Here is a 230,686-nt window from a genome sequence, read left to right on the forward strand (position 1 = left end):
GGGATTCATGAGCGAGGACGCGGGTCGGCTGGTAGGGAGTCGCTATCGGCTGGGGGAAGTTCTCGGCCGGGGCGGCATGGGCACCGTGTGGCGCGGCGAGGACGAAGTCCTGGGCCGTGCGGTCGCGGTGAAGGAGCTCCGGTTCCCCTCCAGCGTCGAGGAGGACGAGAAGCAGCGGCTCATCACCCGCACCCTGCGGGAGGCGAAGGCGATCGCCCGTATCCGCAGCGGCAGCGCGGTGACGGTCTTCGACGTCGTCGACGAGGACGACCGTCCGTGGATCGTGATGGAGCTCGTCGAGGGTGGTTCGCTCGCCGATCACATCCGGAAGGAAGGGCCGCTCACGCCGCAGCGTGCGGCGGAGGTCGGGCTCGCCGTGCTCGACTGCCTGCGTGCGGCGCACCGGGAAGGGGTCCTGCACCGCGATGTGAAGCCGTCCAACGTGCTGTTGGAGGACGTCACCGGTCGTGTGGTGCTGACCGACTTCGGCATCGCGAAGGTCGAGGGCGACCCGTCGGTGACGTCGACGGGCATGCTGGTGGGCGCTCCCTCGTACATCTCGCCCGAGCGTGCTCGTGGGAAGCCGCCGGGTCCGCCCGCCGATCTCTGGTCGCTCGGCGCCCTGTTGTACGCGTCGGTCGAGGGCCACCCCCCGTACGACAAGGGCTCGGCCATATCGACGCTGACGGCGGTGATGACGGAGCCGGTGCCGCCGCCGGAGCAGGCCGGCGAGCTCGAAGAGGTGATCTTCGGGCTGCTGTCGAAGGACCCGGACAAGCGGCTCGATGTGGCGGGCGCGCGTGCCCTGCTGGAGCCGGTGGCGTCGGGTGCCGGTGCGGGAGCCGCCGCTGCTCCCGTACAGGACGGCGGGACGACGGCGGTGCTGCCGCCGAAGCCCGGCAAGGAAGCGGAGAAGGCCGACGGCAAGGACCAGGGCAAGGGCAAGGCCGAGGGCAAGGCCGAGGGCAAGGACAAAGGCGCCGGGGAGGCAGCGGACTCCGGATCCGGCAAGGCCGGTGCGAAGACGAAGGGCGAGCCGCAGCGCCGTCAGCGGGGCAAGAAGGCGTCCGCGAAGCCGGCGTCCAAGCCCGGGAGTCCGAAAGCCGCGGGTGCGGTTGCAGGCGCGGGTGCGGCTGCCGGAGCCGGAGCGGCGGCAGGAACCGCGGCGGGCACCGCGTCCGCGCCCGCTGCCGGTGCCGGTGCAGAGGGTGCCGACGGGGCGGCCGCTGACGGAGTCGGCGACGAGACCCACGCGCCCGTCGACTCCGGGGCGGTCGCGCCAACCGCAGACAAGGGGGCGGGGAGCCCGGCGTCCCCGTCGGGCGGCGGCCTGGCAGCCGCGACGACGGCGCTGACTCAGCTCACCGGGCGGTTCTCGCGGCGCACGCTGACCGTCGCCGCGGTGGCGGTCGCGGCGGTACTGGCGCTGCTCGCGGTCTTCGCCCTCGACAACGGTGGCGGCGGGGGCGGCGCCAAGTCCGGGAAGGACGCGGCGAGTTCGGGTGCGGGCGGCGGCGCCGAGCGCGACAAGGGCGAAGGCGGCGCAGGCACCAAGGAGAAGGACGAGGACAAGGGCGCCGAGGAAAAGGGGAGCCCCTCCCCTGACCCGAGCACGCCCTCCGGCGGCGAAGAGGAGGAAGAGCCCGGCGGCGGCCCCTCGTTGCCCGAGGACTACACCCAAGTCACCGACAAGCGCTTCCACTTCAGCATGGCGATGCCCGAGGACTTCGAGCGCTCGGGAACTGCCGGACGCAACTCCGGCGCCAAGTACTCCGACGGCGGTCTGCCCAAGCTCCAGGTGGACTTCAGTCCCGATCCGCTGAAGGACGCAGCCGCGGGCTGGCGTGATCTGGAGCCTTCCGTGAAGGGCAACAGCAGCGGATACCGCCAGATCAGCATCAAGAGCGTGAAGTGGCGGGGCTATCCGACCGTCGGCGACTGGCAGTTCGAGCGCGACGAGGACGGCGAAAGGGTACGCGTCCTCAACCGCGGTTTCCGCGTGGACGATTCACACGGCTACGCGATCATGATCACCTGCAAGGCCGACAAGTGGGACGACGAGGAGTGCCGGACGCTGCGGAAGACGGCGTTCAAGACCTTCAAGCCGCTCGGCTGAGCGTGGTTCCCCGCCCTCGTTCCGGGGGACGTTGGGATTGAGGCGGAATCGGGCAAGCGTTTCAGGTGAATGAGGCCTGCTGCGGGCCGTACGCGGTTGGAGAGTCCCCGAGTCCGCCCGCACCGGACAGCTCAGACACGTATCGTGAATGGCCGCAGACCGGTATCCGTCCGTAAAGATGCGGATGCGGTGTGGAATTGACGGTCTCGCACGCTGTGGGGAGGCGTCGTGGACGACTACGCGGACAATGCGGGACGGCTGCTCGCCGACCGATACCGCTTGCCCCAACCCACTGCCGATTCGTACCAGTTGACGGAGTCGGTGGCCTACGACACGGCCAGCGGCCAGGAAGTGCTCGTCCGTCAGGTCCCGTTGCCCGAGGTCGTCGAGGCGGAGGTGCTGGGCGACGGCACCGGCGTGAGCGGCGCGGGTGACGGGTCCGCACAGGCAGGCGCCCTCCGTGGCTCGATAGGGCGTGCCACGCGCAGGCCCGCGGACCCGGTCGTACGGCGGGCGGTCGAGGCGGCCGTAGCAGCGGCCAACCTGCCCGACCACCCCAGGCTCGACCAGGTCTTCGACGTCTTCGTCGAGGGCGACGGGCTGTGGATCGTCAGCGAGCTGCTGCCCGCGACGCCTCTCGCGGCGCTGCTGTCGCACCAGACGCTGACCGCGCACAGGGCCGCGGAGGTCGCGGCAGATGTGCTGACCGCGCTGCGTGTGGTGCACGCCCACGGCTGGACCCACCGCAACGTCACTCCCCGCACCGTGCTGATCTGCGACGACGGGCGGGCTCTGCTCACGGGGCTCGCGGTCGGTGCCGCCGAGGAGGCGCTGTGCGGCTACAGCCCGCACCCGGACTCCGGGCGGTTGGCGCTGCCGCCCAGCGGGAGCATTCCCGGGGAGGCGCGGCCCGGCGGCGGTTCCGGCGGTTCCGGCGGTTCCGGCGGTGGCCCGGGAGAGGGCGACGGGCCGTCGGACGCGCCCGAGGGGCCCGCTCCCGCACCGTGGTCGGACATCTCCCTGCCCGACGGCTTCGCCGCGCGGCGGGAGGACGAGCCGTACGGCCACCGGCCCGGCCCCTACGGCACCGGTGGTGGCCGTGGTCATGGGCAAGGTCACGAGCCGGGCCGTGGCGACGAGGCGGGCCGCGACTACGGAACGGGCGATCACCCGGGCTCCGGCAGAGGGCCGCGGGGCATCTTCGGCCTCCAGGGGCTGAGCCACGGCAACGGGGCGGCGGAGGAAGGGGACGAGCCCGTACGCCACGGGTACGAGACCGGCGGACGAAGCGGCCGCGGCCGTGCCATCGCCGCGTACCAGGCGGGTGCTCGGCGTGGTGCCGCGGCCCGGGCGCACAGCGCGGGCCCGGACGGCCGGGACGACCAGGAGGGCCAGGAGCAAGGGCGCCGGCCGGAGAGGCCGCAGCTCGACGAGGCCGCCGGGACGGCCGCGCGGGACGACTGGTGGAACCGCGCAGCGTCGACGCCCCCTGTGACCGGTCCGCACACCACTCCGGACGACTTCGTACGGTGGCTGCCGTCCGGGGAGGACGAGGTCACGCCGAGCGATCTGCCGGGTACGCGGGTGCCCAACAGCCTTCCGGTGAGGGCGACTTGGCGTCCCGCCGAGCCCGGGGGGCGGCCCGAGTCCGAGACGGAGCCGGGTGCGGGTCCCGGGGCGGGCCCGGAGTCCGGGCCGCGTCCGACGGCCGCCCGGCACACGAGTGGCGCGTTCACGGACGCGTTCACGAAGGCCCCGCACTCGCAGGAGCCGGACACCGACGACCCATACACCGAGGGCGCGTACGCCGACCCGTCCGCCGAGACCTCTTACGAAGACCCGTACACCGAAGACCCGTACACCGAAGACCCGTACACCGAAGACCCGTACACCGAAGACCCGTACACCGAAGACCCGTACACCGAAGACCCGTACACCGAAGACCCGTACACCGAAGACCCGTACACCGAAGACCCGTACACCGAAGACCCGTACACCGAAGACCCGTACACCGAAGACCCGTACACCGAAGACCCGTACACCGAAGACCCGTACACCGAAGACCCGTACACCGAAGACCCGTACACCGAAGACCCGTACACCGAAGACCCGTACACCGAAGACCCGTACACCGAAGACCCGTACACCGAAGACCCGTACACCGAAGACCCGTACACCGAAGACCCGTACACCGAAGACCCGTACACCGAAGACCCGTACACCGAAGACCCGTACACCGAAGACCCGTACACCGAAGACCCGTACACCGAAGACCCGTACACCGAAGACCCGTACACCGAAGACCCGTACACCGAAGACCCGTACACCGAAGACCCGTACACCGAAGACCCGTACACCGAAGACCCGTACACCGAAGACCCGTACACCGAAGACCCGTACACCGAAGACCCGTACACCGAAGACCCGTACACCGAAGACCCGTACACCGAAGACCCGTACACCGAAGACCCGTACACCGAAGACCCGTACACCGAAGACCCGTACACCGAAGACCCGTACACGGACGACCCCTACGACGACGCTCCGGAGGACCGCCCCTGGGGCGGCGAGGGCGCCGAGGAGTCAGGTGCGCCGGAAGGCTTCCACGGACCCACCACCGCGCTCGCCGCCGAGCGCGCACGGCAGGCTCGGATGACCGTCGTCGGAGCGGTCGGCGAGCGGTGGGCACCTGAGCAGGCCGGCCCGGTCCACCGGAACTGGCGGCTCCCCCCGCCGGTCGGCCCGGCCGCCGACCTGTGGGCGCTGGGTGTGCTGCTCTTCCGTGCGGTGCAGGGTCACGGGCCCTACCCCGAGGACGACGTCGCAGAGCTGGTCCAGATGGTGTGCGGCGAGCCGCCCGCCTTCGCCGAGGAGTGCGGCGCCCTGCGTCCCGTCGTCGAGTCGCTGCTGCGCCAGGACCCCACGGAGCGCCCCGACTTCGAGGAGCTGAGAGGCTGGCTGCGGTCGCTGGTGCGCTCCGCACCGGAGCCCGACGCCGGCTGGCACACGGTGTACGCCCCGTCCCTCGACCCGGGCGGTACGTCGGACCCGCGACGGCTGCCGATACTGCGCCGCCGCGGCGAACTCGTACGCAGACGGAGGGCGGCCAGACGCGCGGCCCGCGCCGAACAGCGGCAAGAGAACAGACAACAGCAGCGTCAGCGGCGGCAGCACCGCAAGCAGAACCGTCCCCGGCAGCACCCGCCGCACCCGCTGCCGCCGCACCCGCTGCCGTCGCAGCACCGGCACGAGCCGTACGAGCACGAGCCGTACACGCACCCGGCTCACGAGCAGCACCCGCACCCGCAGGACGTGCCGCTGCAGCAGCCCGCCGCCCCCGTACCGCCGAAGCCGCAGCCCGAACCCGCCGCGCGCGATCAGGCCGCGCCCGTACGCCGGAAGAAGCAGCGGCAGGGTGCCCGCCCCCGCAGGCTGGGCGGCGTGCTGGTCGGGCTGGTGCTCGCGGGTCTGGTCGCCGCGATGATGTACGCGGTGTGGTTCATGCCGGAGAGCGACACGGCCGGTGCCCCGGGCCAGCAGCGCGGTTCGGTCGGCAGTGAGAGCCGCTCCCCGCAGCCCGGTGAGGACGGCGGGGGAGAGTCGCAGGGCGCCGGCGACGGCAAGGGAGGCGGCGGAGGCAGCGCGGAGAAGCCGCGGCCGTCCGCGCCCGCGGACAAGGCGCCGGAGGGTTACAAGCTCAGCCGGGACCCGGCCGGTTTCCAGGTCGCCGTACCGCAGGAGTGGAACCGGCGGTCGACGACCGGCCGCGGTCAGGTCCGCTACAACGGCGGCGACGTCGAGATGGTCGTCGTCAACGGCCGGGACAGCGTGGGGAAGTTCGGCAAGGACCCGATGACCTACCAGAGCGACGACGAGCCGGAACTGAACGCCTACCGCGCCTCGGACTGGGCGTCCACCTCCGGGCTGCGGCGGATCGACGTGGGCGAAACCGCCATGGCCGAGGGCACTTTCAGCTGGAAGGACGGCGGCCGGGACGTCTACGCACGCAACCGGGCGATGATCATCGACGGGCGCTACCACGTGCTGATGGTGATGGGCTCGGAGGGCAAGAAGCAGCAGATCGACCGGCACTTCGAGTCCGTGGCGGACACCTACCGGCCGACGGGCGGCTGAATTCCGCGCTGCGCGCCTGCCGCGGTCCGTCGCGCCAGCGTTCACTGGCAGATTCGGTGAAATTGGTTACCGTCGGGTATGCAGCGTGTTTCCGGGGTCGTAGTCTCTCCCGCATGACGGACACGCAGGACACCCGAGGCGGCCGGGCAAGCGGAGAAGACCGCCGGATCAGCGGCGACGCGACCGGCGGCAGCAACCCCGTGGCCGGGCCCGAGGGCAAGGCCGAGGCCGAGACCGCCGGCACGGCCGCCGGCAAGGCCGAGAGCAGTGGCGCGGCCGAAGCTGAGAGCAGCGTCGCGGTAAGGGCCACGGGCACGCCTGCCGGGGACCACGCCGGAAACCCCGTGGCCCCCACCCCCTCGGGCGTGCGCACCGCCGCCGACGTCGTCACCGCAGAGCTCGTCGCGCAGCTCTGCGAGGGAGTGATAGGCACCGGCCGCACGTCCAGTCACACGCCTTTCACGGGGAAGAAGCTGGCCGAACTGCCGGAGTCCACACCGGAGGACGTCGCCTTCGCCTTCCACCGTGCGCGCGAGGCGCAGCGCGCGTGGGCGGCCACGCCCGTACGGGAGCGCGCCGCAGTCCTGCTGCGCTTCCACGACCTGGTGCTGCGGCGGCAGAACGAGGTGCTGGACCTGATCCAGCTCGAGACCGGCAAGACCCGGCTGCACGCGCACGAGGAAGTGCAGGCGGTGGCCGTCGCAGCCCGCCACTACGGACGCCGTGCCCCCGCCTATCTGCGTCCCAAGCGGCACATGGGAGCGTTCCCCGTGCTGACGAAGGTGGCCGAGAACCTTCACCCCCGCGGCGTCGTCGGGCAGATCGCGCCGTGGAACTACCCCCTCGAACTCTCCGTCGGCGACGCGCTTCCCGCTTTCGTCTCGGGCAACGCGGTCGTGATGAAGCCCGACACCGAGACGGCGCTGACCGCGCTGTGGGCGCGCAGGCTGCTCATCGAGGCCGGACTGCCGAAGAACGTGTGGCAGGTCGTCATCGGCGAGGGTCACGTGATCGGTCCGGCGGTCGTCCAGCGCGGCGACTACGTCTCCTTCACCGGCTCCACCAGGACCGGCCGCGGCGTCGCGCAGATCGCCGCCGAGCGGCTCGTAGGCGCTTCGCTCGAACTCGGCGGCAAGAACGCCATGATCGTGCTGCCGGACGCCGACCTGGACAAGGCCGCGGCGGGTGCGGTGCGCGGTGCGTTCTCCTCCGCGGGCCAGTTGTGCATCTCGATCGAGCGGCTGTACGTGCACGAGTCGGTCGCGAACGCGTTCGTGGAGCGCTTCGTCGCCCGTACGAAGAAGCTGCGGCTCGGCTCGGCGCTCGCGTACGGCGCCGACATGGGTTCCCTCGTCTCGCAGAAGCAGCTGGACAACGTCACCCGCCACGTCGGGGAAGCGGTCGCCGAGGGCGCGAAGGTGCTCGCGGGCGGGCGCGCACGGCCGGACGTCGGGCCGCTCTTCCACGAGCCGACCATCCTTGAGGGAGTCGAGTCGCCCATGGCCGTGTGCACCGAGGAGACCTTCGGGCCGGTCGTCTCCGTCTACCGGTACGCGGACGTGGACGAGGCGGTCGAGCTCGCCAACGCGACGTCTTACGGCCTGAATTCGAGCGTGTGGGGCCGCAACGGCCGCCAGGCGCGCGAGGTCGCGGCGCGGCTGCGCAGCGGAACCGTCAACGTCAACGAGGGGTACGCCGCGGCGTACGGCAGCGTGCAGGCCCCGATGGGCGGCATGGGCGACTCGGGCATCGGCAGGCGGCACGGCAGGGAGGGCATCCTCAAGTTCACCGAGCCGCAGACCGTGGCGCACCAGCGTGTGCTGCCGATGGCGCCCTCCTTCGGCATGGACGACGCGAAGTACGCCAAGTTCATGAGCTTTTCCCTCAAGGCGCTGAAGGCGCTGCGCTTCCGCTGACGCGTCGCTTCACGTCGCGTCCGCCGCCGCGAACCCGACCCCGTACGCCCGAGACCCGTCCCCGACGCCGATCCGTACAACCGATCCCGAGCCGCACCACTCGCACCGGAGGCCCACCGTGTCCGAGGAGAACTCCGCCCAGAACGAGGGCGGTTCGTACGACTACGACGTGATTGTCATCGGTTCCGGCTTCGGCGGTTCCGTCTCCGCTCTCCGTCTCACGGAGAAGGGTTACAGCGTCGGAGTGCTGGAGGCCGGACGCCGCTTCACGCGCGAGACCCTGCCCAGGAACTCCTGGGACACGAAGAACTACATATGGGCGCCCGCGCTGGGCCTCTACGGCATCCAGCGCATCCACGTCCTCAGCAATGTCATGATCCTGGCAGGCGCGGGCGTCGGCGGCGGTTCGCTGAACTACGCCAACACCCTCTACGTGCCGCCGAAGGCCTTCTTCCAGGACCGCCAGTGGGGCCACATCACCGACTGGCAGGAGGAGTTGAAGCCCTTCTACGACCAGGCGCAGCGCATGCTCGGCGTACGCCTCAACCCGACGATGACGCCGTCGGACGAGCATCTGAAGACGACAGCCGAGCGGATGGGCGTCGGGGACACATTCCATCTGGCGCCCGTCGGCGTCTTCTTCGGCGACGGCAAGGACGCGGACGGCAAGACCGAGGCCGAGCCGGGCGGCGAGGTGGCCGACCCGTACTTCGGCGGAGCGGGCCCCTCGCGCAGGGCGTGCGCGGAGTGCGGCGAGTGCATGACGGGCTGCCGGCACGGCGCGAAGAACACACTCAACGAGAACTATCTCCACCTCGCCCAGCAGGCGGGCGCGGTGGTCCGTCCGATGACGACCGTGCGCGAGGTGGAGGAACTTCCCGGCGGGGAGGGCTTCGCGGTCACCACCGTCGCGACGGACAAGCAGAAGGGCCCACGCACGGTGCTGCGCGCCCGCAAGGTCGTCGTCGCGGCCGGCACGTACGGGACGCAGACCCTGCTGCACCGCATGCGCGACAACGGCACGCTGCCCCGGATGTCCGGACGTCTCGGCGAGCTGACACGTACCAACTCCGAGGCCCTGGTGGGCGCTCAGACGATCCCCCGCCGCTACCGCAAGAAGTGGAAGGACGGCCGGAATCTCGACTTCACACGAGGCGTGGCCATCACCTCCTCCATCCACCCCGACGAGCACACGCACATCGAGCCCGTCCGTTACGGCAGGCGCTCGAACGCGATGAGCGCACTGACCACCCTCCAGGTCAACCACGAGACCAAGCTGCCCAAACTGCTGGGGCACCTGGTCACCTGCCTGCGCCACCCGAATCTGTTCATCCGGTCGCTCTCCGGGCGCAAGTGGTCGGAGCGGATCATCATCGGTCTGGTGATGCAGACGCACGACAACTCCCTGACCACGTACAGGAAGCAGAAGGGACTCGGGAAGGGCCTGCTCACCGCCCGCCAGGGGCACGGTGCGCCCAACCCGGCCTACATTCCCGAGGGTGCCGAGGCGGCACGGATACTCGCCGACGAGATCAACGGCTTCCCGGGCACCAACCTGGGTGAGCTGATGGGCATGCCGCTCACCGCGCACTTCCTCGGCGGCTGTCCGATCGGCGCCGACGCGGACAGCGGCGTGATCGACCCGTACCACCGGCTCTACGGGCACCCGGGCATCTCGGTCGTGGACGGCTCCGCCGTCTCCGCGAACCTGGGTGTCAACCCCGCCCTCACCATCACGGCGCAGGCCGAGCGTGCGATGTCGCTGTGGCCGAACAAGGGCGAGGAGGACGCGCGGCCGGAGCAGGGCTCGGCGTATGTGCGGATGGCACCTGTCGCGCCGCGCGAACCGGCGGTCCCGGAGAGCGCGTTCGGGGCGCTGCGCCTGACGATGCTGCCCGTGCCGGAGGTGCCGCGTGCGGGCACTGCCGCCCGGGGGGCGGAGAAGCCGGAGGCGGCGCGCGAGAGCGCGGACGTGGAGTAGGGCGCACCGTCCAGCCGTCCAGCCGCCCGGCAGCCTCCGAAGGGGCCGCCGGGCGGCGGCAGTTGTCCGGTGCGTCGGCGTCCGCGATGGGTGGGTCCGGGACTCGGGCGTCCGGGGCATGTGTGTCCACGGCGTGCGAAGGGCCCCGCGGAGCCGGCCGGGTGGTGGACGGCGCCGCGGGGCCCTCGGCGTTCAGCACGGGCGTCAGGGCAGCGCCCGTGCTGACGGAGCGGCACCGGGGGGTAGTGCCGCCTAGCCGTCCCGAATCGCGGCAGCACGCTGCAGCGCCGGTCAACGGCTGGGTCCTGAACGGGGGTTCGTGTGCATCGTGCTGGATGTGCCGACGGCGCGCAAGGCGTCGGGAGCACTCGGTCACGGCATCCGTACCGCCTGGCCGGAACTTTTACCGGCGGCCGACAATCTCCCGAGAATCCCCCTGACCGGTGAGGCCGCGATCCGCGGAGCGGCCGGTCCAGGGCGTCCCCGGGACCGGCCACTCTCTCCCCGTACGGGGAGAGTTGGTGACCGGGCTGCTGTCCCCTGCTGACCGGTCACACGCGCCGGAGCGAGGTCCCACGACACTTCCGCCTCCGCCCACGGGGAGGAACGGGCGTCTCATCGCTGCGATGGCGCGGCCCCGAACCACCGGACGTCCGGCGGGCATCGAGGTCACAGAGACCAACGAACCGCCTCACGGGGCGGTCACGCACCGTACGGGTGACCGCCGCGTGCCGGGGTTTCCAGGCCGGGTTTCACAACTGCCCCCGGCACAGCGCCAGAAGAGTCATCGCGAGCTGCGTGCCGGGCCTGCCCAGCTCGCCCCGGTAGCGGTCGAGGATCTCCATCTCGCGGGCCAGTTCCACGCGCCGCCCTCCGGCCTCGACACGTGCCCGCTGGATGCCGGCGGAGACCGTCCTGCGCTCCTGGACGAGCGCGATGATGCGGCCGTCCAGCTCGTCGATGCGGGAGCGCGCGGCGGCGGTCGCCCCCGCCGTGGCGTCCCCGGACTCCCCGTCCTCGCCCGTGCCCGGGGTTGCCGGCCGTGGGGTGGTCCTTGCGGTTTCGGTGCTCATGGTCTTCCGTCTCCTCCTGGTGGCTCGTGCCGTGCTCGTACCGGCGGCGGAGCCCGGGACCTCGCGGCCCGGGGGAGCGGAAACGACAAGCGCCCCGGGGCCTTGATCGGCCCGGGGGCGCCCGGTAAGTCGCTTGTCAGTGGATCAAGCAGCTCGACCATGGCAGCCGGACGGGCCGGTGCCATAGGTAAACCAGAAGCTGGTCGTGACGGGCTGCTCGAACATGCCCGTCAGTATGCACGGGCCCGCCTCGGAGGCCAAGCGGGGGCCCTCCGGCCTCCCGTTAGAATCGGCCGTACGAAGTGAGCACGTGCTCTGTGCTTCCGTACGGCGCTCCCACGCCGTCCGGCACCGTTCCACAGCCCCGTACCACCCGCCGCAAGGCCGAAAGGCAGCCGCTCCGTGGCATCAGCGCCCGCCCCTCGGGGCACAGGCTCCCCGGAATCCGCCTCCGCCTCTCCGGACGCTCCGGAGACGGTCCTCGTGGTCGATTTCGGTGCCCAGTACGCGCAGCTCATCGCGCGCCGCGTACGCGAGGCGCGGATCTACAGCGAGGTCGTCCCGTCCACCATGCCGGTGGAGGAGATGCTCGCCAGGGACCCGAAGGCGGTCATCCTCTCGGGAGGTCCCTCGTCCGTGTACGCGGAGGACGCCCCGTCCCTCGACGGCTCGCTCTTCGACGCCGGCGTTCCCGTCCTCGGCCTGTGCTACGGCTTCCAGCTGATGGCGCAGGCGCTCGGCGGCACCGTCGACAACACAGGAAGCCGCGAGTACGGGCGTACGGACCTGTCCGTCTCGAAGGGCGCGTCCACCCTCTTCGAGGGCACGCCGTCGCACCAGCAGGTGTGGATGTCGCACGGCGACGCCTGCTCCGCCGCCCCCGAGGGCTTCACCGTCACCGCGTCGACGGACATGGTCCCGGTCGCGGCGTTCGAGCACGACGGACGCCGGCTCTACGGCGTCCAGTACCACCCCGAGGTGATGCACTCCACGCACGGACAGCAGGTGCTGGAGCACTTCCTCTACCGCGGCGCCGGTCTCTCCCCGACCTGGACGACGGCGAGCATCGTGGACGAGCAGGTCGCGGCGATCCGCGAGCAGGTCGGCTCGAAGCGCGCCATCTGCGGGCTGTCGGGCGGCGTGGACTCCGCGGTCGCCGCCGCCCTCGTCCACAAGGCCGTCGGTACGCAGCTGACCTGCGTGTATGTCGATCACGGGCTGATGCGCAAGGGCGAGACCGAGCAGGTGGAGAAGGACTTCGTGGCGGCCACGGGCGTCCAGCTCAAGGTCGTGGACGCCGCCGACCGGTTCATCTCCGCGCTCGCCGGAGCGTCCGACCCCGAGCAGAAGCGGAAGATCATCGGGCGCGAGTTCATCCGGGTCTTCGAGCAGGCCCAGGCCGAGCTCGTCGCCGAGGCGGGCGCAGCGGGTGAGGACGTCGCGTTTCTCGTGCAGGGCACCCTCTACCCCGACGTCGTCGAGTCCGGCGGCGGCACCGGCGCGGCCAACATCAAGTCGCACCACAACGTGGGCGGCCTCCCTGAGGACCTGGAATTCGAGCTGGTCGAGCCGCTGCGCAAGCTCTTCAAGGACGAGGTCCGCATGGTCGGCCAGGAGCTCGGCCTGCCCGAGGAGATCGTGCAGCGCCAGCCCTTCCCCGGCCCCGGGCTGGGTATCCGCATCATCGGCGAGGTCACGCGCGAGCGCCTCGACGTGCTGCGCGAGGCCGACGCCATCGCGCGCGAGGAGCTGACGGCCGCCGGTCTGGACAGGGACATCTGGCAGTGCCCGGTGGTACTGCTGGCCGACATCCGCTCGGTGGGCGTCCAGGGTGACGGGCGTACGTACGGACATCCGGTGGTGCTGCGTCCCGTCTCCTCCGAGGACGCCATGACCGCCGACTGGTCCCGGCTGCCCTACGACGTGCTGGCCCGCGTCTCCACCCGCATCACGAACGAGGTCTCCGGCGTCAACCGCGTCGCCCTCGACATCACGAGCAAGCCGCCGGGCACGATCGAGTGGGAGTGACCCGCAGGGAGCCCGTGGCCTGAGCACGGGCGCCGTGGCCCGGCGGAGCGCCTGCTGAGGCGGGCGCCGACTGAGGCGCGAGCAGCGGAGGCGTGACGGACTGAGCCGGGTGGAGCCCTGCCGCATGCGGCACACGGCGACTCCCGCCTGACGCAGCGCCTGTGATCTCGGGTGCCGCACGTCCGCGGCGGTAGTTTGCCCGGGTGACGGATATCGGGGGGCGGCCTCGCCGCCGCGACAGGCGGAAGCGGATCATCGGTGCCGCTGCCGCCGGAGCGGTCGTGCTCGGCGTCGCCGTCGCCGTCGTCGAGCCGTACGCGAACGACTGGTGGGTCACACGCAACGCCTGCGGAGGCTCGCTCCCCGAGGGCGTCCTCGAGGACCTGGGTGCCGGCCGTGCCGACGACGACGGCCACCTGTACGCCCACGAGGAGACCCTCGACGAGCGGCTCGGCCGGTACCGCTGCGAGGTGAACGACGCGTCGTCCGGCCGTGGCTACCGCTTCCGGGCATCCGCCTACACCTCCCGTGACGATGTCGAGCGGCGCCTGTCCGACGACTTCTCCGGACGTGAACCCGCCCGGCTGGCGCTCCCGGCCGGGCTCCCCGGGTACGAGTCGCAGCGCGGCGATCTCGTGCTGACGCTCGACTGCCCGCGACTGGGCGAGGGCGGCTCGGGGAAGCCGAGGAAGCTGCACACCAGGGCGCAGATCCCCGGCTACTTCGGTGACGACGAGTCCGGCGACGAGCCCGGGATCGGCAGTTCCTACGACGCGGGGGCGCGTGCCGCCGTCGCTCTCGCCAACAAGGCCTCGGAGAACCTGCGTTGCGGGGCGGAGACGCTCGAGGTACCGGCGGAGGTGACCCGGCCGGAGCCGGTGCCCCTGGAGGAGACGGCGGGCACCCCGTGCGCGGCGCTCGCCCGTGCGCCGCTCACGCGCGAGGACACATGGAGCGTGCAGGTGCGGATGTCGAAGCGTGCCCCGGTGGGGAGCTGCCTGCTGGAGCGCGAACGTGACGGTGCGGAGTCCGGCCGGGCAGCGGAGAAGACGGAGGTGCTGGACCTCACGGCGTTCCACGGCGATTTCTCCGAAGGGCTGTGGAAGGCCGCGGGCCGGGAGAAGCCGTGGGTGAGCGGCACGGAGGGCTGGGCGACCGCGCGCTGCGGCGGAACGGAGGCCGTCTTCCGGGCGCGGGCGCTCGGTGGCGACGGCCGGACGCCGGTGCTGAGCGCCGGGGAGGTGCGGTCGGTGCTGGCCGACTTCGCGGAGCGGCAGGCGGCGAGGCGGGGCTGCACGCAGCCGCAGGTGCCGCCGGGGATCTCGGACAGCGGGCCGAGGGGGTGAGCGTTGTCAGCGCTGTGAGGACTGTCAGCGCAGGACTGTCAGGGCCGTGAGGACTGTCACGGGTGTGAGGTCCACGAGGACGATGAGGCAGCAGGGTCCCGGGCCGCTCAAGTGCCGTGTCCCCGGCCCGGGTTGCGGGACGGGGACACGGTTGCCTTTCAACTCTGCCCGTACCGCTGCCCGTTCATGAGGTCAGCGCTCGGGCCCCGTACGTCAGCAGGGCTTGATCTTCCACACGGGGGTCCAGGACGCCGTGCCGGTGTCCTTGGCCCGGTTCGTCCAACGCAGGCTCCCGTTCCGGTTGTAGAAGCGCGCGACCGTGCCGGAGGTCTGGTTGTTGTTGAACGTGCCGTCGCCGATTCCGTAGAAGTTGTACGTGCCGCAGCGGTAGTAGTCGTATTTCTTGCCGCGGCCGTCGACGATGCACAGGTGCCCGTGCCTGCAGGAGGGCGCGCGCATGGCCGCCTGCTTGTCCTGGCCGCGGGCGGGGAAGGTGACGGTTCCGCCCTCGAAAGCGACCTTGTTCGCGGAGACCTGCCGCGCCCCCGAGTCCTTGGCCAGGTAGCTGTCCACCTGCTGCTGGAGCTGCTGCGCCTGGCTGCCGGAGGACTGCTGCGGTGCTGCGGACGCGGTGCCGGCCAGCACCGTGCCGCCGACCAGTGCCGCCGAGGCGGTCATCACGGCCAGGGTCTTGCGCGGTGACTTCTTCACTGTGTTCCCCCTCCAAATGGGCTCTCCGGCGTCCGCTCACCTGATGGCGGTCCGTCGCGGAGACGTCACCCATCGTGCTTGGATGGGCGGTGCTGAAGAAAGGGGAAACTCAGGCCGTTGCGGTGCAAATTGATGCAGTATCCGGCATGAGAGCAGTATCCGGTATGGGGGCATACGGGGTGGAACAGTCGAGCGGCAGTGGGGACCGTAAGACGGCAACTGGGGGAAGCGATCCGAGTGTTCATCAATTGCGCCTGTTCCTGGCGCTCGCGGAGGAGCTGCACTTCGGGCAGGCGGCCAGACGCATGTTCATCAGCCAGCCCGCCTTCAGCCGCCAGATCACGGCGCTCGAACGGCGCATGGGGATCGGCCTGTTGGAGCGCTCGACGCGCCGCGTCGAACTGACACCGGAGGGCCGGGCGCTGCTGCCGGTCGCACGGGCCGCCGTCGAGGCGGCGGACCGGCTCCGGCAGGCCGTGGAGCTGCAGGCTCGGCGTGTGAGCGGGCGGGTGCGCGTGGGGTTCATCGGCGCGGAGGCGGCCATGCCGTACACGCAGGAGATCCTTGCGGAGTTCCGCGCCCGCAACCCGGAGTGCGCCGTGGAGATGTACGGGCTGGACTTCGCCGGGCAGGTCGAGGCGCTCAGGGGCGGGGAGGTGGACGCCGCGTTCCTCCGCCCGCCGCTGCCCGCGGGCATCCGCACGCTTCAACTGGCCGCCGAGGCGCGGGTGGTGTGCCTTCCCGTGGGTGATCCGCTGCTGTCCCTGCAGCGGCCGCTGGAGCTGTGCGATCTCGACGGGCGCGTATTCGTCGACGTGGCGGGGGAGTCGGTGCGCGCGTGGTGGGACCACTGGACGGTCAACCCGCGCCCCGACGGCACTCCCGTGCGCTTCGGGCCGGTGGTCACGGATCTGGAGCCGCTGCTGCTGGCGGTGGCGCAGGGGGAGGGCATCGCTCTGCTGCCCTCCGCCGCCCGTGAGTTGTATCCGCGGCCGGGGCTCGCGTACGCGGACATCTCAGGGCTGGTTCCGGTCACGGCCGCGCTGGCATGGCTGCCCGCGCGGAGCGAGTCCCGGGGAGTCGCCGCACTGCGTCAGGCGGCCCGCTCGGTGCTGCGTGCCGCGGGTGCGGGCGCGGGCGGTGGTGCGGGCGGTGGCGGCAGCACCGGCAACAGCACCGGCACCGCCGGGAGTTCACGCCCGGGCGGAGGCGGCGGCGGTCCCGCACGGCGGGTGCGGCTACCACGGCAGCGGCGGCCCGTCGGCTGACGGACGCGTGCCCGGGGCCGGACGCCGAGGCGCCCGGCCCGTCTCAGGTGCCGGACGTCCCGTCGATGCGTTCGCGGAGCAGATCCGCGTGGCCGTTGTGCCGTGCGTACTCCTCGATGAGGTGGATGAGGATCCAGCGCAGCGACACCCTGTCGTCGCCCAGCACCGCGGCGTCCGGCTCCGGGAGGGTGCCGGAGTCGTCGAGTGACGCCTCGGCGGTCAGTTCGCGGCCGCGCTCGACCTCGCGGTGCCAGACGGCCATCGCCTCGTCCATGCCGCGTTCGGGGGAGAGCGCGAATCCGTCCTGCTTTCCCTCGTCGTACAGCGGGGGGACGTGCTGTCCGGCGAAGATCCGCTGGAACCAGCTGCGTTCGACTTCCGCCATGTGCTGTACCAGGCCCAGCAGAGTCATCTCGGACGGTTCCACCGACCGCCGGCGCACCATGCTGTCGTCGAGATCCGCGCACTTGAGGGTGAGCGTGGCGCGGTGGAAGTCCAGCCAGCCCTCCAGCATGGTGCGTTCGTCGGCGTGCGGCGCGGGGACGGGGCGGCCGTCCGGTGTGGTCCTGGTCATGGGGCCCAGCCTTGCACGCCCCGTCCGAGTGGGTGCGCGCGTTGCCGTACAGGCGTTCCAGGCGGGCGTGCACGACGAGTTCCGGTGCCGCCGCAGGTCCGCCTTCGTGCCGGGATGTCCGTACGGAAGGAGACACCGCTGTGGCAGGGACCGCCGGAACCGAAGTCGTCCGCGCATGCATGGAGAGCTACATCGCGCAGGACCGGGAGCGGGCGGAGCGGCTGATCGCCGACGACTACCGCTTCACCAGCCCGCAGGACGACCACATCGACAGGGCCGCATTCTTCGCACGCTGCTTCCCGACGGCGGAACGGCTGCGCGCACAGGAGATCCTGGCGGTCGTGCCCGCCGGGGGCGACGACGTCTTCCTCCTCTACGAGTACGAACTCAAGACGGGTGAGCGTCACCGCAACGTCGAGGTCGCCACGGTCCGGGACGGCCGCATCACCGAGACGCAGGTCTTCTTCGGCGGCCGCGTCGGTTAGGGCGCGTTCCGAGGTGTGCCGAGAAGCGGCCGGCGTCTCACCGCGCGACGCGAGGAGGTCCTGGGCGTGGGGAGAACAAGTCATTCCGGGGGTGCATCTCGGACATTGACCAACGAATGCGTGTCTTTCCATGCGGGTGGCTGTGCATGATCATTCCGTAGGCGACTCTCTACGGGGGAAATCATGATCAACTCTGTCTCTCGGCGCCGCCGTTGCCGCGGCAGCCACCAGCGCCGCGCTGCTTCTGGGCGGCGCTCTGACCGGCAACGCCCAGGCCGCCGCCGGCCCGTCGGCCTCGGCCTCGGAGCCCAAGGCCGCAGTCAGCAGCGTCGGCCTCAAGGGCGGGGATGCGAGCGTGGCCAAGGCCAGGTGGGCCCGGTGCACCGCGCAGCCCAACAGTCCGCACTGGTCGAAGAAGGGCAAGAGCGTCATCTTCAAGACGCGGGTCAGCTGCAAGGGAAACATCCCGAAGGTGCACGTGCAGGTGCGCGGCAAGTTGCTTGTCTGCCCCGGCTACTGCCCGCCGTCGACCGCTGCGACGTCGAACGAGACGAAGGTCCTCGCGGTCAATGCCGGGGGCGCGACCTACTACACGCCCAAGGTGGGCGGCAAGAAGGTCAGGGGTGACGGCAAGTACCAGGGCAAGGTGACGGTGCAGATCACCTCCCCGGTCAAGGGCACGAAGGGCAGCGCCAGCAGCAAGATGGTGACCGTCAACACGCCGTAACGGCAGGCGCGCCGCAGGAGGCCCCGTGAACTGGGAAGTACACGCAGAACTGGTCGTCGAGGAAGACGGGCTCGACCCTGTCTCTCTTTCGGAACGGCTCTCCGCGTGGTTCGCCGCTCACGGGGCCGACGCCCTGCCCGAGCTGACCATGGCTGACGGAGGAACGGCCGAGACGGTGGGCGCTGTCTTCGGGGTGCCGGCCGAAACGCCCGGACAAGCCGTCGACGCCGCCCTCCATCAGCTGCGAAGCGCCGCAGACGGCTGCGGGGTTCCCGTGGGCCCGGTCGACGAAGTGCTGGTGCGCCGGGCTCACATCGACCCTCGCGCTCCTGTCGCTGAGCGCAGAAGGTGACGAGGGGGCCTGACCGGCCCCACGCCCCGCCGCCCTCAGGCGGGAGTGAAGCGGACCGGGAGCTCGGTCAGCCCGCGTGTGAAGACGCCCTGCTCCCGTGGCTGGAAGCCTTCGCGCAGCGCCATGTCCGGCATGGCGTCCAGCAGCCGGTTGGCGGCGACCTCGACCTCCGCCTTGGCGAGCAGCGCGCCGACGCAGAAGTGACGTCCCAGAGCGAAGGCCAGATGGTCGGCTGCGGCGGAGAACGCCACGTCCTTCGTAGTCGTCAGGTCCTCGCGGAAGATGTCGAAGGTGCCGGGGTCGGCGAACCGCTCCTCGTCACGGTTGGCCGCCCCGATCAGGCAGGTCAGGGTCGCGCCGGCCGGGACCGTGCCGCCGCCGATCCTCACCTCCTGGGAGGTCTGACGCATGATCATGTGCACGGGCGGGCTGTAGCGCAGAGTCTCGGCGAAGGCCGCCGGTATCAGGCCCCGGTCGGCCCGTACGGCGGCCAGCTGGCCTGGATTGTCGAGAAGGTTGCGGAAGAGACTGGAGACGGCCTTGTCGGTGGTCTCGCCGCCGGCCGTGAGCAACAGGCTGCAGAAGGCCTTGATGTCCTCGTCGCTCATACTCGTGCCGTCGACCTCGGCCCGGCACAGCGTCGAGAGCAGGTCGTCGCCCGGATCGTTCCTGCGCTCCTCGATGACCGGAAGCATGTACGCGGCGAACTCCTCCCTCGTACGCATGCCGTCCGCGGCCACGTCCGGGTCCTGGGAGAGGTTGGAGAGGAAGGCGATGACGGACGTGTACCAGCGGTGGAACCGGTCGTGGTCCTCCTTGTCGAGGCCGAGCATGTCGACGATGACGTTGATGGGGAAGCGGGTGGCGAAGTCGGCCACCAGATCGGCCTCTCCCGCAGCCGCGAAGCCGTCGATCAGGGCTTGAGCGTTGCGCTCGATGACGGGCAGGAACAACTCCTGGAGCGTGTTGCCGCGGAAGGCGGGCGCCACCAGGGCACGGCGCACCGAGTGCTCGCGGCCGCTCATCTGCAGGATCGTGCGGCCGTGCACGGGTTCGAGCTGCCAGTCGTAGTTGCCGGTGGTGAACGCCGGATCCCGGAAGGCGCGCGCGACGTCCTCGTAGCGGGAGATGATCCAGCTCCCGGTGGGCTCGTGACGGATCAGCGGGTGGTGTTCCCGCATGATCCGGTAGGCGGCGTACGGGTCGTCCGCGAACTCCGCCGACAGGATGTCCGGCGCTTCGGCCTCGGTTCCCATCTTGCTCCTCACTCACCGGTGAGCGTTCTGCCCGGCGCGTCGGCGCCAAGGGACGTTCCCCTACGGACCAAAGTCACCGAGGAGGGCTCAACTGGCAAGAGAGCGCGGGGAGTTCAGGCCTCGCGTTCAGGCCTCGCGTTCAGGCCCCGCGGCCTTCGGCGGCCGTGCCGCGGCCACGACGAACAGGGCGAAGCCGAGCGCGAAGCCCAGCATCGTCACCACTCCGCGCGGGTGGAAGATGTGGCTGTCGAGGAAGGACCAGCAGCACACCAGCAGCACCGCCGTGCCCGGCAGCACGCGCGCCCCGTACCGGAGGCACAGCGCGACCGACGCCGCGACGGCTGCGGCGCCCAGGCACCACACTCCCGCCTGCCCGAGCGCGTCTCCGGTGTGGAAGAGCGGACGCACCACTTCGCGTCGCCGCTCACCGCCGTGCTCCTCGGCGATTCCGGCCGCGATGCCGGCGACGGCGTCGAGCCCCGTGTAGTAGACCGCGTAACCGAAGGCTCCCGCCCAGGCGACGACGGTGGCCGCTCCCTCGGCGTCCCGGCGCGGACGCCCCCACAGCGGAACGATCACGCCCAGCGCCAGCAGCGGCCAGACGGGCAGCAGCCAGATGTGCAGTTCGGCCCAGTGCTGGGCGTTGTGCGGCCGGAGTCCGCCGGGGTGGCTCAGACCGAAACCGGCCAGCACGAGGGGGGCGGCGACGACGAGCGCGATGTCGCGGGTCAGCGGTTTCCACGGGGGCGCGGGCATGGTCGTGATGGTAGGGGTGTCAGGGGCGTTCCCGGGGAGGTCCGGGGCAGCCGTCACGGAAGCGAAAGAACTTCGCGGGGCGCCGGTGCCGGTGTCACCCCGCCGGGGGCTTCGTATCCCGCTACGAGGCGCCGTGGAAGACCATGCTCATCGTGGCCATCACGCCGTCAGGTCTCTCGGCGTACCCGTTCGTCTGCTTGCAACGAGCTGCCGCCCGGTCGGACCGGACCTCCGGGGGCGGACGTGGAACGTGGACGCCCGCAGGGCACAGTCAAGGCCCGGTGACGAGCCGGGCTGCGTTCGGTCGTGGACGGACAGCAGGCGAAGCAGGCGCGGAGTGGCTGCCCGTCATTGTCAATTGCCCTGTTCGGAGGAAGCGTTCTCCACTCAACCGGCCCCCGATACAGTTGCCTGAGTATGGAACGCCCGTTCCAGCAACGGGCGTATCAGCAGTGACGGCCCAACTGAGGGCCGGGAACGGGGGCAGGGGTGTCGGGCTTCCACATCGATCCGGGCGAAATGGCCAAGTTCGCCAAGTCCTTCGAGGAGCGGGCCCAGGAACTCGGGGAAGCGCTCGCCAAGTTCAGGCCGAAGACGGATGCGGAGGCCATCCACGACGGCTTCGGCATGCTGACCGAGTCCGAAGAGGTCACGTCGGCGTACATCGAGCTGTCCGGGGACATGGAGAAGACGGTCGAGGGCCTGCAGAAGCACCTCGGCAAGATCGCCGACGGCATCAAGCAGAACGCCAAGAACACAGAGGCTGCCGACGAGGCGCTCTCCGGCATCTTCAAAGGGAAGTGAGTGCCGTGGGTGAAGAGTCAGCAGCCGAGAAGGTCTACGAGGCCGGACTTGAACTGATCAACCCGGGCGGCGACCCAGGCAAACTCCGTGAGGCTGCCACCGCCTGGAAGGCGATGGGCACCGCCCTCGACAAGATGGTCACGGACCTCGACCGGGACTGGCGGCGGGTGAAAGGTGCCGGCGCCTGGACAGGCCCGTCCGCGGACGCTTTCGACAAGCACTGGCAGGAGCTGAAGAAGGCCGTCGAGGACACCACCCCGCAGTGCGACAACGCGGCGAAACACCTCAACGACGCGGCCGACAGCATCGAAGACATCAACGACCAGATCCACCAGATCTATCTGGAGATCGGGGTCTCGGTCGGCATCTCGGTGGCCCTGTCGTTCGTGACCGTGGGCTTCTCGGCGGCGGCCGGTGCCGCACGGGCCGCGCAACTCGCGGCGCGGGCTGCACAGTTGGCCGGCCGGCTCGGGCAGATCCTGACACGGATCGCGCAGTCGTTCCGCACCGTCGCTCAGGCGATGCGCGGGCAGCGGTTCATCAAGAACGTCCTGGTGAACTGGGCCAGCAACACGGGCGCCACGGTTATCTCCAAGACCGCCACGGGGCAGGACGTCGACCTGGCAGAAGCAGCCTGGCAGGGCGGTCTTTCCGCGGGAGTGGGGACCGGGCCGGCCCTAGCCGTCACGAAGAAGGTCGGCGGTCTCGCGGGCAGCATGGCCGGTGGCGCCGCGGGCAACGTCTCGGGCGGTCTGGCCGTGGACGGGGTCAACTCGGTACGCGGAGAGGGCCCCGGTCTCGACGGCGCAGGGTGGAACGCTCTCTTCAACGCTGCCGGCGGTGCGGCCGGCGGGGCGGCTGTCCATGGGGCGAACACGCAGATGCCCGCCCACAGGGAGAGCCCGCACTTCTCCATCGAAGGCCCCTTGAACGGGATCAGCTACGGTACGGCCAACTCGGTGAACGAGGTGGTTCAAGGGAACGCGCAGTACGGGGACGACAAGGACGCCTCTGCGGCCGGGGGCGCGGGCGGGCAGCACAAGAGCGCAGAGGAAAAGATGAAGGACGACTTCGGGTGATCCAACGCGACTGGAGGCTCCGGGCTGCCACGGTGGTTGGATGGCTGGGCGTGCTCGCCTTCGCCGCATGCCTGCTGGCACGGATGGTGGCGCCGTACCCCCGATGGGACTTGCTGGCCTGCCTGCTGGTGGTGGCCACCGCCTGCGGGTACTGGCTGGTCCGGGTGCGCGGGGCCGCCGCCGGTGGCGGCGGTGATGACCGGGTGCGGTACTGGTGGCCGCGGCGGCGTGTTATCGGTGTGTGCATCGCTGTGCCAGTGCTCTTCGTCACGTGCCTGCTGGCCGGTACGTCCGCGGAGTCGGCCACGGAACAGCTCCTGCGCATCCGCGCGGGCGATCCCACCATCGCTCCCGTCGAAATCGCGGAGGTCCACGACGTCCGGAGGTATGAGGACCAGAGCAAAGTCCGGTTTCGCTCGCATGTCTCTGTCACGGCCGCTGAAGGGGACACCGAGCGCGATGAACAGCGGCGGATGCAGGGCGAGGTGGAGCTGCGGCAACCCGCCGAGACCGGTGACCTGGTGTGGGGCCTGTATTCTCCGGACGCTCCACAGCGCGGCGCCATCCTGGGGCCGGAGCAGGACCTCAAGGCGCTCATCCAGGGAGGCCCGTCCACGCTCGGCTACGTCGCGCTGGTCATCATCGGACTGTCCGTGCTTGGGTACGCCGCCGTCGGCCTGTTCACCAGGAACTCCCAGCCGCTGGCCGCCTCCTTCCAGGACACGCGGGACCGCGTCCGGCGTGCCCGCGTGCGGGTGGCCGCGGTCACCGCCGGGCGGCATCTGCGGCGCAACTCGAAGGTCAAGGGCGGCTGGGACCGCAGCAGTCCGCGCCCCGCACTGCGCCTCACCTCGGGTGAGGAGACCCGGGACTTCTTCGTGGACCGTTGCCTGGAACCGCAGGCGCTGGGCGCGGAGTTGACGGGACGGACAGCGCGGTTGTACTGGCAGACCCCCGCCCCGGACGAGGCCGCGGCCCCGGACGATCCGGCGCACGTGAACAGCGCGGTGCTGGTCCTGGACGACCGTCCGGAAGACCTCCGCTACGTGTACGGCGAGGTCTCAGGCGGACTCCACGGCCCCGGCCTGCCTTCGGAGGCGGCTCCGGAGAGCCCCTACGAGGCAGTCCAGCCCGTGCACGCGTTCGGCCCCTACGCCATCTGGCACCCCGGTAGCTTCCGCCCCGTGACCGCAGGACTCGCCGTGGCTCTCCTCGCCGCCGCGTTGCTCGCCACGGGAGCGGGCACGGAGACCGGCTACGGCGGCTCCGGGCTGCTGTGGGTGGTCGGTCCGCTCTTCGGCGCCCCGGTCCTCGGGCTCATGCTCACCGCCCGCCGAGTGACCGTGCGGCTACGAGAGCTGCAACGCAGCACGGGCGGTCTGGAGGCCCAGGACCCTCAAGCCCAGCCTGAGACAGCAAGCTAGTACGTGCGGAGAGCCCGTGACGTGACGGCCGTGACTGAGGGCGACGCTCAGTAGTCCAGCTCGAAACAGCGGTGGGAGCAGGCGACTTCGGCTCCTGCGCTCTTGGCTCGGGAGAGCCCGGTCGGAATGCTCTCGTGCCGGTCGTCCCCCGCGATGGAGCCGATTCGGCCTCCCGTACGTCGTATCCTCGTACGGTCATCGACCATGCACTCTGAGCATCCGTCTCGTGATCGAGACGCCGTCGAGTCCGGGGGGACTGAGCGAACGGATGGAATGTGCGCGACTGCCGGACGCCGAACTCCTCCCGCTGGTGCGGGAGGAGGGCGATGCGTCCCACGATGCGCTCCGTGAGCTGGAGCGACGGCACTTCCATGCCGTGAGGGCCTTCGCGGCGGTGTGCACCGTCAGCGACGACGCGGCCGACGAGCTGGCATCCAACGCGTGGCGGCGGGCGACGACGCTCCGGGAGGACGTGCGTGTGGGTGCCGTGCGCCCGCATGCGCTGTGCTCGGTGCTGCGGACGACGGCCGACTGGGCCGGCACGGACAGACGCGGCGAACTGCACGAAGAGCTGGTCGCCTGGATCCAGAGCTACGTCTCGGAGGGCCGCGGCGATTCCTCGGCGGACGACTTTCCCCGTACGTCCATGGCGGCGCGGGCCTTCGGATCGCTCGCGGATCACAGCCAGACCGTGCTGTGGCACTACGCGGTCGAGTTCGACGGCGTCGCGAGGATCGACCAGCTCCTCGGCGGCGGCACCGACGAGGTGTCGGTCCTCGACAGGCGTGCGCGCAGGGAGTTCTACAACGCCTATGTGCGCCTGCACGAGGAAGAGATCCGGGACGACGAATGCCGGAGCCTGCACCGCACGGTGCTCGCCTACGCGGACCAGAAGTCGATCGAGACGGCCCCGGAGCTGCTCCCGCACCTGGAGTGTTGCGCGCACTGCGCGCAGGCGGTCGACGACCTCGGGCTGATGCACGTGCACTGCGGGGCGCTGCTGGCGGAGGCGCTGCTGCCGTGGGGCGGCCCCGAGTACGCGGCGGCCGGTTTTCCGTCGGCGCTCGGCGGGGCGGGGGCCGCACGCGGTACGGAGAGGGGCGGGGCCCGTCACGGAGCCGGAGCGGACGCGGCGGCCGGAACCGGCGCCGGCCTCGGTGCCGCAGCCGGTGGCGGTGCGTACGCGGGCCACGGCCACGGCGGACGCTCGTACGAGGGCCGGCTGACCAGCAACGTGCGGGGGTTCCTCCTCCGCTGCGTGGACCGGCTCCGGACCGGCCGGTCCCCGGCCGCTCTCCTGGCCGGATCACCGGGTTCGGGCGGCGCCCACGGCGCGGGGGCCCGTCCCGGGGACGGGAAGAGACGGCACCAGACCAAGCGCATGGTGCAGAGCGCGGCGGTGATCGGCCTGTGCTCGCTCGCCGTCGCCGTCGCCTACACCGGGGTCTTCCGTCCCGGTTCGCCGCAGAGCAGCGAGCCGCCTCCCGCACAGGGCGCGTCACAGACACCCGCGCCGCCTCCGGGATCCTCCTCCCCGGCGACGCCCACGGCCACCGCCACCTCGACGGTCACGGCGACGGAGACCGCGCCGCCGTCCCAGGGCGGTGGCGGCGGACCGGGCGGCACCGGCGCGCCGAGCGGGGACGAGGCCCCGGCCGACGCGGCGCTGGAATGGCTCTTCGACGAGGTCGACGGCGCCACGGCGGTGGACACGTCCGCCAACGGCATCATCGGGACGCTCTTCGGCGACCCGTTGCCGACGCTGGTGAACGGCACGCTCGTGTTCAACGGAACGCAGGAGGTCCGCTCCCGGGGCGTCGTGCTCGACACCGAGCGCAGCTTCTCCGTCTCCGCCCGCGTGAAGCTGGACGACAAGGGCGGCACCCAGACGGTGCTCAGCCAGGACGGCAACCGGTTCAGCGGCTTCACGCTCCAGTACGACGTGGACGAGGACAGCTGGGCGATGGGCATCCGCGACGCCGACGAGCAGGAGACCGGGACCGATGCCGCCCTGTCCGAGTCCCGTCCACGGGCGGGTGTCTGGACACATCTGACCGGGGTCTACGACGACGCCGAGGGGGAGATCCGCCTCTACGTCGACGGCAGCCTGGAGGACAGGTCCGAGCACGACGCGGACTGGCCGGCGGACGGCGTCTTCGCGGTCGGCCGCGCATTGCTGGACGGCGCGCCGGCGCAGGGGCTGCGGGGGGCCGTCGACGACGTGCGGGCCTTCGGCAGGGCGCTCTCCGGACGTGAGGCGCGCACCCTCGCAGGGGGCCGCTGAACGGAGGCTCAACCGGGAGGCCTCACCCGGAGGCGTCAACCGGGCACCTCAACCGGGGGCGTCAACCGGGCATCTCCGGCCGGTGGTTCGATCCGGGGCGCCGACCTGCCGTTCCGCACGGACCGCTGGAGTCCGTCGTGTCCCGTCCGCGGAGGCTCGCTCCCCGGCCTAGTCCCCTTGCCAGGTGAGCGTCTCGCGGTCGCCCTCGTCCCATTTGACGGTGAGTTCGTCGTCGGTGCGGGTGGAGTTGCCCGCGACGTATTTCTCGCGCCCGTCGCACCTGAGCGCCATGCGGAAGACCGAGCCGGACTTCCGCTCGTCGCCGGTGCCGAAGCAGACGCCTTCGCCGCGCGGGTCGGAGTACGAGACGGGGTTCTTCCCCGCATCCTCACCCGAGCGGACCTTCTCGCCTATGGTCAGCTCCTTCCGGCCGGACTCCCACGTGCCCTCGAAGCTTCTCTGTCCGGCACCGCCGCCCTGTCCCGCTTCGTTCCCCCCGCCGGCCTCCGGCGGGGCGCCGCCGTCCTGCGAACCGGCGCCGGTCGAACCGCCGCCTCCGCCCTGGCCTTCGGACATGTAGTACACGCCGCCCGCCGCGAGCAGCATCGCGAGGACGGTGCCGGCGACGAGAACGAACAGCTTCGTCTTCGAACGGGCGGCCCGCCGCGGCCCCGCGGGCGCGAAGCCGTGGGCGCCGGGTGGTTCCTCCCCGTACGGCTGCTCGTACAGATGCTCGTATCCGTACGGAGTCTGAGGCGGCATCGTCTCCCAGGGAGGCGGCACGGTCTCCCAGGGCTGCTGCGGTGGCTGCTGCGGGGGCATCGGCGGGGGCTGCGGCGGCATCGGCGGCGGTCGCGAGGCCGAGTCCCAGTACCCGAACCCGGCGGTCGGCGGCTGCGGAGGCGGCTGCCGTGGCTGCTGGGGCTGCAGCTCCTGTGGCGGCGGCTGCCGCGGCACGGGTGGCGGGGGAGGCCGCTGCCCTCGGTACCGAGGGCTGCCGTAACGGTCCTGCGGCGACTCAGTCATGGCGAACACCTCTGCACACGTGCCCGCAGCCGCCAGGAGCCCCGCTCACCGGGTGGCCCGGAATCCTCCCGGTTCGGCTTCGGCCGCTTACGAGCCCGCCGCTACTACACGACAAATGAGCGGGCCACGCGGCCATCCTCCGTCATCGTGACGTCCGCCCGCAGGCGAACCAGAGGCCTGTGTGCGGTACATCCGCCCCGCCGGAACCGCTTCGGCGTCGGCGCCGCGAGCCCCCGGCCAGGCACGGACCCGGCGCGCTGAACTGGCCACCGTCACAGTGACGACCGTGGAGCAAGCCCAGATGGTGCGCGCGCATCACGGTTCGCTGGATCTGGACCTGACCGACGCGGTGAACGTCGTCCTGGCCCGTGACTACGACACCGATGCGATCCTCACCCTCGACCTGCGCGACTTCCGGGCCATCACACCGCTGGGCCCGCACAAGGCATTCCGGCTGCTCCCCGACGATCTGTGAACGGCCCGCAGGTGGAAGCGGCCCGACCGGCCCGACCGGACGTGGGCCGCCTCGCGGGTCAGACCAGCCGGCGGGCGGCGGCCCACCGCGTGAGCTCGTGGCGGTTGGAGAGCTGAAGCTTGCGCAGCACGGCAGAGACGTGGGACTCGACCGTCTTCACGGAGATGAAGAGCTGCTTGGCCACTTCCTTGTACGCGTAGCCGCGGGCGATCAGGCGCAGCACCTCGCGTTCGCGCTGCGTGAGGCGGTCGAGGTCCTCGTCGACGGGCGGGGCGTCGGTGGAGGCGAAGGCGTCCAGCACGAAGCCCGCGAGGCGCGGTGAGAAGACGGCGTCGCCGTCGGACACGCGGAAGATGGCTCCGACGAGGTCGGCCCCGGTGATGGTCTTGGTGACGTAGCCGCGGGCACCGCCGCGGATGACGCCGATGACGTCCTCCGCCGCGTCGGACACGGACAGGGCGAGGAAGCGTACGGGGGAGTCCGCGGCGCCCATCATCGAGGCGCTGCGGCGCAGGACCTCCACGCCGCCCCCGCCGGGGAGATGGACGTCCAGCAGTACGACGTCGGGGCGGGTGGCGGTGATGACGGAGACGGCCTGTTCCACGTCTCCGGCCTCGCCGACGACGTCGACGCCCGTCTCGTCCGTACGTCCGATCTCCGCCTGGACGCCCGCCCGGAACATCCGGTGGTCGTCGACGAGAACCACCCTGACCTGGCGGGACCCGCCCGGGTCCGTGGCTCCTGCGGTTCCTGGTGTCTCGTCCGTCACGACTGGGCCGCCCTCTCCATTTCGAGCTCCACCTCTGTCCCCTCCCCGGGCGCGGAGCGCACCCGGGCCGTGCCCCCGTGGCGCCGCATGCGGCCGATGACTGACTCGCGCACGCCCATCCGGTCCTCCGGCACCGCCTCGGGGTCGAATCCCGGGCCACGGTCGCGTACGGAGACGAAGACCGTGCGGCCCTCCACCTCCGCGAACACCTGCACCGCCCCGGCCTGGGTGGTGCCTCCCCCTTGGCCTCCGGGACGGGTCGTGCCCCCGATGCCACCGACACCGTACTTGGCGGCGTTCACCATCGCTTCGCGTGCGGCCTGGATCTGCGCCTCCAGCCCTTCGTCGAGAGGGCAGTCGCCGACGCAGACGACCTCGATCGGTACGCCGTGGTGGTCCTCGACCTCGGCCGCGGTGGCCTTGACGGCCTCCGACAGGGTCCGCGGCCCCTGCTCCTCCGCCTTGCCGTTCCCGTGCGGCTTGTACAGCCAGTTGCGCAGCTCGCGTTCCTGGGCGCGGGCCAGCCGGGACACCTCGCGAGGATCGTCGGCGCTGCGCTGGATCAAGGTGAGGGTGTGCAGGACCGAGTCGTGGACGTGAGCGGCGACTTCGGCCCGCTCCTGCGCGCGGATGCGCATCAGCCGCTCCTCGGACAGATCCTGCATCATCCGTACGAGGTACGGGCCTGCGAGCAGCGCGACACCGACGAGTACGGCGAGCGCCGCCTGCAGTACGGGGCCGAAGTCGCGGGCCGAGCCCTGCACGAGGACGATTCCGCTCACGCCCACCGCCACCAGCACCACACCGGCCGCGCTGCGGGCGATCGGCACGAGGCCGCGGCGGCGGCTGACTTCGGCCCAGTGGGCGCGGCGGGCGTCGTCGGCCTGACGCCAGACCAGGACGACGCCGAGACCGATCAGCAGCACCGGCCACAGATAGGTGTTGATCCTCCCGAACTGCAGGTTGTCGGCGATCACCGCGGCGCCGACGAGCAGCGCCAGCACCGCGAAGAGCTGGCCCTTGTCGGGCTTGCGCACGCGCAGACGGGACCGGCCCGCCTTGCCGCTCTCCCGCCGGCGGCGCCCGGGGGGCTCCTCGGCCGGGGTCCCGCCTCCGGCTCCGGTCGCGCCGCCGGTCGCGCTTGCGGTCGCGCTTCCGGGGACACCGCCGGGGGCGGGCTTGGAACCGGGGCCGGTGCCCACGCCGCCCGTACCGAGGGGGACGACGAACCAGAAGGCGGCGTAGAGCAGCACGCCCAGGCCGTCCGTCACCGTGAGCGCGATGAAGACGATGCGGACCCAGGAGACCGGCAGCCCCAAGTGCCCTGCCAGACCCCGCGCGACGCCGCCGAGCATGCGGCCCTCGGCGCTGCGGTAGAGCTTGCGCAGCGGGGGACGCGAGGGCGCGTCCTCGCCGGTAGGCGCCCCTCCGGGAACGCCGCCCTCGGCCGCGTGCGCGGCGCCGGGGCCGGAAGCGGTCGACGAGGCGGGGGTCATGCACCGATCGTCACACGTTCGTACGGCGTGTGGCATCAGGGTGGTCCCTGATCCTCCCCTGGCTGAGCGAGGGGGCGGAGGACCAGAAGGAACCAGACGGCCGGAGCGTCGAGCGGCGGCGGAATCAGGGTCCTCTAAGGGACGGGCCCCGATGTGCCGCGAGGGGAGCACGGGACACCATGGGCGCATGACCGAGGACGACGAGCAGGCGCCGTCGCCGCAGTCTTCGCAGCACTCCCGGCGGGACACGTCGCAGCCGTCGCCGGAACACCCCTCGCCACGGGGGCCGGTTCCCGGAAGCGGCGTCGCCGGGGCAGGCGACGGCACCGAGGCGCGCCCCGGCGCGGGGGACGGCGGGGGCGTCGGCGACAGAGGCGGCGCGGACGACGGCGGGTCCGGTGACGCTTCCGGCGGCGGGTCCGTGGGCGGGACCGGCGGCGAACCGGAGGCCGGTACGGACAGCGGTGCGCGGCCGGCCCGCCGGCTCACGCGGAGCCGAAGCCCCAAGACCGTCGCCGGCGTGTGCTCGGGCCTGGGCCGCCACTTCGACCTCGATCCCGTCATCTTCCGGGTGCCCCTCGTCGTGCTGTCCCTCCTCGGCGGGCTCGGCCTCGTCTTCTACGGCGCCGCCTGGCTGCTGATCCCCGCGGAGGACGAGCGGCAGAACGAAGCCCGCTGGCTGCTCTCCGGGCGGGTCGAGGGCACGACGCTCTCCGCCATCCTCGTCGCCCTCGTCGGCTGTGGGCTCTTCCTCGCCTCGCTCGGCAGCCGCAGCACCCCCTTCTCGCTGCTTCTCGTCGCCGCGGTCGCCGGCGCCGCGTACTGGTCGCTCCACCGCAGAGAGGCGGAGGCCGCCGAGGCCGTCGGCGCTCCCGTGGACCCGACCACGGCGCATGCTGTCGCCGACGCGCCCCCCGAGGCTCAGGCACCGCCCGTACCGGGCATGCCGTCGTGGTGGCGTGAACCCCTGACGAAGGACGGCACCGGCGCTCCATCCGGCACCGGGTACCTGTGGGGGCCCGCTGACGCCGAGTCGCCCGAGGACGTACTGGGCCCGCCGGGCGCGCGGTCCCGGTGGGCGCAACACCCGGGCCGGAGGCAATGCGGGAGGGCCGCAGCCGTCGCGCGCGGAGGCGGGCGCCGCGAGCGGTCGTTCGGTGGATTCGTCGCGATGCTGGCCTCGGTCGGGGCGGTCGCCGGTGCCGCTCCCGGCTGGGATTCGCGGCCCCTCGGCACGAGCCTCACGGTGGGCCTGGCCTGCGCGCTCGCGGTCTACGGGATCGGATTCGCCGTCAGTGCCTTCGTCGGCAGGATCGGCTTCGGCACCGTCTTCCTGACTGTCGTCACCGCCGTCATGCTGGCGGGCGCCGCCCTGATCCCGAAGAGCATCGGCACGGACTGGCGCGAGGTCACCTGGGCTCCGGCCACCGCCGCCGACGTCTCCCGTACGTACGAACTGGACGGCGGCGCCGCCGAACTCGACCTGAGCGGCCTGCGGTCCGCCGGGGAGCGCGAGACCGTACGGACCGCGGCGCGGCTCGGAGCGGGCTCGCTGAAGGTGGTCGTTCCGAGCGGCACGCGCGTCGAGCTCGAAGCGGACGTGGGCGCCGGCGAGATCCGGCTGCCCGAACGTACGGGAGGCGAGGGGGACGACTACGTCGTGGAGAGCATCGGCGGCGTCGGCACACACGAGCGGCTGACGCTGCCGTCCGCCACCGGCAAGAAGGGGGGAACGCTGGAACTGTCGGCCGACGTGACGGTCGGGCAGCTGGAGATCGTGCGGCTTCTCCCCTCGGGTGAGCGGACCGACCATCTGCCGGTGAACACCGTGCCCCGGGAAGAGCCGAGCGAGGTCCGGCCGTGAACAGGCACCGTTTCGAACCGGCCCGGCTGCTGCTGGGCCTGCTCCTGGCCGGCTCGGCGCTGACGTATGTGATGGAGGCGCTCGGGGAGTGGCGCGTTCCGGTGTGGGTGCTGCTGGTCCTGGTGCCCGCGTCGTTCCTGATGGCGGCGTTCGCCGCGGGTGCGGCCTTCGCGGCACGGCGCCTCCTGGAGCGGCGGCGGGTTCGGACGCCGCATGCGCTGGGCTCGATGCCGATGGACGAACTGCGCGGCGGCTACGAGAGGTCGAGCCGGGGGACGGGCGAGGGAACCGGGCCGGGCGAGGGAACCGGGCCGGGCGAAGGAACCGCCAGGGGTACGGGAACCGGGACGGGAACGGACTGAGGCGGGGCACGGCCGGGGGAACCCGGAGCCGTACACCCGCCTCGGCCTGTGTGCAGCAGCGCTCAGCGACTCAGTGGCTCTGCGTTTGTGGCTCAGCGCTCAGCACTCGCCGCTCAGCCGAAGATGTGCCTGCCTTTTCGGCGACGCCGGCGGGAGAACGCCATGTCGAGCGAGAGCACCGACGCCCCCGCGAAGATCAGCGGCACCCAGGCCATCATGTAGGGCAGGTCGTTGCCGTAGTAGTACGGGTCGCTCTGCCAGCTGACCGTCAGCCACAGGCTCAACGAGATCAGCATGCCTCCGACTGCCGCGAGCCGTGTCCACAGACCCACCAACGCGCCCAGCCCCGCGGCGATTTCACCGGCGGCTATGGCTATGCCGAACGCCTTGGGGTCGTTCTGCGCGAGATCGATCATCGCCGGGATCGCCGCGGCGTCGCGTGACGACTCCAGCACCGTGGCCAGCGAATCTCCGCCCTTGCCGGACAGGAACTCCTTGTTCAGAAGGAGCTTGTCCAGGCCCGCGTAAATGAACGTGACGCCGAGGAAGAGCCGGAGGGGGAGCAGCGCGTATTTGGAAGCTCTGGCCCGCAGGCTGCCCGGGGGGCCGCTGACCGGCACATCGCTGCCGACTGCCCTGGTCTGATCCGCCAGAGACATGACACGTCCCCTTCCGTAGTGGCCGCCTGTGCCGCATGCACGTTCGGCTGGGCTGGAGTCGAGTCGCTACGGTACGCGGCCGTGGCCGCGCGTACACCCTCTCTGAACGATCTCAGTCGCCATCCAGGGGCGAAGGTTCCGCTGGTGAGGGCGCATTCGTGACAGAAGGGACCAACCGGCCACGGTGTCCCGTGGCCGCCGTGGCTCTGTCCGGTCCCGCAGGCGTCAGTCGGCGACGTCGATGGGGTAGCGGTTGGTCTCGACACCCGCGGCGGTGACGACCTGGACCTCGACCCGGCCCGGTTCGACCTCGACGGGCACCGGCACGGTGAGTGTCGCGTCCGCCGGGTTGGAGAAGCCGTCACCGGCGGGGATCAGCGGGACCGGCACGTGCACCGCACCGACACGGACGACCATCCGGGAGAGCCGGTCCGGTTCGCCCGCGCCCGGCGGCACGAAGCCCGCGCCGCGGATCTCGATGTCGTCGCCCGTACGGATCGGCGCGTGCAGATCGCCGATCTCGCGGGCCCTTACGACCGACAGCACCACGGGACGGCCGCCTTCGGCGTACTTGCCCGTGAGGTACGTGGCCGCGGAGACGACGACCAGCAGCGCCAGGCTCCAGGGCAGGTCGGGCAGCTGGTCGGGCTGCCGTGCCAGGCGGACGCAGGCGAAGACGACGGCGACGCCGCTCACCAGCACGTACTGGACGTCGCAGAAGGAGCCCCGGCCGGCGTCGTCGGTGAGCAGGTCGGCGGCGCGGGGCCGTTCGGCACGCACCTTCTGCAGGCGCTGGTGCTGCACGCGCACCGTCACGGTGCGGCGCACGAAGACCGCTATGGCACAGCTCAGCGCGAGCACGGTCAACAGCCCCGCGCCCCGGGAGAGTTCCAGCCCGGCGATGAGCTCGCGGCGCTCCGACTGCCCGGAGCGCCCGGCCAGTTCGAAGGCAAGGACGAGGATGTCGTACACGGCGAGGAGCACCCAGGCCGCGGCCACCGTGCGGGAGGTGGAGAGCCGGTTGTCCTCACCGATGAGCGGGGCCAGCGCGCCGCCGCGCGCCCGGTGCAGATACGCGGCGAGCGAGACGGCGCCCGCGGCGATCACGGCCGCGATCAGCGAGGCGGTGCGTCCCGAGGTCCAGCCCACGGCGAGCGCGGAGAGCAACTGCCCCACGAGCAGCACACCGACGGCGCCCCAGGCGGCGATCACGGTGTGCCGCCAGAGCGAGGCCAGCCGGATCGCGCCCTCGTCGCGGGCCCGTTCGGCGACCGTACGGGCCGCCCTCGTGAGCTCGTCGGAGACCCACTGGCGAGAGGCCCCTGCCGAGTGCGCGAGAGCGGCGGGAAGTCCCTTGCCCGCCGCGAGTTCGTCGCGACGGCGGCGGAAGTCGTCCCGCGCCCGCCGGTGACCCTCACGGGCGCCGTGCGGGCAGTCGCCGCATGTGCAGGAGGCGGAGTGGGCGCCCGAAGGGGTGCCCGCGGGGACGGACTTCTGGAGCGGGACGGTCTCGTCGCCTTCGCCGCCGCCGCTCGTGCCGTCCCGTGCCGTGTCCACGGCCACTGTGCAACCCCGCCTCTCAAACACCGTTCATGAAAGGCGCAATTGTGCCCTACGGAGAGGGGGCTGCGAACGGCAGGGCCGCCTTCGTCACCCGGCTGTGTGAGGCGGGAAGCGAGCGGTGGACGGGCCGTACTCCGAACGCCTCGGAGAGACGGGCGAGGCGTGGACGATTGTCCGAAATTGCTGTTCTTGAGCCGGAGTTACGGCGGTTAGCGTTCCCGGGACCCAAGAGCAGAGGGGACACATGGCGGCCGACGGCATCGTCGAACTGACCCAGGTCAGCCCCGACTTCGTACGCGATCCCTACCCCGTCTACGCCGCACTCCGCGCCGAGGCACCTGTGCACCACGTGCGCGTGCCCGACGGGAGAGAGCTGTGGCTCGTGGTCGGGCACGAGATGTGCCGCAGGGCCTTCACCGACCCACGGCTCAGCCGGGACTGGCAGAACCACGGCGGCATCGGGCAGATCCTCAACCCCGACCTGCCGGCGGTCGGCCACATGCTGACGACGGACCCGCCGGACCACACCCGGCTGCGGCGCCTGGTGGCGGGGTCGTTCACGCCGCGCCGGATCGCCGCGCTCGGACCGCGCGTCCAGCAGATCACCGACGAACTGCTCGACGCGATGCTGGAGAACCACGAGCGGCGTGCGGACCTGATCGCCTCCTTCGCCTTCCCGCTGCCGATGACGGTCATCTGCGAACTGCTCGGCGTACCCGAACTCGACCGTCACACCTTCCGTGGCTGGTCCAACGCGGTCGTCGCGCCCACCAGCGCGGAGGAGGAGGCCCGCGCGTACGAGGAGATGCCGGCCTATCTCGCGCGGCTGATCGGGACGAAGCGGGAAAGCCCCGGCGACGACCTGCTCAGCGCCATGATCCAGGAGGTCGACGACGGCGGCGACCGGCTCACCGGCGACGAACTCATCGGCATGTGCGTGCTGTTGCTCATCGCCGGCCACGAGACCACGGTCAACCTCATCGGCAACGGAATGCGCGCCCTCTTCGCGCACCCGGACCAACTCGCCCGGCTCCGCGCGGACTTCGGGCTGCTGGAGGGTGCCGTCGAGGAGATGCTCCGCTACGACGGCCCCGTCGAGACCTGCACCCAGCGCCTCGCCCTGGAGGACGTGGACCTGGACGGGGTGACCGTGCCCGCCGGCTCGACGGTCCTGATCGCCATGGCCGACGCCGACCGCGACCAGGAGCGCTTCGAGGACCCGCACCGCTTCGACATCGGACGCGACGCCCGCGGCCACATCGCCTTCGGTCACGGCCTGCACTACTGCCTCGGCGCGCCGCTGGCCCGCCTGGAGGGACGGATCGCGATCCGTACGCTGCTGGAGCGCTGCCCGGACATCGCGGCGGACGCGGACGAGTCCTCGCTGCGGTGGCTGACGGGGATGCTGATGCGGGGTGTGAAGGAGCTGCCGGTGCGCTGGTGAGGCGCCACCCGGGCCCCGGTGGGCGGCGCCCCGCCCCGTGACGCAGGCGGTTCCGGTCACAGCGCTAGGCTCCCTGGCCATGGACGTACTCATACATGTCTTCGTCGGCCTTCACATCATCGGCATCGCGGCCCTGCTGGGCGGCTTCTTCTTCCAGATGAAGGCGATGAGTGCGGGAGAGGCCCGCTTCGTGCCGGGCATGCTGCACGGCGCGTTCACCATGCTGGTGACGGGGATGGTCCTCGTCGGCCTCAACCAGGCCGACGGCAGCCCGGTGAACAACGTCAAGATCGGCGTGAAGCTGGCGCTGCTCGTGGTGATTCTCGGGCTGGTGTACGTGAAGAGGGACGAGGAGAAGGTGTCCTCGTCCCTCTTCGGCACCGTCGGCGCGCTGACGGCGGCGAACATCTTCATCGCCGTCCTGTGGACGTGACGGAGGGGACGAACGCCGCGCGGCCGGGCGGTCAGCCCGGGCGAACCGCCGAGTGGAAGGGCATGTTGCCCGTCGACTCGTACCTCACCTCGGCGCCCGGCTTCGGCGCGTGGATCATCTGCCCGTTGCCGACGTAGATGCCGACGTGGCTGATGTCGTCGAAGAAGAAGATCAGGTCACCGGTCTTCATCTCCGACTTGGCGACCTTCGTGCCGATCTTGACCTGATCCCACGTCGTACGGGGGAGGGAGATGCCGGCGGCCTTCCACGCACCCTGCGTGAGGCCGGAGCAGTCGAAGGAACTCGGGCCGGTCGCGCCCCAGACGTAGGGCTTGCCCAGCTGCTTCTTCGCGTACGCGAGAACCTTCTGGGCCTGCGCCGTCTGGGAGCCGCCGCCCTTGCCGGCCTCGTCGCGCGCCTCCTCGGCGCGTTCGGCGGCCTTGCGGGCTTCTTCCTGCTTCTTCTTCTCGATCGCCGCGAGTCGGGCCTTCTCCTCGGCCGTCAGCTTCGACAGCAGCTGGCGGGCCTCGGAGAGCTTGTCCTGCACTTCCCGCTTGTTCTTCTTCAGCGCCTTCTGCGAGGCCTCCAGTGAGGCCAGTTCCTCGGTGGCGCTCTCGCGCTTGGCCTGAGCCGCCTTCTGCTGCTTCTCGAAGTCGGCGACGGCTTCCTTCTGACGGCCGCTCATCCGGTCCAGCATGTGCGACTGCTGGAAGAACTGCTGCGGGTCCTCGGTGAGCAGGAGGGTCGCGGTCTCCGACATGCCGCCGGTGCGGTACTGGGCGGTCGCGTAGTTGCCGAGTTCGCGGCGGGCGTCGTTGAGCTTCGCGGTCCGCTCGGCGGCCTCGTCGAGGGATCTGTCCGCCTTCTTGCGCTGGGCGTCCGTCTTCTCCTCGGCCTCGTTGTACTTCTGGGTCGAGACCTCGGCCTGCTGGTAGAGCTTGTCGACCTTCTTCTTGACCTCGGAGACCGACGGCTTGCCGTCGTCCGGTGCGGCCTGCGCGCTCTGGGAGAGCAGCGAGACGGAGGCGAGTGCGGCTGTGGTGACGCCGATGACTCCGCGCTTCGTCGAGGCGGACTTGAGTATCCGGGTGCGCGGCTTGCGGTGGGACGCCAAGGCCGGCAACTCCTTCCGTGAACCGCCTACCGGGTTAGCTGACGGGTTCGGGCCGTCGGAAGGCTGCCCTACGGGTCGTTCGCGGTGCTTCCGCGGTGCGACTTCCCGATTCACCCCGGGTGCGTACGCCGTTCCTCGCGCGTGCGCGGTGGGTCCCCGGCTCCTGCTGCGGCTCGGCGGATGACCGCCGGGCGGCCGCCGGATTAGGCGGAGGCGGCCCGTGCCGACGCTTTCGCCGGCGATTGGTGCGGACCGCCTGGGACGGCACGGTAGCGAGATGTGCGGCGTCTGTGAAGGCCGTTAGGTGATACGTCCGATATCTGTTCGTTATCCCCGGCGGAAGGTGGCCGTGCGGTGTCGCGGCGGATGTCGGAGCGGGTGTCGGAGCGGGTGTCGGCTCGGCAATCTAGACTTCTCCGACGATGAGCAGCCTCTTCGACGACAGCTTTCTCGCCCACCTCGCACCCGTGCGCGCGCAGGACGACTCCTCCGGACAGGACGGCCCAACTGACCCCGGCGGGCCCGCTGGGAGCACGCCCCCCGGTGCCGCCGGGGGGACTCCCGTCCAGGCCGAAGGCTCCGGGGGAGGGGGCTCGGCCTCGTACCACAGGGGCGGCTCGCCTCGTACGGTCCTCGACGCGGCGGCGCTGCTGGAGGAGATGAACGAGGCGCAGCGGGCGGCCGTCGTGCACACCGGTTCGCCGCTGCTGATCGTCGCGGGTGCCGGCTCGGGCAAGACCCGTGTGCTCACTCACCGCATCGCGTATCTCCTCGCCGCACGCCGTGTGCACCCCGGACAGATCCTCGCCATCACCTTCACCAACAAGGCGGCGGGCGAGATGCGGGAGCGCGTGGAGGAGCTGGTCGGGCCGCGCGCGCAGTCGATGTGGGTGTCCACCTTCCACAGCGCGTGCGTACGCATCCTGCGCCGCGAGAGCAAGAAGCTCGGCTTCACCTCGTCCTTCTCGATCTACGACGCGGCGGACTCCAAGCGGCTGATGGCGCTGGTCTGCCGGGACCTCGACCTGGACCCGAAGCGGTATCCGCCGAAGGCGTTCAGCGCGAAGATCTCCAACTTGAAGAACGAGCTGATCGACGAGGAGGACTTCGCGGGGCAGGCCTCGGACAACTATGAGAAAACTCTCGCCGAGGCGTACACGATGTACCAGGCGCGGCTGCGTGAGGCCAACGCCCTGGACTTCGACGACATCATCATGACGACCGTCCATCTCCTCCAGGCGTTCCCGGATGTCGCCGAGCACTACCGGCGCCGCTTCCGGCACGTCCTCGTCGACGAGTACCAGGACACCAACCACGCCCAGTACATGCTGGTGCGCGAGCTCGTCGGCACCGGCGAGGCGTCGGGCGCCGGGCAGGGACACGAGCCGGAGGAAGACGGCGAAGCGGAAGAAGGCGGCAGCCCGGTCCCGGAGCGCGCCGAGCTGTGTGTCGTAGGCGACGCCGACCAGTCCATCTACGCCTTCCGCGGTGCCACCATCCGCAACATCCTCCAATTCGAGGAGGACTATCCGGACGCCACGACGATCCTCCTCGAACAGAACTACCGCTCCACGCAGACGATCCTGAGCGCCGCCAACGCCGTCATCGAGCGGAACGAGAACCGGCGCCCGAAGAACCTGTGGACGGAGTCCGGTGCCGGCGCCCGCATCACGGGCTACGTCTCGGACACCGAGCACGACGAGGCGCAGTTCGTCGCCGACGAGATCGACCGGCTCACCGACGACGGCGAGGCCAGGGCGGGGGACGTCGCGGTCTTCTACCGCACCAACGCCCAGTCGCGTGTCTTCGAAGAGGTCTTCATCCGCGTCGGGCTGCCGTACAAGGTCGTCGGCGGTGTCCGCTTCTACGAGCGCCGCGAAGTGCGTGACGTACTGGCGTATCTGCGGGTCCTGGCCAATCCGGAGGACTCGGTGCCGCTGCGCCGCATCCTCAACGTGCCCAAGCGCGGCATCGGCGACCGCGCCGAGGCGATGATCGAAGCGCTCGCGCTGCGCGAGAAGATCAGCTTCCCGCAGGCACTCGCCCGCGTCGACGAGGCGTACGGGATGGCCGCCCGCTCGGCCAACGCGGTGCGCCGCTTCAACGTGCTCATGGAGGAGCTGCGGACGGTCGTCGAGTCGGGCGCCGGGCCCGCGACCGTGCTGGAGGCGGTGCTGGAGCAGACGGGCTACCTCGCGGAGCTGCAGTCCTCGACGGACCCGCAGGACGAGACGCGCGTGGAGAACCTGCAGGAACTGGCCGCCGTGGCCCTGGAGTTCGAGCAGGAGCGAGGCGAGGACGAGCCCGGCACGCTCGCCGACTTCCTGGAGCAGGTCGCTCTCGTCGCGGACTCCGACCAGATCCCTGACGAAGAGGCGGGGGAGGAGAGCGGCGTCATCACGCTGATGACGCTGCACACCGCCAAGGGCCTCGAGTTCCCCGTGGTCTTCCTCACGGGCATGGAGGACGGCGTCTTCCCGCACATGCGGGCCCTCGGCCAGACCAAGGAGCTGGAGGAGGAGCGGCGGCTCGCGTACGTGGGCATCACGCGTGCGCGCAAGCGGCTGTATCTGACGCGCTCGGTGCTGCGGAGCGTGTGGGGGCAGCCCTCCTACAACCCGCCGTCCCGCTTCCTGGAGGAGATCCCCGACCACTACGTGGACTGGAAGCGCAGGGGACCGGCTGCCGGAGCCGGCGCCGGCGGCGGTGGCGGAATCGGTTCGGGCCTCGGGGCGTTCACGGCTCCCGGTGGCGCGGGAGCGGGCGCGGGTGGCGGCGCGCAGCGCCGTGGCGGGCCGAGCGGCTTCGCGACACGGCGTACGTCGGACCGTCCCGTCGTCTCGCTGTCGGCCGGGGACAGGGTCACGCACGACAGCTTCGGGCTCGGCACTGTCGTCGCGGTGAAGGGCAGCGGCGACAGTTCGGAGGCGACGATCGACTTCGGCGGGGAGAAGCCCAAGCGGCTGCTGCTGCGGTACGCGCCCGTGCAGAAGCTGTAACCGGCTGCGGCGCGAGGCGGGCAGCGGGTCGCTGTGCCGCCTTCGCGGGTGCAGGGCTGCCGTACGTCCTAGTTCGGCTCCAGGCCCTTGCCGCGCAGCCAGGGGAGCGGGTCGATGGCCTCGCCGCCGCCCGGATGCACCTCGAAGTGCAGGTGCGGGCCTGTGGAGTTGCCCGAGGTGCCGGAGTAGCCGATGGTGTCGCCGGCTTTGACCTGACCGGCGCGGATCTTGGTGCTGCTCAGGTGGCAGTACCAGGTCTCGGTGCCGTCGGGCGCGGTCACCACGGCCATGTTGCCGAAGGACACGTCGTACTTGGTGGTGACGGTGCCGTCGGTGGCCGCCATCACGGGGGTGCCCTCGCTGACGGGGAAGTCGATCCCCGTGTGGACGGACATCCAGTTGAGACCGGCCTGGCCGTAAGTGGCGCTGAGACCGTGCTCCTTGACGGGGAGCGCGAACTTCGGGCGCAGCGCCTCCTTGCGGGCGGCCTCCTTCGCCTTGCGTTTGCGCTCCGCCTCCTGACGGGCCTGCAGGTCGAGGCGTTCCTGCGTACGGCTGGCCCGGTCGGCGAAGTCGTCGGCGTCGGCGGAGAGTCCGGCGAGCTGGGTGTCGAGCTTCTTGTTGGCGGGCTTGACCGGGACGTCGGCGGAGGCCTGCGTCGTCGTGTCATCCTGCGGGGCGGTCGTGACGGACGCCGCCGCCGCGGCTGCCACGCCCATCACGGCGACGGACGGGACCGCGACGGTGAGCAGTGCTGAACGCCTGGGCCTGGGGGAGCGTCGCCGGCCGGGGAGGTTCGCGACCGTGAGGTCCTGCTTCTGGCGGATCCGGGGGACACCCAGGCCGGCCGGGGCGTCGGGGCCGTAGTCGGTCTCGGCGTCGCCGGGAGCGTGCAGGCCGTCGTCGGCGTGTGCGGGGGAGTCCGCGCCGTAGGCGTCGTATTCGTCGTAGCCGTCGTACGTGGCGTGTGAGTCGAATCCGTCGTACGTGTCGAAGGCCGGGAGCGCCGCCGTGGCGTCGGGCGCACCGGCGTGCGCGAACGCGCCTTCGTCGTACGGGAGTTGCTGGTCGAGGGCGGCGTACGTCTCGGTGGCCCCGGGATCGTAGCTGTCCAGGGACTCGTACGCCTCGTGAGCCTCGAAGGTGCCCGCCGCGGCACCGTCATGGCCCTGGGCGGCGGCCGTCTGGTCGTAACCGTAGGCGTTCCAGGTGCCGTTGGCGTCCTGGGAGTCCCACTGACCTCCGGTCTCCCACTGCCCGTTCTCCCACTGGGAGGCGTCCCACTGGGAGGTGTCCCACTGGCCGCCGTTGTCCCAGCCGAAGTCCGCCTGGCCCGGGCCGGTTCCGTCGGCGACGTCGGCGGTGTGCGGGAACCCGGCGTTCGACCAGGCGGCGTCCGTGTCGTACGTGCCGGTGTCGTAACCGACGGTCGCGTAGGTGCCGCTGTCGTAAGCACCCGCGGTGTAACCGGTGTCGTACGTGCCGACGTGGCCTGAGTAGGCGTCGTAGGTGCCGCTCGTCCAGGCGCCGCCGTCGGTCGCCGCGTCCGAGCCGGGCATCGAACCGAAGAGCGGGTCCTGGTCGTAGGAGTCGTAGGCGAAGCCGTGGTGGTCGAAGCTGCCTGTGGAGTAACCGTCGTACGCGGCCTGTTGGCCGTGGCCCTGCTGTGTGTAGATGCCGTGCGCCGGGTGCTCGTACTGTCCGGCGCCGGGGGCCGCGTACGAGAAGCCGGGAGAGGTATCGGCCGGGAATGAGCTTCCCGACGGGTGACCTTCGTTCACCACCAACTTCTCTTTCGCCTCGACAGCAAGGGCGGAGCAGTGCGGTGACTGTACCCGGCGGTACGTGAGGACGACAATCTTCAACAGGTTTTAGGGATCGGAGAAACGGGCATTCGGTCGCCTTTCGGGGTCCTACGAACCCGTATTTGGCCTGGCGTTCGATGAATGTTCGACAACTAGTGGGGGTCGGGTGGGACCGGGAGACGGATGAGGGGCTCCGGTCGCCGCTGTCGATGTGCCCCAACTGCGGTGCGGATTGCGGCTGATGCGAGCGGAAACGTCAAGACGTGTCCATGTGCGGCTGGGATGGGGCGTTTTGGCCGGAACGCGGTACGGGGACCGATCCGATTCCTGCCGGAGCGGGAGCCGTGGGTGGGAGGTCGGAGCCGGAGCCGGAGCCGGAGGTGTGGGGCGGGGGCCGGAGCCCGGGGGTGTGGGCCGGAGCCGGGGAACCGGGGTGCGGGGACGGCCGGGAAGGAACGGGCGCTGCCCCGGGGCGTCGCCGCCGTGTGATTTCGCCCTCCCTTCACGAGCGGAAGCGCCCGGGTGCGGGATGCTGGGGATAACGTTCGTTCACTCCGGCAGCCGCGGACGGCCTTCGCGGATGACGAAGGGCCGTCGTGGAACCAGCCCGAAGTGGGGGCACCTCCCACGCCGCCAGGCGTGAGGGGACCGTCGAGATGGAGGCAGTGATGAGTGTGTCGGGTCCGATCCGCGTGGTGGTCGCCAAGCCGGGGCTCGACGGTCATGACCGCGGGGCCAAGGTCATCGCGAGGGCGCTGCGTGACGCGGGCATGGAGGTCATCTACACCGGGCTGCACCAGACGCCGGAGCAGATCGTGGACACCGCGATCCAGGAGGACGCCGAGGCGATCGGCCTGTCCATCCTCTCCGGCGCCCACAACACGCTCTTCGCGAAGGTGCTTGAGCTGCTGCGTGAGCGGGACGCGGAGGACATCAAGGTCTTCGGCGGAGGCATCATCCCCGAGGACGACATCGCCCCTCTGAAGGCGAGCGGTGTGGCCGAGATCTTCACCCCGGGTGCGACGACGAACGAGGTCGTCGAATGGATCAGGGCCAACGTCGGACGCCTGGCTGCCTGACCCCACCGTCACCGCTGTCGGCCGGCCGCTGCCCGCCGTTCGCGTCGGCTTCCTCGTCGCTCCGCCGTGCCCGCCCTCTACTCCCGCTGCTCCCGGACCGCGTCTTCTGCGTCTCCTGCTTCCCCCGCGGGTTCCGTGGTTTCAGCAGGTTCCGCTCCGCGCAGTTCGGCGTGCATCGTCGCGCGCAGTCGCAGAGTCGCCACGAGGCGCTGGAACGACTCCGCCCAGTAGGCCCCCGCACCGGGCGAACCTCCTTCCGGCTCGTCCGGCACCGCCGCCAGCGGCTCCAGCCGCGCGGCGTCGCAGGGCGGGAGGCAGCGCTCGGCCAGGCCCAGGACACCGCTGAAGCTCCACGGATAGCTGCCGGCGTCCCGCGCGATCTCCAGGGCGTCCACAACGGCCCTGCCCAGCGGCTCGTCCCACGGCACCTCGCACATTCCGAGCACACGGAAGGCGTCCGACAGGCCGTGTGCCTCGATGAAACCCGCGGCCCACGCGGCGCGTTCCCCCGCTGGAAGCACGGCGACGAGCCTGGCCGCATCCCCTGCCCCCTCCGGGGGCAGCGACGTGGGCTGCCCGATCAGCGCCCGTGCCCACTCCGCGTCGCGCTGCCGCACCGCGGCACGGCACCAGGCTGCGTGCAGATCCTGTTTCCAGTCGTCGGCGACGGGGAGACCCACGATCTCCTGCGGGCTGCGCCCCCCGAACTGGCCGGACCACGCCGACAGCGGCGCCGCCTCCACCAACTGGCCCAGCCACCACGCCCGTTCGCCCCGGCCCGCGGGCGGCCTGGGCACCACGCCGTCGCGCTGCATGCCGGCGTCGCACTCGTGCGGAGCCTCGACCGCTATGCGCGGCGTCGTCGCGAGAGGGTCCTGCGTGACGTACGTACGGGCACGGGCCGCCATGCGGCCGGCGAGCGCGGAACCGGGCAGAGTGCTGAGCAGCTCGGCAGCGGTCGCACGCACCGTGCGGGAGCGGTCGCTGAGCGCCTGTTCGAGAAAGTCCTCGTCGGAGGGGCAGAGGCCTTCGCGCAAGGAGTCGAGGAACATCAGCCTGTCCTCGGCCCGCTCCGTCGCCCAGGTGCCGGCGAGCAGGGCGAGCCCGGCCGCGCGGTCCCGGCGGCGCAGCGAGGAGAGCAGGGCGACGCGCTCCGCGAACAGGCCCTCGTCCCAGAGCCGTCCGGCCTCCCGGAGCCGTCCGGCCTCGGCCTCCGGGACCGCTGTGTGCTCCGGGCCGGCCTCGGCCTCCGGCGAGTCCTGGCCCGGCTGCCCTTCCGTGGCGGGGGCAGAGGCAGGGTGCTGCGCCACGTGCGGCACGGTGTTGCGCAGCGCGAACCTCCACTCCGGATTGAGCCGCGCCAGCCACAGCGCTCGGGGCCCCGCGAACGCCAGCGCCTCCGCGCGGAGGCCGGTGCGGGCACGGGCGGCATCCAGCAGCGCGGGCAGCTGTGCGTCCGGCGCGCGGTACCCGTGCCCGTTGGCCGCGGACAGCCACTGCGGCAGCAGCTCGGTCAGGTCGGGAGCCGTGCTCCGCCGTCCGCCCGCGGTCCCCGTCCCCGTCCCCGTGTCCGCCGCGCGCCCGGCGAGCAGCATCGCCAGCCTTCGCGCGGCCGGGGCGGGCAGCGCGGGCCGCGCATCCAGGGGTGCGGGCTCGGGGCGGGGACCAGCGGACGCGGGCAGCAGACCGGCACGGTGGCGGACGGTTTCCACCGCCGCCGCATCCAGCAGGGCCGCGGGACTGCCGCCCGGTGGCGTGCGGCGCTCGCTGCCGAGCAGGGCGGCCGTGACGAGTTCCCCCCAGGTGGCTCCCGGGAACGCGGCCACGGGGGCCGGGGCCGCGTCGGCCGGGGTGGGTGTGGCGGTCATCGCTCCCCCCTCCACCGGGCGGCTGCCCACCCGGAACGGAGCCGGGCGCGTACCCGGGGCCGCGCGTCTTCTCGCAGCTCTGCCGGTATTCCCGTGCGCAGCGTCGTACTCACAGCGGCACCGCCTCTCCCTCGCTCCACGCCGTGTACGGGGCGAAGCCCCGGTGCCCGCACTCCCCGAAGACGGTCACGGGGCGGCCCCCCGATATCGCCGCGAGCCTCCACAGGGCCGTGGACGAAACGCCGGGCGCGACCGGAAGCGCGAACTCGCCGTCGGCGTCCGCCAGTTGACGAACGCCCTGGCCGCCGCCGGCGCCATCGCCGGGGCCCCCGCCGCGGTCACCACGACGGGTGACTCCGTGGCCCTCGTCGCACGGACCGAGTGCCGGGACGACACCGCTCAGCACCGCGGGCCAGGCGTCCAGCCAGGGGTCGTCACCCAGCGCCTGCCCGTAGGAGACCAGCGCGTCGGTCACCGTGCCCCCCTCGGGTACCGGGCCTGCGACAGCTGCGGCATACGTCTCGCCCAGCGCGGCGCGCAGCGGGCGCGCCCCCGGGTGATAGGCGAGCTCCGCGTCGGTCACCGAGCCCACGGGGAGGGTCTGTGCGTGCGTGCGGCTCCCCGCCGCGTACGAGAGCAGCATCGCCGGAAGCCCCGTACCGAGGCCGCGGAGCCATATGCGCCGGGCCGTCAGGCGCCCCTCCTCGGTGTCCCGCTGTGCAAGCACCAGCCACTCGTCCCGCACCTTCTCGGAGTCGGAGTCCGCGGACAGCAGCTCCGAGGAGTCCACCGTGAGGCCCGCTCTCGTACGGACCGTCGCGGCGAGCGGCTCCGGCAGGCCGTCCAGCGCGAGGAGGCCCCGGTTCAGCAGATGGAGAAGCGCGCACTCCGACAGCAGCCGCGCGGGCCAGCCTCCGAAGCCCCCCTCGGCCTGCGCGGACGCCTGGCCGGACACCGGGACGGCGCCCAACTCCCGCACGCGTGCGGCCAGACCGGGAGCCTGCGCGTCGACCATCCGGGACGCCGTCTCCTCCCACTGCCCGCCGTCCTGCTCCGCGCCGGCGAGACCGCCGCGCAGCAGATCGCAGAGGCGTTCCTCGAGCTCCGTCGCGCCGGCCGTGACGCGCAGCATTCTCCGCCCGGCGCGGGCCCGGGCGGCCTTCCGGCCGGCTCGGCGTCCGCCGCCCGCGCGCCCGGCCCCCGCCGGGTCCGCGTCCCCGGAGCCTGCCCCGTCCGTCTCACCGGAGGCGGCGGCGCGGACGGCGCGCTCCCGGCGGCCGCTGAGCCACTCGCCGGCCCACTCAGGCGGCTGCCCGCCGGGCTGCGCGGGCTCACCGGCCCAGAGCAGCAGCAGCCCCAGCGCGTGCTTGCACGGGAACTTCCTGCTGGGGCAACTGCACTTGTATCCCGGCCCCTTCGGCCCGGCGAGAGGGCTGCCCGGGCCCTCCGCGCCCCCGGCGGGCCGCTGCCAGTCTCCGCCGAGATCCACCACCGTGCGGTACGGCGTGCGTCCGCTCCCCTCGCACAGACCCCACACGGCACCCGCGCCCGACCCCGCCTCCGACCACGGGCCCGGAGCGGAGAGTTTGCTGCCGGCTCGGCGCGACGCGTCGTCGGGAGCGAGCGCCAGCACCTCTTCCGCCGTCCAGCGGACCCCCTGTCCAGTCATGGTCCCGACCGTACGAGCCGCCACTGACAATCGCCCCGACGACCGTCGCCCACCGTGCGTCACGCAACCCTTCTCCGCAGCTCGGAGCGGGTGGACGAGGTGACTGTCAGTGGTGGGGTGCAGGCTGGTGAGCACGTCGAAGGCCATGTGTGGAGGGGGACTTGTGACCGATTCGTCCGGCGGGTTCGAGGCGGCGCCGTCCGCGCTGCGGCCGCATGCCGAGGACGCCTTCGCCGAGGAGCTGCGCGCGCTGGCCGCCGCGGACGACAGGCCGCGCCCTGCGCGCTGGCGCCTGTCGCCCTGGGCGGTCTGCACGTACCTTCTCGGCGGTGAGCTCCCCGGGGGCACGGTGATCACGCCCAAGTACGTGGGGCCGCGCCGCCTCGTCGAAGTCGCCGTCAGCACGCTGGCGACGGACCGCGCGCTGCTGCTCCTCGGTGTGCCCGGCACGGCCAAGACCTGGGTCTCGGAGCACCTCGCCGCAGCGGTGAGCGGGGATTCGACGCTTCTGGTCCAGGGCACCGCGGGCACCTCGGAGGAGGCGGTGCGCTACGGGTGGAACTACGCCCAGCTCCTCGCCGAGGGTCCGAGCCGCAAGGCCCTGGTGCCCAGCCCGGTGATGCGCGCGATGGCGGAGGGCGGCACGGCGCGGGTCGAGGAGCTGACGCGAATCCCGGCCGACGTGCAGGACAGTCTGATCACCGTGCTGTCGGAGAAGACGCTGCCGCTGCCGGAGCTGGGCGAGGAGGTCCAGGCGGTGCGCGGCTTCAACCTCATCGCCACGGCCAACGACCGGGACCGGGGGGTGAACGAGCTCTCCAGCGCCCTGCGCCGCAGGTTCAACACCGTGGTTCTGCCGCTGCCCGAGTCGGCCGAGGCGGAGGTCGAGATCGTGGCGCGCCGGGTCGACCAGCTCGGCCGCTCCCTCGAACTGCCGTCCGCGGCCGACGGCACGGCGGAGATACGCCGGGTGGTGACGGTCTTCCGCGAGCTTCGCGACGGCGTGACCGCCGACGGGCGTACGAGGATCAAGTCCCCGTCCGGGACGCTCTCCACGGCGGAGGCGATCTCCGTCGTCACCGGCGGCATGGCGCTCGCGGCCCACTTCGGCGACGGCGTGCTGCGGGCGGCCGACGTGGCGGCGGGAGTGCTCGGCGCCGTGGTGCGTGACCCGGCGTCGGACCGCGTGGTGTGGCAGGAGTACCTGGAAGCGGTCGTACGGGAACGGGACGGCTGGAAGGACTTCTACCGCGCCTGCCGTGAGGCCTCCCCGTGACGACCGGTCACGCGGGCACGGCGGTGCCCGGGGCCGAACGGGGTGGCGCACCGCTGCTGTTGGGCGTACGGCACCACGGTCCGGGGTCCGCGCGCGCCGTGCGGGCGGCGCTGGAGGCGAGGCGGCCGCGGGTGCTGCTCGTCGAGGGGCCGCCCGAGGCGGACGGCATCATCGCGCTCGCCGGGGAGGAGACGATGCGCCCGCCGGTGGCGCTTCTGGCCCACGCCGCGGACGAGCCGGGCCGCGCGGTGTTCTGGCCGCTGGCCGGGTTCTCCCCGGAGTGGGTCGCCGTGAGATGGGCGCTGGAACACGGCCTCCCCGTCCGTTTCATGGACCTCCCCGCGGCCCACGCTCTCGCTCTCGGCGACGAGGACGGAGCGGGCGGGAGTGACGAGAACTCGAACGGCGACGGGGGCGGGGCCGCTCTCGGCGACGAGGGCGGGGGAGCGAACGGCGACGAGGACGGCGACGGCGCGGAGGGCGGCGGCCCGCGGAGCACGGACGGGTCGGTGCGCGTCGATCCGCTGGCCGTGCTCGCGGAGACCGCGGGCTACGACGACGCCGAAGAGTGGTGGGAGGACGTGGTGGAGCACCGCGCGGCGCGGGCCGGCTCCGACCCGTACGCACCCTTCGCCGTCCTCGGCGAGGCCATGGCCGCACTGCGCGAGCAGCACGGCACCGGAGGAGGCCGCCGGGAGCACCGGCGCGACCTCATACGCGAGGCGCACATGCGGCTGCGACTGCGCGAGGCGGTCCGGGAGTTCGGAGCGGGCGGCGTGGCGGCCGTCTGCGGAGCGTGGCACGTTCCGGCCCTGGCGGCGCAGGCGAGGGCCACGGACGACAGGCGCCTGCTCAGGGGCCTGCCCAAGCTGAAGACCGAGATCACATGGGTCCCCTGGACGCACCGCCGCCTGGCCCGCCGCAGCGGTTACGGCGCGGGCATCACCTCCCCGGGCTGGTACGGGCACCTCTTCGCCTCGCCCGACCGCGTCGTCGAGCGCTGGATGACCAAGGTGGCCCGCCTGCTGCGCGACGAGGACCACGGCGTCTCGTCGGCGCACGTCATCGAGGCGGTCCGGCTGGCCGATTCGCTCGCGGCCATGCGCGGCAGACCGGTCGCCGGTCTCGCCGAGACGATCGACGCCGTGCGGGCCGTGATGTGCGAAGGCTCCGACGTGCCGCTCGCGCTCGTACGGGACAAGCTCATCGTCGGAGACGTACTGGGGGAGGTGCCGGAAGGGGCACCCGCGGTTCCGCTCCAGCGTGACGTCGAACGGCAGCAGCGCTCTCTCAGGCTCAAACCGGAGGCCTCGGAGCGGGAGCTGGACCTCGACCTGCGCAAGGAGACGGACGCGGCGCGCAGCCGTCTCCTGCACCGGCTGCGCCTGCTGGGCATCGACTGGGCGGTGCCGGCCCGCTCACGCACCGGCAGCACCGGCACGTTCCGGGAGAGCTGGCGGCTGCGCTGGGAGCCGGAGCTGGCGGTCCGTACGGCCGAAGCCGGGGTGTGGGGCACGACCGTGGAGAGCGCGGCCACGGCAAAGGCGGTCTCGCAGGCCGCCGAGGCCACCGTCCTGGCCGAGGTCACGGCCCTCGCCGAACACTGCCTGCTCGCGGAGCTGCCGGGCGCCCTGGGGGTCGTCATGCGGGCGCTGGCCGACCGTGCCGCGCTCGACGCGGACGTCGGCCGGCTCGCCGAGGCCCTTCCGGCACTTGTGCGTTCGGTCAGGTACGGCAATGTGCGCGGCACCGGTTCGGCGGCGCTCACCGACGTCGCGCAGGGGCTGGCCGAGCGCGTATGCGTGGGGCTGCCGCCCGCCTGCTCCGGGCTGGACGCCGACGGTGCGGAGCGGATGCGCGGCCACATCGACGCGGTGCACCGCTCGATGGCCCTTCTGGCCCAGGCGGGGGCGGAGCGTCCGCCCGCGACGGCCGAGGCGTCTCCGCCGGAATCGCAGGACGCGGCGGACGCGGCGCACGGAGTGGACGCGCCGGCGGCGGGCGCCAACGATGCCCGGGGCGACGGCGCCGGGAGCGACATACGGACGCGCTGGCGCTCAGCGCTGCGCAGGCTCGCCACGCGCGACCGGATTCCGGGTCTCATCCGTGGCCGCTGCGTCCGGCTGCTGCTGGACGAGGGCCGGCTGACCCACAAGGAAGCCGCCCGGCTGATGGGCCTGGCGCTCTCGCCGGGCACGGCACCGCCGGAGGCGGCGGCATGGATCGAGGGCTTCCTTGGGGGCGGCGGAATGCTGCTCGTGCACGACGAGCGGCTGCTCGCGCTCGTCGACGGCTGGCTGTCGTCGGTGCCGGAGGACGCCTTCAAGGACGTACTGCCGTTGCTGCGCCGCACGTTCGCCGAGTTCGAGCCGGGTGTGCGGCGCACGGTCGGCGAACTGGTGCGGCGTGGCGGCCTGTCCGCCGCGACGGCCACCGGGGGAGCGTTCGACGGGCCTGGGGGCGTGGGCGGTCAGGCGGCGCAGCTCCGGCCGGTACGGCCCGGCTTCGGCCACGGACTCGACGCGGCCCGCGCGGCGGCCGTTCTGCCGACGCTGCGCCTGCTGATGCCGGAGTTGGTCACGGAGGCGGGGCCGGAGCCGGGCACAGCCGGCGGTCAGCCGCCCCCGGCCCCGCCGCCGCACCCGGCGGACGGCGCTCACCGGCCGGAGCGTACGGACCAGAAGGGCCACGCGGACCGCGAACCCGGGGCGACGGACCGCGAATCCGAGACAGACGACGAGGAGGCGCCCGTATGACGGGGAACCTCGGCAGCCCCAGCCCCAGCCCCAGCCCCAGCCCCAGCCCCAGCCCCGCCCCGGCGGCCGAACGGCTCCGCCGCTGGCGCCTGGTGCTCGGCGGCGCGGACGCTTCCGACGAGGGCACCGGATACGAGCTGGGCGGCACGGACGCGGCCATGGACCGTACGCTCCAGGCGCTCTACGGCAGCGGCCCCCCGGACGCCCGGGCGAACGGGCGGGGGCGCGAGCGCGGTGGCGGCCTCGGCGGCTCCGCTCCCCAAGTGGCCCGCTGGCTCGGCGACATCAGGACGTACTTCCCCAGCTCCGTCGTGCAGGTGATGCAGCGCGACGCCATCGAGCGCCTCGACCTCTCCGCGCTGATGCTGGAGCCGGAGACGCTGGAGGCGGTGGAGCCGGACGTGCACCTGGTCGGCACGCTCCTCTCGCTGAAGGAAGCCATGCCGGAGACCAGCAAGGAGACCGCACGGGCTGTGGTGCGCAAGGTCGTCGCGGAGCTGGACAGGAAGCTCGCCGCCCGCACCCGCTCCACCCTCACCGGTGCGCTGGACCGCTCCGCGAAGGTGCACCGTCCCCGCCACCGCGACATCGACTGGGGCCGCACGATCCGCGCCAACCTCAAGAACTATCTGCCCGAACACAGGACCGTCGTCCCGGAACGTCTCATCGGCTACGGGCGCGCGTCGCACGGTGTGAAGAAGGACGTCATCCTCTGCGTCGACCAGTCGGGCTCCATGGCCGCGTCCGTCGTGCACGCGTCGGTCTTCGGAGCTGTGCTCGCCTCGATGCGTTCGCTGAACACGCGCCTCGTCGTGTTCGACACCAGCGTCGTCGACCTCACCGACGAGCTCGACGACCCGGTGGATGTGCTCTTCGGTGCACAGCTCGGCGGCGGTACCGACATCAACAGGGCGCTGGCGTACTGCCAGTCGCAGATCAGCCGCCCCGCCGAGACCGTCGTAGTCCTCGTCAGCGACCTCTACGAGGGCGGCATACGCGACGAGATGCTGGGGCGGGTCGCGCAGATGAAGGCGGCGGGGGTGCAGTTCGTCGCGCTGCTGGCGCTGTCGGACGAGGGCGCGCCCGCGTATGACCGTTCCCATGCGGGCGCGCTCGCCGCCCTCGGAGTCCCCGCTTTCGCCTGCACGCCCGACCACTTCCCGGAGGTGATGGCGGCGGCCGTCGAGAAGCGGCCGCTCCCGGTCCCGGACGGGTGAGGCGAGCGACCGACGAGTTGGGCGAGCGCCGGCGACTGAGGCGAAGGCCGACGAGTGCGGCGAGGGCCCGCGCGGCCGCATCCCGTCCGGGACGGAGCGCTGTGACCAGAAGGTGAACAAGTTGTAAGGGCAGTTGCGCCGGTGACCGGCCACCGTGCAAGGATCTCCGTTGTCCGGAACGCAGGTCTCCTGACGGGCAGTTGTGGCCCCCGAGCAGCCTGCGTCCGTCTTCCCGGTCCATCTGGAAGGTCTCCGCCTTGTCAGCAGTCTCCGCTGTGCCTGCCGCCGTGCGCCCGCCGCACGCGGCCGCTGCGCGGCGGGTTGTGCTGACGCTGCTCTTCCTCGGCGGCTTCCTCGCGCTCGCCTTCGTCCTCGGCGGCAGCGCACAGGCCGCTCCCGCCACGGATCACGACGGACGGGTGGCGTCGGGCGCACCGTCCGCGGCGCTCAAGTCCGGCAAGCAGGCAGGCCCCGCCGGCGATTCGCGTTCCGGCCCGTCCGGCAAGACGAAGCACGGTCTCACCGAGGCCGAAGAGGCCGAACTCGCCGAGCAGGAGCGGAGTGCGGCGCGGCGTGCCGCCGCCCGTACGGCATCGCATGCCGTGGGCCCGGTCGCCGAAGGCGCCGGCCGTACCGCCGAAGTGACTCGTCCCGTCGGCGACGCCGTCGAGGGTGTCACCGGTGCGGAGGGCCTGCACGAACTGCCCGCGCGTCTCGGCCTCGGAGAGCTCGGCGACGGCGTCGCTGGCGGCGGGCCGGGCGAGGGCGGCGGCTCCGCGGGCAGCGGAGAAGCGGACGACGCGACCGGCACGGCAGCAGGCGACGCCTCCGGCGACCGCGCGAACGGACCGCGCACGCACGGCGACTGGGGCATCGCACTCGGCGCGTCCCTTCCCGGTACCGCGACACTCACCGACGCAGACGAGGGCGTCCCCGGCAGCGGCGGAGGCGGCCCATCCGACCGGTCCCCCGTCCACCACACACCCGCCGCGCCCGCACCCGGCACGTCGCAGCACGCTGGCGACAGCCAGAGCCAGCGCGGAGGCCCGCAGCAGTCCGACGCCGTCACATCCGGCGCCGGGAAGTCCGGGCCGCTTCAGCCCGGCGCCGCGCGCGCCGCGGACGGTACGCCGACGCGTGACCGCGCAGGCGACGTCCTCGAATTCCCCGGCTAGGGCGGGCTCTTCCACCCGCTGCGCAGTGCGTGACGCGTAACGCGTGCGCTGCGCACGACCTGCCACGCGGGGGTGGACAGGTCCGCCCGAGCAAGGAGCCCCGGAGCCCGGTTCAGGATCCGCGCGAACGAGATCCGTCCGCAGGCGTCCAGGGCCCAAGATCCCCTGAATTCGAAGGACTTCCGTCATCATGCGCAAGAACATCCGACGTTCCCTCCTGGTCGCTGCCGCCGCGTCCGGCATATGGGCGCTGACCACAGCAGGCGCCTCGGCCGCCGAACTGCCCGTGCCTTCCGGCGCGGGCAGCCTGGCCGGCGGCGCCGTCGAGAAGGCGGAGAAGGCCGGTGACGCGGGCAAGGGCACCGTCGCCGGCACCGTCCGCGGTGCGACGGACACGGTGAAGAGCGCCACCGGAACCGTCGAGGACGTGACCCGCGGGGTCACCGGGAAGCTGCCCAGCAAGGGCATCCCGGAGAACGGCCTGCCCACCAACACCCTGCCGACGGGCGACCTGCCCACAGGCCTTCCGGACGCGGCGGACGCGACTGACGCGGCGGACGTCACCGGTGCGGTCGACGGTGCGAAGGGCGCCGCGAGCGCCGCGTACGACCGGACGGGACGCGCGAGCAAGGCCGTCAAGGAGGCCCAGAAGGACCTCCGCCCCGCCACGCCGGCCCTGCCCGTGGTGCCTGCGGTTCCGGGCGTCCCAGCCGTTCCCGCGGCACCCGCCGTCCCCGCCGTCCCCGGTGTCGGCTCCGTCTCCGGCCACCTGCCGGCGCACACGCTGCCCGCCCCGGCCCTGCCCGTGGTCCCCGCCGTCCCCGCGACGCCTGCCGTTCCCGTCGTCCCCGCGACGCCCACCGTTCCCGCGACGCCTGCCGTCCCCGCGGCGCCCGCCGCTCCGCGTCCGGACGTCCCGGCGGTGCCCGGCACCCCGTCCGCGGGCGACCTCACCGGCGGTCTCGCCGTCGCAGGCCTGCGTCCCGAGCGGCTGACCGACGAGCTCAAGGCCGGGCACGCGCAGGAAACAGCGGGCAAGGTCCGCAACACCGTCGCCACCGCACACCCGGTCATCGACGGTGTGAGCGGCGCGGTGCTGCCGCCCGTCGCCCGCGGCGCCGCGCTTCAGGTGCGCGCCCTCGGTTACCAGGTCGCTCTGGACGCCGCCGTGACCGTCGACTGCGCCTCCGCCACCACTGCTCCCTTCGCGGAGAGCACCTACCACCGCACGCACGTGCTGGCGCACGACGTCAACGGGCACCTGGGCGCCTTCGGCGCGGGAGTCGCCTCCGACGCCCTGCCGTACGCGCACGAGTTGGGCACAGGTGTGCACGGCAACGCCGACGAGATGGCCTCCCACGTCGTCACCGACGTGCGGCTCCTCATCACCGCCCCGGCGAAGCGCGACCTCACGGACCCGGCCAACATCCCCGGGCCGCCTGTCGCCTCCCAGGTGCCGGCCGGCCTCTGAGCCGCCGGTAAGGGGGCGCGGGGTGGCCTGCCAAGGGGGTTGGGCCACCCCGCGTCTCCACTCATCCCTCATCGCTTCACCACCAACGGACTGTCAATCGAGGTAACCATGCACATGAGCAGGAGCATTGGCCGCGGATTCGTCCTCGCGGCGGCTGCCGGACTGCTGGCGCTCGGCGCCGGCAACGCGTCCGCGGACAGCGCTTCCGGGGACGGTTCACCGGCGGGTACGGGCGTGGGTGAGGACGCGGCCGCGGCCGTCGGCGACACCACCGGCACCGCCGGAACCGTCGAGGACGCGACGCGTAGCACCCCGCACTTCCTCCACGGGACCGGCAGCATCGCGCAGGACCAGAAGAAGACGGGGAACGGGGCAACGCGAGGCGCAGGGAAGGCGATCAGCCATGTCACGCAGAAGGCCGGTGAGACCGTGTCCGAGGCGCCGTCGGCTCCCTCGGACAAGGACCTGGGCGCTGTGTCCCGCATCGCGGCTCAGGCAGCCCCATCGTCCGCGCCGGGGCTGCCGGAAGGCCTCGTGATCTGGATTCCCGAACTGGTCCCGGGCGTCCCGAGCATCGGCGTCATCCCGTCCTCGATCCCGGCGCTGCCCGTCACTCCGGGCATTCCGGCTCTCTGACCGTACGGAACCGGGTCGCGTCCCGCGCGCTCGCAAAGCGCCGGCCGGCAGCGGACGCGACCCGGTTCGGAGTGCCACAGGCCCGACGGTGGTCGGCGCGACGGTGGTTGGCGGGGTGGCTGCCCGGCGTGGTGGTCGTTCGCGTGGTCGTCGTGGGGTTCGGCGTGCGAATACGGCAGCGGGAAGCGTAGATTCCGTCCGCACAACATGTACGTGCCGCTGTGACCGGTGTCACCGCCCAGGTGTGAGCTGGAATTTATGTACCGCTCATGCGCGGAGCTAACCTGCAAGGCGGACATGCCGCGCCTCGTCGTGACGCCGCGGCCACGCGGCACGCCCATGATCACGCTGACACGCTGACAACCGCGAACCACTGATTAAGGGGACGTACGCGCGTGGACCTGTTCGAGTACCAGGCGAGGGATGTCTTCGCCAAGCATGACGTACCGGTTCTGGCCGGCGAAGTCATCGATACGCCCGAGGCGGCGCGCGAGGTGACCGAGCGACTCGGCGGTCGCGCGGTCGTCAAGGCGCAGGTGAAGACCGGCGGCCGGGGCAAGGCCGGCGGTGTGAAGCTCGCCTCCGACCCCGCGGAGGCCGTCGAGAAGGCCAGGGCCATCCTGGGCATGGACATCAAGGGCCACACGGTCCAGAAGGTCATGCTGGCCGAGACCGCGGACATCGCGGAGGAGTACTACGTCTCCTTCCTGCTGGACCGCACCAACCGGACCTTCCTCGCCATGGCGTCCGTCGAGGGCGGCGTCGAGATCGAAGAGGTCGCCGCCACCAAGCCCGAGGCGCTCGCGAAGATCCCCGTCGACGCCATCGAGGGCGTGACCGACACCAAGGCGCGCGAGATCGCCGAGGCCGCCAAGTTCCCGGCCGAGCTCGTCGACCAGGTCGCAGAGGTCCTGAAGAAGCTGTGGGACGTCTTCGTACGCGAGGACGCGCTGCTCGTCGAGGTCAACCCGCTGGTGAAGACCGGCGACGGCAAGGTCATCGCGCTGGACGGCAAGGTCTCGCTCGACGCCAACGCCGAGTTCCGGCAGCCGGATCACGCGGCGCTCGAGGACAAGGCCGCGGCCGACCCGCTGGAGGCCGCCGCCAAGGCGAAGGACCTCAACTACGTCAAGCTTGACGGCCAGGTCGGCATCATCGGCAACGGCGCGGGTCTGGTCATGTCGACCCTCGACGTCGTCGCGTACGCGGGCGAGGCGCACAACAACGTCAAGCCCGCCAACTTCCTGGACATCGGCGGCGGCGCGTCCGCCGAAGTGATGGCGAACGGCCTGGAGATCATCCTCGGCGACCCCGCCGTGAAGTCGGTCTTCGTCAACGTCTTCGGCGGCATCACCGCCTGCGACGCGGTCGCCAACGGCATCGTCCAGGCCCTCGAACTGCTCAAGAGCAAGGGTGAGGACGTCACCAAGCCGCTGGTCGTGCGGCTCGACGGCAACAACGCCGAGCTGGGCCGCAAGATCCTCACGGACGCGGACCACCCGCTCGTGCAGCAGGTGGACACCATGGACGGTGCGGCCGACCGCGCTGCCGAGCTGGCCGCCAAGTAAGCGGACGAGACCGAGATCTGCGAGGACATCGACACACCATGGCTATCTTCCTCAACAAGGAGAGCAAGGTCATCGTCCAGGGGATGACCGGCTCCGAGGGCCAGAAGCACACCAAGCGGATGCTTGCTTCCGGCACCAACATCGTCGGCGGCGTCAACCCGCGCAAGGCGGGAACGACCGTCGACTTCGACGGATCGCAGGTGCCGGTCTTCGGCAGCGTCAAGGAGGCCATGGAGGCCACCGGCGCTGACGCGACCGTCATCTTCGTCCCGCCGAAGTTCGCGAAGGACGCCGTCGTCGAGGCTGTCGACGCGGGCATCGGCCTCGCCGTCGTCATCACCGAGGGCATCGCGGTGCACGACACGGCCTACTTCTGGGACTACGCCTCCCAGAAGGGCAACAAGACCCGCATCGTCGGCCCCAACTGCCCCGGCCTGATCACGCCCGGCCAGTCCAACGCGGGCATCATCCCGGCCGACATCACCAAGCCGGGCCGCATCGGCCTGGTCTCGAAGTCCGGCACGCTGACGTACCAGATGATGTACGAGCTGCGCGACATCGGCTTCTCGACCTGCGTCGGCATCGGCGGCGACCCGGTCGTCGGCACGACGCACATCGACGCCCTCAAGGCGTTCGAGGCGGACCCGGACACCGATCTGATCGTGATGATCGGCGAGATCGGCGGCGACGCCGAGGAGCGTGCCGCGGACTTCATCAAGGAGAACGTCTCCAAGCCGGTCGTCGGCTACGTCGCCGGCTTCACCGCCCCCGAGGGCAAGACCATGGGTCACGCGGGTGCGATCGTCTCCGGTTCGTCGGGCACCGCCCAGGCGAAGAAGGAGGCGCTGGAGGCGGCGGGAGTGCAGGTCGGCAAGACACCGTCGGAGACGGCGCGGCTGGCACGCGGGCTGCTGACCGGCTAGCGGCCCGTCCGCGGCCCCGACCGACGCGGTGCGCCGGAATTCGCGCCCGCGTCCGTGACGGCACTCGCACCCGCGTCCGTACGCGCGCACAACTCCGCGAGCTCTCACGCTCGTACGACGAACGGGCCCGTTCCCTGGGCATGCCGCCGGGGAGCGGGCCCGTCGTTCTCCCCGTCCGGCCGCGCGGGAAGCGCTCCGTCGTGAACCATCGGCCGCAGACGCCCCGGCTGCCGTTCCGGGGCGAGCGTCGAGTACGGCTGCTTGGGCACCGGCAGCGAAGGCACGTTCCGCTGCCCGTCGGGGACGACGAGCGCGACGGCCGCCGCGGCCAGGGCGGCGGCGGCAACGGGCCCGGCGAGAGCCGCGCACCAGGTCCGGGCCTCACTGCTCCGCCGTACGCGCCTTCCCGGGGGCAGCGGAGCAGGCTGCGGCGCCGCCAACTGCCGTACGAGCAGCGCCGTCACGTGCGGCAGCTCCTCCGCCGGTACGTCACGCAGCTCGGGCGCCAGTTCGGCCAGCGCCGCACGCGCGTGGCGCAGCCGCCCCGAGACCGCGGCGGTGCCGGCCTCCACTTCCGCGGCCGTGTCGCCGAGGCTCAGGCCCAGGCCGTCGTGCAGCAGCAGCGCCGCACGGTAGGGGCGCGGGAGGCACAGCAGCGCGTCCAGCAGCGCACGGTCGCCGGGCGGCACATGACGCATCGCCCGTACGCGGCGCGGGAGATGCACGAGTCGGAAGTGGCGCCAGGGAGCGAGCGCGTGGCGATGTGCGGCCGCCCGCACCCACCCCGCCGGATCGGGGTCGACGGCGACCTGCGGCCAGCGGCGCCAGGCGAGACGGAAGGCGTGCGCGACGGAACGCCGGGCCGGCCCGCGGCCACCACAGAGCAGGAACGTCTGGCGTACGAGGGCGGCGGCATGACGCTCGTGCAGCCGGTCGAACGCGACGGCCGCCTCCGCACCGACGGCCGCCTCCGCACCGCCGGCGGCGGGTTGTGTCCGCTGCCCGCTCATGGCGTTCTCCGGCCCTCGTGCCCTGACGGTGGGCCGCTGCATTCGCTTTGTCTGACAAAGTGCATGCGGACATATTGGGCGACACATCGACAACAAGCTTGTTACCAGGACAGAACGTGTGTTGTTGACAGCATGTCGATGTGAGCCAAGTGACGCATCGCAGCCCGACGTTGTCCTCGTACGGCCCGGACGTCTCACGGCCGCTCCCGTCGAGGGCCGCCTGGTTCCTCGAAGGAGTGCTCGCTGCGGGGCTCGGGCTCGGCGCCTTCACCGTCCTCGTCCTGCTCCTGTGGATCATCTCGCCCTACCCGGACAGCGGGGCCGGAGGCGCCCTGCACATCGCCGCCGATCTGTGGCTGCTCGGGCACGGCAGCGGTCTCGTACGCACCGAGACGCTCTCCGGCGTCCCCGCGCCGGTCGCGCTGACGCCGCTGCTGCTGGTGATCGCCCCCCTGTGGCTGCTGTACCGCGCGTTCGTGCAGGCGCTGTCCGCGGACGGCGAAGGCGGCGGCGGAGCACACGAGGGGGACGAGTCCGGGCCGGGGAAGGCGACCGGCGAGGAGACCGGAGAGCAGCCGGGGGTGCTGACTCCGCTCGGCTGCGTGGCGGGCGGCTACCTGCTGACCGCCGCCGTAACGGTGCTGTTCGCCTCCGCCGGGCCCGTACGCGCCGACGTGCTCAGCGCGTTGGTGCGGATGCCGCTCTTCGTCCTGTGCGTCGCGGTGGCGGCGATGTGGCCCGCCTGGGGACGTACGCAGCAGGAGGCGCCCAACGAGCTTGATCCGTCCGCCTGTTCACCGAACGCCGCCGACACGGCGCAGACCGGCGATCACGCGGGACGGCGGATGCGCTTCCCCGCACCCGGGCTGCGTGAGGCGGGCGTCCTCATCCGGCGGCTGTGTCCGCTGCGCACCGCCCTGACGGCCGTGGCGGTGCTGTGCGGCGGCGGCCTGCTCGTGACGCTCGGGGCGCTGCTGTGGCACCTGGACGGTGTGCAGGCCGCGTTCCCCCGGCTCGCGGGCGGTTCCTGGACGGGCCAGTTCGCCGTGCTGCTTCTCGTCGTCGCCCTGCTGCCGAACGCGGCGGTGTGGGCGGCGGCCTACGGACTCGGGCCCGGCTTCGCACTCGGCGCGGGCCCGGTGATCGGCCCGATGACGGAGGGCGCCGGCAGTACGCGGCTGCCTCCGTTTCCGCTGCTGGAGGCGCTGCCCTCGGGGGCCGGCGGATTCGGGCTGCTCGCCTGTGCGGTGGCGGGGATGGTTCCGCTGGCCGCCGGAGTGACCGTCGGCCGGTACGTGGGGCGTGCCGCCGTGCCTCTGCCCGGCCGGGCAGAGGGTGCGTTCGGGCGGCAGGCGACGGTGTGCGTCGTCGCGCTCGTGGCGTTCGAGTGCGGAGCGGTCGTCTCGGTGCTCGCGGCGTTCTCCGGCGGCGCGCTCGGCACCGGGGCCATGGCGTCCCTCGGGCCGAGCTGGTGGCTCACCGGTGTGGCGGCGTTCGCGTGGGCGCTGCTGGCCGGGACACCCGTCGCCCTCGCGGTCCGCTCGTGGCGGCTCCGGGAGCGCGGGCCCGACGACGACTGGCACGAGACGGCGGCGCGTCAGGCCCGCTGGACGGCGCTGAAGACCGCGTCCGGCGGTCTGATGCCGGACTTCGAACCGCGCCGGGACTGATCCGCGGGCGGCGGGACCGGGCGACCCGCCGGGCCGGTCCGTACCGGCACACGGCCGAGGGCACGCCGAGGGCCCGCCGCGATGAGTTCTCCCGGCCGGCCGGGGTCAGCGCACCTGCATATCGCCGGCCGCCGAGGAGCGGTTCTCCAGCAGTGGCCGCAGCTCGCTCGGCAGCAGGTCCTTGCAGTCCTCGCGGGAGGACTGCGTCAGCGCGTCCTCCGTGCATGTGAAGTACTCGCTGTAGACCTGCTGGAACGTGAACGTCGCGGCGACGACGGCGAGCGCGAGCGAGGCCGTGATCAGGCCGCTGACCGCCGCCGTCGTACGGGACTTGGCCGCCTGCGCGGGGCTGACCGCGACGGGGACCTGCGACACCGGCTTCTGCGTCTGCCCCGCGGCCGTACGGTCGGTGCCCGCGACGTCCTCCGCGGTCGCCGCCGCTCCGGAGTTGCCGCGCTTGCCCGAATTCCCGGACGTGGATGAGGACTTGCCGGCACGAAGCGCGCTGATGCCCCAGTAGACGGACAGGGCGCCGAGGAGCAGCGCGACCTCGGGAAGGCTGAAGAGGGAGAAGAACAGCGCCCAGACCCCGGTGTGGAGGGAGTAGCGCGCGTGCCGCTGTGACGGGTCGGTCGGGTCCCAGCGCATGCCCCGGGCGAGACCCCCGCCGGGGCCGCCTGCTCCGTTGCCGCCGTCCGGGCCTCCGCTCCCGCCGTTGCCGCCGAAGCCTCCGCTCTGCCGGCCGGGCTGCTTGCTGCTCCACTGGCTGCCCCACGCCGAGCGGTCACGGCCCCGGTCGGAGCCGGAACCGGAATCCGAACCGTCCCCGGTGCCGCCGTTGCCGTTGCCGTTGCCGGAGCCGTCGGGGCCGTTCGTGCCGCCGGGGCTGCCGTGCCCCTGCCCCGGGCCCTGACCCTGGTCCGTCCCCGGCCCGCCCTGGCCGCCCGCTCCATGGCGCGGCTGCCAAGGCTGGTCCGGCCGCCCCTCGGGTGGTGCCGCGAAGGGGTTGTCCTCGCGCGGGGCGTCGTCGGATGGGGCCGCACGGCGGCGGCGTCGGTCGGTCATGTGGAGTGTGTCTTCCCCTAGCCCTGTCGTCCTGCTGAGTCGTGTTGTCGCGGGTGCTCCCGGCCCTTCCGGCGCCGGGAGGCGCCCGTGCCGTGACGGGCGTACGTGAGGGCCCGTACCTCCTGACGCTACCTGGCGCAGCCGCCCCCGTCCCGAGTGGGCCGGGTGAGGGGCCGGTATCGTTGCCGACGGTCGGACGCTTCGTAGAGTTCCCCGGAATCCGCCGGTCCATGAGTTCGTACGACCACACAATCCGCTGCTTCCCTTGTCCGGCACCGGCCGTGCCGGGGGAATCCCGTGAGAGAGAGCTTCGCCGTGGCTGCGCACCAGAGCCCGAGCCGCACCGGTTCCGGTTCCGTTTCCGGCACCGGCCCGGGCTTCAGCCCCCGCTCCCGTACGGACCCGGCCCGTCTCGTGGTCCTCGTCTCCGGCTCCGGTACGAATCTGCAGGCCCTGCTCGACGCGGTCGAGGCCGAGGGGCCCGAGGCGTACGGTGCGAGGATCGTGGCCGTCGGCGCCGACCGCCGCGGGACCGAAGGGCTGGCACGTGCCGAGCGCGCGGGGCTTCCCACGTTCGTCTGCCGGCTCCGGGACCACGCCACGCGGGACGCGTGGGACGAGGCGCTGACGGCGGCGACCGCGGCGTACGAACCGGACCTCGTCGTCTCCGCGGGCTTCATGAAGATCGTGGGCAAGGAGTTCCTCGCCCGCTTCGGAGGCCGGGTGGTCAACACCCACCCCGCGCTCCTTCCCAGTTTTCCCGGCACCGACGGGGTGCGCGACGCCCTGGCCTACGGGGCCAAGGTGACCGGGTGCACCGTCCACTTCGTCGACGACGGTGTCGACACGGGGCCGATCATCGCGCAGGGCGTGGTGGAGGTCCTGGACGAGGACGACGCCGACGGCGGCGCCGCTCTGCACGAGCGGATCAAGGAAGTCGAGCGACGGCTGCTCGTCGACGTCGTGGGACGTCTCTCCCGCGACGGCTATCGCATCGAGGGACGAAAGGTACGGCTGCAGGATGGGTGAGGGTGGCATGAGCCAGGGCCAGAGCCGGAGCCAGGACGAGGACCGGAGCCAGGACCGGAGCCGGATGGGGGACCCGGAGACGAAGCTGCCGGTCCGCAGGGCGCTGGTCAGCGTCTACGACAAGACGGGTCTGGACGCGCTGGCGCAGGGTCTGCACGCCGCGGGCGTCCAGATCGTCTCGACGGGGTCGACGGCCAAGCGCATCGCCGCGGCGGGGGTCCCGGTCACGGCGGTGGAGGAGCTGACCGGCTTCCCGGAGTGTCTCGACGGCCGCGTCAAGACCCTCCACCCCCGAGTGCACGCGGGCATCCTCGCCGACCGGCGGCTCGCCTCGCACCGTGAGCAGCTCGACGAGCTGGGCATCGAGCCTTTCGACCTCGTCGTCGTCAACCTCTATCCGTTCCGGGAGACCGTCGACTCGGGCGCTACTGCGGACGAGTGCGTCGAACAGATCGACATCGGTGGCCCGTCCATGGTGCGCGCCGCCGCCAAGAACCACCCCTCGGTCGCGGTGGTCGTCAACCCGGAGCGCTACGGCGAGGTGCTCAGCGCCGTCGGCGGGACGACCGCCGGGGCCGGAGGCCCCGCGGGATTCACGCTCGCCGAGCGCAAGCGCCTCGCGGGCGAGGCGTTCCAGCACACGGCGGCCTACGACGTGGCCGTGGCCGCCTGGTTCGCCGCCGGCTACGCACCCGAGGAAACCGGTTCCGCTGCCGGTGCCGGTGCCGGTGCCGATTCCAGGCCCGTGAGCCCGCTCCCCGCCTTCGCAGGCGCCGCGCTCACCCGCGGCAACGTGCTGCGCTACGGCGAGAACCCGCATCAGCCCGCGGCCCTCTACACCGACGGCAGCGGCACCGGCCTTCCCGGCGCGGAGCAGCTGCACGGCAAGGAGATGTCGTACAACAACTACGTCGACACCGAAGCCGCCCGCCGCGCCGCCCACGAGCACGGAAGCCGTCCCTGCGTCGCGATCATCAAACACGCCAACCCCTGCGGCATCGCCGTCGGTCAGGACGTCGCCGAGGCACACCGCAAGGCGCACGCGTGCGACTCGCTCTCCGCGTTCGGCGGGGTCATCGCGGTCAACCGCCCGGTGTCCCTGGCCATGGCCGAGCAGGTCGCGGAGATCTTCACCGAGGTCGTCGTGGCGCCCGGCTACGAGGAGGGCGCCGTCGAGGTGCTCTCACGCAAGAAGAACATCCGGGTGCTGCGCTGCGCCGAAGAGCCCTCCGCGGACCTGGAGTTCAGGCCCATCGAGGGCGGTGCGCTGCTGCAGGTCAAGGACCGTCTCCAGGCGGCGGGCGACGATCCCGCCAACTGGACGCTGGCGACCGGCGAGGCCCTCTCCGCGTCCGGACTGGACGAACTGGCCTTCGCCTGGCGCGCCTGCCGCGCCGTGAAGTCCAACGCCGTCCTGCTCGCCAAGGACGGCGCGACCGTCGGTGTCGGAATGGGCCAGGTCAACCGCGTCGATGCGGCGAAGCTCGCGGTGCAGCGCGCGGGCGAGGAGCGTGCCAGGGGTGCCTACGCCGCCTCCGACGCCTTCTTCCCGTTCCCGGACGGGCTGGAGGTGCTGGCACGCGCCGGCATCAAGGCCGTGGCGCAGCCCGGCGGTTCGGTGCGCGACGAGGCCGTGACGGAGGCGGCGAAGGCGGCGGGCGTCACGATGTACCTGACCGGCACGCGGCACTTCTTCCACTGATTCCGCTGAATCCCCTGACGGCCTCCGCGTCCACAGGTCGCCCTGCCCGGCCTGATCGCGTCCGCGTGACTGTGCGCAGCCGCCGGTCACCACCGGCGGCATGCCCACTCCTGCCGCGGCCGGGGTTCAGTACCGCGGCCTGTCGAACCAGGCGCCGGACTGCGCCAGCAGCACTATGCAGGTGACACCGAGCCCCAGCCAGATGATTCCGAACGGGAACGCGATGAGCCCGAAGAGGGTGAGGAAGGAGGACCAGACGATGCCTCCGACGCGTACTCCGCTGCCGCCCTTCGAGAACCAGATGCCCAGCATGATCCCCATGACGGCGTGCACCAGGAAGGTGCCGCAGAAGACGTAGGCGATGCCGATCCCGATCTTGGCGTCCGTGACGTCCTCGATCTCGGTCAGGCTGTTCGCGGCGATCCCGAGCATCGCGATGCCGAACACGGAGACGAGCCCCTGCAGTCCGCCTGCGATGAACATCATCACGCGGACCGCGTTGACCTTGCTCGCCATCGCACCGTTCGGCACCGGCTGCTGGTACGTGCCGGGTGCCTGCTGCGGGAAGCCGTAGCCGGGCTGCGGAGTCTGGGGATATCCGTACGGCTGCTGATGCTGCTGCTGGGGCGGCGGCTGCTGTGCGTACGGGTTGCCGGCGTACGGGTTGTTGGGCGGTTCGGTCGGATGACTCATCGTGGTGCTTCCTCATTTCGGTATGTGCACTGCTGTGGGGCCCGGGCCCCTGACGTCCCGCTGCCGGTACGACATACTCGTTTGTCATGAAAGACGGATCGACGCCAGAGCAGGGCGGGTTCGGACCGGCGGAACCGATGCCCCCTCAGGGTGGAGGGGCAGCATATGGATATCCCGGTCCTCACGGGGGCTACGGATATCCGTCCGGCACCGGACCTGCGGAGATCTACGGTCACGACGGGGGGTACGCACAACCGCTGGTCACCATCGGGGACATCACGGTGACGGAGGACGGCATCATCACGCCCGCCGGCAAGATGCCGCTGAGCGGCGCCACTTGGACGGTCACGGACATGAGCCGGACGGAGGAGAAGATACCGACGCACGCGATCGTGCTCGCGGTCGTCTTCCTGGTCTTCTGCTTCCTCGGGCTGCTCTTCCTGCTGATGAAGGAGCGGAACACCGCAGGCCACGTACAGGTGACCGTGAACAGTGGCGGGAAGTTCCACTCGACGATGATCCCGGTGTACGACCCGATGGCCGTGCACCACATCATGCAGCAGGTCAACTACGCCCGCTCCGTGAGCATCTGAACCGCTCTCCGGACTGACTCCCTGACGGTTCCCCGAACGCGCGAGGGCCGTGCGCCGCGGAACGTCGCGGTGAGCACGGCCCTCGTCGCCTGTGTGGCGCCTGCGTGTTCAGTACCGCGGGCGGTTGAACCACTGCGAGCCGTCCTGCTTCGCCATGAAGACGATGATCAGGATGCCGAGCGCGAGCGGGATGATGCCGACGATGACGATGAGGGCGAAGAGCCCACCGACGGCCATCAGCGATCCGTAGACGATGCAGCAGATGCGGATGGCGTTGCCGCCGTTGCTGAACTGCGAGGCCAGGAAGATCGCGGCCGCGCTGAAGAGCAGCCCGATCACGCCACCGGCTATCAGGATGCCGGAGCCGACGCTCGCGAACTCCGAGCCGTAGGTGTCGTCCACCTGTGAGGCGTTGTAGAAGTTGGCGATGGCGCCGATGATTCCGAGCCCGCCCATGATGAACATGATGATCCGGACGGCGTTCACCGTGCCGGGCATCGTCTGCGGGGCGTTCGGGTAGGTGAAGCCGGGCTGCTGCGGGTAGCCGCCCTGCACGGGCTGCTGGAAGCCGGCCTGCGCCTGCTGCGGGTAGCCGTATCCGGGCTGGCCGCCCTGACCCTGCTGCGGGTAGCCGTACGCCTGCTGGGGCGGCGGCTGCGCGTAGGGGTTGTTCGGGTCCTGGCCAGGGGGTGGTGGGTAGCTCACGAGTACCTTCCTCCGAGCGTTCGACAGGGGACGGAATGGGCCGAAGTGCTCGGGGGAACGACAGTTCCGCCCCCGCAGATGCCGTGAGTGGACTGCGTGAGGTGTGCGTTTTGCACGTTGTGCCTCCCCCGATGGTGCGGCCCCGTGCCGTCGGCCCTTCTTCGTACGGGCGCGGTGCCAACGGCTCATGTTCGTCGCCCCGAGGTGACGATGTCCAGCCGGACCCCTCGAATGTGGCGAATCCGAAACGCGAAGCCCCAATCCCCGCCGTCCCGGCGGTCGTTTCGACCGGTGCCGGTGCCGGTGCCGGTGCCGGTGCCGGTGCCGGTACCGGTACCGCTCCCGCGTCCGTTCCGGCGGGCGGCCGCCGTCCGAGCGCACTCCGGCCGCGCGTCCTGCGCCGTTCCGTCCTGCGGAGCGATACGGATTTCGGCCCGGCCTCCGTATCCGCGAGTATGGGAGACATGACGGCCCAGATTCTCGATGGCAAGGCCACGGCAGCAGCGATCAAGACCGGTCTGAAGGCGCGTGTCGACGCCCTGCGAGCGCGGGGCATCACACCCGGCCTCGGCACCCTGCTCGTCGGTGACGACGTCGGCAGCCAGAAGTACGTCGCCGGCAAGCACCGCGACAGCGAGCAGATCGGCGTGCGGTCGATCCGGCGGGAGCTGCCCGGCACCGCCACCCAGGAGGAGATCGAGGTCGTCGTACGTGAGCTGAACGACGACCCGGCCTGCACCGGCTACATCGTCCAGCTGCCGCTGCCCAGGGGCATCGACACCAACCGCGTCCTGTCGCTGATGGACCCCGACAAGGACGCGGACGGGCTGCACCCCACCAGCCTGGGCCGCCTCGTGCTGAACGAGCCCGGCCCCCTCCCGTGCACACCACGGGGCATCATCGCGCTGCTGCGTGAGCACGGCGTCGAGCTGAACGGCGCACATGTCGTCGTGGTGGGCCGCGGCATCACGGTGGGCCGTTCGATTCCGCTGATGCTGACGCGGCGCAGCGAGAACGCCACGGTGACGCAGTGCCACACCGGCACGCGTGATCTGCCCGCGCTGCTCAAGCAGGCCGACGTGATCGTGGCGGCGGCGGGGGTGCCCCACCTGATCAAGCCCGAGGACGTACGGCCGGGCGCCGCCGTCCTCGACGTGGGCGTGAGCCGTGACGAGCACGGCAAGATCGTCGGGGACGTGCACCCCGGTGTGGCCGAGGTTGCGGCGTGGATCTCGCCGAACCCGGGCGGTGTCGGCCCGATGACCCGTGCGCAGCTCCTCGTCAACGTCGTCGAGGCCGCCGAGCGCGCCGCGGGGGAGTGACCGTGATGCCTGTGGGAGGAACCTCGCGCCGCTTCCCGTCCGTCACGCGCGACACCGCGCGGCCGGAGGGCGGACAACGGGCGATGGGCGCCGGGCACGCGGCGCCGTACCGGCAGTGGCCGCTCCTGTCGGTCTGCTGCGGAGTGCTGACGGGACTGCTGGTGACGGTCGGGGAGTTCCGCGCCGGGACGCTGATCATCGGCCTGTCGCTGCTCGCCGGTGCCGTGATGCGCTGGGTGATGCCGTCCGTGGGGATGCTGGCCGTGCGGTCCGCCTTCACGGACATGGTGACGTACGGCGCGCTCGGCCTGTCGATCATTCTGCTGGCGATGATGGCCCAGCCCGATCCCTGGCTGAACCTTCCGGTCCTGGAGGACATCGTGCACGCCGTCGTCGGCAGGGAGAGCGGCTGACGCCGTCCCCGGGCAGGGTTCCCGCGTGCCGTGCGCGCCCGTCCGGGCACCCCAGTGCGCACACCCCGACACGTGCTGTGAAGTGTGAAGACGGCCCGTGCTTCCTCGTGGAAGTGCGGGCCGCAGTCATGGATGCAGCAGGCGGACGGAGTGGCAGACTAGGTGACGATCTGGCGCGGGAATTGTCGACGAAGTCGGGGGACTAGGGGGAGGCACATGCCTCGGTGGAGGCCGCTACCGGAGGAACTGGACCCACAGATCCGGGAGTTCACCAGCCAGCTGCGACGGCTGGTCGACCGCAGCGGAATGAGCGTCGCGACCATCGCGGACCGTACGGGCTACAGCAAGTCGTCCTGGGAGAGGTACCTGAACGGACGGCTGCTGCCGCCGCGCGGTGCCGCGCACGCGCTCGGGGACGTCACCGGGATCGACATCCGGCATCTCGAGACGATGTGGGAGTTGGCCGAACGGGCGTGGAGCCGCGACGAGATGCGGCACGACCAGACGATGGAGGCCATCCGCGTCGCCCAGGCGCGTGAGGCGCTCGGGGAGTTCTGGGACGACGAGCCTGCCAAGGGCCGCAAGTGGGGCCGTAACAAGGACAAGGTCAGGAACAAGAACCGGGACCGGAACCGCGACCAGGAGAAGGCACGCGCGCAGAGCGCGGAGGCGAGCGGCGCCGAGCCCGCCGTAAAGGAAGAGGAGTGGAAGGAGAAGACGGGGGAACACGCCGTCGTCTCCGCCGAGATGCTGCAACGGCAGGGCTCCGGCGCCGGCTTCCTCGCACCGCCCTCCGCCGCCTCCATGCCGGGCCTCCGCAACAGCGCCGCGTCCGCGCCCGCCGCACCGGCCGAGACGAACCGGCCGCGCATGGACGACGAGACGGCCGTGCTCCGTGCCCGCCCGCTCCCCGGCAAGGGCGGCGACGGCGGCAAGGGCGGCCGTTCCCAGGGTGGCCCTGCGGGCCGGAGTCCGGCGACGGCCGGTGTACCCGCGCAGCGCGTCGACGTCTCCTCATGGGGCGCCGCGGGCGCCGCAGGTGGCGGGCGCCGCGGTCCGGGTGCGCCCGGTGCCGACGGCGGGAAGGCCGGGCCGGGGCGTACGGAGCCGCCTCGTCCGGAGTCGGGACTGCCCGCGTACCCGGGCAACAGGCCGGCTGCCACGGCGAGTTCAGGCGGCGCAGGCGCCACGGACGTCCCCGGCGGCCCCGGAGGCCCGGACGGCGCCGGCCGTTCCTCGCGCAGCCGCCGGGTCACGGCGCTGCTCATGGGCGCCGTGTCCGTGTTCGGGGTCCTGGGCGTGGGGGTGCTGGTCTTCGGGCTGCCGGGCGGGGCGGACAACTCCTCCGCCTCGCCGACGCCTTCGGCGACGGCCTCGGCCCGTAACCTCCCTGCCGGAGTGAAGTGCCAGGGCGAGGAGTGCTCGGGCAAGGACCCGGAGAAGATGGGCTGCGGCGGGCAGAACGTCAAGAGCAGCACGTCCGCGTTCGTCGGGCCGAGCATGGTCGAGGTGCGCTACAGCAGCGTCTGCAAGGCCGCGTGGGGCCGCATAACGGGTGCGGCGCAGGGCGACAGCCTGAAGATCAGTGCCGACGGCCAGGCGGAGAGCGACAAGGTCGACGCGACGAACGACGCGTACACGGAGATGGTCGCCGTCGGCTCCGCGACGGAGGCGCGCGCCTGCGCCACCCTCGTGGCGGGCACGACGGGCTGCACGGAGGCCGGTGCCGCCGGACAGGCGGACACCGGGCAGACGGCCGGCGCTGGGACTCCCGGGGAGACGGCCGGCGCACCGGGGCCGGCGACTCCCGCGGAGACGCCGCAGCTCGGGGTCACCCGGCGATAGCCGGGAGAGGCTCTGCGCCAGCCTCAACTCGTCTCCTTTCAGGTGACGTTGACGATGCTGAAGCTGTCCGAAATTCATTGGTGTTCGGATGAATGCGCATGCATGGCTCGGCCGATCCCGGGAATGCGCCTTCTCAGCAACCCCCCACGGGCTGGCCGCGTCGGCAGCCGCACGCGTCATCCCTCCTTGCGCGGGCGGCTGCCGACGCGTATGCGGCGTCGGATAACCTGGCGCGGGGTCTCTTGACATGGAGAGACATCCAGAGACCTCCGCACAGGGCAGGGCGCGTTCCTTCCGGCTTCTCCTCCTGGGGTCCCCCTGGAGGTGCCCCAGGGAAGGAACCCGCCAGGACTGCCACCGCCAGGTACTACGGAGACCGCCATGACCCGCACCCCTGTCAATGTCACCGTCACCGGAGCGGCCGGCCAGATCGGCTACGCGCTGCTCTTCCGTATCGCCTCCGGCCAGTTGCTGGGTGCAGACGTGCCCGTCAGGCTGCGGCTGCTGGAGATCACCCCTGCGCTGAAGGCGGCCGAGGGCACCGCGATGGAGCTCGACGACTGCGCCTTCCCGCTGCTGCAGGGCATCGACATCACCGACGACCCGAACGTCGCCTTCGACGGCACCAACGTGGGGCTCCTCGTCGGCGCGCGCCCGCGCACCAAGGGCATGGAGCGCGGCGACCTGCTGGAGGCCAACGGCGGCATCTTCAAGCCGCAGGGCAAGGCCGTCAACGACCACGCGGCGGACGACGTGAAGATCCTCGTCGTCGGCAACCCCGCGAACACCAACGCCCTCATCGCCCGGGCGGCCGCCCCGGACGTGCCCGCGGAGCGGTTCACCGCGATGACGCGCCTCGACCACAACCGTGCGCTCACGCAGCTCGCGAAGAAGACCGGCTCGCAGGTCTCCGACATCAAGAAGCTGACGATCTGGGGCAACCACTCGGCCACCCAGTACCCGGACATCTTCAACGCCGAGGTCGCGGGCAAGAACGCGGCCGAGACCGTGAACGACGAGAAGTGGCTGGCCGAGGAGTTCATCCCGACCGTCGCCAAGCGCGGCGCCGCCATCATCGAGGCCCGCGGGGCCTCTTCGGCCGCGTCCGCCGCCAACGCCGCCGTCGACCACGTCCACACGTGGGTCAACGGCACGCCTGCCGGCGACTGGACGTCGATGGGCATCCCCTCGGACGGCTCCTACGGCGTCCCCGAGGGCCTCATCTCGTCCTTCCCCGTCACCTGCGACGGCGGTACGTACAAGATCGTCCAGGGGCTGGAGATCAACGAGTTCTCGCGCCCCCGCATCGACGCGTCCGTCCAGGAGCTGTCGGAGGAGCGCGAAGCGGTCCGCGGCCTCGGTCTGCTCTGACGCCTGCGGCGGAACGGCGGCAGTCGCGTCGCCCTTGCCGCCGTCGCCTCGGAACGCACAATGCGTCGAACGGGCCCGTACGGTCCGGGAGTTCGCCTCCCGGCTCGGTACGGGCCCGTTCGCCTGTTCGCCCTTTCCGCGCACTCGGGACGATGACTCCGCGGCGTTCCCGAAGCGTTATCCACAGGGGTTTTCCTGCCGTGGTCGGGGCGCCGCTCCTCGGGTATGTTCAAGGTCAAATCCCTGAACGGACCTTGGGGAAACCGGGGCTACTCATGAGTTACTCAATGCGCACGCATGCTCACAGTGAGGCGACACGTCTGCTGTGCGCCGGTGCGCGGTTGAATGCCGGATTCCGTCAGCGCGTCATCGATGAGCTGGTCGGTCACGCCGAGCGGCCCGTCCCGCCTTCGCTGGGTGTCGACCTGCGTCCCGTGCTCGCACACGCGCTGCAGGCGCGGCGGCAGGAGGTCCGCACGGCGGTCGCGCTGCTGGCGGTGTGGACCGGCTTCTTCCTCGTCTCCGTACTCCTGGCGTGGGACACCCTGGACGACCAGTTCGGCGGCAACTTCGACCTCTCGCTCGACGAACTCCTCTCCCTGGCCCTGTTCCTGGGCGACGGCGCGTTCTCGTCGATGACGGACCAGCCCACCGCCTGGGTCCTCTTCTACGCCGGTGTCGTCCTCGCCCTGTGGGCCGGCCGCGCGATCTCCGGGCGCGAGACGCTGCTCTACGCGGGATCCAGGACCCCGCGCAGATCGCTGCGTTCCGCGATACGGCGCAGGCTGGGCACGGCCGTCACCTACGCCGCCCGCGCGCTCGCCGCGGTCTACTGGATCGCGGCCGTCGCCGGCATCCGCGACAACCCATACCCGGTGATCTTCCCGTTGCTGATGGTCGCCGTGGTCTGGCTGCACCGGATCAGGGTGACCTCCGTACTGCGGGAGCAGCTCAGCCGCGAGAACTTCGCCACGGCCCAGCAGCCCGAACTCCCCCACGCGGAGCGCTACCGGCGCATCGGCGAGGCCATCGACCTCGAACAGCACGCCCCGGCGACGCTGTACGACGCGAACCGTCCGTTCGTCGGTGCCGGCGTCCCGCACAAGCCCTGGTCCTTCGCGCTGGAGCTCCGCCGCAGGAAGGACGCGCCTCCCTTCGAACCGGCGGGCGGCGTGCCGCCGCAGGCGGTGCACGGAGCCGCGGCGGCGGGAGCCCCTCAAGTGCAGGCGCAGCTTGCGGAATTGGAGCACACGGAGCTGCAGCACGCAGAGTCGCAGCAGCCGGAGATGCCGCCGCTGCCGATGCCGTCGGGGCAGATCAATCCGATGCAGCCTCCGCATCCCGGCGGTACGCCGCAGATGGAGACGCCCGACGAGTATCCGCAGCACCCGCACCCGCATGCGCACCCGCTCGGGAACGCGCACGCCCAGCACCCCCCGGCGAACCACCTCTCCAGCCGTCACGTACTCGACATGATCACACCCCGGCTCGTGGCGCTGCGCGAGGCGACGGCGCGCACCAGCCGCGACAGCCTGCGCGGCCTGGAGATCGAGGAGTTCGTCTACCTGCCGTCCGGCGTGCGCCGCGACAGCGGTGTCTACGAGGCGGACAGCGTGCAGCAGCACCTCCTGGAGGCGGCCGACGACGGCGGGGAGGCCCGGCGGCACTTCCTCCGCGTCCGGATCGGCTCCTGGCAGGAGCAGGTGGTCGTCTCGCTGCTCGTCCGCGTCCACACGCAGGGCGGGATGCTGGTCCTGGAGGTCGTGCCCCACGTACTGGGGCCGGTCGCCGAGGAGTTCAGGGAGGTCGACTCGATCGTCGAACGCCATGCGGCCGGATCGTCCCGGGAAGGTGTGCTCGCCTTCCTCACGGCACCGGCGGCCACCGCCGCGGCCGGGATAGCCACGGCCCGCACGCTGCTCTCCGTCCTCCGCGTCTGGCTCAGCTCTCCGGAGTACGCCGCACCGGACGCGCCGCTGGTCTCCATCAGGGAGCTGGCGAGTGCGAACGAACTGTCGCTGTTCCAGGAGATGGACGTCAGCCGCTACATCAAGACCGTCCAGGACAGGATCGCCGGCGGTGTGCGGGACGCGCTGGAGCAGCGCGGCTTCCGCACGGACCGCTTCGAGCAGCAGATCGTGAACGTACGCGACGGCGGTGTCTACATCGAGGACATGAGCGGCGGCGCCGTGGCCACCGGCGAGCACGGTCAGGCGCAGCACGTGGAGAGGAGCCCGGCATGATGTCGCGGGGCGAGGACCGCTCCGGCGGTGCGCAGCCGGAGCCCGGGCAGGACCCGGGGCCGGGACCGCAGGCGGAGCCGGGCGTGCAGCCGGGCGGCGGCCCCCGCGAGTCCGGCGGCGGGGGAGGGCCGGTGAACATCGGCAGCATGTCGGGCGGCGCGATCGCCACCGGCGCGCACGGCCGGGCGGTTTCGTACAGCCACACCGCTCCGCCGCCGCAGACCGACGCGGCGACGCTGGCGCTCCTGGAGGCGGTGCGGGCGCTGCGCGCGGACATGCGCGTCCTGGCGGCCACCGACGAGACCGCCGCCGTCGACGGTGAACTGGGCGAGATCGAGGGCGAGATCACCCGCACCGGACGGGCCGGTGCGGGCCGTCTCGCCCCGCTCCGCGACCGGCTTCAGGCGGGTGCGAGTGCGGTCGGGATGCTCGCGTCGGCCACCGCGGTCGTACAGGCCGCCGCTCAGGTGCTGGGGTGAGAGACGTGAGGGGTGAGAGCCGGTGATCCGCTTCGACGCCGACCGGCAGCGCTGGGTCGACGACGACGCCGAGGCGTTGCACGCGCGGCAGCACACGGAGTCCGCGCGGCAGCAGCGGCACGTGGCCAAGGGCGTGTTGGCCGTGCTCGCGGTGTGCGGGCTCGCGTTCGGCACGTGGGCGCTCGGCTGGAAGGACGAGCCCGGGCCGCCCGACGGCCGTTCGCAGCCGTCGGCGGTGGTGCCGGACCCGGCGGCCACCTCGCGGCCCGACAGGAGCGCACCGGCGGGCGACGGCGAGGAGCCGGCCGACCGTGCCGGCCAGGATGAGGCGGCCCCGCCCAAGGGGTACGAGATCGCGGAGGACCCGGAGGGGTTCAGCATCGCCGTTCCCGAGGGGTGGCAGCGCCGCGTGGAGGACCGGGACGGCGCGCAGGCCGTCTTCTACGAGAAGCCAGGCGGGGCGAGTCAGCTCCAGGTCTTCTTCGTGGAGGACTCCGACCCGCACGAGTCGCTGGAGCTGGCGGAGGAGAACGCCCAGAAGAACGAGGGCTTCGAGCTCGACTCCCTCGACCGTCTCGACGGAGGCGACGGCCCGGCCGCTCGTCTCGAATACACCTACGACTCCGCTGAGCACGGCGGGACGAGGCGGGTCATCGACCACCGCTTCGAGGCCGAGGACGGCGAGCTGTACGCGGTCGTCGCGTACGGGCAGGAGGACGACAGCGCCTCGGAGGAGCAGAAGGAGCGGCTGGACACCGCGCTGACCTACTTCTGCCCGACCGGAGTGGACTGCGGGGACGCGAGCGGCGGCGGAGACGGGGACGACGGGCTCTGAGAGGCACCGTCACGGCCTGCAGGGGAGCCATGGCCAGCGGCGGGGTCCCGACGCCGCTGCCGCCGCACAGCAGATGCGGGGGAACGGTCTCGGCAACTCAGTCCCTGGGGAAGTCTCCCGTCTCCAGCTTCAGCCCGACGACCGTCCCGGTCAGGTCGAGCGTCTTGCCGAAGGCGACGGTCAGCTCGCTCTGATATTCACCCTTCTCGGGCTGTGTGAAGAGGTGGCACTCGCCGGCGTAGGGGTCGGCGATGAGAAACACGGGCACGTCGGCGAGGGCGTAAGCCCGCTTTTTCTTGCCGTAGTCGTTGGGGGCGGTGTCCTCCGAGATGACCTCGGCGACACATTCCACATCCTCGTGTCGCCAGCGGCCCCTCTCGTTCTTCTCGGCGTCCTCGGCGAGAGCCACCACGTCGGGAGCGAAGCCGTTCAGATGTCCGGGGAAGTCGAAGCGCACGTCCGACTTGATCCGGTTCCTGGGATACCTGGTACGCAGCTGATCGTAGAGAGCCGCGATGATTTCCCAGTGCGTGTCCCGTTGCGGCGACATGAAGACGGTCCCCTCGACGATCTCGGTCTTGTAGCCCTCGGGGACGGGCATCCGCTCCAGCCGCTCGAACAGGTCGTCCAAGCTCGGCACCTCGTGCTCGGCCATCTCGGTCCTGTCGGTCAGTGCGATGGTCATGACCCTGTGCTCCTCCCCGCTGCCGCGCCGTTCCACGCCTGCAGCCGCATTGTCCAACGATACGAACGGCGAGCAGGGCACGGCCTTGATCGCCGTGATCGCGGCCGTCAATACCGCCCGGTTCGCAAGGCGGCAGATCCGGCCAGGCCGTCACGCTCAAATCGTTATGAACGTCCGCACACGGCGCCAATCAGGCCCTTCGCTCCCCCCGTCGCACTTCGGCCAGTGAGGAACCCCACTTATCCGTGCCGGACGGACATGCAAACGCCAGGACGGGGCAGGGTTCGCTCTTGTCATGTGACCAGCGCATGGCCTTATTTCACCGTGATCGCGATGTGATTTTTTCGTGACACGATGCGTCATTACAGCTCGGAAGGCAGTACAGAAGGTGTCCGAAATCGAAAGCATTCACATCGACGGCAACTGGCGCGTGGCGCAGTCCGGCGGGACACGGGAGATTCTCGATCCCGCCGACGCCACCACGCTCGCCGTCGTCGCCGAGGGCGGTCTTGAGGACACCGATGCAGCCGTCGCCGCCGCGCGCCGCGCCTTCGACGAGGGCGAGTGGCCCCGTACCCCGGTGGCCGAGCGCGCCGCGCTGCTGCGGAGAGTCGCGGACCTGCTCCAGCGGGACCGCGAGGAGATCGGCCTCACGGAGTCGCGGGACGCGGGGAAGACCTGGGAAGAGGGCCGCGTAGACGTCGACGACGTCACCGCGGCCTTCCGCTACTTCGCCGACCTCGTCACCGGGGAGTCCGGCGGACGCGTCGTGGACGCCGGCGACCCGGACGTGCACAGCGTCGTCGTCCACGAACCCGTCGGCGTCTGCGCCATGATCACGCCGTGGAACTACCCGCTGCTGCAGGCGAGTTGGAAGGTCGCACCGGCACTGGCCGCCGGAAACACCTTCGTGATCAAGCCCAGTGAGATCACTCCCATGACCACCGTCCACCTGGTGAAGCTCCTCGCCGAGGCCGGCCTGCCCGCCGGCGTCGCGAACCTGGTGACGGGCGCCGGCGACCCCGTGGGCGCCCGCCTGTCCGAGCACCCCGACGTGGATCTGGTCTCCTTCACGGGCGGCCTCGTCTCCGGTACGAAGGTCGCCCAGGCCGCCGCCCCCGGCGTGAAGAAGGTGGCCCTGGAGCTGGGCGGCAAGAACCCGAACGTCGTCTTCGCCGACGCCTGCGCCACGGAGGAGGGCTTCGACACGGCCGTCGACCAGGCCCTCAACGCCGCCTTCATCCACAGTGGCCAGGTCTGCTCCGCCGGCGCCCGCCTCATCGTCGAGGAATCGGTGCGCGAGCGCTTCGTCACCGAGGTCGCCGCCCGCGCCCAGCGCATCCGGCTGGGCCGCGGCACCGAGGAGGGCGTCGAGTGCGGGCCGCTGGTCTCCGCGCAGCAGCTGGCGAAGACCGAGGCGTACGTCGCATCCGCGCTGGACGAGGGAGCGGTGCTGCGCAGCGGCGGCGAGCGGCCCGAGCCCTCCGACGTGCGTCCCGCCGACGGCTACTTCTACTCGCCCACGGTCCTCGACAACTGTCACCGGCGCATGAAGGTGATCCGGGAGGAGACCTTCGGGCCTATCCTCACCGTCGAGACCTTCCGGACCGAGGACGAAGCGGTGGCGCTGGCGAACGACACCGAGTACGGCCTCGCCGGTGGCGTCTTCTCCGCGGACACCGCTCGCGCCCGGCGCGTCGCGGCCCGTCTGCGGCACGGCACCGTGTGGATCAACGACTTCCACCCCTATCTGCCGCAGGCGGAGTGGGGTGGTTTCGGCAAGTCCGGCGTGGGCCGTGAGCTGGGGCCGCACGGGCTGGCCGAGTACCGCGAGACCAAGCACGTGTACGAGAACCTGCGTCCCGCACCGGTCCGCTGGTTCTCCGGCTGACGGAGCACTTGACCATGCCCTCGTCGACCCCTCCCCCCGCGACACGTGAACACAAGGAGCACAACACGGAAATGTCCAGCCACGACATATCCAGCTACGACTACGTCATAGTCGGCGGCGGTACGGCCGGGTCGGTGATCGCCTCACGGCTCACCGAGGACCCGGACGTCACCGTCGCCCTCATCGAGGGCGGACCGTCGGACATCGACCGTCCCGAGGTGCTCACGCTGCGCCGCTGGCTCGGTCTGCTCGGCGGTGAGCTCGACTACGACTACCCCACGACCGAGCAGCCCCGCGGCAACTCCCACATCCGGCACAGCCGCGCGAAGGTGCTCGGCGGCTGCTCGTCCCACAACACCCTGATCTCCTTCAAGCCGCTGCCGTCCGACTGGGACGAGTGGGAGGCCGGAGGTGCCAAGGGCTGGGGCGCCGCCGCGATGGACCCGTACTTCGGCAAGCTGCGCAACAACGTCGTGCCGGTCGGTGAGCAGGACCGCAACGACATCGCCCGCGACTTCATCGCGGCCGCCAAGGAGGCGCTGGACGTCCCCGAGGTCGAGGGCTTCAACAAGCGGCCGTTCCACGAGGGCGTCGGCTTCTTCGACCTCTCCTACCACCCGGAGAGCAACAAGCGCTCCTCCGCCTCCGTCGCCTACCTGCACCCCCACATCGAGGCCGGTGACCGCCCGAACCTCGACATCCTGCTGGAGACCTGGGCGTTCCGGCTCCAGCTGGAGGGCAGCAAGGCGACCGGCGTGCACGTACGCGGCAAGGACGGCGCCGAGCGGCTGATCCGGGCGGAGCACGAAGTGCTCGTCTGCGCGGGTGCTGTGGACACCCCGAGGCTGCTGATGCACTCCGGCATCGGGCCCAAGGGGGACCTGGAGGCGCTCGGCCTCCCCGTCGCACACGACCTGCCGGGTGTGGGGGAGAACCTGCTCGACCACCCCGAGTCGGTGATCGTCTGGGAGACGGACGGGCCCATCCCCGACAACTCCGCGATGGACTCCGACGCAGGGCTCTTCCTGCGCCGTGACCCGGAGTCGGCCGGACCCGACCTGATGTTCCACTTCTACCAGATCCCTTTCACCGACAATCCCGAGCGGCTCGGCTACGAACAGCCCCCGCACGGCGTGTCGTTGACGCCCAACATTCCCAAGCCCCGCAGCCGCGGGCGCCTTTACCTCACCTCGTCCGATCCGTCCGTCAAACCGGCCCTGGACTTCCGGTACTTCACGGACGAGGACGACTACGACGGCCGTACGCTCGTCGACGGCATCAAGGCCGCCCGCCAGGTCGCGCGAACGGAGCCCTTCGCGGGCTGGATCAAGCGCGAGGTCTGCCCCGGCCCGGACGTCACCTCCGACGCCGGCATCAGCGAGTACGCGCGCAAGGTGGCCCACACCGTCTACCACCCGGCCGGTACCTGCCGCATGGGCGCCGCAGACGACGCCCTCGCCGTCGTCGACCCCCGGCTGAGGGTCCGCGGCCTGCAGGGCATCCGCATCGCGGACGCCTCCGTCTTCCCCACCATGCCCGCGGTCAACCCGATGATCGGCGTGCTGATGGTCGGCGAGAAGGCCGCCGACCTCGTCCGCTCCGACCGCTCCGGCGGGTCCGACCCGTCCGCCACGACTGCTGATCCGACTGCGAATACGACTACGGCACCGGGAGGTGTTGCGTGATGTCCGAGACCCACGAGTCCGCCCCGGCCACTCCGGTGTTCTCCGTCCGCAATCTGTGGAAGGTCTTCGGCCCCAAGGCACATCGGGTGCCCGGCGACAAGGAACTCGCCGGGCTCTCCGCCGCCGAACTGACCAAGCGCACAGGCTGCACCGCCGCCGTCCGCGACGTCTCCTTCGACGTACGCAAGGGCGAGGTCTTCGTCGTCATGGGCCTCTCCGGCTCCGGCAAGTCGACGCTCGTCCGCTGCCTCACCCGCCTCATCGAACCGACCGCCGGCGTGCTGGAGATGGACGGCGAGGACGTACGGGCGATGGACAAGCACCGCCTGCGCGAGCTGCGCCGTCACCGCACCGCCATGGTCTTCCAGAACTTCGGCCTGCTGCCGCACCGCACGGTGACCGACAACGTCGCCTACGGCCTGGAGATCCAGGGGATGTCCAAGCAGGAACGCCGCGCCAAGGGCACCGAGATGGTGGAGAAGGTCGGCCTGGAGGGCCTGGGCGACCGCCGTCCCGTACAGCTCTCCGGCGGTCAGCAGCAGCGCGTCGGGCTGGCCCGCGCGCTCGCCGTCGACCCCGAAGTCCTGCTCTTCGACGAGCCGTTCAGCGCCCTCGACCCGCTGATCCGCCGGGACATGCAGGAGGAGGTCATCCGGCTGCACCGCGAGGAGGGCCGGACGATGATCTTCATCACGCACGACCTGTCCGAGGCGCTGCGGCTGGGCGACCGCATCCTGCTGATGCGCGACGGCGAGATCGTCCAGCTCGGCACGCCCGAGGAGATCGTCGCCAACCCCGCCGACGACTACGTGCGCGACTTCGTCCGCGACGTCCCGCGCGAGCAGGTCATATCCGTGCGCCGCGCCATGCGCCCCGCCGAGAAGGCCGACGGCGACAACGGTGCGGAACTCTCCCCGGACACGCTGGTCTCCGACGCGATCGAGGCCGTCGCCCGCAGCGGCGAGAACCTCCGCGTCGTGGACGACGGCCGGACGATAGGCGTCATCGACCATGCCTGCCTGCTCAACGTGGTCGCCGGTATCGACGGCGACGACGACGGAGAGGGCGACCCGGGCAAGGACAAGGAGGTGGCCGCCGTATGAGCATCCGCTTCGCAGCGCCCGCCGCACGGCAGGGCCGCTTCGGGGTCGACCCGGGGAAGGTGAGGCCGGCATGAGCACCCCCACCATTCCCGAGCAGGGCGAGCAGAAGACATCCGACGCCCCCTCGCCGCGGCAGCCGGACGGGCGGCCCGAGCAGCAGGCCCCTCCGAGCGGCCTGGCAGTGCTCGCCCGCAGTCCCAAGGTGCTCGCGGTGCTCGTCGCCGTCCTGGTCGTCGTCGTCAGCGCGGCGGTCGGCGGCTCCGGGGTCTGGCCGCAGGGCTGGACGATCGACATCAGGACGCCGCTGAACGACCTGGACGGCTGGCTGGTCGACAACCGCGAGAAGAGCCCGATCTTCCTCTACTTCCTGCTGCACATCAGCAACTCCGCCGAATCCTCGGTGGACGCCATCATCAGCCTCTTCGACGCGATGGGCTGGATCGGCGTCACCGTCGTCGGCACGCTGGTCGGATGGGCGGCTGGAGGCTCCGACCTCTCCCGCCGCGCCCTGCGCACCGGTGGCACGACGCTCGGGGTCTTCATCGCCTGCGGTGTGCTGAACATGTGGGCACCCACGATGGAGACGCTGGCCCTCATGACGGTGGCCGTCTTCGCCGCCGCAGTGCTGGGGCTGCTGCTCGGGCTCGGAGCGGGACTCTCGGACCGGTTCGAGAAGATCCTCCGTCCGGTCTTCGACACCATGCAGGTCATGCCCGCCTTCGCATATCTGCTGCCGTTGCTGCTGATGTTCGGCGTGGGCGTGCCGTCCGCGCTGATCGCGACCGTCATCTACGCGGCTCCGCCGATGGCCCGCCTCACCTCCCTCGGGCTGCGCAGCGCCGACCCGGCCGCGCTGGAGGCGTCGGCCTCACTCGGAGCGAGCCACTGGCAGCGGCTGTGGACAGCGCGGCTGCCGCTTGCGCGCAAGCAGATGATGCTGGGGCTCAATCAGGCCATCATGATGTGCCTGTCCATGGTCGTCCTCGCCTCCCTCATCGGTTCCGAGGGGCTGGGTGACGAGATCTACCAGGCGCTCGGGAGCCTCGACGTCGGCACCGCGCTCACCGCGGGCGTCGCCGTCGTGCTCATCGCGGTGCTGCTGGACCGTACGACCGCGGCGGCCGGGGAGCGGCTGGACGCCACCGTGACGGTGGGCGCGACCCGCCTCATGGCGCGGATCCGGATGGCCGTATGGGGTCTGGTGCTCGCCCTGATCGGTGTCTTCTCCGCCGTCGGCTCCTCCATCGGCGAGCGAGAGTGGCCGGACGTGTGGACGGTGGACGTCACGCGTCCGCTGCAGAGCGCCGTCGACTGGCTGACCGAGACGATCGGTTCCGGCATCCCCGTGCTGGGCGGAACGGTCGTCTGGGCCAAGGGCTTCACCGTCTACGTGCTCAACCCCCTGCGCTCGGGGCTGGAGACCACACCGTGGTGGGCCCTGGCGCTGCTGGTCGGCGTCATCGGCTGGATCGTCGGCACCTGGCGGGCCGCGCTGACCGGTGTGATCTGCCTCGGCCTGATCGGAATGATGGGCCTCTGGGAGAAGTCGATGGACACCTTCTCGCAGGTCATCGGCGGTCTGGTGCTGACCATGGTCATCGGCATCGTCCTCGGCATCCTCACGGCGCGGGTCGAACGCGTGGAGCGGATGCTGCGTCCGGTGCTCGACACGATGCAGACGATGCCGCAGTTCGTGTATCTGATCCCGGTGATCGCTCTCGTCGGCCTCAGCCGCAGCGCGGGCATCATCGCGGCGGTCATCTACGCCTGTCCGGCCGTCATCCGCATCACGGCGCAGGGGTTGCGTTACGTCGACCCCGCGGCGATGGAGGCGTCCCGTTCGCTCGGCGCCACCAGCAGGCAGCAACTCCTGGGCGTCCAGCTCCCGCTGGCTCGCAAGTCGCTGCTGGTCGGCGTCAACCAGGGTGTCGTGCTGGTGCTGTCGATGGTCGTCATCGCCGGTCTGATCGGCGGCGGCGCGCTCGGCTACGACGTCGTGCAGGGCCTCTCCAAGGGCGACCTCTCCCAGGGCCTGCCCGCGGGCATCGCCATCGTCTGCCTCGGCATCATGCTCGACCGGATCACGCAGCCCGCGGGAGAGCGCCCCCGTGACTAGGCACCCACACAACGCACCCCCCACCCCCGACGGAACCCACCCCGAGAAGAGAAAACAGGTCAAGACATGAAGAACAAGCAGATACGCAAGACGGTCGTCGCCGGAATCGGCATTCTCGGTGCGCTCTCCCTCAGCGCGTGCGGCGCCGCCGAGACCAACAGCGGCGGAGGCACGGACGACAAAGTCGTCCTCGCCGAACCTTCCTGGGTGGGCGCTCAGGCCAACGCCGCGGTCGTGAAGAAGCTCATGGAGGACGAGCTCGACGTCAAGGTCGAGGCCAAGCAGATGGACGAGCCCGTCGCCTTCGACGCGCTCGACAGCGGCAAGGCCGACGCGATCCTCGAGGACTGGCACGGCGTACCGAAGAAGGAGAAGAAGTACGTCGACGAGAAGAAGACCGTCGTCTCCGGCGGCGACCTCGGCGTCGTCGGGCACATCGGCTGGTTCGTGCCGAAGTACTACGCGGACAAGAATCCGGACGTCACGGACTACAAGAACCTCAACAAGTACGCCAAGGACTTCCGTACGTCCGAGAGCGGCGACAAGGGACACTTCATCGGTGCCGCCCCGTCGTACTCGCAGCACGACAAGGAACTGATCAAGAACTTCGACCTCGACTACAAGCACATCCCCAGCGGTGCCGAGGCGGCACAGCTGAAGGAGATCCAGCGGCTCTACGAGGCCAAGAAGCCGTTCCTCACCTACTGGTGGGAGCCGCAGTGGATGAACAACAAGATCGACATGGTCGAGGTCGAACTGCCGAAGCACACGCCTGGCTGCGAGGAGCCGGCTGCGAAGGCGAAGTGCGGCTACGAGACGAACCAGTTGGAGAAGTTCCTCAACGCGGACTTCGCGAAGAGCAACAGCGACGCCGCGAAGTTCATCAAGAACTTCAAGTGGACCACCAAGGACCAGAACGAGGTCGCGGGTGACATCGCCGGCAAGAAGATGAAGCCGGAGGACGCGGCCGAGAAGTGGATCAAGGCGAACAAGTCCACCTGGGAGAAGTGGCTCCCCAAGAAGTGACGCCGAGGCGCCTCCGCTGAGGCGCGGGCTTCACGCGGTACGGGGCCGGGGCACCGCACGGGTGCCCCGGCCCCGTCGCGTTCCCGGCCTCGGAGGCCCCGGCGATGCCGGGAGCCGGACAAGGCAGGGCAGGGCGGGCGCGCCCCGCGCGCTCATCCGCCCCGCAGCTCGCGCGCCAGCCTCTCCACCGCGGCCCCCGCGCGCTGCGCGAGCCCCCCGCCGAACGTGATGCGGGAGGCCCCCGCGGCACCCAGTTCACGTGGCGACGGACCGCCGTCCACCCGGGCCAACGCGTTGACCGGGACGTTCAACTCCCTTGCCAGCACGCCGATGTCCCCGCCCGTAGCCCCTATCGGATAGACGCACTCGGCCCCGGCCGCGACGTAGAGCCGCCCACGTACCAGAGCGTCAGCCATGGGCTGGGCGGACCCGCGCAGATACGTGTCGATGCGGGCGTTGACGAACAGCCGCCCGCCCGCGGCCTCGTGAACCGCTGTCAGGAAATCTGCCTGACGCCGCGGATCGACAAGCTCACCGCCTGCCGAGTCCTCCAGGTTGCAGCCGACGGCTCCGCTCTCCAGCAGCCGTTCGACGATCTCCTCCGGCCCCAGCCCGTAGCCCCGCTCGATGTCGGCGGTGACCGGCACGTCCACCGCCCGTACGATCCGGGCCACCGCGGCGAACATCTCGTCCGCCGGGGTGTGGCCGTCCTCGTACCCGAGCGATGCCGAGACCCCGTGGCTGGGCGTCGCGAGGGCCTCGAACCCCGCATCCGCGAAGATCCGCGCGCTCGCCGCGTCCCACGGCCCCGGCAGCACGAGGGGATCGCCGGCGGCGCGGCCGTGATGGAGCGACCGGAATCGCTCGACGCCCCCGCCGGCGGTCACCGCTCGCCCCGTTCCGCGGGAAACCCCGCCCGCCTCACACGGGTCGTCCTCTGGAAGCAGTCAGATGCCCTCGTCATGCTGCCCGACTCTACGAGCTGCCACCGACAGCCACTGCCGGACTTCTCCCGGAACACCGGGCCCTCGGCAAGTCGGGCAGCGCACGTCAGCTCAGCGCGTCAGGGCAGCGCGCCAGGGCGGCCCGTCAGGGCAGGATCACGCCTGCTTCGAGGCCAGCCGGACGACGGTGACGTCCGGGTCGGCGCCCACCCGGACCGGCGGTCCGAAGGCTCCGGCTCCACGGGTGACATAGAGCTGGGTGTCCCCGTACCGCTCCAGGCCGGCGACCGTCGGATTGGCGAGCGCCGCGAGGTACTGGCCGGGCCAGAGCTGGCCGCCGTGGGAGTGCCCGGACAGCTGGAGGTCCACGCCGTGATCGACCGCGTCGTGGATCTGCACGGGCTGGTGTGCGAGCAGCACCGAGGCGCGGGAGGTGTCGCGGTCACCCAGGGCCTTGCCGAAGTCCGGCCCCTCGCCGCTCTCCTCGCCCTGTACGTCGTTGACCCCCGCCAGGTCGAAGCCCGCAAGTTCCAGACGGGCGTTCTCCAGCGGATGCACGCCCAGCTCGCGTACGCGCTCCACCCATTCCGCCGCGTCCCCGAAGTACTCGTGGTTGCCGGTGACGAAGAACGTGCCGTGCCGCGACCGCAGCCGGCGCAGCGGCTCCGCCGCCGGTCCGATGTTCTCCACTGCTCCGTCGACGAGGTCGCCGACGATCGCGACCAGATCGGGCTGCGCGCTGTTGATCGTGCGCACGACGCGCTCGGCGTGCGAACGCCCCAGCACCGTCCCGAGATGGATGTCGCTGACGACCGCGATGCGGTAACCGTGCGCGGAGCGCGGCAACTTGGCCAGCGGCACGGTGACACGCTTGAGCGTGGGCCCGTTGAGCACGTTGTACGCGCCCGCCGCGACCGTTCCTCCCGCGGCGAGGGCCGCACCGGCCGCGACCGTACGGGCCACGAAGAGCCGCCGTGAGGCGACAGCCGGGTCTCCGGACCCGCCGGCCGGGCCTACGCCTGAATCCGCGCCGGACCCGCCGGCCGCACCCGCCGTCCCCGACCCGTCCTCCACATCCGCGGCCTTCGCCGCGGTCGCGGTCGCCGGGCCCCCGGACCGGCCGGGGCGCGCGTCGGCCGGAGCCGTCTGCGCCGGCGCCGCGTCAGGGGCCGGCCGCGCGGGGGCGCCCGCCGCTGCGGCCCGCCGCTCCAGGTACCGCCGCAGCAGCGGCCGTACGGCCTCGCCCACGGCCACGGCCATCAGCAGATAGAGCAGCAGCGCCATCCACATGTAGCCGGGCCACGCCAGCACCCGCTGCAGCCCGAAGGGCGCCTCGCTGCGCCCGACGACCAGGTTGACGATCATGAGCACGGGCAGCGCGAAGGCCAGCACCGTCCCCGTACGCCGCCACACGCTGCCGCGCGCGGACACGTCACGTACGAGACGCCGCCACAGATACCAGTGGGCGCACCCCATCAGTCCGAGCACCGTCAGCGCGATGATCAGGAAGACCACGGTCACGGCCCACCCTCCCCTTTACTCTCCGGGTCTGCCCCGGAGAGCCCTCAGCCCCCGGAATCCGATGATGCCGATCGCCGTGCCCAGCAGGAACGACACGATCGCGAGCAGCAGATGAACCCAAAAGTAACCGGTCGGCTCACCGGCGTCGTCGAAAGCAAGCCCGCTGCCGTCAGCCCAGAGGTTCCTGACGAAGGTGATCCACAGGAACCAGGACCAGACCCCGAAGGCGAGCAGGAACCAGGACACGCGACGGCTGAGAGTGAGCGGGCGGAGAGCGGAGGAACGTGTGCCCTGAGACTGACTCATGGGTCAAGTATGGCTATCGGCCCAATGAGGTAGCCCGGGAGGGGCCAACTGACCGGCCCCATGGGGGAGTGCGATGTCCACAAGTGTTCGAGAGGCATGTAATTTCGCCCTGTGCCGACTTCCTCACACCGCGCCGTTCGCATGTCTGCGACAGCCGCAGCCGCCCTGTCCCTAGCGCTCCTCGTCCCGGCATCGCTCGGGGGCACCGCGCACGCGGCGTCACCCGGCGCCGCACGCGCCGGTTCTCCCGCCGCCGCGACGGACGACGACGCCGACCCGCAGCCGCCGGACCGCATGTCGACCGTCGGCGGGAAGCTGCTCGGCTCACCCGGTACGCAGATGAAACCGAAGCCCGGACAGGATCCGCCAGGGCTCCCCGAGGATCTGACCGCACGCTCGTGGATCGTCTCCGACGCCGAGTCGGGTGAGGTGCTGGCCGCGCACAACGCGCACTGGAAGCTCCCCCCGGCCAGCACGCTGAAGATGCTCTTCGCGGACACCGTGCTGCCGAAGTTCCCACAGACGAAGACGCACAAGGTCAAGGCGTCCGACCTGGAAGGCATGGGCGAGGGCAGCAGCCTCGTCGGCGTGAAGGAGGACCAGACGTACAGCGTGCGCGACCTGTGGCGCGGCGTCTTCCTGCGCTCCGGGAACGACGCGGTGCACGTCCTCGCCGCCATGAACGGCGGCAAGGACAAGACAGTGCGCGAGATGAACGAGCAGGCCGCGAAGCTCCGCGCCGAGGACACCAACGTCGTCAGCCCAGACGGCTACGACAAGAAGGGCCAGGTCTCCTCCGCGTACGACCTGACGCTCTTCGCCCGCTCCGGGATGCAGAAGGCCGACTTCCGCGAGTACGCCTCGACGGCCCGCGCCCAGTTCCCCGGCGAGAAGAAGGAGGGCGAGAAGCGCGAGACGTACGAGATCCAGAACACCAACCGCCTGCTGACCGGCGACATCGGTCTCGACGCCTACCCGGGCATCGCCGGTGTGAAGAACGGCTCGACCTCGGAGGCGGGGGCGACCTTCACCGGCGTCGCACAGCGCGGCGACCGCGTGCTGCTGGTGACGACGATGCACCCCGACGGCCGGCAGGGCGGGCTCGAGGTCTACAAGGAGACCGCCAAGCTCTTCGACTGGGGCTTCAAGGCCGCGGAGAAGGTCCGGCCCGTCGGTGAACTCGTCGCGCCGGACGGGGCCGGTGCCTCCGGGAAGTCCGGCGACCGCGAGGACCGCGGCAAGGCCGCAGGGCAGACCGCCGGGGCCGACGGCGGCGAGGAGGACTCGGGCGGAGTCGGCGTCGCCATCGGCGTCACCGGAGGCTGCCTGGTGCTGGTGGCCGCGGTGGCCTACGCCGTGCACCGCAGGTGGCCGATCCCGGATCTGTCGAAGCTGCGGCGTCTTCCGTTCGGGCAGGGGCCGGCCCCTGACGCTTCCGGCACCCGTTCCGGAGCCGCGCCGGTGTCCGGGGCCGGAGCAGGCTCCACGCCGGTGTCCGGATCCGCGTCCGGGTCCGCGTCCGGGTCGGACTCAGGTTCCGCGTCGGCTTCCGGCTCCGTAGCCGGCTCCGGCTCCGGCTCGGCCGCCGGCGAGCCGGAGGCCGGGCCCGCGGACCGCCCCGGCCCGGACCCGGCTACGGGGTCGGACCGCGTGGGTGCTCGCGACCCCGACTGACGCTCTTTCCGTTCTCCACGTCGCCTGCGGGAGCGGCGCGTTCGGACTCCACGGGTTCGGGGGCGCCGCTCCCCAGCGCGTCGATCTCCTCGATCGGCTTCAGGGTGCGTTCCGTCGCCGTCCACGAGGCGCAGAAGAGCATCAGCTTCGCCATGAAACTGATCCAGAGCAGCAGCGCGATGGGCGTACCGAACGCCCCGTAGACGCTCTTCGCGGCGACCCCCTGCAGATAGCCGCCCAGCAGCAGCTTCAGCAGCTCGAAGCCGACGGCACCCATCGCACAGGCCAGGAGAGTCGCGCGGCGGGGCGGGCGTACGCCGGGCAGCACCGTCAGCGCGTACCACAGCAGCGCGAAGTCGGCCGCCAGGGCCGCGCCGTACCCGGCGGCGCTCAGCAGGACCGACCCGACGCCGTTCTCTCCGATCCCCACCCGTCCGGCCGCCCAGTTGACCGCCGACACGGCGAAGGCCGACCCGGCGAGGGAGAAGAGCCCGACCAGGCCGAGCCCGGCCAGCGCCCCGAGGTCCTTCAGCTTCAGCACGACCAGGTTGCCCGGGTCCTCCTCCAGGTCCCACAGGGCGCGCAGGCTCTCCCGGAGCGTGCCGACCCAGTTGACGCCGGTGACGACGAGGATCAGACCGGCGATGAGCCCGATGGTGCCGGCGTTGTCGGCCAGCGACTGCAGATCGAGCTCGCCGGAGATGCCCGGGACCTGGCGGTCGATCGTGTGCTGCACGGTCCGCATCCGTTCCGGCGTCAGCAGTGAGGCGCCGACGGCGGCGAAGACCGCGAACATGGGGAAGAGGGAGATGAAGCTGGTGAAGGTGACGGACGCCGCGTGCCGGGTCCATTTGTGCTCGTCCAGGTGCTGGTAGACCCGCCAGACGCGGGTCCGGAAGAACCATGCCGCCACGGGACCGATCACCGGCAGCTTCGTCAGCCAGTCCATGATCGGCGATTACCCGCTGCGGGGGCTCTCACCCCGCCCGCCGCGGGATGCACGCAGCGGACGTGGTTCATCCGGACCGTCCGCGCCGGGCGTCCGCGCAGGACCGCCCTCGCCGGGGGCGCCCCGCCGAGGGCCGCCGCTCAGTGCAGCGGAGCGAAGGAGTCCGCGCCGTCCTCCCGGACCGGGAAGGGCTGCGGCACCTGCCGGGGGACGCCGGAGACCGACAACGGTGTCTCCTCGCCCGACCCGAAGGTGAACTTCCGCTGGAGGCGCCACACCAGATCGGAGCCCTGCTCGTAGAGCGCGAAGCCCGTGGCCGTCCAGGACGCCTCGAATCCGGCCAGCTCCTCCTGCGCCCGGTCCATGGACTCCTCGGAGATCCCGTGCGCGACGGTGACGTGCGGGTGGTACGGAAAGGCGAGCTCACGCGCGACCGGGCCCTCCGGCGCACGCACCTGCTCCTGGAGCCAGGAGCAGGCCGCGGCACCCTCGACGAGCCGCACGAATACCACGGGGGAGAGGGGGCGGAAGGTGTCGGTGCCCGACAGACGCAGCCCGAACGGCCGCCCCGACGCGGCCACCTCCGCCAGATGCGCCTCGATCTCCGGACGGTCGGCCGGGTCGGCCTCCGTCGGCGGGAGCAGCGTGATGTGGGTGGGGATGCCGTGGGCCGCCGGGTCGCCGAAGCTCGCACGCCGCTGCTGGAGCAGGCTGCCGTGCGGTTCGGGAACGGCGATCGATACGCCGAGGGTGACGGTCCCCACCTCGTGCTCCTTCCTGCTCGACGGCCGGTTCACGGGCCGCTGTCCGGGGTTGTCTGCTGTGAGCTGCATGTCTGTCCGAGTCGAGTCGCTGCCGGCGGTGTCCGTCGTGTCTCAGTGCTTGCCGGGCAGCAGGCCCACCTTGTCGTAGGCCTGTGCGAGCGTCTCCGCCGCAACGGCCCTTGCCTTCTCCGCGCCCTTGGCGAGGAGCGAGTCCAGCGTCTCGGGGTCGTCCAGGTATTCCCGTGTGCGGGCGCGGAACGGGGCGGCCCAGTCACTCACGATCTCGGCGAGGTCGGTCTTCAGCGCACCGTAACCCTTGCCCGAGTACTTCTGCTCCACTTCCGCGATTGTGGAGTCCGTCAGCGTGGCGTGGATCGTGAGCAGATTGCTGATGCCCGGCTTGTTCTCCGGGTCGAAGCGGATCTCGGTGCCCGTGTCCGTCACCGCGCTCTTGATCTTCTTCGCCGAGGCCTTCGGGTCGTCCAGCAGGTCGATGATGCCCTTCGGCGACGACGCCGACTTGCTCATCTTGACCGTCGGGTCCTGCAGGTCGAAGATCTTCGCGGTCTCGCGCAGGATGTACGCCTCGGGGACGGTGAAGATCTTGCCGTAGCGGCCGTTGAACCGCTCCGCGAGGTTCCTCGTGAGCTCGATGTGCTGCCGCTGGTCCTCGCCGACGGGGACCTGGTTGGCCTGGTAGATCAGGATGTCCGCGACCTGCAGGATCGGGTACGTGAAGAGGCCGACCGACGTACGGTCGGCGCCCTGCCGCGCGGACTTGTCCTTGAACTGCGTCATCCGTGAGGCCTCGCCGAAGCCCGTCAGACACTCCATCAGCCAGCTCAGCTGGGTGTGTTCAGGCACGTGGCTCTGAACGAAGAGCGTGCAGCGGTCGGGGTCCAGACCGGTGGCCAGCAGCTGCGCCGCCGCGAGGCGGGTGTTCTCCTGCAGCTCCTTCGGGTCCTGCGGAAGCGTCAGCGCGTGCAGGTCGACGACCATGTAGAACGCGTCGTGGGTCTCCTGCAGGGCGACCCACTGGCGAACGGCGCCCAGGTAGTTGCCGATGTGGAACGAGCCCGATGTGGGCTGGATCCCGGAGAGTACGCGCGGACGGTCATTGGCCATGCGCCCATTGTCTCAGGTCCCCCGGCTCGGGCGTGCACAGACGGGCAGTGACCTGAGGCACCGTGTCGGCGGCGCGCGCCGCCCCCGCGCGGTGCCCGGGTCCGCGTGCGCCGGACGCGCCCCGTCCGCGCAGGCGGTGCTTCCGCGGGGACCGTCCCGCGGAAGCACCGCCTGCGTCCGGCCCGTCCCGTGAGAACCCCGCACCGACCGCAAAGTTTCTTCGCATCGCGGCGGGTGGACGATAGAAAGAGGCAGCCCTCCGCGATGCCACGGGAAGACGTCACCCGGCGGGAGGGCGCCGCGGGACCACACGAGACGAACGGAGACCCCGGATGTCCACCTCGGAAAGGCTGATCGCCGCCTCCGAAGCGCGCAGCGCCCACAATTACCACCCCCTGCCCGTCGTCGTCGCCGCCGCCGAAGGGGCCTGGGTGACGGATGCCGACGGGCGCCGCTACCTCGACATGCTCGCCGGCTACTCGGCGCTCAACTTCGGGCACCGCAACCAGCGGCTCATCGACGCGGCGAAGGCCCAGCTGGACCGGGTGACCCTCACCTCCCGCGCCTTCTACCACGACCGCTTCGGCGACTTCTGCGAGCAGCTCGCGGAGCTGTGCGGCATGGAGATGGTCCTGCCCATGAACACGGGCGCGGAAGCGGTCGAGACGGCGGTGAAGACGGCCCGGAAGTGGGGCTACCGCAGTAAGGGCGTGCCCGACGGGCAGGCGAAGATCATCGTCGCGGACAACAACTTCCACGGCCGTACGACGACGATCGTCTCCTTCTCGACCGACGCGGAGGCCCGTGCGGACTACGGCCCGTACACGCCGGGATTCGAGATCGTCCCCTTCGGAGACCTCGCCGCCCTCGATGCCGCCGTCGACGACAACACGGTCGCAGTGCTGATGGAGCCCATCCAGGGAGAGGCGGGCGTGCTGGTTCCGCCGTCGGGCTACCTGGCGGGCGTACGGGAGCTGACGCGCAGCCGCAACGTGCTCATGATCGCGGACGAGATCCAGTCCGGGCTGGGCCGGACCGGGGCGACCTTCGCGTGCGAGCACGAAGGCGTGCACCCCGACATGTACGTACTGGGCAAGGCACTGGGCGGCGGCGTCGTGCCGGTCTCCGCGGTCGTCTCCTCGCGGGACGTGCTGGGCGTCTTCAAGCCCGGTGAGCACGGATCGACCTTCGGCGGGAACCCGCTCGCCTGCGCCGTCGCGCTGGAGGTGATCGCGATGCTGCGCACCGGCGAGTACCAGCAGCGGGCGAAGGAGCTGGGCGAGCACCTCCATCACGAACTGGGCGTCTTCGTGGGCGGCGGTGCCGTACGGGAGGTGCGCGGGCGCGGCCTGTGGGCGGGCGTGGACATCGACCCGGCGCACGGCAGCGGCCGGGAGCTGTCGGAGAAGCTGATGGACCGCGGGGTGCTCGTCAAGGACACCCACGGCTCCACGATCCGCATCGCGCCGCCGCTGGTGGTGACGAAGGAGGACCTCGACTGGGGTCTGGAGCAGCTCGACGCCGTGCTGCGCGGCTGACACACCCGCCCGGGGCCGTGAGCCCCGGGCTCCGCGTCCCGTGCCCGAGGTGGCAGCCGGGCGGGCAGGTGACCGCCTGCCCGCCCGGTGCGTGCGTCCGCGCTACTTCTCCAGGAGCTTCAGCACACGTGCCCAGCCGTCCTTGCGGGCGGCCTGGTCGGAGCCGGAGGTGCTGACGATCTCCCCGTTCGCTCCGCCCTCCTGGCCGGGCTGGCCGTAGGGGAACCAGTTCACGTGGTGCCCGGCCTTCGGATGGGTGACCTGCTGGTGGCTCGCGCCCGATGCGTTGCGCTGTGCGGCGATGGCGCGGGCGGCCTCGGCGGAGCCCCACATCTTGTCGTTGCCGCCCGCGACCGCCAGAACCGTGCCGCGCACCTTGTCCAGCCGGATGGGTCCGGCTGGGAGCGGCCTGCCGTTCTCCGCCCACGCCGCACGGCCCGAAGCGCCTGCCAGATAGGGGCCGTTGACCTTGGCGGAGGGCGCGTAGGCGATGACGTCCCGGAACAGCGACGGATGACGCTGGCCGAGGAGCTGGGCGATCTCGCTGCCCCGCGAATTGCCCATCACCGCAAGCCGGTCCGGGTCCGCGCCCGGCTCCTTGCCCAATACGCGTGCGGCCCGGACGAAGTAGCTCGTGTCGATCATGTTGAGGGCGTCCGGACGGCCCGAGCCGTCACCGCAGCGGAAGTAGCACAGCGACAGCGCCGGATGGCCGCGCGAGGCCAGCAACGCCGCCGCGTACTCACCGGAGTTGCCGCCCTCGGAGCCGCCGAACACCAGGACCGGGGCACGGCGCCGCTCGCCCTTCGGCGGCGAGTACATCTCACCGTCCATGCGGTTCTTCGCGACCGTGAGCTTGCGGTGGCGCACGTCACCGGTCAGCCACTGGCGGGTGAGCGTGCGGTCGGCGAGGCGCTCGCCGTTCGCGCTGACGGTCAGGCGCAGCCGGTACGAGGACTTCTCGGCCGGTGTGGGCGGGTGGTAGGAGAAGGCGTCGCCGCTGCCGATCTTCTTCACGCCGCGGCCCGCCGTGGGCAGCATCGCGCCCAGCAGACCGGCGCTGTCCGCCTTCTCGTACGGCCGTCCGCCGCGCGGCGCCTGCTCGTCCAGGTCGATGCGGCCGCGCCCGTCGGCGGTGAAGTCGCCCTGTGCGCGCCAGGGTTGGCCGCTCCCGTCGACGCTGTGCGCGGCGACGGTGACGCGGTCGTGCGAACCGAGGCCGCTGACGCGCACCTTCACGTCCTGGTCGGCGAGGGCCACGGGGCGGTCGACGTGGATCGCCGCGCGGTCGCGGTCCCCGGCGGTACCCCCGGCCGGAGACCGGGGGCGCGCGTCGTCGCTGCCGCCGCTGCCCGAGCACGCGGCCGTCGCGGCCAGCATCAGGAGTGCGGCGAAGCCCGCTCGTGCTTTCGGTATACGTGCCACGCGGGGCACCCTACGCACGCCCGTCGGGATCGGCGGAACTGGTCATTCCTCCCGGCTGGAAATCCGGGATGAAATCCGCCACCCTGTCGCGCATGCTGCCCGCAGAGCGTCACTTCTATTTAACTCAGAGCGTCCACAGTGATCCGGGTATGGCCGGCAGGCTCGCGGAGCTGCCCGACGGTCCCGACGAACTGGCCCTTCTTGTACGGCACTTGCTCATCCACCGCGAGGAGGCGGGCCGGTTCGGCTGTGCCCTGCCCGAGTCGCGCTACCGCTCCGAAGCCGAAACCCGCTACATAGGCGACATCCTGGACATCGTCGTGCAGCTGCACGACGCCCCCCTGACCGCTCCCCGCCGTCCCCTCGACCGGTTCGCCGGCACCTGCCGGGACTTCGCGCTGCTGCACTGTGCGCTGCTGCGCCACACGGGAACCCCCGCCCGTATCCGCTGCGGCTACGCCACCTACTTCGCCGAGGGCTTCCACGACGACCACTGGCTCACCGAGTACGCACACCCCGAGCGGGGCTGGGTGCTCAGCGATCCGCAGATGGTGCCGGACGTGCGCATCGAGTCCCCGTACGACCTGGACTTCGACCCGCTCGACGTGCCCCGCGACCGCTTCCTCGTGGCGGGCGAGGGCTGGCTCCGCATCCGCAGGGGCGAGGCCGACCCGAAGACGTTCGGGGTCAGCGTGCTGGGGCTCATGGGCATGTGGATGGTGCGCGCGAACGTCGTCCGCGACCTGGCCGCGCTCAACCGGGCAGAGGTGCTGCCCTGGGACTCCTGGGGCGTCGGCGACGGCGGACGGGACGGCCAGAACGAGGCCGGCGAGGAGGCTCTGGCGGTGCTCGACGAGGCGGCCCGCGCCACGGTCACCGCCGACTTCGACGAGGTGCGCGCGCTCTACCGGGACACCCCGGGCCTGCGGGTGCCGGAGACGGTGACCTCGTACCAGTCGTACGACGGCGAGTGCGAGGTGCGTCTGCGCGGCGACCCGCAGGCCGGGGAGGCCTGACGGCGGCGTCGCGGTGGCCCGTGCCGGGGCGGTGCCGGTGCCGGTCGTGACGCCGCCGGCACCGGTGCCGCCCGGCGGTCAGCCCGCCTGCGCCGTCTCGTACAGCTTCTTCGCGTCCTCCCCGAAGTACGGGCCGAACATCGTGTCGGGCAGGAAGGTGTAGCCGAAGCTGTTCACAGAGGCCTGCAGGCCCTTGCCCGACGCCTCGTCGAACTCCGTGAACCACGGGCCGCCGCTGGAGCCGCCCGTCATGTTGCACGAGAGGCCGTGGTCCTTGGTGAGCAGGAAGTCCTGGAAGGACGTACCGCTGCAGTAGATCAGCTTCTCGCCGTCGTACGGATCGGCTGCGGGGAAGCCGAAGGCGTACATGGTGGTGTTGTAGTCGGCGTTGAAGGACAGGCCCTGGCCGCCGACGACGTCGGTCAGCTTCTTGCCGTCCAGCGGGCCGACCACGGCGGCGCCGATGTCGAAGTTCATGTCCTCGCTGGCCTCCCACTGCGCGGTGGTCAGCGTCTTGGACGCAGGCCACTTGCCGTGCGGGGCCTCTCCGTCGTGATATCCGGGCACGAAGACCCAGTCGGTGTGCCAGCCGCCCTGGTACTTCACGCAGTGCCCGGCCGTCATGACCGTGCTGCCGTTGTCGCTGGTGACGGCGTTGCCGGAGCAGGACGCGTCGCGGTCGCCCATCTTGAAGAAGACCCGGCCGGAGGTCTTCACGACGTCGCCGCCGCCCGACCACGGGCCACCCGGTTCGGGCAGCGCCTTCGTGACGGCGTCCGTGGCCTCCGACGGGAGGACCTTCGACTTCTCGCCCTGCGGCACTGCCTTGCCGGCTCGTTCGACCGCGCGGGAGCCGATGTCGAGAAGGTCCTCGACCGGTGTGGCCTCCCGCATCCGCTCGGCCGTCCACTGGCCGGCGGCACGGTCCTGCGCTGCCTCGGATATCGCCGAACCCGGCACTGTGTCACCGGAGTCGGCGGTTGCGGGGGTGGTCTGCAGCGCGAGGCCGAGGAGGGCGCCCACGGCCATCAGGGCGCCGGCGCCCCGGCGCATACGTCTTGTGCCTCTCACGCGTACTCCTTCTGCTGGGATGTTGCAGACGAGTGGTGCGGAATGACGTGCTTGTAGCGTGGTGCGTCGATAGCGTGCCCCGAATCCGCCCCCGTCGAACGGGAGTCGGCGTACAGGCACGACAAAGCGCCCGGGGCCGTGCCCCGGGCGCCGTCGTGTGCGCGGATGCGCGAGCGCCGCTCAGAAGCGGCGTGTGATCAGCGCGCGCTTGACCTCCTGGATCGCCTTCGTCACCTCGATGCCACGCGGGCAGGCGTCCGTGCAATTGAACGTGGTGCGGCAACGCCACACGCCGTCCTTGTCGTTGAGGATCTCCAGACGCTGCTCGCCCGCCTCGTCACGGCTGTCGAAGATGAAGCGGTGCGCGTTGACGATCGCCGCCGGGCCGAAGTACTGCCCGTCGTTCCAGAACACCGGGCACGAACTGGTGCAGGCGGCGCACAGGATGCACTTGGTGGTGTCGTCGAAGCGCGCGCGGTCCGCGTCGGACTGCAGACGCTCACGCGTCGGCTCGTTGCCGCTCGTGACCAGGAACGGCATGACGTCGCGGTACGCCTGGAAGAACGGCTCCATGTCGACGACGAGGTCCTTGAGGACAGTCAGGCCCTTTATCGCCTCGACGAGCACCGGCTTGGTGCCCTTGCCGTCCTTGATCCCGGTTATGTCCTTGATCAGCGTCTTGCACGCCAGGCGGTTGCGTCCGTTGATGCGCATCGCGTCCGAGCCGCAGATGCCGTGCGCGCAGGACCGCCGGAAGGTCAGCGTCCCGTCCAGCTCCCACTTGATCCTGTGGAGCGCGTCCAGGACACGGTCCTTGGGATCGATGTCGAGCGTGAAGTCCTCCCACTCGGCGTCCGCCGCCACCTCCGGGTTGAAGCGGCGGATGCGGAAGGTGATCGTGACCAGGTGCGAGGCCGTGGGCTCCGGACCGGCCGCGGACTCACCGGACTTGTCCATGACTGCGGTGCTCATCAGTACTTACGCTCCATCGGCTGGTAGCGGGTCTGCACGACCGGCTTGTAGTCCAGCCGGATCGACTCTGTGCCGTCGTCGCCCACTTCGCGGTACGCCATGGTGTGACGCATGAAGTTGACGTCGTCGCGGTTCGGGAAGTCCTCGCGGTAGTGGCCGCCGCGGGACTCCTTGCGGGCCAGCGCGGACACGGCCGTCACCTCGGCCAGATCCAGCAGGTTGCCCAGCTCGATGGCCTCCAGCAGGTCGGTGTTGAACCGCTTGCCCTTGTCCTGGACGCTGATGTTCCGGTAGCGCTTGCGCAGTTCGCCGATCTCCTCGACGGCTTCCTTCAGCGTCTGCTCCGTACGGAAGACCATGACGTTCTTGTCCATGCACTCCTGGAGCGCCTTGCGGATCTCCACGACCCTCTCGTTGCCGGTCGCGTCGCGCAGGTTCTCCACCTCGCCCTCGACGAACGCGGCCGGGTTCTCCGGCAGTTCGGTGAAGTCGGAGGTGGCGGCGTACGCAGCGGCCGAGATGCCGGCGCGCCGCCCGAAGACGTTGATGTCCAGCAGCGAGTTGGTGCCGAGCCGGTTGGCGCCGTGCACGGAGACGCAAGCGACCTCGCCCGCCGCGTAAAGGCCCGGCACCGGCGTGCTGTTGTCGGCGAGCACCTGGCCCTGCACATTGGTCGGCATGCCGCCCATCGCGTAGTGCGCCGTCGGCTGGATCGGCACCGGGTCGGTGTACGGCTCGATGCCCAGGTACGTACGCGCGAACTCGGTGATGTCCGGGAGCTTCGCGTCGAGCTGCTCCGGCGGCAGATGCGTCAGGTCGAGGAAGACGTGGTCCTTGTCGGCGCCGCAGCCCCGCCCCTCGCGGATCTCCGTGTAGATCGCGCGGGAGACGACGTCACGGGACGCCAGGTCCTTCATCACCGGCGCGTACTTCTCCATGAAGCGCTCGCCGTCCTTGTTGCGCAGGATGCCGCCCTCGCCCCGGGCGCCCTCGGTGAGCAGGATGCCCATCTTCCAGATGCCCGTCGGGTGGAACTGGAAGAACTCCATGTCCTCCAGCGGCAGTCCGCGCCGGAAGGCGGCCGCCTGGCCGTCACCGGTGAGGGTGTGCGCGTTCGAAGTGACCTTGAAGAACTTGCCGTTGCCGCCGGAGGCGAAGACGACGGCCTTGGCCTGGAAGACGTGGATCTCGCCGGTGGCCAGCTCGTACGCGACGACGCCGGCCGTCTTTCGGATGCCGTCGACCTCGCTCATCAGCAGGTCCAGGACGTAGAACTCGTTGAAGAACTCCACGCCCTCCTTCACGCAGTTCTGGTACAGCGTCTGAAGGATCATGTGGCCCGTGCGGTCCGCCGCGTAGCAGGAGCGGCGCACCGGCGCCTCGCCGTGGTTGCGGCTGTGGCCGCCGAAGCGGCGCTGGTCGATGGTGCCGTCCGGGGTCCGGTTGAACGGCAGGCCCATCTTCTCCAGGTCCAGGACGGAGTCGATGGCCTCCTTCGCCAGGATCTCGGCGGCGTCCTGGTCGACCAGGTAGTCGCCGCCCTTGATCGTGTCGAAGGTGTGCCACTCCCAGTTGTCCTCCTCGACGTTGGCGAGGGCCGCGGCCATGCCGCCCTGGGCGGCACCGGTGTGGGAGCGGGTCGGGTAGAGCTTCGTCAGCACGGCCGTGCGGCTGCGCTTGGTGGCTTCGATCGCCGCGCGCATGCCCGCGCCGCCGGCGCCGACGATGACGGTGTCGTACTTGTGGATCTTCATTGGGATTACCTCAGCCCCGTACGTACGTCAGCGGATGTTCGGGTCGAAGGTGAAGATCACCAGCGTGCCCAGCAGGACGGTGAAGGCCGTGGCCGTGTAGAGCAGCATCTTCAGCCACATGCGGGTGCCGTCCCGCTCCGCGTAGTCGTTGATGATCGTCCGCATCCCGTTCATGCCGTGCAGCATCGCCAGCCACAGCATCATCAGGTCCCAGATCTGCCAGAACGGCGAGGCCCAGCGGCCCGCGACGAAGGCGAAGCTGATCTTGCTCACGCCGCCGTCCAGTACGAGCTGGATCAGCAGGTGCCCGATGACCAGCACGACGAGGACGATGCCGGACAGCCGCATGAACAGCCACCCGTACAGCTCGAAGTTGGTGCGGGTCGACTTCGGCGTCCTGGCCGTGCGGGCACGGGGCGGGGTCATCAGAGGGGCCGGGTTGTCCACGCTGTAGCGGGTGGTGCCGGTGCTGCCGCCGCCCTCGGAGGGTGCGTTCGCGGTCTCGGTCGACATGGTTCATCAACTCCCGGACAGCGAGTGCAGCGTGTGCTGCAGGATGGGGTAGAAGGCACCGATCATCAGCACGCCCCAGATGCCCATCACGGTCCACAGCATCTGCTTCTGGTACCTCGGGCCCTTCGACCAGAAGTCCACGGCGACGAGCCGCAGGCCGTTCAGCGCGTGGAAGAGGACCGCGGCCACGAGGCCGTACTCCATGAGGTTGACGACGGGCGTCTTGTAGATCGCCACCGTCTCGTCGTACGTCTCGGGCGAGACGCGGACCAGCGCGGTGTCCAGCACGTGCACGAACAGGAAGAAGAAGATGAGGACACCGGTGACTCGGTGAGCCACCCAGGACCACATGCCTTCCCGGCCGCGGTACAGCGTTCCAGCCGGCACGGAAAAAAACCCCTCCGGGTGCGGTGTTGAGAGCCGGCCGCCATCTTCGGCTGAGAGTGCAGCGGTGTCGGTCGGACTCGGCCGGGTATGGGCCACCGGCCTGAGCCATCGTAGCGACGCTTTGTCGGTACATCGGTCCCGGGAGGGGCGGATGTGATCAATCAGGCAGTGCGGGGCGACGGGGGAGAGCCGCTGGCGAGAGCCCCGCGCCGGTGTCCGCACGCCGTCGTCGAAGCCATGAGGTGCCGCATGTACGCAGGGGAAGGCTTCCTCCGGGGGCGCGTCCGCCGGGCCGCCGGCCGCCCTCCGCCGTCAGCCGGCGCCGGCGACGCCTCTGACGGTGCGCCCGAGCCTGCCCCTGGCGAGGCGCCGCAGCTCCTCGGTCACCACGAGACGCTCCTCCTCCAGGTCGTTGCCGAGGCGGGCGCGCACGCTCGCGAGGGCCTGGCCGAGCTGTTCCCCCGGCTCCCAGCCGTCAAGGCAGATGATGAAGGCGTGGCCGAAGCGGTTCTCGTACGCGGCATGCGCGGCCCGGAGCGCGGTGTGCGCCGTGAGAAGACCCCGCTGGTCGCGGTGGCGCAGGCCGTCGCGGTCCTTCGAGAGCGCCGGGCCGCCGTCGGGGGAGGGCAGCTCCGGCGTCTCCGAGGCCAGCGCCTCCGCCAGGTCCCCCGGGGTCATGTCGTAGCTCGCCTCGTCCAGCGCGGCCAGCAGCGAGTCCGTGTCCGGGTACGGGCGGCAGCCCGTGATGCGGGCCGCCCAGCGCGTGCTGCCGCAGCAGCGCAGCAGCAGCGCGGCGGCCGCCTCGTCGGGCGCGGCGTTGAAGCGGGACAGCGGCATCGGCGGCGACGCGGGGACGGGGCCGGCGCCGGGAGCGGTGCCGGGGAGCGGAGGGGACGGCGAAGGAAGAACGGGCACGCCGGCCCCCGGGGTTCGGGCGGGGGAGTCCTCCGCCGGTCTCCGGCCGTGGCTGTCCGGGCCGCCCCCACGGGCACGCGCGCCGTGCCCGGCGGGGGCCTTCCTGTCGCTTCGGGGGCTGGGCGGCGGCATGGGCTCCTCGGGCGGGCCGGCTGACGGACGGATCCGGTCGGCGTACTGACCGGCGGACTCGGCCGCCGGCGGACCGGTGAGGGAGAGCCGCCGCGACCGGCCGGGCTCACCCGTCGGCTCGCCCCGGGGCCGGCATACGACTGCCCGTACGGCTCCGTGGGCGGGCCGGGGCCACCGTAAGCACGCAGAGCCCGAACGATACGGCGAGTACGGGAATTTCACCCGGACGGGAACGACCCCGGCCGGACCCGGGGATAGTGGCGGAACGAGGAGCCCGCGGCACGCGGGGAGTGTCCTCGGCCCTTCCTCTGGAGAGGCTGGCCCCCTGAGGCCGTCTGGACAGGACCCGATCGCGAAGGGGCAATAACGTATCCATATGGGACCTAAGAGGCCAAAGAAGCTGACGGTTTCGACGGCCGTGTTCGCGGCATGCTCGGTGAGTCTTCTCACCCTCGCCGGCTGCTCCAGCGAGGACGCCGGCGGCGGCAGCGGAGGCAACGGCGGGGGGAGCGGCGGCACCGGCAGCCACTCCCCGGCGGTGCCGAAGCCGACGGAACCGGCCCGAACCGGCCCCGCGCCCGCGGCGGTTCCCTCCGTACGGGACTTCGAACCGGTCCGCGGCCCGGCGTGGAAGCCGTCCAAGTTCACGAGAGTCGTCGCCGAACCCGGCGGGCCGCTCGCGGACGAGGCCCGGCTGCTCGCCGAGGAGCTGAAGGTTCCCTTCTCCAAGGGGCCGGCACGTACGGCGGACGTCCGGCTGAGCCTCGACCGAGGCCTGGACACCGGCCGCGAGGGCTACGTGATGGAGAGCCGCGCGGGCCAGGTGAAGATCGCCGGCGCCGACCACGCGGGTGTGTTCTACGGCACACGCACACTGCTGCAGTCCGTACGTGCGCGGGGCGGCGTCGCGGACGGCGTGGTCCGTGACAAGCCCGACCGCCCGCAGCGCGGCTTCATGCTCGACATCGCCCGCAAGCACTTCAGCGCCCGGTGGATCGAGGACCGTATCCGGGAGATGGGCGATCTCAAGCTCAATCAGCTTCAGTTGCACCTCTCCGACGACCAGGCCTTCCGCGTGGAGAGCGACACGCACCCCGAGGTCGTCTCGAAGCCCCATCTGACCAAGGCCGAGATGCGGCGCATCGTGAAGCTCGCCGAGTCCCGGCACATCGAGGTCATTCCGGAGATCGACTCGCCCGGCCACCTGGGCGCGGTCATCAAGGCGCACCCGGAGATCCAGCTGGAGAACGCCTCGGGGGAGCCCACGGAGGGTGCGGTGGACATCGCCGATCCGCGGGCGGCGAAGATCGTCGACGATCTGCTGCGCGAGTACGCCGACCTCTTCCCCGGCAAGCGCTGGCACCTGGGCGGTGACGAGTACCTCGCCCTGATGCAGGAGGACCCCGAGGCCTCGTATCCCGGGCTGGCGGCGAAGGCGCGCGAGAAGTACGGCCGTGACGCCGGCGTGCAGGACCTCGCGACCGGCTGGCTCAACGACCGGGCCGCCGTCGTACGGGACGAGGGCAAGATCCCGCAGGCGTGGAACGACGGCATCCACGCGGGTGGCGAGGTCCGCGCCGAGCAGGACCGTGAAGTCGCCTACTGGACGGGCAAGGAGCCGGGGCAGCGGAATCCGGTGACGTACCTGAAGGAGGGCTGGAAGTTGATCAATCTCAACGACGAGTACCTCTACTACGTCCTCGGCGAGCCCAACAAGTTCACATATCCGACAGGTCGTCGCATCTACGACGAATGGACTCCGGCCGTGCTGCGCGGCACCAAGCCGGTTCCGAAATCCCTCTCCGGTCCGGAGCACATCCCCGGCGGGCGCTTCGCCGTGTGGTGCGACCGTGCCGGAGCACAGACCCCGGAGCAGGTCGCCGCGGGTATCAGGAATCCGCTCCGCGCGACCGCGCAGAAGCTGTGGGACCCCGGAAAACCGGCCATGAGCTGGGAAGACTTCAAGCGGCTCGGCGAGCGCGTGAGCTGAGACGGTCCGGCGGGCCTGCCGGAAAATGCGAAGGCGACCGGGGTCGCCACCCCCCACAGGAGAGACCCCGATCGCCCTCGAGAACGGGCGCACCACGCCAGGGGCAGGCCCGTACTCCCTACAGCGTTAGCGATCCGCATTCTGTTACCTGGTCAACTTGCGTGGACTATGACGCACACTTGGCCTTAGCGTGCTCTCGCATCGATGCTGGTCTGTGCGTAAGGCATACGCAGGCATCAGCGAGACGACGACAGGCGCCCGACCAGGGGCGTGACCAGATCCGTTGGGACATCGCGGAGTGGGGCGAGAGACGGCCGTGCAGGGGGACGACGCGGAGTTGACTGCCGCGGTGCGTGCGGCACAGGGCGGGGACGAAGTCGCTTTCCGCACCGTGTACCGCACTGTGCACCCGCGGCTGCTCGGCTATGTCCGGACGCTGGTCAGCGACCCCGACGCCGAGGACGTCACCTCGGAGGCGTGGCTCCAGATAGCCCGCGACATCAGCAGATTCAGCGGCGACGCGGACCGCTTCCGCGGCTGGGCCGCGCGCATCGCCCGCAACAGGGCGCTCGATCATCTGCGTACGAGAGGCCGCCGCCCCGCCGTCGGCGGCGACGAGAGCGACCTGGCCGTGCTGCCGGCCGGGGCCGACACGGCCGACGAGGCGCTCGAAGCGCTCGGTACCGGCCGCACCATGGCGCTCATATCCCGTCTGCCGCAGGACCAGGCCGAGGCCGTCGTGCTGCGCGTGGTCGTCGGGCTGGACGCCAAGAGCGCGGCGGAGGTACTGGGCAAGCGGGCGGGCGCCGTACGTACGGCAGCGCACCGGGGGTTGCGCAAGCTCGCGCAGATGCTGGACGAACCCGAGGAACCTGCAGGTCCGGGAGAACCGCCCGGGGGTCCCCAAGCGTCTCCTACGGCACGCGGTGTGACGCATAAGGCCACACGAACGCTGAGGGAAACGTGATGGCGGACGACGACCGGTACAGGTGGCTGGACGACGAAGCGGCGGAGCGCTTGCTCCGCGGTTCGGCGGTCAATGCGCGTAGCGCGCGGCGCGGCGGACGTCACGGAGCCGATCACGACAACGTTGAAGCAGCCCCCACCAGCATTTACGGTCGGGCTTCTGGGTCAACTCCCTCGTGGGCACGTGACACAGACCCCTCACATTCCTCACACGTAACAGACTCCTCGGGGCCCGCAGGTCCTTCGGGAGCCGTGCCGGATCAGCGCACCGGTGCGGAGGTCGCCGAGGACCGTCTCGCTTCTCTCCTCGACTCGCTCGTGTCCGAGCAGACCGCGGCGCTTCACGCGCTCGGCGCCGCCCGCACCGGGACGGTCATCGGCGACGCCCGTGCCGAACTCCCGGGAGAGGCCGCCGCTGTGGAGGCCTTCCTCGCGGCGCACCCGCGAGTGGACGCCGACCACAGGGGCACCGTCGACATCAGCGCGGGGCCGACCGGGTCGGAGACGGTCGTGGGCAGGCGGGCCGTGCGCGAGGGCCGCGGCTCACGTGGCCGCCGCCGGGGAGGCGCCCGGCGCACCTCGCTGGTGGGACGTCCTCTGCGCGCGGGCTTCGCCATGGCGGTCGCCGGATGCGCGCTCGGCGGTGTCGCGGTCGCGGCCGGAGCGGGCGTGCTGCCCTCGCCGTTCGGCGGCAGCGACACACCCGCGACGAGCGTGTCACCGATGGCCAGCCCCGACGGCGAGGCCGCGGCAGGCGGCAGCGGCAGCCCGTACGACGGCCCAAGACGCGGCACCCGCGAGGGTGGTTCCCCGTCCGACTCGCCCAGCGGCGAGGACCTCGCGGGCAAGGAGCGCGGACGGGACGGGAAGAACTCCAAGGCTCCCCCCGGCGACGAGGACTGGTGGCACGGCGACGGCAAGGGGCTTTCGCCGTCAGACAAGAAGGCGATGGCGCGTGCGCTGTGCAACGCGTACGAGAACGACGACCTCAGCGTGAACGACCGGCTCCGTCTGGAGCTGGTGGCCGGCGGACCCGCGGGCGTGAAGAAGTTCTGCGACAAGCACGACAGCGGCCGCGACGAGAACACCTCCTCGGGCGGAGGCCCCGGAGGCATCGGCACCCCGGGAGACCCGGGTGGTGACTCCGGGGGCGATTCGTCCGGAAACGGCGGTGACGACGGCGACGACGGTGGTGGCCCCGGCGGTGACGACGGCGGTGGCGGCCCCGGCGGTGACGACGGCGGAGACAACGGCGGCGGGTCCGGCGGCGGTGACTCCGGCGGCGACGGCGACGGTGGCGACGGCGACGGTGGCGGCGGTGGCGGCGGCAGGCCCGACAGCGGTGGCGCGGGTGAGGACCCGGACGTTCCGTCCACCGGTTCGCAGTCCCCGGAGCCTTCGGCACCGGACGGCTCGGGTGACGCGGCGGACGGCGCCACGGCCTCCTGACCCGGACAGGACCGGCCGCGAGCCGGACTCTCCTCTCACGGGCCCGGTCAGGGCTCCCGCGTACGCGACGCCCCCGGCTCCGGCCGGGGGTTTCTCATGTGTTGACCGCTGACGGTCCCCTTCCTCCAACTGTTCTTGCGGCCGCCGTCTCGCGGCCACATGAAGGGTGCGCGACGGCAGCCGGGATGTGTGACGCAGGTCACGCGATTTAGTTGAATCCTGGTGTGACACTTTCGGCGGGGACGGCGCAGTAACAAGTGAGCCGACTGGTCATCGGCTGCGCGACAAGTCCGAGGTTCCCCCCGTACCTTCGGGCTCGCGCGAATGGCGCGGGCGGGACACGTTCCCCCGGTCCCGCCCGCGCCCCATCGGGGATTCACCCCACAGCCCGCTGCTGTTCGGCCTCCGGCTTTCTTCAGCCCGGCCCGGCTTGTCTCAGCTCGGCTTGTCTCTGCTGTCCGCCTCGCTCCGCATCCTTCGCGTGGCAGCCGGTCTCACTTGTAGACGACGACCTTGTCGCCCTTGCGCACCTGCGCGAACAGTGCCGCGATCTTCTTCTTGTCCCGTACGTTGACGCAGCCGTGCGAGGCGCCGCCGTAACCGCGGGCCGCGAAGTCCGAGGAGTAGTGGATCGCCTGGCCGCCGCTGAAGAACAGTGCGTAGGGCATCGGGGTGTCGTAGATGGTCGAGACGTGGTCACGGCTCTTGAAGTTGACGCCGAACTCCCCTTCCCGCGTCGGCGTGTAGGCCGAACCGAAGCGCACGTCCATGGCCGAGAGCATCCGCCCGTTCACATACCAGGCGAGCGTGCGGCTCTTCTTGCTCACGCACAGCGCCCGCCCCTTCAGGCAGCGTGGGTCCGGGTCGTCGAGCGGACGCGTCGTGGGTGGATACAGCTCGTCGCGGGAGGGCGGCGAAGTGCGGGCGCGCAGCGCCGTCCAGAGGTCCGAGGTGACGGTGCCGGTGCTGCCCATCCCCTGCTGCCGCTGGAAGGCGCGGACAGACGCGGTGGTGACCGGACCGTAGTAGCCCGTCGGATTGCGGTCGAAGAGCTCCAACTTGCGCAGTCTCGCCTGGAGTTCGCGCACCTGCGCGCCGTTCGCGCCGGTGGCGAGCAGCACGGGGTTCGCGGGCGCGGCCGGCTTCGCCCGCTGCGCCGGCACCGGCGGTGCGTCGTCTTTCCCGTCCGCTGTGCTGTTGCTCACGGAGGAGCGCTGAGGTCTCTCCGGGGGCTCCGGCGGGACCGAGGTCTTCGTCACGCGGATGGGCGCACTCCCTGTCGCCTGCGCCTTGCAGCCGGCGGCCGCGCCCCCACCGGCCACCAACGCCGCCGTCAGCGCCCACACGCTGGTGCGCCTTGCCCGTACGGACCTTGTGGTCATGCTTGCCCCCGCCACTCCAACCCCCGGAATTCGAGCGGACATCACGGAAATCCCGACACCGATCGCCCCTTCTCTTCCCGCGCGGCCGCCGCGCGAACCGTGCCGGGCGGCGGCATCCTGTGAGTGCGGCGCGGCACCCTGTGAGCAAGGTCCCAGCCTGGGGACCTGCAACGGACGAACGCAGATCGCTACAGTCCGTGGCAATCGAAAGGGACAGCCCGAGCGGCCACCGGCTCACCCGAGCGGTGTTTCGCGCGAAAAGGCTGCGGCCGGACAACTGCCGGCACGACCCAGACCGTACGGAGGCACAGTCCATGGCACGCCAGTCGGGCAACCAGCGGTTCAACGAGAGCGGTCTGCCCATCGAGCCCGTCTACGGCCCGGACGCGCTGCACGACTGGGACGCCGCGGAGAAGCTGGGGGAGCCCGGCGCGTACCCGTACACGCGGGGCGTCTACCCGTCGATGTACACGGGGCGGCCGTGGACGATGCGGCAGTACGCCGGCTTCGGGACGGCCACCGAGTCCAACGCCCGCTACAAGCAGCTCATCGAGAACGGCACGATGGGCCTCTCCGTCGCCTTCGACCTGCCGACCCAGATGGGCCACGACTCCGACGCGCCCCTCGCGAGCGGCGAGGTCGGCAAGGTCGGCGTCGCCATCGACTCCATCGACGACATGCGGGTGCTCTTCGGCGGTATTCCGCTGGAGGAAGTCTCCACGTCGATGACGATCAACGCTCCCGCGGCGCTGCTGCTGTTGCTGTACCAACTCGTCGCCGAGGAGCAGGGCGCCGACCCGGCGAAGCTCACGGGCACCATCCAGAACGACGTGCTCAAGGAGTACATCGCGCGCGGCACCTACATCTTCCCGCCGAAGCCGTCGCTGCGGCTGATCGCGGACATCTTCAAGTACTGCCGTGCCGAGATCCCCAAGTGGAACACCATCTCCATCTCCGGCTACCACATGGCCGAGGCGGGGGCGACGCCCGCGCAGGAGATCGCCTTCACCCTGGCCGACGGCATCGAGTACGTACGTACCGCGGTCGCCGCCGGCATGAGTGTGGACGACTTCGCGCCGCGGCTCTCGTTCTTCTTCGTCGCCCGCACCACGCTGCTGGAGGAGGTCGCCAAGTTCCGTGCGGCGCGGCGCATCTGGGCCCGGGTGATGCGGGACGAGTTCGGGGCGGAGAACCCCAAGTCGCTGATGCTGCGCTTCCACACGCAGACGGCGGGGGTGCAACTCACCGCGCAGCAGCCCGAGGTGAACCTCGCCCGCGTGACGGTGCAGGCGCTGGGCGCGGTGCTCGGCGGCACGCAGTCGCTGCACACCAACTCCTACGACGAGGCGATCGCGCTGCCCACGGACAAGTCGGCGCGGCTGGCGCTCCGTACGCAGCAGGTGCTCGCCTACGAGACCGATGTGACCGCGACCGTCGACCCGTTCGCCGGCTCGTACGTCGTGGAGTCGATGACGGACGACGTGGAGGCCGCCGCCGTCGCGCTGATGGAGCAGGTCGAGGACCGGGGCGGTGCGGTCGACGCGATCGAACAGGGCTTCCAGAAGGAAGAGATCGAGCGCAGCGCGTACGCGATCGCCCGTGAGACCGACAGCGGCGAGCGGGTCGTGGTCGGCGTCAACCGCTTCCAGCGCGACGAGGAGGACCCGTACGAGCCGCTGCGTGTGGACCCGGCGATCGAGCAGCAGCAGTGCGAGCGGCTGGCGCGGCTGCGGGCGGAGCGTGATCAGGCGGCAGTGGACGGGGCGTTGGCGGAGCTGCGCAAGGCGGCGGAGGGGACGGAGAACGTCCTCTACCCGATGAAGGAGGCGCTGCGCGCGCGGGCGACGGTGGGCGAGGTGTGCAACACGTTGCGGGAGATCTGGGGCGCGTACGTGCCGACGGACTCGTTCTGACGGTTTGCCGCTCACGCGGCGGGTTTGCCGGGGGTCACGCTTCGGGGTGCGTGTGTTCGGGGTTCCGGGTGCGTGCCGCTGCGGCGGCGGCTCCGGGAAGGCACGATTTACCTCCCTGTACCGGTACGAGCTGTCGTGCTGCCTCCCATATGGCGGTCCGCAAATCGCGCTTGAGTTTCCCGGAGCCACCGCCTCCGCGTCCCACCCCCTCCGGTCGTCCTAGCGGCTTTCCCCTGGTGGTTCCCGGACAGGTTGCGGGTTCCTGCCGTGCGGACCTTTCGGCGCGTGTACGTGCCTTGCGGCTCCAACCATCGGTGTTCAGGGGCCCGTTGGGCCCTGCCGTGGTCCGAGAGCGGCAGCGGGTCCGACGGGAGGAACGAGGCAACTGACTGGGGCCACCGGCGGGGAGCCGCCGACGGAGGGGAGGGGGCGGGACGCGCAGGGGTGCGTGTCCGGACGCTTGCCCGTGATTTGTCGACCGGTACAGGCAAGGCTCCGCAACAGCCGGAGCGGTTCAGGGAGGTAAATATGGGGTCTCCCCGCCGAAGGCAGGGGACGGGTCCGGACATGTACCCCGGAGCGGCACGCCCCCGGAACCAGAAACGCACCCCAGGCGCACACCCCCACCCCTAAAGCATGCGCAGCACCGCGTCCAGGCCCCGTTCAGAACCCGGTGACGCCCCCGCGGGGAGGACGTACGAGCGGAGGCCCGCCCCCGCCGCGCCGCCGTCCTTGGCGGGGTGGTCGCCAACCATCAGCGTGTCCTCGGGTGAAACGCCCAACTCCCCGCACGCGTGCAGGAAGAGCCGAGGGTCCGGCTTCTCCGAGTCGTGTTCGTACGAGTGCACCCACGTGCCGAAGTGGTCCGCCAGGCCGTGGTGGGCGAACGTGGCGCGCAGGTCCCAGCCGACGTCGCTGACCACGCCCGTCGCGATGCCCCGCTCGGCCAGCCGCGCGAGGGTCGCCGCGGAGTCCGCGTACGGACGCCAGTGTTCCGGAGCCTGCAGCTGCGCGTACAGCTCCTCGGCGTACGGGGCGAGGGCGGTCGCGGAGGCATACCAGGTCGTGAAGGCGTGCCGGTGGGCCTTCGAGGACACGTCGCGGCCGTGCTGGGCCTCGATCACTTCCGGGTCGGCCAGGCCCGCCTCCAGAGCGGTGAGGATCTCCTCCATCTCGGGGTCTGCGACCGGGTGCGGGAGCGCCGCGCGGATGCGGTCCTCGTAGCCGCTGATCTGGAAGAGCGTGCCGGAGAAGTCGAACAGCACCGCCCGTACGGGTGCGGGAGGCGGGCAGGTGCGGGCGCGGATGGGGCCCTCGGGGCCGCAGACGACGGTCATGTGACTTTCCTAGCGCATCCGCGTCCGGCGTTGCCGAGCGGGCTCCGGGGGCGCAGGATGAGGGTCGGATTACCGGCGAGTAAGGGGAGTGCTGGTGACAGCGGAAGTCGGTACGCAGGTCGAGCCACGTGAGACGAGAGGGCTGGCCGAGCAGGCCGCGGCTCTGGCAGCCGGTGAGGTGACTGCGCGCGAGCTGACCGAGCGCGCGCTGGCCCGTATCGCGGCCACTCAGCCGACTCTCAACGCGTTCCGCCGGGTGCGCGGGGAGGCGGCACTGGCCGAAGCGGACGCCGCCGACCGGAGGCTGGCCGGCGGCGAGCGGCTGCCGCTGCTGGGCGTGCCGGTCGCGGTCAAGGACGACGTGGACGTGGCGGGCGAGCCGACGGCGTTCGGCTGCCCCGGCGACTTTCCGCGCAAGCAGGCGGACAGCGAGGCAGTGCGGCGGCTGCGCGCGGCCGGTGCCGTAGTCGTCGGCAAGACCAACTCACCCGAGCTGGGGCAGTGGCCCTTCACCGAGGGGCCGGCCTTCGGGGACACCCGGAACCCGTGGAGTCCGGAGCACACTCCGGGCGGGTCGTCGGGCGGATCGGCCGCCGCGGTGGCGGCGGGGCTCGTGCCCGCCGCGCTCGGCTCGGACGGAGCGGGCTCGATCCGTATCCCCGCCGCCTGGAGCCATCTGGTCGGCATCAAGCCGCAGCGCGGCAGGATCTCGACGATGCCGGAGCCCGAGGCGTTCAAGGGGATCACCGTCTTCGGGCCGCTGGCCCGGACCGTGCGCGACGCGGCTCTGCTGCTGGACGTGGCATCCGGCGGCGCGGAGGGCGATCTGCACCGCCCGTCGCCGGTGGAGGTGCTGCCCGAGGCCGGCAGGGACCCGGGGCGGCTGCGTATCGCGCTGTCGCTGCGGCCTCCGTGGACGGCGACGGGAGCGTCGCTCGATCCGGTGGTACGGGCGGCGGTGACGGGCCTCGCCGAGCGCTTCGCGGCGCTCGGGCACGAGGTCGAGGAGGCCGACCCGGCGTACGGGCCGATCGGGCTGGCGTTCGTGCCCAGGGCGACCGCGGGAATCCGCGAATGGACCGGCCGTGTCCCCGACTTCGCCCTGCTGGACGCCCGCACCCGGGGTGCCGCGCGTACGGGAAGGCTGCTGGGCGGGTCCGTACTGCGTGCCGCCCGCGCGGCCGAGGCGCCGCTGCGCCGGCGCGTGGGGCGGATCTTCGGCCGCTACGACGTCGTACTCGCACCGACGACGGCCACTCCGCCGCTGCGCATCGGCGATCTCGCCGGTCTCTCCGGCTGGCAGACCGACCGCACGATGATCGCCCACTGCCCGTACGCCTGGCCCTGGAACGCGCTCGGCTGGCCCGGTGTCAACGTGCCCGCCGGCTTCACCGGTCCGGGTCTGCCGCTGGGTGCGCAGCTGCTGGGCCCGGAGAGCAGCGAGCCCCTGCTCGTCCGGCTGGCCGCCCAACTGGAGGCGGACCGGCGGTGGTTCGAGCAGTGGCCGCCGCAGACGGAGCCCCGGGGGCGGTGAGCGGCCAGGTCTGACTGAGGGCGGTTCCGGGGCCCATGCCTCCCCGGAGCCTCCGGCCCGCGTGGTGTCCCCAGGGGACCCCCGCTGGACGGAGACTCCGGGGGAGGGAGCCGAAATCCGGTTGCCCTGCGTGGCCGCCCTCTGGTGTGCTCCACCGCGACAGCACAGACCGGACAGGGAGAAGAAGATGCGGCGAGCGTTCATGTCCAACCAGAAGGGAACATTCATTCACCTAAAGGACATGACGCTCTGTGAAAACGCTCAACCTGGGAATCCTGGCGCATGTAGACGCCGGTAAGACGAGCCTGACCGAGCGGCTGCTGCACGCCGCCGGAGTCATCGACGAGATCGGCAGTGTCGACGACGGCAGCACCCTGACCGACTCCCTGGCCCTGGAGAGGCAGCGGGGGATCACCATCAAGTCCGCCGTCGTCTCGTTCACCGTCGGCGACGTCACGGTCAATCTGATCGACACCCCCGGCCACCCCGACTTCATCGCGGAGGTGGAACGCGCCCTCGGCGTGCTCGACGGCGCGGTGCTCGTGCTGTCCGCCGTCGAAGGGGTGCAGGCCCAGACCCGCGTTCTGATGCGCACGCTGCAGCGCCTGGACATCCCCACGCTCCTCTTCGTCAACAAGATCGACCGTGCGGGAGCGCAGTACGAGCGTGTGCTGCGGAGGATCGCGGAGAAGCTGACACCCGCCGCCGTCCCGATGGGAGGTGTGCGTGAACTCGGCACGCCCGCCGCCGCGTTCACGCCGCACGGCCCGTCCGACGCCGGCTTCGCCTCGCGCCTCGCCGAAGTGCTCGCCGAAGGCGACGACGAACTGCTGGCGGCGTACGTCGAGGACGAGACCGCCCTGTCGCACGACCGGCTGCGCTCGGAGCTGGCGGCCCAGTCCCGGCGGGGAGTCGTGCATCCCGTCTTCTTCGGCTCGGCCATCACCGGTGCCGGCGTGGAGGCGCTCACCGCGGGGCTCACTGAGCTGCTGCCCGCCGGCGAGGGCGATCCGGACGGGCCCGCCCGCGGCACCGTCTTCAAGGTCGAACGGGCCCCGGGTGGGGCGAAGACCGCGTACGTCCGGATGTTCTCCGGGACCGTCCGCGTACGGGACCGGCTGCTGCACGGCGCCGGCGCCCGCTCCGAGGGGGCCGAGCCGGCAGAGGGGAGCGAGGGGAAGGTCACCGGCATCGACGTCTTCGAGCGGGGAGGGCACGTCCAGAGCCCGTCCGTCGCCGCCGGGCGGATCGGGAGACTGCGCGGGCTGCCCGGAGTGCGGATCGGCGACACGATCGGCGACGCCGGTGCCGTCCGCGAACCGGCCGGGGAGCGGCACCACTTCGCGCCGCCGACGCTGGAGACCGTCGTCACGCCCTGCCGGGACGCGGACAGGGGCCCGCTGCACAACGCCCTCACCCAGCTCGCCGAGCAGGACCCGCTGATCGGGCTGCGGCAGGACGAACTCCGCGGCGAGGTCCATGTGTCGCTCTACGGCGAGGTGCAGAAGGAGGTCGTACAGGCCACGCTCGCCGACGAGTTCGGCCTCGACGTCACCTTCCGAGAGTCCACCACCATCTGCGTCGAACGGCTGGACGGGCCGGGGTCGGCAGCGGAGATCATGCACAAGGAGCCCAACCCGTTCCTCGCGACCGTGGGGCTGCGCATCGAACCGGCGCCGCCGGGCAGCGGCGTGCGCTACGGGCTGGAGGTCGAACTGGGCTCCATGCCCTACGCGTTCATGAGAGCCGTCGAGGACACCGTCCGGCAGACGCTGCACGAGGGAATCCACGGCTGGGAGATCCCCGACTGCACCGTCACCATGACGCACTCCGGGTACTCGCCGCGGCAGAGCCACGCCCACGCGATCTTCGACAAGAGCATGTCCAGCACCGGAGCCGACTTCCGGCAGCTGACACCCCTGGTCGTGATGGATGCGCTGAAGCGAGCCGGTACGACGGTGCACGAGCCGATGCACCACTTCCGGCTGGAGGTCCCCGCGGAGACGTTCGGTGCCGTGCTGCCCGTGCTCTCACGCCTGCGCGCGGTGCCGCAGGCGCCGGTGACGAAAGGCGACGCGTATCTGCTGGAGGGCGAGATCCCGGCGGCCCGTGTGCACGCGCTGGAGCAGCAACTGCCCACGCTGACCAGCGGGGAGGGCGTGCTGGAGTGCGCCTTCGCGCGGTACCGGCCGGTGGTGGGCGGGATCCCGTCGCGGCCGCGCACCGACAACGACCCGCTCAACAGGAAGGATTACCTGCTGCGTGTCGTACGGAGGGTCGCCGGAGCGTGACCGCCGCGTGTCGCGGACGGACGGGTCCGCTCACGGTGCGGTCATGGTGGGTGCGGTCACGGGGCGGTCGGTCCCGGCGCGAGGACGTCCAGTTCGGCCAGGGCGTCCTCGGTGATGGTGCGCATGATGCGCTCCGCACCGGCTCCGTCCCCCTCCCGCACGGCCTCGGCGACCTGGACGTGCATGGTGACGGCCTCCTGGCGGGGGTCGCTGAACATCACCTCGTGCTCGGTACGTCCCGTGAGGACGGCGGCGACGACGTCGCCGAGCCTGGCGAACATCTCGTTGCGGGACGCCCGCAGTATCACGCGGTGGAAGGCGACGTCGTGCACGAGGTAGTTCTCCAGCTGCTCCCCGCGGGAGGTGCGCACCAGGCCCAGCGCGTGCTCGGTCAGCTCCGCGCACTCCTCCGGGGTGGCCAGCTCGGCCGCGAGCCGGGCGGCCACCGGCTCGACGGCCGAGCGCAGCCTGGTCAGCGAGCGCAGCTGCCGCGGCCGGTCAGCACCCGCGAGGCGCCAGGTGATCACCTGCGGGTCGAAGACGTTCCACTGCTCGGTGGGGAGGACGGTCACCCCGACCCGGCGGCGCGACTCCACGAGGTGCATGGACTCCAGCACCCGCACCGCCTCGCGTACGACGGTGCGTGAGACCTCGTACTGCTCGGCCAGCTCGTCCGTGAGCAGCACGGTGCCCGGAGGGTGGTCACCTGCGGTGATCGCGGGCCCGAGCCGGGCGAGCAGCCGCGCGTGCAGCCCCCGGCCCGGGCCGTCCGCAGCCTGGCTGGTCATGAGTCTCCTGGTTACTTGCCGCCCGCCCCGACGGAATCAGCGTACGTGGTGGCCGTCTCCGCAATTAAGTATGACGATTTAATGTCCTGCTATTGAATACGTGTGACGTAATGAGGTTGAGTGTGCCGCGCCCGGCCGAAGACGCCGGACAGAACGCCGGACGAGCACGACTGCGAGGTGCGACATGGGGTCTGCCGACCGAAAGCCTGGGACCTCCCCGCCGAAGGCCCGGGGCCTCCCCGCCGCGACGGGCGGCGTCGTGATCGTCATGGGCGTGGCCGGCACCGGCAAGACCACTGTCGGGGCGCTGCTCTCCGAGGCGCTCGGCGTGCCCTACGCCGAGGCCGACGCCTTCCATCCGCCCGCCAACGTCGCCAAGATGACCGCCGGCGAGGCCCTCGATGACGCCGACCGCGAGCCCTGGCTCGACGCCATCGGCGAGTGGGCGGCCGAGCGGGCGGACTCCGGCGGCGTCGTCAGCTGCTCCGCACTCAAGCGGGCCTACCGCGACCGGCTGCGCGCCGCCGCACCCCGCGCCTTCTTCGTCCACCTCACCGGGGACCGCTCGCTGATCGCGAGGCGCATGGAGCAGCGCCGGGACCACTTCATGCCGCTCACGCTGCTGGATTCCCAGTTCGAGGCCCTGGAGCCGCTTCAGCCGGACGAGGCGGGGGCCGCCGTCGAGGTGTGCGCCGACCCGGACACCGTCACGCGACGGGCCGTCGAGGCGCTCCGCGAGTGGTCCGTGGCGTCTTACGGGTCGCCGGCGGCCCGTCCGTGGACCAGCGACCCGGCCTGCCGCTCGCGTCGCTGATGCCGGTCGCCGGGACTGTGCTGATCGCCGCGGTGGGGGCCCGCGCCAGGTGCGCGGGCCCGCCTCTGCCGCACCGGCCGTCCGCTCAGCCGACCGTCGCGCGCTTCAGCGCCCGTACGCGGCGGGCCACCCGGCGCACCGTGGGCCGGCGTCGCAGGAACGCGAACTGCTTCGTCCAGCCGCCCGGCAGGGCCAGCGCCGTGAGCCGGCGCCGCTTGAAGTAGCGGCGCGTACGTGAGTCGAGGTTCGCGGAGAGATACCGTTCCGCCTCGCCGCGCATCTCCGGCAGGATCTCGGGCTGCATGCAGAAGCCCACCGCGCGCAGCAGACCCGTCAGTTGACGCTCGATCCCGGCCGCGTCCGGCATCCGCCAGGAGACCGCGGCAGGCCCGGCGGCGGAATCCCCGGTGCCCGAACCGTCCGCCGCGGCGGAGGCCGCCCCGTCGCCGCCGGCCTCCCCGCCGACGTCCGGCAGCAGCGCGTCCACGAGCGTGACCGGCACCCGGTTGCTGTTCTGGTACGGCGCGATGCGCTCCAGCAGCAGACCCGTTCCCGTACGGGCGACGGGCAGCCCGTAGAAGGACGCGGCCGTCAGCAGAGCCGTCGAGAAGCAGCCCACGACCAGCTCCGGACGCACCTCCTCGTACAGCACCTCCGCCAGGACCGGGGTGTTCAGCACCAGCAGCTCGACGCCGAGTTCACCGGCCTCCTTCTCCAGCGCCCGCGAGAAGCGCGCAGGCGCGACGGGGTGCGGCTTGAACACCACGCTGCGGTGGCCGAGCCGCGCGGCTCCGCGGAGCATCCGCAGATGGAGCGCCTCCTCCTCCTCGGTGGTGAGGATCTCCAGCGCCGACAGGTACTGCCCCAGCAGCAGCGCACCGCCCCGCGGCGCCGACGTCACGGCCGGCGGAACGTCACGGGCCAGCTCGGCCAGTACGGAGGTGAAGGCAGCGGTGGGCACGATCTCGCTCGGAACCTCGAACTCCGTGAGCAGCAGCGGCTCCAGGCCCGGCAGCAGGTCGAGATGGAGCAGACGGCGTACGCGCGAGCCGACCAGCGGGTCGAGCTTGTTGCGGGTGGGGCCGTAGCTCATCAGACCGTCCGCGTACACCTCCAGCGGTGCGTCCGGGAACGACCGGGCGAGGGCGAGGGCCGGATCGACCTGGATGGACTCGACGACGAGCTCCACCTCGTCGTCGCCGAGGCCCCACAGCAGCCGCAGATAGCGCTCCAGCATCGGCACGTCGTCCGTGCGCGGGGACCAGCCCCCCGGATGGAAGGGGTGGATCGCCTCGTTCCACGACAGCACGCGGTCGAAGCGGCCGCGCAGCCGCTCGAACCCCGGCATGGCGTCCAGCGGAGGAGTCGTCTCCGGGTTCGCCGCGTTGTTGCTGACCAGCAGCAGCCGGCGGTCGGCCTTTCCTCCCCCGTGCCGGGAGTCCGCGGAGAAGCTGCCGGCGTCGATGGCGGCGGCGAGCGTCGCGGCACCGTAGAGGGTCGAGGCGAAGAAGATCTGCGTACGCATGCGGGGGGTCCTGGTCCGTCCTGGAAGGTCTGTGTCGCTCACGCTGCCTCTCCCGGCGCCTTGCTGCGGAGGACGGCGGGCCGGCGGCGCAGCCTGCGCAGCCGGGAGGCGCGTTCGAGGTCCATCGAGTCGAGGGCGTCGGAGAGCACACCGGACGGGAGGCGCTTGAGCACGGCCGCGCTGCGCGCACGCAGTTCGCGCTCCACGCGGGGCTGGAACCTCCCGCTGGTCAGATGGTGGGAGATGATCGCGCAGTAGGTGCGCACGGCCTTCGGCAGCAGGGTCTCCGCGTCCCTGTCCCGTGCCGTCTCGTCGACGACCTGGTCGAAGGCGCGGATGAAGTCCAGCTGGCGCACGTCGCCGATCTGTGTGAGCGAGGAGGCGACGCCGCGCCGGTAGTAGACGCCCATGAGGCCGACGGCGGCGAAGGACTTCGCCTCGCGGTGCAGCCGCCAGATCCACGGGCGGTCCTCGGCGGTGCGCAGCCCGTGCGTGAAGTGCAGCAGCCCGTCGTCCAGCAGCCGGCGGTGGTAGATGCCCGCCCAGGCGTAGGCGTAGTCGACGGACGTCGTGCGGTCCGCCGGCAGGATCGCCTCGCGCGGATCCATGACCACGCCGCGGCGGCCGTGCGGGACGCGGGCGATCGTACGGGCGCGGGCGGTGCAGCTGACGTGGTCGGTGCGCACGAAGTCGCAGCCCAGCTCCTCGATGGCGGCGAGCAGCCGGGGGTAGTAGCCCGGCGCGATCCAGTCGTCGCCGTCGAGGAACGTGAGGTATCTGCCGCGGGAGGCGTCCAGGCCGGTGTTGCGCGCGGTCGCGAGGCCACCGTTCTGCTCGTGCCGTACGAGGACGGCACCGCTCAGTTCCCGCTCGGCCTCCTCGAGAATCTCGGGAGTGGCATCCGTCGAACAGTCGTCGACAAGAATGAATTCGATGTCCTCGCGAGCATTGGCGCGTAGGCTTCTGATTGCTTCAGGGGCATAGGACTGCACGTTGTAGAACGGCACGATGACGGAGAGATTGACCACCCGGCCGACCATAGAGCCGCCCGCGGCCGAGATTGTGGCCTGCGCGGCAATCACCGGTGAACGGCGCGTGGCGGGATGGTGAATCAGTTTGCCCGCGGGCCAGTTGGCCGGTCGGCGGTGCGCTGTTAACCCGTTGTTGTATTTCCGTTGGGCCGGGCTCCGGAATTGCTTTCTAGCGTCATAGACGTGCCATCAACCATCCCTTCCGCATCCGGTGAGCATTCTGCGGATTCCGCATCCCCGCTCCGTACGGCGGTGCTCGCCGATTCCGACACGCGCTGGAAATGGGGAGCCCTCACCGCACGCCGCATCGCGCCGGGCTCCCGCATCGACGGACTGCTGCTGCGCGGGCGCGCCACCCCGACGCCCCGGCAGCTCGCCGAGGTCGGCGTCGACGTGGACTCGCTGCGGGAGACGAGCGGAGCGGCCTTCGTGGGGGAGGCCGCGGACCGGGGCGCCTACGACGTGGTCGTCCTCGCCTGCGTGGGCGGAGCGGTGCAGGCGATGCTGCACGGCATGGCGAACGCGGCGCGCACAGCGCAGCCGCAGTCGTCTTCGCAGCCGGAGCCCGCAGGCGTGGAGGCGCGCGAGGAGGGTCACCGCCGTCCGGTGACGGTCACCGGCTATGTCGGCGTCGTCTACGAGAAGCTCGCCGACGGCCTGCTGCTGCGCCACGGTGCCGACGTCGTCCTCGCCAACTCCCGCTACGACGCGGAGCGTTTCCGCGGCGTCTACGAGGGCGCGGGCGCCGACGCCTCGTCCGTCACGGAGGGCGCGCTGCCCTTCCTCGGCGGCGCACCGTATGAAGGCCGCCGCGACGACCGGCCGTTCACCGTCGTCTTCGCGGCGCAGCCCTCCGTGCCCGCGGGCCGCGAGGACCGCGCGTACCTGCTGCGCCGGGCCGCCGGTCACGCGCGCAGCCACCCCGGGCGCGAGGTGCTGGTCAAGCTCCGCAGCCGTCCCGGCGAGCACACCACGCACATCGAGGAGCAGCCCTACCAGCGCCTCGCGGACCGGCTGCCCGGCGGTCTGCCGCCCAACTGCCGCCTCGTGTACGGGCACATGAGCGAGGTGCTTGACCGCACCGACCTGCTCGTGACCGTCAGCTCGACCGCCGCGCTGGAGTCGCTGCACCGCTCGATCCCCACCGCCGTGCTGACCGATCTGGGCGTACGGGAAGCGCTGGGCAACCACCACTTCCTCGGTTCCGGCTGCCTCGCCTCCTGGGACGAACTCGACGCCGGGCACCTGCCGTCGGCCGACGCCGCCTGGACGGCGCGGCAGGGAGTGCTGTCCGGCGGTCCGTACGAGCGCGCATTCGACGAGGCACGCGAGCGGGTCGCCCGGCTCGCGGCGCGCGACCGGCTCCCCGCGATCGCGCCGTACTACACGCCCACGACCGCCCCCGGATATCTGCCCGGCGTCCTCGCCCGCTACGGCTTCGGCCCCGACGGCGCCGTGCTGCCCGGTGCCGCGAAGGCGGCCGCCGCCGGCGCCTCCACCGGGGTGCGCGCGGCCGTACGCGGCGCGGTGCGGGACGCGGCACGCGGGGCGTACCGGCACGGCGTACAGCGCGTGGCGCCCGTGATCCGCCGCATGGGGGAGCTGTGACGGGCCACGGCGGGGAGCGTCCCGCCGCTCCGTGCCCGCCCGAGCCGTATCCCCCGTACACCGCTGAGGAGTTGACATGACCGAGATGTCCGGGACGAGGACAGCGACAGGAACGAGGGGCGGGTCCTCCGGTGCGGGCGCCCGCCGGGTGCTCGCCGTGATCCCCGCCCGCGGCGGCTCGAAGGGCGTGCCCGCCAAGAACCTCGCCACCGTGGGCGGCGAGCCCCTCGTCGCCAGGGCCGTACGGGCCTGTCTCGGCGCCGGGCTGGTGACGGACGTGGCCGTATCGACGGACGACTCCGGCATCGCGGCGGCAGCACGCACGGCGGGGGCCCAGGTCGTGGAGCGGCCGGGTGAGATAGCCGGCGACACCGCGACCAGCGAGGCAGCCGTACTGCACGCCGTGGACGTCTGCGAAACGCGGTCGGGAGCCCCCGTAGACGCGGTGCTGCTGGTCCAGTGCACGAGCCCGTTCATCACCTGCGAGGACATCGACGCGGTGGCGGGCGCGGTCGTCGAAGGCGGCGCGGACAGCGCCCTGACGGTGGCCCCCTTCCACGGCTTCGTCTGGCGCGACGGCTCCGCAGGGACGGACGCCGCAGCCACGGACGCCGCCGGCACGGACGCTGCTGCGGGCCGGAGCGCCGCCGAAGCCACCGGCGGCTTCGGCGTCAACCACGACAAGGCCTTCCGGCCGCGCCGCCAGGACCGCCCGCAGGACCTGCTGGAGACCGGCGCCGCGTACGCCATGGACGCGGCCGGCTTCCGCAAGGCCGGACACCGCTTCTTCGGACGCACCGAGCCCGTCCGTACGGACCCGGCCCGCGTCCTGGAGATCGACGACCCGCACGACCTCGCCCGCGCCCGCGCGCTCGCGCCGCTGCTGGACGCGCCGCGTCCCCGCGCGCTGCCCGGACGCGAGGACGTCGACGCGGTCGTGCTCGACTTCGACGGCACCCAGACCGACGACAGGGTGCTGATCGACTCCGAAGGACGGGAACTGGTCGCCGTGCACCGCGGCGACGGCCTCGGCATCGCCGCGCTCCGCCGCGACGGGCTGGAGCTGCTGATCCTCTCCACGGAGGAGAACCCGGTCGTCGCCGCCCGGGCCCGCAAGCTGCGGATCCCCGTACTTCACGGCATCGACCGCAAGGACCTCGCACTCAAGCAGTGGTGCGAGGAGAAGGGCATCGAGCCCGAGCGCGTGCTCTACGCCGGAAACGACGTCAACGACCTGCCCTGCTTCAACCTCGTCGGCTGGCCAGTGGCAGTCGCGGGCGCGCACGAGGTCGTACGCGAGGCCGCGCGCGCCATCACCCAGGCGCCCGGAGGCGAGGGCGCGATCCGCGAGATCGCCTCCTGGCTTCTCGGGCCGTCCCTGTAACCGACCTCAGCAAGCGAAGAGTTGTAGGAGAAACATCCTCATGAGCACCAACCGTCTGCGCACCCTCGGTGAGAAGACCGTCGGCCCCGGACACCCCGTCTACGTCACGGGCGAGATCGGCATCAACCACAACGGCGAGCTCGAGAACGCCTTCGCGCTCATCGACGCCGCCGCCGAAGCCGGCTGCGACGCCGTGAAGTTCCAGAAGCGCACCCCCGAGGTGTGCACCCCGCGCGACCAGTGGGACGTCGAGCGCGACACCCCCTGGGGCCGCATGACCTACATCGACTACCGGCACCGCGTCGAGTTCGACGAGGACGGCTACCGCGCCATCGACGAGCACTGCGCCAAGCGCGGCATCGACTGGTTCGCCTCCCCGTGGGACGTGGAATCCGTCGCCTTCCTGGAGAAGTTCGGCGTGCCCGCCTACAAGGTGGCCTCCGCATCGCTCACCGACGACGAGCTGCTGCGCGCCATGCGCGCGACCGGCCGCACGGTGATCCTCTCCACGGGCATGTCCACCCCCAAGCAGATCCGGCACGCGGTGGAGGTGCTCGGCAGCGCCAACATCGTGCTCTGCCACGCCACTTCGACGTACCCGGCGCAGGCGGGCGAGCTGAACCTGCGGATGATCCACACCCTGGAGCGTGAGTTCCCGAACGTGCCCATCGGCTACAGCGGCCACGAGACCGGCCTGCAGACCAGCCTCGCGGCCGTCGCCCTCGGCGCCTGCTTCGTGGAGCGTCACATCACGCTCGACCGCGCCATGTGGGGCTCCGACCAGGCCGCGTCCGTCGAGCCGGGCGGCCTCCAGCGGCTGGTCCGCGACATCCGCACGATCGAGGACTCGCTGGGCGACGGCGTGAAGAAGGTCTACGAGAGCGAGCTGAAGCCGATGGAGAAGCTCCGCCGCGTCAAGGGCGTCGTCGCCGAAGCCGAGGAGGCCGGAGCCGACGGGGCCGACCGCGAGCCGGCAGCAGTCTGACGGAACGACGGAGCCGAGCGGTGAGCCGAAGCGGACGGGACGGAGCCCGTGCCCGGGGAAGAAGGACGGGCGGCACGCTGGCCTTCGTCGAGAGCCCCGTACAGCTCCTCAACGTCCTGGAGTGGGCGCACTCCGCGGCGCTGATCTCCGCCGTGCCCGGCCCCGGTGCGGCCGGCGCGGCGGAGGTCCCGTCCCCGGGGACACCCCCGCAGGACGCAGCGGGCGGCCTCACCGTGGTCGTCCTCTCACCCCACGACCCCATGACGCGCGGCCAGCTGCGCAGGGTCGCGGAGCTCGCACGGGACGAGGGCGTCGCCGTGCGCTGGGAGGACGCGCGCGGCGGTCCCACGGCGCCGCTCAAGACCGTCGGTTCCCTCGCGCGCGATCTGCGTCATGCGAGCCGGGTCGTCATCGGCGATCCCTTCTCGCGGTACGTGCAGCTGCTCCTCACGCTCACCTCCGCCCGCGACGTCGTCGTGGTGGACGACGGCACCGCCACGATGGAGTTCGTCTCCCAACTCGCGGGCGGGGAACGGCTGGTGCGCTGGCACCGCAAGGGCTCGGCACCGGCCGGGCTGCAGGCGGCGGCCCAGGCCGTCCTCTTCGCGCCCTTCGCGCGGCGGGCTCGCTCGCGCCTCACTCCAGGGGGCCTTCCCGCCGAAGGCTCGGGGTCTCCCCGCCGAAGGCTTGGGGACGGGACGGCACGCGGCGAGCGTGACAGGGACAGCGTCCGCCGTGTCGAGGTCTTCAGCTCGATGCCCGTCGACGCCTCCGACGGTCAGCTGCGCGACCTCGGTGTCACCGTCTCCGCCAACGACTTCTCCTGGACCCGCGCACGCTTCGGGCCCCCACGGCTGACCCGCGGCACCGACCTGGTCGGGACCTCTCTCGTCGAGACGGGTGTCGTGGACCTGGAGCGCTATCTGGAGGGCGTGGCGGCCCTGGCCCGTACGCACGGCGCCACCCGCTACTTCGCGCACCGCCGCGAGAGCAGCGAGAAACTTCACCGCGTGAAGTCCGCCACAGGTCTGGAGATCGTCCGTCCCGACCTGCCGCTGGAGCTGGTCGCCCGCCGCGGGCCGATCGGCCGTACGATCGTGAGCTTCCCGTCCACCGTCGTGCACACGCTGCCACTCGCGCTGACCGGTACGCCGGTCTCGGTGGCCGTCTGCGAGGTGGACCGGACGTGGTTCACGGCTGATGCCTCGCCCCGCGCGGAGGGCTTCCTCTCGGGCGTCACGGACAGCGCGCACCGGGTACGGAAGCTCGGGGGCGCGGAGGCTCCCGGGGCGGCACCGCCCGTGAGCGGAGCCGGAACGGGTCCGGCCACGCCGCAGGGGGCGTCCGCTCCCCAGCAATCGTCACGGACGTCCGTGCCGACGGAGGCCGACCGGGCAAGCGCGTAGGTATACCCACCTCCATCCGGACATAATCGCCGGCCCTGAAAATTTTTGGTCCCCTGAGGGGCTGAACTTTCCGTGATCGGCTGCATGGGGTGGCCTGAATACGCCTACCCTGCGGATATGAACAGAGTCCTGTCCCCCGAGCCGGAGGTGGACCCGACCGGCGAAGCAGCAGTCGAAGCAGCCCTGCTGGGCGTGGTCCCCGAGCTGCCCGGCAGACTTCCCGACGCGCTTCGCGAGGAACTCGTCGCCTTCCGTCGCGACCTCCACATGCATCCGGAACTGGGCAACCAGGAGTTCCGTACGACAGCCGCGATCAAGGCGCGCCTGGAGCAGGCCGGTCTGCGGCCCAGAACCCTGCCGATGGGAACAGGCCTCATCTGCGACATCCACCCCGGCCTCGCCGAGCGGTGGGACGGCGTCCGACCGATGCTGGCGCTCCGCGCGGACATCGACGCCCTGCCGATTCCGGACACCAAGTCCGTCCCGTACCGCTCGACCGTCCCCGACCGTGCGCACGCCTGCGGCCACGACGTGCACACCACTGTCGTGCTCGGAGCCGGGCTCGTCCTCGCGGACCTCGCCCGCGCGGGTCACCTCACGCGCTCGGTACGGCTCCTCTTCCAGCCCGCCGAGGAGGTCCTGCCCGGCGGTGCCACCGACGCCATCGACGGCGGCGCGCTCGACGGTGTGGGCCGGATCATGGCCGTCCACTGCGACCCGCGGGTCGACGCCGGCCGCATCGGCCTGCGCCCCGGCCCCATCACCTCCGCCTGCGACCGGGTCGAGGTGGCCCTCACGGGCCCCGGTGGCCACACCGCACGCCCGCATCTGACCACGGACCTGGTCACGGCCGCGGCGAAGCTCGTCACCGAGGTCCCGGCCCTGCTCTCCCGCCGTGTCGACGCGCGCGCCGGCATGGCCCTCACCTGGGGCCGCATCGAATCCGGCCACGCCTGCAACGTCGTGCCGCAGCGGGCCGAACTCTCCGGCACACTGCGCTGCCTGGACATCGCGGCGTGGCGTGACGCGCCCGATCTGGTGCACGCGGCCATCGACGAGACGGCCACGCTGCACCGCGCCAAGTCGGAGATCACGTACGTGCGGGGCGTGCCGCCCGTCGTCAACGAGACCGGCACGACAGAGCTGTTGCGTACGGCGATGACGGCCCGGCGCGGGACGCCCACCGTCGAGGACACCGAACAGAGCCTGGGCGGCGAGGACTTCTCCTGGTACCTGGAGCACGTCCCGGGGGCGATGGCCCGCCTCGGCGTACGGGCTCCGGAGGACCGCCACCCGCGGGACCTCCACCAGGGCGACTTCGACGTGGACGAGTCGGCGATCACGGTGGGGGTCGAACTCTTCACGGCGGCAGCCCTCCTGGACCCGCCGGCGCCCGCGTAGCGGGCGGGTTCCGGCGACGGGCGTGTTCGCGTGCGGTGTGTTCGGGGTTCCGGGTGCGTGCCGCTGCGGCGGCGGCTCCGGGAAGGCACGATTTACCTCCCTGTACCGGTACGGGGACCTGTTCTGGCTCCCATATGGCGGTCCGCAAATCGCGCTTGATTTTCCCGGAGCCACCGCCTCCGCGTCCCACCCCCTCCGGTCGTCCTAGCGGCTTTCCCCTGGTGGTTCCCGGACAGGTTGCGGGTTCCTGCCGTGCGGACCTTTCGGCACGTGTACGTGCCTTGCGGCTCCAACCATCGGTGTTCAGGGGCCCGTTGGGCCCTTGAGTGGTCCGAGAGCGGCAGCAGGTCCGACGGGAGGACGAGGCAACTGACCAGGCCCACCGGCGGGGAAGCCGCCGGCGGACGGGAGGGGGCGGGACGCGCAGGGAGGCACGTCCGGACACTCAAGCGTGATTTGCGGACCGGTATATGAGGGGCAGCACGAAGGCCCGTACCGGTTCAGGGAGGGAAATCATGCCCGTCCGGACTGGCTCCCGGAGCGGCACGCCCCCGCCACCCACCATGCACCCCCAGGCGCACACCCGCACGCACCCCCTCGGTCGCCGAAGGCGTACCGTGCCGCACCACACCCGGAACCGCCCGCAGGGCGAACCCGCCCGGCCCGCGAACCGGAGCCGCCCGGGCCCGCCGCGCCCCCGCGCGCAGCGTCGGGGGCCGCGGCACCGTTGTGGCCTGGGGCGCAGCCCCCTTCGCACCGATCCGATAACAGCATTCCAGCACCTCTTTACGTGAAATCTACGCGCGTTAATCTGTGCCGGAAGCCAGCGCCGGAAGAGGCGCTTCCAAGAGCCGAAGGGGACGTCCTCTTGCGTCGGGTAACCAAGCTTGCAGCCGCGGTCACCACCACCGCGGCCCTCGCCCTGACCGCCACCGCGTGCGGTGAGAGTTCCACAGAGTCCGCCGGCAAGAAGGACAAGGGAGTCGGCCTGGCCTTCGACGTCGGCGGCCGCGACGACCACTCCTTCAACCAGGCGGCGGCCCGTGGCGTCGACAAGGCGAAGAAGGAACTGGGCGTCGACTTCAAGGAGATGACGGCCAGCAACGACGAGACCGAGGCCGACCGCGAGCAGCGGATAACCTCGCTCGCCAAGGCCGGGTACAACCCGGTCATAGGTGTGGGCTTCGACTACGGCAAGTCCGTCAACAAGATCGCCAAGAAGTTCCCGGACACCACCTTCGGCGTCGTGGACTCCCCGTCCGAGGGGAAGAACGTCGCCGGCCTGGTCTTCGCGGAGCACGAGGCGTCCTACCTCGCCGGTGTCGCCGCCGCGAAGAAGACCAAGACCAAGGAGGTCGGCTTCATCGGCGGCGTCAACAACGCGCTGATCCAGAAGTTCCAGGCGGGCTTCGAGCAGGGCGTGAAGGAGACCGACCCGAAGGTCAAGGTCACTTCGCAGTACCTGTACCCGACCAACACCAAGGGCTTCAACGACCCGGCGGCCGCCAAGGACAAGGCCAAGGGCATGCTCGACGCCGGCAACGACGTGATCTACTCCGCGGCGGGCCAGTCCGGTGTCGGCTCGATCGAAGAGGTCAGCAAGCAGAAGGGCGCCTGGGCCATCGGAGTCGACTCCGACCAGTACAACCAGCCCGGTCTGGCCAAGTACAAGGACGCGATTCTCACCTCGGCCGTCAAGAACGTCGACGTCGCCGTCTTCGACCTGGTCAAGAGCGTCGAGGACAAGAAGCCGATGAAGGGCACCACGTCCTTCGACCTGAAGGAGGACGGCGTCTCGCTGGCCACCTCCGGCGGCTTCATCGACGACATCCAGAGCGACATCGACAAGGCCAAGAAGGAGATCGTCGACGGCAAGATCAAGGTCAAGGACACCCCGTGATCCCGCTGCCGGTCCGCCGCACGTGACGGCGGACCGGCGGCGGCTTCCGTCCACGAGCGGGAGGCGGCACGGAGTCCGGGACCGGGCGTATCCACAGGCGTGAGCCGTCTGTGGATACGCCCGTGACCGTCCCAGCCCCCGCCGGTACAGGCCGAACCCTCCACTGAACAGCAGCGTTTCAGGAGAGTGCGTCATCTCAACGTCCAGCAGCAGCCCACCGGCGGCCGCCGACGCGGCGGGCCCCGAAGGCGGCGCGGCCTCCCGGCCGGCCGTCGAACTGCACGGCATCACCAAGCGGTTCCCGGGGGTCGTGGCCAACCACGACATCGACTTCGCCGTCCGCCGCGGCACCGTGCACGCCCTCGTCGGTGAGAACGGCGCGGGCAAGTCGACCCTGATGAAGATCCTCTACGGCATGCAGAAGCCGGACGAGGGCACCATCACCGTCGACGGCGAACAGGTCTCCTTCGCCACGCCCGGCGACGCCATCGCGCGCGGAATCGGCATGGTGCACCAGCACTTCATGCTCGCCGACAACCTCACGGTCCTCGAGAACACCGTGCTCGGCGCCGAAGGCCTGCACGGCATCGGCGCACAGGCGCGTAAGAAGGTCAAGGAGCTGTCGGACGCGTACCGGCTGGGCATACGCCCCGATGTGCTCGTGGAGGATCTCGGCGTCGCCGACCGGCAGCGCGTGGAGATCCTCAAGGTCCTCTACCGCGGCGCGCGGACGCTGATCCTCGACGAGCCCACGGCGGTGCTCGTGCCGCAGGAAGTCGACGCGCTCTTCGAGAACCTCCGGGAGCTGAAGGCCGAGGGCCTCACGGTGCTGTTCATCTCGCACAAGCTGGGCGAGGTCCTCTCCGTGGCCGACGACATCACCGTCATACGGCGCGGTACGACCGTCGCCTCGGTGAAGCCCGGGGAGACGACGCCGAAGCAGCTCGCGGAGCTGATGGTCGGCAGCGAACTGCCTTCGCCCGAGACCCGCGAGTCGACGGTGACGACCACGCCGATGCTGACCGTCGCGGGGCTGCGGCTGTGCGCGACCGACGCCGACGGCGCCGAGCGCGAGGTCCTGGACGGCATCCGGTTCACCATCCACAAGGGCGAAGTCCTCGGCGTCGCGGGCGTGGAGGGCAACGGCCAGGCCGAACTCGTCGAGGCCGTCATGGGCATGCGCGAGCTCGACGCCGGCACCGTCACCCTCGACGGCGAGGACGTCACGTCGCGCTCCACACGCGAGCGCCGCGAAGGCGGCATCGGCTACATCCCCGAGGACCGGCACCGGCACGGACTTCTGCTGGAGGGCACCCTCTGGGAGAACCGCATGCTCGGGCACGTCACCGAAGTGCCCAACAGCAAGGGCCAGTTGCTCGACCTCTCAGGGGCGCGGACGGACACCGCGCGCATCGTCGCCGAATACGACGTCCGTACGCCCGGCATCGAGGTCACCGCGGCCTCGCTCTCCGGCGGCAACCAGCAGAAGCTGATCGTCGGACGCGAGATGAGCCACGGCCCCAAGCTGCTGATCGCCGCACATCCCACGCGAGGTGTGGACGTCGGCGCGCAGGCCCAGATCTGGGACCAGATACGTGAGGCACGCCGCGAGGGCCTGGCCGTGCTGCTGATCTCCGCCGACCTGGACGAGCTGATCGGGCTCTCCGACACCCTGCGCGTGATGTATCGCGGCCGCCTCGTCGCGGACGCCGACCCCGCCACGATCACCCCGGAGGAGTTGGGCTCCGCCATGACGGGCGCCGCCAGCGGCCACCTCGAAGCCGGCGAGGACGACAGGGACGTTCAGGACTCCGTGCGCGACTCCGTTCAGGACTCCGTGCCGGGACAGCGGGACGGGGGTGAGGAGCGGTGAAGAAGTTCGACAAGGACAGGCTGATCCTGGCGCTCGGCGCTCCGCTGCTCGCGATCGTCGCCGCGCTCGTGATCACCTCCGGGGTCATCCTCACGACCGGCAAGGACCCGTTCTACGCCTTCTACGTGATGATCGACTTCGGCTCCAAGAGCGACAGCCAGGTCTGGATCATCAACAAGGCGATCCCGTACTATCTCGCGGCGGTCGCGGTCGCCATCGGCTTCCGCATGAACCTCTTCAACATCGGGGTCGACGGCCAATACCGCATCGCGGCCTTCTTCGCGGCCGTCGTCGGCGGATCGCTGACGCTGCCGGGCATCATCCAGATCCCGCTCGTCATCCTCGTCGCGATGGCGGTCGGTGCGATCTGGTCCAGCATCGCGGGGCTGCTGAAGATCACGCGTGGCATCCACGAGGTCGTCACCACGATCATGCTGAACTTCATCGCCGCCTCCACCATCGGGTTCTTCCTCCAGGACGGCAGGCTCGCGGAGAAGGACGGCAACCTCTTCCACACCCCGGACATCCCGGCCTCCGGCCGCTTCTTCACCATCCCGACCGACCCGGACCCGATCTACGGCACGGTCGTCGTCGCCGTACTCGTCGGCGTCGCCTACTGGTTCGTGCTCGGCCGCACCCGGTTCGGCTTCGACCTGCGGACCGTCGGCCGTTCCGAGTCGGCCGCCTCGGCGAGCGGAGTGAGCGTCAAGCGGATGGTGGTCACCTCGATGGTGCTCTCCGGCACCATCGCGGGGCTGGTCGGCATGCCGACCCTGCTCAACGCGTCGTACAACTACGGCACCGACTTCCCCGCGGGCATCGGCTTCACCGGCATCGCCATCGCGCTCCTCGGACGCAACCACCCGGTCGGCATGGCGCTCGGCGCGCTGCTGTGGGGCTTCCTCGAACGCACGGGCACGCAACTGGAGTTCGAGGAGTACGCCCAGGAGATCGTCGGCGTGATGCAGGGCGTCATCGTCCTGTGCGTCGTCATCGCCTACGAGGTCGTACGCCGCTACGGGCTCCGCAGGCAGCAACGTCAGGTCGGCGAGCAGCTGGCCGCCCAGGCCCGCACGAGCGAGAAGAAGGCGGAGGTGTCCGCGTGAGCACGAACATCACTGCCAAGACCGGCGGGAACGGCACCGGCACTCATGGCGACGGCGCCGCGAACGGCGGCGGAAACGGCAAGGGCGGCGGCAAGGGCAACGGCAACGGGAAGCGGCCCGGGAACGGGAACGGCACCGCCACCGACCGGAAGCCGGGCGGCGGGCGGCGCAAGCTCTCGTACCCCGTCGTGCTGCTGATCGTCGCCGGAGGGCTCGTCGCCCTCTCGCTGCTCCGCATCGTCACCGGCTCGGACCAGGTCACCTCCAGCGGGCAGTACTCCAGCGCGCTGGCCGCGGCCGTCCCCATCGGCCTCGCGGGGCTCGGCGGACTGTGGTCGGAGCGCGCGGGCATCATCAACATCGGCCTCGAAGGCATGATGATGCTCGGCGCCTTCGCCGCCGGCTGGCTCGGCTGGCAGTACGGCCCGTGGGCCGCCGCCCTGGCCGGGATCGTCGGCGGCGCCCTCGGCGGCCTCATACACGCCATCGCGACCGTCACCTTCGGCGTCGACCACATCGTCTCCGGTGTCGCGGTGAACATCCTGGCGCTCGGAGTCGTGCAGTTCCTCGCCAAGCTGTGGTTCGGCGCGGAGGGCAGCGCCGCCGCCGCGGCGGGCGGCAACGACAAACAGTCGCCGCCGATGGAGGACATGCCGACGTTCACGGTGCCCGGGCTGGCCGACGGGCTGCAGGCCGTCGAGAAACAGCACTGGTTCCTGGTCTCCGACGCCGCGGGCATCCTCGGCGCGCTCGTGAGCAACGTCTCCTGGCTGACCGTTCTCGCCGCCGCCCTGTTCGTGGGCAGCTTCTACGCGCTGTGGCGCTCGCCCTTCGGGCTGCGGCTGCGCTCGTGCGGTGAGAGCCCCGTCGCGGCGGAGACGCTCGGCGTCAACGTCCTGAAGTACAAGTACGCGGCGGTCACCGCCTCCGGCGCGCTCGCCGGCCTGGGTGGCGCGTTCCTCGCCATCGGCGTGCACATCTACCAGGACCAGCAGACGGGCGGCCGCGGCTACATCGGCCTCGCCACCATGATCTTCGGCAACTGGCGTCCGGGCGGAGTCGCCATGGGCGCCGGCCTGTTCGGCTTCATGGACGCGCTCCAGCTCCGCGCAGGCGGTCCGACCGTGCACGCCCTGCTGCTGCTCGTCGCCGTTCTGCTCGCGGGGCTCGCGCTGTGGAAGCTGCGCAAGGGCGGCATGGTGCAGGCGGTCATCAGTGGCGTGACGGCCGTGGCGCTGCTCATGTGGTATCTGATGACGGACACCGTCCCCCTGGAGTTCGTCGAGATGAGCCCGTACATCACCACCCTGCTGGTGCTCTCGCTCGCCGCGCAGCGGCTACGACCACCCAAGGCCATCGGCAAGTCCTACCGCCGGGGGCAAGGCACATGACCGCCGCCCCGGTCGGCGCCGCGGATGTCGACTGGGCGGCGCTGCGGACCGTGGCCCGGGAGGCGATGACCCGGGCCTACGCCCCCTACTCGGGGTTCCCGGTCGGCGCGGCGGCACTGGCCGACGACGGCCGCACCGTCTCCGGGTGCAACGTGGAGAACGCCGCCTTCGGCATGGCGCTGTGCGCCGAGTGCGGCCTGGTCTCGTCGCTCATCGCGTCGGGCGGCGGCCGGCTCACCGCGTTCACCTGCGTCGACCGGCACGGCGATCTGCTGATGCCGTGCGGGCGCTGCCGTCAGCTGCTGTGGGAACACGGCGGCCCGGAGCTCCTGATGGAGACGCCGGGCGGCGTCCGCACGCTGGCCGATCTGCTGCCGGACGCCTTCGGCCCGTCCGACCTGAAACGCTGAGCGCGCGCCGCGCTCACCCGCTCTCTCCCGGGCCTGCCGTCCCGTCGGCCCGTTGTGTGAAGGAGACTTCCGCTCAATGTCCATGGACGTCATCTCCGTCATCCGTACGAAGCGCGACCGCGGCACACTCACCCCCGGACAGATCGACTGGGTGATCGACGCCTACACGTGCGGCGAGGTCGCCGACGAGCAGATGTCGGCGCTGGCGATGGCGATCCTGCTCAACGGGATGTCGCGGCAGGAGATCGCCCACTGGACCGGCGCGATGATCCGCTCCGGCGAGCGGATGGACTTCTCAGCCCTGGACCGCCGCACCGCCGACAAGCACTCGACGGGCGGCGTCGGCGACAAGATCACACTCCCGCTGGCTCCGCTGGTCGCCGCCTGCGGCGCGGCGGTGCCGCAACTCTCGGGCCGCGGCCTGGGCCACACCGGCGGCACCCTGGACAAGCTGGAGTCGATCCCGGGCTGGCGCGCGTCGCTGAGCAACGAGGAGATGCTCGGAGTCCTGCGCGAGGTGGGCGCGGTCGTCTGTGCGGCGGGCGACGGCCTGGCCCCCGCCGACAAGAAGCTCTACGCGCTGCGCGACGTCACCGGCACCGTCGAGTCGATCCCGCTCATCGCCAGTTCCATCATGAGCAAGAAGATCGCCGAGGGGACCGGTTCGCTGGTCCTCGATGTGAAGACCGGCTCCGGCGCCTTCATGAAGTCGGTGGACGACGCTCGTGAACTGGCTTCCACCATGGTCGAGTTGGGCAACGACCACGGCGTGCGGACGCGGGCACTGCTGACCGACATGAACACCCCGCTGGGGGCCACGGTCGGCCACGCTCTCGAAGTGCGCGAGTCCGTCGAGGTGCTGGCGGGCGGCGGCCCCGCCGACGTCGTGGAACTCACCCTCGCGCTCGCCCGCGAGATGCTCGACGCCGCCGGCCTCCCCGGCGCGGACCCGGCGAAGGCGCTCGCCGACGGCAGCGCGATGGACCACTGGCGCCGCATGATCACCGCCCAGGGCGGCGACCCGGACGCGCTTCTGCCGGAGGCCCGCGAGAAGCAGCCCGTCATGGTGCCGTCCTCCGGAATCCTCACCCGTCTCGACGCGTACGCCGTCGGCGTCGCCGCCTGGCGGCTCGGCGCGGGCCGTGCCCGCAAGGAGGACTCCGTACAGGCGGGCGCGGGCATCGAACTCCACGCCAAGCCGGGCGACCCGGTCACGGCTGGACGACCGCTGATGACCCTGCACTCGGACGACCCGGAGAGGTTCGCGGACGCGCTGGACGCGCTGGCGGGCGCGTACGAGATCGCACCGGAGGGCACGGAGTTCGCGGTCACGCCGATCGTGCTGGAGCGGCTGCCGGCATGACCGGCCACGGGCCCTGCGGTGTCCGGCTCCGTCAGGTCCGCGCCTCGCGGAGGCGCCGCCGGTGCACCGCGGCCGCGCTGCGCGTTCCGTAGTACGTCACACCCGCCGCGAGGGCCATCGCGCCCAGCGTCAGCGCGACCGTGGCCTCCCAGCCGCCCGCCGCGAACGCCGCCGCCCCCACGGCGCCACCGAGCGAACTGCCCGTGTAGTACGCCATCTGGTAGAGCGCCGAGGCCTGCGCACGCCCCTCCTTCGCCGTGTGACTGACGGACCCGGAGGCGACCGCGTGCCCCGCGAAGAAGCCCGCGGTGATCAGCACCAGACCGGCGACGACCGCCACCAGGCTGTCGGCCAGGCTCAGCAGCAGACCCGCCGACGCGGTGACGATGCCGGTGTAGATCAAGCCGCGCCGCCCCAGGCGTGCGTTGAGCCTGCCCGCCGTGGCCGAAGTCGCCGCTCCCACCAGGTAGATGACGAAGACGGAGCCCACGAGCCCCTGCGACAGCCCGAAGGGCTCGGCCACCAGCCGGTAGCCGATCACCGTGTAGACGCCGCCGAAGACGACCATGAACAGCAGCCCGATCGCGTACAGCCGCACCAGCAGCGGATTGTGCAGATGCGCCGAGACCGTACGGGCCAGACCCCGCGCGTTCAGCGGGCTCGGCCGGAAGTGGCGGGCCCGCGGCGCGAGCAGCCGGAACGCCACCACGCACAGCAGCGAGGCCACGGCCACCGCCGCCAGGCCAGCGCGCCAGCCCCACGCCTCGGTGACCCAGCCGGAGAGGATGCGGCCGCTCATGCCGCCGACGCTGTTCCCCGCGACGAACAGCCCCGTGGCGCCGACCAGATACTTCCCGCGCACCTCGTCCGCGAGATAGGCCATCGCCGAGGCGGGTACGCCCGCGATCGCCGCGCCCTGCAGCGTACGCAGCGCGATCAGCGTGCCCATGTCCGGCGCCAGCGGCACCGCGAGCGCGAGCGCGACGGCGACCGACATCGACACCGTCAGCATGCGGCGCCGCCCGAAGCGCTCGGAGAGGGCCGCCAGCGGCAGCACGGCCAGGGCCAGACCGACCGTCGCCCCGGAGACCGTCCAGCTCGCAAGGCCGGGATCGGCGTGCAGATCGCGGGAGATCTCCGGAAGCAGCGCCTGCGTGGAGTACAGCAGCGCGAAGGTCGCCAGGCCCGCGGCGAACAGCGCGAGACGCATCCTGCCGTGGCCGGGGTCGCCGGGGCTCAGCTTGGTGGATTCGGGGACGGAACCGGAGTCGGAGGCACTTGCTTCGGCGGCGGCGTCCGGGTCCGCGGACGCCTCGGTATCGGCGGAGGGCATGCTTCGACGCTACGATTCCCTCACTGATGCGTCCAATGCACAGAACGACGAAAACCGTTCCTCTCACGCATCACTCCAGCTGAGGAAGGTATGTCACCGGCACGCAACGAGAAAGACATCTCAGCCACACCGGACTGGGGCGCGTCTCTCACCCCACGCCTCGCCCAGTTCGCCGCCGTCGCCCGGCACGAGCACGTCACGCGCGCCGCGAACGAACTCGGCGTCCCTCAGTCGACGTTGAGCCGCGCCGTCACCCGCCTGGAGGAGGACCTCGGCGTCGCCCTCTTCGCCCGCCACGGCCGCACCGTCTCCCTCACCCCCGCCGGGCGCACCTTCCTGGCCTCCGCCGAGCGAGCCCTCGCAGCGGTCGAGCAGGCCGCCGAGTCCGTACGGGCCGACGCCGACCCCGGTAAGGGCAAGGTCGCCTTCGGCTTCCTGCACACCCTCGGGTGGGAGACCGTCCCCGTCCTCCTGCGGGCCTTCCGCGCCGACCACCCCCGCGTCCGCTTCGCCCTCGTGCAGAACTACGGCGAGGCGATGCTGGAGAGGCTGCGCGCCGGCGAACTCGACCTGTGCCTCACCTCACCCGTGCCCGACGCACCCGACCTCGTGGCCCGGCGCCTCGACGAACAGCGGCTGCGTCTCGTCGTACCCGACGACCACCCGCTCGCCGGCCGCCGCCGCGTACGCCTGGCAGAGGCCGCCGACGAGCACTTCGTCACGCTGGAACGCGGCTACGGCATGCGGCGCATTCTCGAATCCCTGTGCGCGGAGGCCGGGTTCGCACCGCGGGTCGCCTTCGAGGGCGAGGAGGCGGAGACCATCCGCGGGCTCGTCGCCGCCGGGCTCGGCGTCGCGCTGCTGCCCCCGCCGACCGTGCCGCGTCCCGGCGTGCGCGAACTGACCGTCACCGCGCCGCGGGCGGTGCGCGAGATCGGCGTCGCCTGGCTGGCGGGGCGGCCCGACACGCCGCCGGTGGCCGCGTTCAAGAGCTTTATGCTCAGCCGTCGCGGCAGGCTGCTCCCGGGATGACGATTCCCGTACGTACGAGGAGGACAACGTGAGCACACACACCGGCCACGACCACGACGACATCGACTGGGACGCCATGGCCGACCACCTCGAACGGGAAGCCGAACTGCGCGTCCCCTTCGTCGAGGAGGCCCTCGCCTGGCTGCGCGGTCTGCTCCTGGAGGGCGGCTGCGGCCCCGACACGGCCGGCCGGCTGCTCGACGTCGGCAGCGGCCCGGGTGTCTTCACGGCGTTGCTGGCGACGGCCTTCCCGCAGGCCGAAGTCGTCGCCGTCGACGGAGAACCCAACCTCCTGCAACGCGCCCGCGACCGCGCGGCACGCGAGGGCGCCGCCTCGAACATGACCACCTTTGAGGCCCGACTCCCCGACGACATCGGGGCGTTGGGCAACGCGGACCTCATCTGGACCAGCAACGTCATCCACCACATCGGCGACCAGCAGGCGGCGCTGGACGCGCTCGGGGCACTCGTGCGGCCCGGCGGCCTGCTCGCCGTCGTCGAACGGGGCCTCTCGCCCCGCTGCCTGCCCCGCGACATCGGAATCGGCCGGCCCGGACTCTTCGCCCGCCTGGAGGCGGCGAACGAGGAGCGCTACACCGCGATGAGGGAGGCCCTGCCGGGCCACACATCCGTGGTCGAGGACTGGCCGGCGATGCTGGCCCGCGCGGGCCTGGTACCCGCCGGCACCCGCACGTTCCTCACCGACCTTCCCGCGCCGCTGGGCCCGGAGGCCCGGGCACACCTGCGCGACCGGCTGGAGCGGAACCGGGAGACGCTGGGGGAGTGGCTCGACCCCGACGACGCCCGCGTCCTGGACACCCTCCTCGACGCCGACGCCCCTACGGGCATCCTCAACCGCCCGGACGCGTTCTACTTGACGGCGACGACAGTCCATGCGGGGCGCCGCTGACGCGGCGGGTTTGCCGATGTGTGCGCCTGGGGGTGCGGGTGTGCGCCTGGGGTGCGTTTCTGGTTCCGGGTGCGTGCCGCTCCGGGAGCCAGTCCGGACGGGCATGATTTCCCTCCCTGAACCGGTACGGACCGTTGTGCTGCCTCCCATATACCGGTCCGCAAATCACGCTTGAGTGTCCGGACGTGCCTCCCTGCGCGTCCCGCCCCCTCCCGTCCGCCGGCGGCTTCCCCGCCGGTGGGCCTGGTCAGTTGCCTCGTCCTCCCGTCGGACCTGCTGCCGCTCTCGGACCACTCAAGGGCCCAACGGGCCCTTGAACACCGATGGTTGGAGCCGCAAGACACGTACACGTGCCGAAAGGTCCGCACGGCAGCGATCCGCCGCCTGTCCGGGAACCACGAGGGAGAGCCGCTGAACCGGCGGGAGGGGGTGGGACGCGGAGGCGGTGGCTCCGGGAAACTCAAGCGCGATTTGCGGACCGGTATATGAAGGGCAGCACGACAGCTCGTACCGGTACAGGGAGGTAAATCGTGCCTTCCCGGAGGCGCCGCCGCAGCGGCACGCACCCGGAACCAGAAACGCACCGGAGGCGCACACGCCGCAAGCCGCGCGCCAGCGCAACGGGCACGCACCCGGCACCCACCACGCATCCCCAGGCGCACACCCGTCGCCGGAACCCGCCGCGTCAGCGGCAACCGTCAGCGGCGCAAGCTCGTCCCGAACCCCATCGCCAGCGGCATGCGCAGCCCCAGCGGCGGCGGAGCCGCCATCGCGTCGACCAGCGGGCGCGCGAAGTCGCGCCCGCACACCGTGCCGAGGACGAAGTTCTCCGCCAGCGCAGCGACCTCCGCGTTGTGCTGATGGAGCCGGTGCCCGTCCGTGTGGACCTCGAAGCGGCACACGTCCGCGTTCGCCTTCTTCGCGCGCTCCGCGAGGCGGTACGAGAGTTCGGGGTCGGTGTGCTCGTCGTCGGTGCCATGTACCAACAGCACTTGGCGGCCGACGAGTTGCCGTACCGGTTCCTCCTCGGCGGCGGGACGGTCCGCCGGAGGGTCCGGGAGCCAGAGCGAGAGCGCCAGCACCGACGTGACCATCGGGTGCCCCGCCGCGCGCAGTGCGGCCCGCGCGCCGACGTCGACGCCGACGAGGCACACCGGCACGTCCCCGTACCGCCGTACGACCTCCTCCACGGCCCACTCCGCGTCGCACGCGGGATGCGCCGCCTCCCCGTTCCAGCCGCGGTAGCGGTAGTGCACGACGTGCGCCACCAGCGACGTCTCCGGCTCGCCCTGCAGCGCGCCCCGTACCAGCCGCCGCGCGAGCGGCCGCACCGCCGCCGCCGCGACGGCCGAGCGCCGCCGTGCGCTGTGTTCCATGCCGCCGCCCGGCAGCAGCAGCACCACCGCGTGCGGTGCCGCCCCGGAGGCGTCCGCGCCCATCGCCCGCCCCAGCCGGGCCTCCCGCTCGGGCAACGCTTGCTGAGCCATAGGGAAGACGATGGCAGAAGCGGGGGTGCACGTACGGTGTCGCGGGATCACCATTGCGTATCGAAGCGGACGGGCTCGCCCAACTACCGGTCCCGAAACGGAAGTTAAGGTGCAGATGCCATCTACGCGCGTAGGAGCTAGAGTACACGGATGACGAGCCAGACCCTCAACACCGTTCCCACCCCGCAGCAGATCCGCCGTGCTCCGAAGGCGCTGCTGCACGATCACCTCGACGGCGGTCTGCGGTCGGCGACCATCGTCGAACTGGCTGCCGAGACGGGGTACGAAGCACTGCCCGAGACCGACGCGGAGCAGCTGGAGCGCTGGTTCCGCCAGGCCGCGGACTCCGGTTCCCTGGAGCGCTATCTGGAGACCTTCTCCCACACCGTCGGAGTGATGCAGACCCGTGAGGCGCTGACCCGCGTCGCCGCCGAGTGTGCCGAGGATCTCGCCGCGGACGGCGTGGTCTACGCGGAGGTCCGCTTCGCCCCCGAGCAGCACCTGGAGAAGGGTCTCACGCTCGAAGAGGTCGTCGAGGCGGTCACCGAGGGCTTCCGCGAGGGCGAGCGCCGTGCGCGCGCTGCAGGCGACCGCATCCGCGTCGGTGCCCTGCTCACCGCGATGCGGCACGCGGCCCGTGCCCTGGAGATCGCCGAACTCGCCAATCGCTACCGCGAGCTGGGTGTCGTCGGTTTCGACATCGCGGGTGCCGAGGCGGGCTACCCTCCCACCCGTCACCTCGACGCCTTCGAGTACCTCAAGCGCGAGAACAACCACTTCACCATCCACGCCGGTGAGGCGTTCGGACTGCCCTCGATCTGGCAGGCCTTGCAGTGGTGCGGTGCCGACCGTCTCGGGCACGGGGTGCGCATCATCGACGACATCCAGGACGACGGCACGGGTTCGGTGAAGCTGGGCCGTCTCGCCTCGTACGTACGGGACAAGCGCATCCCGCTGGAGCTCTGCCCGTCGTCCAACCTGCAGACGGGCGCGGCGCCTTCCTACGAGGAGCACCCCATCGGCCTGCTGCGGCGGCTGCACTTCCGCGCCACGGTGAACACGGACAACAGGCTCATGAGCGGTACGAGCATGAGCCAGGAGTTCGAGCACCTGGTGCGGACGTTCCACTACACGCTCGACGACATGCAGTGGTTCACGGTCAACGCGATGAAGTCCTCCTTCATCCCGTTCGACGAACGGCTCGCGATGATCAACGACGTGATCAAGCCGGGCTATGCCGAGCTGAAGAGCGAGTGGCTCTTCCGCGAATGAACCGCCGGCCGCCCACGGCGGCCTCGGCACAGCATGCGGCGGGCCGCGCATCGCTTCCGATGCGCGGCCCGCCGTCGTGGCCGGTGCCCGTGCCAGGCGCTGGTGCTACCAGGCCGTGCGCTCGTTCCCGTTGGGCAGCAGGATCCACAGCGCCAGGTAGAGGAGGAACTGCGGGCCGGGCAGCAGGCAGGACACCACGAAGATCAAGCGCATGGTGCCTGGCTTCATGCCGAAGCGGCGTGCCAGTCCGGCACAGACACCGCCGATCATCCGGCTTTCGCGCGGGCGGGCAAGTGCGGGCATGACGCGACTCCTTCGCTTCGTGTCGTTCATCGACGTCCGGTTTCCACGGTAGGCGGCTGCCACACCCGCAGACATCGGTCTACGGTGCGATCCCGACCCTGGCCGCTCTCGGGGGCGCACTCCCGCCGGCCTCGTCCCCCAGGGGGAGCGCGTCGTGCGGCCCCGTACCCAGGGGGGACCCGCCCCACGGGGGTACGTGCGCGGCTCTGCGCCGCAGCAGCGCCCGTACGGGAGGGAAGACCAGCAGCGAGCCGAGGGCGACTCCCGCGGTGTTCAGCAGCACGGCGTCGACGTTCACCGAGTGCCCCGGCACCGCCGACTGCAACAGCACTATCGCGGACGAGATCAGCACGCCCGCGGAGACCGTACGCGCGCAGGTCGTCGCCAGCGGTCGCTCCGCACGCCACGTCGCCAGCGGCAGCAGCACACCCAGCGGAGCCAGCAGCGCCAGCCCGCGGGCCAGCCCGGTCAGAGAGGCGGGCGACCCCTCATCGAGGTCGGCGCGGATCGTCGCGAAGGGCTGCAGATTCGGGGGCGCGACCCACGGCACCGAGAGAGGACGCAGCGCCAGCCATCCGACGACGGCCAGATACGCGATCAGCAGGACGAGCCCTGCGACGCGGATTCGAGGAGCTGAAGCGGCGGTTCCGCCGCCACGGCCATGACGCTGCACACCAGCAAGGACGCCGCGTTCCCGCAAGCGGTTCCGGGGCTTCGTCACTGCTGCGTACCGGCCGTGGCGGCCGCTTCCGGGCGGGTGCGCAGCGCGGTGTCGCACCTGAAGAGGCGCAGCGGGTCGTCCTCTCCGGCGGAGGCCGGGCCGCCCAGTATCACGGAACGGTCGGTCCCGGCGGCGGCCGTGCCCGCGTACGTGCAGACGATCTGAGCGAGCGCGAAGGACGGCAGGTCCTTCAGCGGCCTGTTAAGCCGCAGCGCCGCGGGCGGGTCGCCCTCGCGCGCCCCGTCGACCTTCAGATCGCGCGGAACGGCCGTCTTGAACCCGGCGGCCTCCTCCTCGGAGTCGGGCTCGGTCTGCAGGGCGTCCAGCAGCCCGCGGGCGACGGGCAGCCGTTCCGAGTCGTCGCCGTCCGGCAGGGCCACGCGCCGGTCGACGGGGGAGACCCGCGAGCCGCAGGCGAGATACACCCGCACGGGCAGGTTGCCGCCGTCGCCACCGTCCGACGTCTCCCGGTCGCCGGGCAGTACGCAGCTCACACGCGAGGGCGCCGCTCCCGCGTCGACGGGCAGGGATGTGGAGCGGATGCCGCATCCGGAGGCGACCGCCCCCAGAAGCGCCAGGCCGGTGAAGGCGAGGCGCAGCCGGGCGTCCGCCGTGACCCGGCGCCATGCGGTGCTGCCGGTGCCGGTGCCGGTGCCGCTGGTGCCGGCGCTTCCCGACGGTCCTGTTCCCCGCGGTGCCGCAGGCGACGGCCTTGTTCCCGGAGTTCCCGGCGTTCCCGCCGCCCTCACTGTCCCCGGCGGCCTTGTCCCCGGTCCTGCCCTCAACGGTCCTCCCCCTTCCCGTCGTCGCCCCTGCCGTCCCCGTCCCGTCCGCCGCCGTGACCACCGCCGTCCGGTCCGCCGTCCTCGTCCTCCTCGCCCGCGTGGTCACCCGGCTCCCGCGGAAGCCGGAGTGTGAAGACGGCTCCGCCGCCGTGCTCCGTGTCGTTGCGCACGGAGATGGATCCGCCGTGGATGTGCGCGTTCTCCTGGGCGATGGACAGCCCGAGACCGCTCCCCTCGGACCGGGGCCTGGACGCGCTGGCCTTGAAGAAGCGGTCGAAGACGTGCGGCAGCATCTCCTCCGGGATGCCCGGACCACGGTCCGAGACCTCGATCAGCAGCTCACCGGGGCGGCCCGCGGCCGCTTCCTCCGTACGCACCGAGACGCGGACCGGAGAGCCGCCGTGCTTCAGCGCGTTGCCGATGAGATTCGCCAGGACGACGTCGAGGCGGCGGGGGTCGAGCCTCGCCATCAGGCCCCGGTCCGCGTCGAGTTCGACGGCGTCGAGCCATGCGCGTGCGTCGATGCAGGCGGTGACCTGGTCGGCCACGTCGACGTCGTCGAGGACGAGCTTCGCCGTGCCCGCGTCGAAGCGCGTGACCTCCATCAGGTTCTCCACCAGGTCGTTCAGGCGGCGGGTCTCGCTGACCACCAGCTGCACGGCGGGCGCGATCATCGGATCAAGGTTCTCCTGCTCCTCCTCCAGCACCTCGGTGACCGCGGAGATCGCCGTCATGGGCGTGCGCAGTTCGTGCGACATGTCGGCGACGAAGCGCCGCGAGGACTCCTCCCGCGCGCTCAGATCCGCGACCCGGTGCTCCAGCGACTCCGCGGTCCGGTTGAACGTCCTGGAGAGCTCGGCCAGTTCGTCCGTCCCCGAGACCTTCAGCCGGGTGTTCAGCTTGCCCTCGCCCAGCCGCCGCGCGGCGTCGCCGAGCCGCCGTACGGGACGCAGGACCGTCGTCGCCGCGGCCTGCGCGAGCAGCATGGCGCCGACCAGCGCCAGCCCTGTCGCGACCCCCAGCGACCAGCCGAGGGAGTTGAGATCGTCGCGCTCCTGCGCCAGCGACTTGCGCATGTAGCCGGAGGGCGTCGGCCCTTCGCCGATCATCTTCGCCCCGCCGACGAGGAAGGGCTCGTTGCCGCCGTCCTCGGCGGTCCGCTGCCAGTACAGGTGGTACGGATGGGAGTTGCCGCTGTCGACGGGGCGGCGCTTGGCGACGGCCGCGCGCAGCTGCGGAGGTATGTCCGCCATGGTGAAGGAGGCCGGGTCCGAGGCGACCGCGCAGCGCACGCCGGCGGCGTCCTCACCGGTGAGCAGCACCTCGTAGTTCTGCGACGAACCGCTCATCTTCTCGGCGGCGTCGCGCAGTTGGCGGCAGTCGTAGCGGCGCGGCAGGCTTCCGGCATTGTCCTCCATCGACTTGCGGAAGTCGTTGAGCGCCGCGTTCTGAGTGCGGGTGAGGACGGCGTCCCTGTTGAGCCAGTACGCGATCCCGGACGCGGAGACCGCGGCCGTGAGTGCCACGAGGGCGAAGACGACGACGAGCCGGAGCCGCAGCGTCGGCAGCATTCCGGCCATCCAGCCGCGCACCCGGTCCTCACGCTCCCGGTTCGCACGCGTGCGCCCCCGCTCCGGCGTCGGCTGCGCCGGGTCGGTCACTGCGGCGCGTCCAGCCTGTATCCGACGCCGCGGACCGTACGGATCAGCGACGGCGACGACGGCACGTCCTCGACCTTCGCGCGCAGCCGCTGGACGCACGCGTCGACGAGACGCGAGTCGCCGAGGTAGTCGTGCTCCCACACCAGCCGGAGCAGCTGCTGCCGCGAGAGCGCCTGGCCCGGCCTCCTGCTCAGCTCCAGCAGCAACCGCAGTTCCGTGGGCGTCAGTTGAAGATCCTCGCCGTTCTTCGTCACGGTCATGGCGGAGCGGTCGATGACCAGGGTGCCGAAGGTCGCCGCGTCGTTGGACTCGCGCTCGCCGCGGCGCATCACCGCACGGATGCGCGCATCCAGGACCCTGCCCTGCACCGGCTTGACGACGTAGTCGTCGGCACCGGACTCCAGACCCACCACGACGTCGATGTCGTCACTGCGCGCAGTGAGCAGGATGATCGGCAGCTGGTCCGTGCGGCGGATGCGGCGGCAGACCTCGAAACCGTCGATGCCGGGCAGCATCACGTCCAGAACGATCAGGTCCGGCCGCTGCTCGCGCAGCAGTTTGAGGCCGTCCTCGCCGGACGCGGCGGTCACCACGCGGTGACCCTGCCGGGTCAGGCCCATCTCAAGGGCCGTACGGACAGCGTCATCGTCCTCGATCAGCAACAGGAAAGGCACGCGGGCCATTCTGTCCCATGCCCCCCTCACACTTCGACCGTACGGTGCCGCTCCCTCGCCCCGCCCCGGACCGTGACGGCACCCCCGGCACCGCGGGAGACCGCAGCTCACACGGCAGGACACGGCCGCCAACGCCCTTGTGACACCGCTGTGACAGACGGGGGACCTGGCGATGAAATCGGCCGGGCAATGTGTACGTCATCAGCGAGCGACCAGGTTTGCCCGAGGGGGGCGCAAGATGAACACACTGCACAGCGACACCGTCAGCGCAGTCATTCACACGCGCCTGCACACCCCTTCGGTTCCGGGAAACCCGGCGAACAAGGTCGCCGAGATGTCCGGAACGATCGGACGTGGGTGCGTCCGTTCCTCCGGACGCGCACGGCCGCCGCACATCACTGCGGTGGAGGGCCTTCGAGGGGAGGCCCGCAGCACGGGGGACGGTGAGTACAGGGAGGAGCCGGGAGCACGGCAGGAGGCCGCGTCGGAGGCGGAGTTCACAGCCTACGTACGCGAGCGCCGCGCCTCCCTGTACGCCACCGCCTACCACCTCACGGGCGACCGCTTCGAGGCCGAGGACCTGCTGCAGAGCGCGCTGTTCTCCACGTACCGCGCGTGGGACCGCATCAGCGACAAGGCCGCGCTCGGCGGCTATCTGCGCCGCACCATGACGAACCTGCACATCAGCGCGTGGCGCCGCCGCAAGCTGAACGAATACCCGACGGAGGAGCTGCCGGAGACCGCCGGCGACCAGGACGCGATGCGCGGCACCGAACTGCGCACCGTGCTCTGGCAGGCGCTCGCCCGGCTTCCCGAACTGCAGCGCACGATGCTGGTGTTGCGCTACTACGAGGGCCGCACGGACCCGGAGATCGCGGACATACTGGACATAAGTGTCGGCACCGTGAAGAGCAGCATCTGGCGCTCTCTGCGCCGCCTGCGCGACGACGAAGTGCTCGCTTTCGGCAGGGACCAGGAGGAGTCGTTCGGCGAACTGGTCGCCTGACCGCACAGACCTGAGGTGCGAGGGCCGGGGGATGGGCCTTCGAGGGGGCCTCGGGGCCGGAGCTGGGGAGCTCCGGTGGGGGGTGCACCGGGGGACGGGGGAACAGAGGGGAAAACGGGGACCCGTCCGGGGGGACGGGACGCGAGAGAGCGGGTGCGGGCAACCGGGGGGTCTGCCCGAACCCGCTCTCTCCTCTTTCTCCTCTTTCTGCTTTCCGGGCCGTGCTGTGTACGTCCGGCGCCGTCGGTACGCCTGCCGCCGTGATACGCCCGGCCGCCCTGCCGTTACCACACCCGTGCTCACGTCACCCGCGTTCGTACCGCCCGTGTTCGCTCGCGGTGCGTGCCGCGCGTACCGCATCGCTCAGCCGCCGTATCCGCTCCCCGGCCTCGTCACGCGCGCACGGGTACGCGCCCAGCTCCCGGTGCCGCGCCACGATCGCCCCCTCTGCCCGCAGCAGCCGCCAGCCGCGGCGCAGCAGGAAGAGTGCCGACTTGCGGCCCTCGCGCAGATCCCGCAGCAGCCGCCGCCGGAACGTCGTCGACGGCCGGCCGCGCAGACAGATCGCGTCGGCGAGCAGACCCAGTTCGCGGCAGCGGGCCACCACGTCGGCGGCAAAGATGCCCTCGGCGATGAAGAGCCGCGCGCCGTCGAGCGTGAGCGTCTCCTTGCCGACGCGGGCGCTCCGCGCGATGTCGTACAGCGGCACGGTCGTACGCCCCGTCGCGCACAGGTCGCGCACCGCGGCCACCGCGGCCTCCGCGTCCCAGGAGGCGGGCGAGTCCCAGTCCACGCCGATGCCGTGCGGGAGCTGGGGCAGCGTGGGGTCGCCGGCCTCCTTGTAGAAGTCGTCGAGACGCATGACGGGGAGCCCGCAGCGTGCCGAGAGCCGGGACTTGCCGGAGCCGGAGGGCCCGGTGAGCAGAATGACGCGGGGCGAGCGCGATATGTCACGGGGATCGGTCACGAGAGACCATTGTCGGCCATCGCGCCCGCGACGGAACCGGGCGGTGCGCCAACCCGAAGCGCATCCGGCCTTCGTCCCAGCGAGCCCGGCGAGATCCGAACGAGGCCTAGCTGGTGACGGCGGCGGCGCTTCCCGCGGAGTTCGCCGCCATGACCCGCATCACGGCGGTGTTCACCGCTTCGGCGCCCCAACTGGCCTGCTCCACTTCCTTCGCACGCTTGTAGACCTTGCCCGACCACGGGATGGAGCGGTGCAGGCTCGTCAGCGTGCCGCTCGCGGAGAGCAGCCCCACCAGCGCCGCCGTACGGGTGTCGGGCTCCGCGTCGTCCATCAGGACGGCACGTACCTTCTCGACCAGGGCCTTCTTGTGCTTGAGGTCCGAGACCGTCATCGACGTCGAAGGGAATATCCCCAGCCACTTCTTGCTTTCCCGGCGGACGATGCCCCGCTTGACGAGCCGGTCGAGCACGGGCTCGCGCAGCCCGGTGCCGATCTCGGCCAGGACGCTCTGGACGCCCCGCACTCGCTTGGCGACCGTTTCGTAGGCGTTCCGGAGCAGCGGGTCCGGCAGCGGGCGGCCGGGGACGGCACGCACCTTCACACCGGTCAGCCCTCTGTCGTCCGGGTCGGCCTTGACGCGTCCGCCGAGACTGAGTTCGACGAGCACGGCGCCGCCCAGCGTGTAGTAGAGAGTGCCTTCGCCGGCGATCGTTCCCGACTTGTCGTCCATCATCAGCAGCATCAGGTCTTCGGCGATGAGCAGTTCGTTCTGCATGTCTCTTCTCCAGCCGTGGTGATCGGGTCGGATCGTCCCGCCCACGTCCTCGCCCGGAGCCTGCGGCCGGAACGGACGGCCGCGAGGCCGGGCGGAGCCCGGGTGGGCTGCCACCGGCCACGACACACTGTGCCGCTGCGGCACAGTCAAGCGGTCAGTGATGTACGAGCCGGACGGCAGCGGGACTTGCCCATGCCGCTACGGCATGGTGTGCACTGGACCCATGGCCTGGAGCACCCGAGAGATCGCCCAGCTCGCCGGCGTCAGCCTGCGAGCGGTACGGCACTACCACGAGGTCGGGCTGCTGGCCGAACCCGAGCGGCGTGCCAACGGCTACAAGCAGTACGGCGTCGCGCACCTGGTGCGGCTGCTGCGCATCAAACGCCTCACCGACCTCGGGTTCTCACTGGCGCAGATCGCTGCCATGGGCGACGTGGAGCACCACCCGGAGGACGCGCTGCGTACCCTCGACACCGAACTGGCGGCCACCATCGAACGCCTCCAGCGAGCCCGCGCCGAACTCGGCCTGATCATGCGTCAGTCGCTGCCGGCCGACCTGCCGCCCGAGTTCCCCCCGGCAGCGCGGACGGAGATATCCGATGCCGACCGGTCCCTGTTCACGGTGATGACGCGAGTCCTCGGGCCGGCCCCTCGGCAGGCCTGGGCCGACATGCTGCGGAACCAGTCCGCCGACCCGACGGACAAGGAGTTCGACGCGCTGCCGGCCGACGCCTGCGAGCAGACCCGGCAGGACCTTGCCGAGCGACTGCTGCCCTCCGTCCGTGAGCTGCTCGACAAGCACCCGGACCTGCGGGCACCGGCTGCCGGCGCGCCTCAGGGCGAGGCATTCGCCAAGAAGACGATGGGGAAGGCCCTCAGGGATCTGTACAACCCCGCGCAGCTCGACGTCCTGGTACGCGTCAACAAACTGCTGCCCGCACGCTCCGGAGGGGGCACCGGCCCTGGCGCCGCTCCCGCCCGCGCCGAAGGTTCCGGCGGAGAAGCGCCGTAGCAAGCACGGGCCGCACTCAGCCCACGCGGCCCAGATGCATGATCACGACGGTGACCGTCGAGTCGAAGATCTCGTAGATCACTCGGTACCTGCCGACATGGATGCGGCGCAGGTACTGCGATCCCAGTTCGGCACTGCCCGCCGGGCGGGGTTCGCGAGCGAGGAGATCGACAGCCTCGAAGACTTGATCCAGACCGGCCGGGTCGTCCTTGAGGAAGCGCGTGGCGGTGTTCAATGCCTGGAGGCGCCAGTTGACCTCGTAGCTCACTCCGGCCGCAGCCCCAGGCGCCTGCCGACCTCCTCATGTGGGATGAGTGTCAAAGTGCCGGCAGCCTTCTCTGCTCTGTACTCCGCGATCGCGGCTGCGTCCTCGAGGTCCATCAGGTCCTGGGGGTTGATCAGTATGGCGGCCGTGTGCCCGTGATCCGTGATCGCGATGCGGTCGTGGGAGTGGGCGGCCCGGCGGACCAAAGTGCCGAACTGGGCCCGTGCTTCGGTCATCGGGTAAGAGGCGTCACTCATAAGCAGAAGTGTACACTTCTGAGCCGAAGTGTGGCGCCGTCCGGTGCCGCCTGCCCGCTCGGCACCGGACGGCGCCCGCACGTTCCTGCCCGCCGCGTCCGCGGCGCCGTCACACCCCGATCGGGTGCCAGACCGTCTTCGTCTCCAGGAAGGCGAGCAGCCGGGACGTACCGGGGTCGGCGGACCAGTCGACGCCCTCGGCGGCGCCCTCGTCCGGGCGCAGAACCCGCTTCAGGTTCTCCGCCGCGGCCGTCTCCAGCTCCTTCGCCAGCTCGCCGTCCGCCCCCGCGCCCGCCAGGTCCAGCGCGTTGACGTCCTGATGCGCGGCGAGCGTCGCCGCGACCTCGCGCGTACGGCCTGAGAGGAGGTTGACCACACCGCCCGGCACGTCCGAGGTGGCGAGCACCTCGGCCAGCGACAGCGCGGGCAGCGGTGCCTTCTCCGACGGCACGACCACAGCCGTGTTGCCCGTGACGATCACGGGCGCGAGCACCGACGCGAGCCCCAGGAACGAGGACTCCTGCGGTGCCAGTACGGCGACGACGCCGGTCGGTTCGGGTGTGGAGAGGTTGAAGAAGGGCCCCGCGACGGGGTTGGCCCCGCCCGCGACCTGGACGATCTTGTCGGACCAGCCCGCGTACCAGACCCAGCGGTCGATCGCCGCGTCGACCTGAGCGGTCGCCGCCGGTCCCGGCAGTCCCTCCGCCGCGGCGACTTCGGCGGCGAACTGCTCGCGCCGTCCCTCCAGCATCTCCGCGACGCGGTAGAGGATCTGGCCGCGGTTGTAGGCCGTCGCGCCGGACCAGCCGCCGAAGGCCTTGCGTGCGGCGGTGACGGCGTCGCGTGCGTCCTTGCGGGACGCCTGAGGTGCGTTGGCCAGCCAGTTGCCCTCGGAGTCGGTCACTTCGTACACCCGTCCGCTCTCGCTGCGCGGAAACTTGCCGCCGACGAAGAGCTTGTAGGTCTTCAGCACATCGATCCGCCGGGCCGGTGTGCGGACCGAAGTCCGCCCCTTCGCCGGAGATTTGGCCGGGGACTTCGCCGGGGACTTGGCCGCGGTCTTGCCGGCGGGCCTGCCCGTCTTCCCCGCCGTCCCGCCGGACTTCGCGGTCTTCTTCGGTTCATCGGACATCGAGGTAGGCCTCCAGACCGTGACGTCCGCCTTCGCGGCCGAAACCCGACTCCTTGTAGCCGCCGAAGGGCGAAGTCGGATCGAACTTGTTGAACGTGTTGGCCCAGACGACGCCCGCCCGGAGCTTGTTCGCCATGGAGAGGATGCGCGAACCCTTCTCCGTCCAGATGCCCGCCGAGAGCCCGTACGGAGTGTTGTTGGCCTTCGCGACCGCCTCGTCCGGCGTACGGAAGGTCAGCACGGACAGCACCGGCCCGAAGATCTCCTCACGGGCGATCCGGTGCGCCTGGCTGACGCCCGTGAAGAGCGTCGGGGCGAACCAGTATCCGTTGCCGGGCAACTCGCAGGGCGCGGACCAGCGTTCGGCACCCTCCGCCTCACCCGAGTCGGCCAGCTCCTCGATACGGGCGAGCTGCTCCGCGGAGTTGATGGCGCCGACGTCGGTGTTCTTGTCCATCGGGTCGCCGACGCGGAGCGTGCGCAGCCGCCGCTTCAGCGCGTCCAGCAGCTCGTCCTGCACCGACTCCTGTACGAGCAGCCGCGATCCCGCGCAGCACACCTGCCCCTGGTTGAAGTAGATGCCGTTGACGATGCCCTCGACGGCCTGGTCGACCGGGGCGTCGTCGAAGACGATGTTGGCGCCCTTGCCGCCCAGTTCGAGGGTGAGCTTCTTGCGCGTACCCGCGACGGTGCGGGCGATCGCCTTCCCCACGGCAGTCGAACCGGTGAAGGCGACCTTGTCGATGTCCGGGTGCGCCACCAGCGCGGCACCCGTCGCCCCGTCCCCGGTGATGATGTTGACGACGCCCCTGGGCAGGCCCGCCTGGCGGCACACGTCCGCGAAGAAGAGCGCGGAGAGCGGCGTCGTCTCGGCGGGCTTGAGTACGACGGTGTTGCCGGTGGCGAGAGCCGGGGCGATCTTCCAGGCCAGCATCAGCAGCGGGAAGTTCCACGGGATGACCTGACCGGCGACCCCGAGCGGCCTCGGGTCCGGGCCCAGGCCGGCGTGCTCCAGCTTGTCCGCCCAGCCCGCGTAGTAGAAGAAGTGCGCCGCGACCAGCGGCAGATCGGCGTCGCGCGTCTCGCGAATCGGCTTTCCGTTGTCCAGCGTCTCCAGCACCGCAAGTTCACGGGCGCGTTCCTGCAGGATGCGGGCGATGCGGAAGATGTACTTCGCGCGCTCGGTGCCCGGCAGGCCGGACCAGCCGGGGAAGGCCGCGCGCGCCGCCCGTACCGCGGCTTCGACGTCCTCGCCGTCCGCCTGCGCGACTTCGGAGAGCACCTCCTCCGTGGCCGGCGAGACCGTCTTGAAGACCTTGCCTCCGGCCGCCTCGCGGAACTCCCCGTCGATGAACAGCCCGTACGACGGGGCGATGTCGACGATCGCGCGGGATTCGGGCGCGGGCGCGTACTCGAAAATCTGGTCTGGCATCTGCCTCAGTCCACCGTCACGTAGTCGGGACCGGAATAGCGGCCGGTCTTCAGCTTCTGGCGCTGCATCAGCAGGTCGTTGAGGAGGCTGGAGGCGCCGAAGCGGAACCAGTCCGGGCTGAGCCAGTCCGGCCCGGCCGTCTCGTTGACGACGACCAGGTAGCGGATCGCGTCCTTGGCGGTACGGATTCCGCCGGCCGGCTTCACGCCGATCTGGGTGCCGGTGGCGGCGCGGAAGTCGCGTACGGCCTCCAGCATCAGCAGCGTGTTCGGCAGCGTGGCGTTCACGGCGACCTTGCCGGTCGAGGTCTTGATGAAGTCGGCGCCCGCGAGCATCGCCAGCCAGGAGGCGCGGCGGATGTTGTCGTACGTCGACAGCTCGCCGTTCTCGAAGATCACCTTCAGATGCGCGGGCTCCCCGCCTCCGGGCCGTCTGCACGCGTCCTTGACGGCCTGGATCTCCTCGAAGACCTTGCCGTAGTCGCCCGCCAGGAACGCGCCGCGGTCGATCACCATGTCGATCTCGTCGGCACCGGCGGCCACGGCCTCCCGGGTGTCGGCCAGCTTCACGGACAAGGCGGCGCGGCCGGAGGGGAAGGCGGTCGCGACGGAGGCGACGTTGATCCCGGAGCCGCCGCCCGCGGACAGCGCCTTCTTCGCGGTGGCCGCCATGTCGGAGTAGACGCAGATCGCGGCGACTTGGGGTGTGGTGCGGTCGCTCGGATCCGGGTTGGCGCCCTTGGCGCACAGGGAGCGGACCTTGCCAGGGGTGTCGGCCCCTTCGAGGGTGGTCAGATCGATCATGGAGATCGCGAGATCGATGGCGTACGCCTTGGCCGTCGTCTTGATGGAGCGTGTGCCGAGGGTCGCGGCACGCGCTTCGAGTCCGACGGCGTCGACGCCGGGCAGCCCGTGCAGATAGCGGCGCAGCGCGGCGTCGGACGCGGTCACGTCCGCGAGCGCGGATGCGGGTGCGGAAGCGGGGGACGCTGTGGCTGTGGACGCTGAAGACATGGTCACCAGAGGAGCATATCTACACGCGTAGCGCCGCCGGTAGGGGGCAACCGCATACGCCTCCCGTGCGGGATGCACGGCAGCCGCGCCGACCGGGCCCGAGCGGGAGCACCAGGAACGGGCCGGGCAGATCGATGCCGAGCCGCAATGTCCGCCATACGGACGGTCCGGCAGAATCAAGCCCCATGAGTAGCGAGTCCCGACCCGAGCGCGAGCGCGAGACCCGGAACGGGCAGGAGGACGAGGTCCCGCCCGGGACCGGCACGGACGCCGGTGCGCGGACGGCCCCCGGAACCGGACAGGCCGACGAGACGGCGCCCGGGTCCGGGTCGGCGCCCGCGTCGGAATCCGAGCCGGAATCCGCGTCGGACGCGGAGCCTGACACCCCGGTGTACGCGGACCGCTGCTACCGCTCGCCGGGCGCCCTCGCCGGCGGGGTCCTGCTGCTGCTCCTCGCCGCCTGGCTAGGCGCGGACGTCCTGATCAACGGCGACACCCGCACGCGCCTGACGGCCGTCTTCGGCCTCGTGCTGGCCGTACCGCTCGTCGTCGCCTTCACTCTCCGCCCCGCCGTGTACGCGAGTGCGCAGCGGATGCGCGTACGGAACCCCTTCCGCACCATCACCGTCCCGTGGGGCACGGTCGAGGCCCTGCGCGCCGGCTACTCCAGCGAGGTCGTCGCGGGCGGCACCAAATACCAGCTCTGGTCGATCCCGGTCTCGCTCCGGGCCCGCAAGCGCGCCTCCCGCCGGGCCGAACGCGCGGAACGTGCGGCCTCCCGCGGCGAGACCGCCGTCGCGCCGGCCCGGCCGATGGGGCTGTTCGGACTGGGCGGCGTGCCGGACGCGGACGACGTGGGCGAGCAGCGCGCGCCCTCGGACCAGGCGATCGACGAACTGCGCCTCCTCGCCGCGGACAACGGTGAGAAGCCGGCGGCGCAGGGCGAGGTCACCGTCCGCTGGGCGTACGAGATCGCAGCCCCCGCTCTCGCCGGTGCCGTCGCCCTCACGGCCCTCCTCGCTCTGCGCTGAGGCGCGTTCGCGCGCCAGGAGAGCTGAACGTCCGCTGGGTGCCGTCTTCTTGAGCCCCGCGCGGTCGGATGAGAAGTCGGGAACACCTGCGGCACCGATCGGTTCTGTAACTCGCTCGTGAGAGTGAAATCCATATCACCGCCGCTCAACTGGCGAATCGATTCTCTGATTGGCGTGGAAGACCGGCACCGGATTCGGAACGCAAATGCATATCGTCAGCAGAATCGAGTTCTCTTGTTTCGTTGCCGTTCGGTGGGGAATCTGAGCGCACCCCTTCACCGGGCATTCGGCCAAGCCGGCCGAGCAACGAGAAAGCGAGAGACAGAAGTGAAGATCAGAAAATCTCTGGCAGTGCTGGCCGCGAGCGCTTCGCTGGCGCTCGGGTTCGGCGGAGTGATGGCGCCTTCTGCCCAAGCACACACCCCGGACTGGGGCGACGCCAGCTACACGCAGACCGACCTGCGGACCGGCACCTGGCGCACCGGCACCGCCGTCGAGTCGCCGGGCGGCTCCCTCATGGACCCGCCGGCCTCCGCCAGGTCGCTTCGCTGCTGGAACGCCGACATCTCCGGTCGTGCGTTCGCCATCTCGTGCTCGGGTTCGCGCTGGCGTGCCTTCGCCGACTGCACGGACGACAGCCGTTACATCACGCCGGCTCTGCGCGGTGCGAAGCGCGTGACCATCTACTGTCCGGCCGGCACCCGTGCGGTGCGCGGCGGTGCGTTCGGCCGCTGAGCCGGAACGCCGGGCACATCCGGAACGGCCCGCTGAGGACTTCGCGTGAAGCCCTCAGCGGGCCTTCGCCGTTCCACCGCCCGCGCTGAACCGTCCCGCGTACGGCGATCAGGCCGGGGTCCCGTAGCGGGCGGCCAGCGCCGTCACCGTCCCGGCGACGGCCTGCCGCAGCTCGGGCGGCCCGAGCACCTCCGCCTCGTCTCCCAGCCGGAGCAGATCTCCGACGGCGACGGCCTGGGTCTCGACGGGCAGTTCCACTTCGCTCCAGCCTTCGCGATCCGGCGGCCCGGCCCTTTCGACCGCTTCCGTGCCGGCCGCACCGAACTGCATCGGCAGCATTTTCCGCGCACGGGGCGATATGCGAAGACGTGCTGTCTCCTTGTACAGCGCCGCTTCCAGGCGTCGTGTGGATTCCTGCCAGTGGGCGGCGAGATCGAATCCGGCCGGGCGTTCGAAGAAATCGCTCGCGGCCTCCAGTTCGAGAATGCGCGATATCCGGTAGGTGCGTGCCGTCTCGCCGTCCGCCATCGCTGTCAAATACCAGATGCCGGCCTTGAGAACGATGCCCAACGGACGCAGCTCCCGGCTGATTTCACCATGCCAGCCGCCGTAGCGGACGTGCAGCGTCTGCTGCTCCCACACCGCCCGTGCGACCGCCGCAAGGTGGGGAACCGGGTCGGCGTCCCGGAACCACGCCGGTGCGTCCAGATGGAACCGGTCCTGGATGCGGCGGGTCCTTGCCGCGAGTCCGGCCGGCAGCGCGGCCTGCAGCTTCAACTGCGCGGTGGCGAGCACCGCTCCGAGGCCGAGGTCCTGCGCCGCGGCGGGGGTTCCGACGAGGAACAGTGCGCCCGCCTCGTCGTCGGTGAGACCGGTCAGGCGCGTGCGGTAGCCCTCCAGAAGGTGGTAGCCGCCGTCGGGCCCGCGCTCCGCGCTGACCGGAACGCCCGACGCGCTGAGTGCCTCGACGTCCCGGTAGACGGTGCGTACCGAGACCTCCAGTTCGGCGGCGAGTTCGGGTGCGGTCATCCGCCCGCGGTTCTGGAGCAGCAGAAGCAGGGAGAGCAGCCGGTCAGCTCGCATGAGGCAAGTATGAGCCGTACCTGACAGGAGGTGTCAGGTACGGCTCATAACCTGCTGGCACACCGCGCCGGGAGGCGCACCGGACCGACGAAGGGGAATCAATGAGCACCGTGCAGGCGCAGACCGCCACCGGCCACTTCACCTTCTCCGACTGGGAGGAGAAGCAGGTCACTTCGGGAGCGGAAGGCCCCCGGCTCGCCCGTGCCTCCGTCGTCAACTCCTTCTCCGGGGGCGTCGAGGCCGTCGGAACGGCCTGCGAGTACTCGATCGTCTACGTGACGGAGACGACCGGCACGTTCACGGGCATGCAGGTGCTGTCGGGCACCGTCGGCGGGCGCAAGGGCACCTTCGCGGTCGCCGAGAACGGTTCGTTCGAGGCCGACGGCACCCTGCGCTGCACCTTCGAGGTCGTGCCCGGGTCCGGCACCGGAGACCTGACAGGGCTGCACGGAACCGGCGGCTTCACCACCAGGCACGGCGAGCAGTCCGTGCCGTACAGCTTCGAATACGGCCTGGGGCGGCTCCCGTGAACTACTTCGGAACACTGATCGCGGTCGCGGACGACTGCCCCGTCACCCGCGGCGTCGTCCCCGCGGCCCGCGGGGGAAGGAAGACGGTCGCCGTGCTGCAGTACGAGATGCTCACCGAGCGGCCCGGCCGGCTGACGCAGGAAGACGTGCTGTTCGAGTCATGGTTCCTGCGCCGGCCCGGAGCGGGCGGCCTTGCCGGACCGGAAGCCGCCGCCCTGCGGGAGGAGTTCTTCTCGAAGGAGCAGCCGTGCCTGCGGGCGTCCCCGCTGCCGAAGAAGTACGGCTTCGGGCTGCTCTTCGACGACGACGGGCTGGTCACGCTCTGTCCCGTGGAGTCCGGCGAGTACGCGCGTCTGGCGGCGGGCGCCGAAGGCGTCACCGTCCTCAAGGCACTGCGCTCGGCGCGTCGTTGACGCCTTCGCCGGCGGCCGCGGGCGTGCGACCGGTGAGGACGGGCGCGGCGCTCAGACGCCCGCCGCGGCCGCCAGATCCGCCTTGAGCGCCGCCAGTACGCTCGCCGCGCCGGTACGGGCTGCCGCCAGCGCCGCCTGGTCGCGTACCGGGACGACCACCTCCAGGTAGCACTTGAGCTTCGGTTCCGTACCGCTGGGACGCACCACCACGCGCGCCTTCTCCACTCCGGCTTCCGGGTCGCCGGCGAGCTGGTAGCGGAGCCCGTCCGTGGGAGGAAGGAGGTCGGAGCCCTCGCTCAGATCCTCCGCGGAGAGGACGGCAAGGCCCGCGAGGGACGCCGGGGGAGCGGCCCGGAGCTGCTCCATCGCCGACGCGATGCGCGACAGGTCGTCGACGCGTACGGAGAGCTGGTCGGTCGCGTGCAGGCCGTGCTCGACGGCCAGGTCGTCCAGCAGATCCGTCAGCGAGCGGTCCGCCTGTTTGAGCTCGGCGGCGAGTTCGGCGATCAGCAGTGCGGCCGTGATGCCGTCCTTGTCGCGTACGCCCTCGGGGTCGACGCAGTAGCCCAGCGCCTCCTCGAAGGCGTAGCGCAGACCGTCCACGCGGGCGAGCCACTTGAAGCCGGTCAGCGTCTCCTCGTAGGGCAGGTCGGCGGCGTGTGCGATACGGGAGACCAGCGAGGAGGACACGATCGTCGTGGCGAACGTGCCGCGCGCACGCTTGTGCACGAGGTGCGTGGCCAGCAGCGCCCCGACGTCGTCGCCGCGCAGCATGCGCCAGCCGTCCTCGGCGGCGGGGTCGGGCACGGCGACGGCGCAGCGGTCGGCGTCCGGATCGTTGGCGATGACGAGATCCACGGGGCCGGACGCGGCGGCGGTCCCACGGGCCGTCGCGAAGGCGAGATCCATCGCGCCCGGCTCCTCCGGATTGGGGAAGGAGACGGTCGGGAAGTCGGGATCGGGACCGGCCTGCTGGTGCACCGGCACCGGCTCGGGGAAGCCCGCCCGGCGGAACGCGGCGAGCAGCGTGTCCGAGCCGACGCCGTGCAGCGCGGTGTGCACGGTGCGCAGGTCGCGGGGCATCCCTTCCGTCAGTACGGCGCCGGTGCGGGCCAGATAGCTCTCGACGGTCTCCTCACCGAGCACCGTCCAGCCCGACTGCGGGCGGGGCACGTCCGCGAGGGGGCCGACCGCCTCGATCCTCGCGGCGATCGCGCCGTCGGCGGGCGGGACGATCTGCGAACCCCCGCCCAGATAGACCTTGTAGCCGTTGTCGCGCGGCGGGTTGTGGCTGGCGGTGACCATCACACCCGCGACGGCGCCGAGCCGCCTGATCGCGAAGGCGAGCACGGGCGTGGGCAGCGGACGCGGCAGCAGGGCCGCGTCGAAGCCGGCGCCGGTCATGACGGACGCCGTCTCGCAGGCGAAGTCGTAGCTCTTGTGGCGGGCGTCGTAGCCGATGACGACGAGGCCGGGGATCTCCCCCTGCCCGTCCGCAGCCGCCGGCCGCCGCTGCTCGCGCAGGTACGCGGCGAGCCCGGCCGCCGCGCGGATCACGACGGAACGGTTCATCCGCATGGGCCCGGCGCCCAGCTCGCCCCGCAGTCCGGCAGTCCCGAACTGGAGGTTGCCGGAGAAGCGGGACGCCAGCTCCGCCTGGTCCTCCACCTCGATGAGCTTCGCCAGCTCCTCGCGGGTCTCCGGGTCGGGGTCCTCGGCCTGCCAGGCCCGGGCACGGGCGACCAGATCCGTCACATCGTCCTGCACAGCTCTGCCTCTCTCCTCAGCCTCTCCGGTACGCGCCGGCGACCGGCGGCCCGGGAGCTCACATCCGGTTCAGCACCTGCGCCAGCAGCGAACCCATGCGGGCGGCCGACTCACGGCCCGCCTGCAGCACTTCCTCGTGGTTGAGGGGTTCACCCGTCATGCCGGCCGCGAGGTTGGTCACCAGGGAGATGCCGAGCACCTCCGCGCCCGCCTCGCGCGCCGCGATGGCCTCCAGCACGGTGGACATGCCGACAAGGTCCCCGCCGATCGCGCGGACCATGCCGATCTCGGCGGGGGTCTCGTAGTGGGGGCCGGGGAACTGCACGTAGACGCCCTCTTCGAGCGACGGCTCGATCTCCTGGCAGAGAGTGCGCAGGCGGGGGGAGTACAGGTCGGTGAGGTCCACGAAATTGGCACCGACGATGGGGGAGGTGGCCGTGAGGTTGATGTGGTCCTTGATCAGTACGGGCTGGCCCGGCACCATGTCGCCGCGCAGGCCGCCGCAGCCGTTCGTGAGCACGACGGTCTTGCAGCCGGCGGCGATGGCCGTACGGACGCCGTGGGTTACGGCGGCGACACCGCGGCCCTCGTAGAAATGGGTCCGGCCGAGGAAGACCAGCACCCGCTTCCCGCCCAGCTCATGGGAGCGCACGGTGCCCGAGTGGCCCTCCACGGACGGCGGGGGGAAGCCGGGCAGCTCCGTCACCGGGAACTCGGACTCTGGGGCCCCGAGCGCGTCCGCGGCGGGCACCCAGCCGGAGCCCATCACCAGGACGACGTCGTGGCTGTCCGTACCGGTCAGCTCCCGCAGCCGGGTGGCTGCGGAATCGGCGGAACGATACGGATCGTCGGCGGTGTTCGAGACTGATTCGTTCACGCGATGAGCGTAGCGGCTTCGAGCCTACGCGCGTAGAGGGTGTCCACTTCCGGGGGCGTGTGTGTGTACGGCTCCGGGCGGGGGTGTGCGCCTGGGGTGCGTTTCTGGTTCCGGGTGCGTGCCGCTCCGGGAGCCAGTCCGGACGGGCATGATTTCCCTCCCTGTACCGGTACGGACCGTTGTGCTGCCTCCCATATACCGGTCCGCAAATCACGCTTGAGTGTCCGGACGTGCCTCCCTGCGCGTCCCGCCCCCTCCCGTCCGCCGGCGGCTCCCCGCCGGTGGCCCCGGCCAGTTGCCTCGTTCCTCCGGGCAGGCCCGGTGCCGCTCTCGGATCACTTCAGGGCCCAACGGGCCTCTGAACACTGATGGTTGGAGCCGCAAGGCACGTACAGGTGCCGAAAGGTCCGCACGGCAGCGATCCCCCACCCATGTGGAAACCACGAGGGGAAAGCCGCTAGGACGACCGGAGGGGGTGGGACGCGGAGGCGGTGGCTCCGGGAAAATCAAGCGCGATTTGCGGACCGCCATATGGGAGGCAGCACAACGGTCCGTACCGGGTTCAGGGAGGTAAATCGTGCCTTCCCGGAGCCGCCGCCGCAGCGGCACGCACCCGGAACCCCGAACACACGCACCGCGAGGCGCACACACGGCCGGCGCGCGCCAGCGCAATGCGCCCGCCGCCCTAACAGGGCCGCTTGCGGATCTCCATCACGTAGTCGTGCGGCGCCCCCGCCGACTCCGCCGCGTCCGCGATGTCGCCGAGGTAGCGGGCCGAGGGGAGGCCTCCCTCGTAGCCGTTGAGGACGTAGCACCAGGCCGTCGTCTCGCCGTCGAGCGTGTGGACGCGGAGCTTCGTGCGCCGGTAGATGCCCATGCCGACGCCCTCCCAGCGGTCCATGGACTCCTCGTCCATGGGCGCGATGTCGTACAGGGCCACGAAGATCTGCGACCCGGGCGACTCGACGACCGTCGCGAGCGCGCCCTCCCAGCCCATCTGCTCGCCGCCGAATGTCAGGCGCCAGTCGGTGACCCATCCGGTGCCGCGCAGCGGGGAGTGCGGGGCTCGGCGCGTCATCAGCCGCGCGTCGAGGTTCGCGGCGTAAGCGGCGTAGAGGGACATGACGACGAGGGTACGGGAGTCCATCGCCGGGGCGGTGGTGGCCAAGGGGGTGGCGCGAGGGGGCCGCCGGCCCCCGCCACAGTCCGGCCTCGCGGCAGGACCGCCCCCGCTTACAGGGCCGGCCTCGCGGCAGGGCCGCCCCCGCGGCGGCGAAGCCGCCCCCCGCAGGTGCCCGCAAGCATGTGCGGGACAATGGAGCATGTGACTCGGATCGTGATCATTGGTGGCGGACCCGGCGGCTACGAGGCCGCCCTCGTGGCGGCGCAGCTCGGCGCCGAAGTGACCGTAGTGGACTGTGACGGCCTGGGAGGCGCGTCGGTGCTCACCGACTGCGTGCCATCCAAGACCCTCATCGCCACGGCCGAGGTCATGACGAACTTCGACTCCTCGTACGAGGAGCTCGGCATCCGGGTCGAGGACAGCACCCACGACCCGGACGACCCCGCCCGTGTGGTCGGCGTCGACCTAGGCAAGGTCAACCGCAGGGTGAAGCGGCTCGCGCTCGCCCAGTCGCACGACATCGTCGCCTCGGTGACGCGTGCGGGCGTACGGGTGCTGCGCGGCCGGGGCCGGCTGGAGCCGTCGCAGGCGCCGGACGGCTCGCGGCAGGTCGTCGTCACGCCGACCGGGGACGCCGCGGGCGGGCCCGACGAGGTGCTGGCCGCCGACGCCGTGCTGGTCGCGACGGGCGGTCATCCGCGGGAGATCCCGGACGCGCAGCCGGACGGGGAGCGGATCCTCAACTGGAAGCAGGTCTACGACCTGGAGGAGCTGCCCGAAGAGCTGATCGTGGTCGGTTCCGGTGTCACGGGCGCCGAATTCGCGGGCGCCTACCGGGCGTTGGGCTCGCACGTCACGCTCGTCTCGTCGCGGGACCGGGTGCTTCCCGGTGAGGACCCGGACGCGGCGGCCGTGCTGGAGGACGTCTTCAGGCGACGCGGCATGAACGTGATGGCGCGTTCGCGGGCCGCGTCGGCGAGGCGCGTCGGAGACAAGGTCGAGGTGGAGCTGCAGGACGGCCGCACGATCACCGGAAGCCACTGCCTCGTCGCCGTCGGCGCGATCCCCAACACGGCGGACATGGGCCTGGAGGAGGCCGGGGTACGGCTGAAGGATTCGGGCCACATCTGGACCGACAAGGTCTCACGTACGTCGGCGCCCGGTGTCTACGCGGCCGGTGACTGCACCGGAGTCTTCGCGCTCGCGTCCGTCGCGGCGATGCAGGGCCGGATCGCGATGTACCACTTCCTCGGCGAGACGGTCACGCCGCTGAATCTGAAGGCCGTCTCCGCGAACGTCTTCACCGACCCCGAGATCGCCACGGTCGGCTACAGCCAGGCGGATGTGGACAGCGGCCGGATGGACGCCTGGTGCGTGAAGCTGCCGCTGCTGCGGAACCCGCGCGCGAAGATGCAGGGCATCAGGGACGGCTTCGTGAAGCTGTTCTGCCGTCCCGGTACGGGGATCGTGGTGGGCGGTGTGGTCGTCGCCCCGCGCGCGAGTGAGCTGATCCATCCGCTGTCCGTGGCTGTCGACAACAACCTGACGGTGGGGCAGATCGCGAACACCTTCACGGTGTATCCGTCGCTGACGGGCTCGATCGGCGAGGTCGCCCGGCAGTTGCACACGCGCAAGACGGCCGAGGAAGGCTGAACCGACCGGCCGGTTCTACCTGTTTGTCTCTATATCACGTGGCTGATGCAGCTATGGACAACTTCCAAAAATCGACGAAAACTGCTGAAAGCAGACGGTCGTTGGGGTTACTGTCAGTTCCGTGTTCGCTGCAGAACGTCGCCAATTGATCCTGGAAATGGTGCGAGCCAACGGAGCCGTGTCGCTCCGTGAGCTCGCCCGCGTCGTCCAGACCTCCGAAGTGACCGTGCGCCGTGACGTACGGGCCCTGGAGGCAGAAGGGCTGCTCGACCGCCGGCACGGCGGTGCCGTCCTGCCCGGAGGTTTCACACGTGAGACGGGCTTCCCGCAGAAGTCCCACATGGCGACGGCCGAGAAGACGGCCATCGCCGATCTCGCCGCGGGCCTCGTCGAGGAGGGCGAGGCCATCGTCGTCGGCGCGGGGACGACGACGCAGGAGCTGGCCCGCAGACTGGCCCGCGTGCCGGGCCTCACGGTGGTGACCAACTCCCTGCTCGTCGCACAGGCGTTGGCGCATGCCAACCGCGTCGAGGTGGTGATGACGGGCGGTACGCTGCGCGGCTCGAACTACGCGCTGGTCGGCAGCGGCGCCGAGCAGTCCCTGCAGGGGCTGCGTGTCTCCCGGGCCTTCCTCTCGGGCAGCGGGCTGACCGCGGAGCGCGGGCTGTCCACGTCCAACATGCTCTCGGCGAGCGTCGACCGCGCGCTGGTGCAGGCCGCGGCGGAGGTCGTCGTCCTGGCCGACCACACGAAGCTCGGCACGGACACCATGTTCCAGACGGTCCCCACGGACGTCATGACGCGCCTGGTGACGGACAAGCCGCCGCCTCATGAGGACCGTGCGGGCACGGAGTTGCAGGCTCTGGCGGACCAGGGCGTACAGATCACCGTGGCCGGAATGACTCCGGCGGGCGCCGCCGAGGCCCCGGCTCCGGTACAGGGCGGCGCACGCGGCGGCGGCGCCGAGAAGGGCCCGGGGCGCCGGGATGTTCCGATGCCCGGCCAGCGGCGCAACGTGCCGCCGGGCGGGGGCGGTTCGCAGGCGCCGCAGCTGCGCAGCGCGCCCGCGCTGCCCGAACAGTCGCCCGCCGCGGGGCGTGTGGCCGATCTGGCCCCCAGGCGCCGCTGAGCGTCCTCAGCACCGGCAGCAAGCCGCCCGCCGTCCCCCGACAGGGGCGGCGGGCGGCTTCACTTCACGTGCCGGCCCGGTGGCGCTGCCCGCTCAGTCCTTGATCTCGCAGATGACGGTGCCGGCGGAGAGCGATCCGCCGATCTCGGCGTGCAGATCCTTGACGGTGCCGGAGCGGTGGGCGTTGAGAGGCTGCTCCATCTTCATCGCCTCGAGTACGACGACGAGTTCGCCCTCCTCGACGTGCTGGCCCTCCTCCACGGCCACCTTGACGATGGTGCCCTGCATGGGGGACGCGAGGGCGTCGCCGGAGGCCGCGCCGCCCGCCTTCTTGGCCGCCTTGCGCTTGGGCTTCTTGCTGCCGCCGGCCGCCGGTGCTGCCGTGGCGCTCAGCGACGAGGGCAGGGAGACCTCCAGCCGCTTGCCGCCAACCTCGACGACGACGGTCTCGCGGGTCCCCTCGTCCTCCTCGGCGTCCGTGCCGGGAGCGGCGAAGGGCTTGATGTCGTTGACGAACTCCGTCTCGATCCACCGGGTGTGGACGTCGAAGGGCGCGCCGGCGCGGCCGTTGACCTCCGGCGCGAACGCCGGGTCGCGTACGACGACGCGGTGGAAGGGCAGCGCGGTGGCCATGCCCTCGACGGTGAACTCCTCCAGCGCGCGTGCGGCCCGCTGCAGGGCCTGCTGCCGGGTGGCGCCGGTGACGACGAGCTTGGCCAGGAGCGAGTCCCAGGCGGGGCCGATGACGCTGCCGGACTCCACGCCCGCGTCGAGCCGCACGCCGGGTCCGCCGGGCGCGGCGAAGGTGGTCACGGTGCCGGGCGCCGGAAGGAAGTTGCGTCCGGGGTCCTCGCCGTTGATACGGAACTCGAAGGAGTGACCGCGCAGTTGCGGGTCCTCGTAGTCCAGCGTCTCGCCGTCGGCGATGCGGAACATCTCCCGTACGAGATCGATGCCCGTGATCTCCTCGGTCACCGGATGCTCGACCTGCAGACGGGTGTTGACCTCCAGGAAGGAGATCGTGCCGTCCTGGCCGACGAGGAACTCGCAGGTGCCGGCGCCGCTGTAGCCGGCCTCCTTGAGGATGGCCTTCGACGCGCGGTACAGCTCCGCGTTCTGCTCGGCGGTCAGGAAGGGCGCGGGCGCCTCCTCGACCAGCTTCTGGTGGCGTCGCTGCAGTGAGCAGTCACGCGTGGAGACCACCACGACGTTGCCGTGCTTGTCGGCCAGGCACTGCGTCTCCACGTGCCTGGGACGGTCCAGGTAGCGCTCGACGAAGCACTCGCCGCGCCCGAAGGCGGCCACCGCCTCGCGTACCGCCGACTCGTACAGCTCCTCGACCTCGTCCAGCGACCGCGCGACCTTCAGGCCGCGGCCGCCTCCGCCGAACGCCGCCTTGATGGCGATGGGCAGCCCGTTCTCCTCGGCGAAGGCCACGACCTCCGCCGCACCCGAGACGGGGTCCTTCGTGCCGGCGACCAGCGGCGCACCCGCACGCTCCGCGATGTGCCGCGCCGAGACCTTGTCGCCCAGAGCGCTGATCGCGTCCGGCGGCGGGCCGATCCAATTCAGGCCGGCGTCCATCACGGCCTGCGCGAAGTCGGCGTTCTCGGAGAGGAATCCGTAGCCGGGGTGGACGGCGTCGGCGCCCGAGTCGGCCGCGGCCTTGAGCACCTTGTCCATGTCCAGGTAGCTGGCAGCCGGTGTGTCACCGCCCAGTGCGAACGCCTCGTCGGCGACCCGCACGTGCAACGCGTCCCGGTCCGGCTCGGCATAGACGGCGACGCTCGCGATCCCCGCATCCCGGCAGGCACGGGCGACGCGAACAGCGATTTCGCCCCGGTTGGCGATGAGCACCTTGCGCACGATGACTCCCTACTTGGCGCTGCGCCGCAACAGCATTCGATGTGGTGAGTGTGTCGTGAGTTTAGGTACTGGCGACACCACTGGCCGAGCCGCCCACAGGCGTGAGCTTTCCCACACGGACTGTGACGTGCGGCAGTCACAGCCCTTCGTGATTCCCGTCATCCCAAGGTACGCCGGGCTTCCGGCGAGTCCCGCCGCCTTTCGGATGTGGTCAACGTCTCCGCGCGGTGAGCGGTGACGGACGGACCGGTCTTTGTGGGGTTCCTATGAATCGCGGGACGAAACTTTGCTTCGCGGCAGGCCTCTTGCCCGCTGTGATACCCGTAAGTAGCGTTCACGTTGCCCTGGCGGCGTACTCCAGGTAACGAACAGCATCGGCCATGGCCCGGTGAAAAGTGGAAGAGGGTGGGCGAGGTGGGGCTCCGACGATCGGTTGCCGCGGCTGCGGCGCTGATACTGGTGGTCGAGGCGGTCGGCATCGTTCTGCTGAACATCTTTCTCAGCATGGTCGTGGACGCGCAGCAGATGTCCATGGCCCATCTCGAACCTCGCTCGATGTCGCTCTCCGCCGTGGTCGCGGGCGGGCTCTTCGGCGGCTACCTCCTGCTGTGTGCAGTGGTGTTGGCGCGTACGGCCATCCGGGACAAGGCGCCCGTGGGCCTGCTGCGCATCATCCTCATCAGCGCAGCCGTCGTGCACGGGATGCTGGGCGCCGCGTCCGTCGGGCTGGTCGGCTGGGTGGCGTTCTTGTTCATGATGCTGGTGCTGGGGCTGATCGTCTGGTCGCTGCTTTCCTACAGCCCCGAAGAGCCTTCCGCGGAGGGGACTTCGCAGCAGGGTACGGACGCGCCGCCGCCGTCGGGCGGTTCGCAGCCGGAGCCCTCGGCGCCCTAGAAACGCGGGCTCAGGCCGGCGCGTCCGGGGCCCACAGGTCGGTGATACGGACCCCCAGCCGGGTGAGGAGTTCGCGCAGCAGCGGCAGCGACAGCCCGATCACCGTTCCGTGATCGCCCTCGATGCCCCTGATGAACGGCGCCGAACGGCCGTCGAGCGTGAACGCGCCCGCGACGTGCACGGGTTCGCCCGTGGCGACGTAGGCGGCGATCTCCTCGTCGCTGGGCTCGCCGAAGTGCACGGTGGTGCCGGCCGTGGCCGAAGTGCCCGCGCCGTCACGGGTGTCGAGGACGCAGTGGCCCGTCTGCAGCACGCCTGAGCGTCCGCGCATCGCCTTCCAGCGGGCCGTCGCCTCCTCGCCGTCGGCGGGCTTGCCCAGCGGCTCTCCGTCCAGTTCGAGCACGGAGTCGCAGCCCACGACGAGCGCGTCCGCGGCCTGCGGGAGGGCGGCGACGGCCTGGGCCTTGGCCTCCGCGAGTACGCGCGCGAGCTCACCCGGGGTCGGTGCCGACAGCGCGTCCTCGTCCACGCCGCTGACGATCACCTCCGGCGCGAAACCGGCCTGCCGCAGCAGCCCCAGACGCGCGGGGGACGCGGAGGCGAGCACGAGCCGGCGAGCGGGCGCGTACGGGCGGGACTGTGGCTGCTGCTGTGATGTCGGTGAGGCCATGGGGCAATCGTAGGGACCGGCGAAGCTACGCGTCCGGCCGGACGTTGGCCAGCACGAAGGATGCGATCACGACGAGGGGCAGCAGCCAGCACAGGCGCCGCAGCATCGCCAGAGTCGCGCGCATCTCCGTCGGAGGCTCGTCACGGGGGTCGGACCACAGCATGTTTCCCATGCTGCGTGCGCACGTACGCACCGCGCCTGAGTACGCGTACTCAATCACGCGCGAGCGCGGACGGGCGCGGGATTCCCGCGCCCGTCCACGAGCCTCCGGTACGCGCGATCGCGGCCGGGACCTCGGCCTGCCGCTCAGCCCGGCCAGTACGTCGTGCGCCACGCCTTCGGGCCCGGGTGAGGCACCCGCCGCGGGACCGTACGGGCGGGATCGGCCCACTCCTGTGCGGCGCGGGAGGCCGGCGCCTCAGCCGCCACCGCGGCCGCCCGTGCCCGGACCACCGCGAGCGCGGCGGCCAGCTCCTCCGGAGTCGGATTGCCTCGGACCACCTTGATCGGCGGGAACGGCGGGTGCTCCCCGTGCTCCTCCGTCGTCGTGGGATCGAGCATGGCGGACGGCCTCCTCACAGCGGGATGTTGCCGTGCTTCTTCGGGGGCAGCTGCTCGCGCTTGGAGCGGAGCGTGCGCAGCCCGCGCGTGATGTGGCGGCGGGTCTCGGACGGCATGATCACAGCGTCCACATACCCGCGTTCGGCCGCGGCATACGGGTTCAGCAGCGCGTCCTCGTACTCCTGCGTCAACTGCGCACGCAGCTCCTCGCGTTCATCGTCGCCCTCGACCCCGGCGAGACGCTTGCGGTGCAGGATGTTGACCGCGCCCTGAGCACCCATGACGGCGATCTGCGCGGTGGGCCAGGCGAAGTTGAGGTCGGCGCCGAGGTGCTTGGAGCCCATGACGTCGTACGCGCCGCCGAAGGCCTTCCTCGTGATGACGGTGATCAGCGGGACCGTCGCCTCCGCGTAGGCGTAGATCAGCTTGGCGCCGCGCCGGATGATGCCGTCGTACTCCTGGTCCGTGCCCGGCAGGAAGCCCGGCACGTCGACGAAGGTGATGACCGGCACGTTGTACGCGTCGCAGGTGCGCACGAAGCGCGCGGCCTTCTCGCTGGCGTCGATGTTGAGGCAACCGGCGAACTGCAGCGGCTGGTTGGCCACGACACCCACCGACTGGCCCTCGATCCGCCCGAAGCCGGTGATGATGTTCGGCGCGAACAGCGCCTGTGTCTCCAGGAATTCACCGTCGTCCAGCACGTGCTCGATCGCGGAGTGCATGTCGTACGGCTGGTTCGCGGAGTCGGGGATGAGCGTGTCCAGCTCGCGGTCCTCGTCCGAGGTCTCCAGGTCGGCCTCCTCGGGGAAGACCGGCGGCTCGGAGAGGTTGTTGGACGGCAGGTAGGACAGCAGCGCCTTGACGTACTCGACGGCGTCCTTCTCGTCCCCCGACATGTGGTGTGCGACGCCGGAGGTGGTGTTGTGCGTGCGCGCGCCGCCCAGCTCCTCGAAGCCGACGTCCTCGCCGGTCACCGTCTTGATGACGTCGGGCCCGGTGATGAACATGTGCGAGGTCTGGTCGACCATCACCGTGAAGTCGGTGATGGCGGGGGAGTAGACCGCGCCGCCCGCGCACGGGCCGACGATGAGGCTGATCTGCGGGACGACCCCGGAGGCGTGCACGTTCCTGCGGAAGATCTCAGCGAACAGGCCGAGCGCGACGACGCCTTCCTGGATGCGCGCGCCGCCGCCGTCGTTGATCCCCACGACGGGGCAGCCGTTCTTCAGCGCGAAGTCCATGACCTTGACGATCTTCTCGCCGTAGACCTCGCCGAGCGAGCCGCCGAAGATCGTGAAGTCCTGCGAATAGACGCAGACGGGGCGGCCGTCGACCGTGCCGTATCCGGTGACGACTCCGTCGCCGTACGGACGGTTCTTCTCCAGGCCGAAGTTGGTGGAGCGGTGCCGGGCGAACTCGTCCAGCTCCGTGAAACTGCCCTCGTCGAGCAGCAGATCGACCCTCTCGCGCGCTGTCAGCTTCCCTTTCGCGTGCTGCTTCTCCACCGCCCGCTGCGAGCCCGCGTGCGTCGCCTCCGCGGCGCGGCGTTCGAAGTCCGCGATCTTCCCCGCGGTCGTATGGATGTCAGGGCTCTGCTCGGACATCTGAGTGCGGCTCCTACTCCTCAGCGTGCGGCTACCGGTTCGTAGGCTATCCGCGAAGGAGCCGTTCGTCGGTGCGGCGTTGGACACACTCGCAAAGGCGGCCGCGCGTCACCCGTCGCGCAGGCGGCGGCCCCTGCCGCGCGCCTACGCTGGCGCCATGACGCCGAACCCGTCCGACCCGCCCGGTCCCTCCGAGCCGCCCGGTCCCTCCGAGCCGTCCGAACCCTCCGAGCCGTCCGGCCGGGCAGGGGACCCGGGCAGCCGCTGGTCCGACCTCAGCCGGCCCCCGCTGAACGCCGCCTCGCTGCGCCGCGCGCTGACCGGGCAGGACAGCCTGTGGACGTCGCTGGACGTGGTCGAGCGCACCGGCTCGACCAACACCGACCTCGCGCAGCGGGCGCGCGAGGGCGGCGCACGCGAGGGCGCCGTGCTCGTCGCCGAGGAGCAGACCGCCGGCCGGGGAAGACTGGAGCGCGGCTGGAGCGCACCGGCCCGCTCGGGTGTCTTCGTCTCCGTGCTGGTCGTACCGCCGGTGCCGCAGGAGCGCTGGGGATGGGTGCCGCTCATCGCGGGGGTGGCGACGGCGAGCGCACTGGCCCGTACGGCCGGCCTCGACACGAAACTGAAGTGGCCCAACGACGTCCTCGTCGACATCGCGGGAGAGGAACGCAAGACCGGCGGCATCCTCGCGGAACGCACGGACGTGGCCCCCGCGCGGGACGAGAGCGGTGAAGGCGCCGCGGGGATCGTCCTCGGCATCGGGCTCAACGTCTCGCTGCGCGAGTCGGAGCTGCCCGTTCCGGCGGCGGGCTCGCTCGTGCTCGCCGGAGCACGGGCGGCCGACCGCGATCCGCTGCTGCGCGCGGTGCTGCGTTCCTTCGAGGACTGGTACGGGCGCTGGACGGCCGCCGACGGCGACCCGCTCGTCAGCGGAGTGCTGGAGGCCTACGCCGCCGGGTGCGCGACGCTCGGCCGCCATGTACGCGCCGAGCTGCCGGGCGGCGGGGAACTCGTCGGGGAGGCGGTCGCCGTCGACAGCGACGGACGGCTCGTGATCGGCACGGAGGACGGGGTGCAACGCCCGGTCTCCGCGGGCGACATCGTGCATCTGCGCGGCGACGGGGGGCACGGAGGGAGCGGCGGCACGGACGCGTGACCCCGGGCGCTCCGCACCGCGCGTGCACCGGCGCGGGCGGTGGGCGCGCACACGTGTTCCTCCCCCAGAGCCTCCGGCCTGGGAGGTACCCCCAGCCGGTGGTCCGCTTCTGATGGTCCGTTCGCAGAGGGGCCTGTTCAGCGCACTGCTGCCGTATTGTTGGCACGCGGCGGAGGGGACACGGATGTGAGGCGTCCCGGTGATCCCCGGAAGATCTCAGAAGAGAACGGAAGGGCAGTGCGCAGGGACGACCGGACCGGGCAAGGGGCGGACAGTGGCCGACGATGAACCGGACATTCCCGCGCGTACGTCCGGGCCGCAGTCCGCGCCGGAGCCGGGGCGGGAGCAGGGGCCGGCGGCGCCGCCCGCCGAAGCCGACGGAGCGGGCACAGCGCCACACGGAAGACACGGAACACACGGAACGGACGAGCCGGACCCGGCCCCCGAGGCACCGTCGCCGGCGGTCCCCGGCAGCCCGGACGGTTCGGACCCCCAGGGCATCTTCGAGGACGACGAGGACGACCCGAGCGCGCTGCGCATCGAGCAGCTGATCCTCGGCTCGAAGCGGCAGTACACCCCCTTCCAGGCGGCCCGGGCGGCAGGCGTCTCCATGGAGCTGGCCTCCCGCTTCTGGCGGGCGATGGGCTTCGCCGACGTGGGCCAGGCCAAGGCGCTCACCGAGGCGGACGTGCTGGCGCTGCGGCGCCTCGCCGGCCTGGTCGAGGCGGGGCTGCTCAGCGAGGCGACGGCCGTGCAGGTCGCCCGCTCGACAGGGCAGACCACGTCGAGGCTGGCCGACTGGCAGATCGACTCCTTCCTGATGGGGCTCACCGAGCCGCCCGAGCCCGGCATGACGAGGAACGAGGTCACCTATCCGCTCGTGCAGCTGCTCCTGCCCGAGCTGGAGGAGTTCCTGGTGTACGTGTGGCGGCGGCAGCTCGCCGCGGCCACCGGCCGGGTCGTACAGGCGCTGGACGACGAGGACACCGTGGCCAGGCGGCAGGCCATCGCCTTCGCCGACCTCGTGGGTTTCACGCGGCTGACGCGCCGTCTGGAGGACGACGAACTGGGCGAGCTGGTCGAGGCGTTCGAGACGACGGCCGCCGACCTGGTCGCCGCCAACGGCGGCCGTCTGATCAAGGCGCTCGGCGACGAGATCCTCTACGTCGCCGAGGACGCCGGCACGGCGGCCGAGATCGGTCTGCGGCTGATCGAGACCATGACGAACGACCCGACCATGCCCGAGCTCCGCGTCGGCATCGCCTTCGGCACGATGACGACGCGGATGGGGGACGTCTTCGGCAACACGGTCAATCTCGCGAGCAGGCTGACGTCGATAGCTCCCAAGGACAGGGTCCTCGTGGACGGCGACTGCCGTGCGGAGCTGGTCGCCTCGGGTGACGCACCGGAGTCGGAGAAGGAGACCGAGGACCTGTCGGACTACCGCTACGCGCTTCAGCCGCTGTACCAGCGTCCGGTGCGTGGCCTGGGCGTCGTCGAGCCCTGGATGCTGAACCGCCGCTGAGCCGGGGCGTTCCGGGTACGGCTCGCGCGCCGACTCTGTTCCCGGGTCGTTCCCGGGTCCTTCCCCGGTCCGGGGCCGGTCCCGGGAATATGCCGTCCGGGGTCCGCGAGGTGACCGTACAGTTGCCCGCGGAACTGGTGAGCGAGCGTCAGCCGGAGGGGCCATGAGCACGGTGAGCGAAGCGCGTTACGGCGAGTGGATCGTGGTCCGCAAGGACGCCGAGACCCACATCGCGGAGCTCGTACTGGACCGGCCGAAGGCCATGAACGCCGTCTCCTCAGAGGTCGCGGCCCGCCTCGCCGACGCCTGTACCGCCCTCGCGGCGGACCGGAACGTACGCGTCACCGTGCTCACCTCCAGCAACGACCGGGCGTTCTGCGTGGGCGCCGACCTCAAGGAGCGCAACTCCCTCAGCGACGCGGAACTCGGCCGTCACCGGCCCACTGCCCGCGCCGCCTACACCGGTGTGCTGGACCTGCCGATGCCGACGATCGCCGCGGTGCACGGCTTCGCCCTCGGCGGCGGCTTCGAGCTCGCCCTCTCCTGCGACCTGATCGTGGCCGACCCCACGGCCGTCGTCGGGCTTCCCGAGGTCTCCGTCGGCGTCATTCCGGGCGGTGGCGGCACGCAGCTGCTGCCCCGCAGGGTGGGCGCGGCCCGCGCCGCCGAGCTGATCTTCTCCGCGCGGAGGGTCGAGGCCGCCGAGGCCCGCGAACTCGGTCTCGTGGACCACCTGGTGGGCGTCGGGCAGGACCGCGAGGAGGCGTTCGCGCTCGCCGCCCGCATCGCCGGGAACTCGCCGGTGGGCCTGCGCGCCGCCAAGCGTGCGCTGCGTACGGGCTGGGGGATGGACCTGTGGGCGGGGCTGGAGATCGAGGACGCGGCCTGGCGCACCGTCGCCTTCTCCGACGACCGGACCGAGGGCGTGGCCGCCTTCAACGAGAAGCGGAAGCCGCAGTGGCCGGGCGAGTGAGGCGCTGACCGCTGACCGCTGACCGCTGAGGGGTGAGGGCGGACGGCTGAGGGCCGACGGTGACCGTCGGCCGGTGCCCGCCGCCTGTGCCGCCCCGCCGTGCGTCTCCGGCCCTCGGTTAACCCGTACGGCAGGGTCCGCCCGCGGTGTCTCGCGGCCGCCCGTACCGCCGCAGCCGCGCGGCCGGGCCGGGGTTCCGGGCGGCCCGGGGGCGCCGGTGGACTCGAGAGGATTGTCCGGACTGGTCCTAGCCTGGCTCTCATGGGAGAGGACATACGCCTGCGAGCTGTCGCCGAACTGGCGCAGGCCATGGCCGGTGCGCAGCGCTTCTGCGAGGCGCACCCCCGCCACTCCGCGCAACGCGAGGTCGCGCACGCCGCGGCCGTGCACGCATGCGCAGCCATGGACGGAACGTTCGCCGCCCTCTCCGCCTGGGACCGCGCACGCGGCAGGCTGGACGTGCTGGTCAATGTCGGCGAACTCGCCCCGGGCGAAAGCGAGTTCCCCGAGCAGGAGTCCTACCCGGTGCACGACTTCCCGGAGATCACCGAGCTGCTGCCCGAGCGGTGGGCGGCGGACGGCGCGGACGAGCCGCCGGCGTGGATCGAGACCGCGGACGGTCAGGGCCCCCTGGGGTCCCCGGGCTCCGCGGGCCCCCCGGGCCCCGGCCGTGCCGGGGGAGCAGGTGTCGCCGGTCTCTCCGCCGAGGGCGCTCCCGGGAATGCCCGCGTGGCCGCTCTGCGCCGGCGCGGCCGCGGCTGCTGTGTGGTCGCGCCGATCGTGCTGCGCGGGCGCGCGTGGGGCGAGCTGTATGTGGCCCGCGGCCCCGGAGCGCCGGTGTTCGACCGCTCCGACGCCCACTTCGCGACGATACTGGCCGAGGTCATCGCCGCGGGCATCGCGCAGAACGAGCAGCTGGAGGAGGTGCGCCGGCTGGCCTTCACCGACCAGCTGACCGGCCTGGCCAACAGGCGGGCCATCGAGGGCAAGCTGGACGACGGGCTGGACCGCCACCGCGAGGACGGCACCGTCGTGAGCCTCGTGGTCTGCGACGTCAACGGCCTCAAACGCGTCAACGACGAGTTCGGTCACGCCGCCGGGGACCGGCTGCTGGAGCGGTTCGGGATGGTGCTGTCGCTGTCGGGCGCGAAGCTTCCGGGTGCGCTGGCGGCCCGCCTCGGCGGCGACGAGTTCTGCCTGCTGACGGTGGGACCTCCGGCGGACCAGGTCGTACGGGCCGCTGAGGAGGTCTGCCGCAAGGCTCTCGGGCTGCGGGGCGGTGACGGCGTCTCGTGCGGCGTGGCCTCCACGGGCGACCGGACGGGGACGGTGAGGTCGGCCGCCCGGCTCTTCCGGCTGGCGGACGCCGCGCAGTACCGCGCGAAGGCGGCGCGGGCGCTGGGGCCGGTGGTCGCCGGCCGCGAAGGCGATACGGAGGATCCCGTCGTACGCCTCGCGGACGCATCCGAGGCGGAGGAGGCCGCACCGTCGGCGCCCGCGGGCGACCGGCGTCACTTCCGCGGCCACACCGGGAAGCCGGACGAAGCGGAGGCTCCAGGTCCTGAGGGCCGCGCGCGGCAGGGGTGGCCGGGGCGGCGGCCGGAACCATCCGGCCGTGGCGAGCCGGGCCGGGCGCCCGGACCGCCCGACCCACCGGGCCCGGCCGACCCTCCGGACCTCGTCCGGCGTCCGAACCCGCCCGGCTCCCCGGACCGGGTGGCCCCGCCGGACCGGCCGGGCCCGCGCGTCCGCAGCCCCGAGGTGTGAGCGGCCGGTCCCGCACCTTGCCGGTCCGCTGCCGCGTGCCGTCCCGCACCCTTCACGCGTCACCGTCGTACGGACCCGGACCCGGACCCCGGACCAGATCCCGTCCCGTACCCCGGTCGTGACAGGAATCGATTCACTCTTTAGGGTGCCTGAATATGAGTATGCACACCGTGGTGCTGGGCGACTCCGGCACGAGCCCCGATGACGTCATCGCCGTCGCCCGGGACGGCGCCCGCGTGGAGCTGTCGGCACAGGCGCTGGCGGCCCTCGAAGCCTCCCGGCGTCATATCGAGGAACTGGCCGCCAAGCCCGAGCCCGTGTACGGCGTTTCGACCGGTTTCGGCGCCCTCGCCGTACGCCACATCAACCCTGGGCTGCGCGCGCAGCTCCAGCGCAACATCGTGCGCTCGCACGCCGCCGGCATGGGCCCGCGCGTGGAGCGTGAGGTCGTCCGCGCGTTGATGTTCCTGCGTCTGAAGACTCTCGCCTCGGGCCGCACCGGCGTACGTGCCGAGGTGGCGCAGTCCATCGCGGCGCTGCTCAACGCCGGGATCGTCCCCGTGGTGCACGAGTACGGCTCCCTCGGCTGCTCCGGCGACCTCGCCCCGCTCTCCCACTGCGCCCTGACCCTCATGGGCGAGGGCGAGGCCGAAGGCCCCGACGGGCACGTGGCCCCCGCCGCGGAACTCCTCGCCGCACACGGCATCACCCCCGTCGAACTGCGCGAGAAGGAGGGCCTGGCGCTCCTCAACGGCACGGACGGCATGCTCGGCATGCTCCTGCTCGCATGCGCCGACCTCGCCCGCCTCTTCACCTCGGCCGACATCACCGCCGCGCTCACGCTGGAGGCGCTGCTCGGCACCGACAAGGTCCTCGCGCCCGAACTGCACGCCATCCGCCCGCATCCGGGCCAGGCGGCCTCGGCCGCCAACATGCTGAAGGTGCTTGCCGGTTCGGGGCTCACCGGACACCACCAGGACGACGCGCCGCGAGTCCAGGACGCCTATTCGGTGCGCTGCGCGCCGCAGGTCGCCGGCGCCGGCCGCGACACGCTCCAGCACGCCCGTACGGTCGCGGAGCGCGAACTCGCCTCCGCCGTCGACAACCCGGTCGTGCTGCCGGACGGCCGCGTCGAGTCCAACGGCAACTTCCACGGTGCGCCCGTCGCGTACGTGCTCGACTTCCTCGCCGTGGCCGCCGCCGACCTCGCCTCCATCGCGGAACGCCGGACCGACCGCCTGCTCGACAAGAACCGCTCGCACGGCCTGCCGCCGTTCCTCGCGCACGATCCCGGCGTCGACTCCGGCCTGATGATCGCCCAGTACACGCAGGCCGCTCTCGTCAGCGAGATGAAGCGGCTGGCTGTCCCCTCCTCCGTCGACTCGATCCCCTCCTCGGCGATGCAGGAGGACCACGTCTCGATGGGCTGGTCCGCGGCGCGCAAGCTGCGCGGCGCCGTCGACGCACTCACCAGGGTCGTCGCCGTCGAGCTGTACGCCGCGGCCCGCGCCGTCGAACTGCGCGCCGACGGAGCCGGACTGACCCCCGGCGCGGCGTCCCGCGCGATCGTGGACGCGCTGCGCGGGGCGGGAGTGGACGGGCCGGGCCCCGACCGCTTCCTCTCGCCCGACCTGGGAGTGGCCGAGCAGTTCGTACGTACGGGAGCGCTCGTACGGGCGGCTGAGTCGGTGACGGGCGAACTCGCCTGAGAAGCCCCGGAGAACCCGCCGGAGAACCGCCGGAGCAGCGCCGCGCACGTCCTGCGCTCCGCCTTCCGCCGGGCGGTCAGGCAGTCGGGCGGTCAGCTCGTCAGGCAGTCAGACTTCGGACGAAGGGGACGCGCGGCGGCGAGCGCGGACGATCAAGGCGCCGCCCGTCCCCGCCAGGCCGAGCGCGCTCAGCACGAAGGGCGTGGTGAGGCCGTCGCCGCCGGGGTCCGCGGCGCCCGCCTGCGCGCGGGAACGGGTGGGCGCCGACGACGAGGACGCCGCGGCATCCGAGGTCGACGTCACCGAGTGGTGTGTGCCGGTGCCCGGGCCCGGTGCCTCCGGGGTGGCCTTCGCGGAGGGAACGAACCAGAGAGCGCAGAGCACCGACCCGGCCGCGGTGGCCGTCATCAGTGACCGGCGGTGAGCGGAGATGCCTGATCGTCCGGCTGCGGGCACGGAGCAAGCCCCTTCCAAGTGCTGTGGTGCGCCGGGCGCACCATGAACTGGCGGCACGACGGCCGATGTTATAGACAGCCGCGGGTCGTACGGAAGCCGCGCCTCCGTTCCGTCCTACGCTCCGGGCATGGCTGCTGACGAGACACCGCGTTCCGAACCGTCCGACACCGCCGCTCAGCCCTCGCCGCACATCCGGCTCCGCGTCGACCTGGTCGTCGAGATCGCCGACGCGGCGGCCCTGACCAGGTCCGCTCTCGAACACGTCGCCCGTGACGAGCTGATGCCGGACGAGGAGCGTGCGCACGCCGAGGAGATCATCGGCGGCGACGCGGGCGAGGCCCTCGCGTGTCTAGTCGACCCCTTCGACCTCGTCCGGGAGCTGCCGGGAGTGGAACTCGCCCACGCGAGCTGGGGCAGCGAGGAGATGGACGCGGACGATCTCGACGCGTTCTCCTTCCTCGACGGCGCCGACGGCTTCGAGGACGAGGACGACCGGCTCGAACAGGACGAACCGGTCGGTCAGGACCGCCGCGAAGGGCCCGGCCGCACGACGGAGGACCTGCGGGGCGAGGCCCACGAGGACCTTCACGGTGACGTCTATGAGGATCTTCACAGTCTGGACGGCGTCCACCCCTGACCAGCCTCCAGACATGGAGGCCGCCTAGATCCGACGTGAATCACCGCAGGTCACAGCAGTGTTCCCGCGGGCTTCTCCATGCGTACGTGTCTTGGAACACAGTTTTGTAACTCGTGGAACCGGTCACATGCCCGGGAGCGTTCCAACCCGTAGACCCGCGTCCGCACATGTCCGGGTTGGTCCGGCAGGGGGTGTACGCGGTGATTCGGGGAGCTTGGGATTCTGACGCATATGGAGAAGTCTGTGACGACGCTGGGTAGGCACCGTAAGGCCGCATCCGCACTGGCCATGGTGCTCGGCGGTGTACTCGCTCTGGGTGCCTGCGGTTCGTCCGGAGGCGAGGGCGACGACGCGAAGAACGCCAACTCGGAGGCGCGCGGCAAGAAGAGCTCGGAAGCCCGAATAAAGATCGCGTCCAAGGACGGGTCGGAGGGCGCGAGCATCAACACCGGCGGCGACGTCTCGGTGAGCAAGGGGAAGCTCACCTCGGTGAAGCTGACCGCCGTCGAAGGGGGCACCAGCGTCTCCGGCACGATGTCCGGGAACGGCAAGTCCTGGAAGCCGCAGGCGGAGCTGGAACGGGCGACCCAGTACAAGATCACAGCCAAGGCCAAGGACGAGGGAGGCCGCAAGGCCGTCGAGAACTCGACCTTCACCACCGTCTCGCCCGACAACAGCTTCATCGGCACCTACGCCGGCGAGGACGGCCAGACCGTGGGCGTGGGCATGCCCGTGTCGATCAAGTTCGACAAGGCGATCACGAACAAGAAGGCCGTCCAGTCCGCGATCAAGGTCAACTCGACCAGCGGCCAGGAGGTCGTCGGGCACTGGTTCGACGACACGCGCCTCGACTTCCGTCCCGAGGAGTACTGGAAGCCCGGCTCGAAGGTCACCCTCGACTTCGCGCTCGACGGCGTGAAGGGCGCCCCGGACATGACCGGCGTGCAGAACAAGAAGGTCACCTTCAACATCGGCCGCTCGCAGGTCAGCACGGTCGACGTCGCCAGTCACCAGATGACGGTCGTGCGCGACGGCAGCAAGGTGAAGACCATCCCCATTTCGGCCGGCAGCGCCAAGAACCCGACGTACAACGGCAAGATGGTGATCTCCGAGAAGCACAAGGAGACCCGGATGGACGGCAACACGGTCGGGTTCGGACGCAAGGGCGAAGAGGGCTACGACATCAAGGACGTCCCGCACGCCATGCGCCTGTCGACGTCCGGCACCTTCATCCACGGCAACTACTGGGGTGCGCCCTTCGGTTCGGGCAACACCAGCCACGGCTGCGTGGGCCTGAAGGACGCCCGCGGTGCCGGTGACAACAGCACCGACGGCGCCTGGTTCTACTCGAACTCGATGGTCGGCGACGTCGTCGAGGTCAAGGGTTCGCCGGACAAGACGGTCCAGCCGGACAACGGCCTCAACGGCTGGAACATGGACTGGGCGCAGTGGAAGGCCGGCTCCGCCGTCTGACACCGCGCGTGACCGCACGCGAAGAGGGGCGGGGCACGGGCTGCTGGAGCCCGTGCCCCGCCCCTCTTCCGACCTCTTGCCCCTCTTCCGTACGCCGGCTGCGCTCGCGCCGGGCGAGGCGGGGTGGGGCGGCCCGCCGCCTCAGCCGCCGAGCTGGACGACGACGGCGTCGTTGAACGCCTTCAGGTCGTCCGGCTTCCGGCTGGTGACGAGGGTGTAGGTGCCCTCGTCGACGATGACCTCCTCGTCCGCCCAGTGGGCGCCCGCGTTGCGCAGATCCGTCTCCAGGCTCGGCCATGACGTGAGCCTGCGGTCGCGCACGACGTCCGCCTCGATCAGCGTCCACGGGGCGTGGCAGATCGCCGCCACCAGCTTGCCCGTCTCGCAGAACGTCTTCACCAGCCGCACGGCGTCGTCGTCCAGCCGCAGCGCGTCCGGATTCGCCACTCCGCCGGGCAGGACCAGTGCGTCGTACTCCTCGGCTGCGGCCTCGTCCACGGTCTGGTCCACCTGGAAGGTGTCGCCCTTGTCGAGGTGGTTGAACGCCTGGATGCGGCCCGCGGTCGTGGACACCAGCCGGGGAGTGTGCCCGGCGTCCTGTACGGCCTTCCACGGCTCTGTCAGCTCGACCTGCTCGACCCCTTCGGGGGCCATGAGAAAGGCGATACGCATTTCTGGCCTTCCTTCCACGCCGTTCCTCTCATGCCGCGCACGGCGTGAGCGGTGCTTCTCGCTTTCCCCTGCCGGGTCCCCGGCGTGGCGGGCGTCATGCCCGACGGCGGCGGCTGAGGCCGGCCGGTCAGGCAGCGGGGAACGGGTCAGACCGCCCTGTCGGCCTCGTCGAGAGCGCGGTGCACCGTCGTGAGCAGCCCGGCACCGGCGGCGACGGCGACGGCGCCGAGGACGAACGGAACATGGGCGTTGTAGTGCTCGACGAGCTTGCCCGCCGCGAAGGGCGCGAGGCCGCCGCCGATGAAGCGCACGAAGCCGTACGTCGCCGAGGCGACCGGCCGCGGAACGGGCGCGATGCTCATCACGGCAGTGGTGACAAGGGTGTTGTTGACGCCGATGAAGGCACCGGCGGCGATCACCGCGCCTGTCACGACCCAGGGTTCGCCGGGGAAGGCCCCGATGACGGCCAGGTCGGCGGCCATGAAGAGCAGATTCCCGTAGAGCGTCCGTGGCGTGCCGAACCGGCCGCGCAGCACCGGTGCCCCGAACACCGCGAAGACGGCGACGAGCAGCCCCCACGCGAAGAAGACCCAGCCGAGCTCGATCGCGGAGAAGTTCATCAGGAACGGGGCGTAGCCGAGCATCGTGAAGAAGCCCCAGTTGTAGAGCAGCCCGGTGACGCTCGTCGTCGCGAGGGCGCGGTGCCGCAGCGCCGCGAGGGGTTCGGAGAGCGATTCGGGGCGCTCGGGTGCCTTCGTACGGGGGAGGAGCACGGCGGTGGCCAGGAGCGCCACGGTCATCAGGGCCGCCACCCCGAAGAAGGGGCCGCGCCAGCTGAAGTGGCCGAGCAGGCCGCCGAGCAGCGGTCCGGTGGCGATTCCGACGCCCAGCGCGGTCTCGTACAGGACGATCGCGCCCGCGAATCCGCCGCTGGCCGATCCGACGATCACGGCGAGGGACGTCGCGATGAACAGGGCGTTGCCCAGGCCCCAGCCGGCGCGGAACCCGATGATCCCGTCGATGCTTCCGGTGGCCCCGGCGAGCGCGGAGAAGACCACGATGAGGACGAGACCGACGACGAGGGTCCGCTTGGCGCCCAGCCGGCTCGAGACCCACCCGGTGACGAGCATGGCCACCGCGGTCACCACGAGATAGCTGGTGAACAGCAGCGTGACCTGGCTGGGAGTGGCGTCCAGCTGGCTGGAGAGAGCGGGCAGGATCGGGTCGACGAGCCCGATGCCCATGAAGGAGATCACGCAGGCGAAGGCCACCGCCCAGACGGCCTTGGGCTGGCGGAATGGGCTCTCCGGCCGGCGGTGCGGGGTGCGGACGGTGGCCGGGGCACCGGGCGCTTCGGGTGAGGTGGTCTCAGGCCCGTTCATGTCGGGAACGTCCCTTCGTTCGGTGAGCTGCCCCGTGGTGACACGGGCCCGGCCGGACGGTGACCGGCGGGCGGGCAGGTCGGTGTAGGCCACAACGAAATATATCGATGGCCCATACAACTACAAAATGACAGGTGTCACGAACGTGCCAGGAGTGCAGCGGGAGGCGACCGCCGACCGGGGTGGCTCGACCTCGGATGCGAAATCGATTTCGTGAAGATCGTAGTCAGTGACCTGCGATTTCCGTGCCGGGACAGTGACTCGTTGGCGCCTGATGTTCCGCTTCCTGGCGCCATTTTCGGATCTGTTCCGTGTGTCTGAAGTGTGAAAACCAGCGTCCATTGACGGGTCACGGTCAGACTTGTACGGTCCCGCACGAAATCGATTGCTCGCACTTTCCGCAGGTCGCCGGAAGGCCGGGGGAGTGGCGAGGGGTTACTGGGTTCCGCGCCAGCAGGGATGCGTATCTACGCGCGTCCTTGTCCCCACCTGGAAGGAAAGACCCACATGACGTTTACCGCGAAGATCAGACGCAAGACGGTGGTCCGCAGCGCCACGGCACTGGCCGCCGGCGTTCTCCTGGCCGGCGGACTGGCCGTACAGGCCAACGCCGGTGAGGCCGAGGGCAAGGACCACCGGGCCAACGCCGAGGTCCTGGACGAGAAGTGCGCCGTGCCGCCGGACTTCGACGCGGCGATCATCAACACCGTGCACGACGTCGCGACCCAGCGAGGTGTCAACGACAAGGTCATGCTCGCCGCCTTCGAGGCGGGCTGGGTCGAGTCCCACATGAACAACCTCAACTGTGGCGACCGCGACTCCCTCGGCGTCTTCCAGCAGCGGCCCAGCGCCGGCTGGGGCACGCCCGAGCAGATCATGGACCCGGTCTACGCGACCAACGCGTTCCTCGACCAGGCCATCCCGAACGACCAGGAGGACCCGAGCATGACCGCGGGTCAGCTCGCGCAGAGCGTCCAGCGTTCGGCGTTCCCCGAGCGCTACGACCAGAGCGAGGCCAAGGCCCGCGAGATGATCGACACGGCTGCCAACAGCTGACGTCCTCGGAGCGAAGGCTCCACCAGGGGGTACGGCGCGGTCCCGGCCGGGCCGCGTAAGGAATGCGAAGGATGCGGGAGCCGGGGCACTCCCGGGCCGTGAGTCCTCCTGGCTTCGCCGGGGGCAGTCCGGCTCCTCCATGCGGAACGAGGCGAGCGGCCGTCCTGTCGGCGTCCTGATCCACGTCCTGATCCAGGTGCGCGAGGCCGCAGCCCCGGTCCGTGGCGGGCGGCACCGGACCCACCGGTGCCGCCCGCGATCCGGTCCGCGGGCGCCGCGGCCGCCTGCCGTCACGACCTGCTCGGCGGACCGGTACGTGAGGGCGTCACACGTCCCTCTCCATGCGGATGGCCGTGCGCAGATTCTCGTGGGCCTTTTGCGAACCGCCCTCGTTCTGCTCCAGCAGAACCGCGGCGATCGCGTCCAGCTTGCGCTGGAGCGCGTGCTCCGCGCGCCGCTCGGTGTTCTTCAGCAGCGCCAGCAGCAGCAGACTCACCGCCGCCATCATGTCGCCCACGAAGATCATCCAGACCACCGGCACAGGCGTCAGGTGCACCACGATGAACGCGACGACCAGGAGCATGCAGAAGCCGTAGAAGGCCGGTGAACTCGTGACGTTGGACGCCGTCTCGGCCATGCGCTCGAACCGGCCCCGTCGTTCGCCGCCCCGCTCGGCGGGATGCTGGAGGGTCATGGTCCTCCGTTCTGTCGGTACTGCCGCATGAGCTGCGTGTACCCGGCGACCGGCGTTCACTCTTCCCGCTGCGGAAGACCGGCGGCCCGCTGCGGCTCCCGCAGCGCTTCGAACGCGTTCTCCGGGGCGTCGGCGAAGAACCGCACCGAGGTCACCCGCTCCTCGCGGCCCATCGGCCGTACGACCGTGACGGGTTCCGTCAGCTCCACCAGCAGGTTCGTACGCGAAGAGACGGCCACCGCGAGCCGGTCCCCCTCGACGGAGACGAGGCCGCGCTCGTTGTAGTTGTGCGAGATCCGTACCGAGGCCACGAGCCGCCGGGGCACCCGTACGTCGAAGAAAGTGCCGTACCGGACGCGCAGTTCGGCCCCGGAGACCACATGCGGCCGTGTCACGCCCGCCGCCAGGACCGAGAGCACAGCCAGGGTCCCGTAAAGGTCGAGTACGAGGACGACGACACGGAGTCCCGCCGGTGCGCCCAGCCCGCGCAGCAGCACTTCCGTGGCGACCGTCTCCAGGACCGTCACGAAGAGGATCAGCAGCAGGAACGGGCTCTGTTCGCGGGAGTACGGCACGGCGACGGCTCCGCGCGGCACGCCGTCGCGGCGGCGTGCGACCCACAACACGAGGCTCGCCATGCCCAGCACCTCGAACGCGATGAGCCGCCGCACCCGCGCGGGTACGAGATACCGGAACGCGCCGCGGAGTGCCGTACGGCGGTCCTCGCCGGCGCGGATGCCGGCCTTGAACAGCCTGCAGACGGTCACGCCCTCCAGCAACAGCACCGATATGACGGCCAGTTCGGCCACCACGAGCAGCGGTGCCGGCAGCGGGACCCCGGAGACGAGCAGCACCGCCGTCAGCAGTTCCGCCGGCAGGACGGCGAACAGCGCGGCGCGGGCGGCCTTGAGCATCATGACCGGCGCCCGTCGCTGTTGCCGTTGCCGTTGGCGTCGTCGTCCCGCTCCCGCCGGGCCAGTGCGGCCACGGTCAGCCGGAGCACCTCGGCATGCGCGGGCTGCATCTCGGCGAACACCCCTTCCGCCCGGTGCGCTTGGTCCGCGCCGCCGGCTCCGGGCGCCCCGGCCCCGTACGGTCTCCCGGAGTTCCGCGGGCGCGGCTGCTCCGGTGCCTGGTCCAGGTTTTCGAGCATCATCGCCGCCATTCCGTCCGGGAGGTGGGCTGCCAGGTCCGAGGCGAGGGGCCCGATGCGGGGATCGCCGGGTGACGCGTCGGCGAGCTCGTCCATCCGCTCGTAGAGCGCCTGACCGCGGGCGACCGCCTCCGGCTCGGTGAGCGGACGCAGCAGTTCGAGGAGGTGTTCCCGGTCCTCCGGCCCGGCCAGGGCGCATACGAAGGTGAGCATCTCGCGGTCGGCCTCCGCGAACTTCGAGCCCCCGGCGGGCAGTTCGCGCAGCACCGCCGCCATGTCCGGCGACACCGCCGAGTCGGGGTGCAGCTCCGGGTCGGCCAGCAGCGAGGCGAGCCGCTCCCGCCGCTCGCCGATGGTCTCCTGCTGCCGTGCGAGGTCGGCGTCCAGCTCCAGGAGCACCTCGCGCAGCTCACGGTCGTGGTCCTCGGCCAGCACCTCGCGGATCTCGTCCAGGGAGAGTCCCAGTTCCGCCAGCCGTCGTACGCGCGCGAGTACCACGGCGTCGCGCATCCGGTATTCGCGGTAGCCGTTGGGGCGCCGTACGGGTTCGGGAAGGAGCCCGAGGCGGTGGTAGTGCCGCACGGTCCTGGTGGAGACCCCGACCAGGGCGGCGAGCTCGCCGATTCTCATGCCTCGATTCAAGACCTTGTCGCTGCGTCAAGGTCAAGCGCGCACCGCCGGACCGCCCCGCGGCTCGTTTTCGCCGGTGGCGGAAGAGCACGCCGCTGCGGTGCCGTCACCGCGCCGCGCTTCTAATCTGAAGCGGTGAGCAGCCACGCGTCGGACCGAGCCCGCGTCATTCCCCTGCGCCCGCGGACCCCTGCGCCCGCGCCCGGAACCCCGGCGCCCGCGCCCGGAACCCCGGCGGCTCCGCCGGGCGCCCCGGCTCCGGTGCCGGGCGGCAAGGAGCCGCTGTGGCGGCACGTCGTCGGCGGCGTGCTGCGCCGCGCGCGGCTCGACCAGGGCCGCACGCTCAAGGACGTCGCCGAGGCGGCCCGGATCTCCATGCCCTATCTCTCCGAGGTCGAGCGCGGCCGCAAGGAGGCATCGTCGGAGGTTCTCGCCGCGGCCGCCCAGGCGTTGGGCATGAGCCTGACCGACGTACTCACTCTGGTCCAGAGCGAGCTGACCTCTGCCGTCCGGCCCGGCAGGTCCGGGGCGGGATCCGGGCCACGCCGGGCTGCTGCCCCAGTCGCTCCCGCCGCCGCGCCCGGCCCGGAGAGCGACGACGGAGCGGCGACGTCCCGGTCCGTGCTGAGCAGCACCGAGCGGACCGGCAGGACAGGCAGGACCGGCCGGACCGGGACGCGGCCCGGCGCCCCGTACCAGGGCGAGGTGCGCCTCGCCGCGTGAGCGACGCGACGAGGCGTGGCCGTGCGCCCACCGGGTCAGACCGCCGCGGCCGCCAACTGCCGCCGGCTCAGCACCTCGTCGGCCAGTCCGTACGCCACCGCCTCGTGCGCGGTGAAGACCTTGTCGCGGTCCATGTCCGCACGGAGGGCCGCCACGTCGTGATGCGTGTGCCGGGAGAGGATCTCCTCCACCTCGGCGCGGATCCTGAGCATCTCCTTCGCCTGGAGGCTGAGGTCCGAGACGGTGCCCCGGCTGCCGCCGCTCGCCGGCTGCCCCAGCAGCACGCGGGAGTGTTCGAGCACGAACCGCCGGCCCGGGTCGCCGCCCGCGAGCAGGACGGCTGCCGTCGAGGCCGCCTGGCCGACGCAGAACGTCGAGATCGGCGCACCGACGAAGGTCATCGTGTCGTAGATCGCGGTGAGTGAAGTGTAGGAGCCGCCCGGGGAGTTGAGATAGATCGCGATCTCCTGCTCCGGTGCCGAGGACTCGAGATGGAGGAGCTGCGCGATGACGACGTTCGCCACGCCGTCGTCGATCTCCGTACCCAGGAAGATCACGCGCTCGGAGAGCAGCCGGCTGTAGATGTCGTACGCCCGCTCCCCGTGCGGAGTGCGTTCGACGACGGTCGGGATCGTGTACTGGCTCATCTCAGAGACCCACCCTCCGCTTCGAGGCCGCCGGGCGGACGTCGTCCAGTGAACGCACGACGCGGTCGACCATCCCGTACTCCAGGGCCTGTTCGGCGGTGAACCAGCGGTCGCGGTCACCGTCCCGAGAGATCGTCTCCTCGCTCTGGCCGGTGTGCTCGGCGGTGATCCGCTCGATGGCCTTCTTCATGTATTCGAGGTTCTCGGCCTGGATCGCGATGTCCGCGGCGGGTCCGCCGATGCCGGCGGACGGCTGGTGCATCATGATCCGCGAGTTGGGCAGCGCGTAGCGCTTTCCCCGGGTGCCCACGGTGACGAGGAACTGCCCCATGCTCGCCGCGAATCCCATGGCGAGCGTGGAGACGTCGTTGGGGATCAGGCGCATCGTGTCGTAGATCGCCAGGCCTGCCGTGACGGAGCCGCCGGGGCTGTTCACGCAGAGGCTGATGTCCGTACGGGAGTCCTCGGCGGAGAGCAGCAGCAGCTGGGCGCAGACGCGGTTGGCGGAGACGTCGTCGACCTGGCTGCCGAGGAAGACGATGCGCTGCGTGAGGAGCTGCGCGGCGAGGTGGTCGTCGAACCGCGACGGAAGGGTGTCCCCCTCCTCGGCCCGCGGCGGCGACGCGGTCCGCGCCGCCCGGTGCTGTGAGTGCTGCGGCTGCTGCGGGTGCTGCGGCATGGCGAGTGGCGACATCGGGCCTCCTGGTCGTGATGTGCGGCGGCGGATTCGCCGCGCTCACTTCACTGTTGGCCCGTTCACCCCGCCACGACCGGAATCTCGGCCCTCGGCAGATTCGCCGACGGCAGAGCCGCGCCGGCGTCCTGAAGGAGTGCGGTGACGCCGACGGTGCCGCGCCGCTTCGTGGGCGGGTCGACGGGCGGATTAATCGGTCGCGCCCCGTCAGGCGAGCCGCTAGCTTCCGCGTGAGCGCAGTGAGGTGCGCGACGCGACCGCGAGAAGGGGGCCGGCATGGAGAGCGAGGGTGCGCGGACCGACCGTCTGAGCTTGCTGCTCGACCAGTTCGACAAGGCCAGGGAGATGGCCGAGGTGCGGCTGACGGGGCTCGGCGACGAGGAGTTCCTGTGGGAGCCGGTGCCCGGTTGCTGGTCGCTCCGGCGCCGGGCCGAGGCGGCGACGCCCAGGGCGTTCGGGCCGGGGGAATGGGTGCTCGACCAGGGCGCCCCGGACATCCCGGCGAGCGAGTACGCCGAGGTCGCCCGGCAGGCCGCCGGCGGTATGAGCGTCGCCAAGATCGCCGACGACTGGAGCGTGAGCGTCGAGCGGGTCGAGGAGATCCTCGCCCACCCCGATGCGCCCGAGCCGGACGAGACGCCGGTCACGACCATCGCGTGGCGGCTGTCGCACCTGCACTTCCACTTCCAGGGCGGATGGGAGTGGACCTTCGGCGGGCGGAGCCAGGAGCCGAAGCTGATGGTCGACTTCACTCCGTCCGCCGCCTTGGCGCTGGAGCGGTTCTGGGCGCTGATCGACCGCTGGCGCGACAGCGTCGGCGCCCTCACCGAGGAGCAGCTCGACACGGTCGGCCTCTCGCAGTATCCGTACGGCTCCGACCCCGACGAGCCGTACATCGGCGTGCTGTCCGGCGCCAACCTCGAATTCATCCACCACATGGCCGAGATCGCCTTGCTCCGCGACCTGTGGCGGGCCCGCTCCACCACTCCCGGGTAGGCCGGGGCAGCCCCGGGCGGCCTGCGTCCCGTCCGGGGCCGCCGCGTCCCGCTGGTGCCGTGACCTGCAATGTCTGCCCGTCAAGGAGCGTCGTCCGGTGCGTGGTGGGCGACCCCCGGGCGAAGTCCAGGGGGTGCGCAGGGCGGCGCGACCGGCGAAGCCTGCAGGAGAGGGGAGGGGTACTAGACGACCGCCTCGGCGTGCCAACGCGTACCGAGGTCGCGTACGAGCTCCTGCGGGTCGGCTCCGGGTGCGAGCAGTGCGAGGAGTCCTCTCCTGCCCTCGACCGGCTGCCCCGGTGCGGTGAAGCCGCGCTCGCCGAGGAGCGCGGCCTCGGCTCCGTCGGCCGCTGCGAGCGCCGTGCGCAGGACGGTGATCTCCTTCTCCTCACCGGGGTTGCCGTCCACGGTCGTGGACTGCGTGGCGGCGAGGCCGAGCGCGCGGAGAGCCCCGGCGGGCTCCGTCGATCCGGCGAGCGCCGCGGCGAGCACCGACAGCGTCTCCGGCCGTACGCCGAGAACGGCGGCCAGCCGGAAGGCGACCTCGCACCCGAGCACCGTCGCCTCCTCGACCCGCTCGCCGTTGCGTACCGCCGCGACCAGCGGACGGCTTCGCGAAGCCCTGACCGGGGACCCCACCGGCGCATCCGGTGCGACCACCGGCCCGCGGGTCCACGGCGGTTGTCGGTTCAGACCGGCCGGTCGCACCTGGTGGGGTGGTGAGCCTTCGTCAACCTCCGTGTGAGCGGTTCACGTCGAGGGTGAGGAACGCATGGGCGATGAGGACGACGCGGGCGGAGGTGCGTCGCCGGCTTGCGGGAGCGGAATGGCGTGACGGGGCCGGCTCGCCGGGCCCGTCATCCCTGACGGCGGAGGTCTTCGCCCTGCTCGGCGAGCCACCGCCGCCCCGCCGAGAGCTTCTCCAGGGCCCGGGGTGACTCGCTCAGCCGGCCGGCCAGGGCGTCCACGATCTCGCGGAGACAGCCGGGGTCCACCGAGCGGGCCGTGAGGAACCCCGCGGCGAAGGCGAGCTGGCCGGTGAACACGCGCTCGTCGTCCATGAAGACTGCCGCCGCAAGGGAGTCCAGCAGCCGGCCGACGAACTCGGCATCCTCCTCGTGCTCGACCCCCGAGCGCCCCCGCAGGCCGGGGAAGCCGTCCCGCAGGGCGCAGACCGAGTGCTCCAGCAGACCGGGGTGTTGCCTCACGAGCATCGCGTACGCCTCGACGGCACCGGCCTGGACCGACGACTCACCGCGCAGCTCCGGCGGCCAGCGGCTGAGCAGCGCTTCCGCGGCACGCCGGGCGTCGGCCGCGTACAGGTCCGCACCCAGCGGGTACGCCCACATGCCCTCAGGACCGAATCCCGGACCGCCCGCCATCACGGGCACACCGGCCGATCTGCACGTCTCGATCTGGCGGTGCGCACGCGGAAGGTTCCACGGCAGCGTGCACGAGAGGGCGACCAGGTCGGGACCGTTCTGATGTACGTCGGAGAGCAGCCCGTAAGGGGAGACGTCCCCGCCGAGCGACCGCACGTGAAAGCCCCGCAGCCGCAGCACCTCCGCCAGGATGTGGGAGGGCAGGACATGCCATTCGCCGTCGCTGCACGCCACCAGTACGTGGCCCTGCGAGCCTGCCCCGGCAGGCGTACGGGCGGTGCCGCGAGCGGCGGCGGCGACCGCGTCGACGGTCCGCCTGCTGACGTGAGTGGCCGCGTGCTCCCGCGCCACCGTCCACTCCCCGGACGCCCATTTCTCACCGACCGTCACCTGCGCGGGCGCCACCAGCCCGAGCAGCACCTCCTCCGCGCTCAGGCCGCTCGCCACAAGGCCGACGGCCAGGCCGAGCGCTCCGTCCTCGTCGGCCCCTGCCAGGCAGGCGTCGAATTCGGCCCGTACCACGTCGGTGATTCCGGTGCCGCTCATCGGCTCTCCGGGTCCTGGGCGGCTCCGGGCGCGCCGGGAGCGTGGTGCTGCCGCAGCGGTGCTGAACCACGGCGGGGCGGTGCCTGAAGCGTCAGGACGGAGATGTCGTCGTGCGGGCGGCCGGCAAGCCACTGGGTGGTGAGGAGCTCCACCCGCTCCGCGATCGAGGCGGCCTGCATCCCGAAACAGCCGGCCAGCGCGTCGGCGAGGCGTTCGTCGCCGTACATCTCGCGGCCGCTCGCGCCGCCCCGTGCCTCGGTGACCCCGTCGCTGTAGAGAAGCATCAGCTCTCCGGGCCGGAGGCGGAACTCCGTACTGCTGAAGTCGGGATCGCGCACCGCGCCGACGATCGTCCCTTCGCAGTGGACTTCCTCGACTCTTCCGTCGGAACGCAGCACGAGCGGCGGGAGGTGGCCGCCGTTGGCGATCTCGACGGTCACCGAGCCGTCACCGCGGGCGCGGGCGGAGCCGGTGACGATGGTCGTGAAGCTGCTGCCGTCGCTGATCACGACGTCGTTGAGCAGCCGCAGGTCACGCAGCGGCTCGGGTGCGGTCGTGGTCATGGCCAGGGTCCGCAGGCTCTGCCGCACGTGCCCCGCCAGTACCGCGGCCTCCGCGCCCTTGCCGGACACGTCACCGAAGAAGAAGGTGATCCCGTCCTCGGAGCTAGGGGCCACGTGGTAGAAGTCGCCGCTGATGTGCAGCGCTTCCGCTGCCGGCCGGTAGGCGGCGCCCAGCCTGAGACCCTCGACCTCCGGCAGCGGCTCCGGAGCCATGCTGGCCTGCAGGACGGCGATGGTGTGGGCCTGCTGCGAGTACAGCGCAGCAGTGGCCAGCGCGAGTCCCGCCCGCACGGCGAACTGGTGCGCCAGTTCGATGTCCGCCTCGTCGAAGCGGGCTCGTGCCGGGCCGCGCAGCAGGATCAGCGCTCCGGCCGGCACACCCCCCGCGGTGAGCTGGACGACGAGCGCCCCGCCGGTCTCTCCGGGGATCAGCTCACCTGCGATGACGGGGTCGAGCGCGTCCATCTCCTGCGGCCGGACGACAGCGGGGCGCGGCTGGAGCCCGTGCAGCGCGTCCGCCACCTTCGGCACCTGTTCGAGCGACTCGACCGTCACCTCTCCCGAGGACCGGTCGTCGCCGGGCCCCGCACGGTGCCAGACCGTACGCCGTCCGCTCGCGGGCAGAACGACCACGGACGCGTCCGCCAGCTTCGGGACCGCGATCTGGACGAGCGTGCGGACGGTGCGGCCGTGGTGGAGCGAGGCACCCAGACGCCGGGCGGTCTCCTCCAGGAAGGCCGACCTGTCGCGTTCACCGAGGAGCGCCGCTTCGGCCTGCTGTGCGCTGCCGACCTCCCGGACCAGCCACACCGTGTTTCCGCCTGCGCTCTGCCGGCGGCCGTCGAGCCTGCGTCCTTCGTGGACAGTGTCGAACTGCTCCGCCCCACGGGCGGCGGCGCGGGCGAGCGGCTCGGCCGCGGAGGCGCTCACCGGCTCGCCGAGGCGGAGCCGGGGGAACAGGCGGGCGGCGGCACGGTTGAATCCGCGGACGGTCCCGTCGGCCCGGTCGCACATCACCACGGCCTCGTCCACCAGATCCAGCAGCTCGCCCGGCAGGACCGGGGTCTGGACCGGTGCCTGTCCGCTGTCACCGTCTTCCGTCATCGACCCGGCCACCGCCCATTCCGTGTCCGCCGCTGCGCCATGCCGTCCGGGTTGCCGCCTGCTTTTCAGTTTGCTCTCTGCGGTGGCGGTGTGAGCCGCGAAGGGTCGTCCGTACGGGTGATGGGGGTGCGGGCCGGAACGTGAAGTGCCCGTCAGCGGAACTGACGGGCACTTTTGCGGATCCGAGATCAGTCGCGGGGCCGGACGATCGTCCAGGGGCGCATCAGGTCGTCGTCCTCGTGCTCGAGAATGTGGCAGTGGGTGACGTACGTCGCCGGGAACTTGGTGCCGCTTCCCGCCAGCGACGCGATCGTATCCGTCGGAGGATCGAATTCCTGAATGATGATTCTCGTCACCATCTCCGAATAGGCCTTCACCGTGTCCTTGTAGGACCGTGCCTCGTCCGGGTCCGGCGGAATCGGCGGACCGGTGAGGTACTCGGTCAGCACCGGTTTGTCCGCCGGTTTGCGGCCACCCTCGAGCCACTTCTCGTAATCCGCCTGATAGCCGGCCGCGTCGAGCGGCTGCCTGTTCAGGACCTGGAAGTTGACGAGGTGGACATGCATCGGGTGCGCGTCGTGGTTGGGATTGATGTATTCCCAGATCTCCGTCGAGCCTGCCTTGATGAAGTCCTGGGACGGCTCCATGAACGGCACCGCGTTGAACGTCATGGTGCCGAAGAGCTTTTGCTGGTACAGGACCCATTCCCGTCGGCGGGTCCTGGGTTTCGGCTTGATCGGTGAGACCGACGGCAGTTTGAGTTTCCTGGCGGGTGTCGTCCTGTCCGCGCCTCCGGACAGCCGTTCGGTGACCTTGAACTGCATGATTTCCGAGATTTCCGGCCCGGCGCCGCCGGGGTAGTGGACCGGCGCGTTGTAGTTCGTCAACGTGACGTTCGTCCCCATCGGCATCTCGCTGAAGTCGACGATCAAGTCGTACCGCTCGGCCGGCCCGATCAGGAAGTTCAGCATTTGCAGCGGGGTACGGAATCCGCCGTCCGTGCCGATCAGCCAGAACGGCAGTGTGGGTTGAGGCAGGACGTCCCTGGGGACAGCGAACTTCAGCCGCCAGTGACGTTCGTTCGAGGCATTGAGAATGCGCAGCCGGTAGCGTCGCGGCTCGACGGCCAGGAAGGGGTATGCCTTGCCGTTGACGACCGGGGTGTCCTCGCCCTCCCTCTCGGTCATGGTGTAGGCGAGCGAGCCGTCCCGGTGGAACGACCGGTCCTGCAGGATGAGAGGGACCTCGAACTCGTCCCGCGGGAGCCCGAGTTGCTTGTCAGCGGGGTCGCGGACGAGGTAGAGACCGGCCAGACCCGCATAGATGTTGAGGCTGGTCATTCCCATGGCGTGATCGTGATACCAGAGCATCGACGAACGTTCGCGGTTGGTGTACGCGTAGATCGCCTCGTTGCGCCGGACCCGGTCCGGGTCGAGCGTCGAGTAGGACTCGCCCTGAAAGCCGTCGGGGCTGAACGACTGCATGGGCATGCCGTCGGACTGCGGCGCGGTGAAACCGCCGTGCTGATGTACGACGTTCCACACGTTGATGTTCGCGGGAAAGGGCGGGTGGCTCTTGTAGGGAGGCGGAGCGACCGGGGTGAGCTGGGGGTCTCCGCTGCGAATTCGGTCGATCACGAACTGGAACAGGTGGGTGGTCGGCAGCTCATTGCGGTATTTGACGACCGTCGGACGGTCCTTGGTGACGCTGAAGGTCGGCCCGAGATAGCCCATGCCCGTCGGCCGGTCGGGATTTTCCGGGTTCTTGGCCCAGTAACCCCACACGGTCGCCGGTCCGAGATCCCGGTGGAAGCGCCACGAGCCCTGCCGCATTGTGAACTCGTAGTAGTCGGCATCCGGATAGACGGAGGGATCCGGGACAGCGGTCTTCGGTCTGGGCAGCGGGTCGACGTACTTCTCCAGCGGAGGGGTCTGCGTCACCGAGGAGCCCGTGTCCCCATGCCCTGTCGCGGCCCCCGTCAACGCGTGTGCCCGTCCTCCCAGGACATCCAGCGGAAGCGACATCGCCGCACCGCCGACAGCGCCGGCCGTGAGGAATTTCCTTCGCGCAACCATCGTCTCCAGCCCTTCCGTCGCCTCACGTGAGGTTCAACAGATACAGGGCCGGTCCGTACGTCGCGGAAATATCCCGTTCCAGGCTGAGAAAATCACTCATTGAGTCGATCTCGGCACTAATTCAGCCGCCTGGGAAATTGGAACCGAATTATCATCGCAAATCCGAGTGTATGTTAAGACCGTGTCACTCGGACCGGCCCGGAATCTGCTGCGGCCGGGACGGTTTGCTCAGAAGAGATCCTCGCCGGGCAGGTCGGCGGCCTGGCGGATCCAGCTCGCAATGAGCTCCTCGTCGAGCTCCTCATCCTCATGGATGTCGAGGTAGCGCACGTGCTCATGCTTGGAGTCGCCCGGGGGCAGCGGGTCCAGCGATGAGCCGTTGAGCCAGGTCACCTTTACGTACCTTGTGAAGCAGTGGAAGCTGAGGAACCATCCGTTGCCTTCAACGCCGTAGAAGGGCGAGTTCCAGCGGACGGCCTTGCCCACCCGGGGGACGGTACGCACGATGAGGGCGTCCAGACGGCGGCCGACATCGCGTTTCCAGCCCGGCATCGCAGCGATATAGGCCTGGACAGGCTCATCGCCGTCGCTCTTCGGAATCTGAGGGTTGCCGCCTGACAACAGTCGCGGCTTCTCCGGCCGATCTGCCATGCGCGTCATGCTAACGGGACGGCGCGATCGTCGGACGACGAGCTGGTTCCCACTCGCTTGGGCACGATGGCGGCCGGCGGTGGGGGGTGGTGTCCATGGGGACGTGACTGAACAATATGAGGCGAGGCTGCAAGTGCATGCCTTTTCACTCGGGAACCCGGAGCTCTCGCCATGAAGTACACCGTCTCCATCGAGATCTCCCTGCCGCGGGAGAGGGCGGTACAGCTGCTCGCCGACCCGGCACACATGGCGAAGTGGCTGCGGGGTCTGGTATTGCATGAGCCGCTGAGCGGGGTGCACGGTCAGGTCGGTACCAAATCGCGGGTCGTGCTGCAGACGGGGAAGCAGAAGATGGAGTGCACCGAGACCATCACGCGCCGGGAACCGGCAGACCTTAACGGGATCCCGAGCGGGAGCGTCGTCCACTTCGACCGCGAGATCGTCGGCGATGGCATGTGGAGCGCCGTGCGCGACCGGCTGACCGAAGCCGGCCCGGAGACGACGCTCTGGGTGAGCGAGAGCGAATACCGTTTCAGCGGTTTGCTGATGCGGCTGGTGGCGCTCCTGATGCCCGGCGCCTTCCGCAAGCAGTCGCTGCAGCACATGCAGGACTTCAAGGCCTTCGCCGAGCAGGGCAAGGACGTCCGCGAAGCGAAGGAGTGATCTACGGCCGGCGTTCGTCTCCCGGAGAGTGGTGAGCAGCCGACGTGACCGCGGGCCGACCCACCGATCACCAGCGCCCGGTGAGAGGGCGGTGCAAAGGGGGATCTGAACTCACGGGTCATCAGGTAACCTCCGGTAACGCCGACTTGCCATGCCGCATCCCCGAGGGCACGGGCGCCCCGTGAGCCCGCGATCATCACCGGAGCAATCAGGATGACCTCCCGCTCACCGAACAGGCTGTTCGGCACATGAACGACTTCCTCGAACCACGTTTCCTTGCCGTGTGCCTGTTCTTGCTGTTCATAGCCGTCTGCCTGTTCGTGGCCATGTGGGTCAGCCCCGATCTGCGTACGGGCGACGGCTTCTTCCGCGAGGGCAAGCAGCTCGGCACCGTGCCCACCGGCCTGGCCTTCGCCGGCGACATCATGCCGACCGCCGCCGTGCTCTACCTGATCGGCACCGTCGCCTTCGGGGGTCTCGACGGAGTGATCATCTTCTGCTGTGCGGCCGCGTCTCCGTTGCTGATGCGGAGCTGGCTGGCCGCCAGGCTGCCGGCGGCCAGAGGCCGGACCTTCGGCGAGATCGTCACCCGCCACCTGCCGCACGGGCGCGCCAAGCGTTGGGTGGGGATCGCGTGCCTGATGGCCGTCGTGCCTCTGCTCATCGGGCAGCTCCAGCCGCTAGGTGTATTGATCATGAGCGTTGTTAACTCTGGGGTCTTGATCAATAGCGAAGACCTCCGCTGTGGTGGAGCTGTCTAAGGACTGCACCGCAGGGAGGTCTTCGTGTCCCACCGTAATGCCCGTCTGACTGTTCATGGCAGGCGGCTGCTGGTCGATCGTGTCCGTTCCGGCTGTCCCGTCGCTCATGTTGCGGGTGCGATGGGGATCTCCCGGGTCACCGCCCACAAGTGGGTCCGCCGCTGGCGCCGGGAGGGCGAAGCAGGGCTGCACGACCGCTCCAGCCGACCGCACACCACGCCGCGTCGCACCCCGGCCGCAGACGAGGCCCGGGTGTGCGAACTGCGCCGGATCCGCAAGCTGGGACCGGCCAGGATCGGGCCGATCCTGGGCCTGCCCGCCTCGACCGTTCACCGGATACTGACGCGGCATGGTCTGCACCGGCTGGCCTGGATGGACCGACCCACTGGAACCGTGATCCGACGCTACGAACGCGCGGCTCCCGGCGAGTTGGTACACGTCGATGTCAAGAAGCTCGGACGTATCCCCGATGGCGGCGGCTGGCGTGTCCACGGCCGGGCCGAGAGCCGGCTCACCAAGACCGGTGTCGGCTTCGATTACATCCACTCCGCCGTCGATGACCACAGCCGCCTGGCCTACAGCGAGGTCCACACCGATGAGAAGGCAGCCACATGCGCCGGCTTCCTCTACCGAGCGGCCGCCCACTTTGCCCACCACGGCATCCGCCGCATCGAGCGGGTGCTGACCGACAACGCCTGGTCCTACCGCAAGAGCAGCTTGTTCCAGCAGGCTCTGACCGATCTCGGCGCGACGGGCAAGCGCACCCGCGCCTACCGGCCACAGACCAACGGCAAGGTCGAGCGCTTCAACCGCACCCTTCTCGATGAATGGGCCTACCAACAGCCCTACGCCAGCAACGCAGAGCGCACAGCCGCACTGGACAGCTTCCTGCACACCTACAACCACCACCGATGCCACACAGCACTCGGAGGCCAGCCACCAATCAGCCGTGTGAACAACGCATCAGGTCAATACAGCTAGGCCACGCCGCCCAACTGATCGGGCTGGACGATACGTTCTCCCGGCGGATGATCGTCGTGCTGGCGGGCGGCCTGATCCTCGCCTGTGCCGCGATCGGCGCAGCCCGCGGCGCGACCATGCACCAGATCGGCACGGTCGCCTCGTTCCTGCTGGTCGCCCCGGTGATGGCGGTCATGGTGCTGCTGCGCTTCGACGGTGACATCGGCACGTTGCTGGAGGCCGCCGAGCGGGAGCAGGGAAGCACAGGGGCCTATCTCGGCACCGGGGGACTCTTCGGAGGGGGCATCGCCGGGCACCTGGACCTCCTCGGCTTCGCCGGATGCGTGCTGGTCGGTGCCGCCTTCCTGCCGCACATCGCGGTCCGCCTGGCCGGGTCACCGGATGCACTCAGCGCCCGGAAAGCGGCCGGTGTGGGGGCGGCCGCCCTGTGCTTTCTCGTGAGCACCGCCCTGTTCCTCGGCTTCGGCACCGCCGCCCTGGTCGGGCGTGAAGAGCTGGCCCAGGAGGGGCAGTTCGGCGGTGTGAACCTGGCCTTGCTCGCCATCGCCCTGGACGGCAGCGAGACAGGCGAGGTGGGCAAGCTCATGTTCTTCATCATGTGCGCCGTCTTCCTCACGATTCTCGCGTCCGCGTCCGTGATGCTGTTGTCCGCGTCCGCGTCGATCGTGCACGACCTGGGCCGCAGTGGCGGCGCCGAGGTGGAACCGGACGCCCGCCGCGACGGAGGAGCGGTGCGGGCCCGTTCAGCCATGGTCGGCCTTGGCGTCGTCTGCATCCTGGTCGCGGCGCTGACGATCGACGTGAGCCCGCAGTTCTGGCTGGTCCTCACCTACACGGAAACGGTCTCGACGCTGCTGCCGCTGCTTGTGTTCGCTCTGGGCAAGCGGCAGATCCCAGGCGCTGCGATCAGGTACTGCGTCATGGTGACCACCGTGATCAACCTGACCCTGATCTTCCTCTCGCCCTTGGTCTCGGGCACCACCCACGCGCTCTTCCCGGGTGCCGACTGGAGCGTGTGGCCGCTGTACTCACCGAGCCTGCTGAGCGTGCCGACTGGATTCCTGATCTGCTGGGCCTTCAGCCGCCGCGGAACCGCATCCCCTCAGCTGACAGGCCGCTCCGTGCCGACCGAGAGTGCTCAAGGCTGATCAGCAGCGGGCGCGGGCGGCGCCGGAGCAGGCCGGAACGGTCAGCCCTTTTCAGCGCCGACTGTCGATGCCGCACGACGCGCACCGCCGCCGGCCCCCGCGCTCCCCGCACTGTCCCCCCAGGGCTCAGGCAGCGCATACTGAACTCACGATGACGAAGCCCTCCGCGCCTCGGCGCCACTTGCGCACAAGCCCCTTCAAGGCTCCGGCCGAACCGTTGATCAAGCACTTCGCGCTGGGAGACCGCGTCTCACACGACCGATACGGCCTCGGAAGGATCATCGGCGTCGAGGACGGGATCGCGATGCTCGTCGACTTCGGCTCCCTGCAGGCCCGGATCGTCAGCCCGTACACGGGGATGGACAAGCTCTGACGTCGTGACCCGGGTCTGTCGGCCGCAGAGCTCGGCCCGTCGCCGGATGTCCGCCGGCAGGTCCGGGATATCAGCCCGTACCGGATGATCCTTCCCGCGCGGAGCTCACTCCTGAGTGAGCTCCGCGACATCACTGGATGCTCGCACTCCGCCGAACGCTTGGGCCAGGGGCGGTCTTGAGCGAGCTGTTCGCCGCCGCACGGCCACGGGAGTGCGGTGAGAGCAGCCCGCAGGGGCCGTTGCCGTTCGAGGAGGTCGGTGCTGTCGGCCCATTGATCCACGCTTCCGGACAGGGGCAGGGAGCGCAGCTCGGGGCTCAGGCCCGGCCACCGATCGGAGGGTTCGGCGGACGGCGGTCGGCGGCGGACGAGTTCGGCATGCCGCTCCGCTCTCGCCGGTCAGCGCTCGTCGACCGAGGTGAGGAAGTCCTCCAGCAGCGAGCTGACGATGGCCGGCTGTTCGAGTGTGCTGGTGTGCCCGGCGTCGGGCACCACTTCCAGGCGTGCGCCGTCGATGCCTGCCGCGATCCGTTCCGCCCTGGCCGGCGGCGTGGCGACGTCGGCCTCGCCGACGACGACCAGGGTGGGCAGCGCGATGTTCCTGAGTTCGTCCCGTACGGGTACACGGTTCGCGACGCCCAGCACCGCCTTGCGGATTCCCGCGCGATCGCAACGCCGCAGACGCCGAGTCCACTCACGTACGAGCGGCTCGCTCGCCGGAGATGACAGGAAAGGCGCCCCGAACATCAAGGGCAGCACTTGCCTCCGTACCGGGGTGATGCCGACGACCCGGTAGACCGAGGCGAGGAGCCGGTGCCGCTTGGCCTCAGCGGGGTCCTCCTCATCGGCGCTGGTGTCCAGCAGGGACAGCGAGCGGAGCAGTTCACCACGCCGGGCGGCGAGACGCTGACCGACGAAGCCGCCCATCGACAGACCCACGAAGTGGACGGGAGCGAGGCCGAGTTCCTCGATGAGGGCCGCGGCATCTTCGGCGAGGGTGTCCATGTCGTAACCGGAAGAAGTGGCCGGGCTGTCGCCCTGGCCCCGCCAGTCCAGGGTGACGCAGCGGTAGCGCCGCCGCAGGACCTCGATCTGCGGGTGGAACATCCAGCCGCTGAACAGCAGCCCGTGGCCGAACACGACGGTGGGAGCATCGGGCCTGCCCGTGGGAGCTCCCGTGTCCGTGTAGGCAACCGTCGCACCGTTGACCTGCAGTGTCGCCATCAGTGAGTCCTTGTCAGGATCGCGTCTTGATATCGGGCCGTGGGGCTGGTGCCCGGACCGGCGGTGTCCGAAGCTCCGCTGCTGCGCCGAGGTCTCCGCGATGAGGACCGATCGCCGCCGCAGCACAGTGACTTCCTCACTGGTTGCCGGTGCCGGTCTTGAGTAGAGATTACTCATCCGTGATTCCACGGGGCCCGTGTTCCATTGGCGCGCATGAACATGAACGGGGGCTCGGTGAGGATCGAGCGCTTTCTGATACGCAGTGGACTTCCGCAGTTGGTGCCCGGATGGACCGCACGCACCCACGTCGTGCCCCGGATGCTGCCCTCTCTTGCCTTCTTCGCCGCGTTCGTGACGGTCGTCATCACGCGAGACGGAATCTTTGCGGAGATATCGCCTTTTGCGGCCGGTTCGGCGGCAGGTGTCGCTGTATGGGTTCTGTGCGGAAAGCTGCGCGCGCACGTGTGGGAACTGCCTCGATGGGTCGTTCTCGGGATCACGGTCCTTTTCCTCGCTCTGCCCTGGACGGTCATCCTCCTCCATTACGCCGCCGACCGCGGGGCATGGGTGGCGACAGGCAATGAGGCCGGCGGCATCCCCGCAGGCCTTGCCGCATTCTTGGTCGGCATTCTCATCACAGCAACAGCAGTCGTCTGGCTGGTCGTCAGCTACGCCGGAGTGCAATTCGGGGTCGTCGCTCTCGTCCGGGTCGCGTTCATGCAGTCCCTGGGCGATCTCAGGAACTCAGTACGACTTCACGGTCGGGCTCTTCCGGCCATGCTCTTCGTCACCTTCCTCGGCTTCTTCGCGGGAGAGATGTGGCAACTCGGCGCCCATCTCACCTGGCTGCGCACGGTGTTGATCCTGTGCCTGTTCGCCCTGGTCGCCACCGCGGCCGGCGCCAGCCACCTGCGGGACGAACTCGACGCCCTGGAGGATGTGAACCTCACCAAGCGGCAGATGCGCAACGTGCTGACCGTCCTGGCGACGCGCCAGCTCGTTCAGGCGACAGTCGTCGGCGTGGCCATCTTCGCCTTCTTCGCCGTGCTGGGCGTCGTCGCCGTCGATCCGCAGACCGCGGAGACCTGGGTGGGCGCCAAGCCCGACGCTTCGGTCATACCCGGTGTCCCGCAGGCCCTCCTGCGGTGCGCCGCGCTTCTCGCGGGCTTCGGAGCGACGAACTTCGTGGTTAGCACCATGACTGATCGCGACGCCCGCAGCGAGTTCTTCCGCCCGATCGTCAGCGACCTGGAGGAGAGCCTGAGGCGGTGGGCCGAGGCGACGCGGCCGGCACCCGAACCCGTCCCGGCGTAGGAGGACGGTGGTCGTGGCGTAGTAGGACGGAGCGCGTCATGACAAGGCGGCACGTCTTCCTGGGCAGCAGCGGTCGGCCCAGCCTCAGTCGTCCCTCCCGGCCACCCCCACCGGGCAGCTCACGCCCGTGCCGCCGATCCCGCAGTAGCCCGCCGGGTTCTTGTCCAGGTACTGCTGGTGGTAGCCCTCCGCCGGGTAGAAGGGGCGGGGCTCGGCGGGGAGGATCTCCGTGGTGATGGCGCCGTGGCGGGCGGAGGTGAGGACCTTCTGGTACACCTCGCGCGAGGCCTCGGCCGCGGCCTGCTGCTCGGGGCCGTGCGTGTGGATCGCCGAGCGGTACTGGGTGCCGGTGTCGTTGCCCTGGCGGAAGCCCTGCGTCGGGTCGTGGGACTCCCAGAAGAGCTTGAGGAGGGAGTCGTAGGAGATGCGCTCGGGGTCGTAGACGACGCGCACCCCCTCGGTGTGCCCGGTCATGCCGGAGCAGACCTCTTCGTACGTCGGGTTCGGGGTGTGACCGCCCTGGTAGCCGACGAGGGTCGTCCAGACGCCGTCGGCCCGCCAGAAGATCCGCTCGGCGCCCCAGAAGCAGCCCATGGCGAAGTCCGCGACCGACAGACCCTCCGGGTAGGGACCGAGCAGCGGGTTGCCGAGGACGGTGTGGCGCTCGGGGACCGTGAACTCGCGTTCGGGGCGGCCCGGCAGGGCCTCGTCCGCGGTCGGGAGGTGGTTCTTGTGGCTGCCGAACAGCATGGCGAACTCCCGTCGTACGTATACGTACTCGTGTGTGCCGGTCAGACTCCGGGCCCGGGGCTCCTGCCGGCGGTCCCGTCGCCCTCGGGGGCGGCGCCCGCCGGAGGGGCCTCCTCGAAGTCGACCTTGTTCATGTGCCGGTGCATCGACTTCAGCAGCATCCACACCGCGAGTCCCATCGCGGCGAAGACGATGAAGCCGAGGACGCCGGGCGTCACCTTGTTCTCATCCAGGTCCTTCGCCAGCGGAAGGACCTGGACGACGGCGTTGTGGGCCGGACTCGTCAGGGTCATGTCTTCAATTGTCGCGGATGCCCGCGAAGAGGTCGTCCTCGGGTAGGGAGGTGTCCACGAGGGACTTCGCGAGCTCGTACTCCTCCGTCGGCCAGACCTCCCGCTGGAACTCCAGCGGTACGCGGAACCAGCCGCCGTCGGGGTCGATCTGCGTGGCGTGCGCGATGAGCGCCTTGTCGCGGATCTCGAAGAAGTCGCCGCAGGGCACGTACGTGGTGAGCGTGCGCTCGCGGCCCATCGTCTTCCACCGCTCCAGCCACTCCCCGTACGGGGAATCCAGCCCGCGCTCCAGCAGCCCCTTGTGCAGCGCCTCGGTGCGGGGGCGGTTGAAGCCCTGGTTGTAGTAGATCTTCTGCGGCTGCCAGGCGGGGCCGGCCTCCGGATACTTCTCCGGGTCGCCGGCGGCATCGAAGGCCGCCATCGAGATCTTGTGGGTCATGATGTGGTCGGGGTGCGGATAGCCGCCGTTCTCGTCGTACGTGGTGATCACCTGCGGCCTGAACTCACGGATGAGGCGCACGAGCGCGCCTGCCGCGACGTCCACGTCCTGCACGGCGAAGCAGCCCTCCGGAAGCGCCGGCAGCGGGTCGCCCTCCGGCAGCCCCGAGTCGACGAAGCCCAGCCACGCCTGCTTCACGCCGAGGATCTCCCGGGCCTCGTCCATCTCCTTCTTGCGGACCTCGTGGATGTGCTCCTCGATGTACGGATCGCCCTGGAGCTTGGGGTTGAGGATGGAGCCGCGCTCGCCTCCTGTGCAGGTCGCGACCAGTACGTCCACCCCCTCGGATACGTACTTGGCCATGGTGGCCGCACCCTTGCTCGACTCGTCGTCGGGATGCGCGTGCACGGCCATCAGTCGCAGCTGCTCAGTCAAGACTCGGTCCTCGTCAACTCGTCATGGAGGGCGACACCTATAGTGACCGAATCGGCATCCCGATGTATTCCCGATTCCAGACCACCCTCGATGCGACGAAAGTGGACCCGGCCATGGCTGACGTGCGATCCGCGGACGGCGGGCGGCGCGCCCCGGCGGCCGGCGACCTGCCGCAGGGACGGTACGGGACCGCGGCCACGGGCGTCGGCCGGGACGCGCGTACGGACCGCAGGCTGAAGATCGTCGGCGGGGTCCTGGCAGTGCTGTCGCTCGCCGGGATCTGCTGGTTCGGAGCGGACTACGTGGGCGGCCAGGCGGTGAGCGGCCAGGTGATCAAGTTCAAGGTCGTCTCCGGACGTACGGTGGAAGTTCACCTGGAGGTCCGCAAGGACGCGGAGGTGGGTGGCGTCTGCACGCTGCGTGCGCGGTCGGCGGACGGCGCGGAGGTCGGACGCAAGGACGTGACCGTTGCCGGGGACGCCGAGCAGGTGGACACGGTCGCCTCTCTGCGGACGACGAGGCGCGCCACGAGCGCGGAGCTGCTGGGCTGCGAACCGCGGGAAACCGAAGGTCACTGACTTCGTACGCAGCGTTCGTCCTTCTTCCCTTTTCCACCGGAATTGTTAGGCTCGTAGTTTCCGCCCCACCCTGAAGGCGCAGCCTCTGGGCAGGGCGATGTTTTTATTCCCAGTACCGACGAGGAGCACCTGTGACCCAGACCAGCGACAACGTCACCTGGCTCACCCAGGAGGCGTACGACCAGCTCAAGGCCGAGCTGGAGTACCTGTCGGGTCCTGCACGTACCGAGATCTCCAAGAAGATCGAGGCGGCTCGCGAAGAGGGCGACCTCCGCGAGAACGGCGGGTACCACGCGGCCAAGGAGGAGCAGGGCAAGCAGGAGCTGCGCGTGCGGCAGCTCGAACAGCTGCTGGAGAACGCCAAGGTCGGTGAGGCCCCCGCAGACACCGGCGTGGTGGCGCCAGGCATGGTCGTGACGATCGCCTTCGACGGTGACGAGAGCGACACGGTGACCTTCCTGCTCGCGTCGCGGGAGTACGCAAGCTCGGACATCGAGACGTACTCGCCGCAGTCCCCGCTGGGCAGCGGCGTGAACGGCAAGAAGGTCGGTACGGACGCGGAGTACGAACTGCCGAACGGCAAGATGGCGTCGGTGAAGATCCTGGAGGCGAAGCCGTACCAGGGCTGAGGCGCCTCACGGGCGGGGGCTGCCGCCGTACCGGAGCAGGCGCTCCTCCGTCAGACGCAAGGAACACACAGCTGTGGGCCCCGGCCGATTCGGCCGGGGCCACAGCGTGCGGGGTGGGCTGCCGGGGCGTGCCGGGGCGCCCGTCAGGCAGTCGCCGACTTGTACTTGCGCACCGCCAGCGTCCGGAAGAACGCGATGATCACGATCGACCAGATCAGCGAGGCCCAGGCCGGGTGCTGCATCGGCCATGCGTCCGGCACCGGGTAGTTCGGTGGAAGGTTGCCGAACAGCTCGCGGCAGGCCTGCACCGTCGCACTGAACGGGTTCCACTCGGCGAAGTGCCGCAGCACCGTGGGCATGTTCTGCGAGGGGACGAAGGCGTTCGAGATGAACGTCAGCGGGAAGAGCCAGATCAGCCCCCCGGAGGTGGCGGCCTCCGGCGTGCGGACCGTCAGGCCGATCAGCGCGCCGATCCACGTGAACGCATACCCGAGGAGCAGCAGGAGGCCGAACCCGGCCAGCACCTTCAGCCCGTTCTCATGGGTGCGCCAGCCGACGAGCAGCGCGACGAGGCCCAGCACTATCAGGGTGAGCCCGGTCTGCACGAGGTCGGCGAGCGTACGGCCCGTGAGCACCGCTCCGCGGGCCATCGGCAGTGAACGGAAACGGTCGATGAGGCCCTTGTGCATGTCCTCGGCGATGCCCGCGCCCGCACCCGCCGTGGCGAAGGTGACGGTCTGGGCGAAGATGCCGGCCATCAGGAACTCGCGGTAGAGACCCGGGTCCAGGCCGGCACCCGGGAGGTTGATGGAGCCTCCGAAGACGTAGCTGAAGAGCACCACGAACATGATGGGCTGGAAGAGCCCGAAGACGACGACCTCGGGGATGCGCAGCATCCGGATGAGGTTGCGCTTGGCGACGGTCAGGGAGTCGCGTACGGACTGGCGGAGGCCGCCGGCCGGTGCCGCGGGAGTGGGAGCCGCCGGTGCCGTGGTCGTGGCAGTCACTTGACGGCCCCCTTCTTCTGCTTCCTGTCCTTGCGCTTCTGCTTCTTGTCCGCCGTGGCGCCGCCGCCCTCCGCGCCGCCTTGCTCGTCGGCGTCCTCCGCCGCGTGGCCGGTGAGGGTGATGAACACGTCGTCGAGGGTGGGGCGGCGCAGGCCGATGTCGTCGATCTCGATGCCCCGGCCGTCCAGTTCGCGGATGACTTCGGCGAGCAGCTTCGCACCGCCGGTGACGGGGACCGTCAGCCTGCGCGTGTGCTTTTCGACCGTGACGCCCTCCGGGCCGGTGCCCGGCATGCTGTGTTTGGCCAGGATGGCCTCGGCGGCGGAGATCTCGGAGCGGTCGTGCACGACGACCTCGACGCGCTCGCCGCCCGTCTGGGCCTTGAGCTGGTCGGACGTGCCCCGGGCGATGACCTTGCCGTGATCGACGACGGCGATGTCGTGGGCGAGGCGGTCGGCCTCCTCCAGATACTGCGTGGTGAGCAGGAGGGTGGTGCCTCCGGCGACCAACTCCTCTATGACCTCCCACAGCTGGAGCCGGTTACGCGGGTCGAGGCCGGTCGTCGGCTCGTCCATGAACATCACCGGGGGACGGACGACGAGCGCCGCCGCGAGGTCCAGACGGCGGCGCATGCCGCCCGAGTACGTCTTGGCCGTGCGGTCCGCGGCGTCCGCGAGGTTGAAGCGCTCGAGCAGCTCGCCCGCCCGCTTCTTCGCGTCGCGTGCGGAGAGCTGGTAGAGCTGCCCGACCATCCGCAGGTTCTCCCTGCCGGTCAGATACTCGTCGATGGCGGCGAACTGGCCGGACAGGCCGATGGAACGCCGCACCTCGTTGGGCTGCTTGAGCACGTCGAGCCCGGCCACGACAGCCTTGCCGCTGTCTGGCCGGATGAGGGTGGTGAGCACCCGCACGGCCGTGGTCTTGCCGGCGCCGTTGGGCCCGAGCAGACCCAGAACAGTGCCCTCGGGGACATCGAGGTCGACGCCGTCCAGTGCCCTTACCGCGCCGAAGGTCTTCACGAGACCCTCGGCGTAAATGGCGCCTGGCATAAGTGGGCTCCCAGGTATGGAGAAGTGATTGTTGATGATGATCAGGCCGGAGATGTCCGGCATGTGATGAGAAAAGCTGGTTCTGCAAACCGTAGGTCAGTAGTATGAGTTGACGCGATGTATCGCGTCAACTCCTGTCCGGCGACTCGCGACAGTCGCGAGTGCTGCCGTGAAGTGGGGGATCGGCTCCCCGACTGCCCCCCTGTGCCCCCGGTTTGCTGCTCCGCGCGGGCCGTCGCCCACCGGGCCGGTGGTGTCAGCGGGTCAGGACGACCGTGTAGCCGGCCGTGCGCAGCTTGGCCGCGACGTCCTCGCAGTGTTCCGGTCCCTTCGTCTCCAAGTGCAGCTCCACCTCCACCTCGTCGAGCCCGAGCCGCGGATCGGTCCGTACATGGCCCACGTCCAGGACGTTAGCGTCCGCCACTGACAATTCCCTCAGCAGAGCCGCCAGCGCCCCCGGCCGGTCCGTCAGCCGCAGCCGCAGCGACAGATAGCGGCCGGCGGCCGCCATGCCGTGCCGCAGCGTCCGCTGCATCACCAGCGGATCGACGTTGCCTCCGGAGAGGACCGCGACCACGGGCCCTTCGACGGACTCGGGCCGTGAGAGCAAAGCCGCCACAGGAGAGGCCCCGGCCGGCTCCACCACCAGCTTCGCCCGCTCCAGGCAGAGCAACAGCGCGCTGGAGAGAGCGTCTTCGGACACCGTACGGACCTCGTCCACGAGGCCGCCAACGATTTCGAACGGCACGTCCCCGGGCCGTCCCACCTTGATCCCGTCGGCCATCGTCGAGACCGAGTCCAGCACCACGGGCCGGCCTGCCGCGAGCGAGGGCGGATACGCCGCCGCCCCCTCGGCCTGCACGCCGATGATCCGCACGTCGGGCCGCAGCTCCTTGACCGCCACGGCGATGCCCGCGATGAGCCCGCCGCCTCCCACGCCCACCACGATGGTGCGGACCTCGGGGCACTGTTCGAGGATCTCCAGCCCGAGCGTTCCCTGGCCGGCAACCACGTCGGGATGGTCGAAGGGGTGGATGAAGACGGCGCCGGTCTCCTCCGCGTACTCCTGGGCCGCACGCAGCGTCTCGTCGACGACCTGACCGCGCAGCCGCACCTCCGCGCCGTAGTCACGGGTCGCCGCGACCTTCGGCAGCGGGGCGCCCTCCGGCATGAACACGGTGGAGTCCACGCCGAGCAGCGAGGCCGCCAGCGCGACCCCCTGCGCGTGGTTGCCCGCGCTCGCCGCGACGACGCCGCGCGCCCTCTCGTCCGGGGTGAGCCCGGCGATGCGCACGTATGCGCCGCGCAGCTTGAACGAGCCCGTGCGCTGGAGGTTCTCGCACTTGAGGTGCACCGGGGAGCCGACGAGGGAGCTGAGGTGCCGGCTGCCCTCCATGGACGTCGTACGGGCCACACCGGTGAGCGTCTTCTGCGCGGCCCGTACGTCGTCGACGGTGACGGACCGGGAAGCGGGGGCCGCTGAGGCGCCGGGGGCGGGGGAGACCATGGCGTCAGTGTCGCAGCTCGCCGGCCGCGGGCGACCGTGCGGTGCGGCACCTTTCAGCAGCAGCGGTACGGGTCACGCGCTCGCCGCGTACTCTTGGCACCAGATCAGGTCTTTCCGTGTCCTTGTAACTTTTCCCGAAGAAGCGAGCACCTCGGCATGCCCATGCAACCGGACATGATGACAGTGAACAGCACAGATCAGACCCCGGATCACGCCCGAGCCGCACAGGACGGTGAAAGCCGCGAAGCCCCGGCGCACGACGCCCCCGGCCCCGAAGCCCGCGTCCTCGACGCGATGCAGCACCAGGTGGCCGTCTTCGCCCGCCGCGCCGAGCAGACCCGCCTCGGCGGGATAGGCCAGGCGAGGAACTCGATGGACCGGGCCGCGTACCTCCTGCTCAACCGGCTCGACCAGGTCGGCCCGATGGGCGTCAAGGCGCTCGCGTCCGGCATGGGCATCGACTCCTCGACCGTCACCCGCCAGGTCGCGCCGCTCGTGGAAGCAGGCCTGGTCACCCGCGCCACGCACCCGGAGGACGGGCGCGCCGTCGTCCTCAAGCTGTCGCCGCACGGCACCGCCCGTCTCGGCCAGGTGCGTTCCTCGCGGCGGGAGCTGATGGCGGTTCTCACCGACGACTGGAGCGAGGAGGACCGCGAGACCTTCTGCAGGCTCCTGACCCGCTTCAACACCGCGATGCAAGGCATCCACCCCGCCACGGAGACTCCGGAAGTACCGCCCTCTTGATTTGATCAGTGCGCCTGCCGTCCTATTGCCGTACGGGGCGTCGGGAGGCGCAGAGGTGGGAGAGCGGCGGGCGCGGGAAGAACGCCGCCGGGCCCGGGAGTTCGAGGCGTTCGTCGCGGGCGCGGCAGGCCGGCTGCTGCATGCCGCCACGCTGCTGACCGGGGAGCCCTTCGGCGCCGCCCCGGCCGCGCAGGATCTGCTCGTCGGTGCCCTGTCCCGTACGTACGCGGACTGGGACCGTCTGCGCGGCGAGGATCCGTACGAGCGCACGCGGCACGATCTCACCGCCCGCTTCGCGCACACCGCCCGCCGCTACCGGCGTCCCCGCGGCGGCATGCTGGACGCCCTGCCTCCCCAGGAACGGCTGATGCTGATGCTGCGGATGTACGAAGGCGTGGCGGAGGAACAGGTCGCGGCGTCGCTGGGGCTGCCGGTGGAGCGGGTGCGGGGGCTGTGCACGCGGGCCATGGCGGAGATGCTCAGCCGCGGGGGCTCGCGCGAGGGCGGAGGGCCGCGCGGAGCCCGGCCGGGCGCCGCCTCGCTGATCGCGTCCCGCATGCTCGGGGGGCTGCGGCACCGGGAAGATGCGGCAGCCGCCTTTCCCGCGCGGCGCCCCGCCGGGGCGGGCCGGGAGCCGGGAGGAGCAGCATGAGGGTGCCCGACCGCAAGGAGACCGAGGTGCGCGCCCTGCTGGAGTCCGTGCCGCCCGCTCCCGTGCCGGCCGACCTCGCCGAGCGTGCGCTGCGGCGCGGGCTGCGCGTGGCGCACCGGCGGCGTACCGCGGCGCTGTTGCTGTGGGCGTTCTTCGCGGTCGCTGTGGCCTTCGCCGTGTGGGCGGCCGTCGCCGAGCCCTGGGCCGTGCAGCCGGCCCGGACGACGCCGCCCCTCGGCTGGTAGCGACGCCGCCCCTCGCCTGGTGGCGGCGCGGGCGGCGGCCGGAGCGCCCGCGGGCGGCGGCCGGAGCGCGAGGCCCGGCCGCCGCATGTGGCTACTGGCTCAGCGCCTGCCGCAGATCCGCCAGCAGGTCCTCCACCGACTCGATGCCGACCGACAGCCGCACCAGATCCGCCGGCACCTCCAGCGCGGAACCCGCCGCCGACGCGTGCGTCATGCGCGCGGGGTGCTCGATCAGCGATTCGACGCCGCCCAGCGACTCTCCCAGCGTGAACAGCCGCGCGCGCTCGCACACCCGCACCGCCGCCTCCTCGCCGCCGGCCACCCGGAAGGAGACCATGCCGCCGAAGGCCCGCATCTGCTTCGCCGCCGTCTCGTGCCCCGGATGCGAGGGCAGCCCCGGGTAGTAGACCTGCGCGACCTCCGGGTGTGCCTGCAGCATCTCGGCCACACGGGAGGCGTTGGCGCTGTGCCGCTCCATCCGTACGGCCAGGGTCTTCGTGCCGCGCATGACCAGCCAGGAGTCGAATGGCCCTGCCACGGCGCCCATCGCGTTCTGGTGGAAGGCGACCTCCGCCGCCAGCTCCGCCTCGTCCAGTACGAGCGCGCCGCCGACGACGTCGGAGTGGCCGCCCATGTACTTCGTCGTCGAGTGCACGACGACGTCCGCGCCCAGGGCGAGGGGCTGCTGCAGATAGGGGCTCGCGAAGGTGTTGTCCACGACCAGGCGTGCGCCGGCGCCGTGCGCGAGCTGGGCGAGTGCGGTGATGTCGCTGATGCCGAGCAGCGGGTTCGACGGCGTCTCCACCCACACCGCCTTCGTACGGTCGCGCAGCGCCGCACGTACCGCCGCGGGGTCGGAGGTGTCGGCCACCGACCACTCCACACCCCACCGCTCCGCGACCCGCGCGAAGAGACGGAACGTGCCGCCGTAGGCGTCGTTCGGGATCACCACGTGGTCGCCCGGGACGAGCAGGGTCCGCAGCAGGCAGTCCTCCGCCGCCATGCCGGACGCGAACGCGAAAGCGTTGCGGCCGCCTTCGAGGGCGGCGAGGTTCTGCTCGAGTGCGGTACGCGTCGGGTTCGCGGAACGGCTGTACTCGTAGCCGCCGCGCAGGCCCCCGACGCCGTCCTGCTTGTACGTGGAGACCTGGTAGATGGGCGGCACGACCGCCCCCGTCGCCGGGTCGGCCGTCTGCCCCGCGTGGATCGCGAGGGTCTCGAAGCTCTGGGGCGTCTGCCCGCTGTCACGCTGGTCGCTCATGGCCCGAGGGTAATGCGCCGTACGGTGTAGTCAGAGCGGCTCACGCGAACCGCTCGGACGGGATCGCCCGTCACGTCCCGCTCGCGCGCCCATCGGGGAGACAGCAGACATGGAAGCCCTGCTCGTGCTGATCGCACTGACCGCCATCTTCGGTGTCCTGGTGGGACCCGCGATGCGCCGCCGGCGGCAACGGCTGCAGGGCGCGCAGGGAGTCGCCCGCGCGGTCGACGCGGGCACCGGTTACGGATTCGTACCGACCGAGCAGCTCGACGTACGGCTGCCGGGGCCCGACCACGAGTTCACCGAAGCGGTGGAGGAGACGCAGCGGACCCAGGACTGGCAGCCCGTCGCACGGCTGCTCGCCCTGACCGGGGACGAATGGGAACAGCGCTGGCAGCGGGTGCAGTCGACGGCGGGCGCCGCGGCGATGGAACTCGCGCAGGCCCGCGCGCTCGGCGCACCCGAGTCCCCGGCCGACGGCAAGGGCGGCCCCGGGGGCGGTGTCTCGTTCAGCAAGGAGCCGGGGCTGCGTGACGCGCGCTGGCTGCGTGACTGGCGGACGCAGCAGCCCGGCGACCCGGGCGGCGCCCAGGTGTACGCGCAGTTCCTGGTCTGGCAGGCCGTCTCCGACCCGTCCTCCGCGGACCACCGGATCATCCTCGAAGAGGCCCGTACGGTCTGCGAGGAGGCGGCACGGCTCGCCCCCGACGACCCCACGCCGCACATCACCGAGCTCTTCATCGCACGCCATCTCTCCTACCGGCGCGCCGATTTCGAGGAGCTGTGGGCGAGGCTGCGGCGCAAGGCACCGAACCACATGGGCGCGCACATCGCGGCCCTGCCGTACTGGTCGGAGAAGGGCTGCGGCTCCCGGGCCGAAGCCGACGCCTTCGCGCAGACCGCCGCCGCCCATGCCCCCGAGGGCACGCTGCTGCCGGCGCTCCCGCTCTTCGCGGCGTACGAGCACCTGCCGGAGGTCAACGTCGTGCGGGGCCTCTACCAGAGCGCGGAGATCGAGAAGGCGGTGGAGGCGGCCGAGTACGCCGTCGACCAGGTCGAGGCCGACCATCCCGTGCGTCCGCACGTACTGCATCTGCTCGTCTGTTTCCTCGTACGCGCCGAACGGTACGGCGAGGCGATGGAGGCGCTGCGTGTCGTGGACGGCTACGTCGGCGCGATTCCCTGGGCGGATTCGGGCGACCCGGCCGCCCACTACGCGGCGTACCGCGCGCTGGCTGTCTCCGGCTGGGAGGCGACCGGCGGCGACCGCGCCCAGCTCTGAGCGGTCCCCGTAGCCGCGGCCGGCTGGGCCATGTCCGCGGCCCGCTCCTGCCCTGCGGGTGGCTGAGCGGGCACGGTGCGCCCGGGCGGCGCGTGGCGCCGTACGCGTCGTGCACGATGGAGGGATGGCGAACCGACTCGCGGACGAGACGAGCCCCTACCTGCAGCAGCACGCCGGGAACCCGGTCGACTGGTGGCCCTGGTCGGAGGCCGCGTTCGAGGAGGCGCGCAGTCGCGGTGTGCCGGTGCTGCTCAGCGTCGGATACGCCAGTTGCCACTGGTGCCATGTGATGGCGCACGAGAGCTTCGAGGACGAGGCCACGGCCGAGTACCTCAACTCCCACTTCGTCTCGGTCAAGGTCGACCGCGAGGAGCGTCCCGACGTCGACTCCGTCTACATGGAGGCCGTGCAGGCGGCGACCGGCCAGGGCGGCTGGCCGATGACCGTCTTCCTCACGCCCGCCGCCGAACCCTTCTACTTCGGCACGTACTTCCCGCCCGCTCCCCGGCACGGCATGCCCTCGTTCCGGCAGGTGCTGGAGGGCGTCGCCACGGCGTGGTCGGACCGGCGGGAGGAGGTCGCCGACGTGGCCGGCCGGATCGTACGGGACCTCGCGGCCCGCGGCATCCGCTACGAACAGCCGCAGCCCCCCGGCCCGGAGGACCTGGGCACGGCGCTGCTGGAGCTGTCCCGCGACTTCGACGCCGAACGGGGCGGGTTCGGGGGAGCGCCGAAGTTCCCGCCGTCCATGGCGCTGGAGTTCCTGCTGCGCCACCACGCCCGTACCGGCTCCGACGGGGCGCTCGAGATGGCCCAGGCCACCTGCGAGGCGATGGCGCGCGGCGGCATCTACGACCAGCTCGGCGGCGGATTCGCCCGTTACTCCGTGGACGCCGGATGGGTCGTCCCGCACTTCGAGAAGATGCTCTACGACAACGCCCTGCTCTGCCGCGTCTACGCCCACACCTGGCGGTGCACCGGCTCGGACATGGCCCGCCGGGTCGCCCTGGAGACCGCGGAGTTCATGGTGCGCGAACTCGGCACGTCCGAGGGCGGGTTCGCCTCCGCGCTGGACGCCGACAGCGACGACGGGCACGGCCGCCACAGCGAAGGTGCCTACTACGTGTGGACGCCCGCCCAGCTGACCGAGGTCCTCGGCGAGCAGGACGGGCAGTGGGCCGCCGGCTACTACGGCGTCACCGACGAGGGCACCTTCGAGGAGGGCGCCTCCGTGCTCCAGCTCCGCGACGGCGCCCAGCTCTCGGACGCCTCCCGGGTCGCGTCCGTACGCGAGCGGCTGCTGCGCGCCCGCGAGGAGCGGCCACGCCCCGCGCGTGACGACAAGGTCGTCGCGGCCTGGAACGGGCTGGCCGTCGCCGCCCTCGCCGAGACCGGCGCCTACTTCGACCGCCCCGACCTGGTGGAGGCCGCGTCCGCCGCCGCACGCCTGCTGGCCGATCTGCACATGCGGCCCGACGGCCGCCTCGTGCGCACCTCGCGGGACGGCACCGCCGGCCCCAGCGCGGGCGTGCTGGAGGACTACGCGGACGTGGCGGAGGGTCTGCTGAGCCTCTACTCCGTCACGGGAGAGACCGGCTGGCTCGACAGTGCGGGTGTGCTGCTGGAGACCGTGCTCGGCCACTTCACCGATGCCGACGGCACTCTCTACGACACGGCCGACGACGCCGAGGCCCTCATCCGCCGGCCGCAGGACCCGACGGACAGCTCCACCCCGTCGGGCTGGACGGCCGCCGCGCACGCCCTGCTCTCGTACGCCGCCTACACCGGCAGCTCCCGGCACCGCGAGGCGGCCGAGCGGGCGCTCGGCATCGTGAGGGCGCTCGCGCCGCGCGCCCCGCGCTTCATCGGCTGGGGTCTCGCCGCCGCGGAGGCGGCGCTGGACGGCCCGAGGGAGGTCGCGGTGGTCGGACCGCACACGGACCCCGGTACGGGCACGCTGCACCGTACGGCGCTGCTGGCGACCGCGCCGGGCGCGGTGGTCGCGATGGCCGAGCCGGGCTCGCCCGCGGCGCTGGACGTGCCGCTGCTGCGGGACCGTCCGCTGCTGGACGGGAACCCGACCGCCTACGTGTGCCGCAACTTCACGTGCGACGCCCCGACGGCCGATCCGGAGGTCCTGGAGCGGTCACTGCGGAACTGAGCTCCCCCTAGGGCCCTGTGGCGTGGGGGACCCGCTCGCCACCACCTTCAGTGCGCGGTCGAGCACGTCGAGCACGTCCTCGTGCCGGCCGCCCTCGACCCAGCAGAAGAGGGCCTCGGCCAGCGCGCCGAGCAACGCCGCGGTGTAGACACGCAGTTCGAAGGAGTCCTCGGCCGGCCCGGTCCGCTCGGCCAGCGCGCCCGCGAGGAACCGGCCCGTCACCGACATGTGCTCGGCCATGCGTGCGCGCAGGGCCGGAACCTCGTGCACGAGCTGCATCCGCTGGTGCGCCTCGGCGGGCTCGCGGCCGGGCTCGGCGCTCATGGTCTGAGCGAAGATCCCCCGCATGGCGTTCCGCAGAGCCGTCCCGGGCGGCTCCTCGGCGGGACGGGCGAGGAGCGCCTCGCGCAGCAGCGGGTCGTACTCGTCGGTGAGGACGATGTCTTCCTTTGTCGGGAAGTAGCGGAAGACGGTGCTCGGGGAGACCTCCGCCTCGTCCGCGATCCGCTCGACGGACGTGGCGGCGTAGCCCTGCTCCTCGAACAGCCGGTAGGCGGCCTTCCGGATCGCCTGCCTGGTCTTGGTCTTCTTCCGCTCGCGCAGCCCGGGGCGGGACTCGGGCGCGGCGGAGGACTCGGTACGTGCAGGGGCCATGGGCCTCATTGTCCGCCATGTGGGCTCGCCGGGACCAGCTGTGCGCCGGGCATGGAGAGGGGTTCCGGTCCGCCGTCCGTCCGGCTGCCGACGGTGACCGCCGAAGAACCGCGCCCTGTCGAGGTTGCCCACAGCCGTACCCCGGGTGGCCAATAACACGTGGCCCCGTACCAGGTCGGCCCGTAAGGTGGCGGAATGCAGGTGATCCAGTCGGCGAAGCTCGCGAACGTCTGTTACGAGATCCGGGGCCCGGTCCTCGAGGAGGCGACGCGGCTGGAGGCAGCGGGCCACCGCATCCTCAAGCTCAACACCGGCAACCCGGCGCCCTTCGGCTTCGAGTGCCCGCCGGAGATCCTCGAGGACATGATCCGCAACGTCGGCGAGGCCCACGGCTACGGCGACGCCAAGGGGCTCCTGGCCGCCCGCCGCGCGGTGATGCAGCACTACCAGACGCAGGGCATCGAGCTGTCCGTCGAGGACATCTACCTCGGCAACGGCGTCTCGGAGCTGATCCAGATGTCGATGCAGGCGCTGCTCGACGACGGCGACGAGGTCCTCGTCCCGTCCCCCGACTATCCGCTGTGGACGGCGTCCGTCTCGCTCTCCGGCGGCACGGCGGTGCACTACCGCTGTGACGAGCAGTCGGACTGGATGCCTGACCTGGCCGACGTCGAGAGCAAGGTCACCGACCGGACGAAGGCGCTCGTCGTCATCAACCCGAACAACCCCACGGGTGCCGTCTACGACGAGGAGATGCTGCGCGGCCTCACGGACATCGCGCGGCGCCACGGCCTGATCGTCTACTCGGACGAGATCTACGACAAGATCCTCTACGACGGCGTGACGCACACGCCCACGACCGTCGTCGCCCCCGACCTGCTCACCGTCACCTTCAACGGACTCTCGAAGGCGTACCGGGTCGCCGGGTACCGGAGCGGCTGGATGGCGGTGTGCGGGCCGAAGGGCCACGCGCAGAGCTACATCGAGGGGCTCACGATCCTCGCCAACATGCGGCTCTGCGCCAACATGCCCGCGCAGCACGTGGTGGCCGCGGCGCTCGGCGGACGGCAGTCGATCAACGACCTGGTGCTGCCGGGCGGGCGGCTGCTGGAGCAGCGCGACATGGTGCACGATCTGCTGACGCAGATCCCGGGCGTGACGTGCGTGAAGCCGAAGGGCGCGATCTACGCGTTCCCGCGGCTCGACCCCAAGGTCTACAAGATCAAGGACGACCGGGAGATGGTCCTCGACCTGCTGCGGGCCGAGCAGATCATGATCGTCCACGGCACGGGCTTCAACTGGCCCGATCCCGATCACTTCCGCATCGTCAACCTGCCGCCGGCGAAGGAGCTGGAAGACGCGGTGACGCGCATCGGCGCGTTCCTGGACGGCTACAGCCAGCCGTAGCCTCGCGGGGCGCAGCCGAGGTTCTCCCGGGTGGGCTTGTGCGGGGTCGCCGTTTGCGCCCGCGTGCGTGGTGGGGCCGGTGAATGCCGCTCCGGCGGCGGCTCCGGGAAGGCTTCCGTCCCATTCGTTCGTCCCGTCCCGTCCCGTTGCGGACCGCCCTCACCCAGCGCCTCCCGTGCGGCCCCTCCCGCCGTCGGCGACCCGTACGGGCACTTGTCGTCCGGGCAGGAAATGTACACGGCTCAACTTTAGACGGAGTCTAAGTTAGGCTGTCATTCGGGCGACGCAACGCGCAGGAGGCCGACCATGTACGAACCGATCCGCAGCAAGTCGGTGCATGCCATGGCCGAGGCTGATTTCCCGCACCGTTCGCGGGAAGAGGAGCTGGACATCCGCCTGGCCGGACATCTCACCGCCCTGCTGACGGTGACGGACGAGCTGCGTGCGGTCGCTCCGGCCGCTGAACTGGACGAAGCCGCAGAGGAGTTGGCCGCTCAGGTCACGCGTCTGCGCAACGCGCCCCTCCGTGCGGCGCCCACGGAGCGCGACGCCGACCCGGCCCACATCGATTCGCTGCACCACCGGGCCCACACCCTGGCGGGCCATGCCGTCGTGATCGCCACGTACCGGGACGACGAGCCGGCCATGGTCGTGGCCAGCCAGTGCCGCGACTTCCACGCCTCGGCCCTGGGTCTCACCGCGGCCTGACCGGTCAGCGCAAGGCGCCCCCCACCTGTCGGTGAGGGGCGCCTTGCGGAGTCCGAGCGGAAGCCCGGGAGGATGCGGAGACCGCGTCAGCCCAGCCGCTCGACCAGCGCGCGGTGTTCGTCCCAGAGCTCCTTCGGGGTGCGGTCGCCGAAGGTGTTGAGGTGCTCGGGGACCAGCGCCGCCTCGTCGCGCCAGACCTCCTTGTCGACCTCCAGCACGAAGTCGAGCTCCGCGTCCGTCATGCCGAGCCCGTCACGGTCGAGGGACTCCTTCGTCGGCAGCACGCCGATGGGCGTCTCGACGCCCTCCGCCTCGCCGTTGAGGCGCTGCACGACCCACTTCAGCACGCGGCTGTTCTCGCCGAAGCCGGGCCAGACGAACTTGCCGTCCTCGTTCTTCTTGAACCAGTTGACGTAGTAGATCTTCGGCAGCTTGGCCTGGTCGGCGTTCTTGCCGATCTTCACCCAGTGGGCGAAGTAGTCGCCCATGTTGTAGCCGCAGAAGGGGAGCATCGCGAACGGGTCGCGGCGCAGCTCGCCGGCCTTGCCCTCGGCGGCGGCGGTCTTCTCGCTGGCGACGTTCGCGCCGAGGAAGACGCCGTGCTGCCAGCTGAAGGACTCCGTCACCAGCGGCACCGCCGAGGCGCGGCGGCCACCGAAGAGGATCGCGGAGATCGGCACACCCCTCGGGTCCTCCCACTCCGGCGCGATGATCGGGCACTGCCCCGCCGGGGTGGTGAAGCGGGCGTTGGGGTGGGCGGCCGGAGTCCCGGACTCCGGGGTCCAGTCGTTGCCCTTCCAGTCGGTCAGGTGAGCGGGCGTCTCCTCGGTCATGCCCTCCCACCACACGTCGCCGTCGTCGGTGAGGGCGACGTTGGTGAAGACCGAGTTGCCCCAGAGGGTCTTCATGGCGTTGGCGTTGGTGTGCTCGCCGGTGCCCGGGGCGACGCCGAAGAAGCCGGCCTCCGGGTTGATGGCGTACAGCCGACCGTCCTCGCCGAAGCGCATCCATGCGATGTCGTCGCCGATGGTCTCCACCGTCCAGCCCTTGATGGTGGGCTCCAGCATGGCGAGGTTCGTCTTCCCGCAGGCCGAAGGGAAGGCGGCGGCGACGTACTTGGACTCACCGCGCGGCGGGGTGAGCTTGAGCACGAGCATGTGCTCGGCGAGCCAGCCCTCGTCGCGTGCCATCACGGATGCGATGCGCAGCGCGTAGCACTTCTTGCCGAGCAGGGCGTTGCCGCCGTAGCCCGATCCGAAGGACCAGATCTCGCGGCTCTCGGGGAAGTGGGAGATGTACTTGGTGTCGTTGCACGGCCAGGGCACGTCCTGCTCGCCGGGCCCCAGGGGGGCGCCGACGCTGTGGACGGCCTTGACGAAGAAGCCGTCCTCGCCGAGCTCGTCGAGAACCTGCTGTCCCATTCGCGTCATGGTGCGCATCGAGACGGCGACGTACGCGGAGTCCGTGATCTCGACGCCCAGCGCGGAGAGCGGGGAGCCGAGGGGGCCCATGCAGAAGGGCACGACGTACATGGTGCGGCCGCGCATGCAGCCGCGGAAGATTCCGCCCTCGCCGCCCTCGCCCTGGAAGACGGCCCGCATCTCGTCGGGGGCCTTCCAGTGGTTGGTCGGACCGGCGTCCTCCTCCTTGTCGGAGCAGATGAACGTACGGCCCTCGACGCGTGCGACGTCACTCGGGTCGGAGGCGGCGTAGTAGGAGTGCGGCCGTTTCACCGGGTCGAGTTTGGTGAACGTGCCCTTCTCGACGAGCTCTTCGCACAGGCGCTCGTACTCCGATTCGGAGCCGTTGCACCAGACGATCCGGGCCGGTTCTGTGAGAGCGGCGATTTCCTCCACCCAGGAGACGAGCTCCTGGTGGCGTGTGGGAACGGTGTTGATGGCGGGAGCCGCAGAACTGCGCGCCACAATCTCTCCAGACGTTGAGGGTTCCAACGGACAACTGCACTGGTATCCGCATTTGTTGGCTTCGTGCTTCAACTCGCCCCTTGGGGGCCGCGACCCGGATGCGTTCGTGATGGTGCTGGGCTGGTGGGTCTGCGCGGCTCGCTCATCCGGTGTCACCCTTGCTCCTCTGAGCATGTGAGCGTATCGGCTGCCTGTCCAGATGGAAAGGATGTGTCCATCACCACTCCGATGAGCGGCATGCAGTCCACGAGAGCATGTCGGTGGTTACGCTCCCGTAGCTACGATGGGCCGTATGAATGACGCGTTCCGCCCGCAAGAGCCCGCGAACAGCGCGGACTCCGAAGGTGGCGCAGACGGGACCGACAAGCCGGTGCACTCCGGCGGTTCTGCCGCCGCCACTCTGGAGTCCGCTGCGGCTGCCGTCACTTCGGCGGCTTCCAGGGGCGCCTCGGCGATCCCCGCGCTCATCAAGCCGCGGCTGCGCGGATGGCTGCACGCCGGGATGTTCCCCGCCGTGCTCGCCGCCGGCATCTTCCTGACCGCGCTCGCGGACAGCTCGCGCGGCCGTATCGCGTGCGCCGTCTACACCCTGACCGCCTGTCTGCTCTTCGGGGTGAGCGCCCTGTACCACCGGGGCGAGTGGGGGCCGCGGGCCAATGCCGTACTGCGGCGGCTCGACCACGCCAACATCTTCCTGATCATCGCCGGGACGTACACACCGCTGACGATCCTTCTGCTTCCCGACGGTTCCGGTTCGCCGCTGCTGTGGGGTGTCTGGGCGGCAGCCGTGCTCGGCATCGGCTTCCGGGTGTTCTGGGTCGGCGCTCCGCGGTGGCTCTACACGCCCTGCTACATCGCGATGGGCTGGGCCGCGGTCTTCTACCTGCCGGCGTTCCTGCGCGAGGGCGGCATCGCCGTGCTGGTGTGCGTGATCGTGGGTGGCGTGCTGTACAGCGCGGGAGGCGTCGTCTACGGCATCAAGCGGCCGAATCCGTCACCGCGGTGGTTCGGCTTCCACGAGGTGTTCCACTCCTTCACCCTGGCCGCCTTCGTCGTCCACTACGTGGGCATCTCGCTGGTCGCCTACCAGCACGACTAGCCCTCGCCCGCCGGGCGTCGCGAGCCGGTGAGCCCTTTCCGGTCACAGCACCAGCCCTAGCGGCCGAGCGGGGTGCGGCGTACCGAGCGGCCCGCGAGGACGTCCGTGCGGCGGCCGTCCTCGATGACGGGGCGGCCGTCGATCAGTACGTGCGGGATGCCCGTGGGCAGCACGCGCGGGTTGTCGTAGGTGGCGCCCGGTGCGACCGTGACCGGGTCGAAGAGCACGAGGTCCGCGCGGTAGCCCTCGCGGACCAGGCCGCGGTCGGGGAGGCGGAGCCGGGCGGCGGGGCGCGAGGTGAGGTGGGCGACGCACTCCTGGAGGGAGAGCACGCCCAATTCCCGTACGTAGCGGCCGAGATACTGCGGGAAGGTGCCGTACGCGCGGGGGTGCGGCTTGTCGCCCTGGAGGATGCCGTCGCTGCCGCCGGTGTGCGCGGGGTGGCGCATCATGTGCCGCACGTTCTCCTCGTGGCCCACGTGCTGGAGGATCGTCGAGCCCAGCCTGTCCTCGATCAGCAGCCGTCGGGCGGTGACGAACGGCTCCTCCCCGTTCTCGGCCGCGGACTCGGCGACCGTCCGGCCGACGTAGTGCGAGAGGGCCGGGTCGGAGACGCCCGAGATCTCGATGGTGCTCCAGTCCATGGGGACGCCGTGGCAGCCGTCGGCGCCCTCGACCTCCATGACGTGCCGGATGCGGACGCACGATTCCTCGTCCGAGAGGCGTTCCAGAATCGCCTCGGGTCCTCCCGCGCTCGCCCAGCTCGGCAGCATCGCCACGAGAGTCGTGCACCCGGGGGTGTACGGATACGTGTCGAGGGTGATGTCGGCGCCGGCGGCGAGCGCGCGGTCCAGGAGGCCGGTCAGCTCGGGTGCCCGGCCCTTGTTGACGCCGAAGTTCATGGTGGCGTGGGCGAGATGGAGTGCGCAGCCGGCGTCGCGGCTGAGCTCGATCATCTCCTCGTACGCCTGCAGCGCGCCCATGCCGTAGGAGCGGTGGTGCGGGCAGTAGTAGCCGCCGTACGCGGCCACCGTGCGGCACAGCTCGGTGAGTTCGGCGTCGGAGGCGTACATGCCGGGCGTGTAGGTGAGGCCGGAGGACATGCCGACCGCGCCCTGTTCCAGGCCCTCGGCGACGAGGCGCCGCATCTCCTCGGTCTCCGCACGCGTCGCGGGGCGGTCGTCCCAGCCGACGGCGAGCATGCGCACGGTGCCCTGCGGCACGAGGTAGGCGGCGTTGACGGCCGTGCCCTGGCGGTCGATGCGGTCGAGATAGCCGCCGACGGTGCGCCAGTCGAAGTCGAGGGAACCGGGCGAGGTGTCTCCGGGCGGACTCCCGTTCCAGCCGGTGATGGCGCTGCGTACCTCGGCGAGGGTGCGGTCGTCGACGGGCGCGTAGGAGAGCCCGTCCTGGCCGACGACTTCGAGGGTGACGCCCTGCGCGGCCTTCGCCGAGTGGTCCGGATCGCGCAGCAGGGCGAGGTCGGAGTGGGCGTGCATGTCGATGAAGCCGGGGGAGAGGACGAGACCCGTGGCGTCGAGCGTGCGCCGGGCTCCGGCGGGGCGGGCGCCGGGGCCGTCGGTCTCGCGGGTGACGGCGGTGATGCGGCCGTCCTCGACGGCGACGTCGGCGCGGTACGGAGCCGACGTCCCGGAGCCGTCGACGACGTCCGCGTTGCGGATGAGCAGGTCCATGGGGGCGATTCCCCTTCCGGGTGGGTGCGGACGGCCGCCCGTCAGAGGGCCGCGGGCTCAGCTGCGGGCTCAGCTGCGGAACTCAGAAGAAGGTGCGTACATATCCGGTGACGGTGCCGTCCGCGGTTGTCTCCGGGATGAGCTGCCACTTGTCGAAGATCGTGCACGGGTGGGAGAGCCCGAGGCCCACCCACTCCCCGACCTCGACGGGTGCCTCCGTACGGACCCACGCGTGCTGGTCGGAGAGCGCCGTGACGGTGATGCCGTCGGCGGGACGCGTGGCGCCGTCGAGGGAGCGGACCGTGTGGGGCTGCGGGAGGTGGAGGTCGAACGCCGCGTCGCGCTTGCCCGCGTTGAGGAACGCCTGGCCGGGTTCGGGCCGGGAGACGACCTGCGCCCAGAGCGTGAACGCCGCCTGCAGCGCGCCCTCTTCGGGCACGCGGTTGAAGGGCGTCTTCTCGCGGTACGCGCCGTCGTCGTGCGACACGTAGGCGCCCGAGCGGAGCAGCTTCAGCACCGGCCGGGAGAGCGGCGGCAGTTCGGCGAAGACGTCCGCGACGGCGTCGAACCAGGCGCTGCCGCCCGCGCTCACCACGATCTCGGAGAGCCCGTCGAAGCGGCCCGCGGCGTCGAACGCGGCGGCGAGTGCGGTCAGCCGTCGCAGCCAGGCCGTGACCGTCTCCGTGGAGGCGTCCGGGACTTCGCCCTCATAGCCCGCGACGCCGACGAGCCGGAGGGTGGGTGCCGCCGCGACCGCCGCGGCGATCGCCTCGCATTCGGCTTCGCTGCGCGCTCCCGTACGGGCGCCTTCGCCGGCCGCGAGCTCGACCACGACGTCGACGGGGCGCGAGGCACCCGCTTCCGCGAGGGCGGCGTCCATCAGCGCGACGCCCGCCGTGGAGTCCGCGTAGCAGACGAAGCGGAAGTCCGGGTCGGCGTCGAGCTCCTGGGAGATCCGGCGGAGCGCGGCGGGGTCGACGAGCTCGTTGGCGAGGAAGACGCGCGGAACCCCGAACGCCCGGGCCACGGCCACCTGATGGGGCACCGCCAGGGTGATCCCCCAGGCGCCGTGGGCCAGTTGGCGGTGGAAGAGCTGCGGGGCCATGGAGGTCTTGCCGTGCGGAGCGAAGGCGAGGCCGTGCCGCTGCGTGTACGTCTCCATGAGCGCCAAGTTGTGCTGGAGGCGCTCCGCGGAGAGCGCGAGCACCGGTGTGGTGAAGCCGCCGTCGAACAGGTTGCGGTGCTCCGCGGTGAGCGCGGCGACGGTGGCGCCCGCCGCGTCCGGAGGAAGCCCCTTGAAGCGGTGGTCGATGCGCTCCTCGGCGAGGGAGGCGAGCGGGTCCGCGCCGGCCATAGGGGGCTCCTACTCCGTTGCATCGGGTCATCGGGGAAGGTCGTTGCAGTGAATGCAACAAGCATTGCGTATTTCGCTCAAAGCTGTTTAGCATCCCGCCGAACACCCGTCAATCGATGAGGAGCGGATGCGGACAGTGGTACGCACCGACGTCGTCTGCCTCGGCGAATCCATGGTCACGTTCCTGCCCTCGCGGGCCGGACGGCTCGCGGACGTACCGTCCTTCGAGCGGGCCATCGGAGGCGCCGAGTCCAACGTGGCCTGCGCGCTTGCCGGTTCGGGACACTCCGTGCGGTGGGTCAGCCGCGTCGGGGCCGACGGCTTCGGCGACCACCTGGTGGAGGCGATCGCCGCACGCGGGGTCGATGTCGGAATTGTCGGGCGGGACGCGAGGCGTCCCACGGGCATCTACTTCCGTACGGAGGGCGAGCGGCCCACCACCCTGGAGGGCCCCGACGGGCGAGCGGCCGGTACCGAGGGCACCGGCGGTACCGCGCCCACCGGCGGTACGGCAGGCACCGCCGGGACCCAGGGCACCGCGGAAGTCGTCTACTACCGCGCCGGTTCCGCCGCTTCCGCCATGTCGCCGCACACCGTGGACCTCGCCGCCGTCGACGACGCCACCGTGCTGCACGTCACAGGCATCACCGCCGCGCTCTCCCCGGAGTGCCTGGAGCTGATGCGGCTGCTCACGGGCCCGCGCGCGGACCGTCCGCTCGTCTCCTTCGACGTGAACTACCGCGTCGGCCTGTGGGACCGCGCCGAGGGCGACCCCGCTCCCGGGCCCGGCGTGCTGCTCGAACTCGCCGCCGGCTGCGACCTCGTCTTCGTCGGCGAGGACGAGGCGGCCGCCGCCTGGGGCGTCACCGGGGGCCCGCCCGCGATAAGGGAGCTGCTGCCCGGGCCCGCGGTGCTCGTCGTCAAGCAGGGCGGCACGTGTGCGACCGCCTTCGTGCGGGAGGACGGCGGCCACGGCGGTGACCACGCCAGTGGTCACGGCGGTGGTCACGGCGGCGCGGGCGACACCGTGCACGCGGTGCCCGCCCTGCGGATCGACGTCGCCGATGCCGTGGGCGCGGGCGACGGGTTCGCCGCCGGCTTCCTCTCGGCCACGCTCCGCGGACTGCCCGTACGGGAGCGGCTGCGGCACGGACACCTCACCGCCGCGGCCGCCCTCACCGTGCCCGGGGACCTCGCGGAGCCGCCGCCGCGCGACGTCGCGGACCGGCTGGCCGCCCTGGACGACGAGGCGTGGGGAAGACTGCGCCTCGGCCCCGGGTGGAACACACAGAAGGCGAACGCCACATGAGCCAGACCGTCGACCGAGCGCTGAGCATCCTGCCCCTGCTGGCGGAGGGCCCCGCCAACCTGGAGCAGGTCGCGGGTCGGCTCGGGGTGCACAAGTCCACCGCGCTGCGGCTGCTGCGTACGCTCCACGAGCACGGCATCGTCCACCGCCAGCCCGACCAGCGCTACCGGCTGGGCACGCGGCTCTTCGCACTCGCCCAGCAGGCCGTGGAGAACCTGGACGTACGCGAGATAGCACATCCGCATCTGGTGGAGCTGAACGCGCAGACGGGGCACACCGTCCACCTCGCCGTCCACGAGGAGAACGAAGTCCTCTACATCGACAAGGTGGAGAGCCGCTACCCGGTACGGATGTACTCGCGCATCGGCAAACCCGTCGCGATCACGGTCGCCGCGGTCGCCAAGCTGCTGCTCGCCGATCTGCCCGAGCAGGAGCGCCGGGCGGTCGCGCAGCGGCTCGACTACCCCCGCTACACGGCCCGTTCGATCACCGACCCCGCGACCTTCCTCGCCGAGCTGGCGAAGGTGCGCGAACAGGGGTGGGCCACCGACCTGGGCGGCCACGAGGAGTCCATCAACTGCGTCGGCGCCCCCGTGCGCGGACCGGACGGGCGTGCCGTCGCCGCCATGTCCGTGTCGGCGCCGAACGTCGTCGTCAGCGCGGACGAACTCCTCACCCTCCTCCCGCTGGTGCGGCGCACCGCCGACGCCATCAGCGACGAGTACTCCGGAAGAACCCCATCCCCCGACAACACGGAACGGCAGCGATGAGCGAGAACATGAGCGAGAACATGAGCGAGAAGGGGGCCAAGACGGCCCTCACGCCCTCCACCCACACCACTCCGCCCGCGAAGTTCTCGCACGGCGTGCGCAAGGGGAACATCCTTCAGGTCTCCGGACAGGTCGGCTTCGGCCCGGCCGTCCCCGGCCAGGCGCCCACGCCCGTCGGTCCGGGACTGCGCGAGCAGACGCTGCGCACGCTCGCCAACGTCGAGGCCGTGCTCCGGGAGGGCGGGGCGAGCTGGGAGGACGTGGTGATGATCCGCGTCTATCTCACCGACACCGGCCACTTCCCCGAACTCAACGAGATCTACAACGAGTTCTTCGCCGACCTCACCGAGGCCCCGGCGGCCCGTACGACCGTCTACGTCGGCCTGCCGGCCGGGCTGCTCGTCGAGATCGACGCGCTCGCCGTACTGGGCTGAGGCGGAGCACCGGCACAAGTGCCACCGGCCCGCGCGTGCCCCTTAGTCCCTGAGCGCGGTGCCCGAAAGGGCTCCGCGCACACCCCCCGCATGTCCGAACTCCCCATCAGAGCAGAGCTGCCCACACAGAAACCCCGAGGTCCACCAACATGCTGCTCGCATCCGCGTCCGAGAAGGCGCCACCCCACACCGGCGGTCTGCTCGCCCTCATAGGCGGCACCCCGGGGCTGCTGCTCGTCGCAGGCCTGGGGATCCTGCTGCTGCTCTTCCTCATCATCAAGCTCCGGGTGCAGCCGTTCGTCGCACTGCTGGGCGTCTCCATAGCCGTCGGTCTGGCGGCCGGGCTCTCGGTGACCGAACTCTTCGGCACGGTGCAGAAATCCGAGGCCGTCTCCCTCATCGAGGACGGCATGGGCGGCATCCTCGGCCACGTCGCCATCATCATCGGGCTCGGCACGATGCTGGGGGCGATACTCGAGGTCAGCGGTGGCGCCGAGGCTCTCTCCGGCCGTCTGCTGGCCCTCTTCGGAGAGAAGCGCGCACCGCTGGCCATGGGCCTCACGGGCCTCATCTTCGGTATTCCGGTCTTCTTCGACGTCGGCATCTTCGTCCTCGCGCCGATCGTCTACGCCGCAGCCAAGCGCTCCGGCAAATCGATCATCCTCTACTCGATGCCGCTGCTCGCCGGCCTGTCGATGACGCACGCGTTCCTGCCGCCCCACCCCGGTCCGGTCGCCGCGGCCGGGCTGCTGAAGGTCGACCTCGGCTGGGTCATCCTGATGGGCATCGTCACCGGCATCCCGGCCGTGCTCGCCGCCTGGGGGTACTCGGCCTGGATCGGCAACCGCCTCTTCGTCGAGGTGCCGCACGACATGGTCGAGGCGGCGGAGGAGGCCAAGGCGGCCGTCGCGGCGGAGCAGAAGGCGGCGGGGGTCGCCGCGGAACGGCCCGTGTCGCTGACCGTCGTGCTCGGCATCATCGGCACCCCGCTGGTGCTGATCCTGCTGGCGACGTTCTCGTCCATCGCGCTCGACCCCTCGACGCTCCGCTCCGTCATCGAGTTCTTCGGGCACCCCTTCGTTGCGCTGACGATCGCGCTCCTCCTGGCCTACTGGCTGCTCGGCCTGCGGCGCGGCTGGTCGCGTCAGTCGCTGGAGACGGTCTCCACGTCCTCGCTCAAGCCGATCGGCAACATCCTGCTCGTCGTGGGTGCGGGCGGCGTCTTCGGCGCGGTGCTGGACGGCAGCGGCGTCGCGCAGGCGCTGTCGGACACCTTCGGGGACGCGGGGCTGCCCGTGATCGTCCTGTCCTACCTGCTCTCACTGGTGCTGCGGGTCGCACAGGGCTCGGCGACCGTCGCGATCGTCACCACGGCGGGGATCGTGGCGCCGCTGCTGTCCGCCGGGGACTACTCGCAGCCGCACATCGCGCTGGTCATCATGGCGATCTCGGCGGGCTCCATCTTCGCCTCGCACGTCAACGACGGCGGATTCTGGATCGTCTCGAAGTACTTCGGCATCTCGGAGCGGGACACGCTGAAGTCGTGGACGGTGCTGGAGTCCGTCCTGTCGGTTGCGGGCTTCGCCGTGGCCGCCGTGATCAGTCCGTTCGTCTAGCGGCATCCGGCGGCCGGGCCGGGCGCAGGTGCCGGCCGGCGGATCCCTCTCTCCTCCGGGGCCCACGCGCCCCCCGATGGAATTCCACCTTCCGTTTCTGGGGGCGTTGTTGGGGTCTTGTGGGGGTGCCGCTTTGGGCCAAGAATGCACGGCGTCACCCCCGACGAATCACATTCACGAGATTCGGCTAAGGAGAGGAACCCCCCACCATGAAGAGACCTCTCGTCGGCGCCCTGGCAACGGCGTTCTTCGGAGCGGCAGCCGTCACCGGGTTCGCCGCGGCCCCGGCGTCGGCGGCGGAAGCCCCGTCCTCGCCCGAGGCCGCCGCCGCCCCGGACTTCGCGGGCACGGTCGCGCTCAGCAACTGTTCGGGCTCGCTGGTGAAGATGCCCGGCTCCAAGGCCTCCGACCCGGGGCTGGTGCTCTCGAACGGGCACTGCCTTGAGGAAGGCATGCCGGAGCCGGGGAAGGTCGTCGTCGACCAGCCCTCGTCGCGCAGCTTCACGCTCCTCGACGCCGGCGGCGGCGACGCGGGCACGCTGAAGTCCACGAAGATCGCCTACGGGACGATGACGGACACCGACGTCTCCCTCTACGAACTCGACTCCACGTACGAGGAGATCAAGAAGGACACGGGCATCGACCCGCTGGAGGTGCAGGCGGAGCATCCCGAACAGGGCACCGCCATCACCGTCGTCTCCGGTTACTGGAAGGAGACCTTCAGCTGTTCCATCGACGCCTTCGTGCCCGAGCTGCGCGAGGACGGCTGGACCATGAAGGACTCCCTCCGCTACACCGAGGAGTGCGAGACCAAGGGCGGCACGTCGGGCTCGCCGGTCGTCGACGACTCCACCGGCAAGATCGTCGGGGTCAACAACACCCGCAACGAGAACGGCGAGGAGTGCACCCTCAACAACCCGTGCGAGGTGGACGAGAACGGCAAGGTCACCGTCCACGAGGGCATCGCGTACGGACAGCAGACGCACACCCTCACCAGCTGCATCGCCGCCGGCAACAAGGTCGACCTGAGCCTGCCGGACTGCAAGCTGCCGAAGCCGTAGAGGAAAGGCCGGCCAGGCCCTGAACGCCGGGCCGCAGTTCGGAGCCCGGCAGCTGCCGGCCGGTGGCGTGGTGCGGCGGCACCACGCCACCGGCACGGCGGTGACTCCCGTATGCGGCCCTCGGGGGTGTTGACCACCTCCCGGACGAGCGACGCCCCCGGACACTGCCGTCCGGGGGCGTCGCGTGCGTACGGGGAGGTGGGGGACACCCCGCAGCAGCCTGGCGGGCGCAGATGCGCCGGGGCGGGACCTCGGGGTCTCCCTTACGGCAGCGCGTCCACGTGCGGGCCGACCGTGCCGGACCAGCTGTTGCCGTTCGAGGCGTCCCAGTTGGTGGACCAGGTCATCGCGCCGCGGATGCCGGGGTAGGTCTTGTCGGGCTTGAAGCTCCCGCAGTTGGTGCCCTTGGCCAGGCAGTCCAGGGCGTCGGTCACCACGCCCGGCTCGACGTGACCGGAGCCCGCGGCGCTGGAGGAGGCCGGGGTGCCGATGCCGACCTGCGAGGGGTCGAGGCCGCCTTCGAGCTGGATGCAGGCGAGTGCGGTGAGGAAGTCGACGCCGCCCTGCGCGTAGGTCTTGCCGTCGCAGCCGTTCATCGAACCGCTGTTGTAGTACTGCATGTTGACGACCGTCAGGTAGTCCTTGATGTTCAGCGCGGTCTTGAAGTACTCGTTCGACGTCGACTGCATGTCGATGGTCTGCGGGGCCATCGTCACCACCACGTCGCTCTTCTTGCTGTGGATGGCGTCCAGGGCCTTGGTCATGTACGTCGAGTTGAGGCCGTTCTCCAGGTCGATGTCGACTCCGTCGAAGCCGTACTCGTCCATGAGCGAGACGATGCTGTCGGCGAAGGCCGAGGCCGAGGCGTCGTCGGCGACGCTGACGGCGCCCTTCTCGCCGCCGACCGAGACGATCACCGACTTGCCCGCGTCGTGCTTGGCCTTGATGTCGGCCTTGAAGTCGTCCTCGGAGCCGTAGCCCGTCGCCGGGTCCAGCTTGAAGTCGACCTGGCCCGGTGTGCCCGTGGCGTCGGCGAAGGCCACGGCGATGATGTCGTAGTCGTCCGGCACATCCGAGAGCTTCTGTTTGGCCGCTCCGTTGTCGAAGTTCTGCCAGTAGCCGGTGACGGCGTGTGCGGGGACCGCCGAAGCGCCCACGGCGCGGCCGGTGTCCTGGGAAGGGGCCGGGCCGGCGTTCGCCGTTCCGGCCGCGACCAGTCCGCAGACCGTCAGTGCCGCTGCTGCGACCGCGGCGAGGACGCGCGGACGCGTACGGGGGTGGGACAGGAATCTTGCGCGTGCCACAACTGCCTCCGGGGTGGGGGGAGATGGGGGAGGGAAAGTGCTGAGTGTGGTGCGCGGGGCCCTGCGCTTCGCTGACAACATGGTCCAGACCAATCTGGTTGTCAAGACCTTTGACAGCCGTCCTGGGCCTTGTATTGATCGTCTTCGGGGGATTGGATGCGCCGGGCAGACCTCTTGAGGGGACGAGCACGAAGGCGGTCGGAGATGGCAACCGAGGACAACAAGCAGAGCGGAGCCGGGACCACCCCGGCCCCCTCCTCCAGCGAGGAGACACGGCCGCCCGTACGGAAGGCGAGCTGGAAGCTGGTCGGGCCCGGCATCGTCGTCGCGGCGACCGGCGTCGGCGCCGGTGACCTGGTCTCCACGCTGATCGCGGGCAGCAAGTACGGCTACACCCTGATGTGGGCCGCGGTGATCGGCTGCATCGTCAAGATCGCGCTGGCCGAGGCGACGGGCCGCTGGCACCTGGCCACCGGCCGCACCATCTTCGACGGATGGCGGTCGCTGGGCTCGTGGACGACCGTCTACTTCGCGATATACGTCGTCGTGTGGGGATTCGTCTACGGCGGTACCGCCATGTCCTCCTCCGGGCTCCCCCTGGAGGCGCTCTTCCCGGGCGTTCTCGACCTCAAGGGATGGGCGATCATCACCGGCCTCGTCGGCCTCGCCTTCGTCTGGTTCAACCGCTACGCCGTCTTCGAGAAGGTCATGACGGTGATGGTCGGCATCATGTTCGTGGTCGTCGTCTACGTGGCGATCCTCGTCTCGCCCGACATCGGCGCCGCCTTCGCCGGGCTCGCCCCGGTGCTGCCGGACGGCTCGGTCCTCTACACCCTGGGCCTCATCGGCGGCGTCGGCGGCACCATCACGATGGCCGCCTACGGATACTGGGTGAACGCCAAGGGCTGGACCGACAGCGGCTGGATGAAGATGATGCGGCTCGACAACCGCGTCGCCTACATCACCACCGGCGTCTTCGTCGTCGCCATGCTGATCGTCGGAGCGGAGCTGCTGCACTCCGCGAACATCGCGATCGCGGAGGGCGACAAGGGCCTCTCCGACCTCGGGAACGTACTGGAGGACCGCTTCGGCGCCTTCACCTCGGTCCTCTTCCTCATCGGCTTCTTCGCCACGTCCTTCACGTCGCTGGTCGGCGTGTGGCACGGCGTGAGCCTGATGTTCGCCGACTTCGTCGAGCGGATGCGCGCCGCCCGCAAAGCGGACGGCGAGGGCGACGGCGATCAGGCGGTCGCCGCGGTGGCCGGCGGTCAGCGCGAGAAGTCGCTGCCCTTCCGCGCGTACCTGCTGTGGCTGACCTTCCCGCCGATGACGCTGCTCTGGCTGGAGCAGCCCTTCGGCCTGGTCGTGGCCTACGGCGTGCTGGGCGCGTTCTTCATGCCGTTCCTCGCGTTCACCCTCATGTGGCTGCTCAACACCAGCCGCACGCCGCGTGAATGGCGCAACGGCATTCTCAGCAACGTGATGCTCTTCGCGTCCGGGATGCTCTTCATCGTGCTGTGCGTGCAGCAGGTCAGGGAGATTCCCTGGTAGGACGCCGAAGCCCCGGGCGCTTCCGCGGCCGCGCGGACGACCGCCGCGCAAGTACCTCGCCTTTGCCCGATTGACTGACGGACAGGGCGGGGTATGGCAGGGGAGCGACCGGGGCAGAAGCTGTTCCGAGGTCTGGGCTCCGCCCGTATGGTGTGGTGTCGTCAGATCAACATGACGATCGGGTACTTGGGCCGCGGGCCCGACACAGAGCGCTCGGGGGCGGGGATGACCACTGCGATAGCAGTCACCAGCCACAGCCACATGCTGCCCCCGCCCGACCGGCACACACCGCGTGCACACGTCTTCGAGCCGCCGGACGAGCAGCCGTTCGACGTGGCGCTCGCCCAGACGCAGCGACTGCTCGAACAGCACGGCCACATGATCGTCGTCCATCCCACGACGCTGCCGAAGGCCTTCCTGCACAGACTCCACGCCATCCGTTCCGTCCTGGAGACCGACCGGATCGCGCTGATGCCGACGGCGCTGCCGCCGCTGGGTACGGGTGTCCTCGTACGGCAGTTGAGGCAGTTGTCGCTTTGCGAGTTCAGTCCGGGCGTGCTCGGCGCGTCCGTACGGCTCCTGGCGCACTACATCTACGCGGGTGCGCTGCTGAACTCCGTGGCGAAGCTCGACCATCTGCCGGTCTCCTACACCGAGCACGCCAGGTCCTGGAATCCCAAGGCCCAGTTCGCGGTGCTGGCGACGCCCACGCCGCAGCTCGTCCGCACCGACAGCGGTGCCCGCGGCGTGGCCAGGGCCGCGCTCACGGGACCGCAGTTCCCCACGCACCTCACCTATGCCGACGGCCAGCTCAACTCCGACTGGGTCACGAGCCTGCTGGCTCCGCAGTGGCGCGTCGGTCAGGTGCACGAGGCGTATCTGCCCGCGGAGTCGGCGCGCTGGTGGGGTACCGGCAAGCTCGTCGAGTTCGCGGCCGCGATCCCCGACGTCTCGGTGCTCTACCGGCTCGTTTCCTCCGTACGCCGGGACGAATGCCACTGGTGCGGGCTCGAACTGATCGGGGACCGCTGCGCGTTCTGCGCGGCCCCCGCCCCGTTCGGGTCCGGTTCGCGCAGGGCCGCGGCCGTGCGCGCGGCTCCGGCCCGCAGCCGCCCCGGCTCCGCCCTCACCTCCCGCATCGCCCCCGGTCCCGGTGATCCCGGAGCCGGCTCCGGCGGTTCCGCACCCGGCTCCGGCAGGGACGGCGCCGGTGACCGTGCGGACACCCCCGCCAGGGGCGGCGCGGGGCTCGGTGCGTTCCTCATGCAGAAGCACGCCGCGGCAGCGCAGAAGCAGGCCGCTGCCGCACGTTCCGAACCGCAGTCCAGTCACGCCGTTGTCGCCGATCCCCGAGGTCTGTAGTCCATGAATTCACGCCAGCGCCGTGGCGTCATCCTGCTGGTCGTCTCCGTCCTGTGTGCCCTGGCGGCGTTCGGGGGCGTGCTGGCGTTCATACGCGACGTGGAGTCGAAGGTCGGCTCCGAGAAGACGGCGTACAAGCTCAAGACGGACGTTCCGCCGTACAAGTCGCTGAGCGCGGAGCAGTTCGACAAGGTGTCCGTGCCGGACCGCTGGCTGCCGGACACCGCGGTCACCGACCTCGACGAGGTGCGCGGCAAGGTCGCCACCAACGAGCTGCGCAAGGGATCGCTGCTGCAGACGGACATGATGGACGACCGGCCCGGACTGAAGCCGGGCCAGCAGGAGATCGCCATCATGATCGACGCCGAGACGGGCGTCGCCGGCAAGATCAACCCGGGCAGCCGCGTCAACATCTTCGCCACCTTCGAGGGCGAGCAGCAGACAGCCGGCAAGGGCAAGGAACCGAACCAGTCGAAGGTCATCGTCAGCGAGGCGGAGGTCATCGACGTCGGGAAGCTCACCCCGTTCAAGGACGCCGGCCAGGACGAGCGCGACCGGCAGCGCGAACGGGACGGCGTCCCGATCACCTTCGCCCTCTCCACGGAGGACGCCCAGCGCGTCGCGTACGCCGAATCCTTCGCGGAGCACGTCCGGCTCGCCCTCGTGGCTCCCGGCGACGGCAACGACATCCCCGAGAGCGACCGCACGTACACGCTCGACGGGGACAAGTGAGGCAGGTCAGCCCATGGTCACCCGCATTCAGCCAGCCGTAAGCGACCCGGAGGCAGCCAGGTCGGTCGGCGGTCTGCTCAGTCAGCTGCCCGACAGCGAGCCGGTACCGGCCGTCGTCGACTCCACCCAACTGCTGGACTCCCTCGCGCGGCTGGCGGAAGGCACGGTCGCGGATCTGCCCGAGGTCGTGCTCGTACACGAACTCATCCGTCCCATGCCGGCGTTGGAGCTGATCCGTGAGATCGCCCTCCGCTTCCCGGCCGTCGGCGTCGTACTCATCACGCGCGACACCAGCCAGCCGCTCTATTCGGCGGCGATGGACGCCGGGGCGCGCGGTGTTCTCGGGCTGCCCCTGAGCTATGACGATCTCGCAGCGCGGGTGGGCGCCGCGGCGTCGTGGGCCGTGGGCGTACGGAAGCACCTGGGCGGCATCCCGGACGAGACGGCCGGTCCGGGCGGCACCGTCGTCGCCGTCACCGGTGCCAAGGGAGGAGTCGGGACGACGCTGACCGCGGTCCAACTGGCCCTCGCGGCACAGGCGTCGGGGCGCGGCACCGCACTCGTGGACATGGATCTGCAGTCCGGGGACGTCGCCTCGTATCTGGACGTGCAGTTCCGGCGTTCGGCGGCCGACCTCGCCGGCATCGCCGACATCTCCGCGCGGGTGCTCCAGGACGCGCTCTTCGCACACGAGTCGGGGCTCGGGCTGCTCCTCGCCCCCGGGGAGGGCGAGCGGGGCGAGGAGGTCGACGACCGCGCGGCCCGTCAGATCATCGCCGCGCTCAGGGCCCGCTACGACATCGTCGTGATCGACTGCGGCACCCAGCTCAACGCCGCCAACGCCGCGGCGATCGAGACCTCCGACAGCGCGGTGCTGGTGACGACGCCGGACGTCGTGGCCGTACGGGCCGCCAAGCGCATGGTCCGGATGTGGGACCGGCTTCAGATCCGCAAGGCGGAGGAGACCGTCACCCTCGTCAACCGCATCTCGAAGTTCACCGAGATCCAGCCGCCGCTGATCGCCCGTATCGTCGGGACACCCGTTGCCGGGACGACGATTCCCGCCAACTACAAGGAACTTCAGAGCGCCGTGGACGCAGGGCGCATCCAGGACCTCGAAGCCCGTGGTTCCGTCAAGCAGGCTCTGTGGTCGTTCGCCGGCGAGCTGGGACTGAGCACGGCCGCGGAAGCGTCGAGCGGCACCGGCAGGCACAGCAAGGGCGGCGGCAGGGGCGCCAGGGCCGCGAAGGGGCAGGCGGGGCAGCCCAAGCAGGTGCTGC

The 230,686-nt window shown here is 71.1% G+C and carries 195 protein-coding genes, 4 pseudogenes and 1 riboswitch; of the genes and pseudogenes, 113 read left to right on the top strand and 86 right to left on the bottom strand.

The window, feature by feature from the left end; all coding sequences use genetic code 11:
- Window positions 1–7 precede the first annotated feature (7 nt).
- From AN215_RS22050 to AN215_RS22065, 4 genes are all read left to right on the top strand, one after another.
- The gene (locus AN215_RS22050; protein WP_070011544.1) at window positions 8–2,116 is read left to right on the top strand and encodes a serine/threonine-protein kinase; all 2,109 of its coding nucleotides are present in this window, start codon (window positions 8–10) and stop codon (window positions 2,114–2,116) included.
- Between the two features lie 228 nt (window positions 2,117–2,344).
- On the top strand, window positions 2,345–6,250 hold the full coding sequence (locus AN215_RS30495; RefSeq protein WP_070031228.1) for a protein kinase family protein: 3,906 nt from the start codon (window positions 2,345–2,347) through the stop codon (window positions 6,248–6,250).
- Between the two features lie 113 nt (window positions 6,251–6,363).
- Window positions 6,364–8,166: a succinic semialdehyde dehydrogenase gene (locus AN215_RS22060; RefSeq protein WP_245694638.1), complete on the top strand. Its 1,803-nt coding sequence runs from the start codon at window positions 6,364–6,366 to the stop codon at window positions 8,164–8,166.
- A gap of 118 nt (window positions 8,167–8,284) precedes the next feature.
- On the top strand, window positions 8,285–10,147 hold the full coding sequence (locus tag AN215_RS22065) for a GMC family oxidoreductase N-terminal domain-containing protein (RefSeq protein WP_070011542.1): 1,863 nt from the start codon (window positions 8,285–8,287) through the stop codon (window positions 10,145–10,147).
- Between the two features lie 752 nt (window positions 10,148–10,899).
- Here AN215_RS22065 and AN215_RS22070 read toward each other — a convergent pair.
- Window positions 10,900–11,220, bottom strand: coding sequence for a chorismate mutase (locus AN215_RS22070; protein WP_070011541.1), 321 nt, complete (start codon window positions 11,218–11,220; stop codon window positions 10,900–10,902).
- 483 nt (window positions 11,221–11,703) lie between these two features.
- Here AN215_RS22070 and guaA point away from each other — a divergent pair, with 483 nt between their 5' ends.
- Window positions 11,704–13,248, top strand: a complete 1,545-nt coding sequence (gene guaA, locus AN215_RS22075; protein WP_245694640.1) for a glutamine-hydrolyzing GMP synthase — start codon at window positions 11,704–11,706, stop codon at window positions 13,246–13,248.
- Between the two features lie 203 nt (window positions 13,249–13,451).
- Window positions 13,452–14,594: a hypothetical protein gene (locus AN215_RS22080; protein ID WP_139140770.1), complete on the top strand. Its 1,143-nt coding sequence runs from the start codon at window positions 13,452–13,454 to the stop codon at window positions 14,592–14,594.
- A 213-nt stretch (window positions 14,595–14,807) separates the two neighbouring features.
- Here the strand turns inward: AN215_RS22080 and AN215_RS22085 are convergent, their stop codons facing one another.
- Window positions 14,808–15,305 carry a hypothetical protein gene (locus tag AN215_RS22085; RefSeq protein ID WP_245694642.1) on the bottom strand — a complete coding sequence of 166 codons (498 nt, stop codon included), beginning with the start codon at window positions 15,303–15,305 and terminating at the stop codon, window positions 14,808–14,810.
- Between the two features lie 248 nt (window positions 15,306–15,553).
- On the opposite strand from AN215_RS22085, the gene AN215_RS22090 reads away from it, so the two are divergent.
- The gene (locus AN215_RS22090; RefSeq protein ID WP_070011538.1) at window positions 15,554–16,573 is read left to right on the top strand and encodes a LysR family transcriptional regulator; all 1,020 of its coding nucleotides are present in this window, start codon (window positions 15,554–15,556) and stop codon (window positions 16,571–16,573) included.
- A gap of 43 nt (window positions 16,574–16,616) precedes the next feature.
- Here AN215_RS22090 and AN215_RS22095 read toward each other — a convergent pair whose 3' ends face one another.
- Window positions 16,617–17,147 carry a DinB family protein gene (locus AN215_RS22095; protein ID WP_107374445.1) on the bottom strand — a complete coding sequence of 177 codons (531 nt, stop codon included), beginning with the start codon at window positions 17,145–17,147 and terminating at the stop codon, window positions 16,617–16,619.
- A 140-nt stretch (window positions 17,148–17,287) separates the two neighbouring features.
- Here AN215_RS22095 and AN215_RS22100 point away from each other — a divergent pair, with 140 nt between their 5' ends.
- The 3 genes from AN215_RS22100 to AN215_RS22110 all read left to right on the top strand — a co-directional run bounded on the left by AN215_RS22100 (window position 17,288) and on the right by AN215_RS22110 (window position 18,711).
- Complete coding sequence (locus AN215_RS22100) at window positions 17,288–17,632, top strand: nuclear transport factor 2 family protein (RefSeq protein ID WP_338057938.1); 345 nt, start codon at window positions 17,288–17,290, stop codon at window positions 17,630–17,632.
- Window positions 17,633–17,987: 355 nt separating this feature from the next.
- Window positions 17,988–18,359, top strand: coding sequence for a hypothetical protein (locus AN215_RS22105; protein WP_070011537.1), 372 nt, complete (start codon window positions 17,988–17,990; stop codon window positions 18,357–18,359).
- A gap of 25 nt (window positions 18,360–18,384) precedes the next feature.
- Window positions 18,385–18,711 carry a hypothetical protein gene (locus AN215_RS22110; protein WP_070011536.1) on the top strand — a complete coding sequence of 109 codons (327 nt, stop codon included), beginning with the start codon at window positions 18,385–18,387 and terminating at the stop codon, window positions 18,709–18,711.
- 35 nt (window positions 18,712–18,746) lie between these two features.
- On the opposite strand, the gene AN215_RS22115 is transcribed toward AN215_RS22110, so the two are convergent.
- A complete protein-coding gene (locus AN215_RS22115) occupies window positions 18,747–19,967 on the bottom strand; it encodes a cytochrome P450 (RefSeq protein ID WP_070011535.1) in 1,221 nt (406 codons plus the stop codon).
- A 126-nt stretch (window positions 19,968–20,093) separates the two neighbouring features.
- The gene (locus AN215_RS22120) at window positions 20,094–20,723 is read right to left on the bottom strand and encodes a hypothetical protein (protein ID WP_070011534.1); all 630 of its coding nucleotides are present in this window, start codon (window positions 20,721–20,723) and stop codon (window positions 20,094–20,096) included.
- A 489-nt stretch (window positions 20,724–21,212) separates the two neighbouring features.
- On the opposite strand from AN215_RS22120, the gene AN215_RS22125 reads away from it, so the two are divergent.
- The 4 genes from AN215_RS22125 to AN215_RS22140 all read left to right on the top strand — a co-directional run bounded on the left by AN215_RS22125 (window position 21,213) and on the right by AN215_RS22140 (window position 26,314).
- On the top strand, window positions 21,213–21,527 hold the full coding sequence (locus AN215_RS22125) for a WXG100 family type VII secretion target (RefSeq protein ID WP_070038570.1): 315 nt from the start codon (window positions 21,213–21,215) through the stop codon (window positions 21,525–21,527).
- 5 nt (window positions 21,528–21,532) lie between these two features.
- Window positions 21,533–22,606 (top strand): WXG100 family type VII secretion target, encoded by a 1,074-nt coding sequence (locus AN215_RS22130; protein ID WP_070011533.1) that lies wholly within the window; start codon window positions 21,533–21,535, stop codon window positions 22,604–22,606.
- On the top strand, window positions 22,603–24,030 hold the full coding sequence (locus AN215_RS22135) for a hypothetical protein (RefSeq protein WP_070011532.1): 1,428 nt from the start codon (window positions 22,603–22,605) through the stop codon (window positions 24,028–24,030). Before AN215_RS22130 ends, AN215_RS22135 begins: the two co-directional genes overlap by 4 nt.
- 268 nt (window positions 24,031–24,298) lie before the next feature.
- Window positions 24,299–26,314: a LamG domain-containing protein gene (locus AN215_RS22140; protein ID WP_070011531.1), complete on the top strand. Its 2,016-nt coding sequence runs from the start codon at window positions 24,299–24,301 to the stop codon at window positions 26,312–26,314.
- A 168-nt stretch (window positions 26,315–26,482) separates the two neighbouring features.
- Here AN215_RS22140 and AN215_RS29920 read toward each other — a convergent pair whose 3' ends face one another.
- A complete protein-coding gene (locus AN215_RS29920; RefSeq protein ID WP_171904255.1) occupies window positions 26,483–27,340 on the bottom strand; it encodes a hypothetical protein in 858 nt (285 codons plus the stop codon).
- Between the two features lie 322 nt (window positions 27,341–27,662).
- Here AN215_RS29920 and AN215_RS22150 point away from each other — a divergent pair.
- Window positions 27,663–27,815: pseudogene (locus AN215_RS22150) on the top strand (VapC toxin family PIN domain ribonuclease); the annotation flags it as partial.
- A 58-nt stretch (window positions 27,816–27,873) separates the two neighbouring features.
- Here the strand turns inward: AN215_RS22150 and AN215_RS22155 are convergent.
- Together AN215_RS22155 and AN215_RS22160 are read right to left on the bottom strand one after the other, a co-directional pair.
- Window positions 27,874–28,584: a LuxR C-terminal-related transcriptional regulator gene (locus AN215_RS22155; RefSeq protein WP_070011529.1), complete on the bottom strand. Its 711-nt coding sequence runs from the start codon at window positions 28,582–28,584 to the stop codon at window positions 27,874–27,876.
- A complete protein-coding gene (locus tag AN215_RS22160; protein WP_070011528.1) occupies window positions 28,581–30,080 on the bottom strand; it encodes an ATP-binding protein in 1,500 nt (499 codons plus the stop codon). The genes AN215_RS22155 and AN215_RS22160 overlap by 4 nt, the downstream gene beginning before the upstream one ends.
- 187 nt (window positions 30,081–30,267) lie before the next feature.
- On the opposite strand from AN215_RS22160, the gene AN215_RS22165 reads away from it, so the two are divergent.
- Window positions 30,268–31,944 carry a PspC domain-containing protein gene (locus tag AN215_RS22165; RefSeq protein WP_070011527.1) on the top strand — a complete coding sequence of 559 codons (1,677 nt, stop codon included), beginning with the start codon at window positions 30,268–30,270 and terminating at the stop codon, window positions 31,942–31,944.
- A complete protein-coding gene (locus AN215_RS30120; protein WP_070011526.1) occupies window positions 31,941–32,306 on the top strand; it encodes a hypothetical protein in 366 nt (121 codons plus the stop codon). The genes AN215_RS22165 and AN215_RS30120 overlap by 4 nt, the downstream gene beginning before the upstream one ends.
- A gap of 113 nt (window positions 32,307–32,419) precedes the next feature.
- Here AN215_RS30120 and AN215_RS22175 read toward each other — a convergent pair whose 3' ends face one another.
- Together AN215_RS22175 and AN215_RS22180 are read right to left on the bottom strand one after the other, a co-directional pair.
- The gene (locus tag AN215_RS22175) at window positions 32,420–32,965 is read right to left on the bottom strand and encodes a DoxX family membrane protein (protein WP_070011525.1); all 546 of its coding nucleotides are present in this window, start codon (window positions 32,963–32,965) and stop codon (window positions 32,420–32,422) included.
- 225 nt (window positions 32,966–33,190) lie between these two features.
- On the bottom strand, window positions 33,191–34,528 hold the full coding sequence (locus tag AN215_RS22180) for a hypothetical protein (RefSeq protein ID WP_070011524.1): 1,338 nt from the start codon (window positions 34,526–34,528) through the stop codon (window positions 33,191–33,193).
- Window positions 34,529–34,772: 244 nt separating this feature from the next.
- Between AN215_RS22180 and AN215_RS22185 the strand changes: the two genes are divergently transcribed.
- Both AN215_RS22185 and AN215_RS22190 read left to right on the top strand, forming a co-directional pair.
- Entirely contained in the window at window positions 34,773–35,972 is a 1,200-nt protein-coding gene (locus tag AN215_RS22185) for a cytochrome P450 family protein (RefSeq protein ID WP_070011523.1), read from the top strand.
- 79 nt (window positions 35,973–36,051) lie between these two features.
- Window positions 36,052–36,405, top strand: coding sequence for a hypothetical protein (locus AN215_RS22190; RefSeq protein WP_070011522.1), 354 nt, complete (start codon window positions 36,052–36,054; stop codon window positions 36,403–36,405).
- Between the two features lie 31 nt (window positions 36,406–36,436).
- Here the strand turns inward: AN215_RS22190 and AN215_RS22195 are convergent, their stop codons facing one another.
- Window positions 36,437–37,519 (bottom strand): C40 family peptidase, encoded by a 1,083-nt coding sequence (locus tag AN215_RS22195; RefSeq protein ID WP_070011521.1) that lies wholly within the window; start codon window positions 37,517–37,519, stop codon window positions 36,437–36,439.
- Between the two features lie 7 nt (window positions 37,520–37,526).
- Window positions 37,527–37,708: riboswitch (cyclic di-AMP (ydaO/yuaA leader) on the bottom strand.
- 233 nt (window positions 37,709–37,941) lie between these two features.
- On the opposite strand from AN215_RS22195, the gene pcrA reads away from it, so the two are divergent.
- The gene (pcrA, locus tag AN215_RS22200) at window positions 37,942–40,518 is read left to right on the top strand and encodes a DNA helicase PcrA (RefSeq protein ID WP_070011520.1); all 2,577 of its coding nucleotides are present in this window, start codon (window positions 37,942–37,944) and stop codon (window positions 40,516–40,518) included.
- A 68-nt stretch (window positions 40,519–40,586) separates the two neighbouring features.
- Here the strand turns inward: pcrA and AN215_RS22205 are convergent, their stop codons facing one another.
- Window positions 40,587–42,299, bottom strand: a complete 1,713-nt coding sequence (locus tag AN215_RS22205) for a M23 family metallopeptidase (protein ID WP_079123319.1) — start codon at window positions 42,297–42,299, stop codon at window positions 40,587–40,589.
- A 692-nt stretch (window positions 42,300–42,991) separates the two neighbouring features.
- On the opposite strand from AN215_RS22205, the gene icmB reads away from it, so the two are divergent.
- Window positions 42,992–43,402, top strand: coding sequence for a coenzyme B12-dependent isobutyryl CoA mutase small subunit (icmB, locus tag AN215_RS22210; RefSeq protein WP_070011578.1), 411 nt, complete (start codon window positions 42,992–42,994; stop codon window positions 43,400–43,402).
- 77 nt (window positions 43,403–43,479) lie between these two features.
- Here icmB and AN215_RS22215 read toward each other — a convergent pair whose 3' ends face one another.
- Both AN215_RS22215 and AN215_RS22220 read right to left on the bottom strand, forming a co-directional pair.
- Entirely contained in the window at window positions 43,480–45,270 is a 1,791-nt protein-coding gene (locus tag AN215_RS22215) for a DUF5691 domain-containing protein (RefSeq protein ID WP_070031230.1), read from the bottom strand.
- Between the two features lie 109 nt (window positions 45,271–45,379).
- Window positions 45,380–46,939: an SWIM zinc finger family protein gene (locus AN215_RS22220; protein ID WP_070011518.1), complete on the bottom strand. Its 1,560-nt coding sequence runs from the start codon at window positions 46,937–46,939 to the stop codon at window positions 45,380–45,382.
- Between the two features lie 163 nt (window positions 46,940–47,102).
- On the opposite strand from AN215_RS22220, the gene AN215_RS22225 reads away from it, so the two are divergent.
- The 8 genes from AN215_RS22225 to sucD all read left to right on the top strand — a co-directional run bounded on the left by AN215_RS22225 (window position 47,103) and on the right by sucD (window position 57,961).
- Entirely contained in the window at window positions 47,103–48,215 is a 1,113-nt protein-coding gene (locus AN215_RS22225; protein WP_420856177.1) for an ATP-binding protein, read from the top strand.
- Window positions 48,212–50,971, top strand: coding sequence for a DUF5682 family protein (locus tag AN215_RS22230; protein WP_070031231.1), 2,760 nt, complete (start codon window positions 48,212–48,214; stop codon window positions 50,969–50,971). The genes AN215_RS22225 and AN215_RS22230 overlap by 4 nt, the downstream gene beginning before the upstream one ends.
- Window positions 50,968–52,188 carry a VWA domain-containing protein gene (locus AN215_RS22235; RefSeq protein WP_079123320.1) on the top strand — a complete coding sequence of 407 codons (1,221 nt, stop codon included), beginning with the start codon at window positions 50,968–50,970 and terminating at the stop codon, window positions 52,186–52,188. Before AN215_RS22230 ends, AN215_RS22235 begins: the two co-directional genes overlap by 4 nt.
- A gap of 257 nt (window positions 52,189–52,445) precedes the next feature.
- Window positions 52,446–53,363 carry a hypothetical protein gene (locus AN215_RS22240; protein ID WP_139140773.1) on the top strand — a complete coding sequence of 306 codons (918 nt, stop codon included), beginning with the start codon at window positions 52,446–52,448 and terminating at the stop codon, window positions 53,361–53,363.
- Window positions 53,364–53,553: 190 nt separating this feature from the next.
- On the top strand, window positions 53,554–54,834 hold the full coding sequence (locus tag AN215_RS22245; protein WP_070011515.1) for a hypothetical protein: 1,281 nt from the start codon (window positions 53,554–53,556) through the stop codon (window positions 54,832–54,834).
- A 114-nt stretch (window positions 54,835–54,948) separates the two neighbouring features.
- Window positions 54,949–55,470, top strand: coding sequence for a hypothetical protein (locus AN215_RS22250; RefSeq protein WP_070031232.1), 522 nt, complete (start codon window positions 54,949–54,951; stop codon window positions 55,468–55,470).
- A gap of 395 nt (window positions 55,471–55,865) precedes the next feature.
- Window positions 55,866–57,038, top strand: a complete 1,173-nt coding sequence (gene sucC, locus AN215_RS22255) for an ADP-forming succinate--CoA ligase subunit beta (RefSeq protein ID WP_070011513.1) — start codon at window positions 55,866–55,868, stop codon at window positions 57,036–57,038.
- Window positions 57,039–57,076: 38 nt separating this feature from the next.
- Window positions 57,077–57,961 carry a succinate--CoA ligase subunit alpha gene (sucD, locus tag AN215_RS22260; protein ID WP_070011512.1) on the top strand — a complete coding sequence of 295 codons (885 nt, stop codon included), beginning with the start codon at window positions 57,077–57,079 and terminating at the stop codon, window positions 57,959–57,961.
- Window positions 57,962–58,065: 104 nt separating this feature from the next.
- Here the strand turns inward: sucD and AN215_RS30125 are convergent, their stop codons facing one another.
- Window positions 58,066–58,971, bottom strand: a complete 906-nt coding sequence (locus AN215_RS30125) for a sigma factor-like helix-turn-helix DNA-binding protein (RefSeq protein WP_070011511.1) — start codon at window positions 58,969–58,971, stop codon at window positions 58,066–58,068.
- A gap of 149 nt (window positions 58,972–59,120) precedes the next feature.
- Here AN215_RS30125 and AN215_RS22270 point away from each other — a divergent pair, with 149 nt between their 5' ends.
- Window positions 59,121–60,641, top strand: a complete 1,521-nt coding sequence (locus AN215_RS22270; protein WP_245694644.1) for a cell division protein PerM — start codon at window positions 59,121–59,123, stop codon at window positions 60,639–60,641.
- 105 nt (window positions 60,642–60,746) lie between these two features.
- On the opposite strand, the gene AN215_RS22275 is transcribed toward AN215_RS22270, so the two are convergent.
- A complete protein-coding gene (locus tag AN215_RS22275; RefSeq protein WP_070011509.1) occupies window positions 60,747–61,706 on the bottom strand; it encodes a hypothetical protein in 960 nt (319 codons plus the stop codon).
- A 414-nt stretch (window positions 61,707–62,120) separates the two neighbouring features.
- Here AN215_RS22275 and purN point away from each other — a divergent pair, with 414 nt between their 5' ends.
- Both purN and purH read left to right on the top strand, forming a co-directional pair.
- Entirely contained in the window at window positions 62,121–62,735 is a 615-nt protein-coding gene (purN, locus tag AN215_RS22280) for a phosphoribosylglycinamide formyltransferase (RefSeq protein WP_070011575.1), read from the top strand.
- Window positions 62,736–62,799: 64 nt separating this feature from the next.
- A complete protein-coding gene (gene purH / locus AN215_RS22285; RefSeq protein ID WP_070011574.1) occupies window positions 62,800–64,437 on the top strand; it encodes a bifunctional phosphoribosylaminoimidazolecarboxamide formyltransferase/IMP cyclohydrolase in 1,638 nt (545 codons plus the stop codon).
- Between the two features lie 126 nt (window positions 64,438–64,563).
- On the opposite strand, the gene AN215_RS22290 is transcribed toward purH, so the two are convergent.
- Window positions 64,564–65,130, bottom strand: coding sequence for a hypothetical protein (locus AN215_RS22290; RefSeq protein ID WP_070011508.1), 567 nt, complete (start codon window positions 65,128–65,130; stop codon window positions 64,564–64,566).
- A gap of 281 nt (window positions 65,131–65,411) precedes the next feature.
- On the opposite strand from AN215_RS22290, the gene AN215_RS29375 reads away from it, so the two are divergent.
- Window positions 65,412–65,723 carry a hypothetical protein gene (locus AN215_RS29375; protein WP_070011507.1) on the top strand — a complete coding sequence of 104 codons (312 nt, stop codon included), beginning with the start codon at window positions 65,412–65,414 and terminating at the stop codon, window positions 65,721–65,723.
- Between the two features lie 108 nt (window positions 65,724–65,831).
- Here AN215_RS29375 and AN215_RS22300 read toward each other — a convergent pair whose 3' ends face one another.
- A complete protein-coding gene (locus AN215_RS22300; RefSeq protein WP_070011506.1) occupies window positions 65,832–66,428 on the bottom strand; it encodes a hypothetical protein in 597 nt (198 codons plus the stop codon).
- Between the two features lie 464 nt (window positions 66,429–66,892).
- On the opposite strand from AN215_RS22300, the gene AN215_RS22305 reads away from it, so the two are divergent.
- From AN215_RS22305 to AN215_RS22335, 7 genes are all read left to right on the top strand, one after another.
- Window positions 66,893–67,750 carry a bifunctional methylenetetrahydrofolate dehydrogenase/methenyltetrahydrofolate cyclohydrolase gene (locus tag AN215_RS22305; protein ID WP_070011573.1) on the top strand — a complete coding sequence of 286 codons (858 nt, stop codon included), beginning with the start codon at window positions 66,893–66,895 and terminating at the stop codon, window positions 67,748–67,750.
- Between the two features lie 5 nt (window positions 67,751–67,755).
- The gene (locus tag AN215_RS22310) at window positions 67,756–68,163 is read left to right on the top strand and encodes a DUF3017 domain-containing protein (protein WP_070011572.1); all 408 of its coding nucleotides are present in this window, start codon (window positions 67,756–67,758) and stop codon (window positions 68,161–68,163) included.
- A 216-nt stretch (window positions 68,164–68,379) separates the two neighbouring features.
- Window positions 68,380–70,008: a helix-turn-helix domain-containing protein gene (locus AN215_RS22315; RefSeq protein WP_070011505.1), complete on the top strand. Its 1,629-nt coding sequence runs from the start codon at window positions 68,380–68,382 to the stop codon at window positions 70,006–70,008.
- A 381-nt stretch (window positions 70,009–70,389) separates the two neighbouring features.
- Window positions 70,390–71,379, top strand: coding sequence for a malate dehydrogenase (locus AN215_RS22320; RefSeq protein WP_070011503.1), 990 nt, complete (start codon window positions 70,390–70,392; stop codon window positions 71,377–71,379).
- A gap of 287 nt (window positions 71,380–71,666) precedes the next feature.
- Complete coding sequence (locus AN215_RS22325; protein ID WP_070011502.1) at window positions 71,667–73,622, top strand: hypothetical protein; 1,956 nt, start codon at window positions 71,667–71,669, stop codon at window positions 73,620–73,622.
- Window positions 73,619–74,101 carry a hypothetical protein gene (locus AN215_RS22330; protein ID WP_139140775.1) on the top strand — a complete coding sequence of 161 codons (483 nt, stop codon included), beginning with the start codon at window positions 73,619–73,621 and terminating at the stop codon, window positions 74,099–74,101. The genes AN215_RS22325 and AN215_RS22330 overlap by 4 nt, the downstream gene beginning before the upstream one ends.
- A gap of 22 nt (window positions 74,102–74,123) precedes the next feature.
- The gene (locus tag AN215_RS22335; RefSeq protein WP_070011501.1) at window positions 74,124–74,936 is read left to right on the top strand and encodes a hypothetical protein; all 813 of its coding nucleotides are present in this window, start codon (window positions 74,124–74,126) and stop codon (window positions 74,934–74,936) included.
- A 97-nt stretch (window positions 74,937–75,033) separates the two neighbouring features.
- Here the strand turns inward: AN215_RS22335 and AN215_RS22340 are convergent, their stop codons facing one another.
- Entirely contained in the window at window positions 75,034–75,621 is a 588-nt protein-coding gene (locus AN215_RS22340) for a Uma2 family endonuclease (protein WP_070011570.1), read from the bottom strand.
- A 388-nt stretch (window positions 75,622–76,009) separates the two neighbouring features.
- Here AN215_RS22340 and AN215_RS22345 point away from each other — a divergent pair, with 388 nt between their 5' ends.
- The 5 genes from AN215_RS22345 (at window position 76,010) to AN215_RS22365 (ending at window position 83,442) form a co-directional block, all read left to right on the top strand.
- Window positions 76,010–77,512 carry an aldehyde dehydrogenase family protein gene (locus AN215_RS22345; RefSeq protein ID WP_070011500.1) on the top strand — a complete coding sequence of 501 codons (1,503 nt, stop codon included), beginning with the start codon at window positions 76,010–76,012 and terminating at the stop codon, window positions 77,510–77,512.
- A 71-nt stretch (window positions 77,513–77,583) separates the two neighbouring features.
- Window positions 77,584–79,197, top strand: a complete 1,614-nt coding sequence (locus AN215_RS22350) for a GMC family oxidoreductase (RefSeq protein ID WP_070011499.1) — start codon at window positions 77,584–77,586, stop codon at window positions 79,195–79,197.
- Complete coding sequence (locus AN215_RS22355; protein ID WP_070011498.1) at window positions 79,197–80,300, top strand: quaternary amine ABC transporter ATP-binding protein; 1,104 nt, start codon at window positions 79,197–79,199, stop codon at window positions 80,298–80,300. The genes AN215_RS22350 and AN215_RS22355 overlap by 1 nt, the downstream gene beginning before the upstream one ends.
- Window positions 80,301–80,370: 70 nt before the next feature.
- Window positions 80,371–82,416, top strand: a complete 2,046-nt coding sequence (locus AN215_RS22360; protein WP_070011497.1) for an ABC transporter permease — start codon at window positions 80,371–80,373, stop codon at window positions 82,414–82,416.
- A 66-nt stretch (window positions 82,417–82,482) separates the two neighbouring features.
- Window positions 82,483–83,442, top strand: a complete 960-nt coding sequence (locus AN215_RS22365) for an ABC transporter substrate-binding protein (protein WP_070011496.1) — start codon at window positions 82,483–82,485, stop codon at window positions 83,440–83,442.
- Between the two features lie 152 nt (window positions 83,443–83,594).
- On the opposite strand, the gene AN215_RS22370 is transcribed toward AN215_RS22365, so the two are convergent.
- The 3 genes from AN215_RS22370 to AN215_RS22380 form a co-directional block, all read right to left on the bottom strand.
- On the bottom strand, window positions 83,595–84,329 hold the full coding sequence (locus AN215_RS22370; protein WP_070011495.1) for an isocitrate lyase/PEP mutase family protein: 735 nt from the start codon (window positions 84,327–84,329) through the stop codon (window positions 83,595–83,597).
- A 213-nt stretch (window positions 84,330–84,542) separates the two neighbouring features.
- Window positions 84,543–85,907: a metallophosphoesterase gene (locus AN215_RS22375; protein ID WP_070011494.1), complete on the bottom strand. Its 1,365-nt coding sequence runs from the start codon at window positions 85,905–85,907 to the stop codon at window positions 84,543–84,545.
- 15 nt (window positions 85,908–85,922) lie between these two features.
- Window positions 85,923–86,213, bottom strand: coding sequence for an SCO4848 family membrane protein (locus AN215_RS22380; protein ID WP_070011493.1), 291 nt, complete (start codon window positions 86,211–86,213; stop codon window positions 85,923–85,925).
- A 141-nt stretch (window positions 86,214–86,354) separates the two neighbouring features.
- Here AN215_RS22380 and AN215_RS22385 point away from each other — a divergent pair, with 141 nt between their 5' ends.
- Entirely contained in the window at window positions 86,355–87,887 is a 1,533-nt protein-coding gene (locus tag AN215_RS22385) for a D-alanyl-D-alanine carboxypeptidase family protein (RefSeq protein WP_070031234.1), read from the top strand.
- Here AN215_RS22385 and AN215_RS22390 read toward each other — a convergent pair.
- The 3 genes from AN215_RS22390 to trpS form a co-directional block, all read right to left on the bottom strand.
- Complete coding sequence (locus AN215_RS22390; protein ID WP_070011491.1) at window positions 87,847–88,836, bottom strand: YihY/virulence factor BrkB family protein; 990 nt, start codon at window positions 88,834–88,836, stop codon at window positions 87,847–87,849. The two genes, AN215_RS22385 and AN215_RS22390, sit on opposite strands and share 41 nt — an antisense overlap.
- 140 nt (window positions 88,837–88,976) lie before the next feature.
- The gene (locus AN215_RS22395; RefSeq protein WP_070011569.1) at window positions 88,977–89,600 is read right to left on the bottom strand and encodes a 2'-5' RNA ligase family protein; all 624 of its coding nucleotides are present in this window, start codon (window positions 89,598–89,600) and stop codon (window positions 88,977–88,979) included.
- A gap of 111 nt (window positions 89,601–89,711) precedes the next feature.
- Window positions 89,712–90,725, bottom strand: coding sequence for a tryptophan--tRNA ligase (gene trpS, locus AN215_RS22400; RefSeq protein WP_070011490.1), 1,014 nt, complete (start codon window positions 90,723–90,725; stop codon window positions 89,712–89,714).
- Between the two features lie 332 nt (window positions 90,726–91,057).
- Here trpS and rocD point away from each other — a divergent pair, with 332 nt between their 5' ends.
- Entirely contained in the window at window positions 91,058–92,263 is a 1,206-nt protein-coding gene (gene rocD / locus AN215_RS22405; protein ID WP_070011489.1) for an ornithine--oxo-acid transaminase, read from the top strand.
- A 102-nt stretch (window positions 92,264–92,365) separates the two neighbouring features.
- Here rocD and AN215_RS22410 read toward each other — a convergent pair whose 3' ends face one another.
- On the bottom strand, window positions 92,366–93,688 hold the full coding sequence (locus AN215_RS22410) for an acyl-CoA thioesterase/bile acid-CoA:amino acid N-acyltransferase family protein (protein ID WP_245694646.1): 1,323 nt from the start codon (window positions 93,686–93,688) through the stop codon (window positions 92,366–92,368).
- Window positions 93,689–93,780: 92 nt separating this feature from the next.
- Here AN215_RS22410 and AN215_RS22415 point away from each other — a divergent pair, with 92 nt between their 5' ends.
- Window positions 93,781–94,704 carry a transglutaminase-like domain-containing protein gene (locus AN215_RS22415; RefSeq protein ID WP_070011568.1) on the top strand — a complete coding sequence of 308 codons (924 nt, stop codon included), beginning with the start codon at window positions 93,781–93,783 and terminating at the stop codon, window positions 94,702–94,704.
- A gap of 78 nt (window positions 94,705–94,782) precedes the next feature.
- Here the strand turns inward: AN215_RS22415 and AN215_RS22420 are convergent, their stop codons facing one another.
- The 6 genes from AN215_RS22420 to AN215_RS22445 all read right to left on the bottom strand — a co-directional run bounded on the left by AN215_RS22420 (window position 94,783) and on the right by AN215_RS22445 (window position 100,316).
- On the bottom strand, window positions 94,783–95,733 hold the full coding sequence (locus AN215_RS22420) for a trypsin-like serine peptidase (protein WP_420856179.1): 951 nt from the start codon (window positions 95,731–95,733) through the stop codon (window positions 94,783–94,785).
- Window positions 95,734–95,955: 222 nt separating this feature from the next.
- Window positions 95,956–96,747, bottom strand: coding sequence for a succinate dehydrogenase iron-sulfur subunit (locus AN215_RS22425; protein WP_070011486.1), 792 nt, complete (start codon window positions 96,745–96,747; stop codon window positions 95,956–95,958).
- Entirely contained in the window at window positions 96,747–98,501 is a 1,755-nt protein-coding gene (gene sdhA / locus AN215_RS22430; protein WP_070011485.1) for a succinate dehydrogenase flavoprotein subunit, read from the bottom strand. The genes AN215_RS22425 and sdhA overlap by 1 nt, the downstream gene beginning before the upstream one ends.
- A 27-nt stretch (window positions 98,502–98,528) precedes the next feature.
- The gene (locus tag AN215_RS22435) at window positions 98,529–99,014 is read right to left on the bottom strand and encodes a succinate dehydrogenase hydrophobic membrane anchor subunit (RefSeq protein WP_070011484.1); all 486 of its coding nucleotides are present in this window, start codon (window positions 99,012–99,014) and stop codon (window positions 98,529–98,531) included.
- A gap of 6 nt (window positions 99,015–99,020) precedes the next feature.
- Window positions 99,021–99,401, bottom strand: a complete 381-nt coding sequence (gene sdhC / locus AN215_RS22440; protein ID WP_079123323.1) for a succinate dehydrogenase, cytochrome b556 subunit — start codon at window positions 99,399–99,401, stop codon at window positions 99,021–99,023.
- A gap of 312 nt (window positions 99,402–99,713) precedes the next feature.
- Window positions 99,714–100,316, bottom strand: a complete 603-nt coding sequence (locus tag AN215_RS22445; protein WP_420856175.1) for a 2-oxo-4-hydroxy-4-carboxy-5-ureidoimidazoline decarboxylase — start codon at window positions 100,314–100,316, stop codon at window positions 99,714–99,716.
- A 508-nt stretch (window positions 100,317–100,824) separates the two neighbouring features.
- On the opposite strand from AN215_RS22445, the gene AN215_RS22450 reads away from it, so the two are divergent.
- The 3 genes from AN215_RS22450 to AN215_RS22460 all read left to right on the top strand — a co-directional run bounded on the left by AN215_RS22450 (window position 100,825) and on the right by AN215_RS22460 (window position 104,853).
- Window positions 100,825–102,438, top strand: a complete 1,614-nt coding sequence (locus tag AN215_RS22450) for a beta-N-acetylhexosaminidase (RefSeq protein ID WP_070011482.1) — start codon at window positions 100,825–100,827, stop codon at window positions 102,436–102,438.
- 316 nt (window positions 102,439–102,754) lie between these two features.
- Window positions 102,755–103,405 (top strand): RNA polymerase sigma factor, encoded by a 651-nt coding sequence (locus AN215_RS22455; protein WP_070011481.1) that lies wholly within the window; start codon window positions 102,755–102,757, stop codon window positions 103,403–103,405.
- Between the two features lie 251 nt (window positions 103,406–103,656).
- Window positions 103,657–104,853, top strand: a complete 1,197-nt coding sequence (locus AN215_RS22460; RefSeq protein ID WP_070011480.1) for a hypothetical protein — start codon at window positions 103,657–103,659, stop codon at window positions 104,851–104,853.
- A gap of 494 nt (window positions 104,854–105,347) precedes the next feature.
- Here the strand turns inward: AN215_RS22460 and AN215_RS22465 are convergent, their stop codons facing one another.
- Window positions 105,348–106,235 (bottom strand): L,D-transpeptidase family protein, encoded by an 888-nt coding sequence (locus tag AN215_RS22465; protein ID WP_079123324.1) that lies wholly within the window; start codon window positions 106,233–106,235, stop codon window positions 105,348–105,350.
- A 314-nt stretch (window positions 106,236–106,549) separates the two neighbouring features.
- On the opposite strand from AN215_RS22465, the gene AN215_RS22470 reads away from it, so the two are divergent.
- Window positions 106,550–108,148, top strand: coding sequence for an acyl-CoA mutase large subunit family protein (locus AN215_RS22470; protein WP_070011479.1), 1,599 nt, complete (start codon window positions 106,550–106,552; stop codon window positions 108,146–108,148).
- 629 nt (window positions 108,149–108,777) lie between these two features.
- Here AN215_RS22470 and AN215_RS22475 read toward each other — a convergent pair.
- Window positions 108,778–109,485 carry an HAD family hydrolase gene (locus AN215_RS22475; RefSeq protein ID WP_070011478.1) on the bottom strand — a complete coding sequence of 236 codons (708 nt, stop codon included), beginning with the start codon at window positions 109,483–109,485 and terminating at the stop codon, window positions 108,778–108,780.
- A 94-nt stretch (window positions 109,486–109,579) separates the two neighbouring features.
- On the opposite strand from AN215_RS22475, the gene AN215_RS22480 reads away from it, so the two are divergent.
- Both AN215_RS22480 and AN215_RS22485 read left to right on the top strand, forming a co-directional pair.
- Entirely contained in the window at window positions 109,580–111,019 is a 1,440-nt protein-coding gene (locus AN215_RS22480) for an amidase (RefSeq protein WP_070011565.1), read from the top strand.
- 251 nt (window positions 111,020–111,270) lie between these two features.
- Entirely contained in the window at window positions 111,271–113,310 is a 2,040-nt protein-coding gene (locus AN215_RS22485; RefSeq protein ID WP_070011477.1) for an elongation factor G, read from the top strand.
- A 56-nt stretch (window positions 113,311–113,366) separates the two neighbouring features.
- Here the strand turns inward: AN215_RS22485 and AN215_RS22490 are convergent, their stop codons facing one another.
- Window positions 113,367–114,098 carry a FadR/GntR family transcriptional regulator gene (locus AN215_RS22490; RefSeq protein WP_070011476.1) on the bottom strand — a complete coding sequence of 244 codons (732 nt, stop codon included), beginning with the start codon at window positions 114,096–114,098 and terminating at the stop codon, window positions 113,367–113,369.
- 184 nt (window positions 114,099–114,282) lie between these two features.
- Between AN215_RS22490 and AN215_RS22495 the strand changes: the two genes are divergently transcribed.
- The gene (locus AN215_RS22495) at window positions 114,283–114,912 is read left to right on the top strand and encodes a gluconokinase (protein ID WP_079123325.1); all 630 of its coding nucleotides are present in this window, start codon (window positions 114,283–114,285) and stop codon (window positions 114,910–114,912) included.
- Between the two features lie 85 nt (window positions 114,913–114,997).
- Here AN215_RS22495 and AN215_RS22500 read toward each other — a convergent pair whose 3' ends face one another.
- Together AN215_RS22500 and AN215_RS22505 are read right to left on the bottom strand one after the other, a co-directional pair.
- Entirely contained in the window at window positions 114,998–116,437 is a 1,440-nt protein-coding gene (locus AN215_RS22500; protein WP_070011474.1) for a polysialyltransferase family glycosyltransferase, read from the bottom strand.
- A gap of 38 nt (window positions 116,438–116,475) precedes the next feature.
- Window positions 116,476–117,465: a glycosyltransferase family 2 protein gene (locus tag AN215_RS22505; protein WP_070011564.1), complete on the bottom strand. Its 990-nt coding sequence runs from the start codon at window positions 117,463–117,465 to the stop codon at window positions 116,476–116,478.
- Window positions 117,466–117,720: 255 nt separating this feature from the next.
- On the opposite strand from AN215_RS22505, the gene AN215_RS22510 reads away from it, so the two are divergent.
- The 11 genes from AN215_RS22510 (at window position 117,721) to AN215_RS22560 (ending at window position 132,295) form a co-directional block, all read left to right on the top strand.
- On the top strand, window positions 117,721–119,076 hold the full coding sequence (locus AN215_RS22510; protein WP_070011473.1) for a DUF6716 putative glycosyltransferase: 1,356 nt from the start codon (window positions 117,721–117,723) through the stop codon (window positions 119,074–119,076).
- A gap of 85 nt (window positions 119,077–119,161) precedes the next feature.
- Window positions 119,162–120,460 carry an acylneuraminate cytidylyltransferase gene (locus AN215_RS22515; protein WP_070011563.1) on the top strand — a complete coding sequence of 433 codons (1,299 nt, stop codon included), beginning with the start codon at window positions 119,162–119,164 and terminating at the stop codon, window positions 120,458–120,460.
- Window positions 120,461–120,500: 40 nt separating this feature from the next.
- Window positions 120,501–121,445, top strand: a complete 945-nt coding sequence (locus AN215_RS22520) for an N-acetylneuraminate synthase family protein (RefSeq protein WP_070011472.1) — start codon at window positions 120,501–120,503, stop codon at window positions 121,443–121,445.
- Window positions 121,446–121,465: 20 nt separating this feature from the next.
- On the top strand, window positions 121,466–122,851 hold the full coding sequence (locus AN215_RS22525; RefSeq protein ID WP_070011471.1) for a hypothetical protein: 1,386 nt from the start codon (window positions 121,466–121,468) through the stop codon (window positions 122,849–122,851).
- Window positions 122,852–122,968: 117 nt separating this feature from the next.
- On the top strand, window positions 122,969–124,252 hold the full coding sequence (locus AN215_RS22530) for an amidohydrolase (protein WP_070011470.1): 1,284 nt from the start codon (window positions 122,969–122,971) through the stop codon (window positions 124,250–124,252).
- Between the two features lie 868 nt (window positions 124,253–125,120).
- Window positions 125,121–126,152, top strand: coding sequence for a BMP family lipoprotein (locus tag AN215_RS22535; protein WP_070011469.1), 1,032 nt, complete (start codon window positions 125,121–125,123; stop codon window positions 126,150–126,152).
- 163 nt (window positions 126,153–126,315) lie between these two features.
- A complete protein-coding gene (locus AN215_RS22540) occupies window positions 126,316–128,025 on the top strand; it encodes an ABC transporter ATP-binding protein (RefSeq protein ID WP_070011468.1) in 1,710 nt (569 codons plus the stop codon).
- On the top strand, window positions 128,022–129,131 hold the full coding sequence (locus AN215_RS22545; RefSeq protein WP_070011467.1) for an ABC transporter permease: 1,110 nt from the start codon (window positions 128,022–128,024) through the stop codon (window positions 129,129–129,131). The genes AN215_RS22540 and AN215_RS22545 overlap by 4 nt, the downstream gene beginning before the upstream one ends.
- A complete protein-coding gene (locus AN215_RS22550) occupies window positions 129,128–130,522 on the top strand; it encodes an ABC transporter permease (protein WP_245694650.1) in 1,395 nt (464 codons plus the stop codon). Before AN215_RS22545 ends, AN215_RS22550 begins: the two co-directional genes overlap by 4 nt.
- Window positions 130,519–130,932, top strand: a complete 414-nt coding sequence (locus tag AN215_RS22555) for a cytidine deaminase (protein WP_070011466.1) — start codon at window positions 130,519–130,521, stop codon at window positions 130,930–130,932. The genes AN215_RS22550 and AN215_RS22555 overlap by 4 nt, the downstream gene beginning before the upstream one ends.
- Window positions 130,933–131,014: 82 nt before the next feature.
- A complete protein-coding gene (locus AN215_RS22560) occupies window positions 131,015–132,295 on the top strand; it encodes a thymidine phosphorylase (RefSeq protein ID WP_070011562.1) in 1,281 nt (426 codons plus the stop codon).
- Between the two features lie 31 nt (window positions 132,296–132,326).
- On the opposite strand, the gene AN215_RS22565 is transcribed toward AN215_RS22560, so the two are convergent.
- Window positions 132,327–133,628 carry an MFS transporter gene (locus tag AN215_RS22565; protein ID WP_070011465.1) on the bottom strand — a complete coding sequence of 434 codons (1,302 nt, stop codon included), beginning with the start codon at window positions 133,626–133,628 and terminating at the stop codon, window positions 132,327–132,329.
- Window positions 133,629–133,718: 90 nt separating this feature from the next.
- On the opposite strand from AN215_RS22565, the gene AN215_RS22570 reads away from it, so the two are divergent.
- On the top strand, window positions 133,719–134,660 hold the full coding sequence (locus AN215_RS22570; RefSeq protein ID WP_070011464.1) for a LysR family transcriptional regulator: 942 nt from the start codon (window positions 133,719–133,721) through the stop codon (window positions 134,658–134,660).
- 28 nt (window positions 134,661–134,688) lie between these two features.
- Window positions 134,689–135,570: a class I SAM-dependent methyltransferase gene (locus AN215_RS22575; protein ID WP_070011463.1), complete on the top strand. Its 882-nt coding sequence runs from the start codon at window positions 134,689–134,691 to the stop codon at window positions 135,568–135,570.
- A gap of 698 nt (window positions 135,571–136,268) precedes the next feature.
- Here AN215_RS22575 and AN215_RS22580 read toward each other — a convergent pair.
- On the bottom strand, window positions 136,269–137,057 hold the full coding sequence (locus AN215_RS22580; RefSeq protein ID WP_070011462.1) for an alpha/beta hydrolase: 789 nt from the start codon (window positions 137,055–137,057) through the stop codon (window positions 136,269–136,271).
- A gap of 150 nt (window positions 137,058–137,207) precedes the next feature.
- Between AN215_RS22580 and AN215_RS22585 the strand changes: the two genes are divergently transcribed.
- Window positions 137,208–138,329, top strand: a complete 1,122-nt coding sequence (locus AN215_RS22585; RefSeq protein WP_070011461.1) for an adenosine deaminase — start codon at window positions 137,208–137,210, stop codon at window positions 138,327–138,329.
- Window positions 138,330–138,434: 105 nt separating this feature from the next.
- Here AN215_RS22585 and AN215_RS22590 read toward each other — a convergent pair whose 3' ends face one another.
- From AN215_RS22590 to afsQ1, 5 genes are all read right to left on the bottom strand, one after another.
- Entirely contained in the window at window positions 138,435–138,632 is a 198-nt protein-coding gene (locus AN215_RS22590) for a PspC domain-containing protein (RefSeq protein ID WP_070031235.1), read from the bottom strand.
- A gap of 79 nt (window positions 138,633–138,711) precedes the next feature.
- A complete protein-coding gene (locus tag AN215_RS22595; RefSeq protein WP_070031236.1) occupies window positions 138,712–139,305 on the bottom strand; it encodes a VanZ family protein in 594 nt (197 codons plus the stop codon).
- A gap of 44 nt (window positions 139,306–139,349) precedes the next feature.
- Window positions 139,350–140,102: a hypothetical protein gene (locus tag AN215_RS22600; protein ID WP_245694651.1), complete on the bottom strand. Its 753-nt coding sequence runs from the start codon at window positions 140,100–140,102 to the stop codon at window positions 139,350–139,352.
- Window positions 140,103–140,134: 32 nt separating this feature from the next.
- Complete coding sequence (locus AN215_RS22605) at window positions 140,135–141,718, bottom strand: sensor histidine kinase (RefSeq protein ID WP_070011459.1); 1,584 nt, start codon at window positions 141,716–141,718, stop codon at window positions 140,135–140,137.
- A gap of 77 nt (window positions 141,719–141,795) precedes the next feature.
- Complete coding sequence (gene afsQ1 / locus AN215_RS22610) at window positions 141,796–142,473, bottom strand: two-component system response regulator AfsQ1 (protein WP_079123491.1); 678 nt, start codon at window positions 142,471–142,473, stop codon at window positions 141,796–141,798.
- Window positions 142,474–142,711: 238 nt separating this feature from the next.
- Between afsQ1 and AN215_RS22615 the strand changes: the two genes are divergently transcribed.
- A complete protein-coding gene (locus AN215_RS22615; protein WP_070011244.1) occupies window positions 142,712–143,479 on the top strand; it encodes a SigE family RNA polymerase sigma factor in 768 nt (255 codons plus the stop codon).
- A 304-nt stretch (window positions 143,480–143,783) separates the two neighbouring features.
- On the opposite strand, the gene AN215_RS22620 is transcribed toward AN215_RS22615, so the two are convergent.
- Both AN215_RS22620 and AN215_RS22625 read right to left on the bottom strand, forming a co-directional pair.
- Window positions 143,784–144,446 (bottom strand): uridine kinase family protein, encoded by a 663-nt coding sequence (locus AN215_RS22620; RefSeq protein WP_070011243.1) that lies wholly within the window; start codon window positions 144,444–144,446, stop codon window positions 143,784–143,786.
- A gap of 106 nt (window positions 144,447–144,552) precedes the next feature.
- Window positions 144,553–145,221 (bottom strand): GOLPH3/VPS74 family protein, encoded by a 669-nt coding sequence (locus AN215_RS22625; protein ID WP_070011242.1) that lies wholly within the window; start codon window positions 145,219–145,221, stop codon window positions 144,553–144,555.
- Window positions 145,222–145,444: 223 nt separating this feature from the next.
- Here AN215_RS22625 and AN215_RS22630 point away from each other — a divergent pair, with 223 nt between their 5' ends.
- Window positions 145,445–146,233: a MerR family transcriptional regulator gene (locus AN215_RS22630; RefSeq protein WP_070011241.1), complete on the top strand. Its 789-nt coding sequence runs from the start codon at window positions 145,445–145,447 to the stop codon at window positions 146,231–146,233.
- Window positions 146,234–146,249: 16 nt separating this feature from the next.
- Here AN215_RS22630 and AN215_RS22635 read toward each other — a convergent pair whose 3' ends face one another.
- The 5 genes from AN215_RS22635 to deoC all read right to left on the bottom strand — a co-directional run bounded on the left by AN215_RS22635 (window position 146,250) and on the right by deoC (window position 150,332).
- Window positions 146,250–146,501 (bottom strand): type II toxin-antitoxin system RelE family toxin, encoded by a 252-nt coding sequence (locus tag AN215_RS22635; protein ID WP_070011240.1) that lies wholly within the window; start codon window positions 146,499–146,501, stop codon window positions 146,250–146,252.
- Entirely contained in the window at window positions 146,498–146,755 is a 258-nt protein-coding gene (locus AN215_RS22640; RefSeq protein ID WP_245694652.1) for a type II toxin-antitoxin system Phd/YefM family antitoxin, read from the bottom strand. The genes AN215_RS22635 and AN215_RS22640 overlap by 4 nt, the downstream gene beginning before the upstream one ends.
- Before the next feature lie 109 nt (window positions 146,756–146,864).
- Window positions 146,865–147,734: an aldehyde dehydrogenase family protein gene (locus AN215_RS22645; protein ID WP_070011457.1), complete on the bottom strand. Its 870-nt coding sequence runs from the start codon at window positions 147,732–147,734 to the stop codon at window positions 146,865–146,867.
- A gap of 142 nt (window positions 147,735–147,876) precedes the next feature.
- Complete coding sequence (locus AN215_RS22650; RefSeq protein ID WP_070011239.1) at window positions 147,877–149,319, bottom strand: aldehyde dehydrogenase family protein; 1,443 nt, start codon at window positions 149,317–149,319, stop codon at window positions 147,877–147,879.
- 5 nt (window positions 149,320–149,324) lie between these two features.
- The gene (gene deoC, locus AN215_RS22655) at window positions 149,325–150,332 is read right to left on the bottom strand and encodes a deoxyribose-phosphate aldolase (RefSeq protein WP_070011238.1); all 1,008 of its coding nucleotides are present in this window, start codon (window positions 150,330–150,332) and stop codon (window positions 149,325–149,327) included.
- 185 nt (window positions 150,333–150,517) lie between these two features.
- Here deoC and AN215_RS22660 point away from each other — a divergent pair, with 185 nt between their 5' ends.
- A complete protein-coding gene (locus AN215_RS22660; protein ID WP_079123327.1) occupies window positions 150,518–151,363 on the top strand; it encodes a PH domain-containing protein in 846 nt (281 codons plus the stop codon).
- Window positions 151,364–151,690: 327 nt separating this feature from the next.
- Entirely contained in the window at window positions 151,691–152,098 is a 408-nt protein-coding gene (locus AN215_RS22665; protein WP_070011237.1) for a hypothetical protein, read from the top strand.
- Between the two features lie 108 nt (window positions 152,099–152,206).
- Here the strand turns inward: AN215_RS22665 and AN215_RS22670 are convergent, their stop codons facing one another.
- Window positions 152,207–153,181, bottom strand: coding sequence for a helix-turn-helix transcriptional regulator (locus AN215_RS22670; protein WP_070011236.1), 975 nt, complete (start codon window positions 153,179–153,181; stop codon window positions 152,207–152,209).
- 101 nt (window positions 153,182–153,282) lie between these two features.
- Between AN215_RS22670 and AN215_RS22675 the strand changes: the two genes are divergently transcribed.
- Both AN215_RS22675 and AN215_RS22680 read left to right on the top strand, forming a co-directional pair.
- Window positions 153,283–153,711, top strand: a complete 429-nt coding sequence (locus tag AN215_RS22675) for a DUF3224 domain-containing protein (RefSeq protein ID WP_070011235.1) — start codon at window positions 153,283–153,285, stop codon at window positions 153,709–153,711.
- Window positions 153,708–154,124: a DUF6157 family protein gene (locus tag AN215_RS22680; protein ID WP_070011234.1), complete on the top strand. Its 417-nt coding sequence runs from the start codon at window positions 153,708–153,710 to the stop codon at window positions 154,122–154,124. The genes AN215_RS22675 and AN215_RS22680 overlap by 4 nt, the downstream gene beginning before the upstream one ends.
- Before the next feature lie 51 nt (window positions 154,125–154,175).
- On the opposite strand, the gene AN215_RS22685 is transcribed toward AN215_RS22680, so the two are convergent.
- The 3 genes from AN215_RS22685 to AN215_RS22695 form a co-directional block, all read right to left on the bottom strand.
- Window positions 154,176–155,891, bottom strand: a complete 1,716-nt coding sequence (locus AN215_RS22685; protein WP_070011233.1) for a phospho-sugar mutase — start codon at window positions 155,889–155,891, stop codon at window positions 154,176–154,178.
- 58 nt (window positions 155,892–155,949) lie between these two features.
- Entirely contained in the window at window positions 155,950–156,768 is an 819-nt protein-coding gene (locus AN215_RS22690) for a purine-nucleoside phosphorylase (RefSeq protein ID WP_070011232.1), read from the bottom strand.
- 685 nt (window positions 156,769–157,453) lie between these two features.
- A complete protein-coding gene (locus AN215_RS22695; protein ID WP_070011455.1) occupies window positions 157,454–157,891 on the bottom strand; it encodes a gamma-glutamylcyclotransferase family protein in 438 nt (145 codons plus the stop codon).
- Window positions 157,892–158,083: 192 nt separating this feature from the next.
- On the opposite strand from AN215_RS22695, the gene AN215_RS22700 reads away from it, so the two are divergent.
- Both AN215_RS22700 and AN215_RS22705 read left to right on the top strand, forming a co-directional pair.
- Window positions 158,084–159,544 carry an NAD(P)H-quinone dehydrogenase gene (locus AN215_RS22700; protein WP_070011231.1) on the top strand — a complete coding sequence of 487 codons (1,461 nt, stop codon included), beginning with the start codon at window positions 158,084–158,086 and terminating at the stop codon, window positions 159,542–159,544.
- Between the two features lie 157 nt (window positions 159,545–159,701).
- On the top strand, window positions 159,702–160,673 hold the full coding sequence (locus AN215_RS22705) for a DeoR/GlpR family DNA-binding transcription regulator (RefSeq protein ID WP_070031238.1): 972 nt from the start codon (window positions 159,702–159,704) through the stop codon (window positions 160,671–160,673).
- A gap of 93 nt (window positions 160,674–160,766) precedes the next feature.
- Here AN215_RS22705 and AN215_RS22710 read toward each other — a convergent pair whose 3' ends face one another.
- A complete protein-coding gene (locus AN215_RS22710; protein ID WP_070011229.1) occupies window positions 160,767–162,539 on the bottom strand; it encodes an acetyl/propionyl/methylcrotonyl-CoA carboxylase subunit alpha in 1,773 nt (590 codons plus the stop codon).
- Between the two features lie 414 nt (window positions 162,540–162,953).
- Between AN215_RS22710 and AN215_RS22715 the strand changes: the two genes are divergently transcribed.
- A complete protein-coding gene (locus tag AN215_RS22715) occupies window positions 162,954–163,433 on the top strand; it encodes a flagellar basal body-associated FliL family protein (RefSeq protein WP_245694653.1) in 480 nt (159 codons plus the stop codon).
- 10 nt (window positions 163,434–163,443) lie between these two features.
- On the opposite strand, the gene AN215_RS22720 is transcribed toward AN215_RS22715, so the two are convergent.
- The 4 genes from AN215_RS22720 to AN215_RS22735 all read right to left on the bottom strand — a co-directional run bounded on the left by AN215_RS22720 (window position 163,444) and on the right by AN215_RS22735 (window position 166,268).
- The gene (locus tag AN215_RS22720; RefSeq protein WP_070011228.1) at window positions 163,444–164,103 is read right to left on the bottom strand and encodes a Maf family protein; all 660 of its coding nucleotides are present in this window, start codon (window positions 164,101–164,103) and stop codon (window positions 163,444–163,446) included.
- Between the two features lie 25 nt (window positions 164,104–164,128).
- The gene (mmpB, locus tag AN215_RS29925) at window positions 164,129–164,266 is read right to left on the bottom strand and encodes a morphogenic membrane protein MmpB (protein ID WP_171904257.1); all 138 of its coding nucleotides are present in this window, start codon (window positions 164,264–164,266) and stop codon (window positions 164,129–164,131) included.
- Between the two features lie 143 nt (window positions 164,267–164,409).
- Window positions 164,410–164,664 carry an acyl-CoA carboxylase epsilon subunit gene (locus tag AN215_RS22730; RefSeq protein WP_070011226.1) on the bottom strand — a complete coding sequence of 85 codons (255 nt, stop codon included), beginning with the start codon at window positions 164,662–164,664 and terminating at the stop codon, window positions 164,410–164,412.
- A gap of 14 nt (window positions 164,665–164,678) precedes the next feature.
- Window positions 164,679–166,268: an acyl-CoA carboxylase subunit beta gene (locus tag AN215_RS22735; protein WP_070011225.1), complete on the bottom strand. Its 1,590-nt coding sequence runs from the start codon at window positions 166,266–166,268 to the stop codon at window positions 164,679–164,681.
- A 157-nt stretch (window positions 166,269–166,425) separates the two neighbouring features.
- On the opposite strand from AN215_RS22735, the gene AN215_RS22740 reads away from it, so the two are divergent.
- From AN215_RS22740 to hutH, 5 genes and pseudogenes are all read left to right on the top strand, one after another.
- Window positions 166,426–167,424, top strand: coding sequence for a biotin--[acetyl-CoA-carboxylase] ligase (locus tag AN215_RS22740; RefSeq protein WP_070011224.1), 999 nt, complete (start codon window positions 166,426–166,428; stop codon window positions 167,422–167,424).
- Window positions 167,425–167,719: 295 nt separating this feature from the next.
- Complete coding sequence (locus AN215_RS22745; protein ID WP_079123493.1) at window positions 167,720–168,949, top strand: adenylate/guanylate cyclase domain-containing protein; 1,230 nt, start codon at window positions 167,720–167,722, stop codon at window positions 168,947–168,949.
- Window positions 168,950–169,112: 163 nt separating this feature from the next.
- The gene (locus tag AN215_RS22750; RefSeq protein WP_171904258.1) at window positions 169,113–169,922 is read left to right on the top strand and encodes an enoyl-CoA hydratase/isomerase family protein; all 810 of its coding nucleotides are present in this window, start codon (window positions 169,113–169,115) and stop codon (window positions 169,920–169,922) included.
- Window positions 169,923–170,183: 261 nt separating this feature from the next.
- Window positions 170,184–171,449: pseudogene (locus tag AN215_RS22755) on the top strand (GGDEF domain-containing protein); the annotation flags it as partial.
- Window positions 171,450–171,844: 395 nt separating this feature from the next.
- Complete coding sequence (gene hutH, locus AN215_RS22760; RefSeq protein ID WP_070011222.1) at window positions 171,845–173,398, top strand: histidine ammonia-lyase; 1,554 nt, start codon at window positions 171,845–171,847, stop codon at window positions 173,396–173,398.
- A gap of 108 nt (window positions 173,399–173,506) precedes the next feature.
- On the opposite strand, the gene AN215_RS22765 is transcribed toward hutH, so the two are convergent.
- Window positions 173,507–173,854: a hypothetical protein gene (locus tag AN215_RS22765; protein ID WP_139140776.1), complete on the bottom strand. Its 348-nt coding sequence runs from the start codon at window positions 173,852–173,854 to the stop codon at window positions 173,507–173,509.
- Between the two features lie 127 nt (window positions 173,855–173,981).
- Between AN215_RS22765 and AN215_RS30135 the strand changes: the two genes are divergently transcribed.
- Window positions 173,982–174,491 carry a hypothetical protein gene (locus AN215_RS30135; protein WP_070011220.1) on the top strand — a complete coding sequence of 170 codons (510 nt, stop codon included), beginning with the start codon at window positions 173,982–173,984 and terminating at the stop codon, window positions 174,489–174,491.
- 231 nt (window positions 174,492–174,722) lie between these two features.
- Window positions 174,723–175,964: a L,D-transpeptidase gene (locus AN215_RS22775; RefSeq protein ID WP_171904259.1), complete on the top strand. Its 1,242-nt coding sequence runs from the start codon at window positions 174,723–174,725 to the stop codon at window positions 175,962–175,964.
- 141 nt (window positions 175,965–176,105) lie between these two features.
- On the opposite strand, the gene AN215_RS22780 is transcribed toward AN215_RS22775, so the two are convergent.
- Complete coding sequence (locus tag AN215_RS22780) at window positions 176,106–176,636, bottom strand: type 1 glutamine amidotransferase domain-containing protein (protein WP_070011219.1); 531 nt, start codon at window positions 176,634–176,636, stop codon at window positions 176,106–176,108.
- Between the two features lie 146 nt (window positions 176,637–176,782).
- Window positions 176,783–178,018: an MFS transporter gene (locus AN215_RS22785; protein ID WP_079123494.1), complete on the bottom strand. Its 1,236-nt coding sequence runs from the start codon at window positions 178,016–178,018 to the stop codon at window positions 176,783–176,785.
- 507 nt (window positions 178,019–178,525) lie between these two features.
- Here AN215_RS22785 and AN215_RS22790 point away from each other — a divergent pair.
- Window positions 178,526–179,074 (top strand): hypothetical protein, encoded by a 549-nt coding sequence (locus tag AN215_RS22790; protein WP_070011218.1) that lies wholly within the window; start codon window positions 178,526–178,528, stop codon window positions 179,072–179,074.
- A 325-nt stretch (window positions 179,075–179,399) separates the two neighbouring features.
- Here the strand turns inward: AN215_RS22790 and AN215_RS22795 are convergent, their stop codons facing one another.
- Genes AN215_RS22795 through AN215_RS22805 form a run of 3 tightly spaced genes read right to left on the bottom strand, consistent with a single transcriptional unit; the run spans window position 179,400 to window position 181,551 of the window.
- A complete protein-coding gene (locus AN215_RS22795) occupies window positions 179,400–179,768 on the bottom strand; it encodes a hypothetical protein (protein WP_070011217.1) in 369 nt (122 codons plus the stop codon).
- A 56-nt stretch (window positions 179,769–179,824) separates the two neighbouring features.
- Window positions 179,825–180,685 carry a hypothetical protein gene (locus AN215_RS22800; RefSeq protein ID WP_070011216.1) on the bottom strand — a complete coding sequence of 287 codons (861 nt, stop codon included), beginning with the start codon at window positions 180,683–180,685 and terminating at the stop codon, window positions 179,825–179,827.
- Complete coding sequence (locus AN215_RS22805) at window positions 180,682–181,551, bottom strand: MerR family transcriptional regulator (protein WP_070011215.1); 870 nt, start codon at window positions 181,549–181,551, stop codon at window positions 180,682–180,684. The genes AN215_RS22800 and AN215_RS22805 overlap by 4 nt, the downstream gene beginning before the upstream one ends.
- 135 nt (window positions 181,552–181,686) lie before the next feature.
- On the opposite strand from AN215_RS22805, the pseudogene AN215_RS30500 reads away from it, so the two are divergent.
- A pseudogene (locus AN215_RS30500) lies at window positions 181,687–182,088 on the top strand (helix-turn-helix domain-containing protein); the annotation flags it as partial.
- 221 nt (window positions 182,089–182,309) lie between these two features.
- Here AN215_RS30500 and AN215_RS22815 read toward each other — a convergent pair.
- Window positions 182,310–182,921, bottom strand: a complete 612-nt coding sequence (locus AN215_RS22815; RefSeq protein WP_070011214.1) for a ClpP family protease — start codon at window positions 182,919–182,921, stop codon at window positions 182,310–182,312.
- A 1-nt stretch (window position 182,922) separates the two neighbouring features.
- Window positions 182,923–183,600: an ATP-dependent Clp protease proteolytic subunit gene (locus AN215_RS22820; RefSeq protein ID WP_070011450.1), complete on the bottom strand. Its 678-nt coding sequence runs from the start codon at window positions 183,598–183,600 to the stop codon at window positions 182,923–182,925.
- 291 nt (window positions 183,601–183,891) lie between these two features.
- Between AN215_RS22820 and AN215_RS22825 the strand changes: the two genes are divergently transcribed.
- Window positions 183,892–184,611: a DinB family protein gene (locus tag AN215_RS22825; RefSeq protein ID WP_070011213.1), complete on the top strand. Its 720-nt coding sequence runs from the start codon at window positions 183,892–183,894 to the stop codon at window positions 184,609–184,611.
- Window positions 184,612–184,793: 182 nt separating this feature from the next.
- Here AN215_RS22825 and AN215_RS22830 read toward each other — a convergent pair whose 3' ends face one another.
- From AN215_RS22830 to AN215_RS22850, 5 genes are all read right to left on the bottom strand, one after another.
- Complete coding sequence (locus AN215_RS22830) at window positions 184,794–185,249, bottom strand: MmgE/PrpD family protein (RefSeq protein ID WP_070011212.1); 456 nt, start codon at window positions 185,247–185,249, stop codon at window positions 184,794–184,796.
- A 218-nt stretch (window positions 185,250–185,467) separates the two neighbouring features.
- Window positions 185,468–186,538 carry a cobalamin B12-binding domain-containing protein gene (locus AN215_RS22835; protein ID WP_070011211.1) on the bottom strand — a complete coding sequence of 357 codons (1,071 nt, stop codon included), beginning with the start codon at window positions 186,536–186,538 and terminating at the stop codon, window positions 185,468–185,470.
- Window positions 186,535–188,205: a PP2C family protein-serine/threonine phosphatase gene (locus tag AN215_RS22840; RefSeq protein WP_070011449.1), complete on the bottom strand. Its 1,671-nt coding sequence runs from the start codon at window positions 188,203–188,205 to the stop codon at window positions 186,535–186,537. The genes AN215_RS22835 and AN215_RS22840 overlap by 4 nt, the downstream gene beginning before the upstream one ends.
- Before the next feature lie 188 nt (window positions 188,206–188,393).
- Complete coding sequence (locus tag AN215_RS22845) at window positions 188,394–190,037, bottom strand: multicopper oxidase family protein (RefSeq protein WP_245694655.1); 1,644 nt, start codon at window positions 190,035–190,037, stop codon at window positions 188,394–188,396.
- 471 nt (window positions 190,038–190,508) lie between these two features.
- Window positions 190,509–190,931 carry a DUF1801 domain-containing protein gene (locus AN215_RS22850; RefSeq protein WP_245694656.1) on the bottom strand — a complete coding sequence of 141 codons (423 nt, stop codon included), beginning with the start codon at window positions 190,929–190,931 and terminating at the stop codon, window positions 190,509–190,511.
- Between the two features lie 171 nt (window positions 190,932–191,102).
- On the opposite strand from AN215_RS22850, the gene AN215_RS22855 reads away from it, so the two are divergent.
- The 5 genes from AN215_RS22855 (at window position 191,103) to AN215_RS22875 (ending at window position 194,857) form a co-directional block, all read left to right on the top strand.
- Window positions 191,103–191,594, top strand: a complete 492-nt coding sequence (locus tag AN215_RS22855; RefSeq protein ID WP_070011208.1) for an SRPBCC family protein — start codon at window positions 191,103–191,105, stop codon at window positions 191,592–191,594.
- 248 nt (window positions 191,595–191,842) lie between these two features.
- Window positions 191,843–192,355 (top strand): SLC5/6 family protein, encoded by a 513-nt coding sequence (locus AN215_RS22860; protein ID WP_070031240.1) that lies wholly within the window; start codon window positions 191,843–191,845, stop codon window positions 192,353–192,355.
- A gap of 24 nt (window positions 192,356–192,379) precedes the next feature.
- Complete coding sequence (locus AN215_RS22865; RefSeq protein ID WP_070008767.1) at window positions 192,380–193,336, top strand: IS481 family transposase; 957 nt, start codon at window positions 192,380–192,382, stop codon at window positions 193,334–193,336.
- Window positions 193,267–194,484, top strand: a complete 1,218-nt coding sequence (locus AN215_RS22870) for a sodium:solute symporter family transporter (RefSeq protein WP_107374449.1) — start codon at window positions 193,267–193,269, stop codon at window positions 194,482–194,484. The genes AN215_RS22865 and AN215_RS22870 overlap by 70 nt, the downstream gene beginning before the upstream one ends.
- 151 nt (window positions 194,485–194,635) lie before the next feature.
- Window positions 194,636–194,857 (top strand): hypothetical protein, encoded by a 222-nt coding sequence (locus AN215_RS22875; RefSeq protein ID WP_070011205.1) that lies wholly within the window; start codon window positions 194,636–194,638, stop codon window positions 194,855–194,857.
- A gap of 398 nt (window positions 194,858–195,255) precedes the next feature.
- Here the strand turns inward: AN215_RS22875 and AN215_RS22880 are convergent, their stop codons facing one another.
- On the bottom strand, window positions 195,256–196,080 hold the full coding sequence (locus tag AN215_RS22880) for an alpha/beta fold hydrolase (RefSeq protein ID WP_070011204.1): 825 nt from the start codon (window positions 196,078–196,080) through the stop codon (window positions 195,256–195,258).
- Window positions 196,081–196,389: 309 nt separating this feature from the next.
- Here AN215_RS22880 and AN215_RS22885 point away from each other — a divergent pair, with 309 nt between their 5' ends.
- The gene (locus tag AN215_RS22885) at window positions 196,390–197,394 is read left to right on the top strand and encodes a hypothetical protein (protein ID WP_171904260.1); all 1,005 of its coding nucleotides are present in this window, start codon (window positions 196,390–196,392) and stop codon (window positions 197,392–197,394) included.
- Between the two features lie 84 nt (window positions 197,395–197,478).
- On the opposite strand, the gene msrA is transcribed toward AN215_RS22885, so the two are convergent.
- Genes msrA through mca form a run of 3 tightly spaced genes read right to left on the bottom strand, consistent with a single transcriptional unit; the run spans window position 197,479 to window position 199,311 of the window.
- On the bottom strand, window positions 197,479–198,144 hold the full coding sequence (gene msrA, locus AN215_RS22890) for a peptide-methionine (S)-S-oxide reductase MsrA (protein ID WP_070011202.1): 666 nt from the start codon (window positions 198,142–198,144) through the stop codon (window positions 197,479–197,481).
- A gap of 41 nt (window positions 198,145–198,185) precedes the next feature.
- Complete coding sequence (locus tag AN215_RS22895; RefSeq protein WP_070011201.1) at window positions 198,186–198,437, bottom strand: hypothetical protein; 252 nt, start codon at window positions 198,435–198,437, stop codon at window positions 198,186–198,188.
- Between the two features lie 4 nt (window positions 198,438–198,441).
- Window positions 198,442–199,311 (bottom strand): mycothiol conjugate amidase Mca, encoded by an 870-nt coding sequence (gene mca / locus AN215_RS22900; protein ID WP_070011200.1) that lies wholly within the window; start codon window positions 199,309–199,311, stop codon window positions 198,442–198,444.
- Between the two features lie 113 nt (window positions 199,312–199,424).
- Between mca and AN215_RS22905 the strand changes: the two genes are divergently transcribed.
- Window positions 199,425–199,889 (top strand): DUF4307 domain-containing protein, encoded by a 465-nt coding sequence (locus AN215_RS22905; protein ID WP_070011448.1) that lies wholly within the window; start codon window positions 199,425–199,427, stop codon window positions 199,887–199,889.
- Window positions 199,890–200,020: 131 nt separating this feature from the next.
- Window positions 200,021–200,518 (top strand): transcription elongation factor GreA, encoded by a 498-nt coding sequence (gene greA, locus AN215_RS22910; RefSeq protein WP_070011199.1) that lies wholly within the window; start codon window positions 200,021–200,023, stop codon window positions 200,516–200,518.
- A 143-nt stretch (window positions 200,519–200,661) separates the two neighbouring features.
- Here greA and AN215_RS22915 read toward each other — a convergent pair whose 3' ends face one another.
- From AN215_RS22915 to ilvA, 3 genes are all read right to left on the bottom strand, one after another.
- On the bottom strand, window positions 200,662–201,525 hold the full coding sequence (locus AN215_RS22915; protein WP_070011198.1) for an ABC transporter permease: 864 nt from the start codon (window positions 201,523–201,525) through the stop codon (window positions 200,662–200,664).
- A complete protein-coding gene (locus AN215_RS22920; RefSeq protein ID WP_070011447.1) occupies window positions 201,522–202,574 on the bottom strand; it encodes an ATP-binding cassette domain-containing protein in 1,053 nt (350 codons plus the stop codon). The genes AN215_RS22915 and AN215_RS22920 overlap by 4 nt, the downstream gene beginning before the upstream one ends.
- A 256-nt stretch (window positions 202,575–202,830) precedes the next feature.
- Complete coding sequence (ilvA, locus tag AN215_RS22925; protein ID WP_070011197.1) at window positions 202,831–204,081, bottom strand: threonine ammonia-lyase; 1,251 nt, start codon at window positions 204,079–204,081, stop codon at window positions 202,831–202,833.
- Between the two features lie 294 nt (window positions 204,082–204,375).
- Between ilvA and AN215_RS22930 the strand changes: the two genes are divergently transcribed.
- The 3 genes from AN215_RS22930 to AN215_RS22940 are packed head-to-tail and all read left to right on the top strand — an operon-like array spanning window position 204,376 to window position 205,722.
- Window positions 204,376–204,825: a MarR family winged helix-turn-helix transcriptional regulator gene (locus tag AN215_RS22930; protein ID WP_070011446.1), complete on the top strand. Its 450-nt coding sequence runs from the start codon at window positions 204,376–204,378 to the stop codon at window positions 204,823–204,825.
- A gap of 55 nt (window positions 204,826–204,880) precedes the next feature.
- Window positions 204,881–205,477 (top strand): sigma factor-like helix-turn-helix DNA-binding protein, encoded by a 597-nt coding sequence (locus AN215_RS22935; protein ID WP_171904261.1) that lies wholly within the window; start codon window positions 204,881–204,883, stop codon window positions 205,475–205,477.
- Window positions 205,474–205,722 (top strand): hypothetical protein, encoded by a 249-nt coding sequence (locus AN215_RS22940; protein ID WP_070011196.1) that lies wholly within the window; start codon window positions 205,474–205,476, stop codon window positions 205,720–205,722. The genes AN215_RS22935 and AN215_RS22940 overlap by 4 nt, the downstream gene beginning before the upstream one ends.
- 91 nt (window positions 205,723–205,813) lie before the next feature.
- On the opposite strand, the gene AN215_RS22945 is transcribed toward AN215_RS22940, so the two are convergent.
- Window positions 205,814–206,983: a cystathionine gamma-synthase gene (locus AN215_RS22945; protein ID WP_070011195.1), complete on the bottom strand. Its 1,170-nt coding sequence runs from the start codon at window positions 206,981–206,983 to the stop codon at window positions 205,814–205,816.
- Window positions 206,984–207,092: 109 nt separating this feature from the next.
- On the opposite strand from AN215_RS22945, the gene AN215_RS22950 reads away from it, so the two are divergent.
- Together AN215_RS22950 and AN215_RS22955 are read left to right on the top strand one after the other, a co-directional pair.
- Complete coding sequence (locus AN215_RS22950) at window positions 207,093–208,265, top strand: hypothetical protein (RefSeq protein WP_070011194.1); 1,173 nt, start codon at window positions 207,093–207,095, stop codon at window positions 208,263–208,265.
- 124 nt (window positions 208,266–208,389) lie between these two features.
- The gene (locus tag AN215_RS22955) at window positions 208,390–210,426 is read left to right on the top strand and encodes a thioredoxin domain-containing protein (protein WP_070011193.1); all 2,037 of its coding nucleotides are present in this window, start codon (window positions 208,390–208,392) and stop codon (window positions 210,424–210,426) included.
- Here AN215_RS22955 and AN215_RS22960 read toward each other — a convergent pair.
- On the bottom strand, window positions 210,412–211,080 hold the full coding sequence (locus tag AN215_RS22960) for a TetR/AcrR family transcriptional regulator (RefSeq protein WP_070011192.1): 669 nt from the start codon (window positions 211,078–211,080) through the stop codon (window positions 210,412–210,414). The genes AN215_RS22955 and AN215_RS22960 overlap by 15 nt on opposite strands.
- A 195-nt stretch (window positions 211,081–211,275) precedes the next feature.
- Here AN215_RS22960 and AN215_RS22965 point away from each other — a divergent pair, with 195 nt between their 5' ends.
- Entirely contained in the window at window positions 211,276–212,487 is a 1,212-nt protein-coding gene (locus AN215_RS22965) for a pyridoxal phosphate-dependent aminotransferase (protein ID WP_070011191.1), read from the top strand.
- Between the two features lie 306 nt (window positions 212,488–212,793).
- Window positions 212,794–213,195 (top strand): SCO4983 family protein, encoded by a 402-nt coding sequence (locus AN215_RS22970; protein WP_070011190.1) that lies wholly within the window; start codon window positions 212,794–212,796, stop codon window positions 213,193–213,195.
- Between the two features lie 86 nt (window positions 213,196–213,281).
- Here AN215_RS22970 and AN215_RS22975 read toward each other — a convergent pair whose 3' ends face one another.
- Window positions 213,282–215,120 (bottom strand): phosphoenolpyruvate carboxykinase (GTP), encoded by a 1,839-nt coding sequence (locus tag AN215_RS22975; RefSeq protein WP_070011189.1) that lies wholly within the window; start codon window positions 215,118–215,120, stop codon window positions 213,282–213,284.
- A gap of 400 nt (window positions 215,121–215,520) precedes the next feature.
- On the opposite strand from AN215_RS22975, the gene trhA reads away from it, so the two are divergent.
- On the top strand, window positions 215,521–216,219 hold the full coding sequence (gene trhA / locus AN215_RS22980; protein ID WP_070011445.1) for a PAQR family membrane homeostasis protein TrhA: 699 nt from the start codon (window positions 215,521–215,523) through the stop codon (window positions 216,217–216,219).
- Between the two features lie 56 nt (window positions 216,220–216,275).
- On the opposite strand, the gene AN215_RS22985 is transcribed toward trhA, so the two are convergent.
- The gene (locus tag AN215_RS22985) at window positions 216,276–217,913 is read right to left on the bottom strand and encodes an N-acyl-D-amino-acid deacylase family protein (protein WP_070011188.1); all 1,638 of its coding nucleotides are present in this window, start codon (window positions 217,911–217,913) and stop codon (window positions 216,276–216,278) included.
- Between the two features lie 82 nt (window positions 217,914–217,995).
- The gene (locus tag AN215_RS22990; RefSeq protein WP_070011187.1) at window positions 217,996–219,267 is read right to left on the bottom strand and encodes an alanine racemase; all 1,272 of its coding nucleotides are present in this window, start codon (window positions 219,265–219,267) and stop codon (window positions 217,996–217,998) included.
- A gap of 127 nt (window positions 219,268–219,394) precedes the next feature.
- Between AN215_RS22990 and AN215_RS22995 the strand changes: the two genes are divergently transcribed.
- The 5 genes from AN215_RS22995 (at window position 219,395) to AN215_RS23015 (ending at window position 224,457) form a co-directional block, all read left to right on the top strand.
- Window positions 219,395–220,576 carry a sugar kinase gene (locus tag AN215_RS22995; protein ID WP_070011186.1) on the top strand — a complete coding sequence of 394 codons (1,182 nt, stop codon included), beginning with the start codon at window positions 219,395–219,397 and terminating at the stop codon, window positions 220,574–220,576.
- Window positions 220,573–221,346 carry an IclR family transcriptional regulator gene (locus AN215_RS23000; protein ID WP_070011185.1) on the top strand — a complete coding sequence of 258 codons (774 nt, stop codon included), beginning with the start codon at window positions 220,573–220,575 and terminating at the stop codon, window positions 221,344–221,346. The genes AN215_RS22995 and AN215_RS23000 overlap by 4 nt, the downstream gene beginning before the upstream one ends.
- Window positions 221,347–221,366: 20 nt before the next feature.
- Window positions 221,367–221,780 carry a RidA family protein gene (locus AN215_RS23005; RefSeq protein ID WP_070011444.1) on the top strand — a complete coding sequence of 138 codons (414 nt, stop codon included), beginning with the start codon at window positions 221,367–221,369 and terminating at the stop codon, window positions 221,778–221,780.
- A gap of 149 nt (window positions 221,781–221,929) precedes the next feature.
- Window positions 221,930–223,396, top strand: a complete 1,467-nt coding sequence (locus AN215_RS23010) for a GntP family permease (RefSeq protein WP_070011184.1) — start codon at window positions 221,930–221,932, stop codon at window positions 223,394–223,396.
- Window positions 223,397–223,605: 209 nt separating this feature from the next.
- Window positions 223,606–224,457, top strand: coding sequence for a S1 family peptidase (locus tag AN215_RS23015; protein ID WP_070011183.1), 852 nt, complete (start codon window positions 223,606–223,608; stop codon window positions 224,455–224,457).
- A 263-nt stretch (window positions 224,458–224,720) separates the two neighbouring features.
- On the opposite strand, the gene AN215_RS23020 is transcribed toward AN215_RS23015, so the two are convergent.
- Window positions 224,721–225,761, bottom strand: coding sequence for a chitinase (locus AN215_RS23020; protein ID WP_070011182.1), 1,041 nt, complete (start codon window positions 225,759–225,761; stop codon window positions 224,721–224,723).
- A 204-nt stretch (window positions 225,762–225,965) separates the two neighbouring features.
- On the opposite strand from AN215_RS23020, the gene AN215_RS23025 reads away from it, so the two are divergent.
- The 4 genes and pseudogenes from AN215_RS23025 to AN215_RS30505 form a co-directional block, all read left to right on the top strand.
- Window positions 225,966–227,312 carry an Nramp family divalent metal transporter gene (locus AN215_RS23025; protein WP_070011181.1) on the top strand — a complete coding sequence of 449 codons (1,347 nt, stop codon included), beginning with the start codon at window positions 225,966–225,968 and terminating at the stop codon, window positions 227,310–227,312.
- Between the two features lie 225 nt (window positions 227,313–227,537).
- Window positions 227,538–228,674, top strand: a complete 1,137-nt coding sequence (locus tag AN215_RS23030; RefSeq protein WP_216093837.1) for a hypothetical protein — start codon at window positions 227,538–227,540, stop codon at window positions 228,672–228,674.
- A 3-nt stretch (window positions 228,675–228,677) separates the two neighbouring features.
- On the top strand, window positions 228,678–229,406 hold the full coding sequence (gene cpaB, locus AN215_RS23035; protein ID WP_070011179.1) for a Flp pilus assembly protein CpaB: 729 nt from the start codon (window positions 228,678–228,680) through the stop codon (window positions 229,404–229,406).
- 13 nt (window positions 229,407–229,419) lie between these two features.
- Window positions 229,420–230,590 (top strand): annotated as a pseudogene (locus tag AN215_RS30505) (CpaE/TadZ family protein); the annotation flags it as partial.
- Between the last annotated feature and the right edge of the window lie 96 nt (window positions 230,591–230,686).

Origin of the sequence: Streptomyces abyssalis (assembly GCF_001751365.1) — a bacterium.
GTDB lineage: Bacteria > Actinomycetota > Actinomycetes > Streptomycetales > Streptomycetaceae > Streptomyces > Streptomyces abyssalis.

Coding starts and splice junctions, on each gene's coding strand:
- AN215_RS22050 (WP_070011544.1), top strand. CDS start 8: ATGAGCGAGGACGCGGGTCGGCTGGTAGGGAGTCGCTATCGGCTGGGG.
- AN215_RS22060 (WP_245694638.1), top strand. CDS start 6,364: ATGACGGACACGCAGGACACCCGAGGCGGCCGGGCAAGCGGAGAAGAC.
- AN215_RS22070 (WP_070011541.1), bottom strand. CDS start 11,220: ATGAGCACCGAAACCGCAAGGACCACCCCACGGCCGGCAACCCCGGGC.
- AN215_RS22095 (WP_107374445.1), bottom strand. CDS start 17,147: ATGACCAGGACCACACCGGACGGCCGCCCCGTCCCCGCGCCGCACGCC.
- AN215_RS22115 (WP_070011535.1), bottom strand. CDS start 19,967: ATGGGAACCGAGGCCGAAGCGCCGGACATCCTGTCGGCGGAGTTCGCG.
- AN215_RS22120 (WP_070011534.1), bottom strand. CDS start 20,723: ATGCCCGCGCCCCCGTGGAAACCGCTGACCCGCGACATCGCGCTCGTC.
- AN215_RS22140 (WP_070011531.1), top strand. CDS start 24,299: ATGGAATGTGCGCGACTGCCGGACGCCGAACTCCTCCCGCTGGTGCGG.
- AN215_RS29920 (WP_171904255.1), bottom strand. CDS start 27,340: ATGACTGAGTCGCCGCAGGACCGTTACGGCAGCCCTCGGTACCGAGGG.
- AN215_RS22160 (WP_070011528.1), bottom strand. CDS start 30,080: ATGACCCCCGCCTCGTCGACCGCTTCCGGCCCCGGCGCCGCGCACGCG.
- AN215_RS22165 (WP_070011527.1), top strand. CDS start 30,268: ATGACCGAGGACGACGAGCAGGCGCCGTCGCCGCAGTCTTCGCAGCAC.
- AN215_RS22175 (WP_070011525.1), bottom strand. CDS start 32,965: ATGTCTCTGGCGGATCAGACCAGGGCAGTCGGCAGCGATGTGCCGGTC.
- AN215_RS22185 (WP_070011523.1), top strand. CDS start 34,773: ATGGCGGCCGACGGCATCGTCGAACTGACCCAGGTCAGCCCCGACTTC.
- AN215_RS22190 (WP_070011522.1), top strand. CDS start 36,052: ATGGACGTACTCATACATGTCTTCGTCGGCCTTCACATCATCGGCATC.
- pcrA (WP_070011520.1), top strand. CDS start 37,942: ATGAGCAGCCTCTTCGACGACAGCTTTCTCGCCCACCTCGCACCCGTG.
- icmB (WP_070011578.1), top strand. CDS start 42,992: ATGAGTGTGTCGGGTCCGATCCGCGTGGTGGTCGCCAAGCCGGGGCTC.
- AN215_RS22215 (WP_070031230.1), bottom strand. CDS start 45,270: ATGACCGCCACACCCACCCCGGCCGACGCGGCCCCGGCCCCCGTGGCC.
- AN215_RS22220 (WP_070011518.1), bottom strand. CDS start 46,939: ATGACTGGACAGGGGGTCCGCTGGACGGCGGAAGAGGTGCTGGCGCTC.
- AN215_RS22235 (WP_079123320.1), top strand. CDS start 50,968: ATGACGGGGAACCTCGGCAGCCCCAGCCCCAGCCCCAGCCCCAGCCCC.
- AN215_RS22245 (WP_070011515.1), top strand. CDS start 53,554: ATGCGCAAGAACATCCGACGTTCCCTCCTGGTCGCTGCCGCCGCGTCC.
- AN215_RS22250 (WP_070031232.1), top strand. CDS start 54,949: ATGAGCAGGAGCATTGGCCGCGGATTCGTCCTCGCGGCGGCTGCCGGA.
- sucD (WP_070011512.1), top strand. CDS start 57,077: ATGGCTATCTTCCTCAACAAGGAGAGCAAGGTCATCGTCCAGGGGATG.
- AN215_RS30125 (WP_070011511.1), bottom strand. CDS start 58,971: ATGAGCGGGCAGCGGACACAACCCGCCGCCGGCGGTGCGGAGGCGGCC.
- AN215_RS22275 (WP_070011509.1), bottom strand. CDS start 61,706: ATGACCGACCGACGCCGCCGCCGTGCGGCCCCATCCGACGACGCCCCG.
- purH (WP_070011574.1), top strand. CDS start 62,800: ATGGGGGACCCGGAGACGAAGCTGCCGGTCCGCAGGGCGCTGGTCAGC.
- AN215_RS22290 (WP_070011508.1), bottom strand. CDS start 65,130: ATGAGTCATCCGACCGAACCGCCCAACAACCCGTACGCCGGCAACCCG.
- AN215_RS22305 (WP_070011573.1), top strand. CDS start 66,893: ATGACGGCCCAGATTCTCGATGGCAAGGCCACGGCAGCAGCGATCAAG.
- AN215_RS22310 (WP_070011572.1), top strand. CDS start 67,756: ATGCCTGTGGGAGGAACCTCGCGCCGCTTCCCGTCCGTCACGCGCGAC.
- AN215_RS22315 (WP_070011505.1), top strand. CDS start 68,380: ATGCCTCGGTGGAGGCCGCTACCGGAGGAACTGGACCCACAGATCCGG.
- AN215_RS22320 (WP_070011503.1), top strand. CDS start 70,390: ATGACCCGCACCCCTGTCAATGTCACCGTCACCGGAGCGGCCGGCCAG.
- AN215_RS22325 (WP_070011502.1), top strand. CDS start 71,667: ATGCGCACGCATGCTCACAGTGAGGCGACACGTCTGCTGTGCGCCGGT.
- AN215_RS22330 (WP_139140775.1), top strand. CDS start 73,619: ATGATGTCGCGGGGCGAGGACCGCTCCGGCGGTGCGCAGCCGGAGCCC.
- AN215_RS22340 (WP_070011570.1), bottom strand. CDS start 75,621: ATGACCATCGCACTGACCGACAGGACCGAGATGGCCGAGCACGAGGTG.
- AN215_RS22350 (WP_070011499.1), top strand. CDS start 77,584: ATGTCCAGCCACGACATATCCAGCTACGACTACGTCATAGTCGGCGGC.
- AN215_RS22355 (WP_070011498.1), top strand. CDS start 79,197: ATGTCCGAGACCCACGAGTCCGCCCCGGCCACTCCGGTGTTCTCCGTC.
- AN215_RS22360 (WP_070011497.1), top strand. CDS start 80,371: ATGAGCACCCCCACCATTCCCGAGCAGGGCGAGCAGAAGACATCCGAC.
- AN215_RS22365 (WP_070011496.1), top strand. CDS start 82,483: ATGAAGAACAAGCAGATACGCAAGACGGTCGTCGCCGGAATCGGCATT.
- AN215_RS22380 (WP_070011493.1), bottom strand. CDS start 86,213: ATGAGTCAGTCTCAGGGCACACGTTCCTCCGCTCTCCGCCCGCTCACT.
- AN215_RS22385 (WP_070031234.1), top strand. CDS start 86,355: ATGTCTGCGACAGCCGCAGCCGCCCTGTCCCTAGCGCTCCTCGTCCCG.
- AN215_RS22390 (WP_070011491.1), bottom strand. CDS start 88,836: ATGGACTGGCTGACGAAGCTGCCGGTGATCGGTCCCGTGGCGGCATGG.
- trpS (WP_070011490.1), bottom strand. CDS start 90,725: ATGGCCAATGACCGTCCGCGCGTACTCTCCGGGATCCAGCCCACATCG.
- rocD (WP_070011489.1), top strand. CDS start 91,058: ATGTCCACCTCGGAAAGGCTGATCGCCGCCTCCGAAGCGCGCAGCGCC.
- AN215_RS22415 (WP_070011568.1), top strand. CDS start 93,781: ATGCTGCCCGCAGAGCGTCACTTCTATTTAACTCAGAGCGTCCACAGT.
- AN215_RS22420 (WP_420856179.1), bottom strand. CDS start 95,733: ATGGCCGTGGGCGCCCTCCTCGGCCTCGCGCTGCAGACCACCCCCGCA.
- AN215_RS22425 (WP_070011486.1), bottom strand. CDS start 96,747: ATGAGCACCGCAGTCATGGACAAGTCCGGTGAGTCCGCGGCCGGTCCG.
- sdhA (WP_070011485.1), bottom strand. CDS start 98,501: ATGAAGATCCACAAGTACGACACCGTCATCGTCGGCGCCGGCGGCGCG.
- AN215_RS22435 (WP_070011484.1), bottom strand. CDS start 99,014: ATGTCGACCGAGACCGCGAACGCACCCTCCGAGGGCGGCGGCAGCACC.
- AN215_RS22450 (WP_070011482.1), top strand. CDS start 100,825: ATGGGACCTAAGAGGCCAAAGAAGCTGACGGTTTCGACGGCCGTGTTC.
- AN215_RS22465 (WP_079123324.1), bottom strand. CDS start 106,235: ATGACCACAAGGTCCGTACGGGCAAGGCGCACCAGCGTGTGGGCGCTG.
- AN215_RS22470 (WP_070011479.1), top strand. CDS start 106,550: ATGGCACGCCAGTCGGGCAACCAGCGGTTCAACGAGAGCGGTCTGCCC.
- AN215_RS22475 (WP_070011478.1), bottom strand. CDS start 109,485: ATGACCGTCGTCTGCGGCCCCGAGGGCCCCATCCGCGCCCGCACCTGC.
- AN215_RS22490 (WP_070011476.1), bottom strand. CDS start 114,098: ATGACCAGCCAGGCTGCGGACGGCCCGGGCCGGGGGCTGCACGCGCGG.
- AN215_RS22495 (WP_079123325.1), top strand. CDS start 114,283: ATGGGGTCTGCCGACCGAAAGCCTGGGACCTCCCCGCCGAAGGCCCGG.
- AN215_RS22500 (WP_070011474.1), bottom strand. CDS start 116,437: ATGCGTACGCAGATCTTCTTCGCCTCGACCCTCTACGGTGCCGCGACG.
- AN215_RS22515 (WP_070011563.1), top strand. CDS start 119,162: ATGTCCGGGACGAGGACAGCGACAGGAACGAGGGGCGGGTCCTCCGGT.
- AN215_RS22520 (WP_070011472.1), top strand. CDS start 120,501: ATGAGCACCAACCGTCTGCGCACCCTCGGTGAGAAGACCGTCGGCCCC.
- AN215_RS22530 (WP_070011470.1), top strand. CDS start 122,969: ATGAACAGAGTCCTGTCCCCCGAGCCGGAGGTGGACCCGACCGGCGAA.
- AN215_RS22555 (WP_070011466.1), top strand. CDS start 130,519: ATGACCGCCGCCCCGGTCGGCGCCGCGGATGTCGACTGGGCGGCGCTG.
- AN215_RS22560 (WP_070011562.1), top strand. CDS start 131,015: ATGGACGTCATCTCCGTCATCCGTACGAAGCGCGACCGCGGCACACTC.
- AN215_RS22565 (WP_070011465.1), bottom strand. CDS start 133,628: ATGCCCTCCGCCGATACCGAGGCGTCCGCGGACCCGGACGCCGCCGCC.
- AN215_RS22570 (WP_070011464.1), top strand. CDS start 133,719: ATGTCACCGGCACGCAACGAGAAAGACATCTCAGCCACACCGGACTGG.
- AN215_RS22580 (WP_070011462.1), bottom strand. CDS start 137,057: ATGGCTCAGCAAGCGTTGCCCGAGCGGGAGGCCCGGCTGGGGCGGGCG.
- AN215_RS22585 (WP_070011461.1), top strand. CDS start 137,208: ATGACGAGCCAGACCCTCAACACCGTTCCCACCCCGCAGCAGATCCGC.
- AN215_RS22590 (WP_070031235.1), bottom strand. CDS start 138,632: ATGCCCGCACTTGCCCGCCCGCGCGAAAGCCGGATGATCGGCGGTGTC.
- AN215_RS22605 (WP_070011459.1), bottom strand. CDS start 141,718: ATGGCCGGAATGCTGCCGACGCTGCGGCTCCGGCTCGTCGTCGTCTTC.
- AN215_RS22615 (WP_070011244.1), top strand. CDS start 142,712: ATGAACACACTGCACAGCGACACCGTCAGCGCAGTCATTCACACGCGC.
- AN215_RS22625 (WP_070011242.1), bottom strand. CDS start 145,221: ATGCAGAACGAACTGCTCATCGCCGAAGACCTGATGCTGCTGATGATG.
- AN215_RS22630 (WP_070011241.1), top strand. CDS start 145,445: ATGGCCTGGAGCACCCGAGAGATCGCCCAGCTCGCCGGCGTCAGCCTG.
- AN215_RS22640 (WP_245694652.1), bottom strand. CDS start 146,755: ATGAGTGACGCCTCTTACCCGATGACCGAAGCACGGGCCCAGTTCGGC.
- AN215_RS22650 (WP_070011239.1), bottom strand. CDS start 149,319: ATGCCAGACCAGATTTTCGAGTACGCGCCCGCGCCCGAATCCCGCGCG.
- deoC (WP_070011238.1), bottom strand. CDS start 150,332: ATGTCTTCAGCGTCCACAGCCACAGCGTCCCCCGCTTCCGCACCCGCA.
- AN215_RS22660 (WP_079123327.1), top strand. CDS start 150,518: ATGAGTAGCGAGTCCCGACCCGAGCGCGAGCGCGAGACCCGGAACGGG.
- AN215_RS22670 (WP_070011236.1), bottom strand. CDS start 153,181: ATGCGAGCTGACCGGCTGCTCTCCCTGCTTCTGCTGCTCCAGAACCGC.
- AN215_RS22675 (WP_070011235.1), top strand. CDS start 153,283: ATGAGCACCGTGCAGGCGCAGACCGCCACCGGCCACTTCACCTTCTCC.
- AN215_RS22695 (WP_070011455.1), bottom strand. CDS start 157,891: ATGTCCCTCTACGCCGCTTACGCCGCGAACCTCGACGCGCGGCTGATG.
- AN215_RS22700 (WP_070011231.1), top strand. CDS start 158,084: ATGGAGCATGTGACTCGGATCGTGATCATTGGTGGCGGACCCGGCGGC.
- AN215_RS22705 (WP_070031238.1), top strand. CDS start 159,702: ATGGTGCGAGCCAACGGAGCCGTGTCGCTCCGTGAGCTCGCCCGCGTC.
- AN215_RS22720 (WP_070011228.1), bottom strand. CDS start 164,103: ATGGCCTCACCGACATCACAGCAGCAGCCACAGTCCCGCCCGTACGCG.
- mmpB (WP_171904257.1), bottom strand. CDS start 164,266: ATGCTGTGGTCCGACCCCCGTGACGAGCCTCCGACGGAGATGCGCGCG.
- AN215_RS22730 (WP_070011226.1), bottom strand. CDS start 164,664: ATGCTCGATCCCACGACGACGGAGGAGCACGGGGAGCACCCGCCGTTC.
- AN215_RS22735 (WP_070011225.1), bottom strand. CDS start 166,268: ATGTCCGAGCAGAGCCCTGACATCCATACGACCGCGGGGAAGATCGCG.
- AN215_RS22740 (WP_070011224.1), top strand. CDS start 166,426: ATGACGCCGAACCCGTCCGACCCGCCCGGTCCCTCCGAGCCGCCCGGT.
- AN215_RS22750 (WP_171904258.1), top strand. CDS start 169,113: ATGAGCACGGTGAGCGAAGCGCGTTACGGCGAGTGGATCGTGGTCCGC.
- hutH (WP_070011222.1), top strand. CDS start 171,845: ATGAGTATGCACACCGTGGTGCTGGGCGACTCCGGCACGAGCCCCGAT.
- AN215_RS30135 (WP_070011220.1), top strand. CDS start 173,982: ATGGCTGCTGACGAGACACCGCGTTCCGAACCGTCCGACACCGCCGCT.
- AN215_RS22775 (WP_171904259.1), top strand. CDS start 174,723: ATGGAGAAGTCTGTGACGACGCTGGGTAGGCACCGTAAGGCCGCATCC.
- AN215_RS22780 (WP_070011219.1), bottom strand. CDS start 176,636: ATGCGTATCGCCTTTCTCATGGCCCCCGAAGGGGTCGAGCAGGTCGAG.
- AN215_RS22785 (WP_079123494.1), bottom strand. CDS start 178,018: ATGAACGGGCCTGAGACCACCTCACCCGAAGCGCCCGGTGCCCCGGCC.
- AN215_RS22790 (WP_070011218.1), top strand. CDS start 178,526: ATGACGTTTACCGCGAAGATCAGACGCAAGACGGTGGTCCGCAGCGCC.
- AN215_RS22795 (WP_070011217.1), bottom strand. CDS start 179,768: ATGACCCTCCAGCATCCCGCCGAGCGGGGCGGCGAACGACGGGGCCGG.
- AN215_RS22800 (WP_070011216.1), bottom strand. CDS start 180,685: ATGATGCTCAAGGCCGCCCGCGCCGCGCTGTTCGCCGTCCTGCCGGCG.
- AN215_RS22805 (WP_070011215.1), bottom strand. CDS start 181,551: ATGAGAATCGGCGAGCTCGCCGCCCTGGTCGGGGTCTCCACCAGGACC.
- AN215_RS22815 (WP_070011214.1), bottom strand. CDS start 182,921: ATGAGCCAGTACACGATCCCGACCGTCGTCGAACGCACTCCGCACGGG.
- AN215_RS22820 (WP_070011450.1), bottom strand. CDS start 183,600: ATGCCGCAGCACCCGCAGCAGCCGCAGCACTCACAGCACCGGGCGGCG.
- AN215_RS22825 (WP_070011213.1), top strand. CDS start 183,892: ATGGAGAGCGAGGGTGCGCGGACCGACCGTCTGAGCTTGCTGCTCGAC.
- AN215_RS22835 (WP_070011211.1), bottom strand. CDS start 186,538: ATGAGCGGCACCGGAATCACCGACGTGGTACGGGCCGAATTCGACGCC.
- AN215_RS22840 (WP_070011449.1), bottom strand. CDS start 188,205: ATGACGGAAGACGGTGACAGCGGACAGGCACCGGTCCAGACCCCGGTC.
- AN215_RS22845 (WP_245694655.1), bottom strand. CDS start 190,037: ATGCGGCAGGGCTCGTGGCGCTTCCACCGGGATCTCGGACCGGCGACC.
- AN215_RS22850 (WP_245694656.1), bottom strand. CDS start 190,931: ATGGCAGATCGGCCGGAGAAGCCGCGACTGTTGTCAGGCGGCAACCCT.
- AN215_RS22855 (WP_070011208.1), top strand. CDS start 191,103: ATGAAGTACACCGTCTCCATCGAGATCTCCCTGCCGCGGGAGAGGGCG.
- AN215_RS22860 (WP_070031240.1), top strand. CDS start 191,843: ATGAACGACTTCCTCGAACCACGTTTCCTTGCCGTGTGCCTGTTCTTG.
- AN215_RS22870 (WP_107374449.1), top strand. CDS start 193,267: ATGCCACACAGCACTCGGAGGCCAGCCACCAATCAGCCGTGTGAACAA.
- AN215_RS22875 (WP_070011205.1), top strand. CDS start 194,636: ATGACGAAGCCCTCCGCGCCTCGGCGCCACTTGCGCACAAGCCCCTTC.
- AN215_RS22880 (WP_070011204.1), bottom strand. CDS start 196,080: ATGGCGACACTGCAGGTCAACGGTGCGACGGTTGCCTACACGGACACG.
- msrA (WP_070011202.1), bottom strand. CDS start 198,144: ATGCTGTTCGGCAGCCACAAGAACCACCTCCCGACCGCGGACGAGGCC.
- AN215_RS22895 (WP_070011201.1), bottom strand. CDS start 198,437: ATGACCCTGACGAGTCCGGCCCACAACGCCGTCGTCCAGGTCCTTCCG.
- AN215_RS22905 (WP_070011448.1), top strand. CDS start 199,425: ATGGCTGACGTGCGATCCGCGGACGGCGGGCGGCGCGCCCCGGCGGCC.
- AN215_RS22920 (WP_070011447.1), bottom strand. CDS start 202,574: ATGCCAGGCGCCATTTACGCCGAGGGTCTCGTGAAGACCTTCGGCGCG.
- ilvA (WP_070011197.1), bottom strand. CDS start 204,081: ATGGTCTCCCCCGCCCCCGGCGCCTCAGCGGCCCCCGCTTCCCGGTCC.
- AN215_RS22930 (WP_070011446.1), top strand. CDS start 204,376: ATGCAGCACCAGGTGGCCGTCTTCGCCCGCCGCGCCGAGCAGACCCGC.
- AN215_RS22940 (WP_070011196.1), top strand. CDS start 205,474: ATGAGGGTGCCCGACCGCAAGGAGACCGAGGTGCGCGCCCTGCTGGAG.
- AN215_RS22945 (WP_070011195.1), bottom strand. CDS start 206,983: ATGAGCGACCAGCGTGACAGCGGGCAGACGCCCCAGAGCTTCGAGACC.
- AN215_RS22950 (WP_070011194.1), top strand. CDS start 207,093: ATGGAAGCCCTGCTCGTGCTGATCGCACTGACCGCCATCTTCGGTGTC.
- AN215_RS22955 (WP_070011193.1), top strand. CDS start 208,390: ATGGCGAACCGACTCGCGGACGAGACGAGCCCCTACCTGCAGCAGCAC.
- AN215_RS22960 (WP_070011192.1), bottom strand. CDS start 211,080: ATGGCCCCTGCACGTACCGAGTCCTCCGCCGCGCCCGAGTCCCGCCCC.
- AN215_RS22965 (WP_070011191.1), top strand. CDS start 211,276: ATGCAGGTGATCCAGTCGGCGAAGCTCGCGAACGTCTGTTACGAGATC.
- AN215_RS22970 (WP_070011190.1), top strand. CDS start 212,794: ATGTACGAACCGATCCGCAGCAAGTCGGTGCATGCCATGGCCGAGGCT.
- AN215_RS22985 (WP_070011188.1), bottom strand. CDS start 217,913: ATGGACCTGCTCATCCGCAACGCGGACGTCGTCGACGGCTCCGGGACG.
- AN215_RS22990 (WP_070011187.1), bottom strand. CDS start 219,267: ATGGCCGGCGCGGACCCGCTCGCCTCCCTCGCCGAGGAGCGCATCGAC.
- AN215_RS22995 (WP_070011186.1), top strand. CDS start 219,395: ATGCGGACAGTGGTACGCACCGACGTCGTCTGCCTCGGCGAATCCATG.
- AN215_RS23000 (WP_070011185.1), top strand. CDS start 220,573: ATGAGCCAGACCGTCGACCGAGCGCTGAGCATCCTGCCCCTGCTGGCG.
- AN215_RS23005 (WP_070011444.1), top strand. CDS start 221,367: ATGAGCGAGAAGGGGGCCAAGACGGCCCTCACGCCCTCCACCCACACC.
- AN215_RS23010 (WP_070011184.1), top strand. CDS start 221,930: ATGCTGCTCGCATCCGCGTCCGAGAAGGCGCCACCCCACACCGGCGGT.
- AN215_RS23015 (WP_070011183.1), top strand. CDS start 223,606: ATGAAGAGACCTCTCGTCGGCGCCCTGGCAACGGCGTTCTTCGGAGCG.
- AN215_RS23025 (WP_070011181.1), top strand. CDS start 225,966: ATGGCAACCGAGGACAACAAGCAGAGCGGAGCCGGGACCACCCCGGCC.
- AN215_RS23030 (WP_216093837.1), top strand. CDS start 227,538: ATGACCACTGCGATAGCAGTCACCAGCCACAGCCACATGCTGCCCCCG.
- cpaB (WP_070011179.1), top strand. CDS start 228,678: ATGAATTCACGCCAGCGCCGTGGCGTCATCCTGCTGGTCGTCTCCGTC.